Consider the following 230,686-nt stretch of genomic DNA (forward strand, 5'->3'; position numbering starts at 1 on the left):
GGAAACTTGAGGCTGTAGATTTAGGAGTTACCAGTGACTATCTGTGTTCCTATAGCAGTGATCGTTTACTGACAGACAGTGATGTTGAAGGATATTTAAATGCAAATTATTCAGAATATAATTTTCCGGAAGGTATAAATATTATTCAGATGATTATCAACGAAATATACGCAAAACATGGATATGAATTTACAGATTCGAAGTTGTCTGCATATTTTTCAAACAAAACATGGTATAAAAGTAATACAAATAAAGTGAATGATATGAATGCTGTTTCGGATAGTATGTCGGAAATTGAAAAGAAGAATGTTGATTTTTTGAATAGTTATAGATAATTTTGTATATCGGTCTGTTGATGTGAAATAAGATATCAATGGATCGATATATTAATTTTTGATAATGAAATATGAGGAAAAATATGAAAAAGTTAAAACTGGCAATATATTTGCTGACCCTAGTTTTTGCATTAACTGGTTGTAAAAAGGACGTGCATGTGAAAACGATCAGTGAAATTAAACAGATGAATAAATCTCAAAAGCAAAAGAGTCAAAAGAACAAAAAAAGAGTTAAGAAGTCAGAGAATACAAAATTAACAGGAACAGAAAGTTCACCTGTACCGGAAGATGAAACAACGGATAACGAACAGGAAAATCAAACAGTAACGGATAAAAAAGTGATTGTTCTTGATCCGGGACATTCAGCAGTTGTAGCAACTGGGACAGAACCATTGGGACCCGGATCATCAGAACAAAAGGCAGCAGATGCCAGCGGGACGAGAGGTATTTCAAGTGGTGTGCCAGAATATGAGTTAACATTAAATATATCCGTTCAGTTGAAAGAAGTATTAGAACAACGAGGATATCAGGTGGTTTTAACAAGAGAATCTAATAATGTACCAATCAGTTGTGTACAACGTGCAGAAGTTGCAAATAATCTAAATGCCGATGTATATGTGCGGATTCATGCAAATGGTTCAGAAAACTCTAATGCGAAAGGAGCGATGACAATTTGTACAACACCAAATAATCCATATAATGCATCGATATATGGCGAAAGTAAAGCGTTATCAGAAGCAATTCTTGATAAATACTGTGAAGTTACTGGTTGCAATAAAGAATATGTATGGGAAACAGATACAATGAGCGGAAATAACTGGAGCCAGGTACCGGTAACGATTGTTGAAATGGGATATATGACAAATCCTGAGGAAGATGTTCTGATGCAGACAGCAGAATATCAACAAAAAATGGTGCAGGGGATTGCGGATGGAATAGATGCATATATGGAAAATTATTAAATACATCAATTAAAAATAAAAGTGTATACTAATCATAGCATGAAGGAGGGAGCCAGTGAACAATCAACTCAATTTCCCGGTAGGAATATCCGACTTCAAAAAAATCCGGGAAAATGACTACTACATAGATAAAAGCGGACTGATCAAAGAACTGTTAAAAAGAGAGTCTGCAGAAGTTACACTGATCATCCGTCCGAGACGCTTTGGAAAAACAATGGGGATGGGTATGCTTGCCCATTTTTTGATATACGGTCCGATAACAGGAGGTTATTCGATGGTCTTGAAATTATCTACGATGAAGCATTGTGCAGTGCATGGATGAATCAATATCCGGTCGTATTCCTGACGTTAAAAGACATTGATGGGCTGACTTTCGAAGATGCATATGAAAGACTGGCAGTTCAGATATCTAATTTGTACAAAGAACATACATATCTGTTGGAAAGTGAACGTATGGATTCGGATGACAGGACGCTTTTTAAAGAGTTAAAAAGTGGAAGTGCGGGAAAGATTCAGATAGGACAGTCCCTGCATACTATGAGTACGGCATTGAAAGATAATACGCCACTTCGGTTTGCGGTGATAACAGGTTGTCTGAAGATTGCAAAAGAAAGTATCTTCACAGGAACGAATAATTTTGTGCCTGATAATATTACGGATTCCAGATTCAATGAATATTTTGGATTTACACAGGAAGAAGTAGATTAGATTCTGACCGACGCAAATGTGTCCGGAAAGGCAGAAGAAGTGAAAAGATGGTATGATGGTTATCATTTTGGACGCTTCGATGTATATTGTCCGTGGGATGTCATGAATTATATGCGGGATCTGCAGCAAAATCCGGAAGCAGCACCGGCAAGTAGAAAACGGAACAAAAATAAAAAGATGCAGGTAACTGTCAGTTATATAACAGTTACCTGCATCTTTCTTTTCGTAGCATAATATACAAAAAATTGCCAATAGCTAGTCATTTCTATATTCATGTTACGTCGGCTGCTGAGAAAGCTTCGGCGCTTTTTTATCCGCTGTCACATACACGAATGGATAAATAATACATGCCATCGTAACAGCTGCAATCACGTCCGTCACGGAATGCTGTTTTAAGAACATTGTAGACAGGATAATGAGCACTGCCAGAATATAGGCACTGATCTGGATCCATCTGTGCTTTTTAAGATCATTACTGTGTGAAATAGCAATACTGACACCGATGGAATTAAATACGTGGATACTAGGAAGCACGTTCGTCGGTGTGTCTGTCTTGTACAGGACTTTTACCATATCTGTAAATACATTATCGCGTGGAAATACAGTTGGTCTCAAATTTAATGCATTTGGGAAAACCGTGCATATGATCAGGAAAATCGTCATACCTGAAAATAAAAAAGCACATAGTCTGTAAAATCCCCATTTATCCTTAATAAGGAAATAAGCTACCGTTACGGCAATGAATACAAACCACACTAAATACGGCACGATAAAATATTCAATAAACGGAATATGATTGTCGATTGGGGAATGTATCATGTAATGACGTACATTCGTGCGCTTCTCCAGATAAACAAACCATGGCATATAGATCAGAAAGTATGATAATACCCATGCATGACGGTACTTCTTCAAAAAACTCTTTGCTTTATCAATGGCTTTCATATGAACTACCCCTTTTTCAAAGCCTTTGTTATTATCTTATCTCGTTTCAAAGCGCATTATAACATGAAAAAATTGAATCAACAATAAAGTTCATGGAATATTAACATTTTTTACAAAGTTAATAGTAAGTGTTCTTTTTCTCGAATATCTGCATATCATAATGCCGTTTTCCCTTTTTTAAAGCATCAGGTGTCCGCAGAGTCCACACTGCAACCGGAAGATGCAGAATGTACTTTAAAAACCAGACTTCAAACATCGGAAGGTCTGCAAGCTTATACGAAATAAAATCCGGCCGTCCGAGTACATTACCAAGCAGATGCTTTACAACAAAGGTCAGGATCCATGGCTCCGGAAGATGGTCGGCAGTCAGGTTGGAAGAAAGCTGACCTCTTAAGACATGGGGTACATGACGGCGGAACCACCAGATACCAAGTGTGTTGAAAGACTGTACCATATAAGGTCCGTTATAATTTTTAAGAATCTCCCAGGTCTTTTCACAGATGCCAAGAGAAGACTTTGGAATCTTCAGTTCGATCAGAAGCGGAACCTGGCCGCCCACCAGGGATAGTACATCGGTGAAAAGTGGGATAGTCTCATTCGTATTCTGTAACCGGCAGCTTTGTAATTCTTTTAAAGGGAGTGATTCAATGGTTTCCGGTCGTCCACAGATACGAGACAGGTCGTCATCATGGAATACGACAAGTTTTTCGTCGCTTGTCAGATGGACATCCAGTTCGATCCCATATCCATGGGAGATAGCGGCACGGAAAGAAGGTATGGAATTTTCGGGAATCCCTTTTTCAATACAATGATATCCACGATGGGCGAACATCGTGTGAAGAAATGGACGGATCTGTCGTTTCCTAGACAGTCTCGGCCAGATCAGATAAAAGTAAAATAATATAAGAAATACAATAATTCCGGTAATCAGTAAACGCATAAAAGAACCTCCCCGTGAACAATATGATTAACAAGGTGTAATAATACGTAACTTTTCTTTCTCCAGATGTACGTGGATCTCAGATTGTAAAAAGACGGGCTCGCCGTCTGTATGTACAGGCAGTGGGTAATCGCTTATGACAGTCACTTCTGTGCAGGTATCAAGATGGATTCCATGGAAACGTGTGTGCCATCCTTTGAAGGCCGTTGGCAGCAGACAAAGAACTTTAAGTCTCGGTAATTCTGCTACGGTAATGATATCTAACCTGTCATCTGTACCACTGGCAGCAGGACAGAAGTTAAAACCGCCACCTTCATATTTCAGATTCATAACAGCTGTGAAATATACTTTTTCATATGTTTTTGTCTCACCATTTTCGGTTGTGACCGTCATAGTGACTGGTTTTAATGTGAACAGTTTATGAAGGGCAACACCAAGATATGTAAGCTTTCCGAGCTTCAGCCGGTTGAGGAAAGCCTTAAGCGGTGTGACCATCACCTGATGACAGACTGCAGCATCGAAGCCAATTCCGGTACTTACAGCGAATCTTCGGTGCTTATTCTCGTAATCAAGTACACCTACATTCATGGCGGTGTAATGCGTTGGGGCAAGAATCTGCTCCAGGGCACCGTGAATATCCGTTGGAAGACCAAGGCCTCTGGCAAAGTCATTGCCGGATCCAAGCGGAATATATCCGAGTGTTACCTTATCGAGATATACGATTCCGTCGATCACTTCATTCAAAGTACCATCGCCTCCCAGTACAACGATCGTATGGGATGCGCTATCGGAGGTAAGATCATGAACCAGTCTGGTAGCATGATGCTGGTATTTAGTAAATAAAACTTTATATTCAATTTCTTTTTCCTGTAAGATCTTCTCAATCTGTTTCCAGAGAAGAATCCCTCTGCCGGATCTGGCATTAGGATTGGCAATAAATGTGTACATATCGCATTCATCCTTTGTAAGTTTTTGAAATTCGATAAAGTATCTATATGATGTAATGATTTGTTAGAATAATCCGTTCAGATAAGTAGTAAGGGACCGACGCATATTACCTTCAAAATCAGCATCGCCGCTTTTTAAGCACCATTCGAATACATTTCCGATTACGATCATACGGATGTCAGTTGTAATATCCTCAAGGTCTGCCGATGGGGAAATGATTCCGGATTCGATCACACGCTTCAGATAATCATGAACGGTAACGATCGGGTATGGTCTTTCTGTACGGATCAAAGGATTCAGGGACTGATTCTTAGGTGTATAATAATTGGCCATGAATTCCACTCCGAGCTCTTCGCAGTAGTGAACATAATTTAAATAAACTGAGATGATTGCTTCTTTTGTCTCAGCAGCACTGGACGGAAGTTCAAGAAGATCCGGATCCATACTTGGCTGTTCTTCTATATAATAAGAAAGAAGATCATCTTTCGTCTTAAAATGGTGATAAAAACTTCCGTTGGAAACGCCTGCTTCTTCGCAGATATTTTTGATTGACAGTTGTTCATAGCCCTGCTTTTGCAGAATGCGTTTGGCTGCTTGGAAGATCTTGGCGCGTGTTTCTCTGGATTTGATTTGTTGTTTTGAGAGTCCCTGTGTTTCCTGATTCATAAGTAAAAGCCCCTTTGAGTATTTATATTTTCTAATAAGTTCAAGCAGTTTCAGTATAACATAGAGAAAATGTATTTTCAAGAAAACAGAGTGAACTCTGTATTGCCGGCGGCATTGCATACGGAAGTGAATTCAGTTATAATTATCCGCGTAATAAAGAAGAGAAAAATCTTCGAAATACAGCAAGAAAGGGACAGACAAAACATATGGATATTAATCAGGTGATTACCGGAGAACTTGGTGTCAAGAGATGGCAGGTAGATGCTGCGGTAAAATTAATTGATGAAGGCAATACGATTCCGTTTATCGCAAGATATAGAAAAGAAGTTACAGGAACATTGGACGATGCACAACTGCGGACACTGCATGAAAGACTGATGTACCTGCGTAATCTGGAAGAAAAGAAAGAACAGGTTCTGGCAAGTATCGAAGAACAGGGAAAGCTTACCGAAGAACTGAAAAAGCAGATCCTGGCAGCAGAGACAATGGTAGTGGTAGAAGATCTTTACCGCCCATACCGGCCGAAACGCCGGACACGTGCCATGATTGCAAAAGAGAAGGGACTGGAACCGCTTGCAGCACTTATCACACTTCAGAAAGCGGAGAAACCGATAGAAGTGTATGCAGAAGAATATGTGAATCCGGAGAAAGAAGTAAAATCCGTAAAAGAAGCAATTGACGGAGCAAAAGATATCATCGCCGAATCGGTATCGGATGAGGCAGATTACAGAAGCTGGATCCGTAAAGCAACCGTACAGCACGGAAAAGTAATTTCACAGGCAAAAGACGAAAAAGCAGAGTCGGTATACGAGATGTACTATGATTTTGAAGAGCCGGTGACAAAGCTTGCAGGCCACAGAGTGCTTGCACTGAACCGCGGGGAGAAAGAAAAGTTCCTTACAGTAAAGATCGAAGCACCGCAGGATGACATCTTAAGATATCTGGAAAAGAAGATGATCCACAGTGATAACCCGCATACCACACCGATTTTAAAAGAAGTAGCAGAAGACAGCTATAAGCGTCTGATTGCACCGGCAATCGAGCGTGAGATCCGAAGCGACCTGACAGAGAAGGCAGAAGACGGGGCAATCAGCGTATTTAAGAAGAACCTGCACCAGCTTCTGATGCAGCCTCCGATTGTAGGACAGACTGTACTTGGCTGGGATCCTGCATTCCGTACCGGATGTAAGCTTGCAGTTGTAGATCCGACCGGTAAAGTGATCGGAACGACAGTGATCTACCCGACAGCGCCGACGACACCGAAGAAAATCCAGGCGTCCAAAGACCTGCTGAAGAAGATTATTGCAAAATATAACATTACACTGATCTCCGTAGGAAATGGTACTGCATCCAGAGAGTCTGAGCAGTTCATTGTAGAACTGTTAAAAGAGATCCCGCAGAAAGTGCAGTATGTAATCGTAAATGAAGCAGGAGCTTCCGTGTATTCTGCAAGTAAGCTCGCATCAGAAGAATTTCCGAAATTTGATGTGGGACAGAGAAGTGCGACGTCTATTGCAAGAAGACTGCAGGATCCGCTGGCAGAGCTTGTAAAGATTGATCCGAAATCCATTGGTGTCGGACAGTATCAGCATGATATGAACCAGAAGAAATTAAGCGAAGCCTTATCCGGAGTTGTCGAAGATTGTGTAAATAAAGTCGGAGTTGACCTGAATACAGCATCCGCACCGTTACTTTCTTATATTTCAGGTATTTCCGGTGCGATTGCTAAGAGCATTGTGGCATACAGAGAAGAAAACGGAAGATTCACAGACAGAAAACAGCTTCTGAAGGTTGCAAAGCTTGGACCAAAGGCGTTCGAACAATGTGCCGGATTCATGAGAATACAGAACGGTACGAATCCGTTAGACGGAACCAGTGTACATCCGGAGTCTTATGAAGCTGCAGAAAAACTTCTGAAGAAACAGGGATTTTCACTGGAAGACATCAGCGGAGGAAAGCTTGCCGGACTTTCTCTTACGATCAAAGACTATGCAAGACTTGCAAAAGAACTGGAGATCGGAGAGATCACCCTCCGGGATATTGTGAAAGAACTGGAAAAACCGGGACGTGACCCGCGTGATGAGATGCCGAAACCGATCTTAAGAACAGATGTCTTAGATATGAAAGACTTAAAAGAAGGCATGATCCTTAAAGGAACCGTAAGAAATGTCATTGACTTTGGTGTGTTTGTAGATATCGGAGTGCACCAGGACGGACTGGTACACATTTCCGAGATTACGGATAAGAAATTCATTAAGCATCCGCTGGAAGTGGTAAGTGTTGGCGATATCGTGGATGTAAAAGTGATGAGCGTGGATCTTAAGAAGAAGAGAATCCAGCTTACGATGAAAGGAATTTCATAATCTGGAAAATGAAGAAAGAGAATCCACATTATTAATATAAAAATGTGGAAAACATGAGTTTACAGGCAGTTATATGGGGATAACTGTCTGTAACGGGTTATATGTATAATCGCAAAATAAAATACGGAGAGAGGATGGGACATATGAAAAAAAGTTGGGGAAAAACAATCAAAACTATTCTGGGTGTGCTGGTCGGTAATCTTGTACTGTCATTTGCTGTGGCTGCGTTTACCGTGCCAAATGGGATCATCATGGGAGGTGCAACCGGTATCGGTCTTACGATCAGCCATTATTTTCCGGTGAACCTGTCGCTGATCATTTTGGCAATCAATGCGGTGCTGTTCGTTCTCGGTGCAGTATTTCTGGGAAAGAAGTTTGCATTGACAACGATCATCAGTTCTTTTATTTATCCAATATTCCTGTCGATGGTACAGTCCATTCCGGGAATAGACAAAGTGACGGAGAATAATGCTATGCTTGCGGCATTATATGGAGGGGTCCTTCTTGGAATCGGTATCGGATTGGTGGTAAGAGTAGGTGCATCTACCGGTGGAACCGATATACTGGCACTTGTGTTACATAAATGGTTCCATGTCCCGGTAGCGGTATTTTTGTATATTGTAGATTTTTCGGTGCTGGGACTTCAGATGTTGTTTTCAGATTCGGAACAGATACTGTATGGTATTCTGAATTTATTTTTAAGTACGGTTGTGCTGAACCGGGTGATGCTTCTTGGAAAGTCACAGATCCAGTTATTTATAATTTCGGACAAATACAGAGAAATCCGTCAGAAAGTCTTAACGGATATTGATGCCGGAGTGACAATGGTAGACATCGAGACCGGTTATGGAGAACAGAAGCAGCAGGGCGTATTATGTGTCATCCACAGCAGAAAGCTGTATTCTGTAAAAGAGGCAATTCAGGAGATTGATCCGAAAGCATTTATCACGATCACGCAGATCAATGAGGTAAGAGGACGTGGATTTACAATGGAAAAGCTGCGTTACGACGAATTGAATCAAAACAAGAATGGAAATATGGGTTAAGAAAGTGCATGAATGCAGAATGAAAACAAAGTTACGAAAAACTAGACTTTACAGGTATTGTGAGTTAGAATGTTAACAAAGATTGAAGGAAGGACGAGGTATCATTTATGGAGAAATATACTGGCAAATCAATATTTAAAGGAATTGCAATTGGAAAAATATTGTTCTACCAGAAGGGAGAACAGCCTGTAAAACGTGTGAAAATAGAGGATACTGCAGAACAGATCAAACGTTACGAGGATGCACGTGCAAAGGCAGCAGAGCAGTTACAGGGACTGTACGAAAAAGCATTAAAAGAAGTCGGAGAAGCGAATGCTGCTGTATTTGAAGTACATCAGATGATGCTGGAAGATGATGATTATATTGATTCTGTTGTTAATATCATCGAGACACAGCAGGTAAACGCAGAATTTGCCGTTGCTACAACAGGAGATAACTTTGCGAAGATGTTTGCAGAGATGGAAGATGATTATTTCAAAGCAAGAGCAGCAGATGTAAAAGATATCTCGGAACGTATGGTAAATATCTTAAGTGGGAACGAAAGCGGTGGAGCCCTCGGTGATGAACCAGTGATCGTTGTGGCAGAAGACCTTGCACCGAGTGAGACTGTCCAGATGGACAAAGAGAAACTTCTTGCATTCGTAACCAGACTTGGATCTGCAAACTCACATACTGCAATCCTTGCAAGAACCATGAACATTCCGGCATTGATCGAAGTAGATATCAAAGAAGAATGGAATGGAAAGATGGCAGTCGTAGACGGCTACACAGGAACATTCTACATTGATCCGGACGAAGATATCTTAAAGAAAATGCAGGAAAAGAAAGAAGAAGACATCAAAGCAAGAGAACTTCTTCAGGAATTAAAGGGAAAAGAAGACGTAACTGTAGATGGAAAACACATCAAATTATATGCAAATATCGGTGGCGTAAAAGACGTTGCAAGCGTACTTGCCAATGATGCAGCCGGAATCGGTCTGTTCAGAAGTGAGTTCTTATATCTGGAAGCAGATAACTATCCGGATGAAGAAGCACAGTTCCAGGCATACAAGACGGTTGCAGAGAACATGGCAGGAAAGAAAGTAATCGTGCGTACACTGGATATCGGTGCAGACAAGCAGGTAGATTACTTCAACCTTGATCATGAAGAAAATCCGGCCATGGGATACCGTGCGATCCGTATCTGCCTGGATAGAAGAGATATCTTCCGTACACAGCTTCGCGCACTTCTCCGTGCAAGTGCATATGGTAACATCGGAATTATGTACCCGATGATCATCTCTGTAGATGAAGTAAAAGAGATTAAGAAAATCGTAGAGTCTATCAAGACAGAACTGACAGAAAAAGGAATCGAGTACGGTGAAGTTGAACAGGGTATTATGATCGAGACACCGGCAGCAGTGATGATCAGCGATCTTCTGGCAGAGGAAGTTGACTTCTTCAGTATCGGAACAAACGACCTGACTCAGTATACACTGGCAATTGACAGACAGAACAGCAAACTTGACAACATTTATGATTCACATCATCCGGCAGTGCTCCGCATGATCCAGAAGACGATCGAAAACGGACACAAAGCAGGATGCTGGGTTGGTATCTGCGGAGAACTTGGAGCAGATATGACTCTGACAGAGACATTCCTTAAGATGGGAATCGATGAATTGTCTGTATCTCCGACATTTGTTCTTCCAATCAGAAAACTGATCCGTGAGATGAGCACAAAATAATGGTTGCATAGACGGATATGCCGTACTATAATATAAGACGAAAGAAGATTCTTCGGGGCAGGGTGTGATTCCCAACCGGCGGTAAAGTCCGCGAACTGGTCATTTGAAGAATTTCTGGTCAGAGATATCTGAACAGATGTTATCAATGTGATGATCAGCCGATTTGGTGAGATTCCAGAACCGACAGTAAAGTCTGGATGAGAGAAGGATGATACGATATTTACAGGATTATCAGAATGATATGATTGCCTCGTTGCCCTTTGGGTGGCGGGGTTTTTGCTTGCTATGTGAATATTGTATGGTTCAAAATTAAGAAGTTTCTTCCTTTAGAATATAATTCGGTTTAAAGGAGAAAGAAAGATGAGTACAAAAGTAATGACAAGACAAAATGAAAAGAACAGAAACAAAATCAGGACAATGGCACAGATTGGTATGTTATCGGCAATCGCAACAGTATTGATGTTGTTCGAAATTCCGCTTCCGTTCGCTCCGTCCTTCTATGAGATAGATTTCAGCGAAGTACCGATTCTGATCGGAAGTTTTGCAATGGGACCACTCGCCGGAGCGGCAATAGAACTTATCAAGATCTTACTGAACTTTGCAATCAACGGAACTATGACAGCGGGAGTCGGAGAAATTGCAAACTTCCTGATTGGCTGTTCACTGGTTGTGCCGGCCGCATTGATCTACCATAAGAAACATACCAGAACCGGAGCAGTAGCCGGAATGGCAGCGGGAACCGTATTCATGACAGTAGTCGGATGTTTCCTGAATGCCTTCGTATTACTACCGGCATATGCCAAAGCATTCGGTATGCCGATCGACGGACTGGTTGGAATGGGAACGGCTGTGAATAAGCATATTACAGACCTTAAAACATTCGTGATACTGGCAGTTGGACCGTTCAATCTGCTGAAAGGTGTGTTGGTGTCTTTGATCGTGTTACTGGTTTATAAGAAGATTAGTCCGATATTGAAGATGAATGCGTAGGGGTGTTTCATTTATTATATGGTGGCTTACCCAGGGCCTGAATAAAAGTATAGGAGTGATTTCTGTGCTGATTCGATCATGGAGTAACTCTAGAGCAACAAAATTGTCCTAAAAGCAGTCCTGGAAAAATCAAAACTCGACATTCGTCTCAGACAATGATTTTTCCAGGACTAACGGCCAATTTTATTACTCAAGAGTTACTAACCATGACCTCATATGCACAGAAATCACTCCCATACTTTTATTCAGTCACGTTTTCGCATGCCATAATAAATGAAACAGTGGAACCGTAACCGTTGTGACACCGAAAGTTTGCTTATAAAACTGTTACCTACATAACTTGCAAGCAATAGTTTCTTACGGAGATACGGCGACAAAAAGCCAGAAAGTCAAGGGCCTTCACCACAACTTTCCGGCTACACACAAAGGTTACAGTCCCTCTGTTGAATTCATTATCATTGGCCTATCACGACATGAGAAAGACTTGGTATCCTGGTGCGGGCGTATATGGAGCGATGATTAGAAGTTGTTAGGGCGTCAGAATTTTCGTTACCCGGAATATGTGCCACTGTTTGAGCCGAATGGCGAGTTTTGTACATATTTCGGGTGTTTTTAGAAAATTCTGACGCCCTTATAACTTCTTCATCGTGGAATCTTAGCCCGCACCAGGATACCAAGTCTTTCTCATGGACCGGGGTAAGCCACGATAATCAATTAAATACAAATCTTACTCCGCCGGACAAATCTCCACCCAATACCCATCCGGATCATTAATGAAATAAATACCCATCTCCGGATTCTCAAAACAGACGCAATTCATCTCTTTATGGAATGCCAGTGCCGCGTCCATATCATCTGTCTGCATTGCCAGATGAATCTCATTGTCTCCGAGATCATAAGGTCTGTCCATATCGCGCAGCCATGTGAGCTCTAATTTGTGCGGGGTGGTATCATCTCCCATGAATACCAGCTTGAAGCTTCCGTCGGCAGCTTCTGTCTCTTTTGTAATCTTAAGTCCAAGTGCTTTCTTGTAGAATTCGATAGACTTGTCAAGATCAGCAACGTTAATGTTATTGTGATAAAATGTGAATTTCATACGTTTTCCTCCATTATTGATAAAAATTAATATATTTAAGCTGTTATCAGAAAGTATATCATGAGTAGCGGAAGAAAAAAAGATGTGTTATACTTAAAGATACTGAATACAGTGATTTCAAAAAATGGAAAGGGAGAGCTTATGATAATAGAGACAAACAGTGAGAAAGAGACTTGGGATCTGGGATTTAGTCTGGGTGAAAAAGCCTGTGCAGGACAGGTGTATACATTGGTGGGAGATCTGGGTGTCGGGAAGACGATATTTACCAAAGGTCTTGCCAAAGGACTGGGGATAGATGAACCGGTCAGCAGTCCTACATTTACCATTGTGCAGATCTATGATGAAGGAAGACTTCCCTTTTATCATTTTGATGTGTACCGAATCGGTGATGTGGAAGAGATGGATGAGATTGGCTATGAAGATTACATTTACGGAGAGGGCGTCAGCCTGATCGAGTGGGCTAATCTGATCGAAGAGATATTACCGGAACATTACACAGAGATTAAGATAGAAAAGGATCTGGAAAAAGGATTCGATTACCGGAGGATTACAATATGCGAATATTAGCATTAGACAGCTCAGGACTGGTCGCCAGTGTAGCTGTAGTAGAAGACGGGGCAGTGGATGACCAGGTCATTGCCGAATATACAGTCAATTATAAGAAGACACATTCACAGACATTACTTCCGATGCTGGACGAGATCGTGAAGATGACAGAACTGGATCTGCGTACCGTAGATGCGATAGCGGTAGCCGGAGGGCCGGGATCATTTACGGGACTTCGTATCGGTTCCGCAACGGCCAAGGGACTTGGACTTGCGCTTGAGAAACCGTTGATCCATATTCCGACACTGGAGGGACTTGCTTACAATCTGTGCGGAATCGCAGATGTTGTATGTCCGATCATGGATGCAAGACGCGGGCAGGTGTATGCGGGAATCTATGAATTTGACGGACAGAAGCTTCACATACTGGAAGACCAGATGGCAGTTCCGATAGAAGAACTGGGAGAAAAGCTGAAAAAATATTTAAAAGAAGGAAGAAGAGTAACCTTCCTTGGCGACGGGGTTCCTGTGCACAAGACAAAGATTAAAGAAGAGATCCTGCCGGGAGAAGCTGTTACATTTGCGCCGGCAAATATGAACCGGCAGAGAGCTGCATCCGTAGGAACACTGGGAATGCAGTATTATAAAGAAGGAAAGATCGAAACTGCAATGGAGCATGAACCGGATTATCTCCGTGTGTCTCAGGCAGAAAGAGAACGGAAGGAGAGACTGGGAAATGTATAGATTTCAGTGTGATTATACAGAAGGTGCCCATCCTGCAATTATGCAGCGGATGGTAGAGACAAATATGGAACAGACCGACGGATATGGACTGGATCCATACTGCGACAGCGCAAGACAGAAGATTAAGGATCTGTGTGAATGTCAGGATGCAGATGTGCATTTCCTGGTAGGCGGAACACAGACCAATACAACTGTGATCAGTGCGGCACTCCGTCCTTATCAGGGTGCAGTTGCAGCAGTAAGCGGACACATTAATGTGCATGAGACCGGAGCAATTGAAGCAACCGGACATAAAGTACTGCCGCTTCCAAGTGGAGACGGAAAGATCAGTGCCGTACAGGTAGACGAAATGTGTCATGCTCATTTTACAGATGGAAGTCAGGAGCATATGGTGCAGCCGGGAATGGTATATATTTCCCACCCTACAGAGAATGGAACACTGTATACAAAGAAAGAATTAATGGATCTGTATGAAGTGTGCAAGAAATATGACATGTTACTCTTCCTTGATGGAGCACGTCTTGGATATGGACTGATGGCAGAGACCAATGATATTACACTTACAGATCTTGCAAAATATACAGACGTATTCTATATCGGTGGAACCAAGGTAGGAGCGTTATTTGGTGAAGCTGTTGTGATCACGAATGAGGCATTAAAGAAGGATTTTCGCTACATGATCAAGCAGAATGGCGGAATGCTGGCAAAGGGCCGTCTTCTTGGCGTCCAGTTTGATACACTGTTTACAGATGACCTTTATTTTAAGATATCTGCACATGCAGATGAACTGGCAATGAAGCTTAAGAAGGTATTTCAGAAAAAAGGATATGGCCTGCGTTACGATTCCTATACGAATCAGCAGTTCCCGATCCTGCCGGACAGCCATATTGAGAAATTAAAAGAAAAATATGTGTTTGAATTCTGGGAGAAGGTATCGGATGCAGAAAGTGCGGTCAGATTCTGTACAAGCTGGGCAACAAAGCCGGAAGTGGTGGAAGAACTGATCAGAGACATTGAGGCATGTTAGAAAAGATATGTAAGGCAGAACTGTCGGATCTTCAGGATATTGCCGCGTTGGAAAGTGAAATATTCTCCGATGCATGGAGCCTGAAAAGTCTGGAAGAGACATGGAATCAGAAGAATGCAGTGATATTTGCAGCAAAGACAGAGGAGAAAATCGCAGGCTATCTCATTATCTATTACGTATTAGATGAAGGCGAGATCGCAAGGATCGCAATAGCTCCTTCTATGCGCAGACAAGGGGCTGCCGGACAAATGTTCCAGGAACTTGTGGCGTTTTGTGAGGAACAGCAGATAACAAGAATCATGTTGGAAGTAAGAGAAGGCAACGAAGCCGCCAGAAGATTTTATGAGAAATGTGGATTCACAGAAGATGGAATCCGTAAAAACTATTACGAGAATCCACAGGAAAATGCCATTTTGATGTCAAAGAATCTATAGGAAACAATGGTAATTCTTACAGCACTTTCCACTGGTCAGCATACAGATGGAAAGCTATAATATAGGCGTAACCGAGAGAACAAAAAGATAGAGAGTAATGAAAAGAGAACAATGTAACAGCAGAACAGCACCGGCAAAAACGGTGCCGGAATTACAGGAGGAACGGTATGCGCCAGTTTGAAGAACAGACAAAAAAAGTAAAAGAAGTTACAAGTATCGTATGTAATAAATGCGGCAGAGTGATTCCGGTGATAGAAGGGGTTCCCCAGGAAGATGTGCTGAGCGTGGACAAGCGATGGGGATATTTTTCTGACAAAGATAACCGGATGGATCATTTTGACCTTTGTGAAGCCTGTTATGATGAACTGACGGGCAGTTTTAAGATTAAACTGGAAGAAGAATAGAGGAAAATTATGTTAGATGTATGTTTGTTAGGAACCGGAGGGATGATGCCATTGCCATACAGGTGGCTTACATCCCTGATGGTGCGCTATAATGGAAGCAGCCTGTTGATCGACTGCGGAGAGGGAACGCAGATTGCGATCAAAGAAAAAGGCTGGAGTTTTAAACCAATCGACGTGATCTGCTTTACGCATTATCACGGGGATCATATCAGCGGACTTCCGGGCCTGCTTCTTACAATGGGAAATGCAGACCGTACCAAACCGCTTACATTAATCGGGCCAAAGGGGCTGGAACGGGTAGTAAATGCCCTGCGCGTGATCGCACCGGAGCTGCCGTTCCAGATTAAATATATGGAAATTACGGAAACCGAGCAGACATTCGAATTGAATGGCTACCGGTTAAAAGCATTTCGTGTGAATCACAACGTAACCTGTTATGGTTATACAATGGAGATCGACCGTGCAGGAAAATTCGATGTGGAAAGGGCGAAAGCGTCAAATATCCCACAGGAATACTGGGGACTTTTGCAAAAAGGTGAAACAATAGAGACTAAGAGGCACGTATATACACCGAATATGGTACTCGGGCCGGCAAGAAAGGGAATCAAGCTTACGTATACCACAGACACGAGACCGACGGAATCTATTAAGCAGAATGCAAAGCATTCCGATCTCTTCATCTGTGAAGGAATGTATGGCGAAAAGGATAAGCAGAAGAAGGCCAAAGAATATAAGCATATGACATTCTATGAAGCAGCACAGCTTGCAAAAGAAGCAGAAGTAAAAGAAATGTGGCTGACACATTATAGCCCGTCACTGACAAAACCAGAGGAATATATGGACGATGTCAAGGCAATATTCCCGAATTCAATCGCAGCAAAAGATAAGCGCTCGGTAGAACTGGTATTTGAAGATTAGGAGGGAAAATATGAGCGAGACAAAAGATGTATTAATACTGGCAATCGAAAGCTCCTGTGATGAGACAGCAGCGGCAGTTGTAAAAAATGGAAGAGAAGTACTGTCCAATGTCATTTCTTCACAGATTGCCCTGCATACATTGTATGGAGGTGTTGTGCCGGAGATTGCATCCAGAAAACATATAGAAAAGATTAATCAGGTCATTGAAGAAGCACTGAAAGAGGCAGAGGTAACACTGGACGATATCGACGCAATCGGTGTAACTTACGGACCGGGACTGGTAGGTGCACTCCTCGTAGGCGTGGCAGAAGCAAAGGCAATCGCATATGCAGCAGGTAAACCGCTGGTCGGAGTACATCATATCGAAGGGCATATCGCAGCCAATTTTATTGAACATAAAGAGTTAGAACCACCATTTTTCTCACTGGTAGTATCCGGAGGACATACCCATCTGGTTCGTGTGAAGGATTATGGAAAATTCGATATCATCGGAAGAACCAGAGATGATGCGGCAGGAGAAGCGTTTGACAAGGTGGCCCGTGCAATCGGACTTGGCTATCCGGGAGGACCGAAGATTGATAAAGTTGCAAAAGAAGGCAATCCGGATGCCATCGCATTTCCACGTGCAAATGTAGAAGACGCACCATATGACTTCAGTTTCAGTGGATTAAAATCCGCCGTTCTGAATTATATTAACGGATGCAAGATGAAGGGCGAAGAATACAACCAGGCAGATATCGCGGCTTCTTTCCAGAAAGCAGTCACCGATGTACTGGTTGCTAAAGCTATGCATGCAGTAGAAGAATATAAAGTAGACAAATTTGCCATCGCAGGCGGCGTAGCATCGAACAGTGCTCTTCGTGCGGCAATGAAAGAAGCATGTGAAAAACGAGGCGTGAAATTCTATTATCCGTCTCCGATTTTCTGTACCGATAATGCGGCTATGATTGGTGTGGCAGCTTATTATGAATATATGAATGGAACCAGAAGCGGATGGGATCTGAATGCAGTTCCGAATCTGAAGCTTGGCGAGCGTTAAAAAGGAAAAAAAGGCAAAATTAAGGCGGGAAAAAGTAAATGAAAAAGAGATGCATGGCAATCGTACTTTCGGCAGGGCAGGGGAAAAGAATGGGAACATCTATCCAGAAACAGTATATTGAGCTGTGTGGGAAACCCATCATCTGTTACTGTCTGGAAGCATTTGAAAAGTCAGAAATTATTGATGATGTGATCATGGTAGTCGGAGCCGGGCAGGAAGACTATGTGACCGAAGAAATTGTAAATAAATATCATTTTGGAAAAGTGCGCGCAGTAGTTTCGGGCGGTAAAGAACGCTATGACTCTGTCTGGAATGGATTGAAGGCTGTCCGTGACGGTATGGCGGGAGAAGAAGCGAAAGAAGGATATGTCTATATCCATGACGGCGCCAGACCGTTCGTAGACGAAGAGATTATAAAGAGGGCTTATACATGTGTGGAAGAAAACCGTGCATGTGTTGCCGGTATGCCAAGCAAGGATACGGTAAAGATCGTAGATGAAAATCAGTTTGCAGTTACTACACCTGCACGCAAATACGTATGGAATGTTCAGACCCCGCAGGTATTCGAGACAGCTCTTATTACACAGGCGTATGAGAAGCTGATGCAGCATGACAGAGAAAATGTAACCGATGATGCCATGGTAGTAGAACAGGAGATGCAGATTCCTGTGAAATTATTCGAGGGCTCTTATTGTAATATTAAGATTACGACACCGGAAGATCTGGAAACGGCGAAGGGATTTATTGAACATCAATAATCCTGTGCCGGGATCTGTGAATTGCCATGCATTTGGAAGAATTTGCCGATGGTGGGTTCTGCAGATATCAAAATATGCAATAGAAGCTGCAGATGGCAGGTTCTATGTATAAATAATGAAAAATAAGTGTATTTATAGATGAAAAATACAGGAAAATAAGAAAAATACAAAAAAATAAAAAAAGTTTGAAAAAGGTGTTGACGACAGTGAAAAGCTGTGATAGAATACATCTTGTCGCTGAGGTGATACGGAAGCGGCGGACAAGTAAATAGATGGAGAGGTATCGAAGTGGTCATAACGAGGCGGTCTTGAAAACCGTTTGTCCGAGAGGGCGCGTGGGTTCGAATCCCACCCTCTCCGCTTTATAAAAACTACCAAGTTTATCCTGGTAGTTTTTTATATGCCATAGTATGCAGGAAAAGTTGCCGATAGCAATTCTGTGTATGCAGGAAAGATATGTTGAGAAAGTGATATGCATAACAACGGGTTATGTATAAAACAATCGAGCAGTTTTTATTTGGAGAAATACCCAAGCTGGCCGAAGGGGCTCCCCTGGAAAGGGAGTAGGTCGTTAATAGCGGCGCGAGGGTTCAAATCCCTCTTTCTCCGTTTGGTTGATATATAAGCAGTATGAATAAAAAAGTTTAGAAAAACTTATTGACAAAGTTCGACTACTGTGATATATTAACTGAGTCGTTGTGTTAGACAAGGCCGTGAGGTAACAGAGTCGAAGCAGAAGACGGCGCTAACTGATTGGAAAACAGCAGGTAATGCTGAATGGTAATCAGAAATCTTCGGGAATTGCTCCTGAAAAAAAGAATAAAATAACAGTTGACAAACACAACTGATTATGATATTCTTAATAAGCTGTCGCTTGAGGCAAACGAATGTTTGACGAAAGGATAGCGGTCGAACAGCTGAAAAGCTGGTCGAAAAAAGATTAAAAAAGTTCTTGACAAACGTCAATGAATATGATAATCTAAATAAGCTGTTTCAAACAGCGAAGACAAAGAACCTTGATAATTAAACAATAGACAACAACCCTGAAAATTCTAAAGAGAATTATTCAGAACAGACATTTAATGTCGAACCTTAAAACAGTAAAGGGGATAAGAAAGCTAGTAGTTTTCTTGAACTGGAACGAACTTGATTTTTGAATCTGTGTTAAAGCAGGTTTGAGATATTTTTACGAGAGTTTGATCCTGGCTCAGGATGAACGCTGGCGGCGTGCTTAACACATGCAAGTCGAGCGAAGCACTTTGGAAAGATTCTTCGGATGATTTCCTTTGCGACTGAGCGGCGGACGGGTGAGTAACGCGTGGGTAACCTGCCTCATACAGGGGGATAACAGTTAGAAATGACTGCTAATACCGCATAAGACCACGGTACCGCATGGTACAGTGGTAAAAACTCCGGTGGTATGAGATGGACCCGCGTCTGATTAGGTAGTTGGTGGGGTAACGGCCTACCAAGCCGACGATCAGTAGCCGACCTGAGAGGGTGACCGGCCACATTGGGACTGAGACACGGCCCAGACTCCTACGGGAGGCAGCAGTGGGGAATATTGCACAATGGAGGAAACTCTGATGCAGCGACGCCGCGTGAAGGATGAAGTATTTCGGTATGTAAACTTCTATCAGCAGGGAAGAAAATGACGGTACCTGACTAAGAAGCCCCGGCTAACTACGTGCCAGCAGCCGCGGTAATACGTAGGGGGCAAGCGTTATCCGGATTTACTGGGTGTAAAGGGAGCGTAGACGGCACGGCAAGCCAGATGTGAAAGCCCGGGGCTCAACCCCGGGACTGCATTTGGAACTGCTGAGCTAGAGTGTCGGAGAGGCAAGTGGAATTCCTAGTGTAGCGGTGAAATGCGTAGATATTAGGAGGAACACCAGTGGCGAAGGCGGCTTGCTGGACGATGACTGACGTTGAGGCTCGAAAGCGTGGGGAGCAAACAGGATTAGATACCCTGGTAGTCCACGCCGTAAACGATGACTGCTAGGTGTCGGGTGGCAAAGCCATTCGGTGCCGCAGCTAACGCAATAAGCAGTCCACCTGGGGAGTACGTTCGCAAGAATGAAACTCAAAGGAATTGACGGGGACCCGCACAAGCGGTGGAGCATGTGGTTTAATTCGAAGCAACGCGAAGAACCTTACCTGATCTTGACATCCCGATGACCGCTTCGTAATGGAAGTTTTTCTTCGGAACATCGGTGACAGGTGGTGCATGGTTGTCGTCAGCTCGTGTCGTGAGATGTTGGGTTAAGTCCCGCAACGAGCGCAACCCCTATCTTCAGTAGCCAGCAGGTTAAGCTGGGCACTCTGGAGAGACTGCCAGGGATAACCTGGAGGAAGGTGGGGATGACGTCAAATCATCATGCCCCTTATGACCAGGGCTACACACGTGCTACAATGGCGTAAACAAAGAGAAGCGAACTCGCGAGGGTAAGCAAATCTCAAAAATAACGTCTCAGTTCGGATTGTAGTCTGCAACTCGACTACATGAAGCTGGAATCGCTAGTAATCGCAGATCAGAATGCTGCGGTGAATACGTTCCCGGGTCTTGTACACACCGCCCGTCACACCATGGGAGTCAGTAACGCCCGAAGTCAGTGACCCAACCGTAAGGAGGGAGCTGCCGAAGGTGGGACCGATAACTGGGGTGAAGTCGTAACAAGGTAGCCGTATCGGAAGGTGCGGCTGGATCACCTCCTTTCTAAGGAATAAAAGTAAGGGTTGTTATCTATTGTTTAGTTATTAAGGCTGTCAAAAGCTTAATAATGATTTTTGGTGGCGATGCGCTTAGGGGAAACACCCGTTCCCATACCGAACACGATGGTTAAGACCTAAGCGGCCGATGGTACTTCACTGGAGACGGTGCGGGAGAGTAGGTGGCCGCCAAATCTAAAAAAGATGGGCTTATAGCTCAGCTGGTTAGAGCGCACGCCTGATAAGCGTGAGGTCGGTGGTTCGAGTCCACTTAAGCCCACTTATAAGCCTAAAAATAATTGAATATGGGGGATTAGCTCAGTTGGGAGAGCGCCTGCCTTGCAAGCAGGAGGTCACGAGTTCGAATCTCGTATTCTCCACTTGATAATGAAGATTCATTATCATCTATGTACCTTGAAAATTGCATATAAGAAATAGAAATGATAAGATTTTTAAATATCTTAATCAAGACATCCGAGGTAATTGTTATAAACAGAGTAATAATTACTGTCTGAAGAAAACAGACTTAAATAAAATTGACCTTAAGCCAACGCCGATAACGCTATATCGGTGTAGCGATCATTCATTCCCGTGAATGAAAGCAAGTTGGTCATGCTAGAAAGAGCGTATGGTGGATGCCTTGGCACTAAGAGCCGATGAAAGACGTGATAAGCTGCGAAAAGCTTCGGGGAGGAGCAAATATCCTTTGATCCGGAGATCTCTGAATGGGGAAACCCACTTGAGCAAACCTCAAGTATCCTAACGCCAATACATAACGTTAGGAGGGGAACCCGGTGAACTGAAACATCTAAGTAGCCGGAGGAAGAGAAAACAACATGTGATTCTGTGAGTAGCGGCGAGCGAAAACGGAAGAGCCCAAACCGGGGTGCGTGCATCCCGGGGTTCGGACCGCATAATTGATTCAACAAATTTAGCAGAACGGTTTTGGGAAAGCCGGCCAGAGAGGGTGAAAGCCCCGTAAGCGAAAGATGAGTTGACATGGCGGTATCCAGAGTAGGTCGAGACACGTGGAACCTTGACTGAACATGCGGGGACCACCCCGTAAGGCTAAATACTCCTTAGTGACCGATAGCGCATAGTACTGTGAAGGAACGGTGAAAAGGACCCCGGGAGGGGAGTGAAACAGAACCTGAAACCATATGTTTACAAGCTGTGGAACCACTTTATATGTGGAACCGCGTACTTTTTGTAGAACGGTCCGGCGAGTTGCGCTGGCTGGCGAGGTTAAGCACCAAAGGTGTGGAGCCGAAGGGAAACCAAGTCTTAATAGGGCGAATGAGTCAGTCGGAGCAGACCCGAAACCGGGTGATCTATCCATGTCCAGGTTGAAGTTGCCGTAAAAGGCAATGGAGGACCGAACCCACATCCGTTGAAAAGGGTGGGGATGAGGTGTGGATAGGGGAGAAATTCCAATCGAACCCGGAGATAGCTGGTTCTCCTCGAAATAGCTTTAGGGCTAGCCTCATATAAGTCTTGCGGAGGTAGAGCACTGAATTTCCTAGGGGGCGTCAAAGCTTACCGAAGAATATCAAACTCCGAATGCCGTGTAGATGTTGTATGGGAGTCAGACTGTACGAGATAAGTTGGACAGTCAAAAGGGAAAGAGCCCAGACCTGCAGCTAAGGCCCCAAAATGTGTGTTAAGTGGAAAAGGATGTGGGATTTCAAAGACAACTAGGATGTTGGCTTAGAAGCAGCCATACATTCAAAGAGTGCGTAATAGCTCACTAGTCGAGAGGTCCTGCGCCGAAAATGTCCGGGGCTGAAACACACTGCCGAAGCTCAGGAATGTACCTAGTACATTGGTAGAGGAGCATTGTATACGGGACGAAGCAGTACCGATAAGGAGCTGTGGACTGTATAGAAGAGAGAATGCCGGAATGAGTAGCGAGAGGAAGGTGAGAATCCTTCCGGCCGAATATCTAAGGTTTCCAGAGTAAAGCTGATCTGCTCTGGGTAAGTCGGGGCCTAAGGCCAGGTCGAAAGACGTAACCGATGGACAACAGGTTGAAATTCCTGTACCTTAAGTAAACAGAACTGTGGGGACACGTGTGGAGAGCACAAGCCGGAAATGGAAAAGCCGGTGCAAGCGGGGTAGGAGTACAGTAGGCAAATCCGCTGTACAATCCGAAGACGTGATGCGGACCGAATTAAGAGTAGGGAAGTGTGTGAGCCATGCGTCAAGAAAAGCCGCTATTGTTTTACTTAAGCCCGTACCGTAAACCGACACAGGTGGATGAGGAGAGAATCCTAAGGCCGACGGGAGAAGCATTGTTAAGGAACTCGGCAAAATGACTCCGTAACTTCGGGAGAAGGAGTGCCAGCGAGAGCTGGCCGCAGAGAATTGGCCCAAGCAACTGTTTAGCAAAAACACAGGTCTATGCAAAACCGTAAGGTGAAGTATATGGGCTGACGCCTGCCCGGTGCTGGAAGGTTAAGAGGAGAGGTTAGCGGTAACGCGAAGCTTTGAATTTAAGCCCCAGTAAACGGCGGCCGTAACTATAACGGTCCTAAGGTAGCGAAATTCCTTGTCGGGTAAGTTCCGACCCGCACGAAAGGCGTAATGATTTGGGCACTGTCTCAACAATGCACCCGGTGAAATTGAAATACCAGTGAAGATGCTGGTTACCTGCGCCAGGACGGAAAGACCCCATGGAGCTTTACTCCAGCTTGATACTGGGATTCGGTATTGCATGTACAGGATAGGTGGGAGGCTAGGAAGTGATAACGCCAGTTGTCACGGAGCCGCTGTTGGGATACCACCCTTGCAGTATTGGATTTCTAACCAGCGACCATGAACTGGTCGGGGGACAATGTCAGGTGGGGAGTTTGACTGGGGCGGTCGCCTCCGAAAGGGTATCGGAGGCGCTCAAAGGTTCCCTCAGAATGGACGGAAACCATTCGAAGAGTGCAAAGGCAGAAGGGAGCTTGACTGCGACACCGACGGGTGGAGCAGGTACGAAAGTAGGACTTAGTGATCCGGTGGTATAAAGTGGGATTGCCATCGCTCAACGGATAAAAGCTACCCTGGGGATAACAGGCTTATCACTCCCAAGAGTTCACATCGACGGAGTGGTTTGGCACCTCGATGTCGGCTCATCGCATCCTGGGGCTGAAGTAGGTCCCAAGGGTTGGGCTGTTCGCCCATTAAAGCGGTACGCGAGCTGGGTTCAGAACGTCGTGAGACAGTTCGGTCCCTATCCGGCGTGGGCGTAGGATATTTGAGAGGAGCTGTCCTTAGTACGAGAGGACCGGGATGGACTGGCCGCTGGTGTATCTGTTGCATACCAAATGCATGGCAGAGTAGCCAAGCCGGGACGGGATAAACGCTGAAGGCATCTAAGCGTGAAGCCCCCCTCAAGATGAGATATCCCTACGTAAGTAGTAAGACCCCTTGAAGACGACGAGGTAGATAGGTCAGAGGTGGAAGTACAGTAATGTATGGAGCTGACTGATACTAATCGGTCGAGGGCATGACCAAGCAAGGTGATAGGTAGGATGAAAGAAAATATTTCTTGTATGCAGTTTTGAAGGTACATAAAATAAAAAAGTAAGTAAAAGCCCTTGTCAAAAGAGACAAAAGGGTTTATACTATATAAGTATTCCTCGATAGCTCAGTGGTAGAGCATTCGGCTGTTAACCGAAGGGTCGTTGGTTCGAACCCAACTCGGGGAGTTAAAGACAGAAATCGATTTGATTTCTGTCTTTTTATATTATAAAAGAGTATTATATAATGCTTAATGCGGATTAAAAAAGTATTAAAAATAGTTTGATAATAAGATGCAAAAAGGGATAAAAAGATGAAATATATTTTACAAACGGATAATGAAACAATAGAGATTCCGATTATACGATCAAAAAGGAAAACACTAGGGTTAGAAGTGAAATATGATGGTACAGTAAATGCAAGAGTTCCAATGCGGGCACCAAGAGAGATTATAGAAAGATTTATCCGGGAACATGAAGCGTGGATTATCAGAAAGCGGCAGGAATGGAGCCTGGCTGGAAACAATCAGGATGATGTGGCAGGAGAGTTTGGAGAAAGAAAGAGACGTGGGGCGAATGCGGTAGATCCGTCGAAGATTCTTCCACCGGTCGAAACGAAAGAAGGAAAAGCGAAGATCAGACAATATATAGAAAGGCAAGTTGAATATTACGCAAAAATAATGGGTGTTACATATGGAAGGATATCTATGCGTAATCAAAAAACACGATGGGGAAGCTGTAGCAGTCAGGGAAATTTGAATTTTAATAATCGGTTGTTATTTGTGCCGGAAGAACTGGTTGATTATGTAGTGGTGCATGAACTGGCACACAGAAAAGAGATGAATCATTCGAATGCATTTTGGAATGTGGTAGAGAAGTATATGCCGGATTATAAGGAACGCAGGAAAAAACTAAGGGAGTATCATATAGAATAAGAAGGAATACACAACAATCATAAGAAAACATTTACTTAAAGAAAAATATATAGAAAACTTCTATAAATCATAATGCTTATAGAATATGTGCGAAAGATACAAAAATAAACAAATGCTTTGTAGGTCTATGACGATGAAAAATAATTTGAAAATGTTAAAATGTTAACTTGTTAGGAATAGAAATAACAGGTCTGGAGTAGGTGAAATGTTTAAAGTAAGTTATTTTTTGGAAGTCCTGCCGATTATTGCGAGTAAAGTTAATATTACATTTGAATTAACGGTAGCTGCGACAATATTCGCACTGATTGTGGGAGTCATTATTGCAATCATCGGTTATTACAAAATTCCGGTGTTGTATCAGCTGACCAGAGTGTATGTCTCTATTATGCGAGGTACACCGGTCGTAGCACAGTTATATTTCTTCTATTATGGAATTGCATTATACAGTGCATTTGTAAGAAATATGACACCTCTTATCGCAGTAGCGGTAGTTATGAGTTTTAATATGGGAGCTTTTATGTCAGAAAGTATCAGAGGAGCATTATTATCCGTTGATGAAGGACAGAAAGAAGCTGCATATTCACTGGGAATGACGAATTTTCAGCTGGTTACGAGAATCGTAATTCCACAGGCTGTACGTGTGGCATTGCCGCCGCTTTTTAACGACATCATTAATTTGATCAAGATGACTTCACTTGCATTTATGCTTGGGGTACCGGATATCATGGGAGCCGCCAAGATTGAGGGAGCCAGAACGTTCAGATATTTTGAAATTTATGCGGCCGTTATGCTGGTGTACTGGCTGATCATATTTGTGCTTGGAATCTTACACAAATTATTAGAAAAGAAATGTGCAAATATGTATTAAGACAAGATCTTAAATGGAACAACCCCATTAAGATAGATGCATTATCATTTATATGACAAAGAGGAGATTAAGTATTATGAAAAAACGTGTATTAGCTGCTTTATTAGTAACTATGATGACAGTAGGAACTGTTGCAGGATGCGGAAGCAATGCCAAATCTGATGATTCAGATAAAAAAGCAAGTTCAGAGTCTAAGAGTGATGACAAAAAAGATTCCGGAAAGAAAGTAACAGTTGTTACATCTGGAACAGGAGAACCATACAGCCTTATTTCTGATGATGGAAAATGGACAGGTATCGACGCAGAGATGTGGGATGAAATTGAAAAACGTACCGGATGGGAAGTAGAAGTAAAACAGGCTTCTTTCGATGCTATGTGGGGAGAACTGGATACAGGACGTGCTGATGTAGTTGCAAACTGCCTTGCAGTAAAAGAAGAAAGAACAGACAAATATAATGCAACAATCCCATACTACGGAGATTCACAGTGCATTATCGTAAATGATGATTCTGATTACAAGACATCTGATGATTTAAAGGGAAAGACTGTAGGATGTACAAACGGACAGGCTGCACAGACAATCATCGAAGACATGGCGAAAGAAAAAGGATTTACAGTAAAACTTTATGAAGACAGTGCTGTAGGTATGAACGATCTGAAACTTGGAAGAATTGATGCATATGCGAATACAACAACAAATGTAAATGCATTTACACATAACAATACAGATGCAAAATTCCGTTTCTTTGATGAACAGCTTCTGGCAAATAATGTAGCTTATTTCCTCCAAAAAACAGATGACGGAGATAAACTGACAAAAGAATTAGATGATGTAATCCAGGATATGTTAGATGACGGAACAGTAGCAAAGATTACTGAAAAATGGATGTATGCTGATATGACAAAATTAATCCAGAAATAAGAAAAGTCAGGAAGATTAAAACGTATGGGAACAGAAACACAGTTGGTTAAGGTTGAACATTTATATAAAGAATTTGATGAAAATACAAAAGTATTAGAAGATATCAATCTGACGATCAATAAGAATGAAGTGATTGCAATTTTAGGACCTTCGGGAACTGGTAAATCTACATTACTCAGATGTCTGAATTACCTGACAGTACCGACAAAGGGAAAAATAACAATTGGTGATGTAACGGTAGATGCACAGAACCATACAAAGAAGGATGTAATAGAATTGAGAAAACATTCTTCCATGGTATTTCAGGGATATAATCTTTTCAAGAATAAGACTGCATTAGAAAATGTAATGGAAGCGCTGACCGTTGTACAAAAAAAGTCAAAGGCAGAGGCGGAAAAAATTGCGTTAGAACTGCTGGATAAGGTAGGAATGAGTGAAAGAAAGGACTTTTACCCATCGAAACTGTCCGGAGGACAACAGCAGAGAGTTGGAATTGCAAGAGCACTTGCAGTAAATCCGAATGTGGTATTATTTGATGAGCCGACATCGGCATTGGATCCGGAACTGGTAGGAGAAGTACTGAATACGATCAAATCTCTTGCCGAAGAAGGAACGACAATGATTCTGGTTACGCATGAGATTGGATTTGCAAGAGAAGTAGCAAGCAGAATCCTGTTCATGGACGGAGGAAGAATTGCAGCCGATGGAAGACCGGAAGAAATCATCGATCATCCAGAGAATCAAAGACTTCAGCAGTTCCTGAATTTTGTTAATCGGAAATAGAATGACTGAAAGGTCTGCACAGGATTTGTGCAGGCCTTTTTTGAGGAGTTGGTACAATGAGCAATATAAATGATAAGATAAGACAAATTGCAAAAGAGACAGAACCGGAACTGATCCATATCAGAAGAGAACTGCATCAGTATCCGGAGCTTGGAATCGATCTTCCAAAGACACACGAGATCATCAGCCGTGAGTTACATAAAATTCCAGGCCTTAAGATAAGAGAACATGCTGCCGGTGGGTATGGTCTGATCGCAGAACTTAAGGGGAAGAAAGAGCAAGGGAAAAATGTTCTGCTGCGGGCAGATATAGATGCACTTCCACTGGAAGAAAAAGTGGAAAGTGATTATAAATCCAGATATGATGGATGTATGCATGCATGCGGACACGACGGACATGCGACATGGCTGATCGGTGCGGCAAAGATTCTGGCGCAGTTGACAGATGAATTCGGCGGATGTATAAGATTTGCATTTCAGCCGGGGGAAGAAGTCGGACTTGGTGCGGATACAATGATAGAAGAAGATAAAGTACTGGAAGATCCGAAGATGGATATGGCATTTGCTGCACATGGCTGGCCATCTGTGGAGAGTGGAAAGATCGGAATCGTGAGACGCTATGCATTTGGCTGTGTGGGAGATTTTAAAGTCAGAATTATCGGAAAGAAGGGGCATGCATCATGGCCGGAGCAGACGGTTGATCCGATTGCGGCGGCAAATGAGATCTACCAGCATATCCCGGCAATACTGACACGTACAGTCAGCGGAACAGAGCCTAAGATCATGTCAGTTACTTATATGCAGGCAGGGGATGTGAATGTCAGAAATATCATTCCACAGGACTGCGTATTTGGCGGAACGATGAGGGCCGTAAAACGAGAAGTTCTGGAAAAAATGAAAGCAGAACTGGAAAAAGAGATCAAAGGAATCTGCCAGGTATACGGAACTTCTTATGAGGCAGATATCAGGATTCATGGTGGAAGTGTAAAGAATGCTCCGGAATTATTAAATGGAGTGAAAAAGTCAGCGGCAGATGTACTTGGAAAGAAAAATGTTTACATCATAGAAGAGGACAATCTGGGCGGAGAAAATTTTGCGGAATATAGCAGCCGTGTTCCAGCGGTCTATATGTTTATTGGAATAAAACCGGAAGAGAAAGAAGCGATTCCGGGTCTGCACAGTCCGGAATATCAGTTTGATGATACGGTACTGGCAGGAGCAGCCGCTGCATTTGCCAATATTGCGATTCACGGCTGTATGGGAGAACTGAAAGAAAATTAAAAAGAACAGGAGAGGTATCAGAATGGAAAAGCTGGTTTATGTAGACCGAAGAAATACAAACTGTAATAAATGGGACGGACAGCAGAAAATGTTCGGAGAAGAAGGACTTCATGCAATGTGGGTGGCAGATATGGACTTCCGTGTACCGGAGTGTGTAGTCAGTGCACTGAGGGAATATGTGGAATCCGGAGTGTATGGGTATTATAAGATTCCGGATGCTTATTATCAGGCATTCATTGACTGGGAGAGAGAACATCACGGATATGAAGTGAAAAAAGAATGGATCCGGTTTTCACCGGGAGTTGTAGCAGGATTCCACTGGCTGTTGCAGATTCTGACAGAAGAAAATGATGCGGTAATTGTAAATACACCGGTATACTATCCGTTTTTAGACGCAGTAAAGAACAATCACAGAAATTTAATCTGTTCCGATCTTAAGAACGAGAATGGAGAATACTCGATTGATTTCGATGATTTTGAGAAAAAGATCACAGATCATCAGGTGAAATTATTTATTTTGTGTTCACCACATAATCCGGCGGGAAGAGTATGGAAAAAAGAAGAGTTAAAGCGGCTTTTTGAAATCTGCAGAGCGCATCAGGTGTATATTATATCAGATGAGATCCATCAGGATCTGGTATTTGGAGAGAATAAGCATATCCCATCTTTGTCAACCGGAGAGTATGATGATATTATGGTATCGATCGTGGCTGCATCGAAGACATTCAATATTGCGGGTGCACAGAATTCTATGGTGATCATTCCGGATGAAAAACTTCAGGAAAAGTGGGATGCTTATGTAAAAGGCAACAGAGTACTGGGAGGAAATGCTTTTGGTTATGTTGCAGCGCAGGCTGCATATACAGGAGGTAATGAATGGCTGACACTGGTACTGGATCAGATTGAAGAGAATTATCAATATCTGAAAGCAGAACTTGCGGAAAAACTTCCGGAGGCGGTTGTGACTCCGCTGGAAGGAACGTATCTTTGCTGGATCAATCTGGAAGCATATGTAAGTGCAGATGAGATGAAAGAAGTGATCCAGAAGAAGTGCCGTCTGGCCGTTGATTTCGGTGACTGGTTCGGCGGAGAACGCTTTGGTACGTTTATAAGAATGAATCTTGCGACATCAAAAGAGAATGTAGAGATTGGTGTCAATGCGTTGATCATGAACTTAATGAGAAAATAGCTATAGAAATTATCAATAAGATCGAATCACTGGCATATGATTTTCTATTTGACAGATAGAATTTTCTACGAGAAAATATCTGTATATGGAGTGAAAAAGATATGTATGAGATTGATGTCTGTTATAAAATAATTTTTGAAGCAATGCTGGAAAAGCCGGAATTGAAGAGTATTGCTGAAAAGATAAATAAATATACGGGTGCGAAGATAATATTTGTGTCAGGGTCTGGAAAGATCCTGGCATATTCGTATGCATGCGAGCAGGATAACAGCGAATCTGTCAAATGGAACCATGTAACATTTTCTGAATATGAGAAGTTCCGTCGGGGAGAGGCTGCAGGAGCGTATCAGATTGCTTTGAAACCGGTTGAAATACCGGGAAGGCCAGACGGATATGTAGTCATTTTGTATTCGGAAGAAGAGTTCCGGCAGTTTTTTGAAGAGCTGGCAGGTGTGCTCGGACAGGCAGTAAAGCATTATTTCGCGGAAGCAGAGAAAGAGCTGGTGGTTTTACAGCCGATGCGTGAAGCGCTGCTTGCTTGGAGTCTGTTCCATGGAAAGACAGAAGGAATACGGCAGATAGAAGAGATATGGGCCGGACAGTATATAGAAGTGATGGTATTAAAAAAAGATCTTAAGGGAAAACAGGTTTTGTGGGTAAAAGGAATATGGGACAGTTATTGTATCTGCGAAGAAACGGACAGGATCCTAATATTATTTTATGGATTAAGAACAAGAAATACGGAAGAAGTTTACCGGAAGATCACGGAAAAAGGGATAAGATGCAGCATCAGTGAACCATATGGAAAATTAGACAGATGCGAGGCAAAGTATAAGTTGTTAAATCGTATGGCGATGGTGAGCGGACTGGAAAATGATCCGGTTATGAAACGGGAAAAGGAATGGTCGGTACAGGGACTTTATACATATACAACACCGCTCTTTAAAGAAGCGGGATTAAGTGATTACCGGTTGTTACGGCTGCTTCAGGAAGACAGAGAGAATAATACGGATCTCTACTATACATTAAAGGTATATCTGCTGAATGAAAATAATGTAACAATGGCGGCAGACAGCCTTCATATTCACAGAAATACACTGGTCTACCGGTTAAAGCAGATCAGGGAATGTATAGAAGCTGATATCAATGATAACGAAACAGCAAGGGAACTGCTGGCATTTATGATGATGTATGACGTGTCGAGACAAGATCAGAAAAGGCAAAAGTAAGGAGAGCATATATGAAACTGGTGCAGAATTTACCAGAGATATTTGAAGAGTTTGGAGAAAAAAAGAGAGAAGCATTTCTGGAAATAAAAGAATATAAGGATAAGGGAATTCCGGTTATAGGGATGTATTGTGCCTATTTCCCGACAGAACTTGCAATGGCAGCGGGAGCAATCCCGGTAGGCCTTTGCTCTTTTTCAAATGAGACGATCACGGCTGCGGAACGCGATCTGCCGAAAAGTATGTGTCCGCTGGTAAAATCCAGTTATGGATTTGCGATCAGTGACAGATGTCCGTTTTTTCATTTTGCTGATCTTGTGATCGGAGAGACGACCTGTGACGGAAAAAAGAAGATGTACGAGCTGATGTCGGAATTCAAGCCAGTTCATGTAATGGAACTTCCGAACAGTCAATCCGAAAGAGGACTTGCTTTCTGGAAAAGTGAGATTATTCGTACAAAAGAATATCTGGAAGAATTCTTTCATATAGTGATTACGGAAGAGATGATCCGTGATGCAGTACATTTAAATAATGAGATCCGTATGTCGTTGAAGAACCTTTGCGAATTGATGAAACTGGATCCGGCTCCTGTAAAGGGGGAAGATATCCAGAAGATGGTGCAGGGGAGTAAATATCGATTCGATTTTGCAACAACTCCGGGAGTGGTGAAAGAAGTGATCGATAAGATCATGACAGAATACAGACAGGGAAAGCATCTGGAAAAACGCCCGAGAATACTGGTGACAGGATGCCCGATTGGCGGCGACAGCCTGAAAGTGATCCGTGCGATAGAAGATAATGGCGGAGTTGTTGTGGCGATTGAAAACTGCAGCGGTGTGCGGACACTGGGAAATCCGGTGGAGGAAGACTGCGAAGACATCTACGAAGCCATTGCAAGAAAATATCTGTCAACGGGATGTTCGATCATGACACCGAACGATAACCGGATCGATCTGATTGGTGAGATCATTGATGAATATCATGTAGATGGAGTTGTCGAGATGATATTGACCGGATGTCATGCGACAGGGGCAGAGTCTGTCTATATAAGAAAATTTGTGACAGAAGAGAAACACTTACCGTATATTGCGGTCGATACGGATTATTCTACTGCAGATCAGGGACAGATCGCCACCAGACTGACAGCGTTTCTGGAAATGATCCAGCCAGGGACAGATGAAGATCTGGATATCAATTATTGCTATAAGATTGTGCTGGCAGGGATGACGGAACAAAGGTCAAGAGCAGAAATTTTGGAAGAAATATGGAAATATACGCATATTCCGGTATGTATAAAGAGCGGGGAACAAGAAACAGAAGAATGGGTTGGAATCAGCAGGGAAGAAGCAGAACAGGAATGTGGAAAGAGAATGGAATATAAACTGTCAGAAAAGAATGGAGTTGTGATGGCAGTTGTTCCAGAGGGCGTCAATAAGGAAAGTGTGGAAGAACTCTTAGAATTGTTGGCAAAAAGCTATCACATGAGAACGCATACCCGTGAGACAGAAGAAAGAGAAATTCCGGATTATATGTGGATTATAACGGAAGAACCAAAAAATCTTATACATATCGGACGGGATCTGACAAAACAGGCCAGAGTGAACAAAATGCTCACCGGATTGAAGCTAAGGCAGATACAGGATAATGAATTATTTATATCGGGAATGGATGGCAAAGAAGCCAGAAACGGTATAATTGATGTGTGTCGCAAATCTATGGAAGATGAAGATGGAAAAATAATGATCGGAAATGGATTTTCGGACTGGGGGAAAAAAGAAGAGAACAGACAGTTGCAGTGGCAAGTATTGAATATGGCTGTAAGACAGAAACAGAAAGAACAGGTACTGCTTGTGGAAAATTATTACCATGAACTTGCAATTAGTTGTATCAGTGAGAATCTGGGACAGGAAAACATATATCTGGAAGAATTAGAGATTTTGAAAGAGGAGGATAGGAAAACGGGAAAAGAACTTTATAAGACTTTGTACTGGTACCTTCGGATGAAACGGAACGTTGCACAGACGGCCGCAAGACTTAGGATCCACAGAAATACATTACTGCCAAGAATTGCACGGATCAATGAGCTTTTAGATCTGGATGAAAAAGACGGAATGGAATGTGAAAGAATTCTGATGGGAATGGAAATAGAAAAGTTAAAAAATGACTGATACGCAGGGTATCGGTCATTTTTTTAATTATGTTTAAATTCTTCAGACATTCGATACCCACGGAATAAAAGTTAGGATTCCTAACTTTTATGTAGGTCCAGGTAGCCAGTCTGATGCATTAAATACCAATTTTATTATGTATATTACTGTTTCTGCTTCAAATATTGCTTCGTATAAGTACAGACCGCAAAGCACTTCCCGCACAGATCCGTATCAATCCCAGTACTCTTTCGCATAATTTCCCGCTGCTTCTTATAACATGCAGAAACAGATACGATATCTTCGCGTGGCATACCCGAACGCCACAATGTATTTTTCAGTGCATGTGCCGGGCAATACCGGACGCAGGCATGACAGGCACCGCACTGAGAGCGTGTAACCGGAGCATCGCAGGTCAGCGGGGCATCGGTCAGAAGAGAAGAAATCCTTACAGCAGAGCCATATTGTGGTGTTACAAGCAGACAGTTTTTGCCGATCCAGCCGAGGCCGGCTCTGGTGGCAACAGTTTTGTGAGGTAAAGGACTGCGGTTGTCCGAGTCTACTGTTATCCGGTCTGTTGTCTGGGCATAAGCCTGGTATCCTCTGCCTGTCAGATATTTTTCACCGGCAGTTACAATGGCATTCAGTTTGTCGTTCAAAGTAGTATACAGTTTGTAGTATTCTCTGGTTGGAGCAAGTTGAAGATCTTTGATGACATGTTTCGGCAAGGGAATTGCGACTGCAATTCCAACCGGATAGTCAGAAGATGGAACTGCGGTCAGATCCCCAATTCCGACCAAAGCAGCACCCTGTGAGATCATATAATCTCTGAATTCTTTTGTGGGATTCATAAAAATCCCTCCTTTCAGAACATTTCCGTTCATTGACTTATTGTACATTCAATTTTACAATAGAATGCAGAAGAAAGATAGTGGGAAGGGAAACTATTATGGAAAGTAGAATGATGGAATTAATGGAAGCGATTCAGGAAAGTGAAGGACAGGCAGAACGCAGGGTGCTTACTTTGCTGGGCGGCAGATACATTTCTGAAAAGGCACTGGTCATAGATGGAAAAATTGTCTGGGAAAGCAGGAAAAATGGTTATTTTCATGGATATACAGATGAGATAAAGAATATTACAGAAAGTGGAATCACCTATATTGGAAATGAGAAAGTATTCTGCGATACATTGGGACAGGAAAAACAGATTGTGATCTGTGGTGCCGGTCATGTGTCGATTCCGGTGATTAAAATGGCAGTGATGATGGACTGTGAGGTAATTGTACTGGAAGATCGTCCGATGTATGCGGATCATGCAAGAATGGCCGGGGCGTCACAGGTTATCTGTGAACCATTCGAAGAAGCACTGGACAAGATACAGGGAAGTGCGGATACGTATTTTGTGATCCTGACGAGAGGACACCGGTATGACCAGATCTGTCTGGAGAAAATAGCTGCAAAAGAGCATGCCTATATCGGTATGATCGGAAGCCGCAGAAGAACAGCACTGGTAAAACAAAGTCTGGCGGAAAAAGGCGTGGATCAGGAGGTGCTGGATGCAGTGTATACACCGATCGGTCTGGATATCGGAGCGCAGACACCGGCAGAGATCGGAGTGGCAATTATTGCAGAGATTATTGAAGTAAAGAACAGGAAGAAACGGACTTATGGATATTCCAAAGAAATTATGCGTGCGCTGACTGCTCAGGAACCGTATCCGGAAAAGAAGATAATGGCAACGATCATTACCAGACATGGTTCCGCACCACAGGGGCTGGGAACCAAAATGCTGATATACAGAGATGGCCGCTGCGTTGGGACGATCGGCGGTGGATGTATGGAAGCAAGAGTCATCCAGATTGCCAGACTTATGGCAGCAGGAGAGGGAGAACAGGCAAGGATCTGCCATGTAGACATGACCGGAAATGAAGCCGAAGAAGAAGGTATGGTCTGTGGCGGGGAAGTGGATGTATTTCTGGAAATCGTCTAAGCGCGGAAAACAGAATCATCGGAGGCATTAAAAAGATGATAGAAGTAGAGGTTAAAATACCCATTGAAAATATAGAAAAGATAAAGCAAAAATTGCTTGAAACAGGGTTCATATATCAGAAAACCGTTGTGGAGACGGATACTTATTTTACCAGTGATCACTATGATATGCGGAAGAAGGACAAGGCACTGCGCATCCGTAAGACGGAGAATCTGGATACGGGAGAAGTAAAAGCACAGCTTAACTGCAAAGGACCGAAATTAGACCAGGTATCCATGACCAGGAAAGAAACAGAGATTGATATCTATGAGCCGGAAAAGATGGAAGACATTCTTAAAGAACTTGAATTTTATCCAGCGTCTTGCAGAGTGAAGAAGACAAGATGTTATTATATAAAAGATCATATGACAGCGGCTGCAGATAAGGTAGAGAATCTGGGCAACTTTCTGGAATTGGAGATAATTGTTGCAAAAGAAGAAGAACGAGCAGGTGGATTGGATATGATATATGAACTAATGAGAATGTTGGGATGCGAAAAGACAGAGACAGTAAGGGATTCATATCTGTCAATGTTAGAAAAACGAGGTGTCTAACATCAGAAAGAGCCATAAGGGACAGATAAAGAGCCAAAATTCCCCGTCCCCGTGGTTAGCTGTTGACAAAAATTATCGATAAGCCTATACTAACCTTACGAGTTGAGAAATATTATCAGTAACAGTGGAAATAATACCACTGCCTGTAGATAAATTTGGAAGGAAGTACAGACGATGACATTAAAAGAATTACCGATCGGCAAAAGTGCAACCTTGACAGTTGTAGGTGGAGAAGGTGCATTGAGACAGCATTTTCTGGATATGGGACTTATTCCGGGGGCAGACGTTACCATGGTAAAATACGCACCAATGGGTGATCCGGTGGAACTTCGTATCCATAGTTATGAACTGACACTCAGGCTTGCAGATGCGGAAAAGATAGAGATTACAGATGTCCGTGATGAGATTAAGATTAAGAATCAGATTCCGAAAGAGAAGATTGATCATCCGGGACTTGGAGAAGGTGGAAAATATCATGAAAAAGCAGATGAAAATCCACTGCCGGATGGAACAACACTGACATTTGCACTGGCAGGAAATCAGAATTGCGGAAAGACGACACTGTTCAACCAGCTGACCGGCTCTAATCAGCATGTGGGAAATTTCCCGGGAGTGACAGTTGACCGTAAAGATGGAGTGATCAAGGAACACAGTGATACCCTGGTGACAGATCTGCCGGGAATCTACTCTATGTCGCCGTATTCCAGTGAAGAGATCGTGACCAGGAACTTTGTGTTAAATGAGCATCCAAAGGGAATCATCAATATCGTGGATGCAACCAATATTGAGCGGAACCTGTATCTGACCATGCAGCTGATGGAGCTGGATATTCCTATGGTTCTGGCACTGAATATGATGGATGAGGTGCGGGACAACGGCGGTTCGATCCTGGTAAATGAGATGGAGCAGGAACTTGGAATACCGGTTATTCCAATCTCGGCTGCGAAGAATGAAGGAATTGGCGAACTGATTGAGCATGCCGTGCATGTGGCAAAATATCAGGAAAGTCCGGGGAGACAGGATTTCTGTGATGCAGATGACCATGGCGGGGCAGTACACAGATGCCTGCACGGGATCATGCATCTGATCGAGGATCATGCGAAGAAGGCAGACATTCCGGTAAGATTTGCGGCATGCAAACTGGCAGAAGGGGATGAACTGATCCTGGAACAGCTCAAGCTGGATGAGAATGAAAAACAGCTCCTGGAGCATATTGTAAAGCAGATGGAACAGGAACGTGGACTTGATCGGTCCGCAGCAATTGCAGATATGCGTTTTACATTTATTGAGAAGATCTGTGATGCTACGGTTGTGAAGCCGAAAGAAAGCAAGGAACATCTGCGAAGTGCGAAGATGGATAAGATCCTGACGGGAAAATATACAGCTATTCCATGCTTTGTTGCAATTATGGCGGCTGTATTCTGGCTGACATTTAATGTGATCGGAGCTGCGTTGTCGAATCTGCTGGATATGGGAATCTCTGCACTTACGAATCTGGTAGATGGTGCGTTGACATCCTGGAATGTCAATTCCGTTATTCATTCGCTGGTAATCGATGGAATCTTTAATGGTGTGGGAAGTGTGTTAAGTTTCCTTCCGGTTATCGTTACCTTATTCTTTTTCCTGTCCATTCTGGAAGACAGCGGATATATGGCAAGAGTTGCATTTGTGATGGATAAATTACTCCGTAAGATCGGACTTTCCGGACGGAGTATCGTACCGATGCTGGTAGGATTCGGATGTACGGTTCCCGGTGTTATGGCGAGCAGGACACTGCCTTCGGAGAGAGACCGTAAGATGACGATCCTTCTGACACCATTTATGAGCTGCTCGGCGAAACTCCCGATTTATGCATTTTTTACGGCAGCATTTTTCCCAAAACAAGGAGCAGTAGTGATGGTAGCGTTATATTTTGGTGGAATACTGATGGGAATTCTGATGGCGCTGCTTTTAAGAGGAACGATGTTCAAAGGTGAGGCCGTACCGTTTGTCATGGAACTTCCGAATTACCGTATGCCGGGAGCAAAGAATGTAGGGCAGCTTCTGTGGGAAAAAGCAAAGGACTTTTTGCAGAGAGCATTTACCGTAATCTTCTTTGCAACAATTATCATCTGGTTCCTGCAGACATTTAACTTACACATGAATGTGGTAGCAGATTCCAAGGACAGTATCCTGGCAGTTGTGGCAGGAATCATTGCACCGGTATTCCTTCCGCTTGGTTTCGGAAACTGGAAGATTTCTACTGCACTGATCACAGGATTTATGGCAAAGGAAAGTGTGGTATCTACGCTTTCGGTACTCTTTGGAAGTACGGCAGAACTGACGGGAGCAATTACACCGGTGGCAGCCGCAAGCCTTTTGGTCTTCTGCCTGTTGTATACACCATGTGTTGCGGCAATTGCATCGATCAAGAGAGAACTTGGCGCAAAATGGGCGGCATATGTGGTGCTGGGACAGTGTGTGGTTGCGTGGATCGCAGCATTTATCGTGCATCTGATTGGTACGTTGGTGATGTAAAGAGTCATAAAAAACTCCTGTGGATGGAATTAGATATGTTCCATTCACAGGAGTTTTTTGCTGCATATATTAAATTACATGCTCTGCTTTTGCTATTTGTTCTTTTATCTTATATCTTCCGCTGCGCCGGAGACTTGCGAATAAAGAGCCCGAAATATTGTGCCATATACTGAAGATCGCCCCAGGCAGTGTGGCAAATGGGTTTGCGGCAAAGTTTGCGGTGGCAAGTGTGATAGCAAGACCGCTGTTCTGCATACCGACTTCGATCGCAAGGGCGGTTGCTTTGTCATATTCCACATGGAAGATGCGTCCGGCAAGTAATCCAAGTCCCATACCTGCAAGATTATGTAAGATAACGATACAGAGTACGAGGAATCCGGATGTCATGATCTTTTCCGCATTTACTGCGACGATTCCGCTGATGATCATGACGATGGATACAACGGAGATCAGTGGAAGGATGCTGGATAATTTCTCAATATGTCTGCCGATCAGTTTGCGGAGAAGGATACCCAGAAGAACCGGGATCAGTACGACCTTTACAACCGAGATTACCATCCCCGGGAAAGATACCTGAACCCATGCACCGGCAAGTAAATATACCAGAAGAGGTGTCATAACCGGTGCTGCCAGAGTTGAAGTGATCGTCATACCGACAGAAAGTGCAACATCACCACCTGCGATATAAGTGATCACATTGCTGGCAGTTCCACCAGGGCAGCATCCGACCAGGATGACACCAAGTGCGATATCCGTTGGCAGATGAAGGAGGACCGAGAGTCCCCATGCGATCAGCGGCATAATCGTATATTGTGCGGCAAATCCGATAATGATCTCTTTGGGTCTGGTAAATACCACTTTAAAATCTCCGATATGAATCGTCAGTCCCATGCCGAACATGGCAACGCCGAGAAAGATCGAAGTATAGTTTGTAGTCCATGCAAATCCATCACGCCAGAAGAAGGCAATGACAGAAAAGCAGATAATGATCATTCCAATATATTTGGTAAGAACAGAGCTGATCCGTGATAATACCTTTGTTATCTGCTCCATATATTATACCTCGTAACTGAAATTGTCGATGAGTCGGGTCTTTCCGATATAAACTGCCATAGCAACCAGGACGTCAGCATTTACAGAGTCAACAGGCTGCATGCTGAGTGCATCGACCATGGATACGTAATCGATATGTGCCAGCGGTTCACCGTTTATGATCTCACACATCGGTTCTAATACTTCAGATGCGGCAATACCATTTCGGATCAGTTCCTGACCTTTCTTTACAGCTTTTGAAAGGCAGAGGGCAGCTTTGCGTTCTTCGCAGCTTAAGTATGTATTACGGGAAGATTTGGCAAGTCCGTCTTCTTCACGTACGATCGGGCATCCGACAATCTGGATATCAAAGTTCAGATCCAGAACCATTTTGCGGATGATAGCAAGCTGCTGTGCATCTTTCTGTCCAAAGTAAGCACGGTTTGGTTTTACGATGTTAAATAACTTTGATACAACGGTACACACCCCTTTGAAATGGATCGGACGCGTCTTACCGCACAGCGTATCAGATAAAGTATCGATACTGACAAATGCGTGTGGATCATGATACATTTCCGCCGGTGACGGACAGAAGATCAGATCTGCTCCGATGCTTTCACAAAGTGCACTGTCGCGGTCAAAGTCTCTTGGATAAGCTTCCAGATCTTCATTCGGTCCAAACTGTGTCGGATTGACGAAATCAGATACAACAACGATATCATTTTCCTCGCGGCAGCGACGGATCAGACTGGCATGTCCCTCATGGAGATATCCCATAGTAGGGACAAGACCGATGGTCTTACCTTCTTTCTTCCAGTTATTTACGAGTTCTCTTGTTTTTTCAATTGTGTTAGTTACCTGCATTGGTATTCTCCTTTATTCGTTATAATTCGGAGAGTTCTCTTCTGAATACACTGTGATCTCTGGTGATTGCATGTAATAAAATATGTTGTGATAATTGAGTATCTTTTTATTCCATGTCTTTTAACAGTCCGTGACGTTCATAATTGGTCACGCGGTTTACCTTGTTCTCCTCATCTACGAATACAACCGCAGGTTTGTGTTCTTTTGCTTCATCCGGCGTATACTGTCCGTAAGCCATGATGATGATCTTATCTCCGGTACTGACACATCTTGCAGCAGCTCCGTTTAAGCAGATCATTCCACTGCCACGCTGTCCGCTGATGGTGTACGTTTCGAAACGGCTTCCGTTGTTTACATCAACGATCTGGACTTTCTCATATTCGAGAATTCCAGCAGCCTCCAGTAATGCTTCATCCACCGTAATGCTTCCTACATAATCAAGTTCTGCCTGAACGACAGTAGCGCGGTGGATCTTTCCTTTTAATAATTCAAGTGTCATCTCATATATCCTTTCCTTTTAAGGAAAAAAATTCAGCCAGAATACATCTGGTCCTGAGTCTTATTTCCTGAAAATATAAGCTCATTTTTGTTGAAAATTATGAGATTCCAGTGCTTCAGTTCTGAGTATGGTTCTGTCAGGGACAGATACCGTCTCCGCTGTTCATTATAAAAAGGCAGAAAAGGTATGTCAATCTATGTATACGAAAAAAAAACAGAACCGGATTTCTGAAATTATAAATCCGGTTCTGTATTATTTCTTATTATCTTTTTTTCTTTTCCTTTGCAAGGAGTGCGGCACCAAGTGCACCTGCATATCTTCCATGTTCGGTAGGAGATACGGTCTGTCCGAGTTTCTGTGAGAGAATCTTCGTGAAGTAGGTGCTGTTACTGAGTCCGCCAGTCAGGATTACTTTATCCGGCAGGTTTTTCTTCATGGCAAGTTGTGCTACCTTGTTGGCAACAGAATCGACAACACCGGCGGCAATATCTTCCCGTTTCTGTCCCTCACCGATATAGTTGATGACCTCAGATTCGGCAAATACCGTACACAGGGAACTGATCGGAAGAACAGTTCCTTTATCTGCCATATCAAACAGTTCCTGCAGGGTAACGCCTAAGCGGTTTGCCATAATCTCCAGAAATTTTCCGGTTCCGGCAGAACACTTATCATTCATCTGGAAGTCCTGTACCATGCCGCCGGACACCAGGATGATCTTGGTATCCTGTCCGCCGACATCGATAATGGCACATTCATCTCCGGCCATCTCCCGGCCGCCTCTTGCATGGCAGGTAATCTCCGTGATAACATGATCTGCAAAATCTACAGCAACACGGCCATATCCGGTTGCGACCACTTTTGAATCGTCCGACAGTACATCTACACTGTCTTCCAGTAGACGATCCTTGATCGTCTGGCAGGTTTCCTTGCTGCTCCATCCGGTTGGCAGTACAAAATGTATATCATGATCTCCTTTTACAACGACTTTGGATGCCGTAGATCCGATATCAATTCCAATATAATCCATAATAAAATTTCCTCGTTTCACATATATTTTTTAACAATATTTATCCCGCTTCGGGTTGATATCCCGTTCAATGGCGGCAATTTTTAATATTTCGATCTGATTCTCGTCGATGCATTTCTGGATCGTATCCAGGTCTTCTTCTCTAACGAGCAGTGAGATGCCGCAGCATTTACTGGCCACGCGCGGTGTAGGAGCGATAGTGGTCTTGATTCCGGCTTCTTTTAATATCCCATACAGACGCATTCCGTTGTCATGGTTGGGAAATAATACATAATGCTGTATCTTTTGCATGATCTGTTACCTCGGTTATGTATCGGACATGAATTGTCTGATATTATTTGTTATCTAACATTTCGATAAATGCACTGATTCTGGTACGAAGTTGTCCTGCATCGCTGTCGGTGTAATCGGTCTCGATTCCAAGGACAGGGATTCCGGATTCTTTCAGTGCTTTCTCTACGAAATAGCCTTCGGTATCATAAAGGTTACAGAACTTGAGGTTCACATCGATGATACCGTCAACTTTGTATTCCTTAGCAAGACGTAAGATGTCATCAATACGGCCTTCATTTGGTGTAAAGCATGCGCAGTTGATCTTCATGTATCTTTCAGCCAGAGCCATATACTGGTCTTCCAGTGTTGTCTTGCTTTCATCGACAAGATTTTCAAAATATCTGGTTCCGGTACACATCTCTTCACAGACGATTGCAGCACCACTGGTCTCTACAATATTATGAAGCTTCCAGTTCGGAATTGCAAGAGGAGTTCCGGTCAGCATGATACGTTTGGTTCCGGCAGGAACAACGCTTACACCGTCTTTTACTCTCTGATCCAGTTCGTCACATAACTTATTCGTCATCTGTGTAAATCTTGCAGGATCATCATAGAATGCAATCTGAGAGATCAGAAGTACATCACATCCGCTGATTGGAAGATTCTCATTCTTACGAAGATTGTAAAGACGCTCCAGAGCTTTTCGTTTATTGTTAATTAATTTAATACTTTCGGCCAGTTTTTCGGCAGTGACTACATTTCCTGTAAATTCTTCTACGACATTTTTAAATGTCTCAATTTCTTCTGCCCATGCCTTGATGTCTTTGGCACGTTTCATTTGAGGAAGGTCCATCACATGTAACGGTACGTCTTTGGCAAGAATCTCCCATGCTTTCTTCTTGCCGTCGCAGGTGGTCTCCCCGATGAACATATCTGCGATACGGAAGAATGGACAGGTGCGGTCAAGACGTGCACCAACAGATGCCTTGATCAGTGGACAGGTATTGGCAGGAAGGACTTTCTCTCCGCCAGGAACCCAGAACTGGGAACCGCCGCATAATCCGGTTGCAATCGCATCTGCCGCAAATACGATCTCGTCCGGTACATATACACAGAATGTGCCGAAGACTTTGCCGCCTTTTTTCTGATGCTCGATCAGTTCTGCAGGGCGGATACCGTGAATATCTGCAACTACCATATTATAATAGTCCATAGAATCCGGACGGTTTTCCTGCGATAAAAATACATCTCCAAATGCCTGTGGAAGTACTGCACAGAGCTGGTCATGCAGTTCTACATCCATTCCGAGTTCTTCCCACATTTTACGATAATCAGCCATTTTAAAATACCTCCTTATAGTGTAATTGATCCAATTGTATCGATAAGTTAAACGTAACACTTTTAGGGGGCCCAGGCAATGCATACCGGAAGAATTGGCTATAGATAATTTACAAGTTCAATAGAATATATCTATAGATTCTATACTGAGAACAGTTCTCGAAATCCAGCGATGCACTGGTCGATTTCTTCGATGGTATTAAAGTGGCTGAAAGCAAAACGTATCGTTCCCTGAGGCATTGTATGCAGGGTCTGATGCGCCATCGGGGCACAGTGGAGTCCGACCCTTGTCATAATTCCATAATCCTGTTCCAGAGCAAATGCAATCTCTGCATTGTCATAGTCCGGGAAATCAAGAGAGACGACAGCAAGCCGGTCCTGAAGGGTCTGCCTTCCCACAATATGTGCCTGTGGAATTTCACGTATTTTTTCAAGAAAATGTCCGGTCAGTGCCATTTTCTTCTGATGGATTGCGGAAATCCCGGTTTCGTCCAGATAAGTGAGGGCAGCGTGAAGTCCGATGATGCCAGGGAGATTTAATGTGCCGCTTTCATACTTGTCCGGGAGATAGTCCGGCATAAGAAGCGAATCCGACTGGCTTCCGGTCCCGCCTGCAATCAGAGGTGTCAGTTCCTGATCCAGAGCTTCTGAGATCAGAAAGCCGCCGATACCCTGCGGGCCAAGCAGTCCCTTATGTCCGGTAAATGCAAGAAAGTCGATGTTATATTTCTGCATATCGATATCGACAGAACCGGCACTCTGTGCAGTGTCCACGGCAAAGAACAGATGACGGCGCCTGCATATCTCACCAATCTCACGGATTGGCAGAATGGTTCCGCATACATTGGAAGCGTGGAGCATGATGACTGCTTTTGTCTCCGGACGGATCAGAGCTTCGAGCGATTCCGGATGCGTTGTGCCGTCTGTCTCTGCAGGAATCATCGTATAATGGATATCCTGTGAAGCAAGCTGACAGAGCGGACGCATCACGGCATTGTGTTCCAGACTGCTGACCAGCACGTGGTCGCCGGGCTTTAAAAATCCTTTGAGCAGACAATTCAGAGAATAGGTGATCCCCGGTGTAAATACGACACATCTGGAATCCGGTGCATGAAAAAATCTGGCGAGCTGCATGCGGGTCTTAAGTACCTGATTTTCAAGTTCGTAGGCACCTTCGTAATTTCCCCGGTTAATATTGAAGGCACCGGATTCTAAAAGTTTCGTCATGGAAGCAGCGACTCCCGGTGCTTTCGGCCAGGATGTGCTGCCGTTGTCAAAATATATGTTCTGTTCCATAGAAAAACCTCCATGATAAATATGGTATCTGATACGTATATTGTAACAGATTTCCATATTAACGTATACAGGAGATGAAGTCAGGAAAAGGATAGAAAATGCGAATAATATTCATAGACGATATTAATAGAATGGAACGATTTATCAATATTTCCTATTATGTAAATACAGGTACAGGTGGTATGATAGTCTTATGAAAAAAATTATCAAAAAAATTATCAAAAAATAAAAAAAGCACGGAGGAAATTTATTATGGAGTTAATTAAAGAACTGCCGGAGGTATTCGAAGAATTTGCAGAACAGCGTCAGAAATCATTCCTGGCAATGAAGGGGTTAAAAGACCAGGGAGTTCCGGTTGTTGGCGCATATTGTACTTATTTTCCGGCAGAGATCGCAAGAGCAATGGGAGCAGTTACAGTCGGCTTATGCTCTGTATCCGATGAGACAATCCCGGACGCAGAGAAAGACCTGCCAAAGAACTTATGTCCACTGATCAAATCCAGCTATGGATTTGCCAAGACAGACAAATGTCCATTCTTCTACTTCTCAGATGTAGTTGTTGGGGAGACTACCTGTGACGGAAAGAAGAAAATGTACGAGTATATGTCAGATTTCAAAGATGTATTCGTAATGGAACTGCCAAATACACAGAGCGAGATGGCCCTGAAACTCTGGAAGAGTGAACTGATTCGTTTCAAAGAATATCTGGAGAAAAAATTCGACGTAGAGATCACAGATGAAGCTGTATTAGAGGCCGTAAAAGAAGAAAATAAAGTAAGAAAAGTCATGAAAGACCTGTATCATGTCATGGCACTTGATCCTGCACCGATCAAAGGCGGCGACCTGTTCAAAGTATTATACGGAAGCGGCTTCAAATTCGATCGTAAAGCAATCCCGGCAGAGATTGAAGCCATGAGAGAGAAGATTGAAAAAGAATACGAAGAAGGTAAGAGACTGGACAAGATGCCTCGTATCCTGATCACCGGATGTCCGATCGGCGGAGCAACTGAGAAAGTGATCCGCGCCGTAGAAGACAATGGTGGAGTTGTAGTTGCATTCGAAAACTGTAACGGAGCAAAATCTTTTGACAAATTAGTAGACGAAGAGAATCCGGATGTATACGATGCACTGGCAAGACGTTACCTGAACATTGGCTGTTCTGTAATGACACCGAATCCAAACAGACTGGACCTTCTGGATCGCCTGATCGATGAATTTAAGGTAGACGGAGTTGTCGAGATGACACTTCAGGCTTGTCATACATATAATGTAGAGTCACTGGCTATCCGTAAATTTGTGAATGAGAAGAAGGGTATTCCGTACATTAATGTAGAGACGGATTATTCGCAGGCTGATATCGGGCAGTTGAATACTCGAATTGCGGCATTTATAGAGATGCTGTAAATTTCTATTTAATGCATCATGGCGGCTGTCACCGACCGGAATAAAACTACAAGGTCCCAGCTTGTGCTGACTCTAACCATGAGTCCGTATGCACAGGCTGGGACCTTGTAGTTTTATTCCTGAGGTTTCGCATGCCATAATAATTAAACAGAGGAACCGTAACCTTTGTGATACCGGAAGTGTACGAAAAAGCCGGAAAATCAATGGTTTCACCACAACTTTCCGGCTACACAACGGTTACAATCCCTCTATTGAATTCATTATTATTGGCCAATCACGACATGAGAAAGACTTGGTATTGTGTTTGATGCGTATTTTGGCGCGATGTGTAGAAGTTCTTAGGCAGTTTGACTTCCCGTTAAAGGGACGGAGCGAACTGTTTGAACCCCGTAGGGGTGAGTTTTGAGCGGAGACCCTTTCGTTCTTAGGGAAGGCGGACTGCCTAAGAACTTCTGCATCTTGACATCCAGCAACAAACATAATACCAAGCCTTTCTCATGGACCGGGGTAAGCCACGATGATGAACTAAATAGAAAAAATCTATTGACATCATGAAGCAAAATGCTATAATTAAAACAAACATATGAATAACTGTTCATATATTCAAATAATCAAACAACGAAAAAGAAAGGAAGTATTATCATGAAAAAAACTTACAAAATCGACGTAGACTGCGCAAACTGTGCAAACAAAATGGAGCAGGCAGCTAAGAACACAGACGGAGTAAAGGATGCAACTGTAAACTTTATGATGTTAAAGATGATCGTAGAATTTGAAGAGGGTGCAGATCCTAAGAAAGTAATGAAGGATGTGCAGAAGAACTGTAAAGTTGTAGAAGATGACTGTGAGATCTTCCTGTAAGAGAAAATACTCATAAAAACAGGATATACGCAGTATTTTGTGAAGGAAAATGATTGTGGAGCGGCTTCATCAGGCAGAATGAAGAAGCGTTGAGAAGAGTGCAAGGAGAAAGGCTGGGGAAAGATATGACGAAAAGACAGAAAAAATCTCTGACCAGAATTATTATCGCAGCGGTACTTATGATCATATTGAAGTTCCTGCCTGTAGAAGGGTGGCTGAAGTTCGTACTTTATATGGTTCCGTACCTAGTTGTCGGATATGATATTTTAAGGAAGGCGTTCAAAGGGATTCTGAATAAGCAGGTATTTGATGAGAACTTTCTGATGGCAGTTGCTACGATAGGAGCAATTGCGCTTGGTAACTATAAGGAAGGCGTATCGGTTATGCTGTTCTATCAGATCGGAGAATTATTCCAGAGTTATGCGGTCGGAAAGAGCCGCAGGAATATCAGTGATCTGATGGATATCCGTCCGGATTATGCCAATATTGAAAAAGACGGGGAACTTGAACAGGTAGATCCGGATGAAGTGGAAGTCGGAACGATTATCGTCGTTCAGCCGGGAGAAAAAGTCCCGATCGATGGTGTGATCGAAGAAGGAAGCAGTACATTGAATACCAGTGCACTGACCGGGGAAAGTGTTCCGAGAGAAGCGGCAGCCGGTGATGAAGTCATCAGTGGATGCATTAACCTGACTGGTCTTCTGAAGATCCGTACAACAAAAGAATTCGGAGAATCTACCGTATCCAAGATCCTGGATCTGGTAGAGAATTCAAGTTCCAAGAAATCAAGATCTGAGAACTTTATTTCCAAATTCGCCAGATATTATACACCGGCAGTCTGCTATGGTGCGCTTGCACTTGCAATCTTACCGCCACTGGTCAGAATGTTTGCGTTTGCGCTTGCGCCGGAATGGGGCGACTGGATCTACAGAGCACTGACATTCCTGGTTATCAGCTGCCCGTGTGCACTGGTGATCAGTATCCCGCTCAGCTTCTTTGCAGGAATCGGCGGAGCAAGTCATGAAGGTGTCCTGGTAAAAGGATCGAACTATCTGGAGACGATGGCACAGACAAAATATGTGGTATTCGATAAGACAGGAACCATGACGCAAGGCGTATTCGAGGTGAATGGAGTTCACCACAATACGATGCCGGAAGAACAGTTATTAGAGTATGCGGCACTTGCGGAGTGTTCTTCTTCTCATCCGATCAGTAAGAGTCTTCAGAAAGCATATGGCAAACAGATCAACCGTGACCGTGTGACAGAGATTGAAGAACTGAGCGGTAAAGGTGTGACTGCAAAGGTTGACGGTATTCCGGTAGCGGCAGGTAATGCCAAACTTATGAAATATCTGAATGTGGAATATAGTGAATGTGAAGAAGTCGGTACGATCGTCCATGTTGCAGTAAACGGAAAATATGCAGGACACATTCTGATCTCAGACAAATTAAAACCGCATGCAAAAGAAGCAATCAGAGATCTGAAAAAAGCGGGCATCACCAAGACAGTTATGCTGACTGGTGACATGAAGCGTGTGGCAGATAAGGTTGCAGAAGAACTGGGAATCGGAGAAGTGTACAGTGAGCTTCTTCCTGCAGATAAGGTTGCGAAGGTAGAACAGCTTCTGAGTCAGAAATCAGAGAAAGAAAAGCTTGCGTTCGTCGGAGACGGAATCAATGATGCGCCGGTACTGTCGAGAGCAGATATCGGAATTGCCATGGGTGCACTCGGATCAGATGCAGCAATCGAGGCAGCAGACGTTGTCCTGATGGACGATGATCCGAAGAAGATCGTAAAAGCAATCAAGATTTCCAGAAAATGTATGCGCATCGTATATGAGAATATTTACTTTGCCCTTGGAATCAAGGCAATCTGCCTGGTCCTGGGAGCACTCGGAATTGCGAATATGTGGATGGCAATCTTCGCTGATGTCGGAGTTATGGTCATTGCTGTATTGAATGCAATCCGCGCATTATTTGTGAAAAACTTATAGAAAAGGCTGGTGGGCAGATGGCAAAATTAGAAGAAGGAATGGAAGTATGTGAATCATGTGAGGTACATGAGAATCTTCTGAAGATCGTAAATGAAAAGATGCCGGAAGAAACGGAATTGTATGATCTTGCAGAATTGTTCAAGGTATTCGGTGATTCGACCAGAATGCGTATCCTGTTCGTGTTGTTCGAAGCAGAGGTGTGTGTCTGCGATCTGGCAGAGGCACTGAATATGACACAGTCTGCAATCTCACATCAGCTCAGGATCCTGAAACAGAACAAACTGGTTAAGAGCAGAAGAGAAGGAAAATCCGTGTTCTATTCACTGGCAGACGATCATGTGCGTACGATCGTAGACCAGGGAAGAGAGCATATTGAAGAAGATCTGTAGCATAAGAAGCTTATGTGAAAGAATACAAAGAATTAAAATTAAAAAAGAAAATATATAGTATAATGAATTGTTATGAGAAAGCGGGAAACCTGTATCAGATGATAGAAAGTCTGATACAGGTTTTTGTGTATCACCATGTGTTCGAAAGGAGCTGCCGGTGGCAGGTTCTGTAGATACCGAAATATGCATCCGAAATTGTAGATGTATTAGACTAAAGTATGAAAACCAGTCTATTTACTGGCAAATTATCAGAAATTAACAAACAATAAAACAAAATGCGTTTAATATTACACTTTCTTATATTTGTATAAAAAAACTTAATATTTTATATTGACAATTTAATAACCATCTTTTACACTATGGTTACAAGGTATTCATTTCTAATTAATTTCGATATTCGAATGGAGGTTTGAGTTATGGAACAGAAACAAGAAAAATTTAGTACCATAGGTTACATAGCCGCCGCGTTAGGTATGTGTATTGGTACTGGTAATGTATGGCGATTCCCACGAGTGTGTGCGGCAAACGGTGGTGGAGCATTTATCATAGCATGGACGATTGCAATGCTGGTATTTGCAGTACCGCTCCTTTCCACAGAGATGGCATTCGGTAAAAAGACGAGACTTGGATGTATCGGTACTTTTCGTGATGCAGGTGGAAAGAAATATACATGGATGGGATTCTTTGTAGCAGCAGTATGTTTCTTCCTGATGAGTTATTATTGTGTACTTCAGGGATATTGTTTGAAATACGCAGTTAATTCTGTTACTTCAGCATTTAAACCGAATCTGTCAACAGAGACGACATCGGCAATGTGGACAGCATTTACAGATTCACAGGCACAGGTTATTTTATTCCATGCGATCGGATTTGCACTTGCATGTTTCATCGTTTATCAGGGAATTGCAGGTGGAATTGAAAAATTCTGTAAAGTAGCGATACCGGCACTGTTTATCATCCTTGTAGGATTAGCAATTTACGCAGTTACATTAAATGGAGCAAATCAGGGACTTCAGTATCTCTTTACTGTTAAGAAAGAGTATATTTTAAGCCCGAATACATGGATTCAGGCATTCATCCAGGCAGCATGGAGCACCGGAGCCGGATGGGGATTCATTATTACATATGCGAACTACGTAGGAGAAGAGGAAGATGTTCCGACAAGCTGTCTGATCATGGGACTTGGTGATAACCTTGGAGCAATCCTCTCGGCACTGGTAGTTATCCCGGCAATCTGTGCACTTTCAGCTACACCGGAGGCAGCGAATGAAGCACTCAGTCAGGGCAACTTCGGACTTACATTTATTTACATTTATCAGTTATTTACAACAATCCCGGGTGGAAGATTCATTTCCTTTATCTTCTTTGGATTACTTGCAATTGCAGCAATCACATCACTGTTCTCTATGATCGAAGTTGGAGTAAAATGTGTTGTTGACCTTGGATTGCCGCGGAAGAAAGCAGTTGTCAGTGTCTGCTTCGCAGGATTCTTAGTAGGATGCTTCTCATGCTGGTCACTGGTTAACATTGATAATCAGGACTGGGTATGGGGAATCGGACTTCTGATAAGTGGTGCCTTTATCGCAATCCTGGCATGGAAATATGGTGTGGAAAAATTACGTACACAGGAAGTAAATGCAAAAGGTGCAGATGTACATCTTCCAAAAGCATATTATACCGGATGTATGTATCTGATTCCGGTTTTGGTAGTGATCATGGTGGTTTACTGGTTATTACAGACAAAGGAATGGTTCCCGGATACCTGGCTGAATCCGTTTATTATTCAGGATAACACAGGAACTGTATTACTTCAGTTCGGAGTAGTGATCCTTGTAGGTCTTGCACTATCCAAGTTCTTTAATACAAAGACTGCAAGGGGAGCTATGAAAGATAACAAAGCTGCAAAATAATAGAAAGAAGGTATGAACTATGACGATAGATGCAATTATTATGATGGTGATTACACTGGTTGGATATATTGGCGGATTTAGTTATTTCATGATACGTGTATTTAAAAAAGAAAGAAGTAAATCCAAAGAGTAGGTATCGAACGGAGAATGAATAAGGGATAGTATGGTAAATTAGACGACGTTCTGATTGAAATGAATACATATCGAAAAGGAGCGGAGTCGGGATTTTGTCAGGAGTGACAGGATTCCGGCTCCGCTCCTTTTTATGCATGTGTATTAGATGTTAAGTGCAGCATGGTATCCATCTTTATTAAAGCCGGGAAATATTGTTCATATCCCCGGCTGATTCATTTTTTAATACCATCTCGTCATAGGAAGATCATTATTAATTCCCTTTGTCATTAAAATCTGATGGATATCAATAATTCCGTTATGGAAGGTGGCGGCACATGCAGAGAGGTACATATCCCACATCCTTAAGAAACGTTCATCAAACATTGTATGTGCTTCTTCAATATGATCTTTGAAGTTTTTCTCCCAGCAGAGAAGCGTACGGTTATAGTGAAGACGTAAGTCCTCGATATCCTGGGTATGGAAGTTATCTTCTGCCATGCAGTTCATGACTTCACGAAGACTGGGAACAGATCCGCCCGGGAAGATGTATTTCTTGATCCATGGATCACCAGGATGCTCTTTTAATGCACTGATGAAGTGGAGCAGGAACAGACCGCCGTCTTTCATGACCTTGCTGACACAGTCTAAGTATAACTGATAATTCTCACGGCCGACATGTTCGAGCATACCGACGCTGACAACGCGGTCATACATCTTGCCGTCAGAAGGAAGATCACGGTAGTCCATTAGCCTGACTTCCAGATAGTCGGACAATCCTTCCTCTTTGATACGTTTCTGGCATTCTTTGTATTGTTCTTCACTTAAGGTGATGCCGGTACCTTTAATTTTATATTTCTTAGCAGCTTCAATCAGAAGGAATCCCCAGCCGCATCCGATATCAAGAAGAGTCATACCTTCTTTCAGATATAACTTTTCAAGAATGTAATCAACTTTATTCTTCTGCGCCTGATACAGGGTATCATCTTCATGTTTGAAATATCCGCAGGAATAACTCATTGTTTCATCGAGCCAGAGTTTGTAGAAGTCATTTCCGATATCGTAATGACTGCTGACTTCTTTTTTCTGGTTTTTCTTTGATGAAGATGGGAACATGATAGATTTCAAATGATGTTCATCAGTTGAAAATTTACCCATCTGACCAAGAAGGTTATCAAGTGCCTGATAAAGGTTTCCCTCAATATCAAGATCACCATCCATGTAAGCTTCTCCAAGTGCAAGAGAAGTACTGGTGACCAGATCCTTTAATGGGATGACCTTTTTGAAATTTACGGTAAATGTAGGTGCGCCTTCCCCGATCAGATGTTCGTGTCCATTAATTTTGACCAGGAAAGGGTGTTCATCGAATTTTTTTAAGAATGTTATCATAGCCTGTTCTTCCAGCATAATATAACCTCCAGTTCTGCTGTCATTATTTCCTTCAGCAAGAATTATATTCCTTATAAATTTTGAAAGTCAAATAAAATAGACATTTTTTAAAAATTGTATTGGAACTACCAATAAATGAAAACATATATCAAGAACGCATATATTCCTTGACTTATGTGATAATAAGAGATAAAATACATATACCCCGTAAGGGTATGGATGTGAAAGGAGTATGCTTATGGAAGACAAGAATACAGATAATATGGAAAACAAATCAGAAAAAGGATGCTGTTGCCACACGTCCAAGCATCGTTCGGAAAAAGAATACAAAGATCTGATGAACCGCTTAAGCCGGATAGAAGGACAGGTGCGCGGAATCAAGGGTATGCTGGAGAAGGATGCCTATTGTCCGGAGATCCTGGTACAGGTGTCGGCAGTGAATGCGGCATTGAACAGCTTCAATAAAGTATTACTGGCGAATCATATCCGCACCTGTGTAGCGGATGATATCAGAGAAGGAAAAGATGAGACGGTTGATGAGTTGGTAAAGGTTCTGCAGAAACTGATGCGGTAAACAATAAGAAATAAGATGACAGGAGGAAACAGACAACGATGATACAATATATTGTAACCGGTATGAGCTGCGCAGCCTGCAGCGCAAGAGTGGAAAAAGCAGTTTCAAAAGTACCGGGGGTAACATCCTGCTCAGTGAGTCTCCTTACAAACTCTATGGGAGTAGAAGGCACGGCAACGGAACAGGAGATCATTAAGGCAGTCAAAGATGCCGGATATGGAGCGTCAAAAAAAGGAGAAGGAGCAGCGAAGGTGCAGCCGGCACAGGCTTTGGCCGGAGAGGATATGCTAAAAGACAGAGAGACGCCGGTACTAAAGAGACGTCTGATCGCATCGGTGGGATTTCTGATCGTTCTGATGTATTTCTCCATGGGACATATGATGTGGGGATGGCCGGTCCCGGGATTCATGAAAGACAATCATGTAATGATGGGACTGTTACAGATGCTTCTGACGATTACAGTCATGGTGATCAACCAGAAGTTTTTCATCAGTGGATTCAAAGGACTGATCCACCGGGCACCGAATATGGATACCCTAGTGGCACTTGGATCCGGAGCGTCTTTTGTATACAGTACGTATGCACTGTTTGCAATGACAGATGCGCAGATGCATGGGGATATGGATGCAGTAATGTCTTATATGCATGATTTTTATTTTGAATCAGCAGCTATGATCCTTGCACTGATCACCGTCGGAAAGATGCTGGAGGCAAGATCCAAAGGAAAGACGACCGATGCATTAAAAGGACTGATGAAGCTTGCGCCAAAGACAGCGGTTGTGATCCGTGGAGAAAAAGAAGTTCAGGTATCGATCGAACAGGTACAAAAGGGAGATTGCTTTGTTGTAAAACCGGGAGAGAATATTCCGGTTGACGGAGAAGTCATAGAAGGAAACAGTGCAGTCAATGAATCTGCTCTTACAGGTGAAAGTATTCCGGTAGATAAGGCTGTCGGTGATAAGGTATCAGCCGCAACCGTAAATCAGTCCGGATATCTGAAGTGCCGTGCGACCAGAGTCGGCGAGGATACGACACTTTCGCAGATTATTCAGATGGTAAGTGATGCGGCTGCAACGAAAGCACCGATCGCAAAGATTGCGGACCGTGTATCCGGTGTATTTGTGCCAATGGTTATCACAATTGCAGTGCTCACAATTATTGTATGGCTGATCGCAGGACAGAGTATTGGGTTTGCATTATCCAGAGGAATTGCGGTGCTGGTGATCAGTTGTCCATGTGCGCTTGGACTTGCAACACCGGTAGCAATTATGGTCGGAAATGGAATGGGTGCCAGAAATGGTATTATGTTCAAGACAGCAGTTTCACTGGAAGAGACTGGAAAGATGCAAATTGTTGCGCTGGATAAGACCGGTACGATCACAAGTGGAGAACCGAAAGTGACAGATATCATTCCGGCAGCGGGAGTGACAGAAGATACCTTATTAAAATGTGCGTATGCACTGGAGAATAAGAGTGAACATCCACTGGCAAGAGCAATCCTTGAAAATGCAAAAGAGGAAAATGCCGGCATCGAAGAAGTTACTGGATTCCAGGCTCTTCCGGGTAACGGCTTGACAGCCATACTGGATGGTCATACATTATATGGAGGGAATCATACATTTATCAGCAGTAAGGTATCCGTTGATGGAGATATCCAGAAGAAGGCAGAGAAACTTGCCGAAGCAGGTAAGACACCATTATTCTTTGGAAATGAAGACCGTTTATTAGGTGTAATTGCAGTGGCGGATGTCATCAAAGAAGACAGCCCGCAGGCGATCAAAGAATTACAGAACATGGGAATCCATGTAGTCATGCTGACCGGAGATAACGAACGTACTGCAAAAGCTATCGGGCAGCAGGCCGGAGTTGATGAAGTGATTGCAGGTGTACTTCCGGAAGGAAAAGAGCAGGTGATCCGTAAGCTGAAAGAAAAAGGAAAAGTTGCGATGGTCGGAGACGGTATCAACGATGCACCGGCACTTACAAGAGCTGATATGGGTATCGCAATCGGGGCCGGAACGGATGTTGCAATCGATGCGGCAGATGTTGTGCTGATGAAGAGCCGGTTAAGTGATGTACCGGCAGCAATCCGCATGAGCCGTGCGACACTCCGTAATATTCATGAGAATCTGTTCTGGGCATTCTTCTATAACATTATCGGAATCCCGCTTGCGGCCGGCGTGTGGTATCCGCTGTTCGGATGGAAATTAAATCCGATGTTCGGTGCGGCAGCCATGAGCTTATCAAGCTTCTGCGTAGTATCGAACGCATTGAGATTGAATCTTTTTAAGATGTATGATGCATCAAAAGATAAAAAATTAAAAGCCAAAAAAGAAAAAAAGAGATCCAAGAAGGAGGACAAGACAATGAAAAAAATAATGCATATTGAGGGAATGATGTGTGGACACTGTGAGGCAGCTGTAAAGAAAGCACTGGAAGCACTTCCACAGGTAGATGAAGCGGTTGTAAGCCATGAGACAGGAACAGCAGAGCTGACATTAAATGCAGAGATCGCAGATGATGTGCTGAAGAAGACAGTAGAAGACAAGGATTATACGGTGACATCTGTGGAATAATCTATGATTTCTTATATACAGAGTATACTTTTTATTTGAAGCATCCAAAGAACACTGCTATACTTAATTATAAGTATCATAACGAGGAAGGAACGAAAGTTAATGAGAAAGAGTGGAATGTTAATGCCGGTCTCTGCACTTCCGGGGGCATATGGAATCGGATGTTTTTCAAAAGAAGCGTATGAATTTGTAGATATATTAAAAGAAGCAGGACAGAAATTGTGGCAGATCCTGCCGCTTGGACAGACGGGATACGGCGATTCACCGTATCAGTCTTTTTCAACATTTGCGGGGAACCCGTATTTTATCGATCTGGAGACGTTGATCGAGGATGAACTTCTGACGAAAGAAGAGTGTGACCAGGCAGATTTCGGAGAGAATGAAGAAGAAATCGATTATGAAAAAATATATAATGCAAGATTTAAAGTATTAAAGCTTGCATATGCAAGAGCCAAAAAGAACGGATTGATGGAAAGTAAGGCATACCGTACTTATCTGGAAGAAGAAAAAGCATGGCTTGCGGATTATGCATTGTATATGGCAGTGAAAGATTCATTTGACGGAAAAAGCTGGGATCAGTGGGAGGAAGACATCAGGCTGCGTAAGCCGGAAGCAATTGCGGCATATCAGGAACAATTAAGTGCAGAGATTGATTTTTATGAATTTCTGCAGTATCTGTTCGCCGGACAGTGGGCCGGACTGAAAACATATGCCAATGAACAAGGCATTGAGATTATCGGGGATATCCCGATCTATGTAGCATTTGACAGTGCAGATACCTGGGCGAATCCGAAGCTGTTCCAGTTAGATGAAGAGAATCTGCCGGTTGCGGTAGCGGGATGTCCGCCGGATGCATTTTCGGCAACCGGGCAGCTGTGGGGGAATCCATTGTATGCATGGGATTACCATAAGAAGACAGGCTATGACTGGTGGATGAAGCGGGTGGCCTGCTGCTTTAAATTGTATGACATCATCCGTATCGACCATTTCCGTGGGTTTGATGAATATTATGCAATCCCGTATGGAGATGAGACGGCAGAGAATGGTGAATGGATGCCGGGACCGGGCATGGATCTGTTCCTTAAGATGAAGGAAACATTAGGTGACCTTCCGATCATTGCGGAAGATCTGGGATTCCTGACGGATACGGTGAGACAATTGTTAAAAGACAGTGGTTATCCGGGAATGAAAGTACTGGAATTCGCATTTGTGGCAGGAGAGGACAGTGATTATCTTCCACATAATTATGATAAAAACTGTGTAGTCTATACAGGAACCCACGATAACGATACCCTTCAGGGATGGTATCAGACACTTTCCGAAGAAGATAAAGAGATGACAAAGGAATATCTGAATAATCCATACACTCCGGATGAAGAAGTGCACTGGGATTTCATAAGTCTGGCGATGAGAAGTGTGGCAGATACGTGTATCATTCCGGTGCAGGATTATCTGGGACTTGGCAATAAGGCAAGAATTAATATGCCGTCTACACTCGGCGGTAACTGGATGTGGAGAATGAAAAAAGGCGCATTTACAGATGAACTGATCAAGAAGATCAGAAAAACGACAGAAGTCTGCGCAAGATAAACATAACAGGAAACAAAAAGAAAACACAATATTCAAACGAAGGATTCACTGAGAAGGGAATGGAAACGTTTTGGATATTGTGTTTTTCTTTTTGTTTTGTATATGCCAAAACTTCTGATTTTTCATAAAAGTATAATTTTTGACATAAAATGTATGATTTTTTGCATAACAGATATGATTTTTGGTAAAGAAAAAGTATAAAAAATTATAGAATGAGACTGTAATATGTTAAGATGGTATTAATAAAAGGTATGAGGTGTACTATGGGGTTGTTAAAACTGGTGATCGTAGATGATGAGCCGATCCTGCTGGAGGGTCTGGTAAAGACGTATGACTGGAACGGTATGGGATATGAGGTGGTTGGTTTTGCGCAGAGCGGAGAGCAGGCGTTAAAGGTAATACGTGAAAAAAAACCACACGTAGTGCTGACAGACATCAGGATGAAACAGATTTCCGGACTTATGGTAATGGAAGAAATCAAGAAAGAGAACCCGGAATGTCAGTTCGTGGTATTAAGTGCATACAGGGATTTTGAATATGCGAAGAAGGCATGTGATCTGGGGGCATTCGCATATCTTCTGAAGCCGATTGAAGATGAAAAATTACAGGCGACGATGACAGATGTCGGTAAAATCTGTGAAGATCAGATCAGAAATGAGGAAAAGTATGACCGCTGGGAGAGACTTCTGAAAAAGGACGGAGATGGATTTTTGCAGGTTGTCGTGCAAAAATATGTCCAGAACCGGCTGCCGGAAGAAAAAGTAGATGAAGTCTTCCATACGCTGCAGGATGTCATGAAGGAAGGAGACCGGTTTATTACAGTATATGCAGATCTTGATCTGGCCTATAAGATTACCAATGAACTGGAATATGAAGCCTCGAGATTTTCCATGGTCAGAATGATTGAAGAAAAGATCGCAGAGAGATTCACATACTGGAAATTCGAAAGTGAAGAAGGACATCGTACATTTATTGTAAAGACGCAGGAGAACACAGCGGTACATGAGCTGAAAGAACTACTGGAAGAGGTAAAAAAAGAAGAGAACAGCCCGGTTATTGCAGCAATATCCAAACCATATAAAGGGATCCGCGGAATCAGAAGAAGTTTCGAAGAAGCGCAGAGATTGTTCGCTGTTACAAATGCATCCGGAGCGGGAGTATTTACAATCCCGGAGACTGTTGAAGAAAAAGAGGAAAGCCCATATCCGGCGGAGGCAGAGATGATGGTGGTCAACAGCGTGCGGAAGAACGACGCCGTACAGTTAAAGCAGGCATTTGTACATTTTATTTACCAACTGCCACACAGAGAAGAACTGCAATGCCAGTATATGCACAAGATCATGGTAAAGACAGAATTCATGTTAAAAGACAGTTACGGGATGGACGAATCACTGAATCAGCAATTTGAAAATTATTATTCGAATATGAGAAACTTAAAGGCGGCAAAAGCAGTGGATGTCTGTTACAAGATTCTGGGAACTGCTATTGAAAAAAGACTGGAAAATGCAGAAAAGAAAGAGAATAAGGGATCAAAAGAATACATTGCAGCGGCTGTGGCATATATAGATGAACATCTGGATAATGAAGATCTTTCGATTGTATCAGTGGCGACACATGTATATCTGAATCCGGTATATTTTGGACGGGTATTCAAGAATACCTTTCATATGACATTCAAACAATATCTGCTGCAGCGTAGAATGGAGCTGGCAAAGAGACTGCTGGAAGACGGAAGAACCAGCATCGGTAATATCTGCGAGCAGGTCGGAATCAGTAATCCATCCTATTTTTCGCATTTGTTTAAAGAATATACAGGACAGCTTCCGAGAGATTACAAAAGGGAATATGAAGTATGAAAAAAAGTAAAATGTCAGGAATCCAGAAAAAGTATCTGAAGTATATGTGTACGCTTCTGATACTGGCACTGGTTCTTTCAAGCATCTGTGTATGGACTTATGTCAGACGGAATATGACAGATGTGATTGTGGATAAGTATGAATTCATGAATGAAAAGATGGGGATAGCCCTGGATAATCTCTACCGGAAGACGGATGCCGTGACAGCAGAGATCATCTTGGAAAATGATGTGCAGAAGAGTCTGAGGAATAAAGAACTGCAGGAAGTAGAGAAGAATGCACTGAGCAAATATTTTGCATATATAGATCTGAATCATGTCGCTGATTACTGCTACATTGATAATAAAAGAAATGTTTACGAAAAATCCTATTCCCAGATTGGTTATTCGGATTTTCAAAGCAGCGGTCTGCGTGAGAAAATGGGGGATGAATATGCGAAGACGCAGTGGATATGGACCCGGGATTACCTGTTTGGTACGGGGGACGAAGCTTTGTTTATCGGAAGATATGTGAACAGTATGGATTACGCACATGAACCTGGAATCGTGTATCTGAAGATGAATCAACAGTTTCTGGAAAGTGTTATGGATAAAGACAGGAAGATTGCAAAAGATGTTGCAGTGGGAATCATAAGTCCGGAAGGAAAGACTTGCATCCGGCAGGAACCGGAAGATCTCAGTATCGAAAAAAGGACAATGAAGAAGATTACGGAACTGACCAGAACGAAAAAATCCGGTGTGATCGTGCGGGGAAAAAAGATAGAAGGCGGGATTTTACAGGCATACCGGCAGGAAGAGACAGGGATGGTGATCTTTACACTGGTGCCGGATATGGTATTGAATCAGGGAATGACGCAGATATTGATCGTATTACTCACTATCTATGCGGTGATCGCAGTGCTGGCGTTTGTATTAAGTCTTTATGCATCACAGACATTTACCCGGCCGATCAGACAGATCAGTGATGCCATGACAAGTTTTGATGGAAATGATTTTACACATACCATTCAGATCCATACGGACACAGAACTGGATAAGATCGGGCATGCCTATAACGAGATGTTAAAGAATATCGAAGAGTTCCAGAACGAGGTCAAGAATCAGCAGAAAGAACTAAGAATCAGTGAGATGAATACGCTGATCAGCCAGATCAATCCGCATTTTCTCTATAATACCCTGGATACCATCTATATGCTGGCGCGGATCAACGGGGAAGAGAAGACGATGAAGATGATACAGGCACTGTCAAAGTATCTGCGTCTGTCACTGAGCAAAGGACGTGAGATTGTGACAGTAGAAGACGAGCTGGAAAATGTAAAAAGTTATATGGAGATCCAGCAGATCCGCAATGAGAATCTGTTCCGTTATGAGATCGAATGTGCAGAAGAACTGAAAACAAGGTGGATATTAAAGCTGATCTTACAGCCAATTGTGGAAAATGCAGTCAAATATGGATTTTGTGATATCTTCGAAGGCGGTCTGATAAGGATCAGTGTCACTGAACAGGCAGGACAGCTTACATTCAGTGTCTATAATAACGGAACTCCGATGGAAGAGCAGATGGCGGAGAAGTTAAACGGACTGTCAGAGATACCGGTGTCAAAAATGAAAGACAGTTTTGAAGACAAAAAACATGGTTATGGTGTGATAAATATTATTACGCGACTGCGGTTAAAGTATGGGGAGGATGTGAGATTTTTCTATGAATCGGATACAAATGGAACCGTCTGTGTTATCCAGATCCCGGATGACGGGAAAGAAAACAGTGAACAGTAGACGGATTATGGCAGCAGTGATGGTGATCGTCATGCTGGCAGCACTGACCGGCTGTGTGGGAAAAGAGGATACACAGACCAGAAAAAAGAATAAAGTAGTAGAGATCCCAATGATCCTTACCGTAGATTCCAGTACCGGTAATAAGAATGAAGAGGAAGTGGTGGAGCGGTTCAACAGGGCATACAAAGGGAAGTATCATATAGATGTGGACTGGGTGATGGAGACAGAGGAAGAATACCGGAAGAATCTGAAACGTATGAATGTGACAGATGAATTACCGGCTATTATCACTGATCTGCGTATGCTTCCGTCTTTCTATCAGATGATGATCAAGAAAGGCAGGATTGAGGACCTGACACCTTACATTAACGAAGATCAGGAATGGAAAGATATGATCGAACCGTCAGTAATGGAATCGGTCCGGGAAGAGGATGGAAAGATTTATCTGGGTCCGGTCAGCACGGCGGCATTCGCCTGTTCAGGGGTTTTCTGGAACCGGGAGTTATTTGAACAGGCAGGAATCAGCAGATTTCCTGAGACATGGGAAGAGTTCTGGAAATGTTGTGAGAAACTGAAAGCAGCAGGGATCACGCCGCTTGCCCTGCATACGGAAGGGACGGCATGGGCCGCAATGCTGCTTGCAACAGCAGAAGTAGCAGGAAGTGAAGAAGGTGCGGCATTCATGAAGCAATTATATCCGGATACCTATCAGAATGAACCGGGGCTGGAGATAGCCGGTACATTAAAAAAATTATTCCAATATACGACCCAGGATGCATTACATAATGATTTTGACGTAGCTTATGATAATTTCGTGGCAGGAAATGCAGCGATGATACCTAATGGTTACTGGATGATTGATAAGATTCCGGAGGAAATGCAGAAAAAAGTATGTTTTTCTACATTTCCTGAAAATAAACTGATAGGCTCACCGGAGACATTCGGCTGGGCAGTTGTATCAACTTATAGTGAAAAGGTGAAAAAAGGAGCAGTTGAGTTCCTCAAATTCAGAACGAAATTGAATAAAGAACAGAAAGAAGAATTGCTGAACAGCAGGACAAGACAGGAAGGGACGCTGTTGGATGATTATCTGAAGGCTTATACGGGAAATCCACAGATCGTACCGAATTATCAGGTGAAGTGGAATTCACTGCTGCAGGAGAATGTACTGGGAGAATGTCTGGCGGAACTGGTACAGGGAAAGATAACGGAGCAGGAATTCACGCAGGCAGAAGACGAAAGCATCCGGCAGTTTGAAGAAGAACAATAGATATGTTTTTTTGTATATCAGGTTGTTTTATTGATACAGGGTTTGAGCGCATTTCTGTTAATATAATGACAACAAGAGAAACGAAGGTTTCAAAAAAGAAAGGCGAGGGAAATGAATTATGAAAATGCGTAAAGTTGTATCAGCAATGCTGGTAGCAGCCATGGCAACAGGAATGGTTGCAGGATGTGGAAGCTCTTCTGACAGCAAGTCAGACAAGAAAGATGCAAAAGGAAAAGTATACTACTTAAACTTCAAACCAGAACAGGATGAGCAGTGGCAGGATCTGGCAAAAGAGTATACAAAAGAAACAGGAGTGGATGTAACAGTACTTACAGCAGCATCCGGAGAATACGAAAAGACATTAAAATCTGAGATGGCTAAGAGCAATGCCCCGACACTGTTCCAGGTAAACGGACCGGTTGGACTTGCAAGCTGGAAAGATTACTGCTACGATCTGAAAGATTCTGATGTTGCAAAACAGCTGACAAGTGATGATTTCGCACTGATGGACGGCGACAAGATGTCAGGAATCGCATACGTAATAGAAAGCTACGGAATCATTTACAACAAAGAACTGTTAAAGAAAGCAGGATACTCAGCTGATGATATCACTAACTTTGACAGCTTCAAGAAAGTTGTAGAAGATATCACAGCAAATAAGGACAAACTTGGATTCTCAGCATTTACATCCGCTGGTATGGACGGATCATCTGACTGGAGATTCAAAACTCATCTGGCAAACCTTCCAATCTACTATGAATACAAAGATGAAGGAATCGATAACACAGATGCTATCAAAGGAACATACCTTGATAACTACCGTCAGATCTGGGATCTCTACATCAACAACGCTACCTGCAAACCAACAGAACTTTCTACAAAGACAGCTGACGATGCAACAGCAGATTTCGTAACAGGTGATGCAGTCTTCTACCAGAATGGTACATGGGAATATAACAACATCAAAGACGTCGGAGATGACAATCTTGGAATCCTTCCAATCTACATCGGTGTAGAAGGCGAAGAAGATCAGGGAATCTGTACAGGTACAGAGAACTACTGGTGTGTAAACTCCAAAGCATCTGAAGACGACATTCAGGCAACACTTGATTTCATGAACTGGTGTGTAACATCTGATGATGGTGTAAAGGCAATGTGCAAAGACATGGGATTCACAATTCCATTTAAGAAGAACCTGAAATCAGACAACGTACTTGTTAACGAAGCAAACAAATATACAGAAGACGGAAAGACTCCTGTATCTTGGAACTTCTCAACAATGCCATCAGAAGAGTGGAAGAACGGAGTGGGTTCTGCACTGACAAGTTACGCAGCAGATCCGACAGATGCAAACTGGGCAAAAGTTACAACAGCATTCGTTGACGGATGGGCAAAAGAAGCTGCAGCAGCAAAATAAAAATAAAAATGTAACAATCAAAATAGTTATATGAAGTGAGTAGTGGCGGGCGGTTGCAAGAAACACCCGCCGCTTTTATGAAAAAGTGCAGGGAAATGAAGCGGAGATTCTCTGCATGGAAGGAGGAATTTATTATGGAAAAATCCATCAAACGTTATATGCCGATTTTCGTGCTTCCAACGTTTTTTGCATTTATTCTTGGCTTTATCGTTCCTTTTATTATGGGAATCTGGCTTTCATTTTGTAAATTTACAACCGTAACAGACGCGAAATTCGTAGGATTTTCAAATTACATAGAAGCACTGAAAGATACGGCATTCCGTCATTCATTCTGGTATACCGTACTGTTCGCGATTGCATCTCTTCTGATCATTAACATCATAGCATTTGCACTTGCAATGGCACTGACAAAAGAAATGCATGGAACAAATGTCTTCCGTACGGTCTTCTTCATGCCGAACCTGATCGGTGGTATCGTACTTGGATATATCTGGCAGCTGATCTTTAACGGAGTTCTTTCCAGATATGGTACCGCACTTGCTCTGAATGAGTGGTATGGCTTCTGGGGACTGATCATTCTGGTCAGCTGGCAGCAGATCGGTTATATGATGATCATCTATATTGCTGGTCTTCAGTCTATTCCTGGTGATGTCATTGAAGCAGCAGAGATTGACGGAGCAAATAAGATCCAGACATTATTCAAGGTAACAATCCCGATGATGATGCCATCGATCACGATCTGTATGTTCCTGTCAATTACAAACGGATTCAAGTTATTCGATCAGAACCTGTCCCTGACAGCCGGTGAACCGTCTAAGATGTCTGAGATGATGGCGCTTAATATCTTCAATACGTTCTACGGACGTACCGGATGGGAAGGAGTCGGACAGGCGAAGGCAGTCATCTTCTTTGCAATCGTAGTTGTGATCGGTATGATCCAGTTACGTGCAACACGTTCTAAGGAGGTACAGCAGTAATGAAGAAAAAGACAAGTAAATTAAGCTGGTTTGGAACAGGTGCATTTACGATCATCGGTATTGTATATATCATGCCGATCCTGATCGTGCTGATCAACTCATTTAAAAATAAAGTATTTATCAACAAAGAACCATTCAAACTCCCGACAAAGCAGACATGGGTAGGAATCGATAACTTCCTGTCCGCAATTGACAAATATGAACTGCTGAGTGCAGTCGGCTGGACTGTATTTATCACAGTTGGTTCCGTACTTGTGATCCTTGTATGTACTTCTATGTGTGCATGGTATATTACAAGAGTAAACAGTAAGTTTACAAAACTGTTATATTTACTCTGCGTATTTTCCATGGTTGTTCCGTTCCAGATGGTTATGTTCACCTTATCGCTGGTAGCTGACCGTACCGGTCTTCGTACACCTTGGGGAATCATCATCATTTACCTCGGATTTGGTGCAGGTCTTGCAGTATTCATGTTCTGCGGATTTGTAAAATCTATTCCACTGGAAATTGAAGAAGCAGCAATGATCGACGGATGTACACCACTTCGAACCTTTTTCTCTGTTGTACTTCCGATCATGAAGCCGACATACATTTCCGTAGGAATCCTGGAGACGATGTGGATCTGGAACGACTTCCTGCTTCCATACCTGGTACTGGATCTGAATAAGTATAAGACAATCTCAATTGCGATCCAGTATATGAAGGGAAGTTATGGACGTGTAGATATGGGTGCTGTTATGGCAGCGCTGATCCTTGCGGTAATTCCGGTAGTTATCTTCTATCTGGCTTGTCAGAAGCATATTATCAAAGGTGTTGCAGCCGGAGCTGTAAAAGGTTAATAAGATAAGAACAAAAAAGAGATTTGGCATTTGGATATGTCAGATCTCTTTTTGAATATGTAAAAGTATATAAAAAAAGTTGACAGCGGTGGAGAAGGAAGATATCACTTGACATTTTTCACTTATTTTTTAAAATATAGTGAGAGATGAAGAGGAGTAGTTTTTATTATGAATTCAAATTTTGAATATTACAAAATATTTTATTATGTAGCAAAATATGAAAATCTTACCAAGGCGGCAACGGTACTGAAGACCAGCCAGCCGGCAGTCACGCGTACCATACACAAACTGGAAAATGAACTTGGCTGCCGCTTATTTACGAGGAGTAAGACCGGAATGCAGCTAACTCCGGAAGGCCGGACATTTTATGGATATGTAGCGGCAGGATGTGCCCAGTTTTTCAAAGGAGAGAATGATCTGAGTAATCTGATCTCGCTGGAGAACGGAACGATCTATATCAGCGCTACGGAGACGGCACTTCACTGTTATCTTTTTCAGGCAATGGAAGAATTCAACAGCCTGTATCCGAATGTGAGGTTTAAGATTCTGAATAACAGTACGACAGAGTCGGTGAATGCAGTAAAAGAAGGAAAAGTAGACCTTGCATTTGTATCGGCGAACCTTCAGGTAGCAAAACCTCTTCGGATGAAGATTCTGAGAAAATATCATGATATCCTGATCAGTGGAAACAGATTTGGAGAATTAAAGGATGATGGGAAAGAGGTCTCGCTTAAGGAACTGGTGTCCTATCCGTGGATCAGTCTGACTGCAGAGACGATTACCAGACGTTTTCTAAATGAATATTTTGAAAAGAACAGTCTGACATTTACACCGGATATGGAGCTTGCAACGACGGATATGATACTTCCGGCGGTAAGGCACAATCTGGGACTTGGTTTCATCCCGGCGGAATTTGCAGATTCGGAACTTAAGTCCGGACAGGTATTTGAGATCAAAGTGAAAGAAAAGCTGCCGGAACGTAATATCATACTGATCTACGACATGGAATATCCGCAAAGTATCGCGGCAAAAGAATTTCAGAAATTCCTGAAAGAAAAAGAAATGTAAAAACCCGGAAGCTTACATAAATTCGGATGATCAATAATGATCAGATAAAAGATAAAGGTATCGAATTGGAGTAAAATATTGTAAGCTTCCGGGCTTTTATTATATTAAAACAAACTAATCAATAGAGGACTTTTTTATTTATGCCACTCCCAGTTACGGATCTCTTCAAGATCCTGTCCGTATTCGGCAATGTACTGTTTGTGCTCAACCAGCTTGTCGTTCATCTTCTGGATCAGGAATGATCCCTTGTTGCCAAGCTGTGGCAAGTGCATGATAGCATCTTTTACCAGGTTGAAACGGTCGATCTGGTTCTGTACACGCATATCGAATGGTGTAGTGATCGTTCCTTCTTCCTGATATCCATGAACGGAAATATTGTGGTTGTTACGTTCGTATGTAAGTTCATGGATCAGTGTCGGATATCCGTGGAATGCGAAGATGATCGGTTTATCTTTTGTAAAGATTGCATCATATTCTGCATCACTTAATCCGTGTGGATGTTTGTGATCTGATTCCATCTTGAACAGGTCAACAACGTTAACAACACGAATCTTGAGTTCTGGCATTTCATCACGAAGAATTGTAACAGCAGCCATTGTTTCAAGAGTTGGTGTGTCACCGCAGCAAGCCATAACAACATCTGGTTCTTCACCACAGTCGTTACTTGCCCAATCCCAGATACCGATACCCTGCGTACAGTGCTTAACAGCCTGTTCCATAGATAACCACTGGCAGCTTGGGTGTTTTGAAGCTACGATAGCGTTGACATAGTTCTTGCTCTTGATACAGTGATCGAAGCAAGAGAGTAAGCAGTTAGCATCCGGTGGGAGATACATGCGGACAACATCTGCTTTTTTATTAGCGATGTGATCCAGGAATCCTGGGTCCTGATGTGTAAATCCGTTGTGATCCTGCTGCCATACATTTGATGTCAGGATGAAGTTAAGAGAAGCAATTGGCTGTCTCCATGAAAGCTGGTTACATACTTTTAACCATTTTGCATGCTGAGCTGCCATAGAGTCAACGATACGGATGAATGCTTCGTAACTTGCGAAGAATCCGTGACGTCCTGTTAACAGATAACCTTCCAGCCATCCTTCACACATATGCTCACTTAACATACCATCCATGATACGTCCGTTTCTTGCAAGACAATCGTCTGTGTCAAGAAGTCCGGCATTCCAGTCACGGTTCTGTGTTTCAAATACTTTGTATAAACGGTTAGACATACTTTCGTCAGGTCCGAAGATACGGAAGTTCTTGTTCTCTTCGTTTAATTCGAAGATGTCACGGATATATCCACCAAGTTCGATCATATCCTGAGCCTTTGTCTTACCTGGTTCAACTTCGATTCCATAAGAACGGAAATCAGGAAGTCTTAAGTCTTTTAATAATAATCCACCATTTGCATGTGGGTTAGCTCCGAGACGGGCATCTCCCTTAGGTGCAAGTTCCGCAAGTTCTGGGATCAGGTGTCCGTTTTCATCGAAGAGTTCTTCCGGATGATAGCTTTCCAGCCACTCTTTTAAGAGTTCCAGATGTTCTGGACTTTCCATTGTAAGTGGTACCTGATGTGCACGGAAAGATCCTTCGATCTGCTGTCCATCTACAACCTTTGGTCCAGTCCATCCCTTTGGTGTACGCAGAACGATCATTGGCCATGCCGGACGTTCTGGATCATTGTTCTCACGTGCATTTTTCTGGATTGCTTTGATCTCTTCGATAACAGTATCCATTGTTTCTGCCATCTTCTTGTGCATTGTCATCGGATCATCGCCTTCTACGAAGTAAGGTTTCCATCCACATCCTTTGAAGAAGTTCTCAACTTCCTCGTGGGAAATACGAGAGAAGATAGTAGGGTTACTGATCTTATATCCATTTAAATGAAGAATTGGAAGTACAGCACCGTCTGTAACTGGGTTCAGGAACTTGTTAGACTGCCATGAAGTAGCTAACGGTCCGGTCTCAGCTTCACCGTCACCAACAACAACAGTTGCGATCAGATCCGGGTTGTCGAATACAGCACCGAATGCATGAGCGATAGAGTATCCAAGCTCTCCACCTTCGTTGATAGATCCTGGTGTCTCTGGTGCACAGTGACTCGGAACTCCACATGGGAATGAGAACTGCTTGAACATCTTCTTCATACCTTCTTCATCTTGGCTGATGTTCGGATATACTTCGCTGTAAGAACCTTCCAGATATGTATTGGCAATTAAGAAGTTTCCGCCATGTCCAGGACCTGATAATAAGATCATATCCAGATCATAACGTTTGATTTCACGGTTGCAGTGTACATAGATAAAGTTCTGTCCTGGGACAGTTCCCCAGTGACCAACGATTTTTTTCTTGATCTGATCCATTGTAAGTGGCTCTTTTAAGAGCGGATTGTCAAGAAGATATAACTGACCGGCTGACAGATAGTTGGCAGCACGCCAGTAAGCATTCATCTTTTCAAGCATTTCCTGAGATAACGGCTGCTTCTCAAGACATGTTTTTGTGTCTTCCATATTCTTACCTCTTTCATAAAAACTTTGTGTTAATTATTTAACCAAATGTAGGATATCATAATAAGAACAATACGTAAAATAGCAATTATGCATTAAGATTATAAGTTTTTGATATGGATGTACGGATAAAAATACAAAGGAAGAGAAGTATCTACATATAATAAAAGGATTTAGTTCGAAAAGGATTTAGAGCGAACGAAAAATAAAATACAATCTAATTCGACATATTTGTCAAAAACAATACAAGTAAATGGAAAAATGAAAGTTGTATTGCTTTCTAAAGAAAATATGAAGAAAAAGCCAAAAAGTGCACAAAAAATTCATTTTTTGTTCACAATTATAGCGGCTAAGACTGTCAAAACGCACAAAAAGATAGAAAAACACACATAAAAGCAATGGAAAACAACTTGCAACGATACAACTTTGTGAGAAAAAATGGTTGTATTTTATTGCGAAACCGGACAGGTTAAGTATATAATTGAATCATCAAATAAATAGAAAACGGAGGAGACATTATGAAGAGAGTTCTCAAAAAAGTAACAGCAGCTCTTCTGGCAGCAACAATGGTAGTTGGACTTGCTGCATGTGGAAGCGGCAATGGTGGCTCAGGTAACAAGAGCAGCAAATCAGGAAAGGTTAAAATCGGAGTTTCTATCTGGTCTTCAACAGACGTTCTTGGATCACAGTGTAAGAAGATGCTGGATGCAGCAGCTAAAGCACTGGATGTAGAAGTACAGTATGTTGACCAGGGACATGTATCTGAGAAAGTTACAGCTTCTGTAGAGCAGTTAGCAGCAGCAGGATGCCAGGGAATCATCATCTGTAACTCATCTGATACAGAGATGACATCAGCAATCAAGACATGTAATGATAATAAAGTATATCTTGCACAGTTCTTCCGTGTAATCAGCAAAGAAGACAGTGCAGATATCTACAAAGCAGCAAAAGATTCCGCTTACTACATCGGAGCAGTTCATGAAGATGAACCTGCAAACGGTGCAGAACTTGTTAAGATCCTTCTTGATAAAGGCGATCGTAACATCGGTCTTATCGGCTGGGAGCAGGGAGATGCTACATGGCTCGGAAGATGGAAAGGTTACAAAGCCGGAGTTGAAAAATGGAACAAAGAAAACCCAGACGACAAAGCAAAAATTTCTGAGCCACAGTACGCTGGTACAACTTCAGAAGGTGGATCAAAAGCCGCTGAAGCTTTAATGGCAGCAGATCCTAAGCTTGATGCATTGATCCCAGCTGGTGGTGGTGGAGATCCACTTCAGGGAGCAATCGCAGCAGTTGAACGAGCAGGAAAGACTCAGGACATCGATATCGTTTCTACAGACTTCCTTCCAGACCTTGGAGAAAGACTTCAGAATGGATCAATGGCCGGTGAATCCGGTGGACACTTCTGTGACCCATTGATCGCATTCATGATGGTTTACAATGCAGTCAAAGGTAACTACAAAGACTTCGCTGGTAAATTCGAAGATGTTCCATTCCCATACCTGTATGTATCATCAGCAGATGACTATGCAGCATATGAGAAATATTTCGTAGATCAGCTTCCATACACAGACGATGAATTAGTAGCTATGTCTAAAGAAAGTCTGAAAGAGCTGAAAGCAACTGCAGCAAGCGTATCTATCGCTGATGCAGAAAGCCGTGCTGGTAAATAAACCGGACGCAAGATAACAGAAAATGATTTGGGGGGTGACGTCGCAAGAAAGGCGATGCCACCTTCCCTTTTAAAAAGATAATAAGAAGAGGTAGATAATATGGGCACTACTAAAAAACTCTCAGGAAAGACAATGGGATATGTAATCCTGATCGGTCTTGTAATTGTTTCCTGGGTAATCTTTAAAATATTGACACCACATAACTTCGGCTCATTTTCCAATATGCTCAATTACTTTCAGGCCAGTCTGATTGCCACTGTAGGTGCGGTTGGTTTCTATTTCGTAATGGTAATGGGAATGTTCGATTTCTCTATTGGTGCAAATATCATGCTTTCCGCAATCGTTGGTTGCGTATTGGCAACAAAATTTAATTTAGGATATTTCGGACTGATCGTCGGAGGTATTCTTACAGGCACTATCGTTGGTTTATTAAACGGAATCTTCTATGTAAAATTAAGAATTCCATCTATGATCGTTACAACAGGTCTGGCGCTCATCTATGAGTCGTTAGCAAACTACATGGCAGGTGGTGTGGAACAGACACTTCCGGCACACTTAAGAGCATTCGGACGTATGCCTTGGGATATTATCCTTGCATTGGTAGCATGCGTTGTTGCTTACATATTCTTAAACTACACTAAAATCGGAACTTATACTTATGCAATTGGTAGTGATGAGTTCGTTGCCAAGAACATGGGTATTAATGTTAATAAATACAAGGTACTTGCATTCATCTTAAGTGGTGCATTCCTTGGAGTAATGGCAATTCTGACAATCAGTTATGGTTCTTCAATGGTAGCGGTTACCGGTATGGCATCTATGAGCCGAAACTTCGTACCGACTATGGGATGTTTCTTCGGTCTGGCATTTAAGAAATATGGTATGCCGCTGCAGGCTATTATCATCGGTGAATTCGTAATCAATATTATTTTCTTCGGTTTCATCGCACTTGGTGCTCCTACAGCGATCCAGGACGTTATTACAGGATTTGCACTGCTGATTATCGTTACTCTGACAACAAAGGTTACAAAAGGCGAGATTGTCAAGTAATAGAAGGAGGAAGACAGCAATGAGTGAAGTGAGATTACAGGTAAAACATGTTTCTAAAAACTTCGGTATCACGAAGGCGTTGAAAGATGTGTCATTTAATATCAATAAAGGTGAGGTTCACGCACTGATCGGTGAAAATGGATCCGGTAAATCAACAATGACAAATATGTTGACAGGAATCTATACACTGGAAAGTGGACAGTTCATTCTGGATGGAAAAGAAGTTCATCCGAAGAACCAGGTAGAAGCAAATGAAGAAGGTATTTCTATCATCGTACAGGAACTTGGAACTCTTTCCGGACTGACGGTAGCAGAGAATATCTTCCTTGGACATGAAGATCAGTTCGTTCATCTGGGGATCAAGAATACCGCAGCAATGAACAAAAAAGCAAATGAGCTTTTACAATCCTATGGATTTGATAAGATCAAAGCAGGAGATATGATTGATGATTATAATTTCGAAGACCGTAAACTGGTTGAGATCGTAAAAGCTACATATTTTAATCCTAAGATCGTCGTTGTCGATGAGACGACAACTGCTCTTTCGCAGGAAGGACGTGAAGAACTGTATAAACAGATGAATCGTGTTCGTGACAATGGAAATACGGTTATCTTTATTTCCCATGACCTTCCGGAAATTCTCGACAAATCCGATACAATCACAATCCTCCGGGATGGTGTATATATCGATACGGTTAAGAGTGCAGATGTGAACGAAGATGATCTGAAGAAGCTGATGGTTGGACGTGAGGTAACAGGTGATTACTATCGTTCAGACTATGGTGAAAAAGTATCAGATGAAGTTGTATTATCCGTAAAGAATGTTACAGTTCCAGGACTGATCGAAGATATCAGCTTTGATTTACACAAAGGAGAGATCCTTGGATTCGGTGGTCTGTCAGAATCAGGTATGCATGAGATCGGTAAAGCAATCTTCGGTGCATCTTATGACAGAGAAGGTGAAGTTGTTCTGGCTGACGGAACACACATCAACGATATTCCTACAGCAATTAAGCACAGCATTGCTTATACATCCAAAGACCGTGACAATGAGTCGGTTGTGCTGAATCAGAGTATCGGTGACAATATCTGCTTACCATCATTAGATGAACTTGCTAATAAAGCACATATATTAAGCGATAAGAAACGTAGAGAGTTTGCCGATAAATATGCAAAACAGATGTCTGTAAAGATGAATGATGTAAACCAGTTCGTTTCAAATCTGTCCGGTGGTAACAAACAGAAAGTTGTTCTTGCAAGATGGATCGGAAAAGATTCTGATATCGTTGTTCTGGACAGTCCTACCCGAGGAATCGATATTAAGGTAAAACAGGACATCTATCAGTTGATGAACCAGATGAGAAAGAACGGTAAATCCATCATCATGATCTCAGAAGAGTTGATGGAGCTGATTGGTATGAGTGATCGTATCATTATTATGAAAGATGGAAAAATCAGTGGAGAACTTGAACGTAATCAGAACCTGGATGAAAATGGTCTGATTTCGATGATGGTATAAGGAGGCAACTATGGGAAGTCAAGTAAGTGCAAAAACAAACGATAAGGAGCAGCAGCTTAAGAAAGCGTCTAAGATGGCGATGGTTCGTGCGCTCCTGCCAATCGTAGGATTGGTTGTTATTTTCCTGCTGTTCAATGTCCTGACAGATTTCCGTATGATGGGAAATATGTCACTGGCATTCTCGCAGGTATATGTTACAATGATTGCAGCTATGGGCGTATTCTTCATTATGACGATGGGCGGCCTGGACTTTTCTCAGGGATCTATCCTTGGAATTGCTTCAATCGTTGTATGTATTCTTTCAAAACATGGAATTGCAATTGCAATTCTTGGTGGTATTGCATCAGGTGTGATCATCGGTGCGATCAACGGATACTTCTACGTATACCGTAAGATCAAATCATTCATTGTTACAATTTGTACCATGTTCTTATTCCGTGGATTTATCAAATATATGACAACGAATGCACCTGTTTCCGGTTCTGCAACATTGATCAATTATGACAGTACAGGATTCAAAGTGGCTTGTACAGTAGTTGTTCTGGTTATTGGATTTATCGCATTCCGTTATACAAAATTCGGAACATATTTAAAAGCGATCGGAGCTGGTGAAAAAGCAGCAATGTTCTCAGGAATCCGTACAGACAGAATGAAATTCCTCATGTATGTACTGGCAGGTGCACTGACAGGATTTGCAGCGTTTATCAACGTTATCAAGGTCGGATCTGTTACATCTTCCGGTGGTAACCAGTTAGAGACACAGATCCTGATCGCACTGGTATTAGGTGGTATGCCGATTTCCGGTGGAGCAAAAGTAAGATTTGAAAATATCGTTGTCGGATCTCTTCTTTACGTTGTACTGAACAGTGGACTGACAATGATGGGATTCTCAACACAGATGATGCAGCTGATCCAGGGAGTTGTATTCCTGATCTTCGTAGCAGTATTCGCAGACCGTGAATCACTTACAGTTATCAAATAATAAAATTATTTATTCATTACGGGCAAAGGCATTCTTTGATGTTTTTGCCCGTAATTGGTATATGGAGAGGTTATGAAGAACACGAATCAGGAAGGCTTAAAATATCAAAAATTATATAACTGGGCACATACCTTGATCACGAGTGGAGTGATCAAGAGTATGGATAAGTTTCCTTCAGAGACGAGTCTGCAGAAGAAATTTGGCTATTCCAGACAGACCGTAAGGACAGCACTGCAGCAGCTGGAAGAAGAAGGTCTGATCACCCGTGTGAGGGGAAGTGGAACGTATGTGTCTTATGAGGGACAGTTGATTGATGACAACCGTCCGCAGGTAGGGTTACTTTTGAGCTATTATTCCGAATATCTCTTTCCAGAGGTATATGACGGAATAGAATCATCCCTGAGCGAAAAAGGATATCGGATTGGTGTAGCGGTTACCAAGAATCGTCTGAATGATGAGGCAGCGTATCTGGAAGGAATGCTTAAGAACAATGTATCAGGACTGATCATAGAAGGGTCACGCTCTGCATTTCCGAACCCGAATATCCGTTTGTATGAAGAGATTAAGAAAAGAAATATCCCTACAATTTTTATTCATAACCATTATGAAAATATGGCATTTGACAGTGTGGAAACGTCCGATACACGGGCAGCGTATGAACTTACCAGGATATTGATCGAACATGGACACCGGAAAATTGGAGGAATCCTGAAATATGATGACATGCAGGGGATTGCACGTTATAAGGGATTTATACAGTGTATGTCCGATTATGGCATCAAATACGATGACGACTGTATCCGCTGGTATTCCACAAGAGAAATGGAAGATAAGTTCAGTAAAAAAGGACTTGCACATATTTACCGTCATACCAGGGAGTGTACAGCACTTCTGATCTACAATGACGAAGTCGCATGGGTGTATCTGGAGTTCCTGGAAGAAAGGGGAATACATGTTCCGGAAGATCTGTCTGTTGTATCCTTTGATGATGCGGAATTACAGGATACGACAGATATAAAATTGCTCTCTGCCATACATCCGAAAAATAAGCTGGGGCGGATTACGGGAAATCATCTGCTGCGTATGATGGATGATGAGAACTGGCAGACAAAGAATTATGCATATCGCTTTCCAGCAAAATTAAATGACGGAAATTCGGTGAGAAAGTTATAAAAAATAAATGAGTGGATTGACAGAATATGTGAATGGTGATATTATATTAATATAGTATGTTACTTGTTAGTGAACGAGGCATTAACTATGTATAATTAGTAATATTTATGCAGAGTTAGTGCCTCTTTTTTGTATTTATAATGATGTGAAAATCATCATCACGTATAGCATCTTCAAAAGAGCCTACACTATGCATAGATACCTGTACAAAGAAAAGGAGAAAAACTATGAAAGACAAAATCTTTGGCGTATTGCAAAGAGTAGGGCGAAGCTTCATGCTCCCGATCGCAATCCTTCCGGTAGCAGGATTGCTCCTTGGCCTTGGTAGTTCTTTTACCAATGCCACAACGATCGCAACTTATGGACTGCAGGGAATCTTAGGAGAAGGAACACTTCTTCATTCGCTGCTGATCATCATGAACAAAGTCGGAAGTGCAATTTTCGACAACCTTCCGCTTATCTTTGCCGTTGGCGTAGCCATCGGTATGGCAAAGAAGGAGAAAGAAGTTGCAGCGTTATCTGCACTGATCGCATACTTTGTTATGCACATTTCTATTAACAGTATGCTTGAAATCAGTGGTAAGATCGCGGCAGACGGAACCATTTCCAAGAATGTGCTTGAAGGAACGATTGCTTCGGTATGTGGAATTAATACACTGCAGATGGGTGTGTTTGGCGGTATCATTGTAGGTCTTGGTGTTGCGGCACTTCACAACCGTTTCCACAAGATCGTACTGCCGAATGCGTTATCATTCTTCGGCGGTTCCAGATTCGTACCGATCATTTCAACGATTACTTATATGTTCGTCGGAATCGCAATGTATTTCGTATGGCCAATCGTGCAGAACGGTATCTATGCACTGGGTGGTCTGGTAACAGGAACGGGTTACTTTGGAACACTGATCTTCGGTATTGTAAAACGTGCACTGATCCCATTCGGTCTGCACCATGTATTCTATCTTCCATTCTGGCAGACAGCTGTCGGCGGAACGATGGAAGTCGGCGGAAAGCTGATCCAGGGAGGTCAGAATATCTTCTTCGCACAGCTTGCTGATTCTGCACATATTACGCATTTCAGCGCAGATGCAACGAGATATTTCTCAGGTGAGTTCATCTTCATGATCTTCGGACTTCCGGGAGCGGCACTTGCAATGTACCGTACAGCAAAACCAGAGAAGAAAAAAGCAGCAGGCGGACTTCTTCTTTCCGCAGCACTGACATGTATGTTAACAGGTATCACAGAGCCTCTGGAGTTCTCTTTTCTGTTCGTAGCACCGGTTCTTTTTGCAGTGCAGGTGGTACTGGCAGGTAGTGCATACATGATCGCACATATCCTGAATATTGCGGTAGGACTTACATTCTCCGGTGGATTCTTAGATCTTCTGTTATTCGGTATCCTTCAGGGAAATGCGAAGACAAGCTGGATCAGAATCATTCCGGTAGGAATTATCTATTTCTTCCTGTATTACTTTATCTTCTCATTCCTGATCAAGAAGTTAGATCTCAAGACACCGGGACGTGAAGATGATGACGAAGAGACAAAGCTTTATACAAAAGCAGATGTAAATGCGAGAAAAGCAGGCAATACGGAAGCTGGTGCAACAGCTGGTTCGGAAGATTCACTGAGTGCGGAGATCACAAGAGGACTTGGAGGATCTGCGAACATTGAAGATGTAGACTGCTGTGCGACAAGACTTCGTTGTACGGTAAGCAATCCGGATCTGGTAAATGATGGAATCTTAAAGGCGACCGGAGCATCGGGCGTGGTACACCGTGGACAGGGCGTACAGGTCATTTACGGGCCGAGTGTGACAGTTATTAAGGCGGACCTGGAAGATTATCTGGAACATGCGCCAAAAGAGTTGTATGAGCCACAGAAGGATACAGAAAGTACTGGTCAGAATGCATCAGAAGATGCTACAATAGAAGACAAGGCAGGAGAAAAGAAAGTAGTAGATACAATCGTGATCTCAAGTCCAATCACAGGACTTGCGGCAGATCTTTCCACAACGCCGGATGAAGCATTTGCCGGACGTATGATGGGAGACGGTGCTGTTGTGACACCGGAAGATGCGATCGTAAGAGCACCGGAAGACGGAGAAGTATGCTTCGTATTCGATACCAAGCATGCGATCGGATTCATGACAGAATCTGGAGTAAGCCTTCTGATCCATGTTGGCATTGATACAGTAAAACTGGACGGAAAAGGATTCGAGTGCTTCGTTGAGAACGGACAGGCAGTGAGGAAGGGTGATCCGATGCTGAAGTTGGATCTGGATTATCTGAGAGAGAATGCACCGTCTGTAGCATCACCGGTTCTCTGCACAGAGCTGGAAGACAACCAGAAGATCCGTCTTCTGAATGAAGGTGAGATCAAGGCAGGAGATGAGCTTTTCGCGATTGATATCTATGAAGCGTAAAAGAATCTAATGTGGAAATGCGAGTGGGGATATGATGTACAGGATAGAAAAAGTTTTAAATCATAATACTGTAATGGCCATCCATCAGGATGATCACAAAGAAGTCCTGATCATGGGAAAGGGAGTCGGATTCGGCAGGAAAGTTGCAGAAAGAATCGAAGTAAGACCAGAAGACCGTTTATATTCTCTCCAAAAATATAAAGAACGGGGCGGGGCAAAAGAAATCGTAAAGTCCATCGCACCGGAATTCTTAGAAGTAACGAATGCCGTGCTCGACGAGGCGGAAAAGATATTCGGGAAGATTGACCGTATGGTATTGTTCCCGCTTGCAGACCATATTGCATTTGCAGTAAAACGTATTCAGAATCATGAGCAGATCAGTAATCCGCTCACAGAGGATATCCGTGTATTATTTCACATGGAATTCAAAGCGGCAGAAAGTATCCGCCCGCTTCTTCAAAAGCAGTTTGGCATTGATATAGAAGATGATGAGGTTGGATATGTGGCTCTTCACATTCATTCGGCGATAGAGGATGAGAAAGTATCGCAGGCGATGCAGATGGCAAGATCCGTCAGAGAGTGTATCAGCATGGTAGAAGAAGCAATCGGAAAGCCGATCGATATCGCATCGTTATCCTATAACCGTCTGATGAACCATATCCGTTATATGGTAGCAAGAGCCTTAAGCGGTGAGAAGCTGAAGGTGAATATGAATGATTACATGGAAGTGAAATTTCCAAAATCGTTTGGAATGGCACAGGCAGTCTGTGATCAGGTAGGTGAGAGCCTTGGTGTGAAATTAGAAGAAGTCGAGACAGGATATTTGGCGATGCATATTGAAAGAGTCGCTAATGACGAGCGCGAAATAGAAGAATAGAGCACTTCTGAAAATGGCAGAAAATACGCAAAAATAAGTTTTTTTGAAAAAAATAAAAAAAATTCAAAAAAACACTTGCAAAAGGTATTGTGTTATGATAATATAAATCTCGGTCACGCAAGAGAAATAAAAAACACAAAACAGTGACTGAGATATGGCTCCATGGTCAAGCGGTTAAGACATCGCCCTTTCACGGCGGTAACACGGGTTCGATTCCCGTTGGAGTCACTGCCTAAGCAATTAGGTAAATGCCGATGTGGCTCAATTGGCAGAGCAGCTGATTTGTAATCAGCAGGTTATCGGTTCGAGTCCGATCATCGGCTTAGTCCTTACGGGACTTAAAGATTTTGGACCTTTAGCTCAGTTGGTTAGAGCAATCGGCTCATAACCGATCGGTCCTGGGTTCGAGTCCCCGAAGGTCCATGAATGGCCCAGTGGCTCAGTTGGTTAGAGCGCCGCCCTGTCACGGCGGAGGTCGAGAGTTCGAGTCTCTTCTGGGTCGCTTGCTTGTCACTTTTAGTGAGCAGGCGATAAACAATTACATATGGGATCATAGCTCAGCTGGGAGAGCATCTGCCTTACAAGCAGAGGGTCATAGGTTCGAGCCCTATTGGTCCCATTTTGCAACAAGAGATTGTTGCAGATTTTAAGATAGTTCAGTTGCAAAATGTGACTGATGCTGGAATGCCGCAGTGGCGGAACTGGCAGACGCACAGGACTTAAAATCCTGCGGGACTAACCTCCCGTACCGGTTCGATTCCGGTCTGCGGCATTAAGTAAAAATGGGAGAAACGTTGAAATTACAGCGTTTCTCTTATTTTTGTTTCAAAAAGCTTGAACACATTTGATCACTTTATGATAAAATACCAAGATTCCGATTTTCTATTAAATTTTCTCGAAAAATATTGACCTTCAAGTTACTTGATCGTTTACATTATAAGCAAGAAAAAGAAGTTTCTCGCAATGAAAGCGAGGCAAGTGTAAAGATTAAGTAGAAGAAAGGCTGGCGTAAGAGTATGAAAGAGAAAATGAGAAAAGTAAGATATCCAATGTTGATTGTGTGGGGAATATTTATGGGAGCTGCAGGAACAGCAGGAGTAAAATCATCGTGGCATGTAATACCTGGCTGGTTGATAGGTGTTATTGTCATATTGGGAATCATGGTGATGTTAACCTGGATGATTTCAGGGAAAAATGATAAGTCAATAAAAACACCTGAGAAGGAAACGGAAAAATTAACATCAAAGTACAATTCAGAAATTTCCGTTATTTCAAAAGCAGTAGAAGAGCCTGTGGAGTTGGAATTTTGGGGAAAACGAAATGGTATTGATCAATTTAGAGTAAAAAGTATCGCTGGACGGAATATTGTGAGTGATCATGTTCTGTTGATTAGTTTTGATGGTTCAGAAGTCAGGGATGTGGCATTAGATGCAGTTGTAACAGGGAAAGAACATTCGGAGTATTTTGGAAAGATTGAAATGCTTTATTGTAAGAGACAGCAGGAACATTGTGGGACGGAGAAACTTAAAACGGAAAAAATTGATAAAGTGATACTGAGTAAGGAACAATGGGAAAAAGAAACAGGAAAAATAAAATTATTGGAATTATGGAATTGTATTCCATTTGAAAAATAGTATGAAATACGGGAATATAGAAGGCAGTTATGAATAGCTGCCTTCTTACTATGTAAAGAAGCACTGGTTTTGATTGCCATGCATTTGAAAGAAGCTGCCACTGGCAGCTTCTCTTGCGTTTTTACAGAAAATCCTGACAAGATACCAGAAGATCAATCTTCTTCCACTGTGTCTCTTCATCAATACAGTTGCCCTCTTCAACGGAAGCAAAGCCACATTGCGGAGAAAGTGCGATCTGCTCTCCGACTACGGAGCGGGCTTCGGCATAACGTTTTTTAAGAAAATCATGATCTTCCAGAATCGGGTTCTTGGTAGAGATTAATCCTGCGACAAAGATAGCATCCTTATCTTTCAGGACAGACCATGGAGCAAAGGAACCGGAACGGGCATCGTCGTATTCCACGAAGAATGCGTCATACGGAATTTCAGCGATTACCGGGGCAACGGAATCGTAAAATCCATGGAACAGAGGATTTCCCTTGAAGTTTCCTTTACAGAAATGTGTTGCAATAAAGAAATCTTCCGGTTTGTGTTCCAGAGCTTTTGTTGATACAAGCTGGAACCAGTTCAGAATCTGTCCTTTTGTATATCCAAGAGCAGTTATCTTTTTCTGGAAGTTCTCATCGATGAGATAAGTCCATGATGTATCATCAATCTGAAGATAACGGCAGCCATGGTCGTAGAAATCTAAAATTGCATCCTGATAGGCTTTTGCAATATCCTCGATCAGTGCATGGATGTCTGTCCCGTAATAAGGTGTCTCTTTATTACCAAGCTGAAGGAAGTGATCAATCAGGATCATATTCGGACCGGAAATACATTTTTTAGCCGTAATACCGTCATATTTTTGTGTCAGAGAATGAAGATAGTCCCACGCACAAAGCTCCGGATGTGCCTTGTTCTTATCATAGAAGAACTTACCGGTAACGGTTCCAAGCTCAATTTCATTACTGGTTCCATTGATTTCTTTTGTGAAATGAATGGTATCGAATCCATCAAATTCTTTGAGCCAGTCCAAATGCCACCACCTGCGGCGGAATTCTCCGTCTGTTACATATTTCAAACCGTGTGCCACTTCCTTTTCTACCAGTGATGCGATTACAAGATCTTCGGCTTGTGTTAATTCTTCTTTTGTAATCTTACCGTCTTTATAATCTTTACGTGCTTCTTTAATTTCTGCAGGTCGTAAAAAAGAACCTACGATGTCATAAGTTAATGTGTCTTTTATCATATGAAAACCTCCGATTTTTTGATTATTTGTCTTTGCTTAGTTGATGATTTTATTATGCCAGATGTAATAGTTTTTTGCATAATACTTAAAATTGTAGGTTGGGTATAGCTTTAAACTATAGCATATGAAAAAGAAGATCAAAATTGCTGTTTGTGGATATTTAAAAATTTTTTATTATCCTAAAAAGTGTATAATATAAATATGACATGTGTTACATTAGAGTTGAAACCACAGGAGAAAAGGGAAATCAAATATGAATAGCAGAAAAAAAGTCTTATGGAAGATATTCATTTCAACATTATATTTAAGTGCATTTACATTCGGCGGCGGTTACGTGATCGTGAGCCTGATGAAGAAGAAATTTGTAGATGAGCTTCACTGGGTCGAAGAAAAGGAAATGCTGGATCTGGTTGCGATTGCACAGTCTTCACCCGGGGCAATCGCGATAAATGGAGCAATTGTTGTAGGATATAAGCTTGCAGGAATTGCTGGTGTACTGGTATCGATCATCGGAACAGTCATTCCGCCATTTGTCATTATAGCGTTACTTTCTGTCTGTTATAATGCGTTTCGCACTAATGAACTGGTAAGTCAGATGTTGGAAGGCATGCAGGCGGGAGTCGGAGCGGTGATCGCGTCAGTAACCTATGAGATGGGCGCGGGCATAGTGAAAGAAAAGGACGGAATCTCGCTGCTGATCATGGCAGGTGCATTTGTGGCATCCTGTGTATTTGAGGTAAATGTTGTGTATATTGTGATCATATGTGGATTGTTGGGTGTCTTACGCACATGTATGAGCAGGAAAGGAGCAGGCAAATGATATATCTGAAGCTTTTCTTAAGTTTTTTACAGGTTGGGATGTTCAGCTTTGGTGGTGGCTATGCGGCGATGCCTCTGATACAGGGACAGGTTGTGACGGGACATCATTGGCTTAGTATGTCAGAATTTACGGATCTTATTACAATCTCTCAGATGACACCGGGACCGATCGCAGTGAATTCAGCAACCTTTGTCGGAATCAAGATTGCAGGGATACCGGGTGCTCTGGCGGCAACATTTGGATGCATTCTGCCCTCGTGTATTATCGTAACTGTCATTGCAAAACTCTATTTAAAATATCGCAGCATGGAGGTACTGCAAGGTGTGCTGGGGTCTTTAAGACCTGCAGTTGTGGCGATGATCGCGGCGGCAGGAATCTCAATCCTGATCACGGCATTCTGGGGAAGCAGGGATCTGATCGCAGTTACAGGGACGAAGTGGAGTCTGGTACTGATTTTTGCAGTCTGCATGATATTACTTCGAAAAGTGAAAATGAATCCAATATGGGTGATGATTCTGGCCGGAGTGATGAAAGTGGGAATATCACTCATTTGAAGGTGGATGAAAGGGAAAAATACGCCGGAAAAAACAAAAAATGTGGAAAAAGCAAGAGAGGAACAAAAAATGGGGGAAAAAACGATTGAAAAAAATGCGATCACGGAAGGTGTTATCTGGAAACAGTTGTTGATATTCTTTTTTCCAATCATGCTGGGAACATTGATCCAGCAATTATATACAACGGTAGATACGATCATAGTGGGACGTTTTGTGGGAAAAGCGGCACTTGCCAGTGTCGGCGGACCGGCAGCAGTATTATCGACGATCGTGGTTACATTCTTTAATGGTCTGGCGAATGGAGCCGCGGTTATCATCGCACAATATTATGGTGCAAAGGACAGAAAGAGTCTGCATGTGGGACTACATACGGCATATTTGTTCTCTATTGTGATCAGTCTGATCGTATCGCTGGTTGGTACAGTGCTGACACCGTGGCTGCTTACAATTATGAATACACCGCAGGATATGATGGCAGATTCCACAATCTATCTCAGAATTTATTTTATGGGAATTCTGTTCACACTGGTCTACAATATGGGAGCAGCAATCATGAGAGCGGTCGGTGATTCCAGAAGACCACTTTTGTATCTGCTGGTCTGTTGTGTGATGAACATCATCCTGGATATCGTTATGGTGGTAGGAATGAAGATGGGAATTGCCGGAGCTGCGCTTGCAACTGTGATTTCGCAGTGTGTCAGTGCAATTCTGGTTACATGGTCGCTGACCAGGGCATATGATGCTATGAAATTAAAGTTCCGGGAGCTTCGGATGGATGCCAGAGTATTGAAAAAAGAATTGAAGATCGGTGTTCCGGGAGCGCTTCAGGCATGTGCATACGGTGTGACGAATGTGGTGATCCAGGCATCGGTCAACAGCTTTGGTACGGATACCGCTGCTGGATGGGCAGCTTATGGAAAGCTTGACTTGATCTTCTGGACGGTATCGAGTGCGCTTGGAGCAGCAGTGACGACATTTGCCGGACAGAATTACGGAGCAGGAAAGATGGACAGGGTATATAAGAGCATCCGGGTGAATGTGGTGATCTCTTATATATTTACGGGAGCGATTATTGTAATACTTTTTGTATTCTGCGAGCCATTATATCATATGTTCACGACAGATCCGAAAGTTATTAAGATCGGAGTATATATGTTGCGTTTCCTGATACCGAGTTATCTGTTAAGTGTACTACTTGAAAATCTGTCGGGAGGCCTGCGCGGACTGGGAGATGTATTCTGGCCGACGGTATTTACGTTTGGAGGATTGTTCTTTGTAAGACTTCCGTGGATCATGATTCTTACGAAGATCCATCATGAGGTGGAAGTTCTGCTGATCAGCTATCCGCTTGCATGGGGAGGGACACTGTTGTGTCTGATTCCGTATTATTTCTGGCGAAAGAAAAAGAGAATGAAACTGGCAGGAAGATAGAGACAAAAAAGAGCTTGTGAAAAAACAGATAAATGTTTTATCACAGGCTCTTTTTATCGCCATGCGTTCGTAAGGAGCTGCCAGTGGAAGGTCCTGTAGATTGCCATATGTCCGGAAAAAGCTGCCGGTATATTAGTAATTTCCAAGTTTATTCAGATATTTATCAATGATATTCAGCCTTTTTTCAATCCCTTTTGCTCTGTGGCTGATGATTTCAAGCAGAGCCTCTGTTACAAACTGTGGTCCGATCATAGAATTGAAAAATGTATTACTGTCTACAGGTACTGTAAGAAGTATGTCGGCATATTTCGCAAGAAGAGAACTTGGTTTGTCCGTAATGACTATAATAGAGGCACCGGCGTCATGTGCCATCTCTGCAGTTACTTCATCCTGCGAAGAATAACGAGGAAAACTGAACAGTACCAGACAATCTGTATGTGAGATGTTACACATATGGTCGATCGGACTCATAGAAGTGGTGGTTGTCATAGTCACATGCGGAACCATCTGCTTCAGATACAGGAGAAAGAAATCCGCAAGACAGATATTGCCTCTTGTTGCTGCAATATATTTGTGCTTGCTGGAGACAATGAGATCAGCAGCCTGCTCAAATGTCTCGATAGAATTCTGAATAAAGATTTCTTCCAGGTTATGTGCGGCATTCTTAAAATGCCGGTTGATATAATCAGAAGAGGTGTCTAATTTGGCCTGCTTTGCGATACGCTGGGATGGGACCGTAATACTGCTGGAAATGCTGAGTACCTTATCCTGATAATCTTTACGCAATGCTTTCTGAAAATCCATAAAGCCGTCAAATCCGATCGTACGGCTGAAACGGATCACGGAAGATTCACTTACCCCAAGTTTTAATGCGATCTCCGTTGATGTCATAAAACAGGCTTCCGAAGCATTATCCAGAACATATTCTGCAATGATCTTTTGTGTCTTGGTAAGATGTGCAGAATGAAGCAATTCCTTCATATCTTTCATAATATAGTTCCTCCGAAAGTAATATTGATAATTAGATTTAAACATGAATCTGCAAAAGTTGCAAGACAGAGAACGTGGAAAAGAGAAAAATCACTCGGAAATGCGAAAAAAGAGGCAAAAACTTATAGATAATGATAATTTTTTGTCGTTATTTATATATCATGTAAATGAAGCATGCTCCAATCTTTTTGAGTCTAAATCGTCAAAAACATAAAAAATATTGTGCATAATGCATAAAAAGATATGTGAAAATAATAACATATATGTAAAATGTGCAAAAATAATTATATACAAAAAAACAAAGGTATGCTATTATCAAGGCATCGAACGACGAAAGAGAGGAAAAGAAATGTTACAAACAATTGAAAACGTGAATGCGGCCGTTAACAATTTTGTCTGGGGGGTTCCGGCAATGGTCTGTATCATCGGTGTAGGGCTTGTACTTTCAGCTCGTACAGGATTTATACAGTTCCGAAAATTTGGGTATGCCATTAAGAATTCTATCGGACGTATCTTCACAAAGTCAGAAGCGAAAGAAGGTAGTATCACTCCATTCCAGGCAGTGTGTACGGCGCTTGCGGCAACGGTAGGAACGGGAAATATTGCCGGAGTTGCCGGTGCGATTGCAATCGGAGGAGCAGGAGCAGTGTTCTGGATGTGGGTGTCCGCATTGCTTGGAATGTGTACGAAGTTCTCAGAAGTTACACTTGCGGTTCATTACAGAGAGAAGAATGCAGAGGGAGATTATGTTGGGGGCCCGATGTATTATATCAAGAACGGTCTTGGCAAGAAATGGTACTGGATGGCTTCGGTCTATGCGATCCTTGGAAGTTTGACAGTACTCGGAACAGGAAATGCAACACAGGTAAATACCATTACGACATCCATCGATTCAGCACTTATAAGCTACAATGTGATTGATGACGCACAGATAAGTATGGTGAATCTGGTGATCGGAATTGTGATTGCAGCACTGGTAGCGGTTGTTTTACTTGGTGGAGTAAAACGTATCGGTACCGTAACAGAGAAGCTGGTTCCATTCATGGCAGTATTCTATATCATCCTTGCAATCGGAGTAGTTGTACTGAATGCAGACAAAGTTCCACATGTATTTGAGATGATCTTTGTAGGAGCATTTAACCCGTCCGCATTTACCGGCGGTGTGGTTGGAAGCATGTTTATGACTATGAGACGTGGTGTTTCCAGAGGTATCTTCTCGAATGAGGCCGGAATTGGTACCGGATCGATCGCACATGCATGTGCAGATACAGATGAACCTGTAAAACAGGGAATGTTCGGAATCTTTGAAGTATTTGCTGACACGATCGTGATCTGTACACTGACAGCACTGGTTATCCTTTGTGGAGGCGAAGGAATCCAGTACGGCGTGGCAGCAGGTGCGGAGCTTACCATCTCAGGATTCGTAACAACATATGGAAGCTGGGTGACGATCTTTACTGCAATTGCAATGTGCTGTTTCGCATTCTCAACGATTCTTGGATGGGGACTTTACGGAGCAAGATGTGTCGAGTTTGTATTTACAACAAAGGTTGTGAAACCATTTATGATCGTGTATGCGTTGGTCGCAATCCTTGGTGCAACAGTGGATCTTGGTATCATCTGGGGAATTGCAGATACCTGTAATGGTCTGATGTCTATCCCTAACTTGATCGCATTATTCCTGTTGTCAGGAACAGTGGCAAAACTGGTAAAAGATTACTTTGCAAAACAAGAGAAAAAGAATTAGAAAGACAAAAAAATAACTTACTAGTGAAAAAAATAACTTTTATTGCATTGGTAATTGTGTTGTGTTAGTATGAGTTTAGGAAGAGATGAAGAATATTCTTCAACAAAATGAAGCTAAGAAAAATAATCTTCATTCAGAAAAGTAAACGGATTAAAATTTTAGGAGGTTTTTCAAAATGAAAGTAGGATGTGTAAAAGAGATTAAAAACAACGAGTTCCGTGTAGGTATGACACCTGATAACGTTAAGAGTTATGTAAATGCAGGACACGATGTTTATATCGAAAAAGGTGCTGGCGAAGGTTCAGGATTCTTAGATGCCGAATATGAGGCAGCTGGGGCTAAGATGATTGATACAGCAAAAGAAGTGTGGGATACAGTTGAGATGATGATCAAAGTAAAAGAGCCGCTTCCGGAAGAATATCCATTATTCCACGAAGGATTGATCCTTTATACATATCTCCACCTTGCAGCTGATAAGCCGCAGACAGACGCGCTCCTTGGAGCAAAGGTAAAAGGTGTTGCTTATGAGACTCTGATCGAAAGAAACGGAAGCATTCCTCTGCTTGCTCCAATGAGTCAGATCGCAGGACGTCTGAGTATTCAGGAAGGTGCAAAATACCTTGAAAAGAGATTCGGTGGAGAAGGCGTTCTCTTAGCAGGAGTTCCTGGAACACCAAAGGCTAACATCGTAATCCTCGGCGGCGGATCTGTAGGAACAAACGCTTGCAAGATCGCAGTTGGAATGGGAGCAAACGTAACAATCATGGATATCAACCTTCAGAGACTTGCTTATCTGGATGATATCTTCGGAGCACGTATTCAGACACTTGTTTCTAACGATGCAAATATTGAAAAAGCTGTAAAAGAAGCAGACCTCGTAATCGGATGCGTTCTGATTCCAGGAAAATCAGCTCCTAAGATCTTCAAGAAAAAATATCTGAAAGAGATGAAACCAGGCGCTGTATTTGTAGACGTTGCCGTTGACCAGGGCGGATGTGGTGAGACAACAAAGGTTACATACCATGATGATCCAATCTTTATTGAAGACGGTGTTGTTCATTACTGTGTAGGCAATATGCCGGGAGCAGTTCCAAGAACATCTACAATCGCACTTACAAATGCAACATTATCCTACGGACTGCAGATTGCAGGAAAGGGACTGGAGCAGGCTTGCAAAGATAACGAAGTTATCTACTCTGCAATCAATACATATGATGGAAAATTAACATGTAAGAACGTAGCAGACAGCTTTGAATGTTATGAATACACAGATATCAAATCTGTTTGTTAATCAAATCGTTATTATACATTATAAATAAGAAGAAACTAAAACTAAATCGTCATGCGTTCGAAAGAAGCTGATTAATTCCTATGAGTGGAAAAATGCCGGTATCTTGGGGGTGCCGGCATTTTTCTATACTAAAGTATGTAAGAGAAGCTGTCCATGACATGTTCTGTAGATCGCCATGCGTTCGTAAGGAGCTGCCAGTGGCAGGTCCTGTAGATAAGAGCTGTTGAATCAGCAGTAGTGTAATAATATGCAGTAAAGTATTGGAATAGATGAATATTATACATAAGATTGTATTATAAAAAAGAACTTGAATATTAATATAAATTATGATATATTTATTTTTTATCGACAATTTAACACTTTAATCCGCTGATATAAATAAAGCTATTTATAGGTAAACTCTATAGATGGCTTTATTTATTAATATTTTCTATTTCCTTAATTGTTAAAAAAATGTTACACTGGTGGACGGTAATCTTAAGGAAAGGGGAAAAGAAAAATGGATTTACTGTGTAGTGTTAACTGGATAGCACTTCTTGTGTTAGCCATAACATTATTGCTGTTCAAAGTTTTGAATCAGTTAGCGATGAAGATCAACTGGACATTCGTTGTTCTGATCAGTATGGTAATGGGAGCCGTGATCGGTCTCGTATTTGCATCTGATAACAACAGTTATCTTGTCTGGGTTGATTTGATTGGTGACATTTACATCAACGTAATTACTGCTCTGGTGGCACCGGTTATCCTGATCTCTATCATGTCAGGTTTTATTTCTTTAAATAGTAAAGAAAAGATGAAGAGTATCGGACTTACTTCTGTACTCTGGCTTCTGGCTTCATCTGCAGCAGCAATTGTTCTGTCATATATTTTTGGAGCCATTACAGGACTCGGAAAAGGGGCAGAGGCTGTATTTGCTGATATCGCATCAGTAAGTGACAGCACAATCAGTTCTTATGAAGAACTTGCAACATCATTTGACCAGGTTATTTTGAAATTCTTCCCAACGAACGTAATCGGAGATCTTTCCAATGATAACGTCGTTGCGATCATCATCATTGCTATCGCTGTAGCTGTAGCATATGTTGGAATCTCATCAGAAGAGGGAGAAGAAAAAGTAGCCGCATTCAAGAACCTTGTAGAAGCACTGAAGAACATTATCTATCGTATTCTGGCATTTGTCATTGACCTGACACCATTCGCAGTCTTGTGTCTGGTAGCAGGATCTGCAAGTCAGATCTTCGAGGATAAGAAATCCCTCGTACAGCTGGTACTTCTGGTCGTTATGATCTATGTGGTATGTCTGGTACACAGCTATGGATTTAATGCGATCATTATTAAGTGTGTTGCAAAACTCAGCCCGCTTAAATTCTTCAAGAAGATTCTTCCGGCACAGATCACAGCATTTACGACTTCAAGTAGTGTTGGATCAATCCCTGCCTCTATTGAGTGTCAGAGAAAGAGTGTTGGTATCGATGAGGAAATCTCGAACTTTACAACATCCCTTGGTACAACCATCGGTATGCCGGGATGTACATGTGTATGGCCGATTCTTCTGGCTATTTTCTATACCAATGCGATGGGTATTGCGTGGACAGTATCTGACTATGTAATGTTAGCTGTTGTCTGCCTGATCCTTTCACTCGGAAGTGCAGGAGTACCTGGTATCGGAGTGGTATCTGCTATGGCAGTGTTCAAAGCAGTCAACCTTCCAATCGCAGCGATCGTACTTTTAGTACCGATTAACAACATTTCAGATATGATCCGTACATTTGACAATGTAACTGCAGGTAATGTAACTGCAGCAATCGTTGCCAGAAAGATGGGAACTCTGGATGACAATATCTTTAATGCAGAAGAAAAGAAAGGAGAGAACGCATAATGAAATTGAAAAAGTCTACAATCGTACTGATCGTGTTAGCTGTCATTTTCCTTGGTCTCTCTGTAGTATCAACAAAGTATTCTGTAACAAGAACGATCACAGCAATCGATGAGATTGGTGATATGAAATTAAATGACGACAGTATCGACAGATTCAAAAAGGCGGCGGAATATTATCAGGCTTTGGATCCGAACCAGAATCTGGAAGAGAAGATCACAAACCTGAAGACATATAAGGAAGCAAGACTTAATTATGCAAGACTTATGATCAAACAGGCTTCTCTTGCTGACAAGAAGCAGGATGGTGCAGCAGATGCTGTAAAAGAAGCACGTGAAGCAGTAGATACTTATGTGCCGGCTGATGAGAAATGGAACATCGAGAATTATCAGGATCTTCTGGATCTGGAAGCTACATATAGCAGTGACGGTGGATCAGGATCAAGCGATGATGCCGGTGAAGCACCTCCGATGTGCTAAGAAAATGTAAATGAAAAAGTTTATTTCAACAAAAAAGGAGAAAAAAGATGAAGAAAAAAGTTCTTTCATGCTTGCTTGCGCTGTCTATGTCAGCTGCATTACTTGCAGGATGCGGAAGCTCATCTTCTGACAGCAAGAGCTCAGACGACAGCAAGAAAACAGAAGAAAAAGCAGATACAACAAAAGCATTATCTGCAACAGATTACAACTTCGAGCCAGATTATTACTTTAACACATTCAACACAAACTCCTTAAAAGACAAACCGCGTCAGGGAATCAAGACATTCAAGAGTGCTGATGAAGTAGTATATGAAGATATCACATATGATGAATTGATCGATCTGTTCCAGAAAGAAGGAACATACATGATCGCACTTTGCGGATCATGGTGCCACAACACAAGAGCTATGACACCTTCTCTTACAAAGTATGCAAAAGAGAATGGTATCGATACAATCTACACATATGACTTCAACCTGGATGACAACGAGAATGGTAACACATTCATTCGTATGTCTGACGGAAGTGAAAATGCAGGTGTAAACTACAACTACATGTATGGTGAAGTTGTAAAACAGTACCTGACAAACATTGATGACTGGATTGAGTTCCCATCAACAACAGAGAGAGCAATCTCTTACACAAATGCAAAAGGTGAGACAGAGACAGTTGGAAGAATCCAGCAGCCAATCGCTTTTATCTACAACAAAGACAATACAACAAACTACAGCGACAAAGAAGACAACGCTGATAAATACCCTGTAATGTATGCGTTCGAACAGATGGTAGAGCGTGACAAAGACGGTGTATACACAAAAGAGTATGACGAAGAAGGTAATGAAGTTACAGATAAGAATGGAGATCCTGTAAAACATTACTGCACAAAGAAATACAATGCACAGATGAAGAAGATGTTCGACTTCATCAATGACAACAACATCGAATTCACAGAGTATTCAAAAGAAGACTTCGTTCGTGAAAACTACCCGGCTCTTAAGGATGCTGAGAAGGTTAACATCAAGACTGTAACATATCGTCAGTTTGCATGGCTGTTACAGCAGGATGGAAATGCTATCTACATGGTAGGCGGACCATACGATGAAGCTACACAGAACGAGATCGCTGATGTAAATGTTAAGGCAGTAAAAAATGATGTAAATGTATACTTATGGGATCCATATGTTGATGGAAAGATCAGCGAGGATGACTGGGGATATAAGAACACAGGCGATATCATGAAGAGCGACAGCATCAACTTCATGTACACAACTCTGATCGAGAACTCTCTTACGAATCTTACAACAGAAGAGTTCGAGAACGGTGCTGATGGTGCAAGCCTGACATACAAGAACGATGCCGGTGAAGAGAAGACTGTTCCGGTTATCAAGTCACCATTTGTATTCTCATTCAACAAAGATGCAACAGACGAAGACGGAATCTCAGCTCCTATCACAGCTTACAGCGAAAAAGCTGATACACTGGATGCTGTATTCTCAGCTTATGCTGACGGAATTGTAAAATAATCATATTAGTTATGTATAAGCCGGAGCAATCCGGATTACAAAAGTGATGAATAGAAGGGAGGTGTTACTTCGGTAACATCTCTCTTTTTTGAACCGCCAAATTGTGATATTCTATAGATGATAATTTCGAAATATGGATAAAAGGAAAGTATAAGATATGAAGAAAAGAATGAAAAAATTAAGCGCACTCTGTCTGGCGGGAATGCTGTGTCTTGGACTGTGGGCATGCAGTTCTTCGGAAGACAGTTCTTCAGGTGACTCATCGGGTCCAGCGAAAAGTGCAGATACATCAGAAGAAGGCAATAAGACAGGAAAGAGTGACAGCAGTTCGGGAGAGCAGGAAACCAGTGAAAACGGATTTCCTGTAAATATGCCAGAGTTTTCGACGATAGACATGGATGGAAATAAAGTGACGAATGATACCTTTGCAGACTATGACCTGACGGTCGTGAATTTCTGGGCAACGTACTGTAATCCATGTATTGATGAATTACCGGAACTGGCAGAGTGGAAAAAAGAACTTCCGGATAATGTGAACCTGATCGGGCTTCTGGTGGATGTAGATGAAAAAGGAAGTGACCAGTATAAACTGGCGGAAAAGATCATTAAGGAGACAGGAGCGGATTATCAGCACCTGATCGCAACGGAAGAATTTGACGATATGATCAGTAATCTGGTCGGTGTACCGACGACATTTTTTGTAGACAGTACGGGAAAGATCATCGGTGAACCATTTGCCGGAGCGGATGTCGATGCGTATAAACAGACGGTAGAGGATTATCTGAATGGAAAGTAATCAAAAAATAACAAGACGTCTGATTGCCGGAGCAATATTGGTTGTGGCGGTTATGATGATCATATATGGAATATACAGAGGAGAAGTATCCATCGTACTGAATAAAGCAGTCAATGTGTGCCTGGAATGTATCGGTCTTGGATAAAGAAATAATGATGAGAAAAGTAACATTTGAGATAAAACGAAAAATGATACAGGTTGCAGCATTTGGCTATTCCAATCTATATCTTGGCAATTTTCTGGAGGGGAGATTGTATAAGGGGAAATGGAAAAGTTTCTGCAATCCGGGAATGAACTGCTATTCCTGTCCGGCGGCAACAACGGCATGTCCGATCGGGGCGATGCAGGCAGTGAACGGTTCGATCGATTTTAAGACGAGCTTCTATGTATGGGGGATGATTCTGGCATTCGGAGTCGTTCTGGGACGTGCGGTCTGCGGTTTTTTATGCCCGTTCGGGCTGATACAGGAACTTTTATATAAGATCCCGTTTTCGAAAAAGAAATTATGGAAGGGATTTACCTGGATCAAATATATTCTGCTCGTTGTATTTGTGCTGATGCTTCCGGTTGTAAAGACGAATGCCGTCGGAAGCGGTGCGCCGGCATTCTGTGAATATATCTGTCCGGTCGGAACACTGGAGGGAGGAATCCCGCTCCTTTCCACACATCCGGAACTGCGCCGTGTGATCGGGACATTATTTTCCGTGAAAATGGTAATCCTGGTGATCACACTGGTGGGATGTTTGAGTATCTGCAGGTTTTTCTGCAAAGTGATGTGTCCGCTGGGAGCAATCTATGGACTTTTGAATAAAGTCAGCCTTTTTCATATGGATGTGAATATGGGAAAATGTATACATTGTGGTAAATGTACGCATGTCTGCCCGATGGATGTGGATCCGGTAAAGACACCGGATTCTGCGGAATGTATCCGTTGTGGAAAATGTGTGAGTGCGTGTCCGAAAAAGGCGTTGAAACTTGTAATGAGATAAAAACATTCGTCAAATTGTACAAAATATATGAAAAAATCAAAAAATACTTGAAAAAAATACATAAAATCCTATAATGAAGGTAGGTTAAGGAAATGTTAAGAAATGAAAGACATTGGAGGTGTTGGTATGATTAGTTTTATCATTTGCTTGGCGCTACTTATAGGAGGGTATTTTGTCTATGGTAAAGTGGTTGAGAACACTTTTGCACCGGATGACAGAGAGACACCGGCGGTTCGGATCAATGACGGTGTCGATTATGTGGTAATGCCACAGTGGAAATTGTTCCTGGTACAGCTGCTGAATATTGCTGGTCTGGGACCAATCTTTGGAGCTATGCAGGGAGCATTGTGGGGACCGGTTGTATTCCTGTGGATTACATTTGGTACGATTTTTGCAGGTGGTGTACATGACTATTTTTCAGGTATGCTTTCTGAAAGAAATGACGGAGCATCTATTTCCGAAGTGTGCGGAATTTATCTTGGAAATGTAATGAAGAATGTGATGCGTGTATTCAGCGTTGTACTTCTGGTCATGGTTGGTACGGTATTTGCAGTAGGACCGGCGGGGCTGATCGTTACATTGCTTGGCAATAAAGGCGTGACGGGAGCCTTGGCTAACCCGGAAGTATGGCTTTGGATCATCCTTGCATATTACTTTGTTGCAACATTTATTTCAATCGATAAGATCATTGGACGTATCTATCCATTGTTTGGTATCTGCCTGATCGTTATGGCAGTCGGTGTTATCGTTGGTATTTTCACGAATCCGAATTATACGATTCCTGAGATATGGACGCATTTCACTAACATGCATCCGGTAGGAAAGCCGATCTGGAGCTTTATGTTCATTACCGTAGCATGTGGAGCAATTTCCGGATTCCATTCTACACAGTCACCACTGATGGCACGTTGTATGAAATCCGAGAAACAGGGACATTTCGTATTCTATGGTGCCATGGTTGCAGAAGGTGTGATCGCACTGATCTGGGCAGCAGCAGGATGTTCCATTTATAAAATTACAGGTGGCCTGAGTACAGGTCTGAATGATATTCTTGCAAATGGTCAGTCAGCAGCAATCTATGATGTATGTATCAAGACGATGGGCGGTGTCGGTGTTGCACTTGCAATGATCGGAGTTATCGTATGCCCGATCACTTCCGGAGATACTGCATTCCGTAGTGCCCGTCTGGTACTGGCAGACTGGTTCAAAGTTGATCAGAATAAGATGCAGAAACGTCTGATGTTATGTGTTCCGCTTCTGGCAGTCGGAGCATTTGTCGGACATCTGGATTATGCAATCGTATGGAGATACTTCAGCTGGACAAACCAGACACTTGCTATGATCGTTCTGTGGACAGCAAGTATGTATCTGTTCCGCGAGAAGAAGAATTACTGGATCACAGCGGTACCGGCAACATTCATGAGTGCAGTTTCCATGACATATTTCTTCTGTGCAGAAGAGTGCCTGGGACTTTCTACGAAGGTTGCTTATCCGGTAGGAATTATTCTGGCAGCAGCATTCCTTGGAATCTTTATCCATGCTACAAAGAAACCAATGAAAGCATAGTTGTAAGACAGCGTAATTTGAATACATAAAAAGGCAGAATGAATTGACAGAAATGAGATGATGAAAAGATGAAACCACGAAGACTGGGTAATGTATCGATTCCGGATGAAGAATTAATAAAAGATAAAAAAGAATGTAAGAAGATCGGACCTTGTGGCATTGGAAAAAAGGCGGTGTATCTTAGCAGTTTCTATATTGACAGAAGGTATTACATACCGATCAGTTCTGTAAAAAGGATCTTCAAAAGAATCGCCATGAGTAAGGGTGGATTTACAGGAAAAGGAGTATTCGGTACATTATCCTATCTTGTGGTCGTATATGAGGACGGAAAAGAAAAGCAATGCAATTTCAAACATGAAGAAGATGTGGACAGATTTCTTGCGTACATAGAAGAAGAATATCCGGATATTCCGGTACACAGTCTTGAGGCTGAGAGAAAGCTGGCAGAGAAGGAAAGATGGCTGGCAGAAAAGCAAAGAGAAAGAAATGTATCGGAAGAAACAAAAAGATGTCTCGTGAAGCTGGAGCAGGCAGAACAGTATCTGAAAAAGCAATCGGATATCTATATGGACTTGAGTCAGTCGGCGAAGAAAAAGCGTACTTATGACAGAAGTAACCCGGCGTATAAATGGGTAGCTCTTGCAATCGTACTGATGGGCGGTGCGGCATTCGTCTATGGTATCTATGCATTGACGACCCATGCAGGATTTGGAATGTATTTCCTTTTGTTTGGTCTGGCTGCAATCTTCTTATTTGCCGGAGCGAATGTACTTCCGACTTCGAAGAATAATAAGAATTATATTGAGAAGCGGCTGACGGAATCGATCAGTCAGATGGAAGAGTATATCAGAGTGTATCCGGATTTTCCGGTACCGGCTCACTATGCACATCCGATTGTGCTAAAGAGAATGCAGGAAATTATGAAAGAAGGGCGTGCGAGAAATATTCCGGAAGCATTGCAGGTTTTGAAAAAAGATCTGAAAGCGTTGAATTCCAGCGTAGTCGTCGAGAAAGAAGAGTATGACGAAGTGGTAGCGATCAAACCGATGTTTCTGGTGATGGATTATAAATAATTTGGCAGATAGAAAATGCGGTCGGCATATATTCTGAGATTATGAGTAAGAATATATTGCCGGCCGTATTTTTGAAATATCAAAGTATACAAGAGAAGATACCAGCGGGAGGTTCTTTGTAGCGCTATGTGTTTGAAAGAAGCCACCGGTGGCGGGTACTTAGATTTTAAGCTTCAATATATATGCTAAAACCAGGAATAGTATTGCGATACATTTCACACCAATAGACACTCCGACATACCCCGGCAGCAAATATCCTTTTTGCTTTTTGCCTAATATTAAAGAAATGATATCGATTATAAAAAAGACGATTAGAACAATTGCAGCACCGAAGATCAGTAGCATAGCATCACCATTATTATGTGTCAGTGCAGTTACGACTCCAACATTTGTAATTGACATCCAGCTGTAGATTATGTATATCATGCATATTAAGTTAAAAATAATATCAAAGACAACTTTTTCGTTTCTTGTTCCGTTCTTCATTTTAATGTCCCCTTTCTTTAAGAGAATTTGGTAATAGCCGGCATTCTTATCAATTTTTTGTTTCTTCTCTTTTGTTGTCTATAATATAAACCATCAAGTAACTTGAAGGTCAATAGTTTTAGAAAAAATAATTTGTAACTGCTTCTGTATTGTGGAAAAATCAGAATATTGGTATAATGAGAACATACATTCGAAGTAGAAAAACTTTGTGAATGAATTTGTGAGTAAAGGAAGGAGGAGAACAGGCATGGCAGACAAAGGACGGAGAAGCTATATCGCAATCGACCTGAAATCATTTTACGCATCGGTAGAATGCAAAGAAAGAGAACTGGATCCGATGACGACCAATCTGGTAGTAGCGGACAAAAGCCGTACGGAAAAGACTATCTGTCTGGCAGTGTCTCCTTCCTTGAAATCCTACGGGATACCGGGCCGTGCCAGACTCTTCGAGGTCGTGCAGAAGGTAAAAGAAGTGAATAAAAGACGGATCTGCATGGCACCCGGAAAGAAGTTTGCAGGAGCTTCCGTAGATAATGAAGAAATAAAACTACATCCGGAATTGGAACTGGATTATATTACGGCGGTTCCGAGAATGGCATTATATATGAAATGCAGTACGGAGATCTACAACATTTATCTGAAATACGTTGCACCGGAGGATATCCATGTCTATTCCATTGACGAGGTATTCATGGATGTGACCGATTACCTGAATACTTACCGGATGACGGCAAGAGAGCTGGCTGGAAAGATTATTCGGGAGATCCAGCAGGAGACGTCGATTGCGGCAACGGCCGGAATCGGAACGAATCTGTACCTGTGTAAAGTTGCCATGGATATTGTGGCGAAGCATATTGAGCCGGATCAGAATGGGGTGAGGATCGCAGAACTTACAGAAATTTCTTATAGGAAGCTTTTGTGGGCGCACCAGCCGATCACGGATTTCTGGCGTGTGGGCCCGGGGTATGCGAAGAAGCTTGCGGAAGTCGGATTATTTACCATGGGAGATGTGGCAAGATGTTCTCTTGGTAAGCCGGGGGAATATTATAATGAAGATTTGCTGTACCGGCTATTTGGGGTGAATGCAGAACTTCTGATTGACCATGCATGGGGATGGGAGCCATGCACGATCGCAGATGTGAAGGCGTATAAGCCCGAAAATAACAGTATGGGTGCGGGACAGGTACTGCATTGTCCATATAATTTCGAGCAGACGAAGATCGTGGTAAAGGAAATGATCGATCAGCTGGCATTGGATCTGGTAGATAAACGTCTCGTAACGGATCAGATCGTTCTGACGATTGGATACGACATCAAGAATCTGGAACAAGGAACGAAGAAAAATGTAGGGGAGATCACGACAGATTGGTACGGCAGGAAGCTGCCGAAACATGCACACGGAACCGCTAATCTGAAGCAGCATACTTCTTCATCGAGGCTGATGACACAGGCAGGTGTAAAGCTGTATCATGAAATTGTGAATCCGGATCTTCTGATCCGCCGGATTACGATGGCAGCGAATCATGTGATCAGTGAGAAAGAGGTCCAGGAAGAACAGCAGTATGAACAGATGAATCTTTTTACAGATTTTGGAATTGCAAAGAAGGAAAAGGAAGAGAAGAATGAGAAGCTGGAACGGGAAAAGAAGATGCAGAAGGCGATGCTGGATATCAAGAAAAAATATGGGAAGAATGCAATCTTAAAAGGAATGAATCTGCAGGAGGATGGAACTGCGATGGAACGGAACCGGCAGATCGGAGGACATAAAGCGTGAGAAATGAAAATATTTCGAAAGAAAATATTTCAACAAAACAGATTCTGCAAGAAAGAGAATCGGTAAAAAATATTTCTAAGGAAAACAGGATAGAATTTTCTGGAAAATTGCAGAAATCGGTACTGGAAGTACAGCGGAAATATGGTGATATTCTGGGCTTTCCGCATCATGTATCAGAGACACATCCGCCGATGCCGACAGCAGATCGGGCGGCTCAGTTTACACCATTTGCGGCCCTGAACGGATATAAGGAAGCAATCGAAGAGACAGAGCGGATAGCAGAGGAAAAAGTCGAGCGGGAATACGAATAAAGACAAAAAATAGAAGAAATGGGAAAAAATATGGTGAATCTCTTGACCTTCAAGCGGCTTGAAGGAATAGAATCACCTTAACAAAAAGAGAGAAGGATACAGATATCCGGAACAGGGGAAGGTGAGAGTATGGAAGATACGGGAAAGCTTGAAGAAAGAAATAAAATTGTTTCTGAGCTTCAGACAATAATAAAAGAACGGATTGAATTAAAAGAAATTGAAATACCGGGAACCATTACATTTCAGGTTATGTCTGTGGATGGTGGGAATGTACCGGTGGGAGCCGGTGAAGTGCTTCTGCTTCGTTACAGTGCGACTCATCTGGAATACAGTCATGAGTTGGAAGATGAGAACCAGAAATTTCATATGGCGCTTCATATCATTTATTGTAAAGAGCAGAAAGGTTTGTTTGGAAAAGTAAAGTACAAGACGATAAAACACCGCAAAGAAATCATTACAGAAGCAGACTGGAAAAATGGAAAGAAGGTGTCACTTTATGAAGATTAAAGATGTAGAAAAACAGGTTGGCATTTCCAAGGCGAATATAAGATTCTACGAAGAAGAAGGACTGATCCATCCGGCACGTAATCAGGAAAATAATTACCGGGAGTATTCAGAAGCAGATGTAGAACAGCTTCAGGAAATTAAAAAGTTGCGTCTGATCGGTATTCCGGTACAGGAGATCAAAGAAATCTATGAAGACAGACTGACCTTGCAGGAAGCTTTATCCCGTAGACTAGACGAGATCGAAAAAGAAGAACGTACATTAAAGGAAACGAAACTGACCTGCCAGAAAGCACTGAAAAGTAAGCTTGATATTACATCGATCGATCAGCTTGAGATTGAGGAAGAAAAAGAAGAGTGGCAGGTACGTCTGGCAATTCTTTTGAAAGAGGATATTGTACAGAAGAAATTAAGCAGGGATGAGATGAACAATGAGATTGCATGCTTTTTTATTGCAGGAACGATCTTAAGTGTGATATCTATATGGCTGCTTCCGAAGGATTATATCGGAACACATCTTTATGTCGGGCTGATTTCACTTGCAGCTGTGGTAGGTCTGCTGATCATAGGAACATGTTCGGCGAATATGAAAGTGCATCTGACATTGTTGCTTCTGGGGGCAGTTGTACAGCCTGTCGGACTTTTTACAATCGGAACAGTGATGGGAAGAGGATATATTGTGTGTCGTGATACAGCGGTATTGAAGCAGTATGTAATCTACCTGTATGGCGGGGCATTTATTCTTGCAATTATATTGTGGATGGGCTCAAAGCTGAACCGCTATATTCTGAACAAACTCTGGATCAGTATGCTTGCAAGCCTGATCATGGCAGGAGTGATAGCACAGATGCTGAATCAGAAGTATGGACACTTGATGGCAACAGGCGAACTTATCGTGGGATTTTTGTGTGCTGTTATTTATCTTGCTGCTGTATCCGGAACATGGACACTGGCGAATGCAGACTGGGGAAAATATAACCGGTATCATGCAGTGTATACGTCGAACAAGATGATCAATGTATTCGCAACGATATTCAATGCAGCCGGATACTATAGTGGAAAGAACTGGAGGAGATAGCAGATATGAATTATATTACATTTAATGAAATTATTGAAGTGAACGGATTGCTGGAGGAGAAAGGACTGAATTTTAAAGTCCACTTAAGAGATGCCTGTGGGAAGCAGTCATGTTGGATCGAACCGTTGGGAAATTGTGCATGCGAAGGACGGTATGAGGAGATGTATCAGGTTGTGGAGGAGTATTTTAGAAGGAAAGGGCAGAAGATTACGTTTGATGAGACGAAGTTGAATTTTTTTGCTGTTTAATTTATCTGAAAAAATATATTGAATAATATTTACTTGTATGTTAATCTATATAAAAGCATACTTCAAAAGAAATCTAAGGTATATTGAATCATATACCATCTACATTCTAATTACATTTCAGAAATCTATGCTTTTTATACCAATCAATTGTAAAAAGCAGGAGAGGACTGAACGTGTAAGTAAGATATCCTCCTGCACATAGGAGGAATTAAATATGGCGAGAAGAAAGAGTCAGAAGAGACGCAACAAAAAGTATCAGGTAAACAACCGTCAGTTAAAGGCAAAACGGCCATACAAAGATACGATTTTTCGAATGTTGTATCATGATAAAGAAAATCTGCTATCATTGTATAATGCAGTGAATGGTCGGAATTATACTAATGCAGAAGATTTGCAGATTGTCACATTAAAAAATGCAATTTATATGGGAATGAAAAATGATCTGGCATTTATTATGGATATGAATTTATATTTGTATGAGCACCAGTCGACGTATAACCCGAATATTCCGCTTAGAAATTTATTCTATATTGCGGATGAATATCAAAGATTAGTAGTTCAGAAATCTTTATATTCAACGGTAATACAAAAGATACCGACACCAAGATTTATTGTGTTTTATAATGGGACGAAAAAGGTAGACGATTATAATGAATTCCGATTATCTTCAGCTTATGAGAACCCGACGGATAATCCGGATCTGGAATTAAGGGTGACTATGTTGAATGTAAATGATGGTCATAATCTAGAACTGATGGAACACTGCAGAACATTAAAGGAATATGCTAAATATGTTGCGAGGGTAAGAAAATATGTGACGCAGAATATTCCTCTGGAAGAAGCAGTTACGCGAGCGGTAGATGAATGCATAGAGGAAGGAATTCTGGCAGAATTTTTGATGAAGAATAAGGCTGAGGTGATCAAAGTGAGCATCTATGAGTATGATAAAGAATTTGAAGAGAAAAAATTACGGAAAGCGGAGTATGAGGCTGGGGTAGAAGCTGGAATTGAACTTGGAGAACGGAGTCTTCTGGAAAATCAGATTAGAAAGAAGTTGAAAAAAGGAAAGCCTATAGAACAAATTGCGGATGAATTGGAGGAAGCGGTAACTACAATTCAACGAATTATAGAAGAAACAAAAAAAGAAAATTGAGCAAAATCAGGAAGGCTGTTGCAGATGCAATAGTCTTCTTTTAAAAGTAATAAATGGATTTATTACTTCCACGGTTGCTTTCTCGTAAAATATAAGTTAAATTTATAATAAATAAAATTTTACAGAGAGAATGAGGAAATGTCATGGAAAGCAACAAAGAAGAACAGATAACGACGGTCAGTGAAGAGAATATTTATAAGCTGAACGGCAGGGTTCCACTTAGAAAAGCCATTCCGTTTGGCTTACAGCATGTACTGGCGATGTTCGTATCGAATCTGGCTCCGGTACTGATCGTGTGTAGTGCGGCAGTACTTAGAAGTAATGGGGCGCATTTAAGTTCGGCGGAGATTACACAGTTATTGCAGTGTGCGATGTTTGTAGCCGGAATCGGAACCTGTTTACAGTTATATCCGATTGGAGTGATCGGATCAGGACTTCCGATTATTATGGGAGTCAGTTTTACGTTTCTTGGAAGTCTGTTGGTAATTGCAACGAATCCGAATCTTGGATATGAAGGTATGGTTGGTGCAGTTATTCTGGGTGGTATTTTTGAAGGTTTTGTTGGACTGAGTGCCAAGTACTGGAGAAAATATCTGACTCCGGTTGTATCGGCTTGTGTAGTTATCGCGATTGGATTATCACTTCTGCCGGTAGGTATGGATTCCTGGGGCGGCGGAAATGGAGTGAAAGACTTCGGTTCCTGGTATCATCTGGTCGTTGGAGCATTTACATTGATCGTATGTCTGGTATCCAGAGAAGTACTAAAAGGCGTATATAAGAATTTAAATGTGCTGGTCGGACTGGTATTTGGCTATGCACTTGCAATTATATTTACTGTAGCGGGAATCGCACCGATGGTTGACTTTTCCGGTATTCATAAGACGATTCAGGAGGTTGGTGTGTTCAGTATCCCGAAGCTTGTGTTCCTGACCAGTCATAAGCCGGTATTCAATCTGGGAGCATTTTTTACGATCGCAATCGTATTCCTGGTATCGGCAGCAGAGACGACAGGTGCAACGACGGCAGTCTGTACGGGAGCACTTGGACGTGATCTTAAGATGAAAGAACTTCGCGGTTCACTGGCAGTTGATGGATTTTCAAGTGCAATCTCCGGATGTTTCGGATGTCTGCCGCTGACATCATTCAGTCAGAATATCGGACTTGTGACGATGACACAGGTGATCAACCGTTTTACGATTCTGATGGGAGCACTGATTCTGATACTTGCATCTTTATTCCCGCCGCTTGGAGCATTCTTCAATTCACTTCCACAGGCGGTGCTTGGCGGATGTACAGTTATGATGTTTGGATCGATCATGTATGAAGGAATCAAGATGCTGAAAGAATGTAAATTCGATGACAGAACAATGATTATCGTGTCACTGTCATTTAGTATCGGAGTTGGTCTGACACAGACATCCGGGAACTTCTTTGCAGCATTTCCAAGTGCGGTAGGAGATGTGTTTAATGGAAATGCAGTGGCAGGAGTGTTTGTGGTATCGTTACTTTTGAGTCTGTTTTTGCCGAAGAAGACGAAAGTGGAGTAAGCGAGAATATAAAACAGCATAGTGAATCATAGAAGAAAAGATTATCTGGAGAAAGGGAACTATCCGGATAATCTTTTTTTGGGGCCATGCGTTTATAAGTAGTTGCCGAAAGAAGATTCTTTAGAGTTAAAAATATAAGAAAAGTTGGAAAAATCACATAATTACGAAAAAAACGGTTGGAATATTGCGTGGTAAAAATTATTGACAAACGATAATTCCTTGCTATAATAAAATTATAAATTATCGAAAAACAATAATTTTCAAACACAGAAAGGAGGAAATATGGGAATTCGTATATGCTTGGATGAAGTCCTGAAAAAGAAGGGAATGACTTCAAAAGAATTATGCAGACAAGTCGGTATTACCGAGGCCAATCTGTCGGTACTCCGAAGCGGAAAAGCCAAAGGTATCCGTTTGCATACGATGAATCGTATCTGTTATTTCCTTCAATGTGATGTAGGTGATATTTTAAAATTTGATGGAAATCTGGATGAAGAGGAGGGTGAATAATATGAAGATGAAAAGTTTTGAAAAATTCCGGAAACCACTGACCAGTCTGATGAGATTTCTGGAAATCTTACATTGGTTCGATGGTATCGTATTACTTTGGGCGGGATCGGCTATACCTATGCACAGCGTGCACATTAACGGGGCTATATTCGGCATCAAACAGGATACCATGATGAATGCCTACGGGATGTTCTTTACACTGATTGATGCAAAGGGAAATATGCGGATGCATCTGGTATCCGTGTGGCTTCTGCTGTTGGGAGCAACATCTATATTACTGGCCCTGATTTTTCGCAACGTTCATAAAATACTGAAGTCACTGGAAGGCACAAAGGAACAACCAGAAATGGGCACACCGTTTACAGCAGAAAATATAGAAAGAGTAAAGAAAATAGGAATTTACAGTATAGTAATGCCGACGATTCAGAATGTGGTCGTTTATATTTGCGGAGTATTGATTAAAATGAATGGACTGAAAGATATCAATTTTGAAGTGAGAGGATTCATTTTTGGAATTATTGTTTTATGTTTAGCCTATGTATTCTCTCATGGAGTAAATCTGCAGGAAGAAGTAGATGGGTTTATCTAAGATTTCTATTTGGAGAGGAGAGATGGATATGCAGAAAAGTATCAAATCATTGAAAAGAAATGGCATATTGTTATTGGCGTATGATTTATTGGTGTTATGTATTGTATTTGTAAAAAATGGAATGATAAATATGTCAGCGGAAGCGGCCACTTCTCTAATTGTATCTATTGGTTTTGGAATATTCATCAATTTACTCTGGATCGTGGATTCCAAAACTTGGATTACTGATTACGGAAAAAGGAAATGTATCTGGTCCTATTGGTGTGGCGAAATTGTACTTCTGCTGTTAGTAGTTGCTTTGGAAAATATGAATCAACTGGTTGCAACATCTGCCATATTAGGAATGATGGCGGTATATCTTATAATTGGTATATGGTGGGTGAGCCGCAAGCTCTAATGTGCTAATGCTCACCACACACATCCAGAAATTCCTGCACCAGCGGCACCGGTTTCTTTCCCTTCGCCCAGATCAGAAGTATCTTAGTTATAAGATCCGGCTCATCCAATTCTTGTATACAAAGTCCGTCACACAAGCTGGCCATGGACTGCGGAAAGATGGCAGTTGCAAGATCTTCTTTCGCCCACAGCATGGCACCTCTGGGATCATCGCAGACACAGAAGATGTCCGGATTCATATTCTGGGCATGAAAGGTATTCATGATGAGTTCTTCGTATCTCCGGTATAAGATCAGCGGTCTATGTAAAAGATCGGAGAGCTTTAAGGAAGAAACCGCATTGTGTTTCGAAGAATTATGCGGTGTATCTGTGGTAACGTCAGCGGTCTTTGAAACCATATTTTTGGGTGCTGATACTGCAATCATCGGCTCAGAACACAATTCCATATAAGACACCTCGTCAAGACGCAGTGGTGTTCTGGCAACGGAGATATCGATGATCCCGTCCAGAAGATACTGATAAAGCGAATAAGTGATCCCGTCGTGGACTTCAAAGTTCACGTCGGGATTTTTTTTCGAAAACTGGGAAATATAAGGCATGATGGTATCTACAGTTGTGGGAGTCAGACCGATACGCAGGATCCGTTTTTTCCCGGTTTTCGAGACCTCGAGCTCAGTAGATCTGGCGTATTCCAGCAGATTACCGGATCGGTCGTAGAGAAGCTTTCCGGCTTCAGTAAGAGTAACGCCCTTGCTGGTGCGGTCGAAAAGTTTTACATTTAATTCATTTTCCAGCTGACGGATCTGGTAGCTGAGCGGAGGCTGGGACATATTTAAGTGTCTTGCAGCTTCGTTGATGCTGCCGGTGGATGCAATCTCGCGGAAATATTCTAACTGTCTGAGTTCCATGTTGGATTACCTGCCTTATATATTTTTTGTATTGCAAAGCTATAAAAACAATATTATTCATATCAATGATAACGGACTATAATAAAACAGTCAAGGGATATTATAATAAGTAGATAGCGATGACTTATTAGTTATCGGAAAAAGGAATGGAGTGAAAGAAATGAAGCGTCTTGAGAAGTTTCTGAGACCTTACCGCAGAGAGAGTATTCTGGCACCGCTATTCAAATTATTGGAAGTCGTGTTCGACCTTATGGTTCCTGTTGTGGTAGCTCAGATTATTGATGTGGGCGTTGCGAAGAATGACTATGGATATATTGTGGAAATGTTTTTCGTGTTACTGCTCATGGCAGCAGTCGGACTGTTGTGCAGTTTTACCGCACAGTTCTTTGCCGCAAAGGCAAGTGTTGGATTTGCGACCAGCGTCAGACAGGCAATGTTCGACCATATCCAGGGATTGTCATTTACAGAACTGGATACGCTCGGAACAGACACACTGATCACGAGACTGACGGACGATGTGAACCAGGTGCAGAACGGAATTAACATGGGACTGCGTCTGTTACTTAGAAGTCCGTTTGTCGTAATCGGTGCGATGGTGATGGCATTTACCATCAATGTACGCTGTGCACTGATCTTTGTAGTGACAGTACCGATCCTGTTTGTCGTTGTATTTTCGATTATGCTGATCAGTATTCCGCTGTTCAAGAAAGTACAGGCAGGTCTGGACTGTGTGACAGGACTTACGAGAGAGAATCTGACAGGTATCCGTGTCATCCGTGCATTCTGCAGGGAAGAACAGTCGGTGGAAGAATTCGAAGAAGGAAACAGAGAACTTACAAGATTGAATGAGTTCGTAGGAAGAATTTCTGCCCTTCTGAATCCGCTCACGTATGTATTGATTAACGGAGCAACTGTGTTACTGATCGCGCGTGCCGGAGTGCAGGTCAATATCGGGAATCTGCAGCAGGGACAGGTAGTAGCGCTGTATAACTATATGGCACAGATTATCGTAGAACTGATCAAGCTGGCATCCCTGATCATTACGTTGAACAAATCAATGGCTTGCGCAGACCGTGTGGCCGGTATTCTGGATGTGAAGTCCAGCATGGAATACAAAGTGGCGGCTGAGCAGATGAAGAATGAACAGATAAATGCTGATCAAAGAAAATATGAGACAGACGGCGAGAATGATCAGGCCGACAGTAATCTGGCAGTTGAGTTCAACCACGTCACCTTCACATACGAAGGTGCCGGAGCATCCAGCTTATCGGACATCACCTTCCGTGCGAAGAAAGGACAGACGATCGGAATCATCGGAGGAACCGGAAGTGGTAAGAGTACACTGGTCAGCCTGATCCCGAGATTCTATGATCCACAGGAAGGAACGGTAAAAGTAAATGGTATCAATGCAAAGGACTATCCGCAAGGAGAACTTTGCAGTGAGATCGGAGTGGTACAGCAACGTTCCATCCTGTTCAAAGGAAGTATCCGCGACAATCTGAAGTGGGGCAATGATCAGGCTTCAGATGAAGATCTGTGGAAAGCAATCACAATCGCTCAGGCAAAAGATGTTGTAGAAGCTAAGCCTGGAAAGCTTGATTTTGAAGTAGAACAGAACGGACGTAACCTGTCCGGCGGACAGAAGCAGCGTCTGACGATCGCACGTGCACTGGTCAGCAAGCCTGAGATATTGATTCTGGACGACAGCTTAAGTGCGCTGGATTTTGCGACAGACGCAGCACTTCGTAAAGCAATCGGTGAACTGGAAGGCAATGTGACAACCTTCCTGGTATCTCAGAGAATTTCCGGTATCCGTCAGGCAGACAAGATCCTGGTTATGGAGGACGGTGAGCTGGCAGGACAGGGAACCCATGAAGAACTGATGGAGATTTGTGAGACCTATCAGGAGATCTATTATTCACAGTTCCCGGAAGAACGTCCGGCTGCAGTTAAATCTTCAAAGGAAACCGGAAAAGATTTGGACAAAGCGGATAAAATGACAGAGAAGGCAGAGAAAGGAGCGGCAGAGTAATGAAGAAATTATTAAAGCTCATAGGAAAGTATAAGATTTTCCTTGCATTCAGTGTAATCTTTGCTGCAATCTCTGTAGTATTGCAGTTATATGTGCCGGTTTTATTCGGTGATGCAATTGATGAAGTTGTATCGGCACATCAGGTGAACTTTGATATGATGTGGTATTATCTGAAGCAGATTCTGATTTTTATCGTGATATCAGCATTTGCTACGTGGTTCATGAATCTGTTGAACAACCGGATGACTTACCGGATCGTGCAGGATATCCGTTCACAGGCAATCCGTCATATCCAGGTACTGCCGTTGTCTTATCTGGATCAGCACAGCACCGGAGATATTGTAAGCCGTGTCATTGCAGATACAGATATCTTATCCGATGGTCTGTTGTTGGGATTTACACAGTTATTTTCAGGAATCGTGACGATCGTTGTGACACTGATTTTCATGTTCTCTAAGAATGTGTGGGTAACACTGCTGGTGATCGTACTGACACCATTTAGTTTCGTAGTGGCGAAATTCATTTCTTCCAGGTCTTATACGATGTTCCGGAAGCAGAGTGAGACCAGAGGACGGCAGACCGCACTGATTGAAGAAATGATCGGCGGACAGAAAGTAGTAAAAGCATTTGGGTACGAGAAAGAATCATCCAGAAGATTTGATGAGATCAATAAAGAACTGCAGAACTACAGCCAGAAAGCAGTGTTCTACAGCAGTTTAACGAACCCGTCCACACGATTCGTCAATAATATCATTTACGCCGGAGTGGCTTTACTTGGAGCATTTCTGATACCGGGCGGCACGCTGACGGTCGGAGGACTTTCTGTACTGTTAGCGTATGCGAACCAGTATATGAAGCCGTTCAACGATATCAGTTCGGTAGTCACAGAGATGCAGAATGCGCTGGCATGTGCGGACCGTATCTTTGATCTGTTAGAGCAGAAAGAAGAGACATTGGATGCGGAAGGCGCATTTGCTACAGTTGATGGCAATGTTACAATCGACGATGTGGCATTTAGTTATGATAAAGAAAAAGAACTGATCGAGAACTTCAATCTGGATGTAAAACCGGGTATGCGTATTGCAATCGTTGGTCCGACAGGATGCGGTAAGACGACATTTATCAACTTGCTGATGCGCTTCTATGATGTAGATGAAGGAAAGATCCTGGTGGATGGAAAGGACATCCGGGAGGTATCCAGACATGCCCTTAGAAGCAGCTTTGGTATGGTGTTGCAGGATACCTGGATCAAGAGCGGAACCGTAAGAGACAACATCTGCTTTGGAAAACCGGATGCAACCGATGAAGAGATCATTCGTGCAGCGAAGGAAGCAAGAAGCTGGGAATTCATCCGGAGACTTCCAAAAGGTCTGGACACGGTGCTTCACGAAGACAGTATCAGCCAGGGTCAGAAGCAGCTTCTGTGTATCACAAGATGCTGCTTGCCGGAACGGATAATACACCGGCGAAGGAAATAGAGTATATGCGTCTGTTCGAGAATTATCCGGTAGACGGGATTATTCTTGTGGGAACGATGATCACGGCGGAACATCGGAGATTTCTGAAAGAATCGAAAGTACCGGTGGTTGTGATTGGTCAGCATACGAAATATGCGAACTGTATTTATCATGATGATTACGGCGCAGGGGAGGCCATGGGATGTGCGGTTGCGGCAAAGAGCCGGAAAGAGATTGCATATATCGGAGTATCAAGAGAAGATAAAGCAGCTGGAGCGGCCAGAGAAGATGGATTCCGGGAAGGTCTGAAAAGGTCGGGAAAAGAATTAAAAGACGGATATTATAAGGTGGCGGAGTTCACGACAGAATCCGGATATGAAAAGGTTCTGGAATTATTGAATGAAAAACATGACATCGATATCATATCATGCGCCACTGATACAATCGCAGCCGGGGCAATCGAAGCGATTCATACTTATGCCGGAAGTCAGATTCCGAAGAATGTAGAAGACACAGGATCCAGATTCCGTTATATATTAGAAAATACATCGATTCAGGTTACCGGATTTGGCGATAATCAGCTTTTAAAGGCGGTAACAGGTGGAATACCAACAGTGCATTTTGGCTATAAGACCAGTGGAATCCGGGGCGCAGAACTCCTGTTGGATGTAATAGAAAGGGATGAAAGCATTCCGGTAGAGATCAAACTTGGATTCCGGCTCGCTAACATTGATGATCCGGAAGAAAATATAGAAGACTAAGAGATGCCGGAGCAGAAAATCAGTGTGTAAAATGTGTAAATAGATTCCGAATCAGTCAAAAACAACAGAATTCGTGCAAACCGCACAAAATCGAATAGCAAATATCAGTAAAAATGCCATCTTTACAAATGGCATTTTTTTTCTTATTATAAAATTACAAAATGTGAAAACGATTACACATAGAACGAGGAAGGAGAGTTAATATGGATTACAGAAAGACCGCACAGGACATCCTGGATCATGTCGGCGGAAGTAAGAACATTGCATCTGCAGCACATTGTGCAACGAGACTTCGTCTTGTCATTGCAGATAATAAGAAAGTAAGTAAAGAAGCACTTGAAAATGTAGATGGGGTAAAAGGAGTCTTCGAAGCATCGGGACAGCTTCAAATTATCCTCGGAACCGGTACGGTAAATAAAGTATTTGCCGAGTTCATCGACATTGCAGGTATCACGGCAAGCTCGAAAGCAGAGGCAAAAGAGGCAGCTGCAGAGAAGCAGAACTGGTTCATGCGTGCGATCAAGCTGCTTGGTGATATCTTCGTACCGATCATTCCGGCCATCGTAGCCAGCGGTTTCTTAATGGGAATCATGAACTCACTTGATTTTATGAATAGCAACGGATTCCTCCATATTAATACACACAGTTCGATTTATGTATTTGCGAATCTGTTCAGTAACATTGCTTACACATTCCTGCAGATCCTGATCGCATTCTCAGCTGCAAAAGCATTCGGTGCGAACCAGTATCTTGGTGCAGTTATCGGTATGATCATGATCCATCCGTCACTGCAGAACGCTTATACTGTAGCAACAGAGGGTGTACAGCAGACACAGAGCGTATTCTTCGGACTGTTCAAGATTGACATGGTCGGATATCAGGGACACGTCATTCCTGTTATCATCGCCGTATGGATTCTGGCAGTGATCGAGAAGAAGTTACATAAGATCGTTCCGGAAGTTCTTGACTTGTTCGTAACACCTCTGGTCAGCGTATTTGTAACAGGTTACCTTACATTATCAATTGTAGGACCGATCTTCGTATGGGCTGAAAATGCAATTCTCGGAGCAATCCAGTGGATGCTAACGCTTCCTCTCGGAATTGGAAGTCTGATCATGGGAGGTTTATATGCACCAACCGTAGTAACCGGTATTCATCAGATGTATACAGCTATTGACATCGGACAGCTTGCAAAATACGGTGTTACATACTGGCTTCCACTTGCAAGTGCAGCCAACGTAGCACAGGGAGCTGCAGCACTTGCAGTAGGTATTAAGTCTAAAGATAAGAAGATCAAATCTCTGGCGCTTCCATCATCACTCAGTGCATTTATGGGAATTACAGAGCCTGCAATCTTCGGTGTAAACTTAAGATTCTTCAAACCATTCATCGCCGGATGTATCGGTGGAGGATGTGGGGCATTATATGCATCACTGGTACATCTTGGAGCGAAAGGAACTGGTGTGACAGGTATCTTCGGTATCCTGCTCTGCCTGAATCAGCCGCTTCAGTACCTGATCGAGATGGTGATCGCAGTCGGTGTTGCATTCGTGATCTCATTCCTGATCTATAAGGATGCAGAACCAAAGGCAGCAACCGCAGATGCAGCAGAGACAGCAGCAGTAGAAAATATGGAAACAACAGACGCAGTAGCAACAGACGATACAGCAGCAGACACAACAGCAGCTACAACAGAAGAGACATTAACAAGCCCGGTAAATGGAACACAGATTCCGTTAGCAGAAGTAGCAGATGAGACATTCGCATCAGAGATGCTCGGAGCTACCGTTGCAGTAGAGCCTGCAGATGGAAAAATCGTAGCGCCATGCGACGGAGAAGTATCGAATATTTTCGAGACAGGTCATGCCGTATGTATCACAACAGAAGCGGGTGGCGAACTTCTGATCCATATCGGTATTGATACTGTAAAAATGGATGGAAAAGGATTTACAAAGAAAGTTTCTGATGGCGATAAAGTACATGCAGGAGATATTCTGGTAGAAACGGACCTTGAGGAAATCAAGAATGCAGGATATCAGACGACAACAATGATGATTCTGACAAATACAGATGAATTCGGAAATGTAACAAAGGCAGAACCTGCTGAAGTTAAGACAACAAGTAAAGTTATGACACTTACAAAATAATGTGTATAGAAATAATGCTTATAGATAGATGGAGACGATTGATTTATGAACGCATTAACAAGAGATCTTGTAAAATTAGTAGAGACAGCAGAACAAAGCCAGAAAACCAGAGAAGAGTTATCCGTATCAGATAGAAAATTCCGTGAAAAACTACACCTGATGCCGCCGGTCGGCTGGCTGAATGATCCAAATGGACTCTGCCAGTTCCAGGGTATCTATCACGCGTTTTTCCAGTATTCGCCGTTTAATGCAGAAGGCGGTGTGAAGATGTGGGGTCACTATACCAGCAAGGATATGATTAAGTGGGAATATCAGGGTACCGCACTTTATCCAGATCAGCCATTTGACTGTCACGGAGTATATTCCGGATCCGCATTTATTGAAGATGGAAAAATGTATCTGTACTATACAGGAAATGTCAAATTAGAAGACGGGGAATATGATTACATCCGCACCGGACGTGAGGGCAATACCGTTCTGGTTATAACGGAAGACGGCAAGACGTTCGGAAAGAAAAAAGAACTGATGAGAAATTCAGATTATCCGGACGATCTGACCTGTCATGTAAGAGATCCAAAGGTATGGAAAGAAAATGGTACTTATTATATGGTACAGGGTGCAAGAACGAACAAAGATGTAGGTCAGGTACTTGTATTTGAATCTGAAGATAAAGTAAACTGGAAGTTCAGAAACCGGGTGGAATCCGAAAAGCCATTCGGGTATATGTGGGAATGCCCGGATTATTTCAAAATCGGAGATAAGAAACTTCTTTCCACGTCTGTTCAGGGACTGGAAGGTGGTATCTGGGAGGATCGTAATGTATATCAGTCCGGATACTTTGAGATAGAAGGAGATATTCTTGGAGAATACAAGTTGTCAGAGTATCATTTGTGGGATTATGGGTTTGATTATTATGCCCCGCAGAGTTTTGAGACGGAAGACGGAAGAAGGATCCACATCAGCTGGATGGGAATGCCGGACTGCGAAGAATACAGCAATCCGACCATTCAGACAGGATGGCAGCATTGCTTTACATTTCCAAGAGAAATCTTTGAAAAAGATGGCAAGATCTGTCAACGTCCGATAAGAGAACTAGAAGAGAAGAAACATCTGGTAAGTGATGTGAAAGGTATGCTGGTAAGAGAGGGATATCCGGTATATGAAATGACGATTTCGGATATTACAAAGAACCGCTTTAAAGTTATCCTTTCAGAGAAGCTGATCCTGGATTATGCTGACGGAAAATTCCGGATGCATTTTACAGATCAGGATAAAACTTCGGTATCTTCAGGAAGAAGCATGAGATATGTAGAAGTGGAAGAAGTGGAGAATCTGAAGATTCTGGCCGATACATCCTCTGTTGAAGTATTTGTAAATGATGGGGAATATGTATTTTCGACAAGATATTATCCGGAAGTGTATAAATTACAGGCAGAAGCTGTGGGAGCACAGATTACGTTGTCAGAAATTATGTAACGAAATATCAATCTGAGATACCAATAATATAGAAAGAAGATCACCATATATCAAAAGAAAGAGTTTCAGTAGAGAAATTTTCAAAAGATATATGGTGATTTTTAATACCAATGTATGCAATAGAAGCTGCCAGTGGCAGATTCTATGTATGCAAGAGATACAAATATTTTTCAAAATTAACGCCTTCGTTTACCGGAACATGTTCTTCTACAGAATCAATTAATGATTTTTCAAGAAAAGAACCTGCGGTCTGCATCATTTCCGTAAGGGAAATATCTCTGGCAAGTCCGCCTGTGATGCAGGAAGCAAAGAGATCACCCGTACCGGAATAACTTCCGTTGCAACAGGGATATGCCGAAAGAAAATGTGAAGAGCCATATAGCAGGAGATTTCCAATCTTATGAACTCCGTCATCTGCAGTAAAATGAATACCAGTGATGAGGACCTTTTTTTCATGATCCTTTGTCAAAGTCTGCCCTGCATCCTTAAGTCGTGAAATGAGCTGCTGTATAGACAGAGACGGATCCTGCAGGCTGTTATAATCTATATCCGTCAGCAGACAGAATTCGGTAAGGTTAGGAGTGATAACATCTGCACGTGCGACAAGTTCTTTCATAGCAGTCAGAAGCCCGGAAGTATACATATCATAGGTAACGCCATCGTCTCCCATTACAGGATCGACCAGAAGAAAGGTGTCTGCTGTTTGGAAAGTATCCAGAAAGTGCATGATCTGTTCAATCTGGCAGACACTGGCAACATAACCGGTATAGATTCCGGAAAAAGAAGTGCCTAGTTTCTTCCATTCCTGGCGGAAATAATCCATCTTATCGGTAAAATCATAACAGTAGTAGCTGGGGTATTCTGTTTGTGAACTTAAAATGGCGGTAGGGAGTGGACAGGCCTGGATTCCCATCGCAGATAATACGGAGATGGCAGCAGTCAGGGAACAGCGTCCAAGTCCGGACAGATCATTGATTACAGCAACTTTTTTTGTCATAAAGAAATCCTCATTTTCTAATGTATTGTAAATATGTAATAATTATACCATTATAAAAAGAAGAAAGAAACGGCCAGAGAAAAGGAAGACTTGCAGGCCACCAGAGCTTAAAAAAATAATTTAAAAAAATTTGAAAAAGTTGTTGACAGATAGAAAACGTTGCGCTATAATTAATTTTGTTGCTGAGGTACATAAATAACTGAGGCAAACAAATATAATATGTGCGCGTAGCTCAGCTGGATAGAGCGTCTGGCTACGGACCAGAAGGTCGGGAGTTCGAATCTTCTCGCGCACGTACGAGAGACCCTTGTTTGACATTAAGTCGGACGAGGGTTTTTTGCTGTTCCGAAGCGGATGTTTCAATTCAGATGACCGGGACAGTATTGACATAATTTGGGCAACTGTGTTAAGGTTACATAGTAAATTTAATCAAGATTGTGTGAGGTGTCAGTCAGAAGGATTCAGAATAATTTGTGGAAAGAAGGATCTGACTGGTGAAAAGGGAAACAGGTGAGAATCCTGTACGAACTCGTCACCGTGTTTTGCAAGCAGAAGCTACAGATCCACTGGGAGAACCGGGAAGGGAGCAGATGTGTCAGAGCAATAAGCCGGGAGACCTGCCTTTCGCAGTACAGGAACGAAAAAGTTCAGGCCACGAGGAATTGGCAGTACGAAATGGATCACAGAACTGTATGTGGTATAATACAGTTTTATTTTCGTTGTCTTCGTTTCCTGACGGAGGCTTTTTTTGGCTATATATTCGGAAGGAGCTGACGGAGGCCGAGTTTTTTTGTATCTCGTGCATTGACAATCGGAAAATCAGGAGGTAAAAGAAATGAAAAAGAAACTGGTAGTTGTATTATTATCAGCAGCTATGTGTGTAGCAGCACTTGGCGGATGTGGTTCCAAAGCAGGTAGCAGTTCAGACAGCAGCAAGAAGACTGCAGAGAATTCATCAAAAGAGGACGATCAGAAAGCTGCAGATGAAGTAGCAAAGAAGATTGATGCCATCTATGTGCAGGAAAGAAACGACAAGACAGATGAGCAGTGTAAAGAAGCGAAAGAAGCGTGGGACAAATTGACAGATGCACAGAAAGAACTTGTGGAAGGTGAAAATGCTGATCCGGATTATTTCGGAAGAGATACAGGGGATGCTTCCCAGGATGATCCGTTAAATGAAGATAACATCGGGGAGAAGGAACTCTTGGTAGTAAGTTTCGGAACATCTTTTAATGCAAGCCGTGCAGCCGATATCAGCGGAGTTGAAAAAGCACTTCAGGCAGCTAATCCGGACTGGTCCGTAAGAAGAGCATTTACAGCACAGATCATCATTAATCATGTACAGGCAAGAGATGGTGAGAAGATTGATAACATGGATCAGGCTTTAGAGCGTGCAGTAAAGAATGGTGTAAAGAAACTGGTTGTACAGCCTACACATCTGATGCACGGTGCAGAGTATGATGAGTTAACAGAAACAGTAAATAGTTACAAAGATAAATTCGAATCTGTTAAAATCGCAGAACCACTTCTCGGAGAAGTTGGAGCGGACGCAACAGCAATCAATGAAGACAAGGCTGCAGTAGCTAAGGCAATCACTGCAGAAGCAGTAAAGACAGCAGAATATGACAGCCTTGATGCAGCAGCAGAGGACAGCACAGCATTTGTATTCATGGGACATGGAACATCTCATACAGCAAAGATCAGCTATTCTCAGATGCAGGCACAGATGGAACAGCTTGGATATAAGAATGTATTCATCGGAACAGTAGAAGGTGAGCCGGAAGATACTTCCTGCGAATCCGTTATCGCAAAAGTAAAAGATGCCGGATATAAGAATGTAATCCTTCGTCCACTTATGGTTGTTGCCGGAGATCATGCTAATAATGATATGGCCGGAGATGATGATGATTCATGGAAGAGTCAGTTTGAGGCATCTAAGAACTTTGACAGTGTAAAGACACAGATTGCAGGTCTTGGAGAGATCGATGCAATTCAGCAGTTATATGTTGCTCATACAAAAGCAGCTATGGATGCACAGTAAGAAAGATAATTAAGGGAGATAACAATGTTGAGAAAGAGATTGATGGCAGTTGTACTGTCTGCAGTAATGACAGCTGCAATATTCACAGGATGTGCAAGTAAGGATGACAGCAGCAAATCAGACAACAAATCAGCCAAGACAGAACAGCAGAAGTCTGATGCAAAAGAAGAAAAATCAAAAGATTCAAAGTCCGAAGCAGCAAAGGCGCCGATCGAGGATGGGACCTATACTGCAGAATTTAAGACGGACAGTACGATGTTTCATGTAAATGAAGCAAATGAAGGAAAAGGTACACTGACTGTAGAAGATGGAAAGATGACGATACATATCAGTCTCGTATCAAAAAATATCGTGAATCTCTTCCCTGGTACAGCAAAAGAGGCTCAGAAAAAAGGTACAAAACTTTTAGAACCAACCACAGACAAAGTTACATACAGCGATGGAACGACAGAAGAAGTCTATGGATTTGATGTTCCGGTTCCGGCGTTAGATGAAGAATTTGATCTGGCGTTGATCGGAACAAAGGGCAAATGGTATGATCACAAGGTAAGTGTATCAAACCCGGTAAAAGCTGAATAAAATGTATGAATAAAAACTCTTATTTCCCATATATTGTACAGACTACAAAAAGGTGGGGAATAAGAGTTTTTTTTGTATCAAATAATGCAAAGATACATAAAAATAGTAAAAATGCATAAAAAAAATAAGAATTACTGGACTTTTATGTTAAAACGCACTAATATTGAATTAACGGTAAAACGGAATAAAAAACAGGAAGGAAATAAGCGAATGAAAGGAAATGTAATTGTAGGACAATCTGGGGGACCAACTGCAGCGATCAATGCCAGTCTTGCCGGTGTATACCGGACAGCGAAAGACCGTGGAGCCAATAAAGTATATGGAATGCTTCACGGAATCCAGGGATTATTAAAAGAAAAATATATTGATCTGTCAGATCATATCAAGACCGAACTGGATGCGGAATTATTAAAAAGAACACCGGCCGCATTTTTGGGATCCTGCCGTTATAAGCTTCCGGAGATCCATGAGAACAGAGAAGTGTATGATAAGATATTTGAGATCCTGGACAAACTGGATATCGAAGTATTTATCTATATCGGTGGAAATGATTCTATGGATACAATCAAGAAATTATCGGATTATGCCATTATATTCGGTCATGCAATCCGTTTCATTGGATGTCCGAAGACGATTGATAATGACCTTGCACTTACCGATCATACTCCAGGATATGGAAGTGCGGCAAAATATATCGGAACATCTATGAAAGAGATTATCCGTGACAGCTTCTGCCTGGAATATGAAAAAGGCGTGGTATCTATCGTCGAAATAATGGGAAGAAATGCCGGATGGCTGACCGGAGCGGCTGCATTGTCAAAGGGAGAAGACTGCGAAGGACCAGATCTTATCTATCTGCCGGAACTTCCATTTGATCTTCAGTTATTTGGAGAAAAGATCAAACAATTATTACAGGAGAAAACATCTATTGTTGTTGCAGTATCAGAAGGAATCCGTACAGAAGATGGAACTTATGTATGTGAACTTGGCAACAGTATTGACTTTGTAGATGCATTTGGACATAAGCAGTTATCCGGAACAGCATCTTACCTTGCAAGTTATATTGCAGGGGAGATTGGATGTAAGACACGTGCGATTGAATTAAGTACATTACAAAGAGCCGCATCTCACGCAGCTTCAAGAGTTGATATACTGGAAGCATATCAGGTTGGAGGAGCAGCGGTAAAGGCAGCAGACGAAGGAGATACCGGAAAGATGGTAGTCTTAAAACGTCTGTCGGATGATCCATATCAGTGCGGAACAGAAGTAAAGGATGTACACAAGATTGCCAATGATGAGAAGCTTGTACCAAGAAACTGGGTAAACGAAGAAGGTACTTATGTAACAAATGAGTTTATTTCTTATGTGCGTCCATTGATTCAGGGGGATGTATCACCGGTTATGGTAGATGGAATCCCAAGACATCTGTATACACCAAAAGAATTAAGCCACAGATAAAAAATAGATAAGATTTGAAGATTGGAAAGATAGTGCCGTATTGCGAGCGTATAACAAGATACATGTCTTGCAATATGGCACTTTTTGTATACCAAAGCAGCATGTAAGAGAAGTTGCCGGCAGCAAGTTCTGTAGATACAAAAATATGTAAGAGAAGTTGTCTGTGGCAGGTCCTTTAAAGTGCTGTGCCAGAAAATATATAAAAACAATAAAAAAGGGTTGAAATTTTGACATGAATCAGGTAAGATATCTTTAATCTATATTTTCAAGATAGATTCTTTTAATTAATCTATATAGTCTGTAGGACTTCGTGAGGCCTCACCAAATTTACCATGTAAGAAAAAATGAAAAAAGAACAGGGGTGATATATGTTGCAACAAAAAGAAAGTTATGATGTGTTGCGGCTGATTGAGCATGGACAATTATGCTATATCAGTTCCGAAAATGTGCAGGGGAAAACCCTGGACAGATACTTAAAATATCATCCGGTAATAAAAAAACGGGAGATATTTTTATTATTAAAAGAGATAGCAGGACAACTGGCGTCATTTCACAGGTGCAGGGGAAATCCTTGTTATCAATATGTAAATCCATATAGTATTGTCAGGTCTGAAGATGGAAGAATTTATTTTCTGGATATGCAGTCGGAAGCAAACAGAAGCAAGATGATATTTATGCAAAGAAGAGATATCCGTGAATATTTTCTTCCGCCGGACGAAAAGTATTATCAACATGCCAGTAAGGAACTGGATATGTATGGGCTGGGAAAAACATTTCAATATATTCTGGCATCTGTGGAGGCAGAACCACGTTTTAACAGACGAGAAGAATATCGTCTTCAGAGAATTATTTCAAAAGCAATGGGGATAAGATCACCCCATTATCTAAATGTATCAGAAATCCAAAAGCAAATCCCAAGGTATGAAGAAAAAGACAGAGATAAAATTTTGAATAATAAGGGGAAAAGAAGAAAAAAAGTGTGTATAACAGTAGTTTTGTCTATTGTTTTCGGGGGATATTTGTTCATAAATGCATGGGAAAATGCTGAAAAAGCAAACCAGAGAGAGATGAAAAGAACGGAATCTTCCAAATCAGAAGAGAAAAAAAGTGAAAAATCGGATGACCGGATAAAAAAGAAAATATATGAAAGAGATGAAGAGTATCTGGAATTGGCACTGGCATATTTCCTGAATGTGGGAGATATGAAAAAAAGTCTGAAATGTCTGAATCAAATGGAGAATCAGACGCTGGCAGTTAATCTGAAAAGGCTTATCAAAGCGTATGAAAAACAAAAAGTGCCGGAAGAGGCAGAAAAATTTGCAGCAAGTCTTGCTTACCTGGAGAATGAATGGAAAGAAAGAAGTATGCAGTCGGAAGAGAAGAAAAAACAGGCAATACAGTGCCTGATAAGAGGGTATGGATTACTGGATGATAAAGAAAGTTCAGAAAAAGTGTTGAATCTGGTAGAAGAAGGATTAAAGACAGATTATCTGAATGATTCTGCGAAGAGAGAACTATTGCAGTATCAGGCGTCTGCATTGGAAAAAGAAGAAAAGAAAGAGGAGGCAGCAAACATATATGCAGAGATATTGGAGGATGAGACGGAACCGGGTAAGAGAGAAGAGCTGTATAAAAAGATGGTACAGTTGTATGAAACTGCAGGAAGACGGGATATGGCAAGCGATACATGCATTCAGGGGATAAAAGAGCTTGGAGAATCAGAAGAGTTGAAATTAACACATATAAGACTGATATGTGCAGATCCGGTTGTCAATAGAGATACGTGTGCACTCAAGATTAAAGAATATGTAACAGAAGATACTGAACTTTTGGAAAATGCAGAATTTAAGAAATTACAAAAAGAATATGGAATTAAGGCAGAAGGAGGAAATATATGGGTAGGAAGATAAAAAAAGTAATAATGATAGCAGCGTTTGGTATGGTGACCGGAGGACAGATTGCTGATCTGTTACCGGAAGGAAATGTGATGCAGGTAGAAGCGGGAAGTCGAAAGCAGATTATAAAAGTAAAAAATAAAGTAAAAGACAGTAAGAAAGAATTTGACAAGGACAAAGATAACGCCAAAGATAATGAAAAGGATCTGGTAGAAGAGGGAGAAAAAGAGGACAGAAAAGATTCGGAGGAAGATAGAGAGAAAGACGATAAGAAAGATGACGGGAAAGATCCGGAGAAGGATGATGAAAAAGATGACGGGAAAGACTCAGAGAAGGATGACGAGAAAGAGGATGGAAAAGATCCGGAGAAGGATGACGAGAAAGAGGATGGGAAAGACTCGGAGAAAGATGACGAGAAAGATGACGAGAAAGATGACGGGAAAGACTTAGAGAAAGACGATGAAAAAGAGAATGGAAAAGATCCGGAGGAAGAAGAGATAAAAATGTATCATGCGGAATATGAGGATCCGGATGGTCAGAATGGCTATTATATCAGTGCTCCGACCGGAAAGATCACACATCTGAGTAAGAATGGCGTGACCAGATACCTTTTTGAGAATGGAGATGGGGAAAGGCAGGAAGGTACGCTGGAAAAATTAAATGAATCCTGCCGGTTGAAACAATTGAATTTTGCAGATGGAAGGAATGAACTGGAAGTATGGATGGAAGATGAAGAACATCATCAGATTGAAAATTCAGAAAGCAGAAAGGAATTCTGGATAGACAGTGTAAGACCGGTGATCGGTCTGGAAGTGTCCGGAGGAGCAGATATTTGGCACAAAGAGGCAGCAGAGGTAGTGGTAGAAGCTTCTGACGGGAGCAATGGAAGCCAGATCGCGGAAATTATCTGTAAAACAGGAGAAAAAATAGTTGGGAAAAGCAGTAAAGGAGCAGAAAAATTTGTCATTACAGAAAGTTCACAGAATGGGGAAAGTACCCCGGTAACAATTATTGCTACAGACTATGCGGGAAATCAGACGGTGGTAACGGATCGGGTTTTTGTTGACAGAGATGCACCGAAAGCATTGATACAAGGAGTGGAGGATTATACGATTACCAGTAAACCTGTACAAGTCAGCTATCTGGCAGAAGAAGAGAATGTAATTCAGACGGTGCGGGCAAATATTTTAAAAGAAGATATCGATGGGAAAAAGGAAGAAACAGAAATCACAGAATGGAAAACAAAAAGCAGGAATGAGTCTGGTGATACAAAAAAAGAAAGTGTGCAGACACTTGCAGAGGACGGGCTGTATAAACTCCGAATGAATGTAACAGATATGGCAGGGAATGTCAGTCATGCCGAGAGACAGCTGATTATAGATAAAGAAAATCCCGTTATTGCACATGTAGATGAGTTGGATGGAAAGTATTTAAAGAAGTTTAGCTGGAATTATTCTATCGAGGAATCGATTAAGGATTTTACGAATTATACATATGTAATGAAAGTGGACGATGCATTTTATCGGCCAGGAGAAAAAATTGAAAAAGAAGGGGTACATGTACTGACAATTGAAGCTTTTGATTCAGCAGGAAATAAAGGAGAAGCAAAAGCGAGGTTTACCATCGATCATACACCGCCGGTGATCGAGTTTGAGGGGATAGAAGATGGAGAAAAATATGAAAAAGAAAAAACATTTTATGTCAGAACAGAGAATCTGGAAGATCAGATTGAATACATTAAAATTAATGGGAAAAAACAAAACAGGAAAAAACAGAAGAAGGGATATGAAATTCAGCTAAATGAGGCAAAAAATTATGAAATAGAGGTAAAAGCAAAAGATTTTGCGGGAAATGAAAAAGTTTCACAGATAGGATTTGAAATATACGAGGAAAAGAGTTTGTGGCAGAAAATTGTGGAACCGGTCAGAAAATATATTTTTTATGGAAATGAAAAGGTAATACAGGATGAAAAAATGGTCAAGGAAGATAAAAAGGAAGGAAAAAAGAAGAACATAATTTTATGGGAGAGAGCTGTTTTATTTGGCGCATTGATTGTTGTAGGAATATGGAAACGGGAAAAAGTGAAAGAAATCTGGAAAAATCTTTCATAAAAGGGAGGATGCCGGGTAACCACTTTCGCAGTTCCCGGCATGTATTATGAAAAAGTTTATTCCAAATAGTATTTACATACTAGATAACGTCTTTTGTATATCAAAGGATATGAGAGAAATTCTAAATCGTCATGTGTTCGGAAGTAGCTACCAAGTTCTCTGTATTTCTTTGATGATTATAGTATAAGAAAGACCTATGAAGAAAGAATGTTAAAGTAATGAAAGAATTTTGAAGGATAAATGAACAAATTGTGAACACGGGATTTTACAAAGATTTTGTTGGAAAATAGCGAAAAATAGATTATACTAATAGAAGTCAAATTGTAGAAAGAGGAGAAAATGAAGAATGAAATATATTTCTTTTGCCATTCCGTGTTATAATTCACAGGATTATATGGCCCATGCGATAGAAAGTATTCTTCCGGGTGGAGAAGATATTGAAATAATTATCGTAAATGACGGATCAAAGGACAGAACATCAGAGATTGCTCATGAATATATGGAAAAATACCCTACTATTATTAAAGTAGTAGACAAGGAAAATGGTGGACATGGAGATGCTGTAAACTCAGGGCTGATGCATGCAACCGGTAAATATTTTAAGGTTGTAGACAGTGATGACTGGGTGGACGAAGATGCACTTCATAAAATATTAGATGTTTTACGCCATATGGAAGAAGATGGAATGGAACTGGATATGTTGATCGCTAACTATGTGTATGAAAAAGTTGGTGCAACACATAAGAAGGTGATTCATTATCGTAACGTATTGCCACAGGATGAGATTTTCCGTTGGGATGATATGGGACATTTCCGTCTGGATCAGTATATTCTGATGCACTCGGTTATTTACCGTACAGACATGTTAAAACTGATCCAACTTCATCTGCCAAAGCATACATTCTATGTGGACAATATTTATGTATATTACCCACTCCCGCATGTACGCAAAATTTACTATATGGATGTAGACTTCTATAGATATTTTATTGGAAGAGAAGATCAGTCGGTTAATGAGAAAGTAATGATCAAAAGGCTGGATCAGCAGATTTTTGTCACAAAGACGATGATTGATATGTATCAGCTTAAAGATATTGGAAGTAAGAAATTAAGACAGTACATGCTTAATTATCTTGCAATCATGATGACAGTTTCTTCTATTCTTTGCATCCGTTCCAAGGATAAAGAAAATCTGGAAAAGAAAAAGGAATTATGGCAGTATCTGAAGAAAAAAGATATGCGAAGCTTTATCAGAATCCGTTACGGTATTCTCGGACAGACAATGAACATTCCGGGAAAATCAGGACGTAAGATATCGTCATTGGTTTATATTGTTGCGCGGAGATTGATTGGATTTAATTAATTTCTATTTAGTTCATCATCGTGGCTTACCCCGGTCCATGAGAAAGACTTGGTATCCTGTTGCGGGCTAAGATTCCACGATGAAGAAGTTGTAAGGGCGTCAGAATTTTCTAAAAGCACCCGGCCTATGTGCCAAACTCGCCGTTCGGCTCAAACAGTGGCACATATTCCGGGTAACGAAAATTCTGGCGCTCTAACAACTTCTAATCATCGATCCATATACGCCCGCAACAGGATACCAAGTCTTTCTCATGTCGTGATAGGCCAATGATAATGAATTCAATAGAGGGACTGTAACCTTTATGTGTAATCGGAAATTTGTAGTGAATGCCTTAATTTTCCGACTTTTCCGATAGATACACTTACGGTAGCACAATGGTTACAATTCCCGGTATTTAATTATTATGGCATGCGAAAACGTGACTGAATAAAAGTATGGGAGTGATTTCTGTGCATATGAGGTCATGGTTAGTAACTCTTGAGTAATAAAATTGGCCGTTAGCCTTGGAAAAATCATTGTCTGAGACGAATGTCGAGTTTTGATTTTTCCAAGGCTGGTTTTAGGACAATTTTGTTGCTCAAGAGTTACTCCATGATCGAATCAGCACAGAAATCACTCCCATACTTTTATTCGGGACTTGGGTAAGACGACATGATGAACTAAATAGAAATCTCTCCTAAAATAATTCTCAACAGTGCTTTATCCAACATAATCGTCCGGTTCCAAGGATTGATGATGATACCCTGAATGTTATCAGCTGTAATGGCAGAATTAAATAACTGTTTCATATCAGTAAGAAATGTAGACATTACGCTTCCGGAACCTTTGAGTTCTTCATCGAAGCTGGTAAATGCCGCCCACCATTTGCGGCCGTCATCGGTCTGGATTGCCTGTACCTGGAGGCCGGAAGCAGCGGAAGAAGGATCAATTGCGATAATCAGTTCGCCGTGTTCATTCATACGCCGGCGGATGACAGTTAGAGTATGAGCAAGCATTTCCTGAGATGGTTCCTGTTGAAGAGCTGCAATGGCAGATTCAATCTTGTTATTGCCTTGTAAAGTTTTATCGGTATGTGTATGGTCATTCATAATTGTGCAAAATCCTTTCTAGATAGATAATGGATACAGAGAACCTGTCAATGACAGCCTCGCTTGCATATTTTTGTATAAAAATATACGGACAGCAAGAGAGCCATCCGTATATTAATATAAAGTATTTCAGTTGGAAGAGCAAGCTAATTGAACTCCCATGGAGAAATATATTTATTTGGAGATGAAGCATATCCATTGTTATATTTCACTGTGACATATAAAGAGTCATCACCATCAACCAGTTTCACATAGCAGATATTATCTTTGTTGAATTTGTGTGTGATATCGATGGACTGATTTTTGTAATACAGGATGACGGAACCATCTTTTTCATATTCTATATCCGGAGCATTTAGTTCTTCCATAATTTCTTCTTGTGTAAGGCTGCGTTCGGAGCCATCCTGGTTAAATGCAATGCCGCCTCCGCCAAATTCTTTATTTTTTCCGTCTTTATCTGCATAAGTTCCGGTATAAGAACCGTCAGAATTGATTGTTAAAGTAGCAGTTGTCTGATCTCCGTGGATCCAGAGCTGGACTTTACGTTGAATTCCGCCAAGATCGGATGCGTAGGCTGTTCCGGTTCCGACTGTTACGATCAGGCATGCGGCAACTGCGGCTGCTAATGTTTTTAATTTGTGCTTCCTATTTAAGATACTCATTTTGTCTACCTCCAGGGAAAAATTGACGGAGGCGGAAAGTGTATCAAAAGTCTGCTTGTATTTTTCTTTATTCGTCATCGTTCCATTCCTCCTTTAAGGTTTCTTTGAGAAGAGCACGTCCGCGGGAAAGCCGGGTCTTTACATTGTTGACAGAAAGATGCAGGATATCACTGATCTCTTGTGTTGTATAATCCTCATAGTAAAAGAGATGCAGGACAATCCGGTATTTTTCGGGAAGTTTCATCACTGTGTCAAACAGAGTTTCTGATTCTGGTGTTTCGAAGGTTAATGTTTCCATATATTCTTCTAAGTTGCATTTATTTCTGTGCCAGAATGAGCGGGTGATATTCTTTGCTTTATTGATTGCAACCCGGATCAGCCAGGCACGGATATGTTCTTCTGTATCAAACTCTTTTTTATATGTGTGATACTGAATAAATGTATCCTGAACGACATCTTCTGCATCTTGTTGGTTTCTGCATATATTAAATGCAATCGCATACAGATGCTTTTGATATCGTTCGATTAAAACTTGTGTTGCTGGTTTCATGAGTACTCCTTTTTTTGTGTTGTATCTACAGAACATGTTGCCGTAAGACCTGCCATAAGCATCTCCTTACAAATGTTCTGGCGACTGAGTGGGGCATCAGACGTTCGTTTCTTAAGGCCTTTCACTTATAATACAAATGAAAACATAGAAAGGTTACAAATTAATGAAAGTTATTTTCAAAAGTTGTTTTTCAAAAGAAAACTTTAGGTATTGGAGGTAAGATATATATTCTAACTATATCTTACTATCGAGCATAGGCATTTTACATTTTAAAATATACGACGTAAACTATATTAAGAAAAAATAGCTTCAATAATAAGCTGAAAAAATTAATATCTATTATAAAATGAGGGTGAGTGGTTTTCATTATGTTTTCGAATAAAGATTTGAAGAATCTGATTGTACCGCTGTTTTTAGAACAGTTATTGATGGCACTGGGCGGAATCGCAGATGTATTTGTGAGTGGTTTTGTAGGGGAGGCTTCGGTATCCGGAGTATCACTTGTAAACTCATTTAATACTATGTTCATCAATTTATTTACAACACTTGCTTCCGATGGTGCGGTAGTGATCAGCCAGTATATAGGAAGGAAAGAAGAGAAAATTGATTATGAAGAAAAATATTGGAGCACAGCTGGCATTATATCCGGCACCGGTAATTGTAGTAGGAGCAATAGTAAATGATAAACCGACATGGACACTGGTGGCACATGCAGGAACTATGGCGCATAGTCATCTGATGGTGTCGCTGGTACATGCACACTACATTAATCAGGAAATTATCGAGAGTAAGAAATTATCAGTAAATATCGTAGACGAAGCATGGCTAAAAGAAGCTGACCGTGTGGGAGTGATAAGCGGAAATAAAGAAGACAAATCAGAATCAGGTAAGATTGATTATCATACATTCAAACCGGTACTTTTTGAATTCCCGACATATGAATATTTTGTGACGGGAGAAAAAGTGGGAGACTGTGCAAAGATGAATTAGAGGTTTTCATCCCTGGCAGATTGTGCTATCATGACAGTATGTCAGAAAGCGAAAGGATGGAAGTTTCATGCCGGCGAGATCAGAAGAAAGAACGAATGCGAGAAAAGAAGAGATCATCAATGCATGCGAAATGCTGTATCAGACGATGAATTTTAAAGATATTACGATAAAGGAAATCGGAAATGTCACCTCTTTTTCCAGAACATCGATATATAATTATTTTGAGACGAAAGAGGAAATCTTTCTTGCATTGTTAAAAAGAGAATACGATGCGTGGATTCTGGATCTACATAAGATTGTTGAAGAACATGAAAGCATGGACGATGAGCAGATTGCATCGGCGATTGCAAAATCTTTGGATCAGCGTCATCAACTTCTGAAGATACTTTCCATGAATCATTATGATCTGGAGGAAAACAGCCGTATTGAGATGTTGATAGAATTCAAAGTATCTTATGGAAATTCACTGAGAGCTGTAATGGGAATTCTTGCAAAATTCAGACCGGATATGGATATTGAAAAGAGACAGGAATTTGTCTATGCATTTTTTCCGTTTATGTTTGGAATTTATCCGTATACCGTGGTGACGGAGAAACAGAAGAAAGCGATGAAAGAAGCAGGAGTTGATTATACTTATAATTCGGTATATGAACTGACGTATACGGCAGTGAAAAAGATGTTGAAGTAATGAAAATATTTGAAAGGAGATAGAAATCATGAAAACATTAGTAGCATATTTTAGTGCAAGCGGAACAACAGAAGGTGTAGCAAAGAAGGTGGCAGAGGCAGCAGGAGCAGATCTGTTCGAGATCAAACCAGAAGTACCATATACAAATGCAGACCTGAACTGGATGGATAAAAAAGCAAGAAGTACGGTTGAGATGAACGATCCGTCTTCCAGACCTGCTACTACAGGAACGGTAGAGAATATGGAGCAGTATGATAACGTAATTATCGGGTTTCCAATCTGGTGGTATGTTGCACCGACAATTATTAACACATTCCTGGAAAGCTATGACTTCGCTGGAAAGAAGATCGCACTTTTTGCCACATCAGGTGGAAGCGGATTTGGGAAAACAGTATCCAGACTGGAAGGTTCTGTGGATAAATCGGCAGAATTCGTGTCAGAGAAACTGTTAAACAGAGCAGGTAAAGCGGAGATTGAAAGCTGGCTGAAGAGCTGGATGTAAGAAGCAGATAAGATGCAGGAAGCCTTTTCGGTGATTCAGGAGATAAAATGTATCTGATATCGGTGTATTTTGATGACAAAAGCAATAAAATAATTTCCAATTATATAAATAAAATTGCGCAAAAGACGGGAAATACGTTTATGACAGATAATCATGTTCCACCACATCTGACAATTATGTCTGTAGAGGCAAGAGAGGAAAAAAAATTGACAGAGGTGATGGAACAGTTGGAGAGGTCCCTGACCAAAGGGCAGATCCAGCTGGTCTCGGTCGGAGTGTTATTGCCGTATGTATTGTATGCGGCACCGGTTCTGAATCTGTATCTGGAAGATATGATCGAACAGGTACATGATATGGTAAAGCACATTCCGGAGGTCAGAATGAGCCGGTATTATCAGCCTATGCAGTGGATTCCGCATATCACACTGGGAAAGAAGCTTTCAAAAGAACAGATGCAGGAAGCCTTTTCGGTGATGCAGGAACTGTTTGCGCCGATGGAAGTGACGGTGGCAGAGATCGGACTTGCGAAGACGAATCCGCATCAGGATCTGATAAGAGTAGAATTAAATGACTGATCGATAAAAAAGAGCATGAAGGAATGCAGAGGATATCGAAAGATGATCCCGGCATAGAATTCATGCTTTTTTTATATTATGACAGGATATTCTGCGTTATAATAAGTGAAAGAATCAGGAGATTGAAAAAGAATATGCAGCAACTCATATAAAAAGAAAAACATGGAAAGCCGGAATGTTATGAAAAAGTACATAGGTATATTAGCAAAAATAACAGGATTCATACTGATTGTGATTCTGGCGGTGAATATCATTCTGCCGCTGATAAAAAGAAATCCGGATGCAGCTTATGAGAAAGAACTGGAACAGACTACATTTACGGAAGAAACGATGAAGGATGTCGGCGGAAACCAGGCGGGAAAAAAGAATGCAGAGCGGATCAGATGTATTGATGACAATGAAGAGGCTCTGTTGTGGCGGCTCCGTATGATCGGAAATGCGAAAAAAAGTATTGTGTTATCCACATTTGATCTGCGTCCGGATGACAGTGGTACGAAGATCATTGCGGCATTGTATACGGCGGCAGAAAGGGGTGTGCAGGTACAGATATTGATCGACGGGATCTATCAGAAACTCTTTCTGGAAAAGAGTCCGGTGTTTCAGGCACTGGCAGCACATCAGAATATAGAAGTTGGAATCTATAATCCAGTCACGAATCTTATGCGTCTGAATTACCGGATGCATGATAAGTACCTGATCATTGATGAATCGATGTATCTGCTGGGAGGACGCAATACCAATGATATCTTTCTGGGAGATAAAAAGACCAGAATTAATGTAGACCGGGATATTTTTGTATATGAAGAGACACAAGGAAAAGGGGAATCGCTGCAGGCACTCGAGAAATATTTTGATACCATATGGAATGAAGCACAGGTCAGGAAAAAGAAGAAAACATATGCTGCATCTTATGAAGAAAAGTATAAAAGCGAATACCATCAGTTGAAAGAACGATACCGTTCATTAAAAGAGAAGTATCCGGATATCGAAAACTATGAGCACTGGGAAGACGATACATATGAAGCAGATAAGATCACACTGATCGATAATGGAACGCAGACGGCTAGAAAAAGTCCGAAAGTTCTTCAGGCGATCGGGTATATCGCCGGACAGGGAGAAGAGGTGGTCATCCAGACTCCGTATGTGATCTGTAATTCCTATATGTATCAGAAACTGAAGCAGATATCGGAAAAGGCAGATCTTAAGATTGTACTCAATGCAGTGGAAAAAGGTTCGAATCCATGGGGATGTACGGATTATCTGAACCAGAAAGAAAATATCCTTGGAACAGGTGCGACGGTATATGAGCTGATGAATGCCCATGCAGTACATACCAAGACGGTTCTGATAGATGATAATATATCCATTGTGGGTTCGTACAATCTGGATATGCGGAGTACGTATCTGGACACGGAACTGATGCTGGTGATCGAAAGTAAACGTTTGAATGAGGAAATCCGTGATACAGAAAATGTTTATATTGAGAAAAGCAAAGAAGTAAAAACAGATGGTACGGAGACGGAAGGAAGTCTGTATAAGAAAAAAGTACTGACACCGGAAAAGAAGCGGTTCTATGCATTTCTGAAAATTATTATCAGACCATTTCGGCATCTGTTATGAGCAGATAGTGAAAGGAATACATTCGTTTCAACGATAAGAATTGGAAAGTAAAAGGAAAAGAAACAAAATGATTAACAGAGAAGACATGCTGGCACTGACCAGAAGAATGACAGTTAAGAGAACATCTATGACCAGAATCGCCGGAGGATATCTGGACATGGATGGGTATATAGACGGGACATTTAACACGGGTTTTTTAAAATTGAGCCCAGATGAGAAAGAAAAAAATTTACAGATAGCAAAAGTAATCCCATTTGCAGATACGAATCAGAATCTGAAAGAATATGCATTTTCCAGTGAGAAGATGAAAGGTGACAGTATGTGGAAGCTTTTAATGGGAATGCGTGTGTGTGGACTGAAAAATGATGCATTAATGGAGACCTTTTATGAGATTGTCGGGGAACAATATCAGGCAATGGGAGATTATGCGGTCTATGTATTTCATGACAGGTATGACATTCCGGCAAAGGGCAAAGATCATGTCCGCCAGGGGGAATCCGAGGAGATGTTCGAATATCTGATCTGCGCTATCTGTCCGGTGAGTGGAGACTATGAGCCCGGAGAACCGGAGTGCGGCTTTCTTTTCCCGGCATTTATGGATGGCGCAGCAGCACTCAATTATGTGGACGTATATCAGAAGGATCAGGCACATCCGCATACAGAGCTTCTGAAAATGCTTGGCGTGTGGTGAGATAGAGAAAATTTCTTATAAATGAGTTTAATGGTTCCCAATTCCTTCCGGATATCCTATAATATAGTGGATTGAGTTTATAGGAAAAGGCAGGGAATATACAATGCATACAATGAAAAAATTCATCCGGTATTATGCCCCGTATAAGGCGGTATTCTTTCTGGATCTGATCTGTGCGGCGGTTATAAGTCTGGTAGATCTTGCATTTCCGCAGATATTGCGGACACTTACAAAGACCTTGTTCGCAGAACCGGCAGACCGTATATTACAGGCCCTTCTCCCAATCGGAGCGGGGCTTCTTGTAATTTATATTTTACAGGCGCTGTGTAAATATTATGTCAGCTATCAGGGACATATGATGGGCGCCAATATGGAACGGGACATGCGGCAGCAGCTTTTTGACCATTATGAGAAATTGTCATTTTCATATTATGACCAGAATAATTCCGGGCAGATGATGAGCAAGCTGGTATCGGACCTTTTTGATATCTCAGAGTTTGCACATCACGGACCGGAGAACTTATTTATTTCGCTGATCAAAATTATCGGTTCGTTCATATTCCTGTTTCTGATCAACTGGAGACTGGCAATACCGCTTCTGGTTCTGGTAGTGTTCATGTTGTTCTTCTCGTACGGGCAGAATAAGAAGATGCAGGCGACATTCATGGACAACCGGCGTAAGATCGGGGATGTTAATTCGAGTCTTCAGGATACACTGGCCGGGATCCGTGTTGTACAGTCCTTTGCAAATGAAGAGATTGAACGGGAGAAGTTCCGAAAAAGCAACCAGGGATTTCTGCGTTCCAAGGATGCCAATTATAAATGTATGGGAAGCTTTATGAGCGGCAACCTGTTCTTTCAGGGGATGATGTATCTGGTAACGCTGGTATTCGGAGGATGGCTGATCGCACATGGGAAGATGGAGGCAGCGGATCTTGCGATGTACGCACTCTATATTGGGATCTTTATCAGCCCGATACAGATTCTGGTCGAGCTTACTGAGATGATGCAGAAAGGACTGTCCGGATTCCGCAGATTTCTGGATGTGGTAGAGACCGAGCCGGAGATCGTGAATGCACCGGACGCAGAATCAATAGATGAAGTAAACGGACACGTTTCTTATGAAAACGTATCGTTTCATTATAGCGACGATGATACACCGGTGCTTTCTAATGTTACATTCGACATTCCGGCAGGAAAATCCGTGGCTTTAGTCGGACCTTCGGGAAGTGGTAAGACGACGATCTGCTCTCTGCTTCCGAGATTCTATGATGTAACAGGCGGACGTGTTACGATTGACGGAAAAGATGTCCGGGATCTGACACTGGAAAGTCTGCGTAATCAGATCGGACTGGTACAGCAGGATGTGTATCTGTTCTGTGGAAGTATTAAAGAGAATATCGCATATGGGAAGCCGGGAGCATCTATGGAAGAGATTGAAGACGCAGCAAGGAAAGCGAACATTCATGATTTTATTATGGAACTGCCGGACGGATATGATACATTTGTTGGTGAACGTGGAACAAGACTTTCCGGCGGACAGAAACAGAGAATCTCGATTGCAAGAGTATTTCTTAAGAATCCGTCAATCCTGATTCTGGATGAGGCGACAAGTGCACTGGATAATGAGAGCGAACGCTGGATCCAGAAGAGTCTGGAAGAGCTTGCAAAGAACCGGACAACGATTACGATCGCGCATCGATTATCAACAATCCGCAATGCGGATGAGATCCTTGTAGTGGCAGATAATGGAATCGCAGAGCGTGGAACACATGAAGAACTGTTAAAACAGGGCGGAATCTATGCGCATTATAATGAGATGGGATAGGCAGAAGATAAGAAAAACGGAAGCTGCTCTGTGAGTAGAAACATAAAAATTATCAATAAAGAAATTTGCAAAAGAAAAAGATTGCCGTGAAAAGAATCTATGATATAATTTACAAAGATATCAGCGGCAGAAAAGACAGTGCAAAACTGTAAAGGAACAGTAGAAATGATTGATATCAGTGAATAAAAACGGCCACCGAATAAGGCGGCAAATCATAAGAAACAGAGGTAGAATTATGGGAAAAATCAGAATTGGTATCGTTGGATACGGTAACATCGGACGCGGAGTAGAGCAGTCTATCAAGCGTAATGATGATATGGAATTAAAAGCAGTATTTACAAGAAGAGATCCTGCAAGTGTAAAGATCCAGACAGAAGGGGCAGAAGTAAAGCACTTTGATGATATGGAAGCTATGAAAGATGATATCGATGTAATGATCCTCTGCGGCGGATCAGCAACAGACCTTCCGGTAATCGGACCGAAGGTAGCAGCATCATTCAATACCATTGACAGCTTTGATACACATGCTAAGATCCCTGAGTATTTTGCAAATGTAGATAAAGCAGCAAAAGAAGGAAAGAATGTAAGTATTATCTCAGTAGGCTGGGATCCGGGAATGTTCTCTCTGAATCGTCTGTATGCAGAGTCTATCCTGGTACAGGGAAGCACTTATACATTCTGGGGAAAAGGGGTCAGCCAGGGACACTCTGATGCAATCCGCCGTATCGAAGGTGTGAAGAACGGAATCCAGTATACGGTACCGATCGAAGCAGCGGTTGACCAGGTAAGAAGCGGAAGTGAACCGGAGTTGACAACAAGACAGAAACATTTAAGAGAGTGTTATGTAGTAGCAGAAGAAGGAGCAGATAAAGCAGCCATTGAAGAGGCAATCAAGACAATGCCAAACTACTTTGATGAATATGATACAACGGTAACATTTATCACAGAAGAAGAATTAAAAGAAAACCACAGCAAGATGCCTCACGGTGGATTCGTGATCCGTACCGGTGAGACAGGATGCGAAGGCAACAAGCATGTGATCGAATATTCTCTGAAACTGGATTCCAACCCGGAATTCACAGGAAGTGTTCTGGTAGCTTATGCACGTGCTGCACACAGACTTTCTAAGAAAGGTGAATCAGGAGCAAGAAGCGTATTCGATATCGCACCGGCTATGCTGTCTCAGATGACACCGGAAGAGTTAAGAGCACATATGCTGTAAGAGATAATTAATAAAAATGTATACAAGTTCCATCGTAGACTATTAATGTTGTGATGGAATATAAGGAGCAGAAGTAAAAAATCAGGCATCGGAGGCGAAATGAAAACTCGTTTCCGGTGCCTGATTTTGTAGAAACTACGGATTTATTTAAGATTTCCTGCTGACTGGTTTATGGTTTGCCGGACAGAGTGGAAAGAAGCTATCTAAAATGAGAGATTTTACGTACAATACCGAAACGTACGATCGGTCAGAATTCTCGCAAATATCAGTCCAAGCGGCAACATCACAATAATCATAATCGCAGAAGTAAACCATGAAACCGCATCCGTCAGGGACATAATCCCGAAATTATAAATCGCACGGTACAGGTAAAGTCCCGGAACCATGATCACGATAGAAGGCACGGTAAGCGAGATTCTTGGATATCCATTACTCTTTTTAATAAAAGAAGCGAGCAATCCGGCAGTCAGAGCCCCGATAAATGCGGCGGCGGCCGGAGGCATATGTGTGAAATCAACAAGTTCAAGCCGGAGTGTATTGGCAATGGCACCAATAAATGCAGCCGTTGCCGCCATCGAATGAGAACTGTTGAACATGATCGAGAAACCGAATACTCCGCAAAAGCTTGCAATCACACGGAAAATCAGACGGGCAGCAGCACTTAGATGCAGTGCCGTAAAATCGGCCGGTTCCAGATGCAGAAGTAAAGCCATGATCCATGCAAATAAAGTGGCAACCATAACGATAATGATTGCATAAGTAAGCCGCTCCAGTCCCGAACGCAGATCCAGCTTTGCAAGGTCGATCCCGCTTGTAATAAATGGAAATCCCGGGATGATGAACAGCATCGAGCAGATATAACCAGCTTCATGAAATTCCGGAATGTGAAAGACAAGTTCTGCAAGTTTCAGAAAGACTGCATAGGTAAAACATGCTGCTGAAACAGAGACTGCTATATTCAAAAACAGTGTGTAATGGTGTTTGATCAGTTTCGTACGGATCAGATTACCAATCCCGGCGGCAATAAAAGCAAGAGCCATCTCAACCGGTCCGCCTCCGAGTAAAAAAGTAAAACCGCAGCAGGCAAGAGCTGCGGCAAGCCCCAGCTTTGCAGGTGAATAAAGAGCATGGATTTCTTCAATTTCATCCAGTCGTTTATGGATATCTTCACCGGTCATATGTGCTTCTTCTTCCGGAAAATGATCTACAAACTGTTCCATGCGGTAAAGCTTGGAGGTATTCACTCCCGTATTGGCAATATTCAACGACTGGGAAACACAATCGTTTCCATCGAAACAGTTAAATACAATGGACATCAATCCTACGTCTACCGTACAGGTTACACCAAGCTCTTTGGAAAGCCGGTTCATGGAAGTCCGTACACGCCATGCACCGGTTCCACAGGAGAGCATGATTAACCCAACACGGCCGATGACAGAAGCTTTCTCGATCAGTCCGGCTTCTGCAATCAACACATTACTGTCATCATTGGCGTAGTCATGCCATGGAATCTCCATATGATTTTTTTCCATAATATCAATAAAGTCAGAATTAGTTGTCTGCATAAATGATCGCCTCTGCTTTGGAAACGTGGCGTTCCAGATTTTTTAAGAAATGTGAATTCGGAAAGAAAACTCCGATCTCATCATAACGGGTATTATCTTCAACAAGAGAATCCTGTCCATAGAATACATAGGACATAGGAAGCTCTTTCTGAAGTTTTATGACAATATCCAGAATAGCAGAATAAGCTTCTGCTTCGGTTTCTTTTAATTTTACGGTATCCGGTAATTCACGGATCAACAGTACACCGTTATTCTTTTCCAGAATGTTTTGTTCCGGTTCCATATCGTCGGATGTATAAGAATGGCTGTAGCGGTATGCCTGTGCCAGAAAAATATTCTTTGGAGCTCCGAGATCTGTATATACCTCATGGAAATGACGGTATTCCCGTTCATGAATCGATCTCTTATATTCAGGAAGTAACATTCCGTTTTCATCTGTCATGATCATCGGATTCTGTTTTCCGTCCGCATTGAACCGATAGGGAATCAGGAATGCATTTCTTAAAAGATCAAAGACTGTATTCTGACAGATAGCCATCAGAAACGCAGATAAATCCCGATTGCGATAAGAATTAAAAAGAGCCTGTGCGAATTCTGTAGATGACGGAGAATCGGGAAGGTCTACCCCATCGTTACTGAATAAATAACTGCAGAATGTTTCCATCAGTTTTTCACATGCCCATTTATCTTCGGATATTTTCTTAAATAAGATTTCTGATTTTTCTTCTCTGGGAAAAAGTGTTTTTTCCTCCATAATAAAGCGCTTCCTTTCATATTTTTTCATCCGAATAAATTATACAACTGTGATAAAGATAAGTGAAAGCTATAATTAATATAGCGGATATATGATTGTGATATAATAAAGAAGTGAAATCTGAGATTTTTATGCCAAAGTATACAAGAAAGGGTGGCGGTGGCAGGCTATATAGATGTCAAAATATGTAAGAAAAATTGCCGGTGGCAGCTTCTGTAGATAGTCGGTTGATGATTTGAAAGGGATATTTGATATAGTTTAAAACTATGACAAATACACATTTTTTTGTATTATACAAGTTTATCAAAACAAATTATAATAAATCCATCGATCGAGAACATCATCAAGAATATGAAAAATATAAAAAATATAAAAGAAAGCCATCAGGGACAACAAAAAAGACAGAAAACCTAAGTCTCTGCCGGCAAGGAGGAAATAATCATGAACACACCATTTCGTTACGACTTTGTAGGAAGTTTTTTACGCCCACAGAAATTAAAAGACGCAAGAAAGAATTTCGAAGAAGGGACAATCTCACAGGAAAAACTGACCGCAGTAGAAGATGAATGCATCCTGGAACTGGTGGCAAAGATTAAGGAACTTGGATATCATGTGATCACGGACGGAGAATTCAGAAGATCGACATGGCATCTGGATTTCATGTGGGGATTTGAAGGTATCGAGCATCAGAAGACAGTAGAGGGGAATACAACATTTGACGCAGAAGCTGCAATGATTGATGATACATACATGACGGGAAAGATTTCAGTAAAGAATCATCCTTTCGTAGAGCATTTCAAATTCATCAAAGCATTAGAAGATGAAAATACTGTCGCAAAACAGACTATCCCGTCACCGGGACAGTTCTATGCATACTTTACCGGGGCACAGCTTCTGAATACAACATTAGAAATCTATGGATCGGAAGAAGCATTTGCCGAGGATGTGATTAAGGCATACGGTGAATTCGTGCAGGAAATCTATGCAGCAGGCTGCCGTAACCTTCAGTTTGATGACTGCGTATGGGGCGGAATGGTAGATGCGAAGATGGCAGTTGCACTGACCGGAAGAACAGGACAGAGACTGGAAGATTACAAGAAACTCCTTCTGGAACTGAATAACCAGGTAGTAGCACAGGCACCGGAAGATCTGGTGATCAATACACATGTATGCCGTGGAAATTATCATTCTACATTCTTCAGTTCCGGAGCATATGATTCCGTAGCGGATTTGTTATTCGGAGAAGAAAATGTAAATGCATATTATCTGGAATATGACGACAAGAGATCCGGCGGATTTGCACCACTTGCAAAGGTATCCGGCGATAAGAAGGTCGTACTTGGACTTATAACAACCAAGACACCGGAACTGGAAGACAAAGAAAAAGTAATCGCAAGAATCCACGAAGCAGCAAAATATGTTCCGCTTGACCGCTTATACTTAAGCCCGCAGTGCGGATTTGCATCCTGCGAGATTGGTAATAAGCTGACAGAAGAAGAACAGTGGGCAAAGCTTAAGCTTGTAAAAGAGATTGCCGACGAAGTCTGGTCAGACAGATAAGCCAGAACAGATTGGCCATAAGCCAGCCGATACCGGTAGCAATGGCAGGGGCTGCCAGCCCGAAATGAGGGAAGAAGAACCAGGTTAAGATTACGCAAAGTGCAATCTGGAGCGTATTTCCGGCTAACGTCAGAACCATTTTCCCAAGTACGTTATAAGTACCGGTGAAGGTTCCGCTGGTATTGATCGTACCTTTTGCAAGGATCCGATGGTTGCATTATTGCCGGAGGGACACAAGCTGGCAAAAAGAAAGACATTTTCGGCAAAATTTGCAGAGACGGAAGCCTATATTGTAACATGTCCAGGATTAGATATTGATGGAACACGTTATCTGGATAAGCATGGGATTAAGCCGAATGTACAGTTTTCGACAATGGATATTCAGGCAACATATGCGATGGCGGCAGCGGGAATGGGTGTGAGCATTAAAATCGTTCTATCATCTGGAAGTATGATATACTGATAACAAGACCTGCAAAAAAAGATGGAGGTGGACTACATGGATGTTGCAACGATGGTAGCGATTAATAACCTGAATATGGTTACAGTGATGGCAGTACAGGCGGCAAATAATGTAATCACGATCGTAAATGGAGAAAGGATGGAAGAAGATATGGATGGTTCAATGTTAGATCAGTATATGGGAAAAGAATGTACGATAAGTCTGTTCAACGAAGTAGGAGCAATCAAAGGAAAGCTCATGGACGCAGATATACAGTGGGTAAAGGTTGATACAAAGAAAGGGACACAGCTGATTAACAGAAATATGGTACGGAATATTACTTTTGATAATAAATAGAATGAATAAAAATAGTTGTTTCGAAAAAAGTCAGAAATGAATAAAAAATGAGTTGACATTTCGTGTATGAGTTCTTATACTTAAATGTGTAGATAAAACACGGGGAGCTTGTGTACCAGGCTGAGAGGAAGTTAAGAACTTCGACCCATATACCTGATTTGGATAATGCCAACGTAGGAATGTATAACGTAGATTTTAGGAGAGATGCATTTAGTTGGTAGCTCTCTTTTTTGTTACTATGTGACGGAAATCAGGAACAATTGAATATCGGATAAGTTGAGAGTGAACGAGAGTTCATGAAGGGGTGCACCACCACGGGTGTATTTACTTCGTGAACTCTTTTTTTCATACTAAAGTATGCAAGAGAAGTTGTCAGTGGCAAGTTCGCTGTATATATCCGGGAAAGGAGAACATACATGATTATCGTAAATGGAAAAGAAATCAATCTGACAGAGGATACGACTGTTGCAGAATATCTGGAGCAGAATCAGTATCAGGTAAAAAGAATTGCTGTAGAGTTAAACGGAGATATTCTTCCAAAATATAGTTATTCCGATACCATGTTAAAAGACGGCGACCGTCTGGAAGTTGTGACATTTGTAGGAGGAGGCTAACATTCATGGGAGAAATCGTATCAGAAAATATGACGAAAAATGCGAACGCAAAAGTACTTAGTAAAGAAGAGATTATGGCTGCGCTTAATGAAAGACATTCTCCGGAAAAGCAGAAGCATCTGTCTGCAGGAAGGGTTGCGATAGCCGGACTTGGCGGATTGGGATCAAATGTGGCATATGCACTTGCCAGAATCGGAGTCGGACATCTCCATCTGATAGATTTTGATGTAGTAGATATTACGAACCTGAACCGGCAGCAGTACTTTATGGAGCATATCGGAATGTATAAAACAGATGCGTTAAAATCATTACTGTTAAAAATTAATCCGTATCTGGATATCTATACAGACTGTGTGAAAGTCACAGAAGAAAATCTTAAGACACTATTTCGTGACGAGCCTATTGTATGTGAAGCATTCGATAATCCAGAGGCGAAGGCAATGCTGGTGAATGGAATACTGGAACATTTTCCGGAAAAGAAACTGGTATCGGCAACCGGTATGGCAGGATACGGAAGCAGTAATACGATTCGCACACAGAAGTTAATGAAGAACTTTTACCTGTGCGGAGACCGCGAGACGGCACCAACTTATGGGAATGGTCTTATGGCACCAAGAGTTGCAATCTGTGCAGCACATGAGGCGAATATGATCACACGTCTGATCCTTGGAGAAGAGGATGTGTAGGAAGACAGGTAAGAAACATAAGATTCATGCCGCAAAAAAAGATAGATAAATAAAAAAGCATGAGCAGAAAATAATAGGAAAGAAGGTCCTGATTATGGATAAAAAAGAAATAAAAAATACAGATACATTTACACTTGGAGGAAAAGAGTTTACTTCTCGTTTTATATTAGGTTCAGGAAAATTTTCACTGGATCTGGTGAAAGCATGTGTGGAAAAAGCAGGGGCACAGATTATCACACTGGCACTCCGTCGTGCAAATGAAGGCGGTTTGGCAAATATTCTGGATTATATTCCGGAAGATGTGACACTTCTTCCGAATACATCAGGAGCCAGAAATGCAGAAGAAGCGGTACGTATTGCCAGACTTTCCAGAGAAGTCGGATGTGGCAATTTCGTCAAAGTGGAAGTGGTAAGAGATTCGAAATATCTCCTTCCGGATAATTATGAGACGATCAAAGCTACAGAAATTCTTGCAAAAGAAGGATTCGTGGTTATGCCGTACATGTATCCAGATTTGAATGCTGCAAGAGATCTTGCAAATGCCGGTGCAGCATGTATCATGCCGCTTGGCGCACCGATCGGATCAAATAAAGGGCTTAGCACAAAAGACTTTATTCAGATCCTGATCGATGAGATTGATCTGCCGATCATCGTAGATGCCGGAATCGGACGTCCGTCCCAGGCATGCGAGGCAATGGAGATGGGTGCAGCCGCAGTGATGGCAAATACGGCAATCGCAACAGCAGGAGATGTACCGGCGATGGCAGAAGCATTTAAGAAAGCAATCGAAGCGGGCAGAAGTGCGTACCTTTCCGGACTTGGAAGAACGATTGAGCGTGGTGCAAGTGCATCTTCACCGCTGACCGGATTTCTGCAGGATTAGGAGGCACGACAAATGGGAACAAATCATGAAGATACACATATTAATGAAAGTATTTTAAGCGAGGAGATTCTGGAAGACCAGAAGAAGAACCGGATCGATCACATGACCTATCTTCCAGGCATGGAGGATATCGGATCAGAAATACTCGACCAGGTCGTGGCAGCCATGGAGGCTTATGATTATAATACATATACAGCAGAAGATGTAAAACGTGCACTGGCACATGCAGAGCGCACACCGGAAGATTTTCAGGCGTTATTGTCACCGGCAGCACTGCCATTTCTGGAGGAAATAGCGCAGGCAGCGCAGATCGAGACGAGAAAACATTTTGGTAACAGTGTCTATATGTTCACACCAATCTATATCGCAAATTATTGCGAGAACTATTGCATTTACTGTGGTTTTAATTGCCATAACAAAATCAACCGTGCACAGTTAAATGCGGAAGAGATCGAAAAAGAGATGGCGGCGATCGCTGAGACAGGTCTGCAGGAAATCCTGATTCTGACAGGAGAAAGCCGTAACAAATCTACAGTAGAATACATCGGTGAAGCATGTAAGATCGCCAGAAAATATTTTAAAGTTATTGGTCTGGAGGTTTATCCGGTAAATTCAGACGAATACGCATATCTGCATGAATGTGGGGCAGATTATGTAACGGTATTTCAGGAGACATATAACTCAGATAAATATGAGACACTTCATCTTGCAGGGCATAAGAGAATCTACCCGTATCGTGTAAATGCACAGGAAAGAGCATTGAAAGGCGGCATGCGTGGAGTTGGATTCGGAGCACTTCTGGGGTTGGATGATTTCAGAAAAGATGCATTTGCGACCGGATATCATGCATATTTATTACAGAGAAAATATCCACATGCAGAGATCGCATTTTCATGTCCGAGACTTCGTCCGATCATCAATAATGACAGGATTAATCCGATGGATGTGCACGAACCGCAGCTTTTGCAGGTAGTGTGTGCATACCGCCTGTTTATGCCATTTGCAAGCATCACGGTTTCGACACGAGAGTGTGAAAGAGTCCGCGATAATCTGGTAAGTATTGCAGCAACGAAGATATCTGCTGGTGTAAGTACCGGTATCGGAAGTCATGTAGAAGATATCGAAGACAAGGGTGACGATCAGTTTGAAATCTCGGATGGACGTTCGGTGGATGAGGTCTATCAGGCACTTCTGAAACACAATCTTCAGCCGGTGATGAGTGATTATATCTATGTGTAACAGGGAGTATCTTGTGTTAAAAACATGCCGAATACAGCTGAAAGGAGTTGTCAGTGATAAAATCTGTAAACAATCAGGACTTTAAAATCATTGCAGTCAGCAATCGGAAATTATGCAACCGCCCGTTTTTAGAGCAGATAGAAAGAGTCTGCAAGATACATCCGGAAGCTGTGATCTTAAGAGAAAAAGATCTGACAGAAGAGGAATATGGGACATTGGCAAAAGAAGTAATGAATATTTGCAGCCGTTATCAGGTGTCTTGTATTCTTCATAATTTCTGGAAGACTGCACTAGAACTTGGATGTACATCTGTACATCTGCCACTTCCAATTTTGCAAAAAATAACTGATGAAGAAAAGAAAAAATTTACAAAGATTGGAATTTCTATACATTCTGTAGAAGAAGCGAAAGAAGCAGAGCAATTGGGAGCTTCCTATCTTACGGCAGGGCATATCTATGCGACAGATTGTAAGAGGGGATTACCGCCAAGAGGATTGGGATTTTTAAAAGAGGTTTGCCGGGAAGTCAGCATTCCGGTGTATGGAATAGGCGGAATAAAGTTCGATGAAGAACAGTGGAATGATATGAAAAAATGTGGAGCAGTTGGTGGATGTGTTATGTCCGGAATGATGGAAATATAGTAATCGAAATAAAACAGCTCATTTTTGAAAGAGCAGGAAAGCCTTCTGAGTCGGTACTCGGAAGGCTTTTGCTTTACACTGGCATATTAGTGCATATCAGATAGTACTTTACAAAATTATTTCTAAATGTTATATTAATACAAAAATGAATAGTTCAAAAATGAAATAAAAAAGGAGACCTACATATATGAACACAGGAATTGAATTTGCAGAAAAGCTGTCAAAGGCATACAGTGAGACCTGCAAACCGTTATGCCATGAACTGAATATTCCACAGACCGCATTTGACATCTTACTTTTCTTGGCGAACAACCCAGAATACAAAACTGCCAGAGACATCGTAGAAATACGAAAAATTAAAGCCAATCTTGTATCGGTAAATGTGGATAAACTTGTGAATGAAGGCTATCTGGAGCGGAAAAGTGTAGAAGGTGACCGAAGAAAAGTCAATCTGATCTGTACAGAAAAGTCAAAAGAGATTATCCAAGAAGGACAGAAACTTCAGCAGTCGTTCGTTGAAAAACTATTTGAAGGAATGGATGAAGATACAAGAAAAGCACTTCAAAAAGGAATGGCGCATATGGAAGCGAATATAGAGAAGATGTTGGAGGAAAAGAACTAGATGAATACAATATTAATGATTATTGTAACATTTTTCGCGGGGATGGGAGCCGGACTCGGAACCGGATTTGCAGGAATGAGTGCGGCGGCAGTGATCAGTCCGATTCTGATCACATTTCTTGGAATGGATCCATATATGGCAGTCGGAATTGCACTTTCATCAGATGTACTTGCAAGCGCAGTATCTGCCTATACATATGGAAAGAATAAGAATCTGGATGTGAAGAATGGTCTGATCATGATGGTCAGCGTACTTACCTTTACCGTTGTGGGAAGTTATGTGTCCAGTCTGGTACCATCTACAACGATGGGAAATTTTTCGGTATTTATGACATTCTTGCTCGGCATTAAGTTCATCGTAAAACCTGTCATGACAACAAAAGAAGCCATGGAAAAAGTATCGCCGAAGAAACGTGCAGTGCAGTCGTTAATCTGTGGTGTCATGATCGGATTTATCTGTGGATTTATCGGTGCCGGAGGCGGTATGATGATGCTTTTGATCCTGACCTCTGTCCTGGACTATGAGCTTAAGACGGCGGTAGGAACGAGTGTGTTCATCATGACATTTACTGCCTTTACCGGTGCAGTTTCGCATTTTGCAATCGGGGGAATGCCGAATATAGCGGTGTGGATCTTATGTATTGTGTTCACACTGTTGTGGGCAAGGATTGCGGCAGTATTTGCGAATAAGGCAACACCGAAGACATTGAACCGGGCGACGGGTGTGATATTAGTGGTTCTTGGGATTGTGGTTATGGCGTTTTCTATTTTAAATTAATAGAGAGCAGGAAGATTTATAAAATTGCAGATGAAAAAATGATGAATGAAAGCTGGCTGGGATTTCATACGTTGGATGTAGAGAGGGCGATTGATAATCTAAAAGAAATATATAATCAAAAACATACTGAATGAGGTAAGCAGGCAGCCCTCTATGGAATAGATTAGCAGATTTAAAGGAAAAAGGTATTAATAGAAAAATAATATGATGTTTTGTTTATTATGCATTCTACAGGGACTGCCGGTGACAGGTCCTGTAGAAAGAAAAACATTGCTTATGATTCTTTAATATTTCCCTTTTCTATATTTTCTTTGAGTATCTGGTCTGTTACTTTATATAAAGTCTCAGATCCCAGCTGCGTTTTCCGTTGTCTTCCGTATACCTGCTCGGAAGTAACCTGATGCTCACGCCAGTCGCCACCGCCGTTACTGTTATTGAGAAGCAATGGCTGCAGGTTATCCAGGGAATGTGCAAATTTGGATTCTGGTGTCTGGTAATTTTCGAATTCATCAAAGAGTGCAGTCAGTTCTTTTTTCTGATCTTCTGGTAACAGTGAGAAGATCCGTTCTTTGGCAGCATCTTCACGTGCTTTCTGCGTCTTTAATCCTTCTGTATCGTAGGCATAAGTATCTCCGGCGTCAATTTCCACAATGTCATGGATCAGGCACATGATCATAACTTTTGCGATATCGACGGGTTCATTGGCATAATCTTTTAACAGGTATGCCATGATTGCCATATGCCAGGCATGTTCCGCATCGTTTTCACGTCTTCCGTGTCCGGAAAGGTGGGTTTGTCTTAATATATTCTTTTCTTTATCAATTTCGAGAATGAAATCAAGTTGTTGTTTTAATCTTTCGTCCATGATAATTCCTCCTTGTGCGTTCAGTACGAACAAACTATAAGATAGTATAACATAAAAGAAAGCATAATGAAAAGCTAAAACATAGAAAACATATAAAACATATTGACTTGATAGGAAAACGGTGTTAAACTCCAGTTATTAAAAGATAAAAGAGAGAAAAGATCAGAAGGCAGGTGTAGGAAGTAATGAAACAGATATTATGCTTTGGGGATTCGAATACGTGGGGGTTAGATGGAGAGACCGGAAAGCGTTTTCCGTGGGAAGAACGATGGACCGGAATCTTACAGGAAAAACTGGCGGACCGAGATATTAGAATTGTTGAGGAAGGTCTGTGTGGAAGAACGACTATATTTGAAGATCCGCTTCGCCTGGGAAGACGGGGAACAGAATTGCTTCCGATATTATTGGAGACGCACACGCCGGATGCAGTCGTGTTGATGCTTGGAACGAATGACTGCAAAACCATATTCGGAGCGTCAGCAGAAATCATCGGAAAAGGAATTGCAAGGCTACTTGAACAGATTAATCAGTATGCAGATAAGATGAAGGTTCTTGTGATATCTCCGATTTATCTGGGAGAAAAGGTATGGCAGGACGGATATGATCAAGAATTTTCGCCAGAATCCGTAGAAGTATCAAAGAAATTAGAACCGGTATATGAAAAAGTGTCCGGAAAGTATGGCAAACGATTCATGCGGGCAGCAGATTATGTGAGTCCGTCGGAAGCAGATCAGGAGCATATGGATGGACAGAGTCATAAGATTCTTGCAGATGCGATTTATAGAAAATTAGAAACAGAGATTTTGTAGAAAAGATAAAAATCCGTTGTCAGTCAATGGCATCTCCTGTTTTACTGGATTTTCGGTAAAGGGAGCATATCAGGACAAGACAACGGATTTTCTGCTATCTTTTGGATGTAACTTCTGCAACGGATTTTCCGGTGATTAATTCCATTACCGTACTTTTGGCATCGATAGCGGTAAACACTCCTGCAAGAATGAAAATGGCCCCGAGATATCCCATCTCCGTGAGCTTCTCATGCAGGAAGATGAAGGAAAAAATCGCTGCAAAGATCGGTTCCAGGGAGAACAGGAATCCGGTATTCTCCGGTGTTGTATATTGCTGCACAACAGTTTGTACAACGAATCCGTAAGCTGAGGACAGGAGAGCAAGTCCAAGAACGGAGATCCAGTCCAACGCGGTGCTCGGAAATATCGGGGATCCGAACACCAGCAGACCGATTATGGAATAAAGACAGGTAAAGCCCTGCTGGTAGACTCCGAGTGCAAGTGGATCTACCTGTCTGGTAAAATAGCTGTTTAATACAATATTGATTGAATAACTAAAAGCCGAAAGCATACAAAGCAGCGTTCCGGGCTTGACAGCAAATATATCACCGCCGTTGATCAGTACCATTCCGATTAATACGATAATGATTCCAAGCTTGACATGATGCTCCGGAAGTCTCCGGGAAATAACTGAATGAATGACCGGAACAAGCACAACGGTGGTGCTGAGGATGAATCCACTCTGAGAAGCAGTGATCGTATTTAATCCGTAAAGGATTGGCGTAAGGTTTGTAAAAAGCAGAAAGCCGGTGATGGCACTGTAGAGTAAAAGTCTTTTATTAACTTTCAGTAACCTTTTGAAAAATATAAGTACCAGAATCAGGAATGCGATTCCTGTACGCAGAGCCATCAGCATCAGAGGGGAAAGTCCCTTAATTCCAAGTTTCATAAATATATAAGAAGTTCCCCATGCCATAGAGCAGGTTGTAAGAATCAGATTGGCTTTTTTTGTCGACATAATCGGCGATTCCTCCTATGTAATAGTTTTCTTGTTTTTTATTATATAGTAGAATAGAATATAAGTAAAATTCATATTTATCATGATGAGAATAAGATTGCACCGCACATTTCTTATTATTCCGGGGACGATTATGCAGTAATGTCTATGGTGGAAAACGAACTGGGAATCGGGATACTGTCGGAACTGGTGATGAAAAGATGCGATTATTATATCGTAACAAGAAGTCTGAAACCGGAGCTGCACCGGGAGATTGTGATCGCGGTAAAGAATGAGAAGAATGCTTCGGTAGCGGTGAGGAAATTCCTGCAGTTTGTAAGAAAAAGGGAAAATCTTTGATTCGTGTATTTTTAAGTAATAAAATATGGAGAAGTGGATAGTGTATATCTATAAATAACAACATTTCAGAAAGGGAGCCTTAGAAATTGCTGGAAAAATTAAGAGAACTTGGAATCAGAGATGATCTGATCCGTGAGATAACAGAATATAGGGAAACATACCCGGTAGAACAAGAATATGGTTCAAGAATTCCGAAACTGGAACAATTTTACTATGGAAAAGAAGTCTGGGAGCAGGCAATTACCGCAATTTTGTGTGGAGAGAATATTCTGTTGGCAGGTCCGAAAGCAACTGGAAAGAGTCTGTTTGCAGAGAATCTGGCGGGAGTATTTGCAAGACCACGGTGGGATGTGTCGTTTCATGTGAATATGGATGCAGCTTCATTGATTGGTATGGATACATTCCGTGGGGGAGAGGTATCTTTCAGACCGGGGCCGGTGTATACAGCGGCAAAAGCCGGTGGATTTGCCATATTAGATGAGATCAACATGGCAAAAAGTGAAGCAATGGCAGTACTTCATGCGACACTGGACTTCCGGCGGACGATTGATGTTCCAGGATACGAACGTATGGAATTACATCCGGCGACAAGATTCATTGCAACGATGAACTACGGATATGCGGGTACAAAAGAACTGAATGAAGCACTGGTATCCAGATTTGTCGTAATCCAGATGCCGATGATTTCAAAGGAAAGTCTGATTAAATTAATAAAAAAGCATTATCCGGACATCAGGGAAGAAGGAGCAGGAGAACTGACATTTATGTTTCTGGAATTACATAAGAAATGTGAAAATGGAGAGATATCTTCCAAGGCTCTGGATCTGCGTGGTCTCTTAGGAGCAGTCGGTCTGATGGAAAAAGGACTTGATATATTTACGGCACTGGATATGGGAATTACCAATAAAACATTTGATACCTATGAACAGACCCTGATTCGTGATACGATCCGTACAAGAATCTCGAAGAAAATGGTGAAGAAAGATTTGTTTGTGAAGTAACAGGAAAGTAGTGTGTTATAGCATGGCGGAAATAGAAGAACAAGAATTAAGAGAAGCAAAAAGAGCATGCAATTTTATATGGGCGGCGGCAGAAAATTATGAACTTGAACCACTTTTCCTTGCATTTGCATCGAACGGAACGGCAGATATGTATCTGAATCTGATTATCGGTCTGACTTACAAATGGTACGATCAGGAGAAAATAGATGATTTTTTTAATCAGCTGGGCGGAAAAGACCGGGAACTGTATGAAGGTCTTCTTTGGATCGGACTTGAGAATGCATTGTACCAAAAAGAAAGAAAAATAAGATCAGTAATGGAAGAACTGCGAAGGGAGTATGCGCTGGATAATCTGAACCGTTACAGGAATTATAAAGAATATGCAAGGATAGAACAAATCCGGAATGCACATTGCAGAGAAATTTTGGGACAGCCATCCGAACTAACTACAGAAGAGGAAGAACTTCTGCATGCATTTTCCTATACGGAAGAGATGACAACGGATGAGATTCTGGAACAGACACGAGAGAATCTGTGGAAATATTTTTCTTATCGTCCGTCAAAAGCTGCGAAAAAAAAAGGTGTTTACTTTCTTCAGAAAGTTGCCGGAGCATTCCATTCTGTTGGAAAAGTGAGTGCCACATATGTACGGGCGAAGCATTATGAAGATAAAGACGTTGGCAGTGAGGAAAAAACAGGAGTTATAGAGCGGTCAAAGCATTATCTGGTGCAGTTCTCATTAAAAAATGATCCGGGGGAGGCAAGAATATATGTAGAAGCCTGCTTTGGCAAGAATATGTACCCGCAGACTGAGCAGGAAAGAATAGAGCGGGAGATATGTGTGGATAAACATAAGAATTGTCATGTACTCTTTACAAGAGGAAGATCAGGATGGAAAGAAAAGCAGAAGAGCAAAACAAAATTAAAAGAACTTTCGGAAATAGAAAGAAAACGAGAAAGACAGGAAATCCTGGAATTTCAAAAAGAATCTGCCCAGCAATATGAGAAAAATAAACAGTATTATGAGAAGAATCGTGCAATATACAGAAACAGTATAAGAAAACTTACAGAGAAATTACGCATCTGTCTGGAGACACAGGACGAGACATTTCCAGAAATGGCAACGCACGGGAAGATCAATCCGAGAGAAGTATGGAAAGCAGTTTATCTGGATAATCCAAGAGTATTCGAACGGAAAGAAGAAGTGGAGATTCCGGGATTTTCAGTCGATATGCTGATCGATGCATCGTCTTCCAGAAAGCAGATGCAGGAACAGATTGCGGCGCAGGCATATGTCCTGGCAGAAAGTCTGGAAGAGTGTGGAATACCGGCACAGATATATTCCTATTGCAGTATCCGGGGCTTTACGGTGATGCGGATCTTTAAAGATTATGAAGAAGAACAGGTTGGAAATGAATTATTCGGATATGTTGCGGCAGGAAATAACCGGGACGGACTGGCTCTGCGTGCAGCAGGATATTTGATGGAAGCAAGTAAGAAAGCAAAAAGAATTTTACTTGTACTGACGGATGCAAACCCTATGGACGACCAGAATATCGGTGAGGGAGCTTTTTATACGAACAAGGAATATACTGACCAGCCGGCAATAGAGGATACAGCAAGGGAAGTTCAGAGGTTAAAGCAAAAAGGAATCCAGGTCATAGGAATCTTCATGGGAAGTGCAAAATCCAGAGAGGCAGCAAGAGAGATATTCGACCGAGAACTGGTGCAGATTCAGAATATTAATGATTTTGCCGGGGCAGTGGGGCGAGTGCTGGGAGAAGTGATGACGCCATAGGGGACGTAAAAAAGTGGCTTTTTCAGTGTCCCCTATGGCTTACAAAGCACATATATTAATAACAAAAGCATCTGGAGTTAATGTATGACCAGTCAGAAACTAGAAAATCTTTTAAATCTTGCACTGAATTCCGCGGAAGATGAGCGGGAAAAATCCTTGAATTTAAATGTTGGATATGATCCGCTTGACCGGGAATGGGATCTGATCATCAAATATTCCGTAAATCTGGACCGAGTCAGGAAGATAGCATCCAAAGTAACAGAACTTCAAAATGAATATGCAGTCATCCGAATTACAGAATCCAGAATCGACATCTTATCGGAAATTCCGGAAGTTGAATATGTAGAAAAACCAAAACGGCTGTTCTTTCAGGCAGCAGAAGGAAGGCGTGTGTCTTGTATCAATGCGGTACAGGATACACGCCTTTCTCTGTATGGACAGGGAATATTGGTTGCAATCATAGATTCGGGAATCGATTATGCGAATATAGATTTTCGAAATGCGGACGGAAGCACGAGGATTCGGTATCTGTGGGATCAGTCTCTGAATCCGGCAGATGGGGAAACAGCACCGGTTGGATACAGCATCGGTGTGGAGTATACGAAAGAACAAATAGATGAAGCATTAAATGCACAAACTGTATCAGAACAGAGAAGGCTTGTGAGAAGCCAGGACATTTCCGGACACGGTACGGCAGTGGCGGGAGTAGCAGCAGGAAATGGAAGCAACAGTGGAGGACGTTATGCCGGAGTTGCCATGCAGAGTGAATTGATCGTTGTAAAACTTGGTAATCCCATACAGGAAGGATTCCCAAGAACGACAGAGCTAATGATGGGGATCGATTATATAATAAGAAAGGCACTGGAGCTTCGGATGCCTGTAGCTGTGAATATCAGTTTTGGAAATACATACGGCGGACATGACGGGACGACACTGCTGGAGCGGTATATCGATGATGTGTCCAACATATGGAAGAGTGTATTTTGCATCGGAACCGGAAATGAAGCGGCAAGTGCCGGGCATACTTCCGGTAGAATTATTTCAGAAGGAGAAGAGACAATCCAGCTTGCAATTCAGAGCAGACAGTCATCGATCAGTATCCAGATATGGAAAGAATATACGGATCAAATAGAAATTTCGATCATCAATCCATCGGGAGTGCGGGTCGGACCGGTACCGGAGATATTGGGACCACATCGCTTCCGAATTGGTCAGACAGAAATACTGCTTTATTATGGGGAACCAAGTCCTTACAGCATTTCCCAGGAAATCTATATAGATCTGCTTCCGGTAGAAAGTTATCTGACAGAAGGAATATGGAGAATTGTTCTAAGTGCCGGGAAGATTGTGACAGGACAATATGAAATGTGGCTTCCAAGCGACAATGTATTGAATCGTGGAACAGGATTCTTGTTTCCAACAGATGCTACGACGCTCACAATTCCATCTTCTGCCAGCCGTGCAATATCCGTAGGAGCATATGACGCAAGGACATTTGCATATGCGGATTTTTCGGGAAGAGGATTTACCAGACTTACGAATATGGTGAAACCGGATCTTGTGGCACCGGGAGTGGAAGTTATGACAACAACAGTGGGCGGAGGATATGCGGCATTTACAGGAACATCCTTTGCCACGCCATTTGTGACAGGAAGTGTAGCGCTTTTGATGGAATGGGGGATTGTGAGAAAAAACGATCCATATCTATATGGGGAGAAGGTGAAGGCGTATCTGAGACGTGGAGCGAAAAAAGTACCGGGATTTGACGAGTATCCGAATGAGGAAGTGGGGTATGGGGCCTTATGTACAGCACAAAGTATCCCCAAAGTATGAAAACGGCTGATTTGAAAAAGTAAATTTCAGTGCTCGAGTAATAAGGATAAAAGGTACATTTTTTTAGTAGGATAATGTTTCCAAAAGTGCTAAAATAAAATTATCATACATAAGCGAGGCGTAAAACAATGAAAAAAATCAAGTGGGGCGTTATAGGAACTGCCGGAATTGCCAGAAGTTGTACCATTCCGGGAATGATACAGGCATACAACTGCGAATTATATGCAATTGCCGGAAGAAGCATAGACAAAGCTGAACAATTTAAAGAAAAATTCGGATTTGAAAAAGCCTATGGAAGTTATAAAGAATTGTTGGATGATCCGGAAGTGGAAGCGGTATATATTGCGCTGCCAAATACTTTACATTATGAGTGGGCCGTGAAAGCTATGAAAAGCGGCAAACATGTATTGTGTGAGAAGCCGCTTGCACCGTGTGAAAAGCAGGTAAAAGAATTATTTGACACGGCAAAAGAGAATCATGTATATCTTATGGAAGCTTTTGCGTATCAGCACAGTCCATATATCACTGCAATTAAGAAAGAGATAGAAGATGGTACGATAGGAGAAGTTTGTTATATAGATTCCGCATTTATCACATCGGACTATAATAAGGAAAATATCCGGATGAGACGGGAGACTCTCGGAGGGTGTACATACGATCTTGGAGTATACAACACAAGCCTGACGTTAGGACTTCTGAATGAAGAACCAGAAAAAGTCGAGGCTTCCGCAATCTTTTCGGAAGAAAAGATCGATAAGCTGACTTCTGTGGTCATGGAATTCGCAGATGGAAAGAAAGCAGCATTTACCTGCGGCATGACACTTGCAACGGATCAGGACAGGAGACTGGACCGTCTGGAGATAGATGGGACGAAGGGAAGCATTACCGGAACCAAATTTTCATTCAATGGTGATGGAGAATTAAGCTATACGATTCGTACGGCTGAGGGGCAGGAAGAAGTAAAGACGGTAGAAGTTCCACAGAATTATCGCCTGGAGGTAGAACAATTTGGCAGATGTATCGATGAAAATGAGAAGCCGGCGGTTACGGAAGAATTTTCGCTGAAAAATGTGAGACTTGTTGAGCGGATTCTGGAGGAGATCGGATATTAAGATGAAAAAGAATGAAAAGATCAGGACGCCGTTAGGAATCATTTCTGTTTTCAAGAATGAAATACCTGAAAGATATCATTGTGCAGCGGAACCGGAGATTTTACGTATCAGTGAGACGCATATACGGATTCGGACAATAGATCAGGCCGTATCCTGGGGAGAAGAAGTGTATTCACCAAGACTTCGTCAGAACTGTATGAATCCTGAAAATATTACACTGTATCCACTGGAGATTGAGTGGAATGGGGATAAAGTTACGGTTTCAGATCATTATGGGATGAAAAGGTGGATAACCGGGGAAAAGTTACCGGAAATTCAAGACTGGAATCTAAAACTGAAAAAATTAAGATGTAATCCCTGCAGAAACTGTGGAAGATGTTAGAAAACGAAAGAAAAGAGAGAAAAATATGAATTATTCAGACTGTATAGAAAATGCAAGAACACGTATTGGAAATTATTGTAAAGCCTGTCCGGAGTGTAACGGACGTGCCTGTAAGAACCAGATGCCGGGACCGGGCGCAAAGGGAGTAGGGGATACAGCTATCCGCAATTATGACAAATGGAAGGAAATCCGTGTACAGATGGATACAATTGCCGAGAATAAACCGGTGGATACATCACTGGAGCTCTTCGGGAAGAAATTCAAATATCCGTTTTTTGCAGGTCCGGTTGGTGCAGTAGGATTACATTATGGAGACTGCCTGGATGATGTGGCATATAATGATATTCTGGTATCTTCCTGTGCAAAATACGGAATTGCTGCATTTACAGGAGATGGCGTGGACAGTAATGTGATGGTTGCAGCAACAAAAGCGATTAAGAAAACAGATGGAATCGGAATCCCGACTGTGAAACCATGGAATCTGGATGTGATTGCCGGGAAGATGGAGATGGTACATGAATCGAAAGCCCTCGCAGTGGCGATGGATATTGATGCAGCAGGGCTTCCGTTTCTTAAGAATATGGAACCACCGGCAGGAAGTAAGACGGTAGAAGAACTCCGTCAGATTGCGAAGATGGCAGGCACACCATTTATTGTGAAAGGTGTTATGACCGTCAAAGGAGCATTGAAAGCAAAAGAGGCGGGAGCATCTGCAATTGTAGTATCGAATCATGGCGGCCGTGTACTGGATCAGTGCCCGGCGACAGCAGAAGTTCTGGAAGAGATTGCACTGGCAGTAGGTGATTCTATGAAGATATTTGTAGACGGTGGAATCCGCAGTGGTGTGGATGTATTTAAAGCACTTGCATTGGGAGCAGATGCAGTGATCATTGCAAGACCATTTGTGACAGCTGTATACGGAGGCGCAGAAGAAGGCGTGAAATCTTATATCGAAAAGCTGGGAACAGAACTGGAAGATACGATGAAAATGTGTGGAGTGACGAGTCTGGAAGAGATTGACAGGGATTGTGTGTGGACAAGATCCTGATCTGCTAATCCCACATTTTTAGAAAGTCCTGAATCTCCTCCGGGAGTTGTTCTTTTCTCCATGCCAGCAGGATCTCTGTAGTAAGATCTGCGCCTGAGATCCTGCATGATGTAAGTTTTGAAGAAAGCGTCTGCATTGAAGCAGGAAGGATAGCAATACCAAGCCCTTTTTCTGCCATGGTCATAGCAGTGCGGGCATCTCCGCAAGTGAAATATATATCACACATCAGTCCGGCGCGTTCAAAGGCTGCCAGCATATATTTACGATAGCGGTATGAAAGAATCAGCGGCTGTCTGGAAAGCTCTTTAAGCGGGATAGAAGAACGTTCCTGAAGAAGCGGGGAATCAGGAATGCTCATAGCCATAAGGCTTTCTTTTAAGAGCGGCTTTGTTTCACATCCGTTCAATGCAATGGGAGTCCGCAGAGTAGTAAGGTCGATGATCCGGTTTTCCAGCTGGTCTTTTAGTGTAAAGGTTGAGCCTTCGTGTACATCAAAACGCACTTTGGGATACTTCTTTGCAAAATGAAGAAGATGGTCGGACATCATTGATACGGTGGAAGGGGTCATACCGATATGCAGAGTGGCAGACTGGCTGGATTTTATCACTTCACGTTTGGCGAGGTCGGAAAGTATCAGGAGATTTCCGGCCTGTTCGTAAAGTGTTTTCCCGGCTTCGGTTAAAGTGATTCTTTTTTTACCACGAAGAAAAAGCGGCACCTGTAATTCCTCTTCCAGCATTTTGATCTGATAGCTGAGAGGAGGCTGTGTCATATGAAGATCTCTGGCCGCACCACTGATGGTCCCGGCATCTACGATAGCACGAAAATATTCTAACTGTTTCAGTTCCATAAAATTTCCTTTCTCTATATGATAAAAATAAAAAATATAAGAGTTATTTATGAACAAAACCATATAAAAAATGTTGAATTGCCATATAAAAACAATAATTTACATATATAATAACCGATGTTATACTGAAAACGCAAGAAAAAAGAAAAGGAATGAGTAAAAATATGAAAAGAGTTGACTTTGAAAATGGAACCGTGACCGGGAATATTCTTGGTGCAGCACTTCCGATGCTCGTTGCTCAGATCTTAAACTTATTATATAACATTGTGGATCGTGTATACATTGCACGTATCCCGGAGGTGGGAACGAAAGCACTGGGGGCAGTTGGAATCTGCTTTCCGTTGATCGTGATCATTACTGCATTTGCAAATCTCTTTGGAGGCGGAGGTGCACCGCTTTTTTCTATTTCCAGAGGGAAAAGGCAGGAGAGAGAAGCTGTGTGTATTATGAATACTTCTTTTTCCATGGTTTGTGTCAGTGGTGTGATATTGATGGTGACGGGGTTACTATTTGCAAGACCGATTTTAATTTTGTTTGGAGCTTCTAAGAGTGCACTGGTGTATGTGTATCCGTATATGATGATCTATCTGCTCGGTACATTGCCGTCAATGATCGCAGTCGGGATGAATCCGTTCATCAATGCCCAGGGATATTCTGTAGTTGGAATGCTTTCTGTTGCAATCGGAGCAGTTGCGAATCTGATACTTGATCCACTGTTTATCTTTGTTCTCGGATTCGGAGTGCGGGGCGCAGCCATTGCGACCATACTGTCACAGACATTATCGGCAGCCTTTGTTCTTTTTTTCCTTACAGGAAAAGCAGAATTGAAAGTACGGTTTTTACGGAAGAATGAGATATCGGAATGTACAGGGTATGCGAAAAATATTGTAAGTCTGGGGATGGCCGGATTTATCATGCAGCTTACGAACAGCCTGGTGACAATCTGTTGTAACAACGTACTGTCTGTTACAGGCGGAGATATTTATATCTCTGTAATGACGATCATTTCCAGTGTGCGTCAGCTTGTGGAGACTCCGATCCATGCAATAAATGAAGGAACGTCTCCGATCTTAAGCTATAATTACGGGGCTCGTCGTCCTGCGCGTGTGCGAAAATCAATTGCAGTTCTGGCAGTTATGATCCTTATATATACAGGAGTGATGTGGGGAAGTATTATCATGATTCCGGAAGTCCTGATCCGGATATTCAGTTCGGATAAGACTCTTATGAAAGATGCCGTTCCGGCGTTGAAACAATATTTTGCGGCGTTTATATTTATGGATCTGCAGTATATGGGACAAACAGTATTTAAATCACTGAATAAGAAGAGGCAGGCAATCTTCTTTTCACTGCTTCGTAAAGTGTTCATTGTAGTTCCGCTTACTTATCTGATGCCATATGTATTACATATGGGAACGGATGGGGTATTCCTTGCAGAGCCGGTATCAAATGTGATCGGTGGAAGTATCTGCTTTATCACGATGCTATGTACAGTGATGCCGGAGCTGAAAAGGATGGAAGCGTAAAAGGGAAAAACTTCGTTTTTACCAGTCTGGCATGTTTAAGAAAAATTTGGTAAAATAAAAAATCAGGAGAGAAGAAAAAAGACAGAAGAGGAGTGTGACAGAGATGGTTATATTAAATGACTATCTGTATTCCGGAGATACAGTACTTCGGATTCTTCACAATTACATCAAAGATTTGAGAAAAGATGCCAAGAAAACAGGAAATGAAATAGATATGATTCATTGTAATTTTCTGTTGCAGATCCAGGAACTTCTGGAGCATAATGATTTCTTAACTGCGCAGTCTCAGAAAATGAGAGAGTTTTACAAATATATGGCGAAAGAATATCCGTTTATGGCATTTACTTTCAAAGGAAGGATCAAATCACTGATCCGGGCAGAAGAGAAATTCAATGGTTATGTGGTGGAATTCATTTATGATTATTATGAAGAACACGGGAAATATCCGAGCATAGCAGAAGTTAAGAAACGATTGAGTTGCTTTAGAGATTTAATCGCTTACAGAATTATTATTTCAGTTCCCAGATGCCATCTGAACAGTGAAGAAGACAGAGAAGAGCAGGAGCGGAAATACCTGTATCAGATCGCAAATGTACTGCCGGGATTTTTGGAGGAGCAGGGATTTAGTGCAGAACCGGCCATGGGGATAAAGGAAAGTACATCCCCGCTTTTGAACGAATCAGTGAAACCGTATTACAGAGATTATATCTGCAGCCATAGTTCGAATAATTATCAGTCTTTACATATTACATTTTACGATAATAGTTCAAGATGTTATATGGAGGTACAGCTTCGAACCAAAATGATGGATGACATTGCAGAAATAGGCTCGGCAAATCATATCGGTTATGAAAAAGAGCAGGAACATGAACGGGCCAGAAGAGATGCAATCCCGGAAGGAGAGTGTCTGTATTTTGATGAGGCTTATGAGAGAGGAATGAAACTTTTGAATCTTAAGCTGGCTGAACTGGATGTGAATATGTTTTCGGCAATAAATAACAGTCTGATCAATGACGGATGTGGACTTTACCGTGGAAGGTTGATTCTTCCGTATGAGCATTTGTCCAGATTCCAGAACGACCTGATTGATTAATATTTATGATCACAGGGATAAAAGAACAAAAGTAAGTTTCAGTTTGCAATATAGATCAGAATATAGTATGATGTAATTCAGGGCTTTAAAGTGTAGTGCTTTAAAGTCCTGAGACTTTGAAAGGATATTTATACTATGATAGTTAAATTAATAGAACAAGTATATAGCTTTTTGTGGGGAGATTTATTGCAGATACCTCTTCCGGGAGGCGGTAGTGTCGGAATTTCACTGTTGATCATACTTCTGATACCGGCAGGAATATATTTTACCATCCGGACCAGAGTACTTCCGATCAGGTTATTTCCGGATATGGTAACGGTACTGACAGGAAAGAAAGAAGACAAGAACAGTCTGTCTACTTTTCAGACATTGATCGTATCGACAGCAACCCGTGTCGGAATGGGAAATCTGGTCGGCGTTGTTGCGGCAGTATCCGCAGGTGGTGCGGGAGCTATATTCTGGATGTGGGTGACAGCGCTGATCGGTTCTTCGACAGCATTTATAGAAGCAACACTTGCTCAGATTCATAAAGAAAAAGATCCTTTATACGGAGGTTTCCGCGGCGGACCGGCATATTATATCCATGATTATGTGGAAGGCAGGACCGGAAAGAAGAGAAAGTGCGTACTGCCTGCAGTATTATTTGCCATCTCAGGTTTGATCTGCTGGTGCGGGATTAGTCAGGTAATCAGTAATTCTGTGGCTGCATCTTTTAAAAATGCATTTTCTATTCCGCCACTTTATACGACGATCGTTCTGGTGATCCTTGCGGCGATTATCGTACTTCGTAAGAATGCGACGGTAAAAGTACTGGATCTGATGGTTCCGTTTATGGCGGTGTGTTATTTCTGCATTACGATTTTTATTATTATTACCAATATCGGAAGCCTTCCGGGGGTATTTGCAAGAATCTTCCAGGAAGCTTTCGGAATCCGCCAGGTGGCAGCCGGTGGATTTGGAGCAGTGTTGATGAACGGAGTAAAACGTGGATTATTTTCGAATGAAGCTGGTTCAGGCTCTGCGCCATGTGCGGCAGCGGCAGCAGAATGTGACAAACCGGTGAAAGCGGGATTAACACAGGCACTTGGAGTGTTTGTAGATACGATCGTAATCTGTAGCTGTACCGCTATGATCATGTTACTGGTACCGGAAAAACTGGTCGCTGGAAAAGAAGGAATGGATCTGTTACAGACTGCGATGAGATATCATCTGGGAGAATTCGGAGTGATATTCATTGCAGTGACCTTATTCCTGTTCAGTTTTTCTACATTTCTGGGAATTCTCTTTTATGCAAGATGTAATGTGGCATATCTGTTTGGTGACAAATGGTGCTGGCAGACTGCATACAAAGTATTGGCACTTGTGATGTTGTTCATTGGAGGAATTGCGACTTATACATTTGTATGGGATCTGGGAGATGTCGGAATCGGTCTGATGACAATCTTCAACATTGCAGCGTTGTACCTGATGGGAGGTCAGGCGCTCGATGAACTGAAGGCATATGAGGAGTCTAAAAAATAACTGGATATAGATGAAAAGCAGTATTGTATAACGATGAAAAATCGGAATACAATACTGCTTTTTTAGTCTTTTAATACATTTGCCATATCAGCAGGAAGAGGTGCCGTAAATGACATCCATTCACCGGTGATCGGATGTGCAAATTCCATATGATGGGAATGTAAAGCCTGCCTGGTCATATGTTCCATATCTGGATTATACAGGTAATCACCGATCAGTGGAAAGCCAAGGTATTTCATATGAATACGGATCTGATGGGTACGGCCTGTCTCAAGTTTTAATGAGACCAGACTGTGTCCGTTTGCTTCTCTTATCAGTTTATAATGGGTGATGGCTTCCTCACCGTGTTCAAAATCTACCATGCGTTCAATGATCGTTCCCTCTTTTCGGGCAAGTGGGGCGCAGATTGTTCCGGATGAAGGTGTGACACGGCCCTTTACTACTGCAAGATATTCGCGGTGTACTTCCCGGTTTTTAGTCATGGTAGAAAGGATGCTTCCGCTGACAAGGTGTTTGGAGACCACAGTGAGTCCGGAGGTATCGCGGTCAAGACGGTTGCAACAGCGAAAGATAAAAGGTTTGTCCTGCTTCTGGTAGTACCATGCAAGTGCATTGGCAAGGGAATTATAATAATTGTTCATTGACGGATGAATCGGCATGCCGGCGGGTTTATTGATCACGATGATGTCTTCATCTTCGTAGATAATATCCAGTGGAATCTCCACCGGGGGGATTTTCTCAGAGCATTTTGTTTCACAGATAATGACTTTTAGAATGTCTCCGGCAGTCAGTGTCTGGCGCATATAATAATGGACACCATTTACCAGTATACTTTTTGGCATACGTTTGATTTCGGCAAGATTCTGACCGGAATATCCTTTCCTTCGTAAGAATTGTTCAATCCGGAGTCCGTCTTCTTTTTCGGTAATCAGGTATTCTATTGTACGGTTCATTGCAATTCTCCTGTAGTATAGGTATAATAATGCCAGAAACAAAATCTGGCATGTATAACGCTGATATTTATAACGCTGGTATCCATATCATATCATGAATGCCGTGGATACTAAAGCAGTAAAATCAGATAAATTAAATGTAAAAATAACAGAAAGAGAGGATGAAATGACAGGACTCAGTACACTTTGTTATATTGAAAAAGATAATAAATATCTGATGCTTCACAGAATTAAGAAGAAAAATGATGTGAATGAGGGAAAATGGATCGGTGTCGGAGGGCACTTTGAGGCAGATGAAAGCCCTGAAGAATGTGTTCTAAGAGAGGTAAAAGAAGAGACCGGGTATACGCTTACTTCTTACAGGTTCTGTGGACTTGTAACATTTGTATCGGGAGACGGAGTGACAGAATATATGTCTTTGTTTCACGCAGATGGTTTTGAAGGGGAACAGATTGCCTGTGATGAAGGCGTTTTGGACTGGGTTGATATTAATAAGATACAGGATCTGAATCTCTGGAGAGGAGATAAGATATTTTTAAAACTGATAGCAGAAAAGGTTCCGTTTTTCTCGCTGAAACTCGTTTATGACGGACATGACGGTCTGGTGTCAGCAGTGCTAAATGGAACAGAACTGGATCTGGAAAAGATTTAGAAGGAATGGAGCAGACAGAAAGGATGAGAGATTGATGGAACAGATCAGATTGGAAAATGAACAGATAGAAGTAACTGTGAATATTCACGGAGCAGAATTGCGGTCGTTGAAAAGTAAGGCTGACGGACAGGAATATTTGTGGAATGCAGATGCAAAATACTGGGGAAGGACGTCGCCTGTGTTATTTCCTTTTGTCGGCGGAGTAAAGAATAAAGTTTACAGACATGAGGGCAAAGAATATCCGATGAATCAGCATGGATTTGCAAGAGATATGGACTTTACATTGATAAGCCGGAGCACAGATGAGGCATGGCTGGCGTTGGAGGATACCGATGAAACCCGTAAAGTCTATCCGTTTCATTTCCATTTGGAGATTGGATACAGACTGGAAGGAACAGCTGTCAGGGTAATGTGGAAAGTAAAAAATACAAATAAGAAAAATATGTATTTTGCGATCGGTGCGCATCCGGCATTCTTCTGCCCGGTCAGAGAAGGCGAGAAGCAGTCAGAATATTTCCTGAAGTTTAAGGATGGAGAAGGAAATGCACCGGAATCACTGACGAATACGGTATTCGGAGAAGGTGGAGTTGTTACAACACAGAAAAAAGAATATAAGCTGACAGACGGCTTCCTTTCTATTGATGAGCATTTGTTTGACGGGGATGCGCTGGTAATTGAAGGGCATCAGATTCAAAGGGTCGCATTGACGGATCCACAGAGGAAGGAATATCTGGCAGTAGAATTTGACGCACCACTTGCAGGAATCTGGTCACCACCGAAAAAACAGGCTCCGTTTGTATGCATTGAACCATGGTATGGACGTTGTGACAGTGAAAGATTCGACGGGGAATTAAAAGACAGAGACTGGGAAAATGCTCTGGAAGCGGGCGGAGAATTTGAGGCTTCATACAAAATTATTATTGAATAATTTTTTCAGAATATTTTATAGAATTTATATGGATAACTTTGGGGAATCGGTTATAATAAGCATGTAGTTACATGATAATAGTCATTACGAAAGAGAGGAAATAGATATGGCAGTTATACATTTGTCAAAAGATAATTTTAATGAAGAAGTACTGGAGTCAAAAGTACCTGTAATGGTAGATTTCTGGGCAACGTGGTGCGGACCATGCAAGACGATGGCACCGATCGTGGAAGAGATTGCAGAAGAACGTACAGATATCAAAGTATGCAAAATTGACGTAGATCAGGAACCGGAACTTGCAAGACAGTATCGTGTAATGTCTATCCCGACATTTCTGGTGTTCAAAGACGGAGAAGTCGTTAAGAGAGATATGGGTGTGATGTCCAAGGACGAGCTGGAAGGTCTGATTGTTTAATGTGTGAAAAGGTTGATATCCGGCTGGAATAAAATAAAAGGTACATTCCTGTGCAGACTTTAATGCAAGGGAATGTACCTTTTATTTTTATCGCCATGCGTTCGTAAGGAACTGCCAATGGCGGATTTTTTGTAGTTCTGTGTTTGATCCATTCATTAGTGGATTAAATTCCAAGCACATCTTTGATGGAATAGAACCCAGGGCCTTTCCCTTCAAGATAAGCAGCACAGTCACAGGCTCCTCTTGCAAAGCATTCCCAGTTATAGGAGTGATGGGTAATTTCCAGACGTTCGCCCATGCCTCCGAAGTATACGGTATGGCTGCTTGGAATATTGCCGGCACGAAGGGAATGGTAGCCGATGGTTCCAGGTTCACGAGGTGATTCGCCTTCACGTCCGTAGACTGCAATATCGCTAAGCTCTTTGCCGAGAGCATGAGCCATGATCTCACCCATCTCTTTAGAAGTTCCGCTTGGTGCATCCTTCTTCCACTGATCATGCATTTCCAGAATCTCGATATCAATCTCATCTTTTAAAGTTGCAGTAACAAGTTCCAGAAGTTTGTTCATGATATTCACAAGTTTTGAAGTGTTAGCCGCATAGAGCATCGGGATCTGTTTGCCGGCTTCTTCGAAGCGTTTCATTTCTTCAGCGGAAAATCCGGTCGATCCACATACCAGTGCTTTCTTATGGGCAATAGCAAGATCCAGAACTTCCATGGCCATTTCTTTTGTGGAAAAATCAATGATGACATCACAGGAATCAATGATACTTTCAAGGTCATCGGTTACAGGAACTCCGAGTTCGAAGCCCGTCATGGCAACAGTGCCCAGATCCTTTCCGATATAATCCCGTCCCTTTGGTGCTATTGCACCCACCAGTTCCATATCGTCACGACTGGCAGCGACCTGTGTGATCAGTTTTCCCATTTTACCTTTTGGTCCGATTACAATAACTTTCATAATAGTAGTCTCCTTTCATAAACCGGTCATATGTTGCTGAATCATATTTTATATCGCTATGCGTTCTGCAGATTCAGACATTGTATAAACTGTCTTCAGTATAGCACAGCAAGAGGCGGGTGAATATGAAGAAATAAAAAAGTGGATGAAAAGTCTGAAAATTACGAAAAATGAAAGCTGTCAACCAATGGTTGCGAGATTGCAATGTTACATATGTGGACAAATGCAGGAGAATAAGACATAATGAAAAAAATGAATTCATTTCGTATAGATATTATTAAGAAGGTGAGAAAATGACATTAGGTGAAAAGATATATAAGTTGAGGACAAAACGATCTATGACGCAGGAACAGCTTGCGGAAAAAATAGGAGTGTCACGACAGTCTGTATCCAAATGGGAAACAGACAGTGCCATTCCGGATATAGAAAAATTAAAATTATTGGCGGAGATTTTTGAAGTGTCTATAACAGAGCTTTTGGGGATGGAATGCGAAGAAGATACAAAACGTAAAGATGAAAAAGAAAGAATAGAACATTGCCAAAAAGAAATAAAACGGTGGAAGAGATATGCTATAGTTTTGATAGCAATTTCTGCGATTCTTCTTGCTGCGTGTATCGGTGGAAGTATATATGTAAGATATTTTATTATTGAAGAAAAATCAAATAATACAGAAGCACAGACGACACAGATCGTACAGCAGGAAACGGATGAAGACAGTGAACAGATAGGAAGGCCAAAAGGAATCATATCGGAGTTTTACAGAAGTGTACGTTGTTCCGAGGACGGAAAGATATATCTGAAATTAAAGTGTGTTCTGGTTCGGGACAGCGCAGAAACACAAATGACAGGTCTTGTTAAGACCGACGAAAGTGACGGAAACATATCTGTAGATATGGTAAAAAAAGAAAATGGATATGAAGGCGAGGCAGAGATACCGGTAAGTTATCTGGAGAATCCGGTGAATATCAGTCTTAATATCGATAAGAGTGGTGAAAAACAGAATGTCGTCATTGATACAGATTCGACGGAGTATTTACTGGAGCAGATCGACTGGCTTCCGATGGCAGATCTGGAGGCAGATGAGACAGGAAATGGTGAATATCAGTCAGGTTATCTGAATGTTCGTGCTTCGGAGCAAAAGAATATGAAGAATGTGGAAGCTGTGAAGCTAGAGATGAAAATCGGCAAGAAGAAAGTATTCAAAAAAGAATTATCATCCAGGGAATGGAAGGATCTGAAAAATCACGGACAGATAGGGTATTCATATGAATATAAAAACATAGGAAAGCTGTATGATGATTATACAGACGGTAAGATTATAATAAAGATCAAATATTATAATAAAGAACTGAAAAAGAATGTAGAAATATGGATAAATCCATGGGAAGGTATAGAATCACGGGAAAAGATACTGCTGAAAGACTGAAAGAAGACCGGGCTTGTAGTAAAGCCTTGAAGTATAGTATACTTAGGAAAGACAGTTTTATGAACAAAAAGATAACGGAGGAAGGAAATGAAGGGAATTATATTTGATGTAGATGGTACTTTATGGGATTCAACCGAAATGGTAGCAGTTGCATGGAATAAAGTGATCAAGGATGAAGGAATAGAACACAAAGAACTTGAAGAAAAAGATCTGAAAAAAGAGTTTGGAAAGCCAATGGAAGCGATTGGTGAAAGTCTTTTTCCGGAGATGCCGAAAGATGAGATGATGAAGCTCATGGAGAAAATGTTGAAATATGAAAATGGATTGGTTGCGTCCGGTCCATGTGTGATATTTGAAGGTGTACAGGAGACAATTAAAAAATTAAGTGAGAAATATCCACTGTATATTGTAAGTAACTGTCAGGACGGATATATTGAAGCATTTTTGCAGTATTCAAAATTAGGAGAGTATTTTAAGGATTTCACCTGCCCGGCTTATACCGGAAGATTAAAAGGAGAGAATATCCGGATTATCATGGAAAGAAATGGTCTGAGTGAGGCGGTTTATGTTGGAGATACACAGGGAGATGCGAATTCGTGTAAGGAAGCAGAAATACCGATGATCTATGCAGCTTACGGATTCGGCGAAGTAGAAAAAGCAGACGCTTCTATTCAATCTTTTGATGAGCTTCTGGATATGGATTTTGACAGATTATAAAATGTATACAGGATAAATGACTGAATTATAGGGAATATAAGGGTAAAAAAGATTGCATTTTACATGGAAAAATACTATAATTCTCTTATATTTATTTCGTAGAAAAATACTAGAAAAGCAGAGGTATAGATTATGAAAAAAAGAGTTGTAGTTGCATTAGGACACAGAGCACTTGGTACGACATTACCAGAACAGAAAGAGGCAGTAAAGAAGACTGCGAAAGTTATCGGTGATTTGATTGAAAAAGGATATCAGGTTGCAATTACACACAGTAATGCACCTCAGGTTGGTATGATCCATACAGCAATGAATGAATTTGCCAAAGAACATGAAGATTATACGGCAGCACCAATGTCTGTATGTTCTGCTATGAGTCAGGGCTATATCGGATACGACCTTCAGAATGCAATCCGTGAAGAATTGATGAATCGTGGTATTTACAGAACTGTCAGTACAGTTCTGACACAGGTGATCGTTGATCCGTACGATGAAGCGTTCTATACACCAACAAAAGTTCTGGGACGTTATATGGATGCAGAAGAGGCAAGTGCCGAGCGCAAAAAAGGTAATTATGTAGTAGAAGAGCCTGGAAAAGGATTCCGCCGTATTGTATCTGCACCGAATCCGGTCAACATCGTAGAGATTGATGCGATCAAAGCATTACTGGATGCAGATCAGGTTGTTATAGCCTGCGGAGGAGGCGGTATTCCGGTACTGGAACAGGATCATCGCCTGAAAGGAGCAAGTGCCGTAATCGAAAAAGATCTGACTGCAGGAAAGATGGCAGAAGAGACAGATGCCGATGAACTGATCATTCTGACAAGTGTTGAGAAAGTTAAGATCAACATGGACAGACCGGAAGAGGAAGAGCTTGGAGAGATCAGCGTCGCTCAGGCAAAAGAATACATGGAAGAAGGACATTTTGGAAAATATAACATGTATCCAAAATTCAGAGCAGCAGTTGAATTCCTCGAAAAGAGAGAAGGAAGAAGTGCGCTGATCACATCATTTGACAAATTCGATGAAGCACTTAAGGGAAAAACCGGTACAGTGATTAGATAAGAACAGGAATAATTTGCTGAAAATGAGACATACTGTTGTAGAGATTTTACAAGGAGGGATGTTTCATGGAAGCAAAGGTTATAGACGGATGTATCTCCTGCGGAGCATGTATCGCAACATGTCCGGAGGTGTTCCGATTTGATGAAGACGGCCTGGCAGAAGCTTATGCCAAAGTGACACCGGAACATGAAAGTGCAACAATAGAGGCCAAAGAAGAGTGTCCGGTGGCTGTTATTATGATCGAAGAATAAAAAGGAAAACGGTCTGTATAGACGCAGTGTAGCACTGTGGATGTACAGGCTGTTTTTTTGACCGGAGAAGGGGGCTTTGCATATTTTAAAACAGGACTCTTTATTACAGAAAATGAGTATAAAATGGAATAAAGAGCAGAATATTGTCAAAACAGGTGAGGGAAGATGGCAAAAGTTCGATTAAGTGAATGGAAGAAAAAAGAAGTGATCAACTGCTGTGACTGTAAAAAGCTTGGTTATATAGAGGATTTGATCATTGATGAATGTAAAGGATGCATAGAGGCCCTGGTGGTACCGGAGGGAGGAAAATGGTGTAATTTTTTCGGAGATGGGACGGAGTATATCATTCCTTTTTCCTGCATTAAAAGGATTGGTCCGGACCTGATTCTGGTGGAAATCCATGAAGAAAAATAGGAGAAATTTGTTTGACTTATGTTTGTGGAAAAGATATACTGTATTTGAATATAAAGACAGTATAATGGACAGAAAGGAACGATTCAGATGAAGTGCCCATATTGCAATAATCCGGATACAAGAGTTATCGATTCCAGACCGGCAGAAGACGGGAGTTCTATCAGACGCCGCCGTTCATGTGATGTATGCGGCAAACGTTTTACGACATATGAGAAAGTAGAGACAATTCCACTGACTGTGATCAAAAAGGACAATACAAGAGAGCAGTATGATCGTCGGAAAGTAGAGAATGGAGTTGTGCGTGCTTGCTATAAACGACCGGTTGCAACAGCAGATATTCAGAAAGTTGTTGACAGAATAGAGACAAAAGTTTTCAGCCTGGAGGAAAAAGAGATTCCAAGCAGTGCGATCGGAGAAGCAGTCATGGATGAACTGAAGGCACTGGATGAAGTTGCTTATGTCAGATTTGCATCTGTTTACAGAGAATTTAAAGATGTAAGTACGTTTATGGATGAATTAAAGAAGATATTAGAATAAGAATGAATTGCTTATAAAGTAATAAAGTGATAGAATATAAGGGAGAAGCAAAAAATTATTTGCTTCTCCCTTTTTCAAAAAGAAAACAGATATAGAATTATCTTTACAGTATATGGAAATAATAGAAACAGATAAAATGATAGAAGATGAACGATAGAATAGATTGGGTGAAATAATATGAGAACATATAAGTTAACCATTTCCTATGATGGAAGCAGATATCAGGGATGGCAGAGACAGGCCACAACAGATAACACAATACAGTATATTCTGGAGTGGAGTATCGGTAAACTGGTTGGATATCGTGTGCATATAGATGGATCGGGAAGAACAGATGCGGGTGTTCATGCACGTGGACAGGTTGCAAGTGTGAAACTTTCTAAATTATATGATACCAAGGAACTCAAAGATTCACTGAACAGATATCTTCCGGAAGATATCCGTATTGTGAAAGTAGAACTTGCCAAGAATGGTTTTCATGCACGCAAGAGTGCCAAAGGGAAAAAATACGAATATTATATTGACTGTCGTGAAAAACCGGATGTTTTTTCCAGAAGATATTGCTATCATTATCCGGAAAAACTGGACATCGAGGCAATGCGTGATGCAACAAAATATCTGATAGGACCAAAGAATTTTACAAGTTTTACGGATGATAAAGAATGCAAAGATCCAATCCGTAAGATTACAAACATTAAGATAGTAAGCAGCGGAGAAAAAGTGCGGATCACCTATTACGGAACCGGATTTTTATATCATATGGTAAGAATCCTTACAGGAACACTTCTGGAGATTGGTGCAGGAAAGAGGGATGCATCCATGCTGCCGGTCGTAATTGCAGCAGAGGACAGAAGCCTTGCAGGATTTTTAGCTCCGGCAAGAGGATTGTTTTTAAGAAAAGTATATTATTAAACTGCGCCTATATGGGTGAATCAGGGACAAAAAAGTAAGAACGGTCGGGAGGAAGATATGAAGTTTATATCGTGGAATGTCAACGGAATCCGTGCATGTGCACAAAAAGGATTTATGGATATTTTTAATGAAGCGGATGCAGATATTTTCTGTATACAGGAATCAAAGATGCAGGCTGGGCAGCTGGAACTAGATACGCCGGGATATCATCAGTACTGGAATTATGCTGAGAGAAAAGGTTATTCCGGAACGGCAATCTTTACAAAAGAAGAGCCTCTTTCCGTGAGCTATGGATTGGGAATAGAAGAACATGATAAAGAAGGCCGTGTGATTACGTTAGAGTTTGAAGACTTTTATTTTATTACAGTCTATACACCAAATTCACAGAGCGAACTTGCACGACTGGATTACAGAATGCGATGGGAAGATGCGTTTCTTGCATATCTTAAGAAATTAGAAGAAAAGAAACCGGTGATCTTCTGCGGAGATCTTAATGTAGCACATAAAGAGATTGATTTGAAGAATCCGAAAACCAATCGTAAAAATGCGGGATTTACGGATGAGGAGAGAGGAAAATTTACGAATCTGTTAAATGCGGGGTTCATTGATACGTTCCGCTATTTTTATCCGGATGCAGAGGGAATCTATTCTTGGTGGTCATACCGCTTCAGTGCAAGAAAGAAGAATGCAGGCTGGCGTATTGACTATTTCTGTGTATCTGAAAGCCTGAAAGACAGGATAAAAGATGCGAAAATCCTGACTGAGATCATGGGGTCGGACCATTGCCCCGTGGAACTTGATTTTGAATAAAAACATATAAAAAGAAAAACATAAGCGAACCGTGCAATATTTATTGCACGGTTCGCTTATGTTTAAGAAACAGTATTGTCTGAATATCGGTTGGTCAAAAAATTTTATAGAAATCCGCCGTCAACTCCGATGATCTGTCCGGTCATATATTCTGGAGCATGTACAATATTCCATACCATCTGAGCGATTTCTTTCGGAGTACCATATCTGCCGGCCGGAATTTCTTCTTCAAGAGCCTTTCTCTCTTCGCTGGTAAGCTGATCATTCATAGAGGTATCGATTACTCCGCAGGCAATCGCATTAACCTGAACGTTACTCGGTGCGAGTTCTTTGGCGAGCGCTTTGGTAAATCCGTTGATGCCGGACTTGGAAGCAGAGTATGCAACTTCACAGGAAGCACCGGATGTCCCCCACATGGAAGAAATATTGATGATTTTTCCGGAACGTTTGGAAACCATCGGAGGAATCGCCTGTCTGCAACAGTAAAATACGGAAGAAAGATTAGTTTGAATGATCCGGTTCCAGTCCTCATCTGTCATATCAGTCAGAAGATTAATATAGGAAATACCTGCATTGTTGACGAGTACATCAAGATGTGTACATTCCTGATAAATTTTATTGTAAATTGCCCGTACGTGGTCAGGATTTCCTACATTACCCGGTACAAGTGTACATGGAGTATGGTATTTTTCGGTGATATATGCCCGGAGCTTTTTGAGCTCATCTACAGAAGAAGAGCAATTCAAAAATGTATGATATCCGCGGGAAGCGAATAAAAGTGCGATGCTTTTCCCGATGCCTCTGGAAGCACCTGTAATAAAGATTGTTTTTTGTTCCATAATTTATCTCCCCCTGATCAATTTATAGTGCCAGGATATCCAAACCGCCATGCGCTTGAAAGGGACAGCAGGCGGCGGGGTCCAAAGGCAACTTTTCTTTTATTATATACTGAAATTATTGTCATTTAAAGTATCAGGTGATATTATTTATATATTAAAGACATAACTAATCAGGCCGTATCATCGGCTCCAAAGACCATATGCGATAAAAGAGAGGTACCATTATGATTAATAAGGCAATTGAATTTGCCACGAGAGCACATGCGGGACAGTTCAGGAAAGGAACCAGGAGGCCATATATTGTGCATCCGATCGAAGTGGGAGATATTGTCTCAACGATGACGCAGGACGAGGAGATTATCAGTGCAGCAGTTTTACATGATACGATTGAAGATTGTGAAGGTGTATCGAGAGAAATCCTTGCACGGGAATTTTCGGAACGAGTGGCAGGAATTGTAGCACAGGAAAGCGAAGATAAAACCAAGACATGGATGGAACGCAAGTCTGCAACGATCGAACATATACGAAATGCACCGAGAGAAGTACAGATGGTAGGATTGGCGGACAAGTTATCGAATATGCGCGATATTGACAGGGATTATCCGGTATATGGAGAAGAACTATGGAACCGTTTCAGGATGAAGGATAAAAAGATCATAGGCTGGTATTATATAGGAATCAGAGATGCGTTAAAAGATGCATTTGAGGGAGTAGAAGCTTATGAAGAGTACAGCAGGCTTGTTCATAAGAATTTCGAGTGAAGAAAGTTATGCAAAAGAAGTTGAAAATATTCGCTTTTCTTGCATAGCGGAATGTAAAAAGGCAGGGTATTGCGTAGCGCAGTACCCTGAATTATTCAGAGGTGGTAATAGATGTCGGAAGTAAGAAAACATATGATATTCCATGGAAGAGTACAAGGCGTGGGATTTCGTTATACAGCAAAATATCTGGCAAGATCTATGAATCTGACCGGATGGGTGAAGAATGAATATGATGGGACGGTAGTTATGGAAGTACAGGGAAGAGAGACTCTGATCTTTGAACTCATGAAGGGATTGAACCGGAACCAGTTTATCCAGATTGACTGGATTGATACCGAAGAGATGGAGCCGGAACTGGAAAGTAGTTTTGAAGTAAAGTATTAAGAAGAATTTTCTGTGTACACTGTTAAAATAAATATGTTATACTAAAAGTACTTTAAAAGAGGGCGGATAAGGAGAAAATAAATGGAAATAGAAACAGACAACAAAAAAAGTGTAAAAGGAAGAATCGTAACAGCGGCATGGCAGTTGTTTTATGAAAAAGGATATAATGGAACAACGGTAGATGACATTATTGAATTGTCAGGAACATCCAAAGGATCGTTCTATTATTATTTTAATACCAAAGATGAATTGTTGAATACATTGTCGATTATTCTGGATGATAATTACGAAGTGTTAAAGACCAAGATGGATCCGGATATGAACTGTTATGAGAAGCTTCTTTATCTAAACTACGAAGCACATTCGATGATGGAAGAAAAGATCAGCATTGATCTTCTGGCTTCGCTTTATTCAACACAGCTTGTAGCACAGGGGCACAGATCACTTCTGGATCAGAACCGGACATATTATAAACTGATCAGCAGTGTGATCGATGAAGGACAAAAAAGAGGAGAGATATCGGATGAAGTACCGGTGAATGAACTGGTCAGATATTACTCGATGTGTGAACGAGCGCTGGTTTCGGACTGGTGTTTGAACAAAGGAGCATATTCATTGGGAGAATATTCCAAACAATGTATGCCAATCATGTTGGAACATTTTAAAAAATAAGAGATATACAAAGAACTTGCCAGTTGCAGATCGCGCAGCTGGCAAGTTTTTTATATACGTATTTTATTAATGCATTTTTAATGCGGTGTTACGGCCGGTTCCGAAATGGTCGTTTTTCAAGATTTCAAACGCTTTCTCATAGTTTCCCTTTCTCATATAAGAAATCATTTTTTTCAGATTGTCATTTGTTCTGGGGATTTTCATCCCGTTTCGGATAGAATACTGGCCAATGCGGATCAGTTCGGAAAGATTATTTTCATAGATCCGGTTGATTCTGTCATTGTCAAAAATACTGATAATTTCCATATGCATGGCAGTATCTGCAATCTCCCATTCATACAGATCGCCTGCAGCGGCGCACATACGCACGACTTTCTCTTCAATACGGTAAGAATACTCTTCGTACCGCCCGGAGGTAAAAATCTGACGGAAAGCGGCCCCCTCTAATAATTCCCGTAACTGATAAATCTCATTGATATCTTTATCTGTAATTTCTTTTACAGTCATAGATTTGTAATAGTCCGAGACAATAAGTCCTTCGACCTGAAGCATCTGGATCGCAGTGCGTACCGGGCTTCGGCTCATTTCGAGCTCTTTGGTGAGCATAGCCTCGGTAAGGACCATGCCCGGAGGATAGGTAAGATTCAGAATATTTTCTTTGATGGTATGATAAGCCTGTGTGGCAAGAGACGGACTTTTTTCTGCCATAGTAAATGCCCCCTTCAAATAGTACTTTCACAATAACGTAGTAAGTTATAGCAGTGCATATCAGCTTTTATATAAAAGTATACATTTTCTGTATTTGTATACAAATTATAACGTGTTTTCAAAGAAAATTCAAGGTTGTGTGTTGACTTTTTGAGAAATGAGTGATATAGTCACAGTAGAAATGATTTGTATACAAATTTAAAAAACGTATACAAAAGCACGGAGCGAACATAACAGATTGTTTATGTGTCACGTGCCGGGAGCAAAAAGAACATAACAGGTTAAAAAGGAAGGTAATAAGGATGAAATTAGGATTTATCGGTACAGGTAACATGGCATCAGCAATTATGGGCGGAATTATCAAGAATAATGTAATTCCTGCAGAAGAAATTATCGGGGCAGATCTTTTTGCACCTGGAAGAGAAAGAGTTCAGAAAGAATACGGAATCAATGTAACAGCAGACAATAAAGAAGTTGCACAGAAAGCAGAGACAATTATTCTGTCTGTAAAACCACAGTTTTATGAGAGCGTAATTGCTGATATCAAAGATGTTGTGACAGACAAACAGATTATCATTACAATTGCACCAGGTAAGACACTTGCATGGCTTGCAGAACAGTTTGGAAAAGATGTAAAGATCGTTCGTACAATGCCTAACACACCGGCTATGGTTGGAGAAGGTATGACAGCAGTTTGCCCGAATGAACATCTTACAGAAGATGAGATCGCATATGTAAAGAGCCTTCTGGAAAGTTTCAGCCGTGCAGAGATCGTTCCTGAGCGTCTGATGGATGTAGTAACAGCAGTAAGTGGAAGTTCACCGGCGTATGTATTCATGCTGATCGAAGCTATGGCAGATGCAGCAGTTTCAGGCGGAATGCCAAGAAAACAGGCTTATCAGTTTGCAGCACAGGCTGTTCTTGGAAGTGCAAAGATGGTTCTGGATACAGGAAAACATCCTGGAGAATTAAAAGATATGGTTTGTTCACCGGCAGGAACAACAATTGAAGCTGTTCGTACATTAGAAGAGCTCGGCTTCAGAAGTTCTATCATTGAAGCTATGAAAGTATGCGAAGAGATGTCAAGAAGCTTATAAGAATAACAAAAAATCAATAATAAAATATAGAGAAATAATGGGCGGGAATTGCAGAAAATCTGCAATCCCCGCCCATTGCGTACGCTTGAGAAAGTATGTTAGAATTTCTTTCAGATGTCTGAAAAAGTAATACCAGGTGTTGGAAGCAGATGGCTGCATTATTATATAGACAAATAGACAGGACAGGTGAGCAGATATGAAAAAAGAACTGGAATATTTTATGATTGATGGAGAATTCGGAGGAAATCAGGACTGGTTCACGAATATTGTTATGAATGTTGGTGGATGTGGAGCTGCAACGGCATGTGACAGCTGTATTTATCTGGCAAAATATAAGGGAATGAAAAAATTATATCCGTTCGATCTTGAACAGATGGATAAAGAAGCATACAAAAAATTCAGTCAGATTATGAAACCATACATCCGTCCAAGAGTTCAGGGCGTAAAAAAGCCGGAATGGTATATTGAAGGTCTGGCAAAATATATTTCAGATGTGAATGAAAAATATGGAACGGATTATCAGATTGATATGGAAAAATTCGACGGGACAGGTACTGCAGAAGAGGCAGAGAAGATCATATGCGAACAGATTGATAAGGGACTTCCGGTACCATATCTGATGTTGAGACATTTGAATGTTGAAAAGTACAAAGATTTCATCTGGCACTGGTTTCTTGTGGTCGGATATGAAAAGAATGAACAGGGTATGTGGATCGATGTGGCTACTTACGGGGAAAAAGTCAGACTGGATCTAATGGAGTTGTGGAAAACGGGCTGTGAAGAAAAAGGTGGAATCGTAATATATGAGTTGAAAAATACGGAGGTGCAGAGCAAAAACGAATAATTAAAATAAAAATGACCATATTTCATATTTTTAACACAAATTCTTGTTAAAATATTTATAACTGTGAAAAAATAATAAGAAAGTGGGATAGAAAAAGTGAAAAAGCGAATCATGACTGCAGGAATGTTGGCTATGATACTTGCGATGGGAATGACAGCGTGTGCAAATGCAGACACGAAAGAGAAGAGCACAACGAAGAAAGAACAGGTTTCAGAGTCTGATGAAAAAAAAGAACAGAAAATGTCAGATAATGAAGCAAATGTAATGAATGAAAAACAGAAAAAAATCTATGAGAAGATCAAAAAAACATACAATGCAGAAGAGCAGCAGAAAATAGCGGACGAACTGGAAAAGAAAAAAGAATCTCAGGAGTATACACTGAGTAATATGCTGATCGAATACAATCCTTTTGGAACCAATACACAGTCATTGTATGTTTATTTTGAGACAGATTCGGCGGTGAAAGTTTCTTATACGATTCATGTAAAGGAGGATGATATTGCCGACTTTAGCAGAAATGTATATCAGGATGAAGAGTATCAGAAAGAGCATGAATTTCAGGTGATCGGTCTGATCCCGGATACGGAGAATACGATTACATTCTATATAACGAATGAAGACGGTTCTACGGATACGAAGGAAATCGTATATGAGATGGGAAGTCTGTATGGAGAAGAGGCAGTACAGCTTGATACGGATGTAAAACAAAGTGCGGACAAGTTAGAAGACGGGCTGTATGTGGTACTTGGAAATGACAGTCCTTCTATGGATTTTATGTATTATTATGACAATAACGGAGTCTTAAGAGGAGAAGTTCCTCTTCTGGGATACCGAAGTCACAGGCTTATCTTTGACGAGAATTCGATGTATTACAGTATTTCCGAAAAGAAGATGGCACAGGTGAACCGTCTTGGGCAGGTAACAAAGGTATATGATCTTGGCAATTACAAATTGCACCATGATTATGTGTTTGATGAAAATGGAAATATGTTGATTCTTGCAACTGATACGACGCAGGACAGCGTGGAAGATATCGTGTTGAAACTGGATGTAAATTCCGGTGAGGTGACAGAGGTACTGGATCTGGGAGATCTGTTTGGCGAATATAAAAAGACCTGTGTGAAAAATTCTTCCGATGAACTGGACTGGATGCATATCAACACGATTCAGTATATAGGAAATGGGTCAGTACTTTTAAGTTCAAGAGAGACGTCAACAATCATCAAAGTAGATAATATCTATGACGGGCCGGTGGTTTCTTATATGATCGGTGAAAAAGATTTCTGGAAAGATACTTCTTATGTAAGTCTTCTGCTGAATAAGAAAGGAGATTTTACAATACAGGGTGGCCAGCATACGATCACATATGAGACAGATGAAAGCCTTGCGGACGGGCAGTATTATCTGTATATGTTTGATAATAATATTGGAATCAGTGAGACAAGACCGGATTATGACTGGTCGTCGATAGGTCTGAAAGTAAGTTCTGCGGTTGACGGAAAGAATTCCAAGTATTACAAATATCTGGTGGATGAAAATGAAGGTACATTTGAACTTGTAGATTCGTTTAAAGTACCTTATTCCGGATATGTCAGCAGTGCGCAGGAAACAGGAGATAATGTACTTGTAGATTCGGGATTAAAGGGGACTTTTACAGAGTATGATGCAGATCATAAAGCAATTGTAACTTATAAGATGGATTATGAGAAATTTATTTATCGTGTATTCAAATACAAGTTTGATGGATTTTATTTTGAAAAAAGTGAATAATCCATAAAAATGATATAGAAGTCTTTACGGATAAGGATTTATCCGCTAAAATGGAAGCGTCGGTTTTGCCGGCGCTTTTGTAATGCTATGCGTTCATAAGGAGCTGCCAGTGGCAGGTCCTGTAGATAACAAAAAGAAAAGAGGAAAATAAAATGACAAATCCAATCGTAACAATTGAGATGGAAAATGGAGATATTATGAAAGCAGAACTGTACCCGGAAGTTGCTCCGAATACAGTTAATAATTTTGTTTCACTGGTGAAGAAAGGTTATTATGACGGACTGATCTTTCACCGTGTCATCAATGGATTTATGATCCAGGGAGGATGCCCGGACGGAACAGGAATGGGAGGCCCGGGATACACAATTAAAGGAGAGTTTGCTCAGAACGGTTTCGCAAATAATCTTGCTCATACAGAAGGTGTACTTTCTATGGCAAGAGCTATGCATCCGGATTCAGCAGGTTCACAGTTCTTTATCATGCATAAAGCTGCACCACATCTGGACGGTGCATATGCTGCATTTGGTAAGATCATCGAAGGAATGGATATTGTAAATAAGATTGCTGAGACAGATACAGACTACAGTGACAGACCGCTTGATGAGCAGAAGATGAAAAAAGTAACCGTTGATACAATGGGAACAGAGTATCCGGAACCGGAAAAAGCATAAGAAAAACATAAGAAAAAGAAACGAAACAGCAGAATCATAGCAACTTCCAACACATATGACGCGGAGGAAAATAAAAGATGGAAATGATCCAGACAGAAAAATTAGTATATGAATATGAAAAACGTGATGAAGAAGGCAATGTGATTGGAACATCGCGTGCTATTGATGAAGTGGATATTGAAGCAAAAGAAGGACAGTTTATAGCAGTTCTCGGACACAATGGTTCCGGTAAATCAACGCTTGCGAAGCATTTAAACGCAATTTTAGTTCCGACAGAAGGTTCCGTATGGGTGAATGGAAAGAATACAAGTAATCCAGAAGAACTCTGGGATGTAAGACAGTCGGCAGGAATGGTGTTTCAGAATCCGGATAATCAGATCATCGGTACTGTAGTAGAAGAAGATGTAGGATTTGGTCCGGAAAATCTGGGAGTTCCGACAGATGAGATCTGGCAGCGTGTAGAAGAAAGCCTGAAAGCAGTTGGAATGATCGAGTACAGACATCATTCTCCGAATAAGCTTTCCGGTGGACAGAAGCAGAGGGTTGCAATTGCAGGGGTTGTAGCAATGGAACCCAAATGCATCGTTATGGATGAGCCAACGGCGATGCTTGATCCGGTTGGAAGAAAAGAAGTCTTAAAGACGGTCCACAAACTCAGAAAACAGAAGAATGTTACAGTAATTCTGATTACGCATTATATGGAAGAAGTAGTAGATGCGGATAAGATCTTTGTAATGGATCACGGCAAGGTTGTGATGGAGGGAACTCCGAAAGAGATATTCTCAAGGGTGGATGAGCTTAAGAGCTATCGCCTGGATGTACCACAGGTGACAATCCTGGCAGATGAACTTCGAAAACGTGGACTGGATATTCCAAAAGGAATCTTAAGAAAAGAAGAACTGGTAGAAGCAATTACGCATTTACAACAATAGAACATTTGATGTGAGAAATGGTGAGAAGAAATGACAGACATTGCAATTAAGATAGAACATTTGAATTATGTATACAGTCCCGGGACTGCATACGAAAAACATGCACTCAAAGACATTTGCCTGGAGATTCCACACGGTGAATTTGTGGGAATCATCGGTCATACCGGATCGGGGAAATCGACTCTGATCCAGCATCTGAACGGACTTGTGAAAGCAACGGACGGTGCGCTGTATTATAATGGAGAGAACATTTACCAAAATGGATATGATATGCGTGCACTCCGTAATCAGGTAGGACTGGTGTTCCAGTATCCGGAGTATCAGTTGTTCGAGATTGACGTACTGACAGATGTGTGCTTTGGACCGAAAAACCAGGGGCTGAGCAAAGAAGAGTGTGAAAAGCGTGCGTTGGAAGCACTGAAACTGGTAGGATTGAAAGAAAAATATTATAAATCTTCTCCGTTCGAGCTCTCGGGCGGTCAGAAACGAAGAGTAGCGATCGCAGGAGTTCTGGCAATGCGTCCGAAAGTGCTGGTTCTTGACGAGCCGACGGCGGGACTTGATCCAAAGGGAAGAGATGACATTCTGGATCAGATCGCATACCTGCATAAGCAGAGTGATATGACGGTCATTCTGGTATCACATAGTATGGAAGATATTGCAAGATATGCAGACCGGATCATTGTGATGAACAAAGGGTCTGTAATGTATAATGGTGCGCCGAAAGAGGTATTTGCACATTATCAGGAACTGGAAAAAATCGGACTTGCAGCTCCGCAGGTGACGTATATCATGCATGATCTGAAAGAAAAAGGTTTACCAGTCAAGGTAAATGTAACGACTGTAGAAGAAGCGGCAGATGAGATTATGCAGGCACTGGAGAAGAAGATATGATAAGAGATATTACAATCGGACAATATTATCCGGCAAAGAGTGTATTACACAGATTAGATCCAAGAGTGAAACTGGTGGGGACGCTGTTATATCTGATTTCATTGTTTTTATTCAACAGCATTCCGGGATATGTGATGACAACATTGTTCCTGATCATTATTATTAAAATGTCAAGAGTTCCGTTTTCCTTTATTGTAAGGGGATTGAAACCAGTCATCATGCTTCTGATGATTACAGTGTTGTTCAATCTGTTTCTTACAAGAGACGGGGCAGTACTGTTTCACGCGTGGATCTTCACGATTACAGAAGGGGGATTAAGGACTGCGGTATATATGGCAATTCGTCTGATCTACCTGATCATCGGCTCGTCGCTTATGACATTTACAACGACTCCGAACGAGCTGACAGATGGAATCGAAGAGTTACTTGGGCCACTGAACAAGATCCATGTTCCGGTACATGAGATTGCGATGATCATGTCGATTGCACTCCGCTTTATTCCAATCCTTCTGGAAGAGACCGATAAGATCATGAAAGCACAGATCGCAAGAGGAGCTGATCTGGAAAGCGGTAATATGATTCAGAAAGCAAAGAGTATGATACCGATTCTGGTTCCGTTGTTCGTATCGGCATTCCGAAGAGCCAATGATCTGGCAATGGCGATGGAAGCGAGATGTTACCATGGCGGCGAAGGACGCACAAAGATGAAACCGTTAAAATATCATAAAGAAGACAGAATGGCATATATTACTGTAATTGCTTATGTGATTTTGGTGGTGGTGATCGGAAGATGCGTGCCGGTGCATATTTGGGTGTTTTAAAATGTATACAGGGACGGAGGAATTAAAAAACCTCCGTCCCAAATTTATGTAATCTTGTTACTAAAAAATAATTGTATCAGATTGTGTGGAGGTCATCATGAAAAGAATCAGAATATTCGTAGCATATGATGGAACTAATTACTGCGGCTGGCAGGTCCAGCCAAATGGAGTTACGATTGAAGAAAAACTGAATAAATCATTAGCAAGACTTACCGGGGAAGAAATCAGAATTATCGGGGCAAGCAGGACTGATTCAGGGGTACACGCACTGGGAAATGTAGCGGTATTCGATACAGAATCTTCCATTCCGCCTGAGAGATTTGCGTATGCATTGAACCAGAGGCTTCCGGAAGATATTGTAGTAGTAAGGTCCGATGAAGTTCCGGCAGACTGGCATCCGAGATATCAGGAGAATATTTCAAAGACTTATGAATATCATATATACAATGCGGCGGTACCAAATCCGTTAAAGACAAGATATTGTACGTTCGTATCGTTTCCAATGGATGTTGAGGCTATGCGTGCCGGTGCAAAATATTTGGTTGGAGAACATGATTTTGTAAGCTTCTGTAATATCAGAACGAATACGCAGGATACAGTCCGGACGGTGTATGATTTGATAATTGAGAAAAAAGACGATGAAATCGTGCTTCGTATTACAGGAAATGGTTTCCTTTATAATATGGTTCGTATTATTGCGGGAGTCCTGATCCGCGTTGGCAGAGGATTCTATACTCCGGAAAAGGTAAAGGAAATTCTGGATGCAAAAGTTCATACTTCAGAGGGAGCGACGGCACCACCGAATGGGCTTGTGCTTATGAAGATAGATTATAATTAATCTTCTATACAAGAAAGTTATTGGTAAAAATAGATTATAAATAATCAATGAAAGGTCGGAAATTTGGACAATACACAGAAAATAATCGGAATAACGTACAAAAATAAAAAATAATGCCATCAAAAGTTAAGAATATGTTAAGATATACCTGTCTGACATGAATTTGACAAAGTCGGACGGAAGGAGAGAATTTATGGAAATGTTATTGTACCTTGTTCCGGTATTTGGAATTCTTGGACTTCTTTTTGCAGCTTATCTGGCAGCAAGAGTAGGAAGACAGGACGCCGGAAACGACAGAATGAAAGAAATTGCCGCTGCTATCAGTGACGGTGCGCAGGCATTTCTGACAGCAGAGTATAAGATTCTGATCATCTTCGTTGCTGTATTATTTATACTCATCGGAGTAGGAATCGGGAACTGGATCACTGCTGTATGCTTCGTAGTAGGAGCTCTGTTCTCTACGCTTGCAGGTTACTGTGGAATGAAAGTAGCTACTAAGGCAAATGTAAGAACTGCAAATGCAGCAAAAGAAAAAGGAATGAACAAAGCACTCTCAATTGCATTCTCCGGTGGAGCTGTAATGGGTATGTGTGTAGCTGGTTTTGGTGTGTTTGGTGTCAGCATGATTTACATTCTGACTAAAAACGTTGATATTATTACAGGATTTAGTTTAGGAGCTTCTTCAATCGCTCTGTTTGCCCGTGTTGGTGGTGGTATCTATACAAAAGCTGCTGACGTAGGAGCTGACCTTGTAGGTAAAGTGGAAGCTGGTATTCCGGAAGATGACCCGCGTAACCCGGCCGTTATTGCTGACAATGTAGGAGATAACGTAGGTGACGTTGCAGGTATGGGAGCAGACCTTTTTGAGTCTTATGTAGGAGCACTCGTTTCTGCACTGACACTTGGAATCGTGTATTATAAAGCTGAGGGAGCAATCTTCCCGCTTCTGATCGCAGGACTCGGACTGGTTGCATCTATCCTTGGAACATTCTTTGTAAAAGGTGATGAGAATTCAAATCCACACAAAGCATTAAAGACTGGTTCTTATGTAGCAAGTGCACTGGTACTGATCGTATCTTGTGTACTCAGTAAAGTATTCTTCGGAGACTTTAAGGCAGCAATCGCTATCGTAGCTGGTCTGATCGTAGGACTTCTGATCGGTATCATCACAGAAGTATATACGTCCGGAGATTACAAATCAGTAAAAGAAATCGCAGAACAGTCAGAGACTGGATCTGCAACAACCATCATCAGTGGTCTCGCAGTAGGTATGAAATCTACAGCAATCCCGATCCTTTTGATCTGCGTTGGTATCTTTATTGCTTACCAGACATGCGGACTTTACGGTATCGCGCTTGCCGCTGTAGGAATGCTTTCTACAACAGCCATCACAGTAGCTGTAGATGCTTATGGACCGATCGCTGACAATGCCGGTGGTATTGCAGAGATGTCCGAGCTTGATCCACACGTTCGTCAGATCACTGACAAACTGGATGCCGTTGGTAACACAACAGCAGCTATGGGTAAAGGTTTTGCTATCGGATCTGCAGCCCTGACAGCACTTGCTCTGTTCGTATCTTACGCAGAAGCAGTACATCTTAAGTCAATTGATATCCTTGACTCACGTGTAATCATCGGAATGCTGATCGGTGGAATGCTTCCGTTCTTGTTCTCAGCTATGACAATGTCATCTGTATCAAGAGCAGCATACCAGATGATCGAAGAAGTAAGACGTCAGTTCAAGACAATGCCTGGAATCATGAAGGGTACAGAAAAACCAGATTACAAGTCATGCGTTGCAATCTCAACAACAGCAGCATTAAAAGAAATGCTGGTTCCTGGTGTCATGGCAGTACTTGCACCGCTGGTAGTCGGAATCCTTCTTGGACCTTCTGCGCTTGGCGGACTTCTTGCAGGAGCACTTGTAACAGGTGTTATGATGGCAATCTTCATGTCTAATGCAGGTGGAGCATGGGATAACGCTAAGAAATACATTGAAGATGGAAACCACGGTGGAAAAGGAAGCGAGGCTCATAAAGCAGCTGTAGTTGGAGACACTGTAGGTGATCCGTTCAAAGATACATCAGGACCATCTATCAACATCCTGATTAAACTGATGACAGTTGTATCACTGGTATTTGCACCACTGTTCCTGTCAATCGGCGGATTATTATAAGAACATTTTAGAATAATCATAAAAAGCAGACGATATCTGTACCATCCGGTACAGATATCGTTTTTTTACTCTACTATGTGTACAAGAAGAAATTGTCTCCAATCAAAATATCTATAATGAGCAGCAGAGTTTGCGGGTGATTTATAAAAAGTTGAGAAAAATATTAGAATTGGGGGACTGGCAACCACCCGCTGTTTGTGATAATATATGTGTCGGGACTTTTATTAATTTTGAAAATAGATAGAAAAGAGGCAATAAACATGACAAAAGTAGATATTATTTCAGGATTCCTCGGAGCAGGAAAAACTACATTTATCAAAAAGCTGCTCAGTGATGTATGGGCAGGAGAGAAACTTGTGCTGATCGAGAATGAATTTGGCGAGATCGGTATCGATGGCGGATTCTTAAAAGATGCAGGAATCGAGATTACAGAGATGAACTCAGGATGCATCTGCTGTACACTGGTAGGTGACTTCAGCAAAGCTCTGGTAAAAGTATTAGATGAGTATCATCCGGACCGTGTAATCATTGAGCCATCAGGAGTTGGAAAATTATCTGACGTAGCAAGAGCAATTGAAGCTGTAGAAAAAGATGCGGACATTGAAATTGACGGAAGAATCACAGTTGTAGATGGTAAAAAGGCAAAAATGTACATGAAGAACTTTGGAGAATTCTTCAAAGATCAGGTAGAGCATGCGTCAACAATCGTAGTAAGCCGTACACAGATGATGACAGATGAAAAAGTAGAAGAATGCGTACACACACTTCGTGAAGAAAATGCAGAAGCAACGATCATCTCTACACCATGGGATGAGCTTGGCAAAGAGGCAATCAGTCATGCACTGACAAAGGGTGCTGAGATTGAGAGCCTGTTTGAAGATCATGAAGATCATGAAGATCACGATCATGATCACGACCATTGTGACCACGATCACCATGACCATCATGATCACGATCACGACCATTGTGACCATGATCACCATGACCACGATCATGATCACTGCGATCACGACCATCATGATCACTGCAATCACGATCATCATGACCACGATCATCATGACCATGATCACGATTGCTGCTGTGGACACGATCACGATCATCACCACCATCATCATGCAGATGATGTGTTTACAAGCTGGGGCAAAGAGACTGTTCATAAATATACCGAAGAAGAACTGGATTATCTGATGAAGGCACTGTCAGAGACAACATCTTACGGAACAATTCTTCGTTCTAAAGGTATTATCCAGATGACAGACGGATCATGGAAACAGTTCGACTTAGTACCGGAAGAGTACGAAGTAAGAGAAGGACAGCCGGACTACACAGGACGTATCTGTGTAATCGGAACAGACCTGAAAGAGGACGACCTTCTGAAATTATTCCACGTATAGGATACTAATAATTGGCTCCATATTATTATGGAGCCAAAAATCACAATATAACCATAAAAGAAAGAGGTGCGAGTATGGCAACACCTATGTTTATCGTTACGGGATTCTTAGACAGTGGTAAGACAACCATGATCAAGGATACCCTGATGGAACAGGAATGGATTGAACCGGGACTTACACTGTTACTTCTCTGTGAAGAAGGAGAAGAAGAGTATCCGGAAGAATATTTAAAAGAAAAAAATATGGCAGTTCTGAAAATCGAAGAATTTGACCAGTTGAACACTGTATTTTTCAAAAACTGTGAAAGAAACTATCATCCGGCACAGATTATCATTGAGTACAATGGAATGTGGAAGCTGGAGGATCTGCTTTCAATCAGATACCCGAGAAGTTTCGAACTTCAGGGAGTATACTCTACCGTAAATGGTACAACACTGGATATGTATCTGATGAATATGAGAAATATGCTGATGGAACAGCTCACAGAGTCTGAGCTGATCGTTGTTAACAGATGTGCAGATGGTGTTAACAGATCCGGATTCAGACGTGCACTGAAGGTACAGAATCCGATGGCACAGCTGATCTTTGAAGATATGCAAGGCAAGATCATCGAGCCATCCGAAGAAGATCTCCCATATGATGTAAAAGGAGACAAGATCGTACTGGATGATGTTGATTTTGGTGTGTGGTATGTGGATGCATATGATCATCCGGAATTATATCTGCATAAAGAAATCGACTTCAAAGGACAGATCTTCCGCCCGAAGGGAATGCCGGACAATATGTTCGTTCCGGTCAGAGAGATCATGACATGCTGCGCGGAAGATGTACGTTATTACGGATATCCATGCAAAGCAGAAAAGAAGATCGATGTAAAAGCAAAATCCTGGATGCAGATCCGTGCAAGGTTCGAGTACGAGGCAGTAAGTTCCTTTGGAAATAAACAGCCGGTACTGTACCTGATCGATATGGAACCAGCCGCAGAGCCGGAAGATAAGGTTGTGTATTTAGGGTAATTGGGATTTAATTCAGAAAGGCACGACGACCCGGACCTGCATAAAAAGTAGGAAGCCGTTCCTGTTCAGGTTCCGTCGGCGGGAAATACTAAAGCGTCAAAATTATGCTAAAAACGGGCTTCCGAAATTTGCAACTCGCCATTCGGCTCAAACAGGCAAATTTCGAAAACCCAACGCATAATTTTGACGCTTAACTATTTCCAACACCTTCTTCACATTCACTGGAACGGCTTCCTACTTTTTATTCCGTGTGTGTCGAATACCTTAAGAATGAAACCTGCTAAGAAAAGTCAATAATTATTTTTATCTTTTTTATTTTCTGTCACAAAATATATTTGCGTACCACAAATAGACTGTCTGATTGGCAGTCTAAAAAATTATTTATTTTATATAAGATTATATATTTTTATATAGTTCGGTTACTCGAGCATAATAAATGCGTAAAAACTTATTTAATCCGGCTATCTTTGCTGATTTTTTACTTTTACCTTCTGATTCCTTTTTTACAACATATCGGTAAACCGGATCTTCTGGCCTGGAACGCATTTTTAAACTTCTCATTGTTTCGTATCCTACTTTGCGCAATGATGCTGAACCACGTTTCGAGATTTTCCTATTACAACCTACAAATTGGCCAGATTCATACGGTGGTGGATCAATTCCTGCGAATGCAACCAATGCCTTCCCGTTGCGAAATCTGCGAACATCTCCTATTTCTGCAATTAACTTTGGGGCTAATGTATTTCCCACTCCACCCATTTCTCTTACAACCGAATATTCTGGCAAAGTCTTGGCTATTTCCTGCATCCGTGATAAAATTAGACCAAGGGTTGCATCAACTTCCTTGAGCACCCGAACTGCTTCAGTCACCAGCATTTTGACCGATGAGGTTTCTGAAGGTAATGTGGGAATACTTTCCTGAGCCAGGGTGTATATAACTTTGGCTTTTTCCTGGCTTGGGACGTATTTCTTTTCTTTTGCCCAAAGTATATACTTTTCAGTAAATTCCTGTTCAGACATAGATGTTATTACATCATAATGCCAAAAACGTTCCACAAAATCACTTCTTTTATCTTTCCGATTTGTTTCATTCCAACTTGCAAGAAGATTCTTTATTCCAGGCATGGTCAAATCTAAAAGATGGGTCAATTCAGCGAGAGATAAAAGATGAAGCTTCATATAATGCCGATATTGCTGTCCAAGCAACTTCAACTCTTCATAAATCACTCCAGAAATTTGAAATTCTTTCATTTTAAACCAATGATCAATTCCATAATTAGCAATGATACGGGAATCAATCTTGTCGGTTTTGGCTTTTCGCAGACTTTCGTTACGATAACTTTTCATAAGATACGGATTAATTACAGAAACAAAAAATCCTTTTTCCTGTAAATATGTAAGAACTGGAAGATGATAAATTCCGGTTGCTTCCATAACGATTTTGACTTCATCATTTAGTCTGAAAAGCATGGAAGATAATTCGCTTAAATCCTTTTGGGTATGGGTAATATTGAAAGGCTTACTAACAATCTCTCCATATGGTTTCAAAATACATACTGTACTTTTCCCTTTTGATACATCAATTCCTACGCTGATCATAATATACTCCTTTTCTTTTTATAGAATTGCAGTTGTTTATCCCATCTACACTTATTATGATTCAGTTTAGTTCGTTACGCGAAAGCTCCTGCGAGTTTCAACCTGCTTAAATGAATGTTTATAATAAGGGGATGGCTGACGGTTTCATTCACGGATGTGAAAATCCTAATGGCAATATGTCATACCAACTACTTCCCTTATTATAATAAAATAAGTGTAGATGTTAGAGTTAATTCCTCTCTAACAACTACACTTTTATGGTACTAAATGGCAAGTGCGTAACCGTAGTGGCCTTCACCGGGTTACACTTCCGGGCATTTTATTTATTAACATTCGCTGCCAGTCACGACTTGAAGGAAACAATAGATAAGGATTATTGTGAATGTGGAATGCCGTTAGAAACAGTTAGAGAGTCAGAAGCACCGTTAAAGGAACGAAGCGAACGTGTTTGAGGCGAACGCCGAGTTTGAGCGTAGTTCCTTTGCTTTTAGGTGATTCTGACTCTCTTAGTGTTTCTTATGGTATGGAACCTGAACAAGAAGCCTTATCTATTGTTTCCGTCAAGGACTGAGAGGCCGTTTCTCCAGTTAATAAATTAAATACCAAGCTTATTTTATATCAGAATATACGATGTTTCCTCCGCAGATCGTATATTTCACCTTACCGGTAAGTTCCTCTCCGGTAAATGGTGAGTTTGATGATTTGGAAGCATATTCTTTCGGGATCCATGTTTCATCAGGGTCAAATATAACAAAGTCTGCATCTGCACCTTCCTGAATTGTTCCGTAAGGCAGATGGTATAGCTTTGCCGGGTTCACTGTCATTTTTTCCAGAAGTTGTATCATGGTCAGATATCCGGGCTTTACAAGGTTGGTGATACCGAGTGCAAGGGAGGTCTCGAGACCGATAATGCCGCTTGGGGCTTCTGTGATCGGTTTGGATTTTTCTTCTGTGCTGTGTGGGGCATGATCCGTAGCAATCAGGTCAATAGTTCCATCAGCGAGTCCTGCAATAATCTGCTGGCGGTCATTTTCCGTACGAAGCGGCGGATTCATCTTTGCCAGCGTGCCATGTTCCAAAACAGCGTCTTCTGTTAAGGAGAAGTGGTGCGGTGTTGCCTCAGCGTGTAATTTTGCCCCCAGTTTTTTGTATGTACGGATCAGATCAATCGATACACCGGAACTGATATGCTGGATTACAACATCTGCACCGGAACGGAGCGCCAGAAGACAGTCTCTTGCCACCAGTGCTTCTTCGGCAATGGATGGAGAACCGTAGATGCCGAGTGCATCGGATACTTTGCCATGATTGATCCCATTGTTGCGGATAAAAGCCGGGTCTTCTTCGTGAAGACTGATCGGAACGTTTAACTTTGCGGCATTTTTCATCGCCTGATAGCAGAACTCAGCATTCAGAAGAGGGATGCCGTCATCGGTAAATCCGCATGCCCCGGCTTCTTTTAATGCAAGCATGTCTACTTCGTCCTGGCCCTTTAATGAACGGGAGATTGCAGCAGCCTGGAAGATACGGATATCTTCTTTGGAAGCACGTGCAAGATTATCTTTGAGGGTGTCTGTATTGTCGACCGTAGGGGATGTATTTGCCATACAGATTACAGTAGTAAACCCGCCTTTTGCAGATGCCTTTGCTCCTGTATGGATATCTTCTTTATATGTAAATCCCGGATCACGGAAATGTACATGTGTATCGATGAGTCCCGGTCCGACAACGAGTCCTCCGGCTTCTAGAATCTCCTCGGAATCTTCTGAAATTTCAGGTGCGATTCTTGCAATTTTTCCGTTCTTCACCAGTATATCCATATGCTCGGACAGACTAGATGCAGGATCTACCACAAGTCCATGTTTGATGATCATGATAAATTTCCTCCTTAAAAATCTGATGTTAAAATACAGTAAATATTATAAATGTAGTATAATGTATTGGAAATGGGCTTGTCAATTAAGAGACATGGAACAGGAAAGCTGAATATATGAGAAATAAAAGGAGCACGTAGAACAGAAATGGGATTTAAACGTTTGGAAAAAAATTTGATCGATATTATAAAAGAAGAACAGGCAAAACTTGGATTTCGAAAAGAAGAGATCCGTTTGTATTATCCATTGATTTCCCTCAATCATTTCTTTGAGGCGGATGACGATGTGGATGAGATGCAGACACGTCTGGAACAGTTCCCGGAAGAAGTAAAGAAAAAACTCGGAGATATCTGTGTAACGCACAAAAAAGACAGATTCTGCCTGCATATTCCGGAACAGGGAAGTGTCTATGTACATGAACATACGGCAGAAAATGAATTCATCAAAAAGCTGGTGGAGCTGATGATGAATCACGGAATCAAAAAAGAAGATATCCTTGCGATATTTCAGAAAGAGGCAAAAGATATCAGGGTGGGAGATATGCACAACGGAGAATTTGACTTTTGGGTAAGATTTCCGGAAGAAAATGAGGACGAATACTATTACTGCTTTAAGGACGAAGGGGGTCATATGATCTATCACCGTTTTTTGCCGGAAGATTATGCAGATTTCGGATTCTGAAAGGCAGTCGGAAAAGGATAAAAATACAGATGCAGACAGGAATTATAATTATAACTTATAAATGCTGCCTGCATTTTTAATTATAAAATATCTTGCTATATGTAAAGATTCATGATAAGCTATCCTACATCGTGCTAAAGCAAAGACGTGCTAAAGCGATTTGGGTGAGGATTTATTCTCAAAATAATGACAATTACTTTGACGAATTTGCTGCAATGCGATTACGTTATCATAAAAAACTCAGGAGAGTCTTTTCGTAATGAAATGAAAAGCGCCGAAGGTGTAAGCAGAAAACAGATCTGCAAATCTCTCAGGCAAAAGGATGGAGGAATGAATTATGGGAATTTTTGGACGTATTGACACTTTTATTACATGGTTTGACGGAGTCGTATGGGGACTTCCGTTAATCATCTTAATTCTGGTCACAGGAATTTTTCTGACTGTGCGCTTGGGCCTTCTTCAGGTAAGGTATCTTGGAAAAGCGTTAAAATTCATGGTGAAAAATGAAGAAGATGGACACGGAGAAGTAACCAGCTTTGGAGCTCTTTGTACCGCATTATCGGCAACAATCGGTACCGGTAATATCGTCGGTGTGGCAACTGCAATTTCTGCAGGTGGACCGGGAGCGTTATTCTGGATGATCCTGACAGCATTTTTAGGAATGGCAACAAAGTATTCAGAAGGTCTTCTGGCAGTAAAATACCGTACGATCGATGAAGACGGGCATGTACTTGGCGGACCATTCTATTACATTGAGAATGGAATGGGTGTAAAGTTCAGATGGCTTGCAAAGATATTTGCATTCTTTGGAGCAGGGGTTGGATTATTCGGAATCGGTACATTTACACAGGTGAATGGTATCTCATCTGCAGTCCGTAACTTTTTTGATCCGAACATGGCACATACAGTAGCATTGTTTGGAAATGATTATTCATGGGCAACTGTAATATCCTGTCTGGTACTGACGGTATGTGTCGGAATGGTTGTATTAGGTGGAATCAAGAGAATTGCAAAAGTATCTGAGATCGTCGTTCCGTTCATGGCGGTTCTGTATGTAGTATTGGCAGTCATTATCATGGTGACAAATATTACCGCAATTCCGGCAGCTATTGTAACAATTGTAAAATCTGCATTTACCGGAAGCGCACTGGCCGGTGGTGCAATGGGAAGTATGATCGTAGCAATGCAGAAAGGTATTGCCAGAGGAATCTTCTCGAATGAATCCGGACTTGGAAGCGCACCGATCGCAGCGGCTGCAGCACAGACCAAAGAACCTGCAAGACAGGGACTGGTGTCAATGACCGGTACATTTATTGATACGATCGTAATCTGTACGATGACAGGACTTTCTATTGTCATTACAGGAACATGGAATACGGGACTGGAAGGTGTGGAAATTACGACAGCGGCCTTCCAGAAGGGACTTCCGTTCCCGCCGGTTGTGGCATCCTTTGCATTGATGATTTGTCTGGTATTTTTTGCATTTACAACGATTCTTGGATGGGATTATTACGGAGAACGATGCCTGGAATATCTGTTTAATAAGAATATGAAAGCTGTAAGAGCGTATAGATGGCTTTATATTATATGTGTATTCATCGGACCATATATGACGGTTGCGGCAGTATGGAATATCGCAGATATCTTCAATGCATTGATGGCAATCCCGAATCTGATAGCCTTGCTTGCACTCAGCAAAGTCATAGTAAAAGAAACGAAAGCATTTACGGAAAAACTGAATGTGGAAGAGAAGAATCAGAGAATTCTCAAAGGAATGAATGCAGAGAATGTATAATAGAATATAAGTTCTGTAGAGCATATGGTGATAAAATACAGGGATTTTGGTATAAGAAGCAGAATCCCTGTATTTATTTTTGTCCTCTTATTTTGATAGAAAAATTATGCTGGATGCAGAATTTATAAAAGGTCATACTTTTCTTTAAAAGTCCGTATTATTTCTAAAATAAAACAAAATACATACAATGTTTGTGTAAATTTGTGCAAAATGTGTTAAAATGTAAGAAAACAAAGGACAGGTGCAAAAATGAAGAAACAAAAGAAAGATCCATTGTATAAAAGCTTCGGTTATGCATTTGCCGGAATATTTGCAGTGGTAACGAAGGAACGGAATATGAAGATTCATTGTGTGGCAATGGTTTGTGTGGTGATCGCAGGATTCGTATTTCATATTACACCGGTAGAGTGGTGTATCTGCCTGATATTGTTTGGTCTGGTCATGGCATTGGAAATGGTGAATACGGCAGTGGAAGCAGTGGTCGATCTGGTCACGGAAGAGAGAAAGCCGCTTGCAAAGCTTGCAAAAGATGCTGCAGCAGGAGCAGTACTGATCGCGGCAATCATGGCAGCAATTGCAGGGATGATCATATTTATTCCAAAGCTTTTGGAAAGCCTGTCTATATAGACATCGAAAGGAGAACGACCTATGGAAAAATTAGGAAGCGGATTAAAGAAAGTATTACTTGCAGGAATCGGAGCAGTTGCAGTCACAGGAGAGAAATCAAAAGAACTTCTGGATGAGATGGTGAAAAAGGGTGAGTTGACTGTTGAACAGGGCAAAGCACTGAATGAAGAACTTAAGCATAACATCAAGTCGACAGTAAAAGAAAAAGTGAATGTAAAAGTAAAAACATCTTCACCGGAAGAACTGGATGAGCTTTTGGATAAGATGACTCCGGAACAGATGGCATTGTTGAAACAGAGAATTGATGAGATGGAGAAAAAACAGGAAGAATTTGAAGCTGCAGAGACGGTAGAAGATGTGGCAGACGAATCCGTATGCGAAGATGCGGCAGAGAAAGCAGCGGAAGAAGAGACAGCTGAGAACGAAGATATTTAAAGAGGAACAGGTTCATGAGTAAGGGAGAATCCAAAGAATACCGTACCAGGTTAAAGGAGATTACATCCGTACTTCATAAATATGGAATCACCAGGGGAATTACGCCTCAGAAACTCCGGATGATACTGGAGGATCTGGGGCCTACTTATATTAAAATCGGTCAGATTATGTCACTGCATTCAGACATTTTACCGAAAAGGTATTGTGATGAACTGATGTGTCTGCGTTCAGAAGTAACTCCGATGGAATTTCCGGAAGTAAAAGAAGTGATCGAACAGGCATATGGTTGTCCGTGGAATGAAATATTTGCATTTATTTCCGATACACCACTGGGATCGGCATCCATTGCACAGGTCCACAGAGCAGAACTGCTCAGCGGTGAACAGGTTGTTATCAAGGTTCAACGAACAGGCATTTATGAAATTATGGCAAGAGATATCGGACTCCTTCGGAAGGCAGTAAAACTGATGCCGCCGATCAGTCTGAAAGGAATGGCTGACTTCGACCAGGTACTGGATGAACTTTGGAATGTGACACGGGAAGAGATGAATTTTCTCACCGAAGCATCGAATATGGAAGAGTTTGCCAGACGGAATGCGGATGTTGTATATGTAAGAACACCGAAACTATATCAGGAATATACAACCATGCATGTGCTGGTCATGGAATACATCGAAGGGCCTGCGATCGATGATAAAGAGAAACTTCTGGCAGGCGGATACGATCTGGAAGAGATCGGGATCAAGCTGATCGATAATTATATCAAACAGGTGATGGAAGACGGTTTCTTCCATGCAGATCCCCACCCGGGAAATGTAAAGATCCAGGATGGCAAGATTGTATGGATCGATATGGGAATGATGGGAAGACTGACCGAACGGGATAAAGAACTGATCGGAAAAGCAATCCGCGGCATTGCAGGAAATGATATCGGCATGATCCAGGAAGCAGTCATGGCACTGGGTGAATTTAAAGAGAAACCAGATCAGAGCGTATTGTATGAAGATATCAGTGAATTGATGTCGAAGTATGGGTCCTTGGATATGGGAGAGATCGATGTTGCAGAAGTGATGATGGATCTTATGGAAGTGATGAAGGAAAATAAGATCCGTATGCCGCATGGTCTGACGATGCTGGCAAGAGGATTGACTAACATGGAAGGCGTGCTTGCAGACATTGCTCCACAGATTAATATGATCGAGATCGCATCCAGACATATTTCAGAGAGTATGTGGAAAGATCTGAATTGGAAAAAAGAATTAAAACATGCAGGAAAGAATCTTTACCGTTCGATGCATAAAGCAGTAGAAGTCCCGGGACTTGCAGCGGATGCACTGCATGGTCTGATGAAAGGTCAGACAAGAGTCAACCTGGATCTGCATGCATCCAACGATCTGGCACAGTTACTGAGGCGTCTGGTGCGGAATGTGGTAATGGGATTGTGGGTGATGGCATTGCTGATCAGTTCAAGCATTATCTGCACTACCAATATGAGCCCGAAGATCTGCGGAATCCCGGCAATTGGTGCGATTGGGTATTTATTTGCATTTGCGATTGTGATGTATGTGCTTATTAAGCATATTCTTTCCAAATGAATTTGGGATTTATTCTCAGTTTTATGGGCAAATATGCCGACAAAATGATACGAGAATCTGTATTTGTACCAAAAAATGAACAAAATAACAGTCGGAATCGCTAGACTTTTGATGATACAGGAGATATAATAAAACCATACACGTCAATATATGATTTGTACTATTATCAAGGAGGAACAACGAAAATGGCAAGAAAAATGAAGACCATGGATGGTAACCAGGCCGCAGCTCATGCTTCATATGCATATACAGAAGTTGCAGCAATTTACCCTATTACACCATCATCCGTTATGCCGGAACATGTAGATGAATGGGCTACAGAAGGAAGAAAGAACATATTTGGACAGACTGTTCAGGTAACAGAGATGCAGTCAGAAGCTGGTGCTGCAGGAGCAGTACACGGATCTCTTTCTGCTGGTGCTCTGACAACAACATTTACAGCATCACAGGGACTTCTGTTAATGATTCCTAACTTATATAAAGTAGCAGGAGAACAGCTTCCTGGAGTATTTAACGTATCCGCTCGTGCGCTTGCAAGCCACGCACTGAATATCTTCGGAGATCACTCTGATGTTTACGCCTGTCGTCAGACTGGTGCAGCAATGCTTTGCGAATCCAGCGTACAGGAAGTTATGGACTTAACACCAGTTGCACACTGCGCAGCATTAAAAGGAAAACTTCCATTTATCAACTTCTTCGATGGATTCCGTACATCACACGAGATTCAGAAGATTGAGACATGGGATTACGAAGATCTGAAAGATCTGGTAGATATGGACGCAATCGATGCATTCAGAAATCATGCACTGAATCCAAATCACCCATGCCAGAGAGGTTCAGCTCAGAACCCGGACATTTTCTTCCAGGCAAGAGAAGCATGTAACCCATACTACGATGCTATGCCGGCTATCGTACAGGAGTACATGGACAAAGTTAACGAGAAGATCGGAACAGATTACAAACTCTTCAACTACTACGGAGCAGCAGACGCAGAGAAAGTTATCATTGCTATGGGTTCTGTATGTGACACAATCGAAGAGACAATCGATTACTTAACAGCAGCTGGGGAAAAAGTTGGTGTTGTTAAGGTTCGTCTTTACAGACCATTCTGTGCACAGGCATTAATTGATGCAATTCCTGACACAGTAAAATACATCAACGTACTTGACAGAACAAAAGAACCAGGAGCTCAGGGAGAGCCATTATTCCTGGATGTTGTTTCTGCATTAAAGGGATCTAAGTTCGACGCAGTACCGGTTAACGGCGGACGTTACGGATTAGGATCTAAAGATACAACACCTGCACAGATCGTTGCAGTATTCAACAACGCAGACAAAGAAAGATTCACAATCGGTATCAACGATGATGTTACAAATCTTTCACTTGAAGTTGGTGCACCACTGGTTACAACACCAGAAGGAACAATCAACTGTAAGTTCTGGGGACTTGGAGCTGACGGTACTGTAGGAGCTAACAAGAACTCTATCAAGATCATCGGTGACAATACTGACATGTATGCACAGGCTTACTTCGACTATGACTCTAAGAAGTCTGGTGGTGTTACAATGTCTCACCTGCGTTTCGGTAAGAAGCCAATCAAATCTACTTACCTGATCCACAAGGCTAACTTTGTAGCATGTCACAACCCATCTTATGTAAACAAATACAACATGGTTCAGGAATTAGTTGACGGAGGAACATTCCTTCTGAACTGCTCTTGGGACATGGAAGGTCTTGAGAAACATTTACCAGGACAGGTAAAAGCATTCATCGCTGATCACAACATCAAGTTCTACACAATTGATGGTATCAAGATCGGTAAAGAGATCGGACTTGGCGGACGTATCAATACAGTCCTTCAGTCAGCATTCTTCAAACTGGCATCTATCATTCCGGAAGAAGAAGCAATCGATCTGATGAAGAAAGCTGCAAAAGCTACTTACGGAAGAAAAGGTGACAAGATCGTACAGATGAACTACGATGCTATCGATGCCGGTGCTAAACAGGTAGTTGAGATCGAAGTTCCGGAATCTTGGAAATCTTGTGAAGACGAAGGATTATTTACACCGGAAGTTAAGGGTGGAAAAGACGATGTTGTAGCATTCGTTAAGAACATCCAGTCTAAGGTTAATGCTCAGGAAGGAAATACTCTGCCAGTATCTACATTTACTGACTATGCAGATGGATCTACACCATCAGGTAGTGCAGCATATGAGAAACGTGGTATCGCAGTAGATATCCCTGTATGGCAGTCAGAAAACTGTATCCAGTGTAACCGTTGTGCATACGTTTGCCCACATGCAGTTATCCGTCCGGTAGCACTTACAGAGGATGAACTTGCAAAAGCTCCAGAAGGAACAAAAGCAATCGATATGATCGGTATGCCGGGAATGAAATTCACTATGACTGTATCAGCTTATGACTGTACAGGATGTGGATCTTGTGTAAATGTATGTCCAGGTAAGAAGGGTGAAAAAGCTCTTGTTATGGCAAACATGGAAGAAAATGCAGCAGAGCAGGATATCTTTGATTTCGGACGTGAGATCGAGGTTAAACCAGAAGTTGTTGCTAAATTCAAACCAGAGACAGTTAAGGGAAGCCAGTTCAAACAGCCATTACTTGAGTTCTCAGGAGCTTGTGCAGGTTGTGGAGAAACACCTTATGCAAAACTGATCACACAGTTATTTGGTGACAGAATGTACATCGCTAATGCAACAGGATGTTCTTCAATCTGGGGTAACTCTTCACCGTCTACACCATACACAATGAACTCTAAGGGACAGGGACCTGCATGGTCTAACTCACTGTTCGAAGACAACGCAGAGTTTGGATATGGTATGTTACTTGCTCAGAAAGCAATCAGAAAGAGACTGAAAGAAGAAGTTGAAACTGTTGCAGCATCAGAGCAGGCTTCAGCAGAGGTTAAGGCAGCTTGCCAGGAATACCTCGATACATTCGCATGTGGTATTACAAACGGAGATGCTACAGATAAATTAGTTGCAGCATTAGACGGATGTGACTGCGATACATGCAAAGACATCGTTAAGAACAAAGACTTCCTCGCTAAGAAATCTCAGTGGATCTTCGGTGGTGACGGATGGGCTTACGATATCGGATTCGGTGGAGTTGACCACGTATTAGCAAGTGGTGAAGACATCAACATCATGGTATTCGATACAGAAGTTTACTCTAACACAGGTGGACAGTCTTCTAAGGCTACTAAGACTGGTGCTACAGCTCAGTTCGCAGCAGGCGGAAAAGAGACGAAGAAGAAAGACCTTGCAAGCATGGCTATGAGCTATGGATATGTATACGTTGCACAGATCGCTATGGGTGGAGACTTCAACCAGACTGTAAAAGCAATTGCAGAGGCTGAGGCTTATCCGGGACCATCTCTGATCATCGCATACGCTCCATGTATCAACCATGGTATCAAGAAGGGTATGAGCAAAGCTCAGACAGAGGAACAGTTAGCAGTAGAATGCGGATACTGGAACAACTTCAGATTCAATCCTGCAGCTGAAAAGGGAAGCAAGTTCACTCTTGACAGCAAACAGCCTAAGGAAGAAGATTACCAGGCATTCCTTGACGGAGAAGTTCGTTACAATGCTCTTAAGAGAGCTAATCCGGAAAAGGCTGCAAGACTCTTCGCTAAGAATGAGGCAGAGGCTATGGAAAGATACGATTACCTGTCAAAACTGACAGACCTTTACAAAGTAGAGGAGTAATCATATCTGATTAGCAATAGAATAGTATAAATCATGACTCCCGCAGATTCGAAAGGATCTGCGGGAGTTTTGCGTTGCCATGCATTTGCCATATTGTATTGACAAAATAGATCAAAGATGATAAAAATATTATTATATGAATAATGAGACTAGATAGAGGCGCAGGTTTCATCAGTAAGGCAGAACAACAGATAAAGGGAAATCATTTCTGCCTGAAAGGGAAAACTGCCGAAGGAAGATATCATCCCTTATTATATTCGAGATATACTTCCTGGGACGCAGCAGAATATGCTGCGGACTGTCACTTCAGTAAGTGGAGCGCTATCGGAGTATATAGAAGATATAAGAGTTTAATTATGTAATTTGTATTTAGAGTTATATAGAGGACATAAATGAAGTGTTGAATGATCTGAAAATACGGACGTCCTGCTTATAAGATGATATATGCCATGAGCAATCCACGCAGAGGAAATTGTTCATGGTATTTTTTTGGAAAAAAACGAAGGAGAGAGTTATGAGAAAAAGAAAAAAATTACTCTTTGCCGTACTCACCTGCCTCATGATCTTTGCATGCGGTGCAATTACCGTATTTGCGGCAGATGGAGGAAAAGAGTATGTACCAAAGGTGTATTCATCATTCTGGGCACTGGTACCCCCAATTGTGGCAATTGGTCTTGCACTGATCACGAAAGAAGTGTATAGTTCCTTGTTTGTCGGAATTGCGATCGGAGGAATCTTCTGGTCTAATTTCCATTTTGAAAAGGCAGTATTGCATATATTTGAAGATGGAATCGTAGGAGTACTGACAGATAGCTATAATATGGGAATCCTGGTATTCCTGGTTATTCTTGGAATTATGGTCTGCATGATGAATAATGCAGGAGGTTCGGCAGCATTTGGGCGTTGGGCTAGTATTCACATCAAGACAAGAGTTGGGGCACAGCTTGCAACGATCGTGCTTGGAATCCTGATCTTTATTGATGATTATTTTAACTGCCTGACAGTTGGAAGTGTTATGCGTCCGATCACAGATAAGCACAATGTATCACGTGCGAAACTGGCGTATCTGATCGATGCGACAGCGGCACCGGTATGTATCATTGCTCCAATCTCATCATGGGCAGCGGCTGTAACAGGATTTGTAAAAGGTGAAGATGGATTTTCTATTTTTATGCGTGCGATTCCGTATAACTATTATGCTTTACTCACAATTCTTGCAATGGTTTTGATCGTAGTGCTTAAGATTGATTATGGCCCGATGAAATTACATGAAGATAATGCTGTAAAGGGTGATATCTATACTACACCGGACAGGCCATATGCAAATGCTGAGAATGAGATCGTAGAAGAAAAGGGAAAAGTGATCGATCTGGTATTCCCGATAGTGGTCCTGATCATTTTCTGCATCTGCGGTATGCTTTATACAGGAGGCTTCTTTAGTGGAACAGGCTTTGTTAAAGCATTTTCTGCAAGTGATGCATCGGTAGGTCTGATGCTTGGAAGTTTCTTCGCATTGGTTGTTACGGTTGTATTCTATGCACTTAGAAAAGTACTTAAGTTCCGTGAATCTATGGAATGTGTTCCGGAAGGATTTAAGGCTATGGTACCTGCAATCCTGATCCTGACATTTGCATGGACATTAAAAGCAATGACAGACAGTCTTGGCGCAGCAGAGTATGTGGCTAATGTTATGCAGTCCGCAGCTGGAGGATTATTAAACTTCCTGCCTGCAATTATCTTCCTCGTAGGATGCTTCCTTGCATTTGCAACTGGAACATCATGGGGAACATTCGGAATCCTGATCCCGATCGTAGTAGCGGTATTCCAGGGAACGAACGAGACTATGATGATCATCTCTATCTCAGCTTGTATGGCGGGAGCTGTATGTGGAGATCATTGTTCGCCTATTTCGGATACAACGATCATGGCATCCGCGGGAGCGCAGTGTAATCATGTCAACCATGTAACGACACAGTTACCGTATGCGGCAACCGTTGCAGTTGTTTCCTGCATTACTTATGTAATTGCCGGATTTGTTCAGAATGCATTGATCTGTCTTCCGATCGGTATGGTACTTCTGGTAGCAGCTTTACTGCTCATGAAGAAGAGAACAGAAAGCCATTCATAAATGATTTGTTAAAAAATTAAAATTAGCAGAGACTTCAAAGACTCTTTGCCTTGCATAAAAGTATGTGGCGCAAAAGTTGCTTTGGAGTCTTTTTTTGATAGGTGCAGAATAATAAGAAAGGTGTTATAATATCTTGCATGAGTGGCAATTATTCCAGTAGATATATTGCGGGGCAGAAGAATCTTCTGCTTTGGGGAAATGGAAGATTGCAGACGAAAGGAGAACATAGAAATTCATGAGTGTAAAAGACTTAAGTGCTTACGAATTAGTAAAGGAAGAAGATTTAAAAGGGATCAAATCCCACGGAATGCTGTTAAAGCATAAGAAGAGCGGGGCAAGGATCTTACTGATAGAAAATGATGATGACAACAAGGTATTCAATATCGGATTCCGTACACCGCCGTCAGACAGTACCGGAGTACCACATATCATGGAACATTCCGTACTGTGTGGATCTAAGAATTTCCCGGCGAAAGATCCGTTCGTAGAACTGGTAAAGGGTTCACTGAATACATTTTTAAATGCAATGACTTATCCGGATAAGACGGTTTACCCGGTAGCAAGCTGTAATGATAAGGATTTCCAGAATCTGATGCATGTATATATGGATGCGGTATTCTATCCGAATATTTATCAGCATGAAGAGATCTTCCGTCAGGAAGGCTGGAGCTACAAGATGGATTCTCTGGAAGATGATCTGGCTTACAACGGTGTTGTATATAATGAGATGAAGGGAGCATTCTCTTCACCGGAAGGTGTGCTGGACAGAGTGGTATTGAATACACTGTTCCCGGATACCTCATATGCGAACGAATCTGGCGGGGATCCGGAAGTGATTCCGGAACTTACGTATGAGCAGTTCCTGGATTTCCACAGAAGATATTATCATCCGTCAAACAGTTACATTTACCTGTATGGAAATATGGACATGGAAGAAAAATTAAACTGGCTGGATCAGGAATATCTGAGCAAATTCAACTATGCGCCGGTAGATTCCAAGATCCGCTATCAGGAACCATTTGATAAAGTAATCGAAAAAGAGATGCCATATTCCATAGCAAGCGATGAATCAGAAGAGGATAATACTTACATTTCTTACAATAAAGTCATTGGAACAAGCCTGGATGAGAAGCTGTATCTGGCATTTGAAGTATTGGATTATGCATTGTTATCTGCACCGGGAGCACCGCTTAAGAGAGCACTTACGGATGCCGGGATCGGAAAAGACATTATGGGATCGTATGACAACGGAATTTACCAGCCGATCTTTTCTGTCATTGCAAAGAATGCGAATGTAGAACAGAAAGAAGCATTTGTGAAAGTAATCGAGGATACATTAAAAGATATTGTTGAAAATGGAATGGATAAGAAAGCTCTCGAAGCCGGAATCAATTATAATGAGTTCCGTTACAGAGAGGCGGATTTCGGAGGTTATCCGAAGGGACTGATGTACGGACTGCAGATTATGGACAGCTGGTTATACGATGACGAAAAACCATTTATCCATATCGAAGCGCTGGATACATTCGAGTTCTTAAAGGCACAGGTTGGAACAGGATATTATGAAGAACTGATCCGCAAATATCTGTTAGAGAATACGCACGGTGCGATTGTGCTGATCAAGCCGGAAAAAGGACGTACTGCAAGAATGGACAAAGAACTTCAGGAGAAGTTACAGGCATACAAAGGAAGTCTTACAGAAGAAGAAAGAAAAGAACTGGTAGAGCGTTCCAATGCATTAGAGGCATATCAGTCAGCACCGGATGCAGTAGAAAATCTTGAGAAGATCCCGGTTCTTTCAAGAGAAGATATTTCAAAAGAGATTGAGCCGATCATCAATGAAGAAAAAAGAATCGCAGATGTACCGGTAGTTTACCATGAGATTGAGACAAATGGCATCGGATACGTGGATGTGTTATTCGATATGTCAGGTGTGGAAGAAGCAGATCTTCCGTATGTCGGAATCCTGCAGGGAGTACTTGGAGTCATTGATACCGAGAATTATAAGTACGGAGAACTCTTTAATGAGATCAACGTGCATACCGGCGGTATCGGAACATCACTGGAACTGTATACAGACATTTCCAAAGTGCCAGAAAAAGAATTCAAAGCAACATTTGAAATCAAAGGAAAGGCATTATATCAGAAGCTGCCAGTCGTATTCCGGATGATGGAGGAGATCCTGACACGTTCGAAACTGGGAGATACCAAGAGAATCAGAGAGATTCTTGCGATGCAGAAGTCAAGACTTCTTATGAAATTCCAGTCATCTGGACATACAACAGCAGTGCTTCGTGCGATGTCTTATGCATCTCCGTCATCTAAGTTAAAAGACATGACAAGCGGTATCGAGTTCTATGATAAGATCGCTTATATCGAGGAACATTTTGAAGAAGAAAAAGACGTATTGGTACAGAAGCTTCAGATGCTGGCTCATAAGCTGTTCCGTGCAGACAATATGATGATCAGTTACACGGCTGCAAAAGAGGGCCTGAACGGCATGGAAGAGCTGGTAGAAGGTCTGAAGAAAGCAATGTTCGAAGATCCGGTGGAAGATACCAGATGCGTACTGCACTGTGAGATGAAGAATGAAGGATTCAAGACTGCTTCCAAAGTTCAGTATGTGGCAAGAGTCGGCAACTTTATTGATAACGGGGCAGATTATACGGGTGCATTGCAGATCTTAAAGGTGATCTTAAGTTATGATTACCTGTGGCAGAATATCCGTGTCAAAGGCGGCGCTTATGGATGTATGAGTGGATTCAGCCGTACAGGAGAAGGATATTTTGTATCTTACCGTGATCCGAACCTGGAAAGAACGATGGAAGTCTATGAAGGCATCGCAGATTATCTGAGAAACTTTACTGTCAGTGACCGTGACATGAACAAATATATTATCGGAACTATGAGTAATATTGACCAGCCGATGACACCGTCTGCAAAAGGAGACCGTTCGTTCAATCTGTACATGAATAAAGTCAGTGCAGAGACAATCAAGAAAGAGCGTCTGCAGATCCTTGAGGCAGGACAGGAAGATATCCGGAAACTGGCGGATGTCGTAGAGGCAGTGATGAAAGCCGAACAGGTCTGCGTGATCGGAAGTGAAGAGAAGATAGAAGAAGCAAAAGATATGTTTAAAAATGTGACGACATTTTAGTTGTCTTCAACAGATAAAAGAACAGGAGAAAATATGAAAAAGGATTATAAATCAGGATTCGTGACATTGATCGGTCGTCCAAACGTTGGAAAATCAACTTTGATGAACCAGCTGATCGGACAGAAGATCGCGATTACATCGAATAAACCACAGACGACACGTAACCGTATCCAGACCGTACTTACAACAGATGACGGTCAGATTGTGTTCGTGGATACACCGGGAATCCATAAAGCAAAGAACAAGCTTGGGGAGTATATGGTCAATGTGGCAGAACGTACATTGAATGAAGTTGACGTGGTGCTCTGGCTGGTAGAGCCGACAACATTTATCGGAGCAGGTGAACAGCATATCATCAGCCAGCTTAAGAAAGTAACGACACCGGTTGTACTGGTCATCAATAAGATAGACAGTGTAAAGAAGGAAGATGTTCTTCCGGCCATCGCTGCGTACAAAGATGTCTATGACTTTGCAGAAATCGTTCCGGTATCTGCGAGAAACGGAGACAATACCGATGAACTTGTAAAAGTGATCATGAAATATCTTCCATACGGACCACAGTTCTATGACGAAGATACCATCACAGACCAGCCGGAGCGTCAGATCGTGGCAGAACTGATCCGTGAAAAAGCACTGCACTGCCTGCAGGAAGAGATTCCGCACGGTATCGCGGTTGCCATCGACAGCATGAAGGTAAGAAATAAAGTGATGCACATTGATGCAACCATTATCTGCGAACGTGATTCGCACAAGGGGATTATTATTGGTAAAAAAGGAAGTATGTTGAAAAAGATCGGAAGCACTGCTCGTTATGAGATTGAGAAAATGCTGGATCAGCAGGTGAATCTCAAGCTTTGGGTCAAAGTAAAGAAAGACTGGAGAGACAGTGAATTTTTGATGAAAAATTTTGGATACCGCGAAGATGAATAAAAAGCAGTGCCCATGGGAGAACCTAATCTTAGAGCATTAAAAAATATGCCCTGGCAAAGGATGAGGTGATCATATGGAAAAGTACTGGGACAGATTCGTCGCATCAGGTAAGATAGAAGATTATCTGTATTATAAAGGTATGAGTATCTGTGAGGAGACGATAAACAGATACAAAGAAGGAGATACAATTGGTAAATCAGATTACACTGACTGGCATGATACTGACAGCAGCACCGATAGGTGAATATGACAGACGAGTGGTAATACTGACCAGAGAAAGAGGGAAAATCTCGGCATTCGCACGTGGTGCAAGAAGACCGAACAGTGCACTGATGGGAGTGACGAGCCCTTTTTCATTTGGAGAGTTTACTGTATATGAGGGGCGGACATCTTATACGCTGGTGTCGGCCTCTGTTTCCAATTATTTCCAGGAATTGCGTACGGATGTAGAAGGTGCCTATTACGGATTCTATTTTATGGATCTGGCCGGGTATTATGCAAGAGAAGCGAACGATGAGACCGAGATGCTGAAGCTTCTGTATCAGACGCTCCGGGCACTGACGAACATACATATCCCGAATGAACTGATACGGTGCATTTACGAATTGAAGACCATTACCGTGAACGGGGAAGGTCCGCAGGTGATGGAATGTATCATGTGCGGGGATAAGGAGCGGGAAAAAGTATTTAGTATACGGAGAGGCGGCGTGATATGTACGCAGTGTGCCGGCCATATTTCCGATGGAATCCGGCTGCTTCCGTCGACATTATATACATTGCAGTACATCGTATGTTCTCCGGTTGAGAAATTATATACTTTCGTTGTAAAAGAAGATGTGCTTGGAGAACTAAAGAATTTGACGAAAGCGTATCTGGATGAATATTTGGGAAAACGCTTCAAATCATTGGAGATATTGGAAACAATTGTACGATAAGGCTTGAAAACAAAGAGGGCAGACGCTATAATTAAATTCAATTACGAATATTTTGAGAAGGTGAGGATGAAAAAATGGCAGAAAAGACTATGGATAAGATCGTTTCATTGGCGAAAGCAAGAGGATTTGTATATCCGGGATCTGAGATCTATGGCGGGCTTGCGAATACATGGGATTATGGTAATCTCGGAGTAGAATTGAAAAACAATGTAAAAAAAGCATGGTGGAAGAAATTCATTCAGGAATCTCCGTTCAATGTAGGTGTGGACTGTGCGATCCTTATGAACCCACAGACATGGATCGCAAGTGGACATCTCGGAGGATTCAGTGATCCTCTGATGGATTGTAAACAGTGTCACGAACGTTTCCGTGCGGATAAAGTCATCGAAGATTATTGTGCAGAGAATAACATTGAACTGGATGGTGCGGTAGATGCATGGACACAGGAGCAGATGAAGAACTTTATCGATGAGAATCAGATTCCATGTCCGACATGTGGAAAGCATGACTTTACAGATATCCGTCAGTTCAACCTGATGTTCAAGACATTCCAGGGAGTAACAGAGGATGCGAAGAATACGGTATATCTCCGTCCGGAGACTGCACAGGGAATCTTCGTAAACTTCAAGAATGTACAGCGTACATCCAGAAAGAAACTGCCATTTGGTATCGGACAGATTGGTAAATCATTCCGTAACGAGATCACACCTGGTAACTTTACATTCCGTACCAGAGAGTTCGAACAGATGGAACTGGAATTCTTCTGCAAACCGGATACAGACCTTGAATGGTTTGATTATTGGAAGAAGTTCTGTCTGAACTGGCTGTCTTCATTAGGTCTGAAAGAAGATGAGGTACGTTACCGTGATCACGATAAAGAAGAACTTTCTTTCTACAGTAAAGCAACAACAGATGTTGAATTCTTATTCCCATTCGGATGGGGCGAGCTGTGGGGAATTGCAGACCGTACAGATTACGACTTAACACAGCATCAGAAGGTATCCGGACAGGATCTGACATACTTTGATGATGAGACAAAGGAAAAATACATCCCATACGTTATCGAGCCGTCACTCGGTGCAGACCGTATGGTACTTGCATTCCTTTGCAGTGCTTATGATGAAGAAGAGATCGGAACAGAGGAGAAGCCTGATACACGTACAGTTCTTCACTTCCATCCGGCACTGGCACCGGTTAAGATCGGTGTGCTTCCGCTTTCTAAGAAGCTGAATGAAGGCGCAGAGAAAGTATTTGCACAGTTAAGCAAGAAATACAACTGCGAATATGATGACCGTGGAAATATCGGAAAACGTTACCGTCGTCAGGATGAGATCGGAACACCATTCTGTGTAACATACGATTTCGATTCTGAAGAAGACGGAGCAGTAACTGTCCGTGACAGAGATACCATGGAACAGGAAAGAATCAAGATTGAAGATCTGGATGCTTATTTCGAGAAGAAATTCGAGTGGTAAGAATCAGAAAATTGAAGCATAAGAGATAAAACAAGAGACCGTGGAATCGGCTATGTATGCCAAAGTGCGTGCATGGCGGTTTCACGGTCTTTTTTTATATATGCAGGTATGTAGAAAATGATTTGTGCATAATGTACAAAAAAATAAAATATAAAATAAAATATTGATTTAAAATAAATAAAAGAGTATATTTATAGAAAACACCTGATTCATTATTCATAAAATCTATAAGTAAGGAGGAAAGACTTTGGATAAACTGAATAATATCGTATTACTGATTCAGCATTATCTGGCAGATTATATTTTAATCATTCTGCTGTTAGGAGGAGGTGTTATATTTACGATCCGGCTCGGATTTATCCAGATACGGGGATTTAAGGCCGGGTGGAAAAGAACGTTTGGCGGACTGTTTTCGAAAAAAGGAACGGCGGGAAAAGACGGTATGTCATCATTTCAGGCACTTGCAACGGCTATTGCAGCACAGGTAGGAACGGGGAATATTGCAGGAGCGGCAACAGCATTGGCAATAGGCGGACCGGGAGCGATTTTCTGGATGTGGATTGCGGCATTTCTTGGAATGGCGACCATTTTCGGAGAAGCTATTATGGCTCAGAAATATAAGCATGTAGGAAAAGACGGGCATGTAACAGGCGGACCGGTTTATTATATTCAGGCGGCTTTCAAAGGTACTTTTGGAAAAATCCTGGCAGCTGTCTTTTCTGTTCTGATCATTTTTGCACTGGGATTTATGGGAAATGCGGTACAGTCCAACTCGATAGCGTCAGCATTTCATACTGCATTTGGTATACCACAGATAGTGGTGGGGATCATTATAGCGGTTATCGCATTGTTTGTATTTGTCGGAGGAATTTCCAGAATTGCAAAAGTTACAGAGACGATTGTTCCAATCATGGCATGTTTTTATATTATCGGATCACTGATTGTAATCTTTGCAAACTTTAAAGAAATCCCATATGCATTTTATTCTATCGTTGTAGGTGCTTTTAAACCGTCTGCAGTCAGTGGCGGAGCAGTGGGAGCAACGGTAAAGCTTGCACTCACAAAAGGTGTGGCAAGAGGACTGTTCTCGAATGAAGCAGGTATGGGATCGACGCCTCACGCACATGCGGTAGCGAAAGTAGAACATCCGGTAGAGCAGGGATTTGTAGCAATGATCGGTGTATTCATTGATACCTTTGTAATTCTGAATCTGACGGCACTGGTGATTATTACAACACAGTCGATTCCGACAGGGCTTACAGGTACAGCACTCAGCCAGTATGCATTTTCGAGTGTATTCGGAAAATTCGGTAATGTATTTATTGCAATCTGTATGTTCTTTTTCGCATTTTCGACGATTATCGGCTGGTATTTCTTTGGACAGGCCAATGTGAAATATTTATTTGGAAAAAATGCAGTAAAGCCGTATGCGGTTCTGGTTTCGCTCTGTGTATTGTTAGGTTCACTTGCACAGGTTGATCTGGTATGGAATATGGCAGACTGTTTCAATTCATTGATGGTAATTCCTAATATTCTTGCATTGTTCTTCCTGAGCAGCCAGATGAAAGAACTGCATGACGATTACTATCATAATTTCTTAAAAAATAAAAAAGTAAAATAAAGAAAAAAGACTTTATGAATAATGAATAAGTGAAAATGAAAAAATGGAGGAAAAATAAAAAAATATACAAATAGTAGATTGCATAATTGTTCAAAACGACTAAAAAAAGATAAAAAAAGATAAAGTATTGCAATATAAGTAACAATGATGTAATATAGAAGAAGGAAATAAATGATATAAAAATTTTCTATAACTGAAAAGAAGAGTGGGATGATATTTCTCAAGAGAGAGCTGCCAGGGCAGCCGCCGAAGAGGCAAACCGGTATCGAAAAAAATGGGGAGAAACCGGACGAAACTTTCAGGCAAAAGGACGGAGAAAGGTACTACATTCTGAATCTTGTACTGTAAGAGGAATTAGATTTAACAGGACGAAAGACAGAAAAGGACGTTTGAACGCAGTAACTGGCGTGGGACGTCCTTTTTATTTTCTAAGGCTGGTTGAAATAACATAAGAGAGGATGGACATGAATGAGTAAGTATATGGTGATCACAAATAATCCGCTTGTACGATCCAGGCTGGATGATACACATGAGGTAATCTATCTGGAACTCTCTTATGAAGAACTTCTGAAGGTAGTAAGGGACAGAATTTACGAAGGTCACAGATTATTGACACATCCATTATCAGGAAGTGTAAAACCAAAGGAAACACCGTACAAATCTGTGCTGATATCTGAGAGAAAGGAGAAGGTGGATGGGGAATCTGTCAGATTGATTGAAAATGCGATTCTGGTATGTCAGAAATTTCAAGATAAAAGTAAGTATTACAAAGAAGAAGTTTATAAGGATTTTCAATTGGTTGACTGGACTTTATTAGAGAGCGGACTGGCGTCTGCGGATGTCTGGTAGAAGACAGTGATAAAAGAGGTTGTAAAACGGGCAGCGTTTTATAAAAGAAGATGAAAAGAGGAGGAAAAGATCGTGAGATTAGAAATGGGTAATATTTACATTAAGGATATCCAGTTTGCGGATACATCAAAGATTGAAGATGGAATCCTGTATGTAGATAAAGGAGCTGTAAAAGCGGTAGCATTGGAAGATGAGCATATCAAAACAGTCACTTTTGATATTGCGAAACCAGGAGAATCAGTAAGAATCACACCGGTAAAAGATGTGATCGAACCAAGAGTAAAAGTTGAGGGAAAAGGCGGGGTATTCCCGGGAATTATTTCAAAAGTTGATACCGTTGGTTCCGGAAAGACGTATGCATTAAAAGGAATGGCTGTTGTAACAGCAGGAAGAATCGTCGGTTTCCAGGAAGGTATCATTGACATGACAGGACCGGGAGCTGATTACACACCATTTTCCAAGACATTGAATCTGGTTATGGTATGTGAACCTGTAGAAGGTATCAAGCAGCATGAATATGAAAAAGCAGTCCGGTTTGCCGGATTCCGGGTAGCAGCTTACATTGGGGAATTAGCGCGTGAGCTTACACCGGATGAGACAAAAGTATATGAGACATGCGGTATCAAAGAAGGAATCACACAGTATCCGGATCTTCCGAGAGTTGCATATGTCCAGATGCTTCAAAGCCAGGGACTCTTACATGACACTTATGTATACGGAGTGGATGCAAAGAAGACACTTCCTACAATCTTAAGTCCTACAGAGATCATGGACGGAGCAATCGTCTCTGGTAACTGTGTATCTGCATGTGATAAGAATCCTACATATGTACATGAGAATAATCCGGTTGTTCATGATCTGTTTGAAGAACATGGAAAGACACTGAACTTCGTATGTCAGATCATTACAAATGAAAATGTATACCTTGCAGATAAAGAAAGATCTTCTGACTGGACAGCAAAACTGTGTAAGATGTTAGATCTGGATGGCGTTATTGTATCACAGGAAGGATTTGGTAATCCGGATACAGACCTTATTATGAACTGTAAGAAGATCGAAGCAGAAGGCATCAAGACTGTAATTATTACAGATGAGTATGCCGGACGTGATGGAAAATCACAGTCTCTTGCGGACGCAGATGTGGCAGCAGATGCGGTTGTAACAGGTGGTAATGCAAATGAAGTTGTTATCCTGCCAAAACTTGATAAAGTAATTGGAACTTTAGATTATGTGACAAAGATCGCCGGAGCAAGTGAAGATACACTTCGCGAAGATGGATCTCTTGAAGTAGAACTTCAGGTCATCACAGGTGCAACAAATGAGACAGGTTTCAATAAGCTGAGTGCAAGATAGAAGAGGGAGGATAAGAATATGTCTAAGATAAAAGTAGTTCATTATATCAACCAGTTCTTTGCACAGATTGGTGGAGAGGAAAAAGCAGACTATCCTGCAGAAATTCGTGTTGGGGAAGTTGTAGGACCTGGTCTGGCACTGACACAGAATTTTAAAGATGAAGCAGAGATTATTGCAACAGTTATTTGCGGAGATTCTTACTTCAATGAGAACCTTGAAAAAGCAAAAGCAGATATTCTTGCAATGGTAAAAGAGCAGGCACCGGATGTATTTATTGCAGGACCGGCATTCAACGCCGGTCGTTATGGCGTGGCTTGCGGTACAATTGCGGCAGCTGTTCAGGAGGAACTTGGAATTCCTGCAGTTACAGGTATGTATGTAGAAAACCCTGGAGCAGATATGTTCAAGAATGATGTCTACATGATCTCAACAAAGAACAGTGCGGCAGGTATGAGGGATGCAGTGAAGAAACTTGCTCCGTTGGCAGTGAAACTGGCAAAAGGAGAAAAAATCGGTTCATCTGCAGAAGAAGGATATATCCCGAATGGTATCCGTGTGAATTTCTTCGAAAAAGAAAGAGGATCCAAACGTGCGGTTAAGATGCTGATCAAGAAATTGAATGACAAGCCATATGTAACAGAATATCCGATGCCGAATTTTGACAGAGTAGAACCAAATCCGGCAGTGAAGGATCTTGCACATGCGAAGATTGCCCTGGTTACTTCCGGTGGTATCGTTCCAAAGGGAAACCCGGACCACATAGAAAGTTCAAGTGCTTCTCACTATGGAGAGTATGATATTACAGGAGTTACAGATCTTACAGAAGAGACATATGAGACTGCACATGGCGGATATGATCCGGTATATGCGAATGAAGATCCGGATCGTGTACTTCCGGTAGATGTTCTTCGCGATATGGAAAAAGAAGGTGTGATCGGATCGCTTCATCATCTGTTCTATACAACTGTAGGAAATGGAACATCTGTAGCATCCGCAAAAGCATTTGCAGCAGAGTATTCGCAGAAATTAAAGGCTGACGGAGTAGATGCCGTTATCCTGACCTCCACCTGAGGTACCTGTACTCGTTGCGGTGCAACGATGGTAAAAGAAATCGAAAGAGCAGGAATTCCTGTTGTACATATCTGTACAGTTACTCCGATTTCTATGACAGTTGGTGCAAATAGAATCGTACCGGCGATTGCTATTCCACATCCACTCGGTAATCCGGCACTGGATCAGGAAGAAGAAAAGAAATTACGCCGTGGAATCGTAGAAAAAGCTCTGGAAGCTTTGACTACGGAAGTTGACGGACAGAAAGTTTTTGAATAGTACATGTGAATATAGAAGGAGATATAACGTAAAATGAGTGAGATTTATGACGTTATCATTCTGGGTGCAGGTCCTGCCGGTCTGGCGGCGGGGCTGTATGCAGGAAGAAGCCGGCTCAATGTTCTGATCATCGAAAAAGGTCAGGATGGAGGTCAGATCGCAATTACTGACGAGATTGAAAATTATCCGGGTCAGATTGTAGAAGGGGAATCCGGACCATCCCTGATTGCAAGAATGACAGAGCAGGCAGAAAAATTCGGGGCAAAAAGGGTATCCGATATGATCAAAGAAGTAGAACTTGAAGAAGAGGTCAAGGTTCTTAAGAGCGAAAAGAATGAATATCGCGGAAAAAATGTGATCATTGCAACGGGCGCACATGCAAGACCGATCGGATGCAAAGGAGAAGGACAGTTCAGGGGAAAAGGTGTTTCTTATTGTGCAACATGTGATGCGAACTTTTTTGAAGATTTTGAAGTATATGTAGTCGGCGGTGGGGATTCCGCGGTAGAAGAGGCTATGTATCTGACAAAATTCGCAAGAAAAGTTACGATCATTCACAGAAGAGATGAACTGCGGGCTGCAAAATCAATTCAAGAAAAAGCATTCAAGAATCCGAAGCTTTTCTTTATGTGGGACAGTGTCGTAGAAGAACTGGAAGGTGACGACATCCTTCAGGCAATGTATGTGAAGAATGTTAAGACCGGAGAAGTAACAAAAGTCGAAGCAGATCCGGAAGACGGAATGTTCGGGCTGTTCGGATTTATCGGAACGGTTCCGAATACAAAGATCTTTGAAGGAATCATTGATATGGATGAAAGAGGGTACATTAAGACGGATGCTGATATGCATACCAATATTCCGGGTGTATATGCAGCAGGAGATGTACGTGTAAAGAGTCTCCGCCAGGTAGTGACTGCGGCGGCAGATGGTGCGATTGCTGCGGTCCAGGTTGAAAGAAGCATGTCAGATTATTTCTAAAGAGATGTTCTTTTAGGAGAAACTCCGGAGTTTAACCGGATTAAGAATATTATATAAAAGGAGGAAAACAGACATGATAGATGTAGATAAGACTACTTTTGAAGAAGAAGTATTAAAAGCAGATGGTTATGTGTTTGTTGATTTTTATGGAGATGGATGTGTTCCTTGTCAGGCTTTAATGCCAAAGGTACATGAATTTGCAGAGACTTATGGGGATAAGTTAAAATTCACATCTTTAAATACAACAAAAGCGCGCCGTCTTGCAATTTCACAGAAAGTTTTAGGACTTCCTGTAATGGCAATCTATAAGGATGGCGAAAAGGTAGAAGAGCTGGTCAAAGACGACTGTACAGCTGAATCAATTGAAGCAATGATTAAGAAATATATCTAGACAGAACGGTAATTTCTAAATCATAGAGAAATGACCTGTAAAAGGTTAAAAATAAAAAGAAAGGAGATATAATTATGGCTATTTTAGAAGGGAAAAAAGCAATAATTATCGGAGATCGTGATGGAATTCCGGGACCAGCCATTGCAGAATGTGTAAAAACTGCAGGTGCTGAGATCGTATTCTCATCTACGGAATGTTTCGTCTGAACGAGCGCAGGCGCAATGGATCTGGAAAACCAGAAGAGAGTAAAAGAATTCGCTGAAGAATATGGTGCAGAGAACTTAGTAGTAGTTCTTGGTGCAGCAGAAGGAGAGGCTGCAGGTCTTGCAGCTGAGACTGTAACTTTAGGCGATCCTACTTTCGCAGGTCCATTGACAGGGGTCCAGCTTGGACTCACGGTATATCACGTATGCGAACCAGAGATGAAAGCAGAGTTTGACGAAGCGGTTTATGATGAGCAGGTAGGCATGATGGAAATGGTATTAGATGTTGATGATATCGTTTCAGAGATGCAGGCTATCAGAGATCAGTTATAGTCCGAAGTTTCTCATACGAATAAAAAGGACAGGTCCGTTGTGTTCCTACAGGGGACTGTCCTTTTTTCAAAATTACAATGCATTTGTAAGAAGCTGCAGGTGGCAGGTTCTGTAGATACGGTGCTTATTTTGAAGTAAACAGAAAGGTGGATAACCAATGAACAGTGTAATTAAAGGGGCAAGTTATGTATTAGTACATACACCAGATATGGTTTTATATAACGGAACAACGCAGACAACAGAGAGAGTTGTAAATCCGGATTCCGAATATCTGAAAGCAGTGCCGGAACACCTCCGGTCATATGAAGAGGCGGTTTCTTATTGGCCGAATCAGACTTATATCGGTAATGCACATCCGGATGAACTTGCTGCAGTTGAATTTCCATATTACGATAAGAAAAAAGAAGGAGCAAAACGTTACGGAAAATATGGTGAGATCATGCCGGAGGAAGAATTCCTGCTTCTGGTACAGGCATGCGATATGTTTGAAGTAGTGAGACTGGATAAAGCATTTGTAGCAAAATATAAAGATGTATTTGCCCAAGATCCAATTATCTCTGATGACATTATTGAAAAAATCCATGAAGGAGTAGAGCTTTCAGAGATCGAAGCATTGATCAATGAAGATCATGCAGAACCATTATATTTTGAACATCAGTTAGTCGGATGTGTAAAACCGGCACATGATATTGATGTGAATTTATCTTCTCATATTATGCATGAGAATCTTATGAGCAAAGCATCCAGCGTACTTGCCCTTCTGTATGCTGTGAAAAATGCAGGAATTGAAAAATCGGATGTTGAATATGTAATCGACTGTGCGGAAGAAGCATGTGGAGATATGAACCAGCGAGGCGGCGGTAACTTTGCGAAGGCAGCGGCAGAAGTTGCAGGTCTTGTAAATGCTACCGGATCCGATGCGAGAGGGTTCTGTGCGGCACCTACACATGCGCTGATCGAGGCAGCAGCACTGGTTAAATCCGGTGCATATAAGACGGTTGTTGTCACAGCAGGAGGATGTACGGCCAAACTTGGCATGAATGGAAAAGATCATGTAAAGAAAGGACTTCCGATTCTGGAGGACTGTCTGGGGGGATTTGCGGTAGTTGTATCTGAAAATGACGGAGTAAATCCGGAGATTGACCTTGATATGCTTGGACGGCACAGCGTAGGAACCGGATCTGCACCACAGAATGTAATTGGAAGTCTGGTAGCAGATCCGCTGGATCGGGTCGGTATGAAGATTACGGATATCGATAAATTTTCACCGGAGATGCAGAATCCGGATATTACGAAACCGGCGGGTGCAGGAGACGTTCCGCTTGCAAACTATAAGATGATCGGAGCTCTGGCAGTTAAGAGCGGCGAGCTGGAAAGAAAAGAACTCGTGAACTTCACAAAAGAACATGGTCTGACAGGATGGGCACCGACACAGGGACATATTCCTTCCGGAGTGCCTTATATCGGATTTGCACGGGAAGATATTTTAAGCGGTAAGATCAAGAATGCCATGATCATTGGAAAAGGAAGTCTGTTCCTTGGACGTATGACGAACCTTTTTGACGGCGTATCATTTGTAATCCACGGTAATATGGCAGCAGAGGAAAAAGCGGCTTCCGGTGTATCTGAGGAAGAAGTAAAGGGACTGATCGCAAAAGCGATGAAAGAATTTGCAGCAACCCTGATGGCAGAATAAAGGGGGTGCGTGAAATGGCAGACAAGATTGAAAGAATCATTGCAGATACATTCTTACAGATGGCAGAAGGACTAGAGACAGGAAACTTCGGAAAGAAGCCAAAGATTGCATTGACAGGTATGGGCAGTGAGCACGGAGAAGAAAATGCAATGGAAGCTGCGAAGATGGCCGCCAAAGATGGAATTGAGGTATATTACATCGGAACACTGGAAGCAGAAGGCGTTACTACTGTTAAGGTGGCAAATGATGAAGAAGGTCATAAGAAGATGGAAGAACTGCTGGCATCCCAGAAAATAGATGGAGCAGTAACTATGCATTTCCCATTTCCGATCGGTGTGTCAACGGTTGGACGTGTAGTGACACCCGCAAAAGGAAAAGAGATGTTTATTGCCAATACGACCGGAACATCCAGTGCAGACCGTATTGAGGGAATGATTAAGAATACGATCTATGGAATGATTACGGCGAAGGCGTGTGGTCTGGAACATCCGACAGTAGGAATCCTGAATGTCGACGGTGCACGTCAGACAGAGATTGCATTAAAAGAACTTAAGAAGAATGGATATGATATTACGTTTGCAGAATCTGCAAGAGCAGATGGCGGATGTGTCATGCGTGGAAATGATGTATTGCAGGGGACACCGGATATTATGGTATGTGATTCCCTGACGGGAAATATTATGGTCAAGATGCTGTCTTCCTATACAACCGGAGGAAGTTTTGAAGCATCCGGTTACGGCTATGGTCCTGGAATCGGGGAAGATTATGAACAGTTGGTTATGATCGTGTCCAGGGCATCCGGTGCACCGGTGATCGCAGGAGCAATCCGGTATGCGGCACAGCTGGTAAGAAGTAAGGTGTTTGATATTGCAAAGAAAGAATTTGAGATGGCGGAGAAAGCCGGACTAAAGGAGATTCTGGAAGTAAGAAAACAGAGCTCTAAGCCGGCGGCATCAGATGAGAATATAAAAGAGCCGCCAAAGGAAGTTGTAACATCCCAGATCGCAGGAATTGAGGTCATGGACCTGGAAGATGCAGTAAAAGTATTGTGGAAACAGAACATATACGCGGAAAGTGGAATGGGTTGTACCGGACCGATTATCCGTGTGTCCGATGCGAATCTTTCAAAAGCAGAAGAAGAGCTTAAGAAGGCCGGATATATGAATTAGAAAATAACAAATATGAAAAGCCTGGGTGAGAAGAAATTATAAAAGAAATTCTTCTCATTCAGGCTTTTGGCATTGTTATGATTCGTTATTTCTGATCATGAAGTCTCTTCTCACGGATATCGGCGATTGCTGTATAAAGTACATCAGAAGAAGAGTTAAGACCAGTCTCACAGGAATCCTGGATAACTCCGATGATGAAACCAACACCGACTGCCTGCATGGCAACGTCATTCGGCACTCCAAAAAGGCTGCAGGCCATAGGAATCAGAAGTAAGGATCCTCCGGCAACTCCGGAAGCACCTGCTGCACTTAAAGCGGCCAGTACACAGAGAATGATCGATGTAAGGAAATCTACATGGATTCCCAGTGTATGTGCGGTAGATAATGCCATAACGGAGATTGTAATAGCAGCACCAGCCATGTTGATCGTTGCTCCGAGAGGAATGGAGATAGAATATGTATCCTCATCCAGTCCAAGTTTTTTACAGAGTTCCATGTTCACAGGAATGTTGGCAGCAGAACTTCTGGTGAAGAATGCTGTGATGAAACTTCCTTTTAAGCAGGTAAATACCAACGGGAAAGGATTCTGTTTTGTGAAAATAAACACAATAATCGGATTAATGATGAAGATGACAACAGCCATACTTCCGACCAGAACCAGGATTAGTTTTCCGTAAGAAAGTAATGCATCCAGTCCCTGCTCAGAGATTGTAGAAAAGATCAGTCCCATGATACCGAATGGAGCACAGCTTATGATCCACTGAACTGCAGTAGCGGTAGCATCTGAGATGTTCTCTAATGCATCTTTCGTTCCCTGATTTGCATGTTTTAATGTGATTCCGAAAATAACTGCCCAGAAAAGAATACCGATGTAATTAGCATTGACAAGGGAATCAACCGGATTCTTAACCAGATTTGTTAAAAGGTTGGTCAGCACTTCTGCAATTCCGCTCGGTGGAGTGATATCCGTAGAAGAAGCTGAATCTGTAAAGGTCAGTGTTACCGGGAATAACCGGCAGGCGATAACTGCAACAAATGCAGAGACAAGGTTACCGACCATATACAAAACGATAATAAATTTTAAGTTGGTCTTCTGACCAGTCTTCATGTGGCAGAGCGCGCTCATAACCAGAAAGAATACCAGAAGCGGAGCAATGCCTTTAAGGGCTCCGACGAACATGGTTCCAAGGATTGAGATTACGGATGCCTGAGGAACAACAAGACCAAGAATCAGGCCGATGATCAGTCCACAGATGATACGCTTGATCAAGCTGATGTTGTTCCACTTTTTAATTAAGTTTTTCATGCGTCTTTTGGCAGGATGAAAATCCTGCACCCCTCTCTTTCGTATTTTGCTTTCGTAAGCATAGTTTGATTATACAGGAAGACTTTAAGAAAGTAAAGAAATACTTTGGAAAAGCAACTATAAAAATAGTGCAAAATAACAAGAAAAATAAGAAAAGAATGTGAAATATTTGTCAAAATAAACAAAAAATATGCGATTGAAGGTTGTCTATAAGAGTCAAGAGTGTTATAATAACCATTGTTAGTATGAATGCCATCTGGGGAGATGGTGTGTTTTGGGAGGTTATAATATGCAATTGAATAATGATGGTCTGATGTGGGCACTGGTAAAAGAAAAACCGGAAGAAGGTCTCTGGATGAAGAGAGTTCCGATCCCGGAAGTGGGATCGAATGATGTGAAAATCAAGATTCATAAGACAGCAATCTGTGGAACGGATGTACACATTTATCAGTGGAATGACTGGGCGCAGCATACCATTCCGATCGGCCTTACTGCAGGCCATGAGTACGTTGGAGAGATTGTAGAAAAAGGGGAAGGCGTACGGGGATTTGAGATTGGAGATCTGGTATCGGGAGAAGGACATATCACATGTGGAAAATGTAGAAACTGTCTGGAAGGCCACAAAGAGAACTGTAAGGATGCAAAAGGGGTCGGTGTTAACCGTAACGGAGCATTTGCCGAGTATCTGGTAATTCCGTCAAGTAATGTATGGCCATGTAATCCGAACATACCGGAAGAGATGTATGCAATCTTTGATCCATTCGGAAATGCAACACATACCGCACTTTCTTTTGATTCACTGGGAGAAGATGTGCTGGTCGCAGGAGCAGGCCCGATCGGATGCATGGCGGCAGCAATCGTGAAATTTGCAGGAGCCAGAAATGTTGTGGTGACAGATATGAATCCGTACAGACTGGAACTTGCCGCGAAGCTGGGAGCTACAAGAACGGTTAACTTAAAAGAAGAAAATTTGAAAGATGTCATGAAGCAGATCGGAATGACAGAAGGATTTGATGTCGGACTTGAGATGTCCGGTTCACAGGCGGCATTAGATGACATGATCCACAATATGAAACACGGTGGACATATCGCATTGCTTGGTTTGCAGAGAACAGATGCGAAAGTAGATCTTGAGACAGTGATCTTTAATGGATTACATCTGAAAGGAATCTACGGACGTAAGGTATGGGATACCTGGTATAAGATGTCTACGATGTTGCAGGCAGGACTGGATATTTCTGATATCATCACACACCATTTTGATATCAAGGATTATCAGAAAGGATTTGAAGCAATGATTTCCGGTAATTCAGGAAAAGTTATCCTGGACTGGGCACATGTGAATGACTAAATAGAAATTGAGAGGTAAGAAAATGGCACGTAAGAATGATATTTTAAACATTTATACAAAAGAAGTAGAAGGAATCAAAGAGGCGGGGCTTTTCAAAGGGGAAGCACCATTCGTATCTCCTCAGGGAGCAAGAGTGAAGATGGAAGATGGAAGAGAGCTCCTTTGCATGTGTGCGAATAACTACCTGGGACTGGGGGATAACCCGAGACTGATCGAGGCAGCTAAGAGGACATATGATGAAAAAGGATACGGAGTTGCGTCTGTACGTTTCATCTGTGGTACACAGGATATTCATAAGAAACTGGAGAAGAAGATATCAGGATTCCTGGGAACAGATGATACCATCCTTTATTCTTCCTGCTTTGATGCCAATGGCGGTTTGTTTGAGACAATCCTGACAGCGGATGATGCAGTTATCAGCGACGAGCTGAACCATGCTTCTATTATTGACGGAGTCCGCCTGTGTAAGGCAAAACGTTTCCGTTATAAGAATAACGATATGGAAGATCTGGAGGCAAAATTAAAAGAAGCGGATGAGTCAGGAGCAAGAATCAAGCTGATCGCTACAGACGGTGTATTCTCCATGGATGGAATCATCTGTAACTTAAAGGGTGTATGTGATCTTGCTGATAAATATAATGCACTGGTAATGGTGGATGACAGCCACGCAGTCGGATTTGTAGGAAAGACCGGACGTGGAACCGCAGAATACTGTGGCGTAGAAGGCCGTGTAGATATCATTACCGGAACATTAGGAAAAGCACTCGGAGGAGCATCCGGCGGATATACATCCGGACGTAAGGAAATCATCGATCTTCTGAGACAAAGAAGCCGTCCGTACCTGTTCTCGAATTCCCTGGCACCGGCAATCGCGGGAGCGAGCCTTGAGCTGTTTGATATGCTGGAGGAAAGCACAGAACTTCGTGATCACCTGGAAGAAGTGACTGCATATTATAGAAAGAAACTGGTAGATAACGGTTTCGATATCATCCCTGGAACACATCCATGTGTACCGGTTATGCTTTATGATGAAAAGACAGCAGCAGAATTTGCAAAACGTATGATGGAAAAAGGGGTATATGTTGTTGCATTCTCTTATCCGGTTGTACCAAAGGGAAAAGCAAGAATCCGTACACAGGTATGCGCAAGCCATACAAAAGAAGATATTGATTTCATCGTAAAATGCTTTATCGAAGTAAGAGAAGAGATGGGATTGAATAAATAATTTAAAATGAAATAAAAACAGGAAAATGGTATGCAACATTTATGAAAAGTGGTGCGTACCATTTTCGTTTTTGTGCTATACTAAACACAGCGTGGATTTGAAAGGAGAGACAAACAACATGGAAAGAAGAAATGCATGGAAGATATACACAGCTGATCAGTTAAAAGAACTGGATCAGATCAACAGCAGATATAAAGTATGCCTGGATGAAGGAAAGACAGAAAGAGAATGCGTCCGCCTGACGGTAAAAGAGATTGAGAAGAAGGGTTACCGCAATCTGAAAGATATCAAAGGCAGCTTAAAAGCGGGAGATAAGGTCTATGCAGTATGTATGGGAAAAAGTATTGCAATGTTCCAGATCGGAAAAGAACCGCTGGAAAATGGTATGAATATTCTCGGAGCACACATTGATTCACCAAGAATTGATGTAAAACAGAATCCGTTATATGAAAATGAAGATCTTGCTTATCTGGATACCCACTATTATGGCGGAATCAAGAAATATCAGTGGGTGACACTTCCACTGGCACTTCATGGAGTGATCGTTAAGACAGACGGGACTGTCCAGAAAGTAAATATCGGAGAAAAAGAGGATGATCCGGTATTCGTAGTTACAGATCTGCTGATTCACCTGGCCGGAAAACAGATGGAGAAGAAAGCAAGCACGGTAATCGAAGGTGAGAAACTGGATCTTCTGATCGGAAGTCGTCCGCTTGAGAAAGAAGAAGGACTGGATGAGGATGAAAAAGACGCAGTAAAAGCGAACGTTATGAAGATCCTGACAGACTATTATAATATGGAAGAAGAAGATTTCCTGTCTGCAGAACTGGAGATCGTTCCGGCCGGAAAGGCAAGAGACTGCGGGCTTGACAGAAGTATGATCCTTGCTTATGGACAGGATGACAGAGTATGTGCATTTACTTCGTTATTTGCAATGCTGGATGTAGAAGATGTAGAACGTACTTCCTGCTGTATCCTGGTAGATAAAGAAGAGATCGGAAGCGTGGGAGCAACCGGTATGCATTCCCGTTTCTTTGAAAATGTGGTAGCAGAGCTTGTTGCACTGACAGAAGGAGAATCAGATCTTAAGGTACGCCGTGCACTTCAGAATTCAAAGATGCTTTCCTCTGATGTAAGTGCAGCTTACGATCCGATGTATGCAGAAGCATTTGAAAAGAGAAGTGCCGCATTCTTCGGAAGAGGGCTGGTATTCAATAAATTTACCGGAGCAAGAGGCAAGAGCGGCTCGAATGATGCTAATGCAGAATATCTGGCAGAAGTACGCCGTGCAATGAATGCAGAAGATGTATCCTATCAGTTCGCGGAACTTGGAAAAGTAGACCTCGGCGGAGGCGGAACAATTGCATATATCATGGCAAATTATGGTATGGAAGTCATCGACAGCGGAGTTGCAGTGCTGAGTATGCATGCACCATGGGAAGTTACAAGTAAGGCAGATGTATACGAGGCATACAGAGGATATAAGTCGTTTTTACGTAATATTTAGAAAATTAAGTCGCATATTAGTACTTGAATGTACTAAAATTTAGACAATTGTGCAGAATGCCCGAAATTCCAGGGAAAAATCGGCAGATTTATTGGTGAAAGTCTTGACGAAAACTGGTAAAAACAGTAAAATATGAAGTGCGACTTAGAAAATTTAGTTTTAGGAGGTCATGACAAATGGCAAAATGGGTTTATATGTTTACAGAAGGTAACGCAACCATGAGAAACCTTCTTGGTGGAAAAGGTGCAAACCTTGCTGAAATGACAAACTTAGGTCTTCCAGTACCACAGGGCTTTACTGTAACAACAGAAGCTTGTACACAGTACTACGAAGACGGCAGACAGATCAATGACGAAATTATGGGTCAGATCATGGAAGCCATCGATAAAATGGAAGGAATTACAGGAAAGAAATTCGGAGATAAGAAGAATCCACTTCTCGTTTCAGTTCGTTCTGGAGCAAGAGCTTCTATGCCTGGTATGATGGATACAATCCTGAACCTTGGATTAAATGAAGAAGTAGTTGAGACACTTGCTGAAGCTTCAGGAAATCCTCGTTGGGCTTGGGACTGCTACAGAAGATTCATCCAGATGTTCTCTGACGTAGTTATGGAAGTTGGAAAGAAATATTTCGAAGAGCTGATCGACAAGATGAAAGCTGACAGAGGTGTTAAGCAGGACGTTGAACTTACTGCAGAAGACCTGAAAGAGCTGGCTAACCAGTTCAAGGCTGAATACAAAGAGAAGATTGGTTCTGATTTCCCATCTGATCCGAAGGAACAGTTAATGGAAGCAATAAAAGCTGTATTCCGTTCATGGGACAACCCAAGAGCTAACGTATATCGTCGTGACAATGATATCCCATATTCATGGGGAACAGCTGTTAACGTACAGATGATGGCATTTGGTAACATGGGAGATGACTGTGGTACAGGTGTTGCGTTTACTCGTGACCCAGCTACAGGAGAGAACGGTCTGTTCGGAGAATTCCTTACAAATGCACAGGGAGAAGACGTAGTTGCCGGCGTTCGTACACCAATGCACATTTCAGAAATGGAAGAGAAATTCCCAGAAGCATTCGTACAGTTCAAACAGGTTTGTGAAACTCTTGAAAAACACTATAGAGATATGCAGGACATGGAGTTTACTGTAGAGCATGGTAAACTGTACATGTTACAGACACGTAATGGTAAGAGAACAGCAAAAGCTGCTCTGAAGATCGCTTGTGATCTTGTTGATGAAGGAATGAGAACAGAGGAAGAGGCTGTTGCAATGATCGACCCTCGTAACCTTGACTCTCTGCTTCACCCACAGTTCGATGCTGCAGCACTGAAAGCTGCTACACCACTTGCTAAAGCACTTGGAGCATCTCCAGGAGCTGCTTGCGGTAAGATTGTATTCACAGCTGATGACGCTGTTGAATGGGCTGCAAGAGGAGAAAAAGTTGTTCTTGTACGTCTTGAGACATCACCAGAAGATATCACAGGTATGAAGTCTGCACAGGGTATCCTGACAGTTCGTGGTGGTATGACATCTCACGCAGCCGTAGTTGCTCGTGGTATGGGTACATGCTGTGTATCTGGTTGCGGTGACATCGCAATGGACGAAGCTAATAAGAAATTTACACTTGCCGGAAAAGAATATCATGAAGGAGACTGCATCTCACTTGATGGTTCTACAGGTAATATCTATGATGGTATCATCCCAACAGTTGATGCAACAATCGCTGGTGAATTCGGAAGAATTATGGGATGGGCTGACAAATACAGAACAATGAAAGTTCGTACAAACGCTGATACACCACACGATGCTGTAAAAGCACGCGAACTTGGTGCAGAAGGTATCGGACTTTGCCGTACAGAGCATATGTTCTTCGAAGGAAACAGAATTGATGCATTCCGTGAAATGATCTGCTCTGAGACAGAAGAAGAAAGAGAAGCAGCACTTGCTAAGATTCTTCCAGAACAGCAGGGAGACTTCGAAAAACTGTATGAAGCACTGGAAGGTAACCCGGTTACTATCCGTTTCCTTGATCCACCGCTTCATGAGTTCGTTCCTACAGAAGAGGAAGACATTAAGAAACTTGCTGACGCTCAGGGTAAAACTGTTGAGCAGATCAAGACAATCATCGACAGCCTTCATGAGTTCAACCCAATGATGGGACACCGTGGATGCCGTCTTGCAGTAACATATCCAGAGATTGCTAAGATGCAGACAAGCGCTGTTATCCGTGCAGCAATCAATGTAAAGAAAGCTCACCCAGACTGGAACGTAAAACCAGAGATCATGATCCCACTTGTTGGAGACATCAAAGAGCTTAAATATGTTAAGAAATTCGTAGTAGAGACAGCAGACGCTGAGATTGCAGCAGCAAACAGCGATCTTGAGTACGAAGTTGGAACAATGATCGAGATCCCAAGAGCAGCTCTTACAGCTGATCAGATCGCTTCAGAAGCTGACTTCTTCTGCTTCGGTACAAACGACTTAACACAGATGACATACGGATTCTCTCGTGACGATGCTGGTAAGTTCTTAGACGCTTACTATGATGCTAAGATCTTCGAGAACGATCCATTTGCTAAGCTTGACCAGACAGGTGTTGGTAAATTAATGGAAATGGCTATCGAATTAGGTAAGCCAGTTAACCCAAGCCTTCACGTTGGTATCTGTGGAGAGCACGGTGGAGATCCATCTTCAGTTGAATTCTGCAACAAGATCGGTCTTGACTATGTATCTTGCTCACCATTCCGTGTACCAATCGCTCGTCTTGCAGCAGCACAGGCAGCAATTAACCAGAAATAGTACACTGTAGGTGACTAACATAGAACGTTAATTAGCTTATATAGAAAACCCCTTACATCAATTATGGTGTGAGGGGTTTTTTACGTGAAAAATGTACAAAAGTTTTTGGGTGTGGTAGTATGATGATAAAGACAAATCGGTATTTTCCCATGATAAAGAAGTAAATATTGTAAAGGAAACTTGACAAGATGAGCGTGTCATGCTATAGTAAGATTGTAAAGGAAACTTGTCATGCAAGGAGGCGTTTTTTTGAAGAATAAAGTTGAGCAATTACGAAAGGAGCGAGGACTAAATCAGGATGATTTTGCAAAAATGCTTCGTGTTTCAAGGCAAACCATTAGTTCAATCGAAACAGGAAAGTATAATCCATCATTGGAATTAGCTTTTGCAATTTCAGACTTTTTTGGCAAACGAATTGAAGAAATCTTTATCTATGAAAGAGGTGCAGAAAATGAAAAAGAGTAATTTGATAACCGGGATACTATATGTGCTTTTCGGCGTGGCTTGTTTGATTGTTGCGCTGTTGATTGAAACAAAGTTAGAGGGCATTTTATGGGGCTTTGCGGGCGCAGGTATCTTCCCCGGAATTATGATGATATGCAAATATTTTTATTGGAGTTCCCCCAAAAATAAAGAGCGATACGAAGAGCGTTTGGAGAACGAACGAATTGAACAGCATGACGAGTTGAAAACAAAAATCAGAGATAGAGCCGGAAGATATACTTACAGCTTAGGATTGCTGGTTGTTTGTTTCTCCATTTTGGTTTTCGGTATTCTCGGAGCATTGGAAGTCATTGATAATGCTCGCATGATTGTACTCTATCTCAGCGGATATTTACTGTTTCAAGTTATCGCAGGAATTGTCATTTTTAATAAGCTGATGAAAAAGTATTAAGGAAAAATCCCTTTAGGAACTAAAGGGCGCACTTCTATACTCTCCTATCGGGAGTATGTGCGTCCTGCGGAGCTTCATTCCCAGTCAGCAGAAGAAAACTGCCCGACCGAGAATGTTTCGTCACTTCGTTCCGTCAAGGGAGCTACACTCCCTTGCGCCGCTTATGCGGCTATCCCTTGTGGACTTGCCGTCTGCAAACAGCATAAAATGCTGTTCGCCGCCAGCAAGTTTGAAGGCGAATAAAATGAATTTTATGGAACAAGCAAATCGGAAGTTCAATGTGAGGAAAATTAGATGAAGAAAAAGTCTTATTGGTTAAGTATTAGTGTGTTCGTATTGATACTGATATGGACGGGTTATTATTATGCAATGCAGTACACAGGAGGATTTGCAGACTTAAAGGACTCTATTGTTTGTGGGATTGTAGGTTTGATATGTATCGTATTTATCGTGAAAAGAACTATTGACTTTTTGAAAAACAAAAAATCGTAAAATTTCAGTTTATAGAATTAAGAAAATGAAATGTAAGGAGGAGTATGTAAATGAAATTAGCAGATTTAGCAACAGGCTCTGATTGGATAGTGTGGATTGTCTTTGCGATATTTGCTGTACTTTCTATTATTTTACTTTCTGGACATGGAAGCTGGTTCATTTCTGGATATAATACAGCTTCAAGAGAAGAAAAGGAAAAATATGATGAAAAGAAGTTATGCAGAACAATGGGAATTGGAATGTCTATTATAGCAATTCTTGCATTAACTATGAGCTTGTTTGAAAATATTTTGCCTGCATTTTATATATATATTGCATTGGGGATTATTTTGGTTGATGTCGTGGTAATTATCATTTTAGGAAACACACTATGCAGAAAGTAATAACATCAAGTTAGGAGAATTGAGAAAATCGAAGTTTGTGATGGTAGATAATATGGAATGGTTTAATGTTTTTGGGCTGATTTTTATTGCAGTCATTATGATACCCAATGTTGTATTTGCGATTAAGTGCAAAGATGGATTTGATAATAAGTGGAACAATAAATATGTTGAGGTCACAGAACAAGTAGGGAGATTGGGTTGTTTCGGATTCATGATAATCAATATTCCGGGAACTTGGTTCGGGTGGTGGTCTGACGAAGCATTTGCACTATATCTGATTGTAGATACCATATTGGTAATGCTTTATTGTGCTATTTGGATTATATGTTTTAAGAAAAACAGCGTTTTCAGAGCATTAGCACTTTCTATTATTCCTTCAATGTTGTTCTTATTTAGTGGGATTATGAGTAGGTCAGTGCTATTGATTATTGCATCAGTATTATTTGCACCAAGTCATATTATGATTTCATATAAAAATGTAAAATGATATTTACAAATTCCAGTTTTCGGAGGTCGAAGTATGGGATTGCTTGATAGGTTAAAATCGAATAAAAACAACAAAGATTTCTTTGAATGGTTAGATTTACTTTTAAAGAATGAATTGAGTAGTGAAATAAAAGCGATTATCTTTAATTTATATGAAGATACAGATAATAAATGGTCTATTGAATTAGTCGGCACATTTTCATTCAATAAGGATAATGACGATTGGGCTTAACCAGAAATAGTACACTGTAGGTGACTAACATAGAACGTTAATTAGCTTATATAGAAAACCCCTTACATCAATTATGGTGTGAGGGGTTTTTATGTCGCCATGCGTTCAAGAGAAGTTGCCGATGGCAAGTTCTCTGTGTGAAAAAATGTACAAAAGTTTTTGGGTGTGGTAGTATAATGATAAAGAAAAATCGGTATTGTTTTAATATGTCTTGGATGCGGAAGGCGAACAAAAGCTAGTTTCTATTCTGGATAGTTAATAAAGAGAGGTGCATATGCTATGCCAGGTATACTCGTGGTTGAAGATGATGAAAATTTAAATCGTGGAATTACATTCTCACTGAAAAAATCCGGATATGAGGTTTTTTCAGCAGAATCAGTGAAAAAAGCGAAAAGAATTGCAAGTGATCATAATGTGGATGTTACCATTTGTGATGTGAATCTTCCGGATGGGAATGGACTGGAATTTGTAAGGTGGATGAGATGCAATTATAATACATACATTATTTGTCTTACAGCACTAGATCAGGAGATGGATCAGGTCATGGGATATGAAGCAGGGGCAGATGATTATATTACAAAGCCGTTTAGTCTTTCGGTACTTCTTTTGAAAATAGAAGCACATTTCCGCCGCAGACAGGAGAAAACGGGAGCCGGAAAGATGATTTCGGGAGATATCGTATTTATCGCAGGAGAAATGAAAGTCCTGATAAAGAGTCGTGAAATCAGTCTGACAAAAACGGAGTTGAAAATGCTGACTTTTTTTCTTCAGAATCCGAAACAGATTCTTTCAAAAACACAAATATTGGAAAATGTGTTTGATCTGGAAGGGGATTTTGTGGATGAAAATACAATCGCTGTCAATATCAGAAGACTCCGTGAGAAAATCGAAGACAATCCGGCTGCACCGGTCTATATAAAGAATATCAGAGGTCTTGGGTATATATGGAATCAGGAGGTAAGGCAGTGACAAAGAGATATCGCAAGAAGATCACAGTAGCGCTCTCCTTGGTTTTGCCTGTCATAGTATTGTTTGCAATATTAAATTGCTTTACCACATATGTGTTTTATGAAGATTATAAATATAAAATGAATCTTATGACAGAGATTGCTACAAAGGAAGAATTTTCCGGGCTGGATGCTGTTTCGGAATTGCTTAAGGATAAGGATATTGAAACCAACGAACAGGGAAGGCGATTATTGGAGCAATATGGATACTGGGGAAATAAAGGGAATGCATTTTATATGCAATTCCGGCATCAGGTTATGGTGACCGGTGCTGTAAGCACTGTGATATGCGTGCTTCTTTTGACTTTTTTACTTTATTGGAAGAAAAAAGAAGATGCGTGTCATCAGAAAATTTTAGACCAGTTGGAAGAAATTCTGATCAGATTCCGTGAAAATAAATTTGATGCTTTACTGAAAACGGAAAATCCAGCAGAACTGGAAAAATTGAATGACCAGCTTGAAGCAATCGGACATCATATTCAGTTGCTAAAGGAAGAAGCACGGGAAGAAAAAGAGAGCACGAAAGAAATGGTTTCTGATATCTCTCACCAGTTAAAGACACCGGTTGCAGCTTTGGATACATGTTTTAGTGTGCTGATGCAGAATGACTTAAGTGCCACAGAACAGGAGGAGTTTCGTATCCGTTGTCGGAGTGCTCTGGATGGACTGGAGACATTATTGCAGTCGCTTCTTGAAATATCCAAGATGGAAACTGGACTGATTCAGATTAATAAGAAAAAACTTCCGCTTATGGATACTGTCATATCTGCTGTGAACTGTACTTATCCAAAAGCGGATGAGAAAGAAATTGAATTCGTTTTTGACTATGCAAAAGAGCTGGAAACATGCATGGTTATGCAGGATAAAAGATGGCTTGGTGAAGCTGTGATCAACGTTCTGGATAATGCAATCAAGTACAG

207 protein-coding genes, 12 tRNA genes, 3 rRNA genes and 6 riboswitches (2 of these 228 running past the window's edge) are annotated in these 230,686 nt (G+C 41.8%); of the genes, 187 read left to right on the plus strand and 35 right to left on the minus strand.

The window, feature by feature from the left end:
- The 5 genes from NQ508_RS02595 to NQ508_RS14090 all read left to right on the plus strand — a co-directional run.
- Nucleotides 1-335, plus strand: the 3' portion of a protein-coding gene (locus NQ508_RS02595; protein ID WP_006427432.1) for a YARHG domain-containing protein. Its footprint begins 1,480 nt before the window's first position; the window shows 335 of its 1,815 coding nt (coding positions 1,481-1,815); the start codon falls outside the window, past its left edge; its stop codon occupies nucleotides 333-335.
- Nucleotides 336-418: 83 nt separating this feature from the next.
- A complete protein-coding gene (locus tag NQ508_RS02600; RefSeq protein ID WP_044919946.1) occupies nucleotides 419-1,297 on the plus strand; it encodes an N-acetylmuramoyl-L-alanine amidase family protein in 879 nt (292 codons plus the stop codon).
- Nucleotides 1,298-1,352: 55 nt separating this feature from the next.
- Nucleotides 1,353-1,619, plus strand: a complete 267-nt coding sequence (locus NQ508_RS02605) for an AAA family ATPase (protein WP_006427434.1) — start codon at nucleotides 1,353-1,355, stop codon at nucleotides 1,617-1,619.
- On the plus strand, nucleotides 1,616-2,005 hold the full coding sequence (locus NQ508_RS14085; RefSeq protein ID WP_006427435.1) for a P-loop NTPase family protein: 390 nt from the start codon (nucleotides 1,616-1,618) through the stop codon (nucleotides 2,003-2,005). The genes NQ508_RS02605 and NQ508_RS14085 overlap by 4 nt, the downstream gene beginning before the upstream one ends.
- A 39-nt stretch (nucleotides 2,006-2,044) precedes the next feature.
- Nucleotides 2,045-2,239, plus strand: coding sequence for a hypothetical protein (locus NQ508_RS14090; RefSeq protein WP_330371000.1), 195 nt, complete (start codon nucleotides 2,045-2,047; stop codon nucleotides 2,237-2,239).
- Nucleotides 2,240-2,281: 42 nt separating this feature from the next.
- Here the strand turns inward: NQ508_RS14090 and NQ508_RS02615 are convergent, their stop codons facing one another.
- The 4 genes from NQ508_RS02615 to NQ508_RS02630 form a co-directional block, all read right to left on the minus strand.
- Nucleotides 2,282-2,950 carry a phosphatase PAP2 family protein gene (locus tag NQ508_RS02615; protein WP_006427437.1) on the minus strand — a complete coding sequence of 223 codons (669 nt, stop codon included), beginning with the start codon at nucleotides 2,948-2,950 and terminating at the stop codon, nucleotides 2,282-2,284.
- 118 nt (nucleotides 2,951-3,068) lie between these two features.
- A complete protein-coding gene (locus tag NQ508_RS02620; protein ID WP_006427438.1) occupies nucleotides 3,069-3,890 on the minus strand; it encodes a glycerophosphodiester phosphodiesterase in 822 nt (273 codons plus the stop codon).
- Between the two features lie 27 nt (nucleotides 3,891-3,917).
- On the minus strand, nucleotides 3,918-4,838 hold the full coding sequence (locus NQ508_RS02625; protein ID WP_006427439.1) for a diacylglycerol/lipid kinase family protein: 921 nt from the start codon (nucleotides 4,836-4,838) through the stop codon (nucleotides 3,918-3,920).
- Between the two features lie 63 nt (nucleotides 4,839-4,901).
- Nucleotides 4,902-5,504 carry a TetR/AcrR family transcriptional regulator gene (locus NQ508_RS02630; protein ID WP_022415175.1) on the minus strand — a complete coding sequence of 201 codons (603 nt, stop codon included), beginning with the start codon at nucleotides 5,502-5,504 and terminating at the stop codon, nucleotides 4,902-4,904.
- A 206-nt stretch (nucleotides 5,505-5,710) separates the two neighbouring features.
- On the opposite strand from NQ508_RS02630, the gene NQ508_RS02635 reads away from it, so the two are divergent.
- The 4 genes from NQ508_RS02635 to NQ508_RS02650 all read left to right on the plus strand — a co-directional run bounded on the left by NQ508_RS02635 (nucleotide 5,711) and on the right by NQ508_RS02650 (nucleotide 11,630).
- Nucleotides 5,711-7,867 (plus strand): Tex family protein, encoded by a 2,157-nt coding sequence (locus tag NQ508_RS02635; RefSeq protein WP_006427441.1) that lies wholly within the window; start codon nucleotides 5,711-5,713, stop codon nucleotides 7,865-7,867.
- A 143-nt stretch (nucleotides 7,868-8,010) separates the two neighbouring features.
- Nucleotides 8,011-8,913, plus strand: a complete 903-nt coding sequence (locus NQ508_RS02640; RefSeq protein WP_022415173.1) for a YitT family protein — start codon at nucleotides 8,011-8,013, stop codon at nucleotides 8,911-8,913.
- Between the two features lie 107 nt (nucleotides 8,914-9,020).
- Nucleotides 9,021-10,640, plus strand: a complete 1,620-nt coding sequence (gene ptsP / locus NQ508_RS02645) for a phosphoenolpyruvate--protein phosphotransferase (RefSeq protein ID WP_006427443.1) — start codon at nucleotides 9,021-9,023, stop codon at nucleotides 10,638-10,640.
- Nucleotides 10,641-10,684: 44 nt separating this feature from the next.
- A riboswitch (FMN riboswitch) is annotated at nucleotides 10,685-10,853 on the plus strand.
- Between the two features lie 147 nt (nucleotides 10,854-11,000).
- Nucleotides 11,001-11,630 carry an ECF transporter S component gene (locus NQ508_RS02650; RefSeq protein ID WP_006427444.1) on the plus strand — a complete coding sequence of 210 codons (630 nt, stop codon included), beginning with the start codon at nucleotides 11,001-11,003 and terminating at the stop codon, nucleotides 11,628-11,630.
- 727 nt (nucleotides 11,631-12,357) lie between these two features.
- On the opposite strand, the gene NQ508_RS02655 is transcribed toward NQ508_RS02650, so the two are convergent.
- Nucleotides 12,358-12,726, minus strand: coding sequence for a VOC family protein (locus tag NQ508_RS02655; protein ID WP_006428042.1), 369 nt, complete (start codon nucleotides 12,724-12,726; stop codon nucleotides 12,358-12,360).
- Nucleotides 12,727-12,867: 141 nt separating this feature from the next.
- On the opposite strand from NQ508_RS02655, the gene tsaE reads away from it, so the two are divergent.
- The 24 genes from tsaE (at nucleotide 12,868) to NQ508_RS14095 (ending at nucleotide 34,181) form a co-directional block, all read left to right on the plus strand.
- Entirely contained in the window at nucleotides 12,868-13,293 is a 426-nt protein-coding gene (tsaE, locus tag NQ508_RS02660) for a tRNA (adenosine(37)-N6)-threonylcarbamoyltransferase complex ATPase subunit type 1 TsaE (RefSeq protein ID WP_028088421.1), read from the plus strand.
- Complete coding sequence (gene tsaB / locus NQ508_RS02665) at nucleotides 13,281-14,015, plus strand: tRNA (adenosine(37)-N6)-threonylcarbamoyltransferase complex dimerization subunit type 1 TsaB (RefSeq protein WP_006428040.1); 735 nt, start codon at nucleotides 13,281-13,283, stop codon at nucleotides 14,013-14,015. Before tsaE ends, tsaB begins: the two co-directional genes overlap by 13 nt.
- Nucleotides 14,008-15,042, plus strand: coding sequence for a threonine aldolase family protein (locus NQ508_RS02670; RefSeq protein WP_006428039.1), 1,035 nt, complete (start codon nucleotides 14,008-14,010; stop codon nucleotides 15,040-15,042). Before tsaB ends, NQ508_RS02670 begins: the two co-directional genes overlap by 8 nt.
- Nucleotides 15,036-15,476, plus strand: a complete 441-nt coding sequence (gene rimI, locus NQ508_RS02675; RefSeq protein ID WP_006428038.1) for a ribosomal protein S18-alanine N-acetyltransferase — start codon at nucleotides 15,036-15,038, stop codon at nucleotides 15,474-15,476. Before NQ508_RS02670 ends, rimI begins: the two co-directional genes overlap by 7 nt.
- A 167-nt stretch (nucleotides 15,477-15,643) precedes the next feature.
- A complete protein-coding gene (locus tag NQ508_RS02680; RefSeq protein ID WP_006428037.1) occupies nucleotides 15,644-15,880 on the plus strand; it encodes a hypothetical protein in 237 nt (78 codons plus the stop codon).
- A 9-nt stretch (nucleotides 15,881-15,889) separates the two neighbouring features.
- Nucleotides 15,890-16,798 carry a ribonuclease Z gene (locus NQ508_RS02685; RefSeq protein WP_006428036.1) on the plus strand — a complete coding sequence of 303 codons (909 nt, stop codon included), beginning with the start codon at nucleotides 15,890-15,892 and terminating at the stop codon, nucleotides 16,796-16,798.
- 10 nt (nucleotides 16,799-16,808) lie between these two features.
- Entirely contained in the window at nucleotides 16,809-17,837 is a 1,029-nt protein-coding gene (tsaD, locus tag NQ508_RS02690) for a tRNA (adenosine(37)-N6)-threonylcarbamoyltransferase complex transferase subunit TsaD (protein ID WP_006428035.1), read from the plus strand.
- A gap of 38 nt (nucleotides 17,838-17,875) precedes the next feature.
- Nucleotides 17,876-18,595: a 2-C-methyl-D-erythritol 4-phosphate cytidylyltransferase gene (gene ispD / locus NQ508_RS02695; protein WP_006428033.1), complete on the plus strand. Its 720-nt coding sequence runs from the start codon at nucleotides 17,876-17,878 to the stop codon at nucleotides 18,593-18,595.
- Between the two features lie 274 nt (nucleotides 18,596-18,869).
- Nucleotides 18,870-18,955, plus strand: a tRNA-Ser gene (locus NQ508_RS02700).
- Nucleotides 18,956-19,114: 159 nt separating this feature from the next.
- Nucleotides 19,115-19,204, plus strand: a tRNA-Ser gene (locus NQ508_RS02705).
- A gap of 575 nt (nucleotides 19,205-19,779) precedes the next feature.
- Nucleotides 19,780-21,311, plus strand: a 16S ribosomal RNA gene (locus tag NQ508_RS02710).
- A 70-nt stretch (nucleotides 21,312-21,381) separates the two neighbouring features.
- Nucleotides 21,382-21,499, plus strand: a 5S ribosomal RNA gene (gene rrf / locus NQ508_RS02715).
- An 11-nt stretch (nucleotides 21,500-21,510) separates the two neighbouring features.
- Nucleotides 21,511-21,584 (plus strand) — tRNA-Ile (locus NQ508_RS02720).
- 27 nt (nucleotides 21,585-21,611) lie between these two features.
- Nucleotides 21,612-21,684: transfer RNA gene (locus NQ508_RS02725), tRNA-Ala, on the plus strand.
- 228 nt (nucleotides 21,685-21,912) lie between these two features.
- A 23S ribosomal RNA gene (locus tag NQ508_RS02730) occupies nucleotides 21,913-24,805 on the plus strand.
- Together the 16S, 23S and 5S rRNA genes with 3 tRNA genes alongside form the textbook arrangement of a ribosomal RNA operon.
- 122 nt (nucleotides 24,806-24,927) lie before the next feature.
- Nucleotides 24,928-24,999: transfer RNA gene (locus tag NQ508_RS02735), tRNA-Asn, on the plus strand.
- 125 nt (nucleotides 25,000-25,124) lie between these two features.
- A complete protein-coding gene (locus tag NQ508_RS02740) occupies nucleotides 25,125-25,745 on the plus strand; it encodes a M48 family metallopeptidase (RefSeq protein WP_006428670.1) in 621 nt (206 codons plus the stop codon).
- Nucleotides 25,746-25,950: 205 nt separating this feature from the next.
- Entirely contained in the window at nucleotides 25,951-26,613 is a 663-nt protein-coding gene (locus NQ508_RS02745) for an amino acid ABC transporter permease (RefSeq protein WP_006428669.1), read from the plus strand.
- A 76-nt stretch (nucleotides 26,614-26,689) separates the two neighbouring features.
- The gene (locus NQ508_RS02750; protein ID WP_044920568.1) at nucleotides 26,690-27,535 is read left to right on the plus strand and encodes a transporter substrate-binding domain-containing protein; all 846 of its coding nucleotides are present in this window, start codon (nucleotides 26,690-26,692) and stop codon (nucleotides 27,533-27,535) included.
- Nucleotides 27,536-27,577: 42 nt separating this feature from the next.
- On the plus strand, nucleotides 27,578-28,318 hold the full coding sequence (locus NQ508_RS02755) for an amino acid ABC transporter ATP-binding protein (protein WP_044920574.1): 741 nt from the start codon (nucleotides 27,578-27,580) through the stop codon (nucleotides 28,316-28,318).
- A gap of 56 nt (nucleotides 28,319-28,374) precedes the next feature.
- Complete coding sequence (locus tag NQ508_RS02760) at nucleotides 28,375-29,598, plus strand: M20 metallopeptidase family protein (RefSeq protein WP_006428666.1); 1,224 nt, start codon at nucleotides 28,375-28,377, stop codon at nucleotides 29,596-29,598.
- Between the two features lie 22 nt (nucleotides 29,599-29,620).
- Nucleotides 29,621-30,787 (plus strand): MalY/PatB family protein, encoded by a 1,167-nt coding sequence (locus NQ508_RS02765; protein WP_006428665.1) that lies wholly within the window; start codon nucleotides 29,621-29,623, stop codon nucleotides 30,785-30,787.
- A gap of 101 nt (nucleotides 30,788-30,888) precedes the next feature.
- A complete protein-coding gene (locus NQ508_RS02770) occupies nucleotides 30,889-32,016 on the plus strand; it encodes a helix-turn-helix domain-containing protein (RefSeq protein ID WP_006428664.1) in 1,128 nt (375 codons plus the stop codon).
- 11 nt (nucleotides 32,017-32,027) lie between these two features.
- Nucleotides 32,028-34,181 carry a double-cubane-cluster-containing anaerobic reductase gene (locus NQ508_RS14095; protein WP_006428663.1) on the plus strand — a complete coding sequence of 718 codons (2,154 nt, stop codon included), beginning with the start codon at nucleotides 32,028-32,030 and terminating at the stop codon, nucleotides 34,179-34,181.
- Between the two features lie 143 nt (nucleotides 34,182-34,324).
- Here NQ508_RS14095 and NQ508_RS02785 read toward each other — a convergent pair whose 3' ends face one another.
- On the minus strand, nucleotides 34,325-35,011 hold the full coding sequence (locus NQ508_RS02785) for a 4Fe-4S double cluster binding domain-containing protein (protein WP_022415070.1): 687 nt from the start codon (nucleotides 35,009-35,011) through the stop codon (nucleotides 34,325-34,327).
- 98 nt (nucleotides 35,012-35,109) lie between these two features.
- Here NQ508_RS02785 and NQ508_RS02790 point away from each other — a divergent pair, with 98 nt between their 5' ends.
- The 3 genes from NQ508_RS02790 to feoB all read left to right on the plus strand — a co-directional run bounded on the left by NQ508_RS02790 (nucleotide 35,110) and on the right by feoB (nucleotide 39,260).
- Nucleotides 35,110-36,150, plus strand: coding sequence for an XdhC family protein (locus tag NQ508_RS02790; protein WP_006428661.1), 1,041 nt, complete (start codon nucleotides 35,110-35,112; stop codon nucleotides 36,148-36,150).
- 35 nt (nucleotides 36,151-36,185) lie between these two features.
- Nucleotides 36,186-36,743 carry a class IV adenylate cyclase gene (gene cyaB / locus NQ508_RS02795; protein ID WP_006428660.1) on the plus strand — a complete coding sequence of 186 codons (558 nt, stop codon included), beginning with the start codon at nucleotides 36,186-36,188 and terminating at the stop codon, nucleotides 36,741-36,743.
- Nucleotides 36,744-36,917: 174 nt separating this feature from the next.
- Nucleotides 36,918-39,260 (plus strand): ferrous iron transport protein B, encoded by a 2,343-nt coding sequence (gene feoB / locus NQ508_RS02800; RefSeq protein WP_006428659.1) that lies wholly within the window; start codon nucleotides 36,918-36,920, stop codon nucleotides 39,258-39,260.
- Between the two features lie 69 nt (nucleotides 39,261-39,329).
- Here feoB and NQ508_RS02805 read toward each other — a convergent pair whose 3' ends face one another.
- From NQ508_RS02805 to NQ508_RS02835, 7 genes are all read right to left on the minus strand, one after another.
- Complete coding sequence (locus NQ508_RS02805; protein ID WP_006428658.1) at nucleotides 39,330-40,313, minus strand: bile acid:sodium symporter family protein; 984 nt, start codon at nucleotides 40,311-40,313, stop codon at nucleotides 39,330-39,332.
- Between the two features lie 3 nt (nucleotides 40,314-40,316).
- A complete protein-coding gene (panC, locus tag NQ508_RS02810; protein ID WP_006428657.1) occupies nucleotides 40,317-41,156 on the minus strand; it encodes a pantoate--beta-alanine ligase in 840 nt (279 codons plus the stop codon).
- A gap of 106 nt (nucleotides 41,157-41,262) precedes the next feature.
- Nucleotides 41,263-41,655, minus strand: coding sequence for an aspartate 1-decarboxylase (gene panD, locus NQ508_RS02815; RefSeq protein ID WP_006428656.1), 393 nt, complete (start codon nucleotides 41,653-41,655; stop codon nucleotides 41,263-41,265).
- A 262-nt stretch (nucleotides 41,656-41,917) separates the two neighbouring features.
- Nucleotides 41,918-42,682, minus strand: coding sequence for an acyl-CoA dehydratase activase (locus NQ508_RS02820; RefSeq protein WP_006428655.1), 765 nt, complete (start codon nucleotides 42,680-42,682; stop codon nucleotides 41,918-41,920).
- 30 nt (nucleotides 42,683-42,712) lie between these two features.
- Entirely contained in the window at nucleotides 42,713-42,973 is a 261-nt protein-coding gene (locus NQ508_RS02825) for a putative Se/S carrier protein (RefSeq protein WP_006428654.1), read from the minus strand.
- Nucleotides 42,974-43,016: 43 nt separating this feature from the next.
- Nucleotides 43,017-44,294, minus strand: coding sequence for a double-cubane-cluster-containing anaerobic reductase (locus tag NQ508_RS02830; protein ID WP_006428653.1), 1,278 nt, complete (start codon nucleotides 44,292-44,294; stop codon nucleotides 43,017-43,019).
- A gap of 140 nt (nucleotides 44,295-44,434) precedes the next feature.
- The gene (locus NQ508_RS02835; RefSeq protein ID WP_006428652.1) at nucleotides 44,435-45,589 is read right to left on the minus strand and encodes an aminotransferase class V-fold PLP-dependent enzyme; all 1,155 of its coding nucleotides are present in this window, start codon (nucleotides 45,587-45,589) and stop codon (nucleotides 44,435-44,437) included.
- Nucleotides 45,590-45,841: 252 nt separating this feature from the next.
- Here NQ508_RS02835 and NQ508_RS02840 point away from each other — a divergent pair, with 252 nt between their 5' ends.
- From NQ508_RS02840 to NQ508_RS02860, 5 genes are all read left to right on the plus strand, one after another.
- Entirely contained in the window at nucleotides 45,842-46,993 is a 1,152-nt protein-coding gene (locus NQ508_RS02840) for a double-cubane-cluster-containing anaerobic reductase (protein ID WP_006428651.1), read from the plus strand.
- Nucleotides 46,994-47,635: 642 nt separating this feature from the next.
- Nucleotides 47,636-47,854, plus strand: coding sequence for a cation transporter (locus tag NQ508_RS02845; RefSeq protein WP_006427889.1), 219 nt, complete (start codon nucleotides 47,636-47,638; stop codon nucleotides 47,852-47,854).
- A 125-nt stretch (nucleotides 47,855-47,979) separates the two neighbouring features.
- Nucleotides 47,980-49,848, plus strand: coding sequence for a heavy metal translocating P-type ATPase (locus NQ508_RS02850; protein ID WP_006427888.1), 1,869 nt, complete (start codon nucleotides 47,980-47,982; stop codon nucleotides 49,846-49,848).
- A 17-nt stretch (nucleotides 49,849-49,865) separates the two neighbouring features.
- On the plus strand, nucleotides 49,866-50,237 hold the full coding sequence (locus NQ508_RS02855; protein WP_006427887.1) for an ArsR/SmtB family transcription factor: 372 nt from the start codon (nucleotides 49,866-49,868) through the stop codon (nucleotides 50,235-50,237).
- A 416-nt stretch (nucleotides 50,238-50,653) separates the two neighbouring features.
- Complete coding sequence (locus NQ508_RS02860; RefSeq protein ID WP_006427885.1) at nucleotides 50,654-52,147, plus strand: sodium-dependent transporter; 1,494 nt, start codon at nucleotides 50,654-50,656, stop codon at nucleotides 52,145-52,147.
- A 354-nt stretch (nucleotides 52,148-52,501) separates the two neighbouring features.
- Here NQ508_RS02860 and NQ508_RS02865 read toward each other — a convergent pair whose 3' ends face one another.
- On the minus strand, nucleotides 52,502-53,665 hold the full coding sequence (locus NQ508_RS02865; RefSeq protein ID WP_006427883.1) for an SAM-dependent methyltransferase: 1,164 nt from the start codon (nucleotides 53,663-53,665) through the stop codon (nucleotides 52,502-52,504).
- A gap of 244 nt (nucleotides 53,666-53,909) precedes the next feature.
- On the opposite strand from NQ508_RS02865, the gene NQ508_RS02870 reads away from it, so the two are divergent.
- The 10 genes from NQ508_RS02870 to NQ508_RS02915 all read left to right on the plus strand — a co-directional run bounded on the left by NQ508_RS02870 (nucleotide 53,910) and on the right by NQ508_RS02915 (nucleotide 67,589).
- A complete protein-coding gene (locus tag NQ508_RS02870; RefSeq protein WP_044920197.1) occupies nucleotides 53,910-54,221 on the plus strand; it encodes a metal-sensing transcriptional repressor in 312 nt (103 codons plus the stop codon).
- Between the two features lie 38 nt (nucleotides 54,222-54,259).
- The gene (locus NQ508_RS02875) at nucleotides 54,260-56,797 is read left to right on the plus strand and encodes a heavy metal translocating P-type ATPase (RefSeq protein ID WP_044920166.1); all 2,538 of its coding nucleotides are present in this window, start codon (nucleotides 54,260-54,262) and stop codon (nucleotides 56,795-56,797) included.
- A gap of 102 nt (nucleotides 56,798-56,899) precedes the next feature.
- Nucleotides 56,900-58,387: a 4-alpha-glucanotransferase gene (malQ, locus tag NQ508_RS02880; RefSeq protein ID WP_006427880.1), complete on the plus strand. Its 1,488-nt coding sequence runs from the start codon at nucleotides 56,900-56,902 to the stop codon at nucleotides 58,385-58,387.
- A 263-nt stretch (nucleotides 58,388-58,650) separates the two neighbouring features.
- Complete coding sequence (locus tag NQ508_RS02885) at nucleotides 58,651-60,243, plus strand: response regulator transcription factor (RefSeq protein ID WP_022415822.1); 1,593 nt, start codon at nucleotides 58,651-58,653, stop codon at nucleotides 60,241-60,243.
- Nucleotides 60,240-62,018 carry a sensor histidine kinase gene (locus NQ508_RS02890; protein ID WP_006427878.1) on the plus strand — a complete coding sequence of 593 codons (1,779 nt, stop codon included), beginning with the start codon at nucleotides 60,240-60,242 and terminating at the stop codon, nucleotides 62,016-62,018. The genes NQ508_RS02885 and NQ508_RS02890 overlap by 4 nt, the downstream gene beginning before the upstream one ends.
- Complete coding sequence (locus NQ508_RS02895) at nucleotides 62,008-63,288, plus strand: ABC transporter substrate-binding protein (protein WP_242654758.1); 1,281 nt, start codon at nucleotides 62,008-62,010, stop codon at nucleotides 63,286-63,288. Before NQ508_RS02890 ends, NQ508_RS02895 begins: the two co-directional genes overlap by 11 nt.
- Before the next feature lie 118 nt (nucleotides 63,289-63,406).
- Nucleotides 63,407-64,705, plus strand: coding sequence for an ABC transporter substrate-binding protein (locus tag NQ508_RS02900; RefSeq protein WP_006427876.1), 1,299 nt, complete (start codon nucleotides 63,407-63,409; stop codon nucleotides 64,703-64,705).
- Between the two features lie 134 nt (nucleotides 64,706-64,839).
- Entirely contained in the window at nucleotides 64,840-65,682 is an 843-nt protein-coding gene (locus NQ508_RS02905; protein WP_044920163.1) for a carbohydrate ABC transporter permease, read from the plus strand.
- Nucleotides 65,682-66,521 (plus strand): carbohydrate ABC transporter permease, encoded by an 840-nt coding sequence (locus tag NQ508_RS02910; RefSeq protein WP_006427874.1) that lies wholly within the window; start codon nucleotides 65,682-65,684, stop codon nucleotides 66,519-66,521. The genes NQ508_RS02905 and NQ508_RS02910 overlap by 1 nt, the downstream gene beginning before the upstream one ends.
- Before the next feature lie 168 nt (nucleotides 66,522-66,689).
- Nucleotides 66,690-67,589 carry a LysR family transcriptional regulator gene (locus tag NQ508_RS02915; protein ID WP_006427873.1) on the plus strand — a complete coding sequence of 300 codons (900 nt, stop codon included), beginning with the start codon at nucleotides 66,690-66,692 and terminating at the stop codon, nucleotides 67,587-67,589.
- A 134-nt stretch (nucleotides 67,590-67,723) separates the two neighbouring features.
- Here NQ508_RS02915 and NQ508_RS02920 read toward each other — a convergent pair whose 3' ends face one another.
- Nucleotides 67,724-70,099: a phosphoketolase family protein gene (locus NQ508_RS02920; RefSeq protein ID WP_006427872.1), complete on the minus strand. Its 2,376-nt coding sequence runs from the start codon at nucleotides 70,097-70,099 to the stop codon at nucleotides 67,724-67,726.
- 515 nt (nucleotides 70,100-70,614) lie between these two features.
- Here NQ508_RS02920 and NQ508_RS02925 point away from each other — a divergent pair.
- From NQ508_RS02925 to NQ508_RS02990, 14 genes are all read left to right on the plus strand, one after another.
- Entirely contained in the window at nucleotides 70,615-71,772 is a 1,158-nt protein-coding gene (locus NQ508_RS02925) for a sugar ABC transporter substrate-binding protein (protein WP_006427869.1), read from the plus strand.
- Nucleotides 71,773-71,871: 99 nt separating this feature from the next.
- A complete protein-coding gene (locus NQ508_RS02930; protein ID WP_022415810.1) occupies nucleotides 71,872-72,822 on the plus strand; it encodes an ABC transporter permease in 951 nt (316 codons plus the stop codon).
- A 19-nt stretch (nucleotides 72,823-72,841) separates the two neighbouring features.
- Nucleotides 72,842-74,341 carry a sugar ABC transporter ATP-binding protein gene (locus NQ508_RS02935; RefSeq protein ID WP_006427865.1) on the plus strand — a complete coding sequence of 500 codons (1,500 nt, stop codon included), beginning with the start codon at nucleotides 72,842-72,844 and terminating at the stop codon, nucleotides 74,339-74,341.
- A 10-nt stretch (nucleotides 74,342-74,351) separates the two neighbouring features.
- Nucleotides 74,352-75,323, plus strand: coding sequence for an ABC transporter permease (locus tag NQ508_RS02940; protein WP_006427863.1), 972 nt, complete (start codon nucleotides 74,352-74,354; stop codon nucleotides 75,321-75,323).
- Between the two features lie 72 nt (nucleotides 75,324-75,395).
- Nucleotides 75,396-76,496 (plus strand): GntR family transcriptional regulator, encoded by a 1,101-nt coding sequence (locus tag NQ508_RS02945; RefSeq protein WP_006427861.1) that lies wholly within the window; start codon nucleotides 75,396-75,398, stop codon nucleotides 76,494-76,496.
- 227 nt (nucleotides 76,497-76,723) lie between these two features.
- Complete coding sequence (locus NQ508_RS02950; protein WP_006427859.1) at nucleotides 76,724-78,916, plus strand: PTS sugar transporter subunit IIABC; 2,193 nt, start codon at nucleotides 76,724-76,726, stop codon at nucleotides 78,914-78,916.
- Nucleotides 78,917-78,950: 34 nt separating this feature from the next.
- On the plus strand, nucleotides 78,951-79,793 hold the full coding sequence (locus NQ508_RS02955; protein ID WP_044920191.1) for a PRD domain-containing protein: 843 nt from the start codon (nucleotides 78,951-78,953) through the stop codon (nucleotides 79,791-79,793).
- Between the two features lie 156 nt (nucleotides 79,794-79,949).
- A tRNA-Glu gene (locus tag NQ508_RS02960) sits at nucleotides 79,950-80,021 on the plus strand.
- 22 nt (nucleotides 80,022-80,043) lie between these two features.
- Nucleotides 80,044-80,116, plus strand: a tRNA-Thr gene (locus NQ508_RS02965).
- 26 nt (nucleotides 80,117-80,142) lie between these two features.
- A tRNA-Ile gene (locus NQ508_RS02970) sits at nucleotides 80,143-80,216 on the plus strand.
- Between the two features lie 5 nt (nucleotides 80,217-80,221).
- Nucleotides 80,222-80,295: transfer RNA gene (locus tag NQ508_RS02975), tRNA-Asp, on the plus strand.
- 44 nt (nucleotides 80,296-80,339) lie between these two features.
- Nucleotides 80,340-80,412: transfer RNA gene (locus tag NQ508_RS02980), tRNA-Val, on the plus strand.
- Nucleotides 80,413-80,479: 67 nt separating this feature from the next.
- A tRNA-Leu gene (locus NQ508_RS02985) sits at nucleotides 80,480-80,565 on the plus strand.
- Between the two features lie 244 nt (nucleotides 80,566-80,809).
- A complete protein-coding gene (locus NQ508_RS02990) occupies nucleotides 80,810-81,427 on the plus strand; it encodes a hypothetical protein (protein ID WP_006427855.1) in 618 nt (205 codons plus the stop codon).
- A gap of 121 nt (nucleotides 81,428-81,548) precedes the next feature.
- Here the strand turns inward: NQ508_RS02990 and NQ508_RS02995 are convergent, their stop codons facing one another.
- A complete protein-coding gene (locus NQ508_RS02995; protein WP_006427853.1) occupies nucleotides 81,549-82,658 on the minus strand; it encodes a uroporphyrinogen decarboxylase/cobalamine-independent methonine synthase family protein in 1,110 nt (369 codons plus the stop codon).
- Nucleotides 82,659-82,911: 253 nt separating this feature from the next.
- Here NQ508_RS02995 and NQ508_RS03000 point away from each other — a divergent pair, with 253 nt between their 5' ends.
- The 3 genes from NQ508_RS03000 (at nucleotide 82,912) to NQ508_RS03010 (ending at nucleotide 85,463) form a co-directional block, all read left to right on the plus strand.
- A complete protein-coding gene (locus NQ508_RS03000) occupies nucleotides 82,912-83,478 on the plus strand; it encodes a chromate transporter (RefSeq protein WP_006427852.1) in 567 nt (188 codons plus the stop codon).
- Nucleotides 83,475-84,032, plus strand: coding sequence for a chromate transporter (locus tag NQ508_RS03005; RefSeq protein ID WP_006427851.1), 558 nt, complete (start codon nucleotides 83,475-83,477; stop codon nucleotides 84,030-84,032). The genes NQ508_RS03000 and NQ508_RS03005 overlap by 4 nt, the downstream gene beginning before the upstream one ends.
- Before the next feature lie 69 nt (nucleotides 84,033-84,101).
- Complete coding sequence (locus NQ508_RS03010; RefSeq protein ID WP_044920189.1) at nucleotides 84,102-85,463, plus strand: MATE family efflux transporter; 1,362 nt, start codon at nucleotides 84,102-84,104, stop codon at nucleotides 85,461-85,463.
- Nucleotides 85,464-85,595: 132 nt separating this feature from the next.
- Here NQ508_RS03010 and NQ508_RS03015 read toward each other — a convergent pair whose 3' ends face one another.
- Nucleotides 85,596-86,453: a MurR/RpiR family transcriptional regulator gene (locus NQ508_RS03015; RefSeq protein WP_022415208.1), complete on the minus strand. Its 858-nt coding sequence runs from the start codon at nucleotides 86,451-86,453 to the stop codon at nucleotides 85,596-85,598.
- A gap of 349 nt (nucleotides 86,454-86,802) precedes the next feature.
- Between NQ508_RS03015 and NQ508_RS03020 the strand changes: the two genes are divergently transcribed.
- The 10 genes from NQ508_RS03020 (at nucleotide 86,803) to NQ508_RS03065 (ending at nucleotide 97,793) form a co-directional block, all read left to right on the plus strand.
- Complete coding sequence (locus NQ508_RS03020) at nucleotides 86,803-88,200, plus strand: alanine/glycine:cation symporter family protein (RefSeq protein WP_022415209.1); 1,398 nt, start codon at nucleotides 86,803-86,805, stop codon at nucleotides 88,198-88,200.
- 175 nt (nucleotides 88,201-88,375) lie between these two features.
- The gene (gene ald, locus NQ508_RS03025) at nucleotides 88,376-89,491 is read left to right on the plus strand and encodes an alanine dehydrogenase (protein ID WP_006427846.1); all 1,116 of its coding nucleotides are present in this window, start codon (nucleotides 88,376-88,378) and stop codon (nucleotides 89,489-89,491) included.
- Between the two features lie 499 nt (nucleotides 89,492-89,990).
- The gene (locus NQ508_RS03030) at nucleotides 89,991-91,370 is read left to right on the plus strand and encodes a dicarboxylate/amino acid:cation symporter (RefSeq protein WP_006427845.1); all 1,380 of its coding nucleotides are present in this window, start codon (nucleotides 89,991-89,993) and stop codon (nucleotides 91,368-91,370) included.
- A complete protein-coding gene (locus NQ508_RS03035; protein ID WP_006427844.1) occupies nucleotides 91,370-91,846 on the plus strand; it encodes a hypothetical protein in 477 nt (158 codons plus the stop codon). The genes NQ508_RS03030 and NQ508_RS03035 overlap by 1 nt, the downstream gene beginning before the upstream one ends.
- Nucleotides 91,847-91,893: 47 nt before the next feature.
- A complete protein-coding gene (locus NQ508_RS03040; protein ID WP_006427842.1) occupies nucleotides 91,894-93,369 on the plus strand; it encodes a hypothetical protein in 1,476 nt (491 codons plus the stop codon).
- A gap of 157 nt (nucleotides 93,370-93,526) precedes the next feature.
- The gene (locus NQ508_RS03045) at nucleotides 93,527-94,165 is read left to right on the plus strand and encodes a TlpA family protein disulfide reductase (protein ID WP_006427841.1); all 639 of its coding nucleotides are present in this window, start codon (nucleotides 93,527-93,529) and stop codon (nucleotides 94,163-94,165) included.
- Nucleotides 94,155-94,310 (plus strand): CD1871A family CXXC motif-containing protein, encoded by a 156-nt coding sequence (locus NQ508_RS03050; protein ID WP_006427840.1) that lies wholly within the window; start codon nucleotides 94,155-94,157, stop codon nucleotides 94,308-94,310. The genes NQ508_RS03045 and NQ508_RS03050 overlap by 11 nt, the downstream gene beginning before the upstream one ends.
- A 7-nt stretch (nucleotides 94,311-94,317) precedes the next feature.
- Nucleotides 94,318-95,154, plus strand: a complete 837-nt coding sequence (locus NQ508_RS03055) for a 4Fe-4S binding protein (protein ID WP_006427839.1) — start codon at nucleotides 94,318-94,320, stop codon at nucleotides 95,152-95,154.
- A gap of 126 nt (nucleotides 95,155-95,280) precedes the next feature.
- Entirely contained in the window at nucleotides 95,281-96,720 is a 1,440-nt protein-coding gene (locus NQ508_RS03060) for a carbon starvation CstA family protein (protein WP_044920181.1), read from the plus strand.
- 68 nt (nucleotides 96,721-96,788) lie between these two features.
- Nucleotides 96,789-97,793, plus strand: coding sequence for a copper-translocating P-type ATPase (locus NQ508_RS03065; protein WP_006427837.1), 1,005 nt, complete (start codon nucleotides 96,789-96,791; stop codon nucleotides 97,791-97,793).
- A gap of 159 nt (nucleotides 97,794-97,952) precedes the next feature.
- Here the strand turns inward: NQ508_RS03065 and NQ508_RS03070 are convergent, their stop codons facing one another.
- The gene (locus NQ508_RS03070; RefSeq protein WP_006427836.1) at nucleotides 97,953-98,279 is read right to left on the minus strand and encodes a hypothetical protein; all 327 of its coding nucleotides are present in this window, start codon (nucleotides 98,277-98,279) and stop codon (nucleotides 97,953-97,955) included.
- A gap of 247 nt (nucleotides 98,280-98,526) precedes the next feature.
- Here NQ508_RS03070 and NQ508_RS03075 point away from each other — a divergent pair, with 247 nt between their 5' ends.
- The 10 genes from NQ508_RS03075 to NQ508_RS03120 all read left to right on the plus strand — a co-directional run bounded on the left by NQ508_RS03075 (nucleotide 98,527) and on the right by NQ508_RS03120 (nucleotide 106,390).
- On the plus strand, nucleotides 98,527-100,053 hold the full coding sequence (locus NQ508_RS03075; protein ID WP_006427835.1) for a Y-family DNA polymerase: 1,527 nt from the start codon (nucleotides 98,527-98,529) through the stop codon (nucleotides 100,051-100,053).
- Nucleotides 100,050-100,364 carry a hypothetical protein gene (locus tag NQ508_RS03080; RefSeq protein WP_070097841.1) on the plus strand — a complete coding sequence of 105 codons (315 nt, stop codon included), beginning with the start codon at nucleotides 100,050-100,052 and terminating at the stop codon, nucleotides 100,362-100,364. Before NQ508_RS03075 ends, NQ508_RS03080 begins: the two co-directional genes overlap by 4 nt.
- Nucleotides 100,365-100,493: 129 nt before the next feature.
- Entirely contained in the window at nucleotides 100,494-100,871 is a 378-nt protein-coding gene (locus NQ508_RS03085; RefSeq protein ID WP_006427833.1) for a hypothetical protein, read from the plus strand.
- Nucleotides 100,861-101,946, plus strand: a complete 1,086-nt coding sequence (locus tag NQ508_RS03090; protein WP_006427832.1) for a MerR family transcriptional regulator — start codon at nucleotides 100,861-100,863, stop codon at nucleotides 101,944-101,946. Before NQ508_RS03085 ends, NQ508_RS03090 begins: the two co-directional genes overlap by 11 nt.
- A 5-nt stretch (nucleotides 101,947-101,951) precedes the next feature.
- Nucleotides 101,952-102,194, plus strand: coding sequence for an RDAC family protein (locus NQ508_RS03095; RefSeq protein ID WP_006427831.1), 243 nt, complete (start codon nucleotides 101,952-101,954; stop codon nucleotides 102,192-102,194).
- A 214-nt stretch (nucleotides 102,195-102,408) separates the two neighbouring features.
- Nucleotides 102,409-103,347 (plus strand): RpnC/YadD family protein, encoded by a 939-nt coding sequence (locus NQ508_RS03100; protein ID WP_006427830.1) that lies wholly within the window; start codon nucleotides 102,409-102,411, stop codon nucleotides 103,345-103,347.
- A 143-nt stretch (nucleotides 103,348-103,490) separates the two neighbouring features.
- The gene (locus NQ508_RS03105) at nucleotides 103,491-104,894 is read left to right on the plus strand and encodes a uracil-xanthine permease family protein (protein ID WP_006427829.1); all 1,404 of its coding nucleotides are present in this window, start codon (nucleotides 103,491-103,493) and stop codon (nucleotides 104,892-104,894) included.
- A 282-nt stretch (nucleotides 104,895-105,176) separates the two neighbouring features.
- Entirely contained in the window at nucleotides 105,177-105,404 is a 228-nt protein-coding gene (locus tag NQ508_RS03110) for a helix-turn-helix domain-containing protein (RefSeq protein ID WP_006427828.1), read from the plus strand.
- 1 nt (nucleotide 105,405) lies between these two features.
- Nucleotides 105,406-105,993 (plus strand): DUF2975 domain-containing protein, encoded by a 588-nt coding sequence (locus NQ508_RS03115; RefSeq protein ID WP_044920160.1) that lies wholly within the window; start codon nucleotides 105,406-105,408, stop codon nucleotides 105,991-105,993.
- Nucleotides 105,994-106,021: 28 nt separating this feature from the next.
- Complete coding sequence (locus tag NQ508_RS03120; RefSeq protein ID WP_022415223.1) at nucleotides 106,022-106,390, plus strand: hypothetical protein; 369 nt, start codon at nucleotides 106,022-106,024, stop codon at nucleotides 106,388-106,390.
- Nucleotides 106,391-106,394: 4 nt separating this feature from the next.
- Here the strand turns inward: NQ508_RS03120 and NQ508_RS03125 are convergent, their stop codons facing one another.
- Nucleotides 106,395-107,297 carry a LysR family transcriptional regulator gene (locus NQ508_RS03125; protein WP_006427825.1) on the minus strand — a complete coding sequence of 301 codons (903 nt, stop codon included), beginning with the start codon at nucleotides 107,295-107,297 and terminating at the stop codon, nucleotides 106,395-106,397.
- A gap of 160 nt (nucleotides 107,298-107,457) precedes the next feature.
- On the opposite strand from NQ508_RS03125, the gene NQ508_RS03130 reads away from it, so the two are divergent.
- The 5 genes from NQ508_RS03130 (at nucleotide 107,458) to NQ508_RS03150 (ending at nucleotide 115,170) form a co-directional block, all read left to right on the plus strand.
- Entirely contained in the window at nucleotides 107,458-109,329 is a 1,872-nt protein-coding gene (locus NQ508_RS03130) for an ABC transporter ATP-binding protein (protein ID WP_006427824.1), read from the plus strand.
- A complete protein-coding gene (locus NQ508_RS03135; RefSeq protein WP_006427823.1) occupies nucleotides 109,329-110,807 on the plus strand; it encodes an ABC transporter ATP-binding protein in 1,479 nt (492 codons plus the stop codon). The genes NQ508_RS03130 and NQ508_RS03135 overlap by 1 nt, the downstream gene beginning before the upstream one ends.
- Nucleotides 110,753-111,547: a trehalose repressor gene (locus tag NQ508_RS03140; protein ID WP_242654756.1), complete on the plus strand. Its 795-nt coding sequence runs from the start codon at nucleotides 110,753-110,755 to the stop codon at nucleotides 111,545-111,547. Before NQ508_RS03135 ends, NQ508_RS03140 begins: the two co-directional genes overlap by 55 nt.
- Before the next feature lie 203 nt (nucleotides 111,548-111,750).
- On the plus strand, nucleotides 111,751-113,694 hold the full coding sequence (locus NQ508_RS03145) for a PTS sucrose transporter subunit IIABC (protein WP_006427821.1): 1,944 nt from the start codon (nucleotides 111,751-111,753) through the stop codon (nucleotides 113,692-113,694).
- A 45-nt stretch (nucleotides 113,695-113,739) separates the two neighbouring features.
- A complete protein-coding gene (locus tag NQ508_RS03150; protein WP_006427820.1) occupies nucleotides 113,740-115,170 on the plus strand; it encodes a glycoside hydrolase family 32 protein in 1,431 nt (476 codons plus the stop codon).
- A gap of 142 nt (nucleotides 115,171-115,312) precedes the next feature.
- Here the strand turns inward: NQ508_RS03150 and NQ508_RS03155 are convergent, their stop codons facing one another.
- The gene (locus NQ508_RS03155) at nucleotides 115,313-116,167 is read right to left on the minus strand and encodes a pyridoxamine kinase (protein WP_006427819.1); all 855 of its coding nucleotides are present in this window, start codon (nucleotides 116,165-116,167) and stop codon (nucleotides 115,313-115,315) included.
- Between the two features lie 221 nt (nucleotides 116,168-116,388).
- Here NQ508_RS03155 and NQ508_RS03160 point away from each other — a divergent pair.
- The 7 genes from NQ508_RS03160 to NQ508_RS03190 all read left to right on the plus strand — a co-directional run bounded on the left by NQ508_RS03160 (nucleotide 116,389) and on the right by NQ508_RS03190 (nucleotide 125,614).
- Nucleotides 116,389-116,462 (plus strand) — tRNA-Arg (locus NQ508_RS03160).
- Nucleotides 116,463-116,592: 130 nt separating this feature from the next.
- Nucleotides 116,593-116,806: riboswitch (cobalamin riboswitch) on the plus strand.
- Between the two features lie 196 nt (nucleotides 116,807-117,002).
- Nucleotides 117,003-118,208, plus strand: a complete 1,206-nt coding sequence (locus NQ508_RS03165; RefSeq protein WP_006427818.1) for a sirohydrochlorin cobaltochelatase — start codon at nucleotides 117,003-117,005, stop codon at nucleotides 118,206-118,208.
- Nucleotides 118,209-118,232: 24 nt separating this feature from the next.
- Nucleotides 118,233-118,787: a hypothetical protein gene (locus NQ508_RS03170; protein ID WP_006427817.1), complete on the plus strand. Its 555-nt coding sequence runs from the start codon at nucleotides 118,233-118,235 to the stop codon at nucleotides 118,785-118,787.
- Nucleotides 118,788-118,997: 210 nt separating this feature from the next.
- Nucleotides 118,998-120,245 (plus strand): 6-phosphofructokinase, encoded by a 1,248-nt coding sequence (locus tag NQ508_RS03175; RefSeq protein WP_044920153.1) that lies wholly within the window; start codon nucleotides 118,998-119,000, stop codon nucleotides 120,243-120,245.
- Nucleotides 120,246-120,613: 368 nt separating this feature from the next.
- Nucleotides 120,614-122,155 (plus strand): hypothetical protein, encoded by a 1,542-nt coding sequence (locus NQ508_RS03180; protein ID WP_006427815.1) that lies wholly within the window; start codon nucleotides 120,614-120,616, stop codon nucleotides 122,153-122,155.
- On the plus strand, nucleotides 122,140-124,251 hold the full coding sequence (locus tag NQ508_RS03185; RefSeq protein ID WP_006427814.1) for an Ig-like domain repeat protein: 2,112 nt from the start codon (nucleotides 122,140-122,142) through the stop codon (nucleotides 124,249-124,251). Before NQ508_RS03180 ends, NQ508_RS03185 begins: the two co-directional genes overlap by 16 nt.
- A 346-nt stretch (nucleotides 124,252-124,597) precedes the next feature.
- Nucleotides 124,598-125,614, plus strand: a complete 1,017-nt coding sequence (locus tag NQ508_RS03190; protein WP_006427813.1) for a glycosyltransferase family 2 protein — start codon at nucleotides 124,598-124,600, stop codon at nucleotides 125,612-125,614.
- Nucleotides 125,615-126,273: 659 nt separating this feature from the next.
- Here the strand turns inward: NQ508_RS03190 and NQ508_RS03195 are convergent.
- From NQ508_RS03195 to NQ508_RS03205, 3 genes are all read right to left on the minus strand, one after another.
- Complete coding sequence (locus tag NQ508_RS03195; protein ID WP_006426458.1) at nucleotides 126,274-126,702, minus strand: SseB family protein; 429 nt, start codon at nucleotides 126,700-126,702, stop codon at nucleotides 126,274-126,276.
- Nucleotides 126,703-126,848: 146 nt separating this feature from the next.
- The gene (locus tag NQ508_RS03200) at nucleotides 126,849-127,442 is read right to left on the minus strand and encodes a hypothetical protein (protein WP_006426455.1); all 594 of its coding nucleotides are present in this window, start codon (nucleotides 127,440-127,442) and stop codon (nucleotides 126,849-126,851) included.
- Nucleotides 127,432-127,914: an RNA polymerase sigma factor gene (locus tag NQ508_RS03205; RefSeq protein ID WP_044919468.1), complete on the minus strand. Its 483-nt coding sequence runs from the start codon at nucleotides 127,912-127,914 to the stop codon at nucleotides 127,432-127,434. The genes NQ508_RS03200 and NQ508_RS03205 overlap by 11 nt, the downstream gene beginning before the upstream one ends.
- A 368-nt stretch (nucleotides 127,915-128,282) precedes the next feature.
- Between NQ508_RS03205 and NQ508_RS03210 the strand changes: the two genes are divergently transcribed.
- The 9 genes from NQ508_RS03210 (at nucleotide 128,283) to NQ508_RS03250 (ending at nucleotide 136,030) form a co-directional block, all read left to right on the plus strand.
- Nucleotides 128,283-128,597 carry an MATE family efflux transporter gene (locus tag NQ508_RS03210; RefSeq protein WP_006426452.1) on the plus strand — a complete coding sequence of 105 codons (315 nt, stop codon included), beginning with the start codon at nucleotides 128,283-128,285 and terminating at the stop codon, nucleotides 128,595-128,597.
- On the plus strand, nucleotides 128,524-128,904 hold the full coding sequence (locus NQ508_RS03215; protein WP_044919466.1) for a hypothetical protein: 381 nt from the start codon (nucleotides 128,524-128,526) through the stop codon (nucleotides 128,902-128,904). The genes NQ508_RS03210 and NQ508_RS03215 overlap by 74 nt, the downstream gene beginning before the upstream one ends.
- A gap of 67 nt (nucleotides 128,905-128,971) precedes the next feature.
- Nucleotides 128,972-129,592 carry a TetR/AcrR family transcriptional regulator gene (locus tag NQ508_RS03220; RefSeq protein WP_006426449.1) on the plus strand — a complete coding sequence of 207 codons (621 nt, stop codon included), beginning with the start codon at nucleotides 128,972-128,974 and terminating at the stop codon, nucleotides 129,590-129,592.
- Between the two features lie 25 nt (nucleotides 129,593-129,617).
- Nucleotides 129,618-130,094, plus strand: coding sequence for a flavodoxin (locus NQ508_RS03225; protein WP_044919464.1), 477 nt, complete (start codon nucleotides 129,618-129,620; stop codon nucleotides 130,092-130,094).
- Nucleotides 130,095-130,234: 140 nt separating this feature from the next.
- Nucleotides 130,235-130,669, plus strand: a complete 435-nt coding sequence (locus NQ508_RS03230) for a 2'-5' RNA ligase family protein (protein WP_242654648.1) — start codon at nucleotides 130,235-130,237, stop codon at nucleotides 130,667-130,669.
- 180 nt (nucleotides 130,670-130,849) lie between these two features.
- Nucleotides 130,850-132,289: a phospholipase D-like domain-containing protein gene (locus NQ508_RS03235; RefSeq protein ID WP_044919516.1), complete on the plus strand. Its 1,440-nt coding sequence runs from the start codon at nucleotides 130,850-130,852 to the stop codon at nucleotides 132,287-132,289.
- 67 nt (nucleotides 132,290-132,356) lie between these two features.
- A complete protein-coding gene (locus NQ508_RS03240) occupies nucleotides 132,357-132,980 on the plus strand; it encodes a DUF4317 family protein (RefSeq protein ID WP_006426445.1) in 624 nt (207 codons plus the stop codon).
- A gap of 103 nt (nucleotides 132,981-133,083) precedes the next feature.
- A complete protein-coding gene (locus NQ508_RS03245; protein ID WP_006426444.1) occupies nucleotides 133,084-134,808 on the plus strand; it encodes an ABC transporter ATP-binding protein in 1,725 nt (574 codons plus the stop codon).
- A gap of 235 nt (nucleotides 134,809-135,043) precedes the next feature.
- Nucleotides 135,044-136,030, plus strand: coding sequence for a diaminopimelate dehydrogenase (locus NQ508_RS03250; RefSeq protein WP_006426443.1), 987 nt, complete (start codon nucleotides 135,044-135,046; stop codon nucleotides 136,028-136,030).
- Nucleotides 136,031-136,248: 218 nt separating this feature from the next.
- Here the strand turns inward: NQ508_RS03250 and NQ508_RS03255 are convergent, their stop codons facing one another.
- Nucleotides 136,249-137,595: a threonine/serine exporter family protein gene (locus NQ508_RS03255; RefSeq protein WP_006426442.1), complete on the minus strand. Its 1,347-nt coding sequence runs from the start codon at nucleotides 137,593-137,595 to the stop codon at nucleotides 136,249-136,251.
- Nucleotides 137,582-138,349: a DUF4866 domain-containing protein gene (locus NQ508_RS03260; RefSeq protein WP_044919462.1), complete on the minus strand. Its 768-nt coding sequence runs from the start codon at nucleotides 138,347-138,349 to the stop codon at nucleotides 137,582-137,584. The genes NQ508_RS03255 and NQ508_RS03260 overlap by 14 nt, the downstream gene beginning before the upstream one ends.
- Nucleotides 138,350-138,790: 441 nt before the next feature.
- Between NQ508_RS03260 and NQ508_RS03265 the strand changes: the two genes are divergently transcribed.
- The 10 genes from NQ508_RS03265 to NQ508_RS03310 all read left to right on the plus strand — a co-directional run bounded on the left by NQ508_RS03265 (nucleotide 138,791) and on the right by NQ508_RS03310 (nucleotide 146,170).
- Entirely contained in the window at nucleotides 138,791-139,909 is a 1,119-nt protein-coding gene (locus tag NQ508_RS03265; protein WP_006426440.1) for a 5-methyltetrahydropteroyltriglutamate--homocysteine S-methyltransferase, read from the plus strand.
- Between the two features lie 181 nt (nucleotides 139,910-140,090).
- A complete protein-coding gene (locus NQ508_RS03270) occupies nucleotides 140,091-140,372 on the plus strand; it encodes a LysR family transcriptional regulator substrate-binding protein (RefSeq protein WP_259829091.1) in 282 nt (93 codons plus the stop codon).
- Between the two features lie 36 nt (nucleotides 140,373-140,408).
- Complete coding sequence (locus NQ508_RS03275; RefSeq protein WP_044919460.1) at nucleotides 140,409-140,708, plus strand: hypothetical protein; 300 nt, start codon at nucleotides 140,409-140,411, stop codon at nucleotides 140,706-140,708.
- Between the two features lie 90 nt (nucleotides 140,709-140,798).
- Nucleotides 140,799-140,905, plus strand: a riboswitch (TPP riboswitch).
- A 219-nt stretch (nucleotides 140,906-141,124) separates the two neighbouring features.
- A complete protein-coding gene (gene thiS, locus NQ508_RS03280; RefSeq protein WP_006426437.1) occupies nucleotides 141,125-141,322 on the plus strand; it encodes a sulfur carrier protein ThiS in 198 nt (65 codons plus the stop codon).
- A 5-nt stretch (nucleotides 141,323-141,327) separates the two neighbouring features.
- Nucleotides 141,328-142,008, plus strand: coding sequence for a sulfur carrier protein ThiS adenylyltransferase ThiF (gene thiF / locus NQ508_RS03285; protein WP_006426436.1), 681 nt, complete (start codon nucleotides 141,328-141,330; stop codon nucleotides 142,006-142,008).
- Nucleotides 142,009-142,102: 94 nt separating this feature from the next.
- On the plus strand, nucleotides 142,103-142,891 hold the full coding sequence (locus tag NQ508_RS03290) for a thiazole synthase (RefSeq protein WP_006426435.1): 789 nt from the start codon (nucleotides 142,103-142,105) through the stop codon (nucleotides 142,889-142,891).
- A gap of 12 nt (nucleotides 142,892-142,903) precedes the next feature.
- On the plus strand, nucleotides 142,904-144,130 hold the full coding sequence (thiH, locus tag NQ508_RS03295) for a 2-iminoacetate synthase ThiH (protein ID WP_006426434.1): 1,227 nt from the start codon (nucleotides 142,904-142,906) through the stop codon (nucleotides 144,128-144,130).
- 53 nt (nucleotides 144,131-144,183) lie between these two features.
- The gene (locus NQ508_RS03300; RefSeq protein WP_226853128.1) at nucleotides 144,184-144,771 is read left to right on the plus strand and encodes a thiamine phosphate synthase; all 588 of its coding nucleotides are present in this window, start codon (nucleotides 144,184-144,186) and stop codon (nucleotides 144,769-144,771) included.
- Nucleotides 144,772-144,958: 187 nt separating this feature from the next.
- Nucleotides 144,959-145,393: a MarR family winged helix-turn-helix transcriptional regulator gene (locus NQ508_RS03305; RefSeq protein ID WP_006426432.1), complete on the plus strand. Its 435-nt coding sequence runs from the start codon at nucleotides 144,959-144,961 to the stop codon at nucleotides 145,391-145,393.
- The gene (locus NQ508_RS03310; protein WP_006426431.1) at nucleotides 145,394-146,170 is read left to right on the plus strand and encodes a sulfite exporter TauE/SafE family protein; all 777 of its coding nucleotides are present in this window, start codon (nucleotides 145,394-145,396) and stop codon (nucleotides 146,168-146,170) included. It begins immediately after the preceding gene.
- Between the two features lie 274 nt (nucleotides 146,171-146,444).
- Here NQ508_RS03310 and NQ508_RS03315 read toward each other — a convergent pair whose 3' ends face one another.
- Nucleotides 146,445-147,035, minus strand: coding sequence for an HD domain-containing protein (locus tag NQ508_RS03315; RefSeq protein ID WP_006426429.1), 591 nt, complete (start codon nucleotides 147,033-147,035; stop codon nucleotides 146,445-146,447).
- A 185-nt stretch (nucleotides 147,036-147,220) separates the two neighbouring features.
- On the opposite strand from NQ508_RS03315, the gene NQ508_RS03320 reads away from it, so the two are divergent.
- Nucleotides 147,221-147,844, plus strand: coding sequence for a GDSL-type esterase/lipase family protein (locus tag NQ508_RS03320; RefSeq protein WP_006426428.1), 624 nt, complete (start codon nucleotides 147,221-147,223; stop codon nucleotides 147,842-147,844).
- 94 nt (nucleotides 147,845-147,938) lie between these two features.
- Here the strand turns inward: NQ508_RS03320 and NQ508_RS03325 are convergent, their stop codons facing one another.
- Nucleotides 147,939-148,841: a DMT family transporter gene (locus NQ508_RS03325; protein ID WP_006426427.1), complete on the minus strand. Its 903-nt coding sequence runs from the start codon at nucleotides 148,839-148,841 to the stop codon at nucleotides 147,939-147,941.
- 96 nt (nucleotides 148,842-148,937) lie between these two features.
- On the opposite strand from NQ508_RS03325, the gene NQ508_RS03330 reads away from it, so the two are divergent.
- The 7 genes from NQ508_RS03330 to NQ508_RS03360 all read left to right on the plus strand — a co-directional run bounded on the left by NQ508_RS03330 (nucleotide 148,938) and on the right by NQ508_RS03360 (nucleotide 156,354).
- Nucleotides 148,938-149,180: a LysR family transcriptional regulator substrate-binding protein gene (locus NQ508_RS03330; RefSeq protein WP_259829096.1), complete on the plus strand. Its 243-nt coding sequence runs from the start codon at nucleotides 148,938-148,940 to the stop codon at nucleotides 149,178-149,180.
- 86 nt (nucleotides 149,181-149,266) lie between these two features.
- Nucleotides 149,267-150,181: an AAA family ATPase gene (locus tag NQ508_RS03335; protein WP_044919456.1), complete on the plus strand. Its 915-nt coding sequence runs from the start codon at nucleotides 149,267-149,269 to the stop codon at nucleotides 150,179-150,181.
- A 22-nt stretch (nucleotides 150,182-150,203) separates the two neighbouring features.
- Entirely contained in the window at nucleotides 150,204-151,979 is a 1,776-nt protein-coding gene (locus NQ508_RS03340; RefSeq protein ID WP_006426424.1) for a vWA domain-containing protein, read from the plus strand.
- 84 nt (nucleotides 151,980-152,063) lie between these two features.
- Nucleotides 152,064-153,812 (plus strand): S8 family peptidase, encoded by a 1,749-nt coding sequence (locus NQ508_RS03345; protein WP_006426423.1) that lies wholly within the window; start codon nucleotides 152,064-152,066, stop codon nucleotides 153,810-153,812.
- A gap of 128 nt (nucleotides 153,813-153,940) precedes the next feature.
- Nucleotides 153,941-154,924: a Gfo/Idh/MocA family protein gene (locus NQ508_RS03350; RefSeq protein ID WP_006426422.1), complete on the plus strand. Its 984-nt coding sequence runs from the start codon at nucleotides 153,941-153,943 to the stop codon at nucleotides 154,922-154,924.
- A gap of 1 nt (nucleotide 154,925) precedes the next feature.
- Nucleotides 154,926-155,306 carry a hypothetical protein gene (locus NQ508_RS03355; protein ID WP_006426421.1) on the plus strand — a complete coding sequence of 127 codons (381 nt, stop codon included), beginning with the start codon at nucleotides 154,926-154,928 and terminating at the stop codon, nucleotides 155,304-155,306.
- Between the two features lie 25 nt (nucleotides 155,307-155,331).
- Nucleotides 155,332-156,354: an alpha-hydroxy-acid oxidizing protein gene (locus NQ508_RS03360; protein ID WP_044919454.1), complete on the plus strand. Its 1,023-nt coding sequence runs from the start codon at nucleotides 155,332-155,334 to the stop codon at nucleotides 156,352-156,354.
- A gap of 4 nt (nucleotides 156,355-156,358) precedes the next feature.
- Here the strand turns inward: NQ508_RS03360 and NQ508_RS03365 are convergent, their stop codons facing one another.
- On the minus strand, nucleotides 156,359-157,204 hold the full coding sequence (locus tag NQ508_RS03365; protein ID WP_044919450.1) for a LysR family transcriptional regulator: 846 nt from the start codon (nucleotides 157,202-157,204) through the stop codon (nucleotides 156,359-156,361).
- A gap of 164 nt (nucleotides 157,205-157,368) precedes the next feature.
- On the opposite strand from NQ508_RS03365, the gene NQ508_RS03370 reads away from it, so the two are divergent.
- From NQ508_RS03370 to NQ508_RS03380, 3 genes are all read left to right on the plus strand, one after another.
- Nucleotides 157,369-158,730, plus strand: coding sequence for an MATE family efflux transporter (locus NQ508_RS03370; RefSeq protein WP_044919447.1), 1,362 nt, complete (start codon nucleotides 157,369-157,371; stop codon nucleotides 158,728-158,730).
- A 103-nt stretch (nucleotides 158,731-158,833) separates the two neighbouring features.
- A complete protein-coding gene (locus tag NQ508_RS03375) occupies nucleotides 158,834-159,823 on the plus strand; it encodes a nucleotidyltransferase family protein (RefSeq protein WP_006426416.1) in 990 nt (329 codons plus the stop codon).
- 135 nt (nucleotides 159,824-159,958) lie between these two features.
- On the plus strand, nucleotides 159,959-161,344 hold the full coding sequence (locus tag NQ508_RS03380) for an alanine/glycine:cation symporter family protein (protein WP_006426415.1): 1,386 nt from the start codon (nucleotides 159,959-159,961) through the stop codon (nucleotides 161,342-161,344).
- Between the two features lie 62 nt (nucleotides 161,345-161,406).
- On the opposite strand, the gene NQ508_RS03385 is transcribed toward NQ508_RS03380, so the two are convergent.
- The gene (locus NQ508_RS03385) at nucleotides 161,407-162,297 is read right to left on the minus strand and encodes an RluA family pseudouridine synthase (protein ID WP_006426414.1); all 891 of its coding nucleotides are present in this window, start codon (nucleotides 162,295-162,297) and stop codon (nucleotides 161,407-161,409) included.
- Between the two features lie 166 nt (nucleotides 162,298-162,463).
- Here NQ508_RS03385 and NQ508_RS03390 point away from each other — a divergent pair, with 166 nt between their 5' ends.
- The 3 genes from NQ508_RS03390 (at nucleotide 162,464) to trxA (NQ508_RS03400) (ending at nucleotide 164,292) form a co-directional block, all read left to right on the plus strand.
- Nucleotides 162,464-162,949 carry an NUDIX hydrolase gene (locus NQ508_RS03390; RefSeq protein ID WP_044919507.1) on the plus strand — a complete coding sequence of 162 codons (486 nt, stop codon included), beginning with the start codon at nucleotides 162,464-162,466 and terminating at the stop codon, nucleotides 162,947-162,949.
- A 34-nt stretch (nucleotides 162,950-162,983) separates the two neighbouring features.
- Nucleotides 162,984-163,877 (plus strand): aldose 1-epimerase family protein, encoded by an 894-nt coding sequence (locus tag NQ508_RS03395; protein WP_044919505.1) that lies wholly within the window; start codon nucleotides 162,984-162,986, stop codon nucleotides 163,875-163,877.
- Between the two features lie 106 nt (nucleotides 163,878-163,983).
- On the plus strand, nucleotides 163,984-164,292 hold the full coding sequence (gene trxA / locus NQ508_RS03400; RefSeq protein ID WP_006426411.1) for a thioredoxin: 309 nt from the start codon (nucleotides 163,984-163,986) through the stop codon (nucleotides 164,290-164,292).
- 163 nt (nucleotides 164,293-164,455) lie between these two features.
- Here the strand turns inward: trxA (NQ508_RS03400) and dapB are convergent, their stop codons facing one another.
- Nucleotides 164,456-165,253: a 4-hydroxy-tetrahydrodipicolinate reductase gene (dapB, locus tag NQ508_RS03405; RefSeq protein ID WP_006426410.1), complete on the minus strand. Its 798-nt coding sequence runs from the start codon at nucleotides 165,251-165,253 to the stop codon at nucleotides 164,456-164,458.
- A gap of 293 nt (nucleotides 165,254-165,546) precedes the next feature.
- Between dapB and NQ508_RS03410 the strand changes: the two genes are divergently transcribed.
- The 8 genes from NQ508_RS03410 (at nucleotide 165,547) to NQ508_RS03445 (ending at nucleotide 171,383) form a co-directional block, all read left to right on the plus strand.
- Nucleotides 165,547-166,680, plus strand: coding sequence for a helix-turn-helix domain-containing protein (locus NQ508_RS03410; RefSeq protein WP_006426409.1), 1,134 nt, complete (start codon nucleotides 165,547-165,549; stop codon nucleotides 166,678-166,680).
- 87 nt (nucleotides 166,681-166,767) lie between these two features.
- Entirely contained in the window at nucleotides 166,768-167,397 is a 630-nt protein-coding gene (locus NQ508_RS03415) for an HAD family hydrolase (RefSeq protein ID WP_006426408.1), read from the plus strand.
- Nucleotides 167,398-167,529: 132 nt separating this feature from the next.
- On the plus strand, nucleotides 167,530-168,459 hold the full coding sequence (arcC, locus tag NQ508_RS03420; protein WP_006426407.1) for a carbamate kinase: 930 nt from the start codon (nucleotides 167,530-167,532) through the stop codon (nucleotides 168,457-168,459).
- A 65-nt stretch (nucleotides 168,460-168,524) separates the two neighbouring features.
- On the plus strand, nucleotides 168,525-168,710 hold the full coding sequence (locus tag NQ508_RS03425) for a ferredoxin (RefSeq protein WP_006426406.1): 186 nt from the start codon (nucleotides 168,525-168,527) through the stop codon (nucleotides 168,708-168,710).
- 165 nt (nucleotides 168,711-168,875) lie between these two features.
- Entirely contained in the window at nucleotides 168,876-169,124 is a 249-nt protein-coding gene (locus NQ508_RS03430) for a YlmC/YmxH family sporulation protein (RefSeq protein ID WP_006426404.1), read from the plus strand.
- Between the two features lie 87 nt (nucleotides 169,125-169,211).
- Nucleotides 169,212-169,661, plus strand: a complete 450-nt coding sequence (nrdR, locus tag NQ508_RS03435) for a transcriptional regulator NrdR (protein ID WP_006426403.1) — start codon at nucleotides 169,212-169,214, stop codon at nucleotides 169,659-169,661.
- A gap of 177 nt (nucleotides 169,662-169,838) precedes the next feature.
- Nucleotides 169,839-170,573 (plus strand): tRNA pseudouridine(38-40) synthase TruA, encoded by a 735-nt coding sequence (gene truA / locus NQ508_RS03440; RefSeq protein WP_006426402.1) that lies wholly within the window; start codon nucleotides 169,839-169,841, stop codon nucleotides 170,571-170,573.
- 57 nt (nucleotides 170,574-170,630) lie between these two features.
- On the plus strand, nucleotides 170,631-171,383 hold the full coding sequence (locus tag NQ508_RS03445) for an exodeoxyribonuclease III (RefSeq protein WP_006426401.1): 753 nt from the start codon (nucleotides 170,631-170,633) through the stop codon (nucleotides 171,381-171,383).
- A 104-nt stretch (nucleotides 171,384-171,487) separates the two neighbouring features.
- Here NQ508_RS03445 and ymfI read toward each other — a convergent pair whose 3' ends face one another.
- The gene (gene ymfI, locus NQ508_RS03450; RefSeq protein ID WP_006426400.1) at nucleotides 171,488-172,222 is read right to left on the minus strand and encodes an elongation factor P 5-aminopentanone reductase; all 735 of its coding nucleotides are present in this window, start codon (nucleotides 172,220-172,222) and stop codon (nucleotides 171,488-171,490) included.
- A 224-nt stretch (nucleotides 172,223-172,446) separates the two neighbouring features.
- Here ymfI and NQ508_RS03455 point away from each other — a divergent pair, with 224 nt between their 5' ends.
- From NQ508_RS03455 to NQ508_RS03465, 3 genes are all read left to right on the plus strand, one after another.
- Nucleotides 172,447-172,983: an HD domain-containing protein gene (locus NQ508_RS03455; protein WP_006426399.1), complete on the plus strand. Its 537-nt coding sequence runs from the start codon at nucleotides 172,447-172,449 to the stop codon at nucleotides 172,981-172,983.
- 111 nt (nucleotides 172,984-173,094) lie between these two features.
- Nucleotides 173,095-173,367, plus strand: a complete 273-nt coding sequence (locus NQ508_RS03460) for an acylphosphatase (protein ID WP_006426398.1) — start codon at nucleotides 173,095-173,097, stop codon at nucleotides 173,365-173,367.
- An 81-nt stretch (nucleotides 173,368-173,448) separates the two neighbouring features.
- Nucleotides 173,449-174,039, plus strand: a complete 591-nt coding sequence (locus NQ508_RS03465; RefSeq protein WP_006426397.1) for a TetR/AcrR family transcriptional regulator — start codon at nucleotides 173,449-173,451, stop codon at nucleotides 174,037-174,039.
- Between the two features lie 66 nt (nucleotides 174,040-174,105).
- Here the strand turns inward: NQ508_RS03465 and NQ508_RS03470 are convergent, their stop codons facing one another.
- Nucleotides 174,106-174,747, minus strand: coding sequence for a GntR family transcriptional regulator (locus NQ508_RS03470; protein ID WP_006426396.1), 642 nt, complete (start codon nucleotides 174,745-174,747; stop codon nucleotides 174,106-174,108).
- Nucleotides 174,748-175,049: 302 nt separating this feature from the next.
- On the opposite strand from NQ508_RS03470, the gene proC reads away from it, so the two are divergent.
- From proC to NQ508_RS03525, 11 genes are all read left to right on the plus strand, one after another.
- Nucleotides 175,050-175,844 carry a pyrroline-5-carboxylate reductase gene (gene proC / locus NQ508_RS03475; protein ID WP_006426395.1) on the plus strand — a complete coding sequence of 265 codons (795 nt, stop codon included), beginning with the start codon at nucleotides 175,050-175,052 and terminating at the stop codon, nucleotides 175,842-175,844.
- 196 nt (nucleotides 175,845-176,040) lie between these two features.
- Nucleotides 176,041-176,688: a hypothetical protein gene (locus NQ508_RS03480; RefSeq protein ID WP_006426394.1), complete on the plus strand. Its 648-nt coding sequence runs from the start codon at nucleotides 176,041-176,043 to the stop codon at nucleotides 176,686-176,688.
- Nucleotides 176,689-176,784: 96 nt separating this feature from the next.
- On the plus strand, nucleotides 176,785-178,458 hold the full coding sequence (locus tag NQ508_RS03485) for an aryl-sulfate sulfotransferase (RefSeq protein WP_242654646.1): 1,674 nt from the start codon (nucleotides 176,785-176,787) through the stop codon (nucleotides 178,456-178,458).
- Between the two features lie 152 nt (nucleotides 178,459-178,610).
- Nucleotides 178,611-179,129 carry a peptidylprolyl isomerase gene (locus NQ508_RS03490; protein WP_006426392.1) on the plus strand — a complete coding sequence of 173 codons (519 nt, stop codon included), beginning with the start codon at nucleotides 178,611-178,613 and terminating at the stop codon, nucleotides 179,127-179,129.
- A 77-nt stretch (nucleotides 179,130-179,206) separates the two neighbouring features.
- The gene (locus NQ508_RS03495) at nucleotides 179,207-180,061 is read left to right on the plus strand and encodes an energy-coupling factor transporter ATPase (protein ID WP_006426391.1); all 855 of its coding nucleotides are present in this window, start codon (nucleotides 179,207-179,209) and stop codon (nucleotides 180,059-180,061) included.
- Nucleotides 180,062-180,100: 39 nt separating this feature from the next.
- A complete protein-coding gene (locus NQ508_RS03500; protein ID WP_044919499.1) occupies nucleotides 180,101-180,955 on the plus strand; it encodes an energy-coupling factor transporter ATPase in 855 nt (284 codons plus the stop codon).
- Complete coding sequence (locus NQ508_RS03505) at nucleotides 180,952-181,776, plus strand: energy-coupling factor transporter transmembrane component T family protein (protein WP_006426387.1); 825 nt, start codon at nucleotides 180,952-180,954, stop codon at nucleotides 181,774-181,776. The genes NQ508_RS03500 and NQ508_RS03505 overlap by 4 nt, the downstream gene beginning before the upstream one ends.
- A gap of 97 nt (nucleotides 181,777-181,873) precedes the next feature.
- The gene (truA, locus tag NQ508_RS03510; protein WP_006426385.1) at nucleotides 181,874-182,614 is read left to right on the plus strand and encodes a tRNA pseudouridine(38-40) synthase TruA; all 741 of its coding nucleotides are present in this window, start codon (nucleotides 181,874-181,876) and stop codon (nucleotides 182,612-182,614) included.
- Between the two features lie 193 nt (nucleotides 182,615-182,807).
- Nucleotides 182,808-184,790: a sodium-translocating pyrophosphatase gene (locus tag NQ508_RS03515; RefSeq protein WP_022416265.1), complete on the plus strand. Its 1,983-nt coding sequence runs from the start codon at nucleotides 182,808-182,810 to the stop codon at nucleotides 184,788-184,790.
- A 260-nt stretch (nucleotides 184,791-185,050) separates the two neighbouring features.
- Complete coding sequence (locus NQ508_RS03520) at nucleotides 185,051-186,184, plus strand: CobW family GTP-binding protein (RefSeq protein WP_006426382.1); 1,134 nt, start codon at nucleotides 185,051-185,053, stop codon at nucleotides 186,182-186,184.
- Nucleotides 186,185-186,258: 74 nt separating this feature from the next.
- Nucleotides 186,259-187,200 (plus strand): TIGR03943 family putative permease subunit, encoded by a 942-nt coding sequence (locus NQ508_RS03525; RefSeq protein WP_006426381.1) that lies wholly within the window; start codon nucleotides 186,259-186,261, stop codon nucleotides 187,198-187,200.
- Between the two features lie 396 nt (nucleotides 187,201-187,596).
- Here the strand turns inward: NQ508_RS03525 and NQ508_RS03530 are convergent, their stop codons facing one another.
- Entirely contained in the window at nucleotides 187,597-188,799 is a 1,203-nt protein-coding gene (locus NQ508_RS03530; protein WP_006426109.1) for an IS110 family RNA-guided transposase, read from the minus strand.
- Between the two features lie 608 nt (nucleotides 188,800-189,407).
- A complete protein-coding gene (locus NQ508_RS03535; RefSeq protein WP_006426378.1) occupies nucleotides 189,408-190,673 on the minus strand; it encodes a dihydroorotase in 1,266 nt (421 codons plus the stop codon).
- A gap of 147 nt (nucleotides 190,674-190,820) precedes the next feature.
- Here NQ508_RS03535 and NQ508_RS03540 point away from each other — a divergent pair, with 147 nt between their 5' ends.
- From NQ508_RS03540 to grdD, 21 genes are all read left to right on the plus strand, one after another.
- Nucleotides 190,821-191,354, plus strand: coding sequence for a DUF3877 family protein (locus NQ508_RS03540; protein ID WP_006426375.1), 534 nt, complete (start codon nucleotides 190,821-190,823; stop codon nucleotides 191,352-191,354).
- A gap of 231 nt (nucleotides 191,355-191,585) precedes the next feature.
- Nucleotides 191,586-191,690, plus strand: a riboswitch (glycine riboswitch).
- Between the two features lies 1 nt (nucleotide 191,691).
- The gene (locus tag NQ508_RS03545) at nucleotides 191,692-193,149 is read left to right on the plus strand and encodes an alanine/glycine:cation symporter family protein (RefSeq protein ID WP_006426373.1); all 1,458 of its coding nucleotides are present in this window, start codon (nucleotides 191,692-191,694) and stop codon (nucleotides 193,147-193,149) included.
- Nucleotides 193,150-193,398: 249 nt separating this feature from the next.
- Complete coding sequence (locus NQ508_RS03550; protein ID WP_006426372.1) at nucleotides 193,399-193,776, plus strand: diacylglycerol kinase; 378 nt, start codon at nucleotides 193,399-193,401, stop codon at nucleotides 193,774-193,776.
- A 21-nt stretch (nucleotides 193,777-193,797) separates the two neighbouring features.
- Entirely contained in the window at nucleotides 193,798-194,211 is a 414-nt protein-coding gene (locus NQ508_RS03555) for a phasin family protein (RefSeq protein WP_006426370.1), read from the plus strand.
- Nucleotides 194,212-194,225: 14 nt separating this feature from the next.
- Nucleotides 194,226-195,806 (plus strand): ABC1 kinase family protein, encoded by a 1,581-nt coding sequence (locus NQ508_RS03560; protein WP_006426369.1) that lies wholly within the window; start codon nucleotides 194,226-194,228, stop codon nucleotides 195,804-195,806.
- Between the two features lie 185 nt (nucleotides 195,807-195,991).
- Nucleotides 195,992-199,534, plus strand: coding sequence for a pyruvate:ferredoxin (flavodoxin) oxidoreductase (gene nifJ / locus NQ508_RS03565; RefSeq protein ID WP_006426368.1), 3,543 nt, complete (start codon nucleotides 195,992-195,994; stop codon nucleotides 199,532-199,534).
- Between the two features lie 146 nt (nucleotides 199,535-199,680).
- A riboswitch (Lysine riboswitch) is annotated at nucleotides 199,681-199,866 on the plus strand.
- Nucleotides 199,867-200,048: 182 nt separating this feature from the next.
- A complete protein-coding gene (locus NQ508_RS03570; RefSeq protein WP_155115953.1) occupies nucleotides 200,049-201,662 on the plus strand; it encodes a Na+/H+ antiporter NhaC family protein in 1,614 nt (537 codons plus the stop codon).
- Nucleotides 201,663-201,897: 235 nt separating this feature from the next.
- Entirely contained in the window at nucleotides 201,898-204,819 is a 2,922-nt protein-coding gene (locus NQ508_RS03575; RefSeq protein ID WP_006426364.1) for an insulinase family protein, read from the plus strand.
- Nucleotides 204,820-204,852: 33 nt separating this feature from the next.
- On the plus strand, nucleotides 204,853-205,749 hold the full coding sequence (gene era / locus NQ508_RS03580) for a GTPase Era (protein ID WP_006426363.1): 897 nt from the start codon (nucleotides 204,853-204,855) through the stop codon (nucleotides 205,747-205,749).
- Nucleotides 205,750-205,822: 73 nt separating this feature from the next.
- Nucleotides 205,823-205,993 carry a hypothetical protein gene (locus NQ508_RS03585; protein WP_006426362.1) on the plus strand — a complete coding sequence of 57 codons (171 nt, stop codon included), beginning with the start codon at nucleotides 205,823-205,825 and terminating at the stop codon, nucleotides 205,991-205,993.
- Nucleotides 205,965-206,684, plus strand: a complete 720-nt coding sequence (gene recO / locus NQ508_RS03590; RefSeq protein WP_006426361.1) for a DNA repair protein RecO — start codon at nucleotides 205,965-205,967, stop codon at nucleotides 206,682-206,684. Before NQ508_RS03585 ends, recO begins: the two co-directional genes overlap by 29 nt.
- A gap of 74 nt (nucleotides 206,685-206,758) precedes the next feature.
- Nucleotides 206,759-208,159: a glycine--tRNA ligase gene (locus NQ508_RS03595; RefSeq protein WP_006426360.1), complete on the plus strand. Its 1,401-nt coding sequence runs from the start codon at nucleotides 206,759-206,761 to the stop codon at nucleotides 208,157-208,159.
- Nucleotides 208,160-208,406: 247 nt separating this feature from the next.
- On the plus strand, nucleotides 208,407-209,780 hold the full coding sequence (locus NQ508_RS03600; protein WP_044919436.1) for an alanine/glycine:cation symporter family protein: 1,374 nt from the start codon (nucleotides 208,407-208,409) through the stop codon (nucleotides 209,778-209,780).
- Between the two features lie 211 nt (nucleotides 209,781-209,991).
- A riboswitch (glycine riboswitch) is annotated at nucleotides 209,992-210,104 on the plus strand.
- A gap of 144 nt (nucleotides 210,105-210,248) precedes the next feature.
- Nucleotides 210,249-210,629: a GrdX family protein gene (locus tag NQ508_RS03605; RefSeq protein WP_006426357.1), complete on the plus strand. Its 381-nt coding sequence runs from the start codon at nucleotides 210,249-210,251 to the stop codon at nucleotides 210,627-210,629.
- Nucleotides 210,630-210,701: 72 nt separating this feature from the next.
- Nucleotides 210,702-211,982: a glycine/sarcosine/betaine reductase component B subunit gene (locus NQ508_RS03610; RefSeq protein ID WP_022415093.1), complete on the plus strand. Its 1,281-nt coding sequence runs from the start codon at nucleotides 210,702-210,704 to the stop codon at nucleotides 211,980-211,982.
- Between the two features lie 18 nt (nucleotides 211,983-212,000).
- Nucleotides 212,001-213,311 carry a glycine reductase complex selenoprotein B gene (grdB, locus tag NQ508_RS03615; protein ID WP_080543116.1) on the plus strand — a complete coding sequence of 437 codons (1,311 nt, stop codon included), beginning with the start codon at nucleotides 212,001-212,003 and terminating at the stop codon, nucleotides 213,309-213,311.
- A 33-nt stretch (nucleotides 213,312-213,344) separates the two neighbouring features.
- Nucleotides 213,345-214,289: a thioredoxin-disulfide reductase gene (gene trxB, locus NQ508_RS03620; RefSeq protein ID WP_006426353.1), complete on the plus strand. Its 945-nt coding sequence runs from the start codon at nucleotides 213,345-213,347 to the stop codon at nucleotides 214,287-214,289.
- A 73-nt stretch (nucleotides 214,290-214,362) separates the two neighbouring features.
- On the plus strand, nucleotides 214,363-214,680 hold the full coding sequence (gene trxA, locus NQ508_RS03625; protein WP_006426352.1) for a thioredoxin TrxA: 318 nt from the start codon (nucleotides 214,363-214,365) through the stop codon (nucleotides 214,678-214,680).
- A gap of 74 nt (nucleotides 214,681-214,754) precedes the next feature.
- Nucleotides 214,755-215,216, plus strand: coding sequence for a glycine/sarcosine/betaine reductase complex selenoprotein A (gene grdA, locus NQ508_RS03630; RefSeq protein WP_080543115.1), 462 nt, complete (start codon nucleotides 214,755-214,757; stop codon nucleotides 215,214-215,216).
- Between the two features lie 157 nt (nucleotides 215,217-215,373).
- Nucleotides 215,374-216,912, plus strand: a complete 1,539-nt coding sequence (grdC, locus tag NQ508_RS03635) for a glycine/sarcosine/betaine reductase complex component C subunit beta (protein ID WP_006426350.1) — start codon at nucleotides 215,374-215,376, stop codon at nucleotides 216,910-216,912.
- 14 nt (nucleotides 216,913-216,926) lie between these two features.
- Entirely contained in the window at nucleotides 216,927-218,081 is a 1,155-nt protein-coding gene (gene grdD / locus NQ508_RS03640) for a glycine/sarcosine/betaine reductase complex component C subunit alpha (RefSeq protein WP_006426349.1), read from the plus strand.
- An 85-nt stretch (nucleotides 218,082-218,166) separates the two neighbouring features.
- Here the strand turns inward: grdD and sstT are convergent, their stop codons facing one another.
- A complete protein-coding gene (sstT, locus tag NQ508_RS03645) occupies nucleotides 218,167-219,387 on the minus strand; it encodes a serine/threonine transporter SstT (RefSeq protein WP_006426348.1) in 1,221 nt (406 codons plus the stop codon).
- A gap of 289 nt (nucleotides 219,388-219,676) precedes the next feature.
- Between sstT and tdh the strand changes: the two genes are divergently transcribed.
- The 11 genes from tdh to NQ508_RS03700 all read left to right on the plus strand — a co-directional run.
- Nucleotides 219,677-220,738: an L-threonine 3-dehydrogenase gene (gene tdh, locus NQ508_RS03650; RefSeq protein ID WP_006426346.1), complete on the plus strand. Its 1,062-nt coding sequence runs from the start codon at nucleotides 219,677-219,679 to the stop codon at nucleotides 220,736-220,738.
- Nucleotides 220,739-220,760: 22 nt separating this feature from the next.
- Nucleotides 220,761-221,963, plus strand: a complete 1,203-nt coding sequence (locus NQ508_RS03655; protein WP_006426345.1) for a glycine C-acetyltransferase — start codon at nucleotides 220,761-220,763, stop codon at nucleotides 221,961-221,963.
- Between the two features lie 118 nt (nucleotides 221,964-222,081).
- Complete coding sequence (locus NQ508_RS03660) at nucleotides 222,082-223,470, plus strand: aminopeptidase (RefSeq protein ID WP_006426344.1); 1,389 nt, start codon at nucleotides 222,082-222,084, stop codon at nucleotides 223,468-223,470.
- Between the two features lie 176 nt (nucleotides 223,471-223,646).
- Nucleotides 223,647-226,271 (plus strand): pyruvate, phosphate dikinase, encoded by a 2,625-nt coding sequence (gene ppdK, locus NQ508_RS03665; RefSeq protein ID WP_006426343.1) that lies wholly within the window; start codon nucleotides 223,647-223,649, stop codon nucleotides 226,269-226,271.
- A 249-nt stretch (nucleotides 226,272-226,520) separates the two neighbouring features.
- Complete coding sequence (locus NQ508_RS03670) at nucleotides 226,521-226,736, plus strand: helix-turn-helix transcriptional regulator (protein ID WP_033119795.1); 216 nt, start codon at nucleotides 226,521-226,523, stop codon at nucleotides 226,734-226,736.
- Nucleotides 226,723-227,166 (plus strand): hypothetical protein, encoded by a 444-nt coding sequence (locus tag NQ508_RS03675; RefSeq protein ID WP_006426341.1) that lies wholly within the window; start codon nucleotides 226,723-226,725, stop codon nucleotides 227,164-227,166. Before NQ508_RS03670 ends, NQ508_RS03675 begins: the two co-directional genes overlap by 14 nt.
- A gap of 542 nt (nucleotides 227,167-227,708) precedes the next feature.
- Nucleotides 227,709-228,041, plus strand: a complete 333-nt coding sequence (locus NQ508_RS03680; RefSeq protein WP_006426339.1) for a DUF3784 domain-containing protein — start codon at nucleotides 227,709-227,711, stop codon at nucleotides 228,039-228,041.
- Nucleotides 228,042-228,060: 19 nt separating this feature from the next.
- Nucleotides 228,061-228,528: a hypothetical protein gene (locus NQ508_RS03685; RefSeq protein WP_242654645.1), complete on the plus strand. Its 468-nt coding sequence runs from the start codon at nucleotides 228,061-228,063 to the stop codon at nucleotides 228,526-228,528.
- Between the two features lie 33 nt (nucleotides 228,529-228,561).
- Nucleotides 228,562-228,759, plus strand: a complete 198-nt coding sequence (locus tag NQ508_RS03690) for a hypothetical protein (RefSeq protein WP_005342823.1) — start codon at nucleotides 228,562-228,564, stop codon at nucleotides 228,757-228,759.
- 279 nt (nucleotides 228,760-229,038) lie between these two features.
- Nucleotides 229,039-229,728 (plus strand): response regulator transcription factor, encoded by a 690-nt coding sequence (locus tag NQ508_RS03695; protein WP_006426337.1) that lies wholly within the window; start codon nucleotides 229,039-229,041, stop codon nucleotides 229,726-229,728.
- Nucleotides 229,704-230,686, plus strand: the 5' portion of a protein-coding gene (locus NQ508_RS03700; protein ID WP_006426336.1) for a sensor histidine kinase. The gene runs 283 nt beyond the window's last position; only the first 983 of its 1,266 coding nucleotides appear in the window; it begins with the start codon at nucleotides 229,704-229,706; its stop codon lies beyond the right edge, outside the window. Before NQ508_RS03695 ends, NQ508_RS03700 begins: the two co-directional genes overlap by 25 nt.

The organism is Dorea longicatena (genome assembly GCF_025150085.1).
GTDB lineage: Bacteria > Bacillota > Clostridia > Lachnospirales > Lachnospiraceae > Dorea_A > Dorea_A longicatena.

Excerpts from the sequence above, each read along its gene's own strand:
- malQ (WP_006427880.1), top strand. The coding sequence starts at position 56,900 with ATGAGAAAGAGTGGAATGTTAATGCCGGTCTCTGCACTTCCGGGGGCA.
- thiS (WP_006426437.1), top strand. The coding sequence starts at position 141,125 with ATGATTATCGTAAATGGAAAAGAAATCAATCTGACAGAGGATACGACT.
- NQ508_RS03240 (WP_006426445.1), top strand. The coding sequence starts at position 132,357 with ATGATTAACAGAGAAGACATGCTGGCACTGACCAGAAGAATGACAGTT.
- era (WP_006426363.1), top strand. The coding sequence starts at position 204,853 with ATGAAAAAGGATTATAAATCAGGATTCGTGACATTGATCGGTCGTCCA.
- dapB (WP_006426410.1), bottom strand. The coding sequence starts at position 165,253 with ATGAAAGTTATTGTAATCGGACCAAAAGGTAAAATGGGAAAACTGATC.
- NQ508_RS02905 (WP_044920163.1), top strand. The coding sequence starts at position 64,840 with ATGGAAAAATCCATCAAACGTTATATGCCGATTTTCGTGCTTCCAACG.
- NQ508_RS03055 (WP_006427839.1), top strand. The coding sequence starts at position 94,318 with ATGATGAGAAAAGTAACATTTGAGATAAAACGAAAAATGATACAGGTT.
- NQ508_RS03660 (WP_006426344.1), top strand. The coding sequence starts at position 222,082 with ATGGAAAGAAGAAATGCATGGAAGATATACACAGCTGATCAGTTAAAA.
- NQ508_RS03515 (WP_022416265.1), top strand. The coding sequence starts at position 182,808 with ATGGAAATGTTATTGTACCTTGTTCCGGTATTTGGAATTCTTGGACTT.
- NQ508_RS03560 (WP_006426369.1), top strand. The coding sequence starts at position 194,226 with ATGAGTAAGGGAGAATCCAAAGAATACCGTACCAGGTTAAAGGAGATT.
- ppdK (WP_006426343.1), top strand. The coding sequence starts at position 223,647 with ATGGCAAAATGGGTTTATATGTTTACAGAAGGTAACGCAACCATGAGA.
- NQ508_RS03530 (WP_006426109.1), bottom strand. The coding sequence starts at position 188,799 with ATGATCAGCGTAGGAATTGATGTATCAAAAGGGAAAAGTACAGTATGT.
- NQ508_RS03015 (WP_022415208.1), bottom strand. The coding sequence starts at position 86,453 with ATGAAAGATATGAAGGAATTGCTTCATTCTGCACATCTTACCAAGACA.
- NQ508_RS03105 (WP_006427829.1), top strand. The coding sequence starts at position 103,491 with ATGGAAAGCAACAAAGAAGAACAGATAACGACGGTCAGTGAAGAGAAT.
- NQ508_RS03375 (WP_006426416.1), top strand. The coding sequence starts at position 158,834 with ATGGTTATATTAAATGACTATCTGTATTCCGGAGATACAGTACTTCGG.
- NQ508_RS03165 (WP_006427818.1), top strand. The coding sequence starts at position 117,003 with ATGAAAAAGAAACTGGTAGTTGTATTATTATCAGCAGCTATGTGTGTA.
- NQ508_RS03595 (WP_006426360.1), top strand. The coding sequence starts at position 206,759 with ATGGCAGAAAAGACTATGGATAAGATCGTTTCATTGGCGAAAGCAAGA.
- NQ508_RS03445 (WP_006426401.1), top strand. The coding sequence starts at position 170,631 with ATGAAGTTTATATCGTGGAATGTCAACGGAATCCGTGCATGTGCACAA.
- NQ508_RS03380 (WP_006426415.1), top strand. The coding sequence starts at position 159,959 with ATGATAGTTAAATTAATAGAACAAGTATATAGCTTTTTGTGGGGAGAT.
- NQ508_RS02650 (WP_006427444.1), top strand. The coding sequence starts at position 11,001 with ATGAGTACAAAAGTAATGACAAGACAAAATGAAAAGAACAGAAACAAA.
- panC (WP_006428657.1), bottom strand. The coding sequence starts at position 41,156 with ATGCAGGTAACTAACACAATTGAAAAAACAAGAGAACTCGTAAATAAC.
- NQ508_RS02955 (WP_044920191.1), top strand. The coding sequence starts at position 78,951 with ATGTACAGGATAGAAAAAGTTTTAAATCATAATACTGTAATGGCCATC.
- NQ508_RS03250 (WP_006426443.1), top strand. The coding sequence starts at position 135,044 with ATGGGAAAAATCAGAATTGGTATCGTTGGATACGGTAACATCGGACGC.
- grdC (WP_006426350.1), top strand. The coding sequence starts at position 215,374 with ATGAACAGTGTAATTAAAGGGGCAAGTTATGTATTAGTACATACACCA.
- NQ508_RS02770 (WP_006428664.1), top strand. The coding sequence starts at position 30,889 with ATGTATGAGATTGATGTCTGTTATAAAATAATTTTTGAAGCAATGCTG.
- NQ508_RS03170 (WP_006427817.1), top strand. The coding sequence starts at position 118,233 with ATGTTGAGAAAGAGATTGATGGCAGTTGTACTGTCTGCAGTAATGACA.
- NQ508_RS03000 (WP_006427852.1), top strand. The coding sequence starts at position 82,912 with ATGAATAGCAGAAAAAAAGTCTTATGGAAGATATTCATTTCAACATTA.
- NQ508_RS03145 (WP_006427821.1), top strand. The coding sequence starts at position 111,751 with ATGGATTACAGAAAGACCGCACAGGACATCCTGGATCATGTCGGCGGA.
- NQ508_RS03065 (WP_006427837.1), top strand. The coding sequence starts at position 96,789 with ATGAAACCACGAAGACTGGGTAATGTATCGATTCCGGATGAAGAATTA.
- ptsP (WP_006427443.1), top strand. The coding sequence starts at position 9,021 with ATGGAGAAATATACTGGCAAATCAATATTTAAAGGAATTGCAATTGGA.
- cyaB (WP_006428660.1), top strand. The coding sequence starts at position 36,186 with ATGATAGAAGTAGAGGTTAAAATACCCATTGAAAATATAGAAAAGATA.
- NQ508_RS02925 (WP_006427869.1), top strand. The coding sequence starts at position 70,615 with ATGAAGAGAGTTCTCAAAAAAGTAACAGCAGCTCTTCTGGCAGCAACA.
- NQ508_RS02760 (WP_006428666.1), top strand. The coding sequence starts at position 28,375 with ATGAGCAATATAAATGATAAGATAAGACAAATTGCAAAAGAGACAGAA.
- NQ508_RS03495 (WP_006426391.1), top strand. The coding sequence starts at position 179,207 with ATGGAAATGATCCAGACAGAAAAATTAGTATATGAATATGAAAAACGT.
- NQ508_RS02625 (WP_006427439.1), bottom strand. The coding sequence starts at position 4,838 with ATGTACACATTTATTGCCAATCCTAATGCCAGATCCGGCAGAGGGATT.
- NQ508_RS03215 (WP_044919466.1), top strand. The coding sequence starts at position 128,524 with ATGAAGAAAAATATTGGAGCACAGCTGGCATTATATCCGGCACCGGTA.
- trxB (WP_006426353.1), top strand. The coding sequence starts at position 213,345 with ATGAGTGAGATTTATGACGTTATCATTCTGGGTGCAGGTCCTGCCGGT.
- NQ508_RS03060 (WP_044920181.1), top strand. The coding sequence starts at position 95,281 with ATGATTAGTTTTATCATTTGCTTGGCGCTACTTATAGGAGGGTATTTT.
- NQ508_RS03550 (WP_006426372.1), top strand. The coding sequence starts at position 193,399 with ATGAAGAAACAAAAGAAAGATCCATTGTATAAAAGCTTCGGTTATGCA.
- NQ508_RS03255 (WP_006426442.1), bottom strand. The coding sequence starts at position 137,595 with ATGCAGACAACTAATTCTGACTTTATTGATATTATGGAAAAAAATCAT.
- NQ508_RS03545 (WP_006426373.1), top strand. The coding sequence starts at position 191,692 with ATGGGAATTTTTGGACGTATTGACACTTTTATTACATGGTTTGACGGA.
- trxA (WP_006426411.1), top strand. The coding sequence starts at position 163,984 with ATGGCAGTTATACATTTGTCAAAAGATAATTTTAATGAAGAAGTACTG.
- ispD (WP_006428033.1), top strand. The coding sequence starts at position 17,876 with ATGAAAAAGAGATGCATGGCAATCGTACTTTCGGCAGGGCAGGGGAAA.
- NQ508_RS03460 (WP_006426398.1), top strand. The coding sequence starts at position 173,095 with ATGTCGGAAGTAAGAAAACATATGATATTCCATGGAAGAGTACAAGGC.
- NQ508_RS03275 (WP_044919460.1), top strand. The coding sequence starts at position 140,409 with ATGGATGTTGCAACGATGGTAGCGATTAATAACCTGAATATGGTTACA.
- NQ508_RS03150 (WP_006427820.1), top strand. The coding sequence starts at position 113,740 with ATGAACGCATTAACAAGAGATCTTGTAAAATTAGTAGAGACAGCAGAA.
- NQ508_RS03325 (WP_006426427.1), bottom strand. The coding sequence starts at position 148,841 with ATGTCGACAAAAAAAGCCAATCTGATTCTTACAACCTGCTCTATGGCA.
- NQ508_RS03385 (WP_006426414.1), bottom strand. The coding sequence starts at position 162,297 with ATGAACCGTACAATAGAATACCTGATTACCGAAAAAGAAGACGGACTC.
- ymfI (WP_006426400.1), bottom strand. The coding sequence starts at position 172,222 with ATGGAACAAAAAACAATCTTTATTACAGGTGCTTCCAGAGGCATCGGG.
- NQ508_RS03310 (WP_006426431.1), top strand. The coding sequence starts at position 145,394 with ATGAATACAATATTAATGATTATTGTAACATTTTTCGCGGGGATGGGA.
- NQ508_RS03410 (WP_006426409.1), top strand. The coding sequence starts at position 165,547 with ATGACATTAGGTGAAAAGATATATAAGTTGAGGACAAAACGATCTATG.
- NQ508_RS03155 (WP_006427819.1), bottom strand. The coding sequence starts at position 116,167 with ATGACAAAAAAAGTTGCTGTAATCAATGATCTGTCCGGACTTGGACGC.
- NQ508_RS02855 (WP_006427887.1), top strand. The coding sequence starts at position 49,866 with ATGGCAAAATTAGAAGAAGGAATGGAAGTATGTGAATCATGTGAGGTA.
- NQ508_RS14095 (WP_006428663.1), top strand. The coding sequence starts at position 32,028 with ATGAAACTGGTGCAGAATTTACCAGAGATATTTGAAGAGTTTGGAGAA.
- NQ508_RS02630 (WP_022415175.1), bottom strand. The coding sequence starts at position 5,504 with ATGAATCAGGAAACACAGGGACTCTCAAAACAACAAATCAAATCCAGA.
- NQ508_RS03520 (WP_006426382.1), top strand. The coding sequence starts at position 185,051 with ATGACAAAAGTAGATATTATTTCAGGATTCCTCGGAGCAGGAAAAACT.
- truA (WP_006426402.1), top strand. The coding sequence starts at position 169,839 with ATGAGAACATATAAGTTAACCATTTCCTATGATGGAAGCAGATATCAG.
- thiF (WP_006426436.1), top strand. The coding sequence starts at position 141,328 with ATGGGAGAAATCGTATCAGAAAATATGACGAAAAATGCGAACGCAAAA.
- NQ508_RS03260 (WP_044919462.1), bottom strand. The coding sequence starts at position 138,349 with ATGGAGGAAAAAACACTTTTTCCCAGAGAAGAAAAATCAGAAATCTTA.
- NQ508_RS03020 (WP_022415209.1), top strand. The coding sequence starts at position 86,803 with ATGTTACAAACAATTGAAAACGTGAATGCGGCCGTTAACAATTTTGTC.
- NQ508_RS02825 (WP_006428654.1), bottom strand. The coding sequence starts at position 42,973 with ATGCAAAAGATACAGCATTATGTATTATTTCCCAACCATGACAACGGA.
- NQ508_RS03345 (WP_006426423.1), top strand. The coding sequence starts at position 152,064 with ATGACCAGTCAGAAACTAGAAAATCTTTTAAATCTTGCACTGAATTCC.
- NQ508_RS03690 (WP_005342823.1), top strand. The coding sequence starts at position 228,562 with ATGGGATTGCTTGATAGGTTAAAATCGAATAAAAACAACAAAGATTTC.
- NQ508_RS03365 (WP_044919450.1), bottom strand. The coding sequence starts at position 157,204 with ATGGAACTGAAACAGTTAGAATATTTTCGTGCTATCGTAGATGCCGGG.
- NQ508_RS02745 (WP_006428669.1), top strand. The coding sequence starts at position 25,951 with ATGTTTAAAGTAAGTTATTTTTTGGAAGTCCTGCCGATTATTGCGAGT.
- NQ508_RS03340 (WP_006426424.1), top strand. The coding sequence starts at position 150,204 with ATGGCGGAAATAGAAGAACAAGAATTAAGAGAAGCAAAAAGAGCATGC.
- NQ508_RS02875 (WP_044920166.1), top strand. The coding sequence starts at position 54,260 with ATGATACAATATATTGTAACCGGTATGAGCTGCGCAGCCTGCAGCGCA.
- NQ508_RS02765 (WP_006428665.1), top strand. The coding sequence starts at position 29,621 with ATGGAAAAGCTGGTTTATGTAGACCGAAGAAATACAAACTGTAATAAA.
- NQ508_RS03315 (WP_006426429.1), bottom strand. The coding sequence starts at position 147,035 with ATGGACGAAAGATTAAAACAACAACTTGATTTCATTCTCGAAATTGAT.
- NQ508_RS02820 (WP_006428655.1), bottom strand. The coding sequence starts at position 42,682 with ATGGATTATATTGGAATTGATATCGGATCTACGGCATCCAAAGTCGTT.
- NQ508_RS02640 (WP_022415173.1), top strand. The coding sequence starts at position 8,011 with ATGAAAAAAAGTTGGGGAAAAACAATCAAAACTATTCTGGGTGTGCTG.
- recO (WP_006426361.1), top strand. The coding sequence starts at position 205,965 with ATGATACTGACAGCAGCACCGATAGGTGAATATGACAGACGAGTGGTA.
- NQ508_RS03480 (WP_006426394.1), top strand. The coding sequence starts at position 176,041 with ATGAAAAAAGAACTGGAATATTTTATGATTGATGGAGAATTCGGAGGA.
- NQ508_RS03350 (WP_006426422.1), top strand. The coding sequence starts at position 153,941 with ATGAAAAAAATCAAGTGGGGCGTTATAGGAACTGCCGGAATTGCCAGA.
- NQ508_RS03185 (WP_006427814.1), top strand. The coding sequence starts at position 122,140 with ATGGGTAGGAAGATAAAAAAAGTAATAATGATAGCAGCGTTTGGTATG.
- NQ508_RS03130 (WP_006427824.1), top strand. The coding sequence starts at position 107,458 with ATGAAGCGTCTTGAGAAGTTTCTGAGACCTTACCGCAGAGAGAGTATT.
- NQ508_RS02680 (WP_006428037.1), top strand. The coding sequence starts at position 15,644 with ATGCGCCAGTTTGAAGAACAGACAAAAAAAGTAAAAGAAGTTACAAGT.
- rimI (WP_006428038.1), top strand. The coding sequence starts at position 15,036 with ATGTTAGAAAAGATATGTAAGGCAGAACTGTCGGATCTTCAGGATATT.
- NQ508_RS03180 (WP_006427815.1), top strand. The coding sequence starts at position 120,614 with ATGTTGCAACAAAAAGAAAGTTATGATGTGTTGCGGCTGATTGAGCAT.
- NQ508_RS03035 (WP_006427844.1), top strand. The coding sequence starts at position 91,370 with ATGAAATTGAAAAAGTCTACAATCGTACTGATCGTGTTAGCTGTCATT.
- NQ508_RS02685 (WP_006428036.1), top strand. The coding sequence starts at position 15,890 with ATGTTAGATGTATGTTTGTTAGGAACCGGAGGGATGATGCCATTGCCA.
- NQ508_RS03395 (WP_044919505.1), top strand. The coding sequence starts at position 162,984 with ATGGAACAGATCAGATTGGAAAATGAACAGATAGAAGTAACTGTGAAT.
- NQ508_RS02920 (WP_006427872.1), bottom strand. The coding sequence starts at position 70,099 with ATGGAAGACACAAAAACATGTCTTGAGAAGCAGCCGTTATCTCAGGAA.
- NQ508_RS03415 (WP_006426408.1), top strand. The coding sequence starts at position 166,768 with ATGAAGGGAATTATATTTGATGTAGATGGTACTTTATGGGATTCAACC.
- NQ508_RS03290 (WP_006426435.1), top strand. The coding sequence starts at position 142,103 with ATGGATAAAAAAGAAATAAAAAATACAGATACATTTACACTTGGAGGA.
- NQ508_RS03570 (WP_155115953.1), top strand. The coding sequence starts at position 200,049 with ATGAGAAAAAGAAAAAAATTACTCTTTGCCGTACTCACCTGCCTCATG.
- NQ508_RS02870 (WP_044920197.1), top strand. The coding sequence starts at position 53,910 with ATGGAAAACAAATCAGAAAAAGGATGCTGTTGCCACACGTCCAAGCAT.
- NQ508_RS03585 (WP_006426362.1), top strand. The coding sequence starts at position 205,823 with ATGGAAAAGTACTGGGACAGATTCGTCGCATCAGGTAAGATAGAAGAT.
- NQ508_RS03675 (WP_006426341.1), top strand. The coding sequence starts at position 226,723 with ATGAAAAAGAGTAATTTGATAACCGGGATACTATATGTGCTTTTCGGC.
- NQ508_RS02885 (WP_022415822.1), top strand. The coding sequence starts at position 58,651 with ATGGGGTTGTTAAAACTGGTGATCGTAGATGATGAGCCGATCCTGCTG.
- NQ508_RS03305 (WP_006426432.1), top strand. The coding sequence starts at position 144,959 with ATGAACACAGGAATTGAATTTGCAGAAAAGCTGTCAAAGGCATACAGT.
- NQ508_RS14085 (WP_006427435.1), top strand. The coding sequence starts at position 1,616 with ATGAATCAATATCCGGTCGTATTCCTGACGTTAAAAGACATTGATGGG.
- NQ508_RS03235 (WP_044919516.1), top strand. The coding sequence starts at position 130,850 with ATGAAAAAGTACATAGGTATATTAGCAAAAATAACAGGATTCATACTG.
- NQ508_RS03075 (WP_006427835.1), top strand. The coding sequence starts at position 98,527 with ATGGCAGACAAAGGACGGAGAAGCTATATCGCAATCGACCTGAAATCA.
- NQ508_RS03030 (WP_006427845.1), top strand. The coding sequence starts at position 89,991 with ATGGATTTACTGTGTAGTGTTAACTGGATAGCACTTCTTGTGTTAGCC.
- panD (WP_006428656.1), bottom strand. The coding sequence starts at position 41,655 with ATGACACTTGAATTATTAAAAGGAAAGATCCACCGCGCTACTGTCGTT.
- NQ508_RS02950 (WP_006427859.1), top strand. The coding sequence starts at position 76,724 with ATGAAAGACAAAATCTTTGGCGTATTGCAAAGAGTAGGGCGAAGCTTC.
- NQ508_RS03190 (WP_006427813.1), top strand. The coding sequence starts at position 124,598 with ATGAAATATATTTCTTTTGCCATTCCGTGTTATAATTCACAGGATTAT.
- NQ508_RS03265 (WP_006426440.1), top strand. The coding sequence starts at position 138,791 with ATGAACACACCATTTCGTTACGACTTTGTAGGAAGTTTTTTACGCCCA.
- NQ508_RS02740 (WP_006428670.1), top strand. The coding sequence starts at position 25,125 with ATGAAATATATTTTACAAACGGATAATGAAACAATAGAGATTCCGATT.
- NQ508_RS02790 (WP_006428661.1), top strand. The coding sequence starts at position 35,110 with ATGGAAAGTAGAATGATGGAATTAATGGAAGCGATTCAGGAAAGTGAA.
- NQ508_RS03210 (WP_006426452.1), top strand. The coding sequence starts at position 128,283 with ATGTTTTCGAATAAAGATTTGAAGAATCTGATTGTACCGCTGTTTTTA.
- grdD (WP_006426349.1), top strand. The coding sequence starts at position 216,927 with ATGGCAGACAAGATTGAAAGAATCATTGCAGATACATTCTTACAGATG.
- NQ508_RS02945 (WP_006427861.1), top strand. The coding sequence starts at position 75,396 with ATGAAGAACACGAATCAGGAAGGCTTAAAATATCAAAAATTATATAAC.
- NQ508_RS02840 (WP_006428651.1), top strand. The coding sequence starts at position 45,842 with ATGGAGTTAATTAAAGAACTGCCGGAGGTATTCGAAGAATTTGCAGAA.
- NQ508_RS03555 (WP_006426370.1), top strand. The coding sequence starts at position 193,798 with ATGGAAAAATTAGGAAGCGGATTAAAGAAAGTATTACTTGCAGGAATC.
- NQ508_RS03540 (WP_006426375.1), top strand. The coding sequence starts at position 190,821 with ATGGGATTTAAACGTTTGGAAAAAAATTTGATCGATATTATAAAAGAA.
- NQ508_RS03470 (WP_006426396.1), bottom strand. The coding sequence starts at position 174,747 with ATGGCAGAAAAAAGTCCGTCTCTTGCCACACAGGCTTATCATACCATC.
- NQ508_RS02940 (WP_006427863.1), top strand. The coding sequence starts at position 74,352 with ATGGGAAGTCAAGTAAGTGCAAAAACAAACGATAAGGAGCAGCAGCTT.
- NQ508_RS03575 (WP_006426364.1), top strand. The coding sequence starts at position 201,898 with ATGAGTGTAAAAGACTTAAGTGCTTACGAATTAGTAAAGGAAGAAGAT.
- NQ508_RS02750 (WP_044920568.1), top strand. The coding sequence starts at position 26,690 with ATGAAAAAACGTGTATTAGCTGCTTTATTAGTAACTATGATGACAGTA.
- NQ508_RS03085 (WP_006427833.1), top strand. The coding sequence starts at position 100,494 with ATGGAAGATACGGGAAAGCTTGAAGAAAGAAATAAAATTGTTTCTGAG.
- tsaE (WP_028088421.1), top strand. The coding sequence starts at position 12,868 with ATGATAATAGAGACAAACAGTGAGAAAGAGACTTGGGATCTGGGATTT.
- NQ508_RS03430 (WP_006426404.1), top strand. The coding sequence starts at position 168,876 with ATGGCAAAAGTTCGATTAAGTGAATGGAAGAAAAAAGAAGTGATCAAC.
- NQ508_RS03220 (WP_006426449.1), top strand. The coding sequence starts at position 128,972 with ATGCCGGCGAGATCAGAAGAAAGAACGAATGCGAGAAAAGAAGAGATC.
- NQ508_RS03320 (WP_006426428.1), top strand. The coding sequence starts at position 147,221 with ATGAAACAGATATTATGCTTTGGGGATTCGAATACGTGGGGGTTAGAT.
- NQ508_RS03050 (WP_006427840.1), top strand. The coding sequence starts at position 94,155 with ATGGAAAGTAATCAAAAAATAACAAGACGTCTGATTGCCGGAGCAATA.
- NQ508_RS02915 (WP_006427873.1), top strand. The coding sequence starts at position 66,690 with ATGAATTCAAATTTTGAATATTACAAAATATTTTATTATGTAGCAAAA.
- NQ508_RS03525 (WP_006426381.1), top strand. The coding sequence starts at position 186,259 with ATGGCAACACCTATGTTTATCGTTACGGGATTCTTAGACAGTGGTAAG.
- NQ508_RS02900 (WP_006427876.1), top strand. The coding sequence starts at position 63,407 with ATGAAAATGCGTAAAGTTGTATCAGCAATGCTGGTAGCAGCCATGGCA.
- NQ508_RS03200 (WP_006426455.1), bottom strand. The coding sequence starts at position 127,442 with ATGACGAATAAAGAAAAATACAAGCAGACTTTTGATACACTTTCCGCC.
- nrdR (WP_006426403.1), top strand. The coding sequence starts at position 169,212 with ATGAAGTGCCCATATTGCAATAATCCGGATACAAGAGTTATCGATTCC.
- NQ508_RS03390 (WP_044919507.1), top strand. The coding sequence starts at position 162,464 with ATGACAGGACTCAGTACACTTTGTTATATTGAAAAAGATAATAAATAT.
- NQ508_RS03110 (WP_006427828.1), top strand. The coding sequence starts at position 105,177 with ATGGGAATTCGTATATGCTTGGATGAAGTCCTGAAAAAGAAGGGAATG.
- NQ508_RS02830 (WP_006428653.1), bottom strand. The coding sequence starts at position 44,294 with ATGGCTGATTATCGTAAAATGTGGGAAGAACTCGGAATGGATGTAGAA.
- NQ508_RS02835 (WP_006428652.1), bottom strand. The coding sequence starts at position 45,589 with ATGGAACAGAACATATATTTTGACAACGGCAGCACATCCTGGCCGAAA.
- NQ508_RS02860 (WP_006427885.1), top strand. The coding sequence starts at position 50,654 with ATGGAACAGAAACAAGAAAAATTTAGTACCATAGGTTACATAGCCGCC.
- NQ508_RS02805 (WP_006428658.1), bottom strand. The coding sequence starts at position 40,313 with ATGGAGCAGATAACAAAGGTATTATCACGGATCAGCTCTGTTCTTACC.
- NQ508_RS02910 (WP_006427874.1), top strand. The coding sequence starts at position 65,682 with ATGAAGAAAAAGACAAGTAAATTAAGCTGGTTTGGAACAGGTGCATTT.
- NQ508_RS03680 (WP_006426339.1), top strand. The coding sequence starts at position 227,709 with ATGAAATTAGCAGATTTAGCAACAGGCTCTGATTGGATAGTGTGGATT.
- proC (WP_006426395.1), top strand. The coding sequence starts at position 175,050 with ATGAAATTAGGATTTATCGGTACAGGTAACATGGCATCAGCAATTATG.
- NQ508_RS03605 (WP_006426357.1), top strand. The coding sequence starts at position 210,249 with ATGAGTAAGTATATGGTGATCACAAATAATCCGCTTGTACGATCCAGG.
- NQ508_RS02670 (WP_006428039.1), top strand. The coding sequence starts at position 14,008 with ATGTATAGATTTCAGTGTGATTATACAGAAGGTGCCCATCCTGCAATT.
- NQ508_RS03120 (WP_022415223.1), top strand. The coding sequence starts at position 106,022 with ATGCAGAAAAGTATCAAATCATTGAAAAGAAATGGCATATTGTTATTG.
- NQ508_RS02620 (WP_006427438.1), bottom strand. The coding sequence starts at position 3,890 with ATGCGTTTACTGATTACCGGAATTATTGTATTTCTTATATTATTTTAC.
- tsaB (WP_006428040.1), top strand. The coding sequence starts at position 13,281 with ATGCGAATATTAGCATTAGACAGCTCAGGACTGGTCGCCAGTGTAGCT.
- NQ508_RS03010 (WP_044920189.1), top strand. The coding sequence starts at position 84,102 with ATGGGGGAAAAAACGATTGAAAAAAATGCGATCACGGAAGGTGTTATC.
- tsaD (WP_006428035.1), top strand. The coding sequence starts at position 16,809 with ATGAGCGAGACAAAAGATGTATTAATACTGGCAATCGAAAGCTCCTGT.
- NQ508_RS03505 (WP_006426387.1), top strand. The coding sequence starts at position 180,952 with ATGATAAGAGATATTACAATCGGACAATATTATCCGGCAAAGAGTGTA.
- NQ508_RS03095 (WP_006427831.1), top strand. The coding sequence starts at position 101,952 with ATGAATTATATTACATTTAATGAAATTATTGAAGTGAACGGATTGCTG.
- NQ508_RS03425 (WP_006426406.1), top strand. The coding sequence starts at position 168,525 with ATGGAAGCAAAGGTTATAGACGGATGTATCTCCTGCGGAGCATGTATC.
- NQ508_RS02995 (WP_006427853.1), bottom strand. The coding sequence starts at position 82,658 with ATGATAAAAGACACATTAACTTATGACATCGTAGGTTCTTTTTTACGA.
- NQ508_RS02600 (WP_044919946.1), top strand. The coding sequence starts at position 419 with ATGAAAAAGTTAAAACTGGCAATATATTTGCTGACCCTAGTTTTTGCA.
- NQ508_RS03465 (WP_006426397.1), top strand. The coding sequence starts at position 173,449 with ATGGAAATAGAAACAGACAACAAAAAAAGTGTAAAAGGAAGAATCGTA.
- NQ508_RS02615 (WP_006427437.1), bottom strand. The coding sequence starts at position 2,950 with ATGAAAGCCATTGATAAAGCAAAGAGTTTTTTGAAGAAGTACCGTCAT.
- NQ508_RS03040 (WP_006427842.1), top strand. The coding sequence starts at position 91,894 with ATGAAGAAAAAAGTTCTTTCATGCTTGCTTGCGCTGTCTATGTCAGCT.
- sstT (WP_006426348.1), bottom strand. The coding sequence starts at position 219,387 with ATGAAAAACTTAATTAAAAAGTGGAACAACATCAGCTTGATCAAGCGT.
- NQ508_RS03360 (WP_044919454.1), top strand. The coding sequence starts at position 155,332 with ATGAATTATTCAGACTGTATAGAAAATGCAAGAACACGTATTGGAAAT.
- NQ508_RS02850 (WP_006427888.1), top strand. The coding sequence starts at position 47,980 with ATGACGAAAAGACAGAAAAAATCTCTGACCAGAATTATTATCGCAGCG.
- NQ508_RS03195 (WP_006426458.1), bottom strand. The coding sequence starts at position 126,702 with ATGAATGACCATACACATACCGATAAAACTTTACAAGGCAATAACAAG.
- NQ508_RS02930 (WP_022415810.1), top strand. The coding sequence starts at position 71,872 with ATGGGCACTACTAAAAAACTCTCAGGAAAGACAATGGGATATGTAATC.
- NQ508_RS02635 (WP_006427441.1), top strand. The coding sequence starts at position 5,711 with ATGGATATTAATCAGGTGATTACCGGAGAACTTGGTGTCAAGAGATGG.
- NQ508_RS02990 (WP_006427855.1), top strand. The coding sequence starts at position 80,810 with ATGAAAGAGAAAATGAGAAAAGTAAGATATCCAATGTTGATTGTGTGG.
- NQ508_RS03175 (WP_044920153.1), top strand. The coding sequence starts at position 118,998 with ATGAAAGGAAATGTAATTGTAGGACAATCTGGGGGACCAACTGCAGCG.
- NQ508_RS03205 (WP_044919468.1), bottom strand. The coding sequence starts at position 127,914 with ATGAAACCAGCAACACAAGTTTTAATCGAACGATATCAAAAGCATCTG.
- NQ508_RS02785 (WP_022415070.1), bottom strand. The coding sequence starts at position 35,011 with ATGAATCCCACAAAAGAATTCAGAGATTATATGATCTCACAGGGTGCT.
- tdh (WP_006426346.1), top strand. The coding sequence starts at position 219,677 with ATGCAATTGAATAATGATGGTCTGATGTGGGCACTGGTAAAAGAAAAA.
- NQ508_RS02865 (WP_006427883.1), bottom strand. The coding sequence starts at position 53,665 with ATGCTGGAAGAACAGGCTATGATAACATTCTTAAAAAAATTCGATGAA.
- NQ508_RS03455 (WP_006426399.1), top strand. The coding sequence starts at position 172,447 with ATGATTAATAAGGCAATTGAATTTGCCACGAGAGCACATGCGGGACAG.
- NQ508_RS03355 (WP_006426421.1), top strand. The coding sequence starts at position 154,926 with ATGAAAAAGAATGAAAAGATCAGGACGCCGTTAGGAATCATTTCTGTT.
- NQ508_RS03090 (WP_006427832.1), top strand. The coding sequence starts at position 100,861 with ATGAAGATTAAAGATGTAGAAAAACAGGTTGGCATTTCCAAGGCGAAT.
- NQ508_RS03135 (WP_006427823.1), top strand. The coding sequence starts at position 109,329 with ATGAAGAAATTATTAAAGCTCATAGGAAAGTATAAGATTTTCCTTGCA.
- NQ508_RS03535 (WP_006426378.1), bottom strand. The coding sequence starts at position 190,673 with ATGATCATCAAACATGGACTTGTGGTAGATCCTGCATCTAGTCTGTCC.
- NQ508_RS03490 (WP_006426392.1), top strand. The coding sequence starts at position 178,611 with ATGACAAATCCAATCGTAACAATTGAGATGGAAAATGGAGATATTATG.
- NQ508_RS03655 (WP_006426345.1), top strand. The coding sequence starts at position 220,761 with ATGGCACGTAAGAATGATATTTTAAACATTTATACAAAAGAAGTAGAA.
- NQ508_RS02890 (WP_006427878.1), top strand. The coding sequence starts at position 60,240 with ATGAAAAAAAGTAAAATGTCAGGAATCCAGAAAAAGTATCTGAAGTAT.
- NQ508_RS02845 (WP_006427889.1), top strand. The coding sequence starts at position 47,636 with ATGAAAAAAACTTACAAAATCGACGTAGACTGCGCAAACTGTGCAAAC.
- arcC (WP_006426407.1), top strand. The coding sequence starts at position 167,530 with ATGAAAAAAAGAGTTGTAGTTGCATTAGGACACAGAGCACTTGGTACG.
- NQ508_RS03115 (WP_044920160.1), top strand. The coding sequence starts at position 105,406 with ATGAAGATGAAAAGTTTTGAAAAATTCCGGAAACCACTGACCAGTCTG.
- thiH (WP_006426434.1), top strand. The coding sequence starts at position 142,904 with ATGGGAACAAATCATGAAGATACACATATTAATGAAAGTATTTTAAGC.
- NQ508_RS02655 (WP_006428042.1), bottom strand. The coding sequence starts at position 12,726 with ATGAAATTCACATTTTATCACAATAACATTAACGTTGCTGATCTTGAC.
- ald (WP_006427846.1), top strand. The coding sequence starts at position 88,376 with ATGAAAGTAGGATGTGTAAAAGAGATTAAAAACAACGAGTTCCGTGTA.
- NQ508_RS03230 (WP_242654648.1), top strand. The coding sequence starts at position 130,235 with ATGACAGATAATCATGTTCCACCACATCTGACAATTATGTCTGTAGAG.
- truA (WP_006426385.1), top strand. The coding sequence starts at position 181,874 with ATGAAAAGAATCAGAATATTCGTAGCATATGATGGAACTAATTACTGC.
- NQ508_RS03125 (WP_006427825.1), bottom strand. The coding sequence starts at position 107,297 with ATGGAACTCAGACAGTTAGAATATTTCCGCGAGATTGCATCCACCGGC.
- trxA (WP_006426352.1), top strand. The coding sequence starts at position 214,363 with ATGATAGATGTAGATAAGACTACTTTTGAAGAAGAAGTATTAAAAGCA.
- feoB (WP_006428659.1), top strand. The coding sequence starts at position 36,918 with ATGACATTAAAAGAATTACCGATCGGCAAAAGTGCAACCTTGACAGTT.
- NQ508_RS03100 (WP_006427830.1), top strand. The coding sequence starts at position 102,409 with ATGGCGAGAAGAAAGAGTCAGAAGAGACGCAACAAAAAGTATCAGGTA.
- nifJ (WP_006426368.1), top strand. The coding sequence starts at position 195,992 with ATGGCAAGAAAAATGAAGACCATGGATGGTAACCAGGCCGCAGCTCAT.
- NQ508_RS02935 (WP_006427865.1), top strand. The coding sequence starts at position 72,842 with ATGAGTGAAGTGAGATTACAGGTAAAACATGTTTCTAAAAACTTCGGT.
- NQ508_RS03005 (WP_006427851.1), top strand. The coding sequence starts at position 83,475 with ATGATATATCTGAAGCTTTTCTTAAGTTTTTTACAGGTTGGGATGTTC.
- NQ508_RS03695 (WP_006426337.1), top strand. The coding sequence starts at position 229,039 with ATGCCAGGTATACTCGTGGTTGAAGATGATGAAAATTTAAATCGTGGA.
- NQ508_RS03370 (WP_044919447.1), top strand. The coding sequence starts at position 157,369 with ATGAAAAGAGTTGACTTTGAAAATGGAACCGTGACCGGGAATATTCTT.
- NQ508_RS03045 (WP_006427841.1), top strand. The coding sequence starts at position 93,527 with ATGAAGAAAAGAATGAAAAAATTAAGCGCACTCTGTCTGGCGGGAATG.
- NQ508_RS03070 (WP_006427836.1), bottom strand. The coding sequence starts at position 98,279 with ATGAAGAACGGAACAAGAAACGAAAAAGTTGTCTTTGATATTATTTTT.
- NQ508_RS03245 (WP_006426444.1), top strand. The coding sequence starts at position 133,084 with ATGCATACAATGAAAAAATTCATCCGGTATTATGCCCCGTATAAGGCG.